This is a genomic window from Alcaligenes sp. LTN-3 (assembly GCF_059735605.1).
The window spans coordinates 458,907-686,034 of record NZ_JCAPDN010000001.1 but is presented as its reverse complement, the minus strand read 5'-3'; the positions used below and the strand labels follow the sequence as shown (position 1 = coordinate 686,034).

At 55.0% G+C, this 227,128-nt stretch carries 236 protein-coding genes, 3 tRNA genes, 2 pseudogenes and 4 riboswitches (2 of these 245 only partly in view); of the genes and pseudogenes, 93 read left to right on the top strand and 148 right to left on the bottom strand.

Annotation, left to right across the window (positions count from 1 at the left end; all coding sequences use genetic code 11):
* Together AC6I6N_RS03355 and AC6I6N_RS03350 are read right to left on the bottom strand one after the other, a co-directional pair.
* Positions 1-454, bottom strand: the 5' portion of a protein-coding gene (locus tag AC6I6N_RS03355) for an LLM class flavin-dependent oxidoreductase (RefSeq protein ID WP_497943221.1). 839 nt of this gene lie to the left of the window's left edge; 454 of the gene's 1,293 nt are visible here — the first part of the coding sequence; the start codon lies at positions 452-454; its stop codon lies beyond the left edge, outside the window.
* Positions 451-1,233 carry a 3-oxoacyl-ACP reductase gene (locus AC6I6N_RS03350; protein WP_121738899.1) on the bottom strand — a complete coding sequence of 261 codons (783 nt, stop codon included), beginning with the start codon at positions 1,231-1,233 and terminating at the stop codon, positions 451-453. Before AC6I6N_RS03350 ends, AC6I6N_RS03355 begins: the two co-directional genes overlap by 4 nt.
* Positions 1,234-1,283: 50 nt before the next feature.
* Positions 1,284-1,381: riboswitch (TPP riboswitch) on the bottom strand.
* A 66-nt stretch (positions 1,382-1,447) separates the two neighbouring features.
* A riboswitch (TPP riboswitch) is annotated at positions 1,448-1,555 on the top strand.
* A gap of 141 nt (positions 1,556-1,696) precedes the next feature.
* Here AC6I6N_RS03350 and AC6I6N_RS03345 point away from each other — a divergent pair.
* A complete protein-coding gene (locus AC6I6N_RS03345; protein ID WP_094198340.1) occupies positions 1,697-3,136 on the top strand; it encodes a sodium:solute symporter family protein in 1,440 nt (479 codons plus the stop codon).
* A gap of 77 nt (positions 3,137-3,213) precedes the next feature.
* On the opposite strand, the gene AC6I6N_RS03340 is transcribed toward AC6I6N_RS03345, so the two are convergent.
* The 3 genes from AC6I6N_RS03340 to AC6I6N_RS03330 form a co-directional block, all read right to left on the bottom strand.
* Positions 3,214-4,059, bottom strand: coding sequence for an OmpA/MotB family protein (locus AC6I6N_RS03340; protein WP_497943220.1), 846 nt, complete (start codon positions 4,057-4,059; stop codon positions 3,214-3,216).
* 4 nt (positions 4,060-4,063) lie between these two features.
* Positions 4,064-4,879 carry a motility protein A gene (locus tag AC6I6N_RS03335; RefSeq protein ID WP_009454185.1) on the bottom strand — a complete coding sequence of 272 codons (816 nt, stop codon included), beginning with the start codon at positions 4,877-4,879 and terminating at the stop codon, positions 4,064-4,066.
* 141 nt (positions 4,880-5,020) lie between these two features.
* The gene (locus tag AC6I6N_RS03330; protein ID WP_497943219.1) at positions 5,021-5,377 is read right to left on the bottom strand and encodes a flagellar protein FlhE; all 357 of its coding nucleotides are present in this window, start codon (positions 5,375-5,377) and stop codon (positions 5,021-5,023) included.
* A gap of 270 nt (positions 5,378-5,647) precedes the next feature.
* Here AC6I6N_RS03330 and pbpG point away from each other — a divergent pair, with 270 nt between their 5' ends.
* From pbpG to AC6I6N_RS03300, 6 genes are all read left to right on the top strand, one after another.
* Entirely contained in the window at positions 5,648-6,652 is a 1,005-nt protein-coding gene (pbpG, locus tag AC6I6N_RS03325; protein WP_230018230.1) for a D-alanyl-D-alanine endopeptidase, read from the top strand.
* 11 nt (positions 6,653-6,663) lie between these two features.
* Complete coding sequence (locus tag AC6I6N_RS03320; RefSeq protein ID WP_108727460.1) at positions 6,664-7,578, top strand: LysR family transcriptional regulator; 915 nt, start codon at positions 6,664-6,666, stop codon at positions 7,576-7,578.
* Between the two features lie 157 nt (positions 7,579-7,735).
* Positions 7,736-8,725, top strand: a complete 990-nt coding sequence (locus AC6I6N_RS03315; protein WP_427957208.1) for a Bug family tripartite tricarboxylate transporter substrate binding protein — start codon at positions 7,736-7,738, stop codon at positions 8,723-8,725.
* Between the two features lie 45 nt (positions 8,726-8,770).
* The gene (locus tag AC6I6N_RS03310) at positions 8,771-9,718 is read left to right on the top strand and encodes a M14 family metallopeptidase (RefSeq protein ID WP_249494365.1); all 948 of its coding nucleotides are present in this window, start codon (positions 8,771-8,773) and stop codon (positions 9,716-9,718) included.
* Positions 9,719-9,803: 85 nt separating this feature from the next.
* Positions 9,804-10,697, top strand: coding sequence for an NRDE family protein (locus AC6I6N_RS03305; RefSeq protein WP_108727458.1), 894 nt, complete (start codon positions 9,804-9,806; stop codon positions 10,695-10,697).
* The gene (locus tag AC6I6N_RS03300; RefSeq protein ID WP_346548626.1) at positions 10,694-11,113 is read left to right on the top strand and encodes a carboxypeptidase-like regulatory domain-containing protein; all 420 of its coding nucleotides are present in this window, start codon (positions 10,694-10,696) and stop codon (positions 11,111-11,113) included. The genes AC6I6N_RS03305 and AC6I6N_RS03300 overlap by 4 nt, the downstream gene beginning before the upstream one ends.
* On the opposite strand, the gene AC6I6N_RS03295 is transcribed toward AC6I6N_RS03300, so the two are convergent.
* Positions 11,100-11,714: a tRNA-uridine aminocarboxypropyltransferase gene (locus AC6I6N_RS03295; protein WP_497943218.1), complete on the bottom strand. Its 615-nt coding sequence runs from the start codon at positions 11,712-11,714 to the stop codon at positions 11,100-11,102. The genes AC6I6N_RS03300 and AC6I6N_RS03295 overlap by 14 nt on opposite strands.
* A 114-nt stretch (positions 11,715-11,828) precedes the next feature.
* Here AC6I6N_RS03295 and imuA point away from each other — a divergent pair, with 114 nt between their 5' ends.
* From imuA to AC6I6N_RS03270, 5 genes are all read left to right on the top strand, one after another.
* Positions 11,829-12,566, top strand: a complete 738-nt coding sequence (imuA, locus tag AC6I6N_RS03290; RefSeq protein WP_108727456.1) for a translesion DNA synthesis-associated protein ImuA — start codon at positions 11,829-11,831, stop codon at positions 12,564-12,566.
* The gene (locus AC6I6N_RS03285; RefSeq protein WP_264672810.1) at positions 12,523-13,806 is read left to right on the top strand and encodes a Y-family DNA polymerase; all 1,284 of its coding nucleotides are present in this window, start codon (positions 12,523-12,525) and stop codon (positions 13,804-13,806) included. Before imuA ends, AC6I6N_RS03285 begins: the two co-directional genes overlap by 44 nt.
* Positions 13,803-17,000 (top strand): error-prone DNA polymerase, encoded by a 3,198-nt coding sequence (locus tag AC6I6N_RS03280; protein WP_249494362.1) that lies wholly within the window; start codon positions 13,803-13,805, stop codon positions 16,998-17,000. The genes AC6I6N_RS03285 and AC6I6N_RS03280 overlap by 4 nt, the downstream gene beginning before the upstream one ends.
* A 64-nt stretch (positions 17,001-17,064) precedes the next feature.
* Complete coding sequence (locus AC6I6N_RS03275) at positions 17,065-17,526, top strand: GatB/YqeY domain-containing protein (protein ID WP_094196634.1); 462 nt, start codon at positions 17,065-17,067, stop codon at positions 17,524-17,526.
* Positions 17,523-17,942, top strand: coding sequence for a PaaI family thioesterase (locus tag AC6I6N_RS03270; RefSeq protein WP_094196633.1), 420 nt, complete (start codon positions 17,523-17,525; stop codon positions 17,940-17,942). The genes AC6I6N_RS03275 and AC6I6N_RS03270 overlap by 4 nt, the downstream gene beginning before the upstream one ends.
* Positions 17,943-18,123: 181 nt before the next feature.
* Here AC6I6N_RS03270 and AC6I6N_RS03265 read toward each other — a convergent pair whose 3' ends face one another.
* Positions 18,124-19,224, bottom strand: coding sequence for an alkene reductase (locus AC6I6N_RS03265; protein WP_230018242.1), 1,101 nt, complete (start codon positions 19,222-19,224; stop codon positions 18,124-18,126).
* A gap of 156 nt (positions 19,225-19,380) precedes the next feature.
* Between AC6I6N_RS03265 and AC6I6N_RS03260 the strand changes: the two genes are divergently transcribed.
* The 5 genes from AC6I6N_RS03260 (at position 19,381) to AC6I6N_RS03240 (ending at position 23,509) form a co-directional block, all read left to right on the top strand.
* The gene (locus AC6I6N_RS03260; protein ID WP_108727453.1) at positions 19,381-20,034 is read left to right on the top strand and encodes a potassium channel family protein; all 654 of its coding nucleotides are present in this window, start codon (positions 19,381-19,383) and stop codon (positions 20,032-20,034) included.
* A 3-nt stretch (positions 20,035-20,037) separates the two neighbouring features.
* Positions 20,038-21,405 (top strand): TrkH family potassium uptake protein, encoded by a 1,368-nt coding sequence (locus AC6I6N_RS03255; protein ID WP_230018244.1) that lies wholly within the window; start codon positions 20,038-20,040, stop codon positions 21,403-21,405.
* A 132-nt stretch (positions 21,406-21,537) separates the two neighbouring features.
* Positions 21,538-21,738: a hypothetical protein gene (locus AC6I6N_RS03250; RefSeq protein WP_223254031.1), complete on the top strand. Its 201-nt coding sequence runs from the start codon at positions 21,538-21,540 to the stop codon at positions 21,736-21,738.
* A gap of 244 nt (positions 21,739-21,982) precedes the next feature.
* A complete protein-coding gene (locus AC6I6N_RS03245; protein ID WP_230018246.1) occupies positions 21,983-22,426 on the top strand; it encodes a hypothetical protein in 444 nt (147 codons plus the stop codon).
* Between the two features lie 153 nt (positions 22,427-22,579).
* Positions 22,580-23,509 (top strand): formylglycine-generating enzyme family protein, encoded by a 930-nt coding sequence (locus tag AC6I6N_RS03240; protein WP_264672807.1) that lies wholly within the window; start codon positions 22,580-22,582, stop codon positions 23,507-23,509.
* Here AC6I6N_RS03240 and AC6I6N_RS03235 read toward each other — a convergent pair.
* From AC6I6N_RS03235 to AC6I6N_RS03220, 4 genes are all read right to left on the bottom strand, one after another.
* Complete coding sequence (locus tag AC6I6N_RS03235; RefSeq protein WP_497943217.1) at positions 23,506-24,120, bottom strand: helix-turn-helix domain-containing protein; 615 nt, start codon at positions 24,118-24,120, stop codon at positions 23,506-23,508. The two genes, AC6I6N_RS03240 and AC6I6N_RS03235, sit on opposite strands and share 4 nt — an antisense overlap.
* Entirely contained in the window at positions 24,110-25,183 is a 1,074-nt protein-coding gene (locus AC6I6N_RS03230) for a YkvI family membrane protein (protein WP_497943216.1), read from the bottom strand. The genes AC6I6N_RS03235 and AC6I6N_RS03230 overlap by 11 nt, the downstream gene beginning before the upstream one ends.
* 35 nt (positions 25,184-25,218) lie before the next feature.
* A complete protein-coding gene (locus AC6I6N_RS03225; protein ID WP_108727448.1) occupies positions 25,219-26,349 on the bottom strand; it encodes an NAD(P)/FAD-dependent oxidoreductase in 1,131 nt (376 codons plus the stop codon).
* A 189-nt stretch (positions 26,350-26,538) separates the two neighbouring features.
* Positions 26,539-27,456 (bottom strand): AraC family transcriptional regulator, encoded by a 918-nt coding sequence (locus AC6I6N_RS03220; protein WP_159063919.1) that lies wholly within the window; start codon positions 27,454-27,456, stop codon positions 26,539-26,541.
* A gap of 99 nt (positions 27,457-27,555) precedes the next feature.
* Between AC6I6N_RS03220 and AC6I6N_RS03215 the strand changes: the two genes are divergently transcribed.
* From AC6I6N_RS03215 to AC6I6N_RS03200, 4 genes are all read left to right on the top strand, one after another.
* Positions 27,556-28,575: a zinc-dependent alcohol dehydrogenase family protein gene (locus AC6I6N_RS03215; RefSeq protein ID WP_094196623.1), complete on the top strand. Its 1,020-nt coding sequence runs from the start codon at positions 27,556-27,558 to the stop codon at positions 28,573-28,575.
* A 40-nt stretch (positions 28,576-28,615) separates the two neighbouring features.
* Positions 28,616-29,044: a DUF2946 family protein gene (locus tag AC6I6N_RS03210; protein WP_335641799.1), complete on the top strand. Its 429-nt coding sequence runs from the start codon at positions 28,616-28,618 to the stop codon at positions 29,042-29,044.
* 62 nt (positions 29,045-29,106) lie between these two features.
* Complete coding sequence (locus AC6I6N_RS03205; RefSeq protein WP_159063918.1) at positions 29,107-31,254, top strand: TonB-dependent receptor family protein; 2,148 nt, start codon at positions 29,107-29,109, stop codon at positions 31,252-31,254.
* Positions 31,255-31,422: 168 nt separating this feature from the next.
* The gene (locus AC6I6N_RS03200) at positions 31,423-31,899 is read left to right on the top strand and encodes a copper uptake system-associated protein (protein WP_094196620.1); all 477 of its coding nucleotides are present in this window, start codon (positions 31,423-31,425) and stop codon (positions 31,897-31,899) included.
* A gap of 94 nt (positions 31,900-31,993) precedes the next feature.
* On the opposite strand, the gene AC6I6N_RS03195 is transcribed toward AC6I6N_RS03200, so the two are convergent.
* Positions 31,994-32,278 (bottom strand): hypothetical protein, encoded by a 285-nt coding sequence (locus tag AC6I6N_RS03195; RefSeq protein ID WP_159063917.1) that lies wholly within the window; start codon positions 32,276-32,278, stop codon positions 31,994-31,996.
* Positions 32,279-32,522: 244 nt separating this feature from the next.
* On the opposite strand from AC6I6N_RS03195, the gene AC6I6N_RS03190 reads away from it, so the two are divergent.
* Positions 32,523-33,833, top strand: coding sequence for a ParB/Srx family N-terminal domain-containing protein (locus tag AC6I6N_RS03190; RefSeq protein ID WP_094196618.1), 1,311 nt, complete (start codon positions 32,523-32,525; stop codon positions 33,831-33,833).
* A 76-nt stretch (positions 33,834-33,909) separates the two neighbouring features.
* On the opposite strand, the gene AC6I6N_RS03185 is transcribed toward AC6I6N_RS03190, so the two are convergent.
* From AC6I6N_RS03185 to AC6I6N_RS03115, 15 genes are all read right to left on the bottom strand, one after another.
* Positions 33,910-34,593 (bottom strand): DUF7424 family protein, encoded by a 684-nt coding sequence (locus AC6I6N_RS03185; protein ID WP_094196617.1) that lies wholly within the window; start codon positions 34,591-34,593, stop codon positions 33,910-33,912.
* A 74-nt stretch (positions 34,594-34,667) separates the two neighbouring features.
* On the bottom strand, positions 34,668-35,033 hold the full coding sequence (locus AC6I6N_RS03180; protein ID WP_086060527.1) for a hypothetical protein: 366 nt from the start codon (positions 35,031-35,033) through the stop codon (positions 34,668-34,670).
* A gap of 375 nt (positions 35,034-35,408) precedes the next feature.
* Positions 35,409-35,485, bottom strand: a tRNA-Pro gene (locus tag AC6I6N_RS03175).
* Positions 35,486-35,698: 213 nt separating this feature from the next.
* Positions 35,699-37,231, bottom strand: a complete 1,533-nt coding sequence (locus AC6I6N_RS03170; RefSeq protein WP_094196616.1) for a M81 family metallopeptidase — start codon at positions 37,229-37,231, stop codon at positions 35,699-35,701.
* A gap of 19 nt (positions 37,232-37,250) precedes the next feature.
* Entirely contained in the window at positions 37,251-38,432 is a 1,182-nt protein-coding gene (locus AC6I6N_RS03165; RefSeq protein ID WP_094196615.1) for a YgeY family selenium metabolism-linked hydrolase, read from the bottom strand.
* Entirely contained in the window at positions 38,423-39,358 is a 936-nt protein-coding gene (locus AC6I6N_RS03160) for an N-carbamoyl-D-amino-acid hydrolase (protein ID WP_094196614.1), read from the bottom strand. The genes AC6I6N_RS03165 and AC6I6N_RS03160 overlap by 10 nt, the downstream gene beginning before the upstream one ends.
* Before the next feature lie 119 nt (positions 39,359-39,477).
* Positions 39,478-41,121, bottom strand: a complete 1,644-nt coding sequence (locus AC6I6N_RS03155) for a dipeptide ABC transporter ATP-binding protein (RefSeq protein WP_249462335.1) — start codon at positions 41,119-41,121, stop codon at positions 39,478-39,480.
* Positions 41,122-41,145: 24 nt separating this feature from the next.
* Positions 41,146-41,985, bottom strand: a complete 840-nt coding sequence (locus AC6I6N_RS03150; protein WP_094196612.1) for an ABC transporter permease — start codon at positions 41,983-41,985, stop codon at positions 41,146-41,148.
* A gap of 27 nt (positions 41,986-42,012) precedes the next feature.
* Positions 42,013-42,954, bottom strand: coding sequence for an ABC transporter permease (locus AC6I6N_RS03145; RefSeq protein ID WP_009454334.1), 942 nt, complete (start codon positions 42,952-42,954; stop codon positions 42,013-42,015).
* Entirely contained in the window at positions 42,951-44,549 is a 1,599-nt protein-coding gene (locus AC6I6N_RS03140) for an ABC transporter substrate-binding protein (RefSeq protein WP_125276880.1), read from the bottom strand. Before AC6I6N_RS03140 ends, AC6I6N_RS03145 begins: the two co-directional genes overlap by 4 nt.
* A gap of 78 nt (positions 44,550-44,627) precedes the next feature.
* A complete protein-coding gene (locus AC6I6N_RS03135) occupies positions 44,628-45,872 on the bottom strand; it encodes a Zn-dependent hydrolase (RefSeq protein WP_086069504.1) in 1,245 nt (414 codons plus the stop codon).
* Positions 45,869-47,116 (bottom strand): diaminopropionate ammonia-lyase, encoded by a 1,248-nt coding sequence (locus AC6I6N_RS03130; RefSeq protein ID WP_497943205.1) that lies wholly within the window; start codon positions 47,114-47,116, stop codon positions 45,869-45,871. The genes AC6I6N_RS03135 and AC6I6N_RS03130 overlap by 4 nt, the downstream gene beginning before the upstream one ends.
* 21 nt (positions 47,117-47,137) lie before the next feature.
* Positions 47,138-47,983 carry a MurR/RpiR family transcriptional regulator gene (locus AC6I6N_RS03125; protein ID WP_051316192.1) on the bottom strand — a complete coding sequence of 282 codons (846 nt, stop codon included), beginning with the start codon at positions 47,981-47,983 and terminating at the stop codon, positions 47,138-47,140.
* A 326-nt stretch (positions 47,984-48,309) separates the two neighbouring features.
* Complete coding sequence (locus AC6I6N_RS03120) at positions 48,310-48,603, bottom strand: hypothetical protein (RefSeq protein WP_427957228.1); 294 nt, start codon at positions 48,601-48,603, stop codon at positions 48,310-48,312.
* Between the two features lie 35 nt (positions 48,604-48,638).
* The gene (locus AC6I6N_RS03115; RefSeq protein WP_497943204.1) at positions 48,639-49,022 is read right to left on the bottom strand and encodes a DUF7079 family protein; all 384 of its coding nucleotides are present in this window, start codon (positions 49,020-49,022) and stop codon (positions 48,639-48,641) included.
* Positions 49,023-49,142: 120 nt separating this feature from the next.
* On the opposite strand from AC6I6N_RS03115, the gene AC6I6N_RS03110 reads away from it, so the two are divergent.
* The 3 genes from AC6I6N_RS03110 to AC6I6N_RS03100 all read left to right on the top strand — a co-directional run bounded on the left by AC6I6N_RS03110 (position 49,143) and on the right by AC6I6N_RS03100 (position 54,566).
* Complete coding sequence (locus AC6I6N_RS03110) at positions 49,143-51,437, top strand: hypothetical protein (RefSeq protein WP_497943203.1); 2,295 nt, start codon at positions 49,143-49,145, stop codon at positions 51,435-51,437.
* Positions 51,434-52,384, top strand: a complete 951-nt coding sequence (locus AC6I6N_RS03105; protein WP_249462321.1) for a toxin-antitoxin system YwqK family antitoxin — start codon at positions 51,434-51,436, stop codon at positions 52,382-52,384. The genes AC6I6N_RS03110 and AC6I6N_RS03105 overlap by 4 nt, the downstream gene beginning before the upstream one ends.
* A gap of 1,762 nt (positions 52,385-54,146) precedes the next feature.
* Positions 54,147-54,566 (top strand): BON domain-containing protein, encoded by a 420-nt coding sequence (locus AC6I6N_RS03100; protein WP_230018264.1) that lies wholly within the window; start codon positions 54,147-54,149, stop codon positions 54,564-54,566.
* A gap of 58 nt (positions 54,567-54,624) precedes the next feature.
* Here the strand turns inward: AC6I6N_RS03100 and AC6I6N_RS03095 are convergent, their stop codons facing one another.
* The 3 genes from AC6I6N_RS03095 to AC6I6N_RS03085 form a co-directional block, all read right to left on the bottom strand.
* The gene (locus AC6I6N_RS03095) at positions 54,625-54,792 is read right to left on the bottom strand and encodes a hypothetical protein (RefSeq protein WP_164461337.1); all 168 of its coding nucleotides are present in this window, start codon (positions 54,790-54,792) and stop codon (positions 54,625-54,627) included.
* A gap of 1,457 nt (positions 54,793-56,249) precedes the next feature.
* A complete protein-coding gene (locus AC6I6N_RS03090) occupies positions 56,250-56,459 on the bottom strand; it encodes a cold-shock protein (RefSeq protein WP_094196604.1) in 210 nt (69 codons plus the stop codon).
* 832 nt (positions 56,460-57,291) lie between these two features.
* A tRNA-Pro gene (locus AC6I6N_RS03085) sits at positions 57,292-57,368 on the bottom strand.
* 220 nt (positions 57,369-57,588) lie between these two features.
* On the opposite strand from AC6I6N_RS03085, the gene pgaA reads away from it, so the two are divergent.
* From pgaA to AC6I6N_RS03040, 9 genes are all read left to right on the top strand, one after another.
* Complete coding sequence (gene pgaA / locus AC6I6N_RS03080) at positions 57,589-60,072, top strand: poly-beta-1,6 N-acetyl-D-glucosamine export porin PgaA (RefSeq protein ID WP_497943202.1); 2,484 nt, start codon at positions 57,589-57,591, stop codon at positions 60,070-60,072.
* 12 nt (positions 60,073-60,084) lie between these two features.
* The gene (gene pgaB, locus AC6I6N_RS03075; RefSeq protein ID WP_094196602.1) at positions 60,085-62,106 is read left to right on the top strand and encodes a poly-beta-1,6-N-acetyl-D-glucosamine N-deacetylase PgaB; all 2,022 of its coding nucleotides are present in this window, start codon (positions 60,085-60,087) and stop codon (positions 62,104-62,106) included.
* Positions 62,099-63,427 carry a poly-beta-1,6-N-acetyl-D-glucosamine synthase gene (pgaC, locus tag AC6I6N_RS03070; protein WP_094196601.1) on the top strand — a complete coding sequence of 443 codons (1,329 nt, stop codon included), beginning with the start codon at positions 62,099-62,101 and terminating at the stop codon, positions 63,425-63,427. The genes pgaB and pgaC overlap by 8 nt, the downstream gene beginning before the upstream one ends.
* Positions 63,424-63,957 carry a poly-beta-1,6-N-acetyl-D-glucosamine biosynthesis protein PgaD gene (gene pgaD / locus AC6I6N_RS03065; RefSeq protein ID WP_230018270.1) on the top strand — a complete coding sequence of 178 codons (534 nt, stop codon included), beginning with the start codon at positions 63,424-63,426 and terminating at the stop codon, positions 63,955-63,957. The genes pgaC and pgaD overlap by 4 nt, the downstream gene beginning before the upstream one ends.
* Positions 63,958-64,094: 137 nt before the next feature.
* A complete protein-coding gene (locus AC6I6N_RS03060) occupies positions 64,095-64,580 on the top strand; it encodes a curli production assembly/transport protein CsgE (protein WP_009454353.1) in 486 nt (161 codons plus the stop codon).
* A gap of 15 nt (positions 64,581-64,595) precedes the next feature.
* Positions 64,596-65,030 (top strand): curli assembly protein CsgF, encoded by a 435-nt coding sequence (locus AC6I6N_RS03055; RefSeq protein ID WP_094196599.1) that lies wholly within the window; start codon positions 64,596-64,598, stop codon positions 65,028-65,030.
* Entirely contained in the window at positions 65,027-65,995 is a 969-nt protein-coding gene (locus AC6I6N_RS03050; RefSeq protein ID WP_376912926.1) for a CsgG/HfaB family protein, read from the top strand. The genes AC6I6N_RS03055 and AC6I6N_RS03050 overlap by 4 nt, the downstream gene beginning before the upstream one ends.
* An 89-nt stretch (positions 65,996-66,084) precedes the next feature.
* Positions 66,085-67,194 (top strand): curlin-associated protein, encoded by a 1,110-nt coding sequence (locus tag AC6I6N_RS03045; protein WP_094196597.1) that lies wholly within the window; start codon positions 66,085-66,087, stop codon positions 67,192-67,194.
* A 390-nt stretch (positions 67,195-67,584) separates the two neighbouring features.
* Positions 67,585-68,349 carry a response regulator transcription factor gene (locus AC6I6N_RS03040; protein WP_094196596.1) on the top strand — a complete coding sequence of 255 codons (765 nt, stop codon included), beginning with the start codon at positions 67,585-67,587 and terminating at the stop codon, positions 68,347-68,349.
* A 15-nt stretch (positions 68,350-68,364) separates the two neighbouring features.
* On the opposite strand, the gene sufT is transcribed toward AC6I6N_RS03040, so the two are convergent.
* The 8 genes from sufT to AC6I6N_RS03000 are packed head-to-tail and all read right to left on the bottom strand — an operon-like array spanning position 68,365 to position 76,516.
* Positions 68,365-68,925 carry a putative Fe-S cluster assembly protein SufT gene (gene sufT, locus AC6I6N_RS03035; RefSeq protein WP_094196595.1) on the bottom strand — a complete coding sequence of 187 codons (561 nt, stop codon included), beginning with the start codon at positions 68,923-68,925 and terminating at the stop codon, positions 68,365-68,367.
* A 15-nt stretch (positions 68,926-68,940) separates the two neighbouring features.
* Positions 68,941-69,393: a Fe-S cluster assembly sulfur transfer protein SufU gene (sufU, locus tag AC6I6N_RS03030; protein ID WP_009454366.1), complete on the bottom strand. Its 453-nt coding sequence runs from the start codon at positions 69,391-69,393 to the stop codon at positions 68,941-68,943.
* Positions 69,394-70,641 (bottom strand): cysteine desulfurase, encoded by a 1,248-nt coding sequence (locus AC6I6N_RS03025; RefSeq protein ID WP_094196594.1) that lies wholly within the window; start codon positions 70,639-70,641, stop codon positions 69,394-69,396.
* Positions 70,638-71,945, bottom strand: coding sequence for a Fe-S cluster assembly protein SufD (gene sufD, locus AC6I6N_RS03020; RefSeq protein WP_264672780.1), 1,308 nt, complete (start codon positions 71,943-71,945; stop codon positions 70,638-70,640). Before sufD ends, AC6I6N_RS03025 begins: the two co-directional genes overlap by 4 nt.
* Positions 71,942-72,721 (bottom strand): Fe-S cluster assembly ATPase SufC, encoded by a 780-nt coding sequence (gene sufC / locus AC6I6N_RS03015; protein WP_094196592.1) that lies wholly within the window; start codon positions 72,719-72,721, stop codon positions 71,942-71,944. The genes sufD and sufC overlap by 4 nt, the downstream gene beginning before the upstream one ends.
* Positions 72,722-72,734: 13 nt before the next feature.
* Positions 72,735-74,183, bottom strand: coding sequence for a Fe-S cluster assembly protein SufB (gene sufB / locus AC6I6N_RS03010; RefSeq protein WP_094196591.1), 1,449 nt, complete (start codon positions 74,181-74,183; stop codon positions 72,735-72,737).
* Entirely contained in the window at positions 74,180-74,674 is a 495-nt protein-coding gene (locus tag AC6I6N_RS03005) for an SUF system Fe-S cluster assembly regulator (protein WP_094196590.1), read from the bottom strand. The genes sufB and AC6I6N_RS03005 overlap by 4 nt, the downstream gene beginning before the upstream one ends.
* Before the next feature lie 60 nt (positions 74,675-74,734).
* Entirely contained in the window at positions 74,735-76,516 is a 1,782-nt protein-coding gene (locus AC6I6N_RS03000) for an ABCB family ABC transporter ATP-binding protein/permease (protein ID WP_094198338.1), read from the bottom strand.
* 486 nt (positions 76,517-77,002) lie between these two features.
* Here AC6I6N_RS03000 and AC6I6N_RS02995 point away from each other — a divergent pair, with 486 nt between their 5' ends.
* Positions 77,003-78,706 (top strand): anti-sigma factor domain-containing protein, encoded by a 1,704-nt coding sequence (locus tag AC6I6N_RS02995; protein WP_230018276.1) that lies wholly within the window; start codon positions 77,003-77,005, stop codon positions 78,704-78,706.
* Here the strand turns inward: AC6I6N_RS02995 and AC6I6N_RS02990 are convergent.
* The 20 genes from AC6I6N_RS02990 to AC6I6N_RS02895 all read right to left on the bottom strand — a co-directional run bounded on the left by AC6I6N_RS02990 (position 78,681) and on the right by AC6I6N_RS02895 (position 98,894).
* On the bottom strand, positions 78,681-79,493 hold the full coding sequence (locus tag AC6I6N_RS02990) for a ferritin-like domain-containing protein (RefSeq protein WP_094196588.1): 813 nt from the start codon (positions 79,491-79,493) through the stop codon (positions 78,681-78,683). The genes AC6I6N_RS02995 and AC6I6N_RS02990 overlap by 26 nt on opposite strands.
* Positions 79,494-79,560: 67 nt before the next feature.
* Positions 79,561-79,965 carry a MerR family transcriptional regulator gene (locus AC6I6N_RS02985; protein WP_108727425.1) on the bottom strand — a complete coding sequence of 135 codons (405 nt, stop codon included), beginning with the start codon at positions 79,963-79,965 and terminating at the stop codon, positions 79,561-79,563.
* A 77-nt stretch (positions 79,966-80,042) separates the two neighbouring features.
* Complete coding sequence (locus AC6I6N_RS02980; protein WP_009454385.1) at positions 80,043-80,366, bottom strand: integration host factor subunit alpha; 324 nt, start codon at positions 80,364-80,366, stop codon at positions 80,043-80,045.
* A gap of 9 nt (positions 80,367-80,375) precedes the next feature.
* Entirely contained in the window at positions 80,376-82,781 is a 2,406-nt protein-coding gene (gene pheT, locus AC6I6N_RS02975) for a phenylalanine--tRNA ligase subunit beta (protein WP_108727424.1), read from the bottom strand.
* A 77-nt stretch (positions 82,782-82,858) separates the two neighbouring features.
* Positions 82,859-83,881, bottom strand: coding sequence for a phenylalanine--tRNA ligase subunit alpha (gene pheS, locus AC6I6N_RS02970; protein ID WP_094196585.1), 1,023 nt, complete (start codon positions 83,879-83,881; stop codon positions 82,859-82,861).
* A gap of 70 nt (positions 83,882-83,951) precedes the next feature.
* The gene (rplT, locus tag AC6I6N_RS02965) at positions 83,952-84,311 is read right to left on the bottom strand and encodes a 50S ribosomal protein L20 (RefSeq protein ID WP_009454390.1); all 360 of its coding nucleotides are present in this window, start codon (positions 84,309-84,311) and stop codon (positions 83,952-83,954) included.
* 16 nt (positions 84,312-84,327) lie between these two features.
* Entirely contained in the window at positions 84,328-84,525 is a 198-nt protein-coding gene (gene rpmI / locus AC6I6N_RS02960) for a 50S ribosomal protein L35 (RefSeq protein ID WP_003800367.1), read from the bottom strand.
* A 1,247-nt stretch (positions 84,526-85,772) separates the two neighbouring features.
* Positions 85,773-87,293, bottom strand: a complete 1,521-nt coding sequence (locus tag AC6I6N_RS02955) for a YifB family Mg chelatase-like AAA ATPase (protein ID WP_230018279.1) — start codon at positions 87,291-87,293, stop codon at positions 85,773-85,775.
* 107 nt (positions 87,294-87,400) lie between these two features.
* Positions 87,401-88,042: a pentapeptide repeat-containing protein gene (locus AC6I6N_RS02950; RefSeq protein WP_230018281.1), complete on the bottom strand. Its 642-nt coding sequence runs from the start codon at positions 88,040-88,042 to the stop codon at positions 87,401-87,403.
* 131 nt (positions 88,043-88,173) lie between these two features.
* On the bottom strand, positions 88,174-89,361 hold the full coding sequence (locus AC6I6N_RS02945) for an MFS transporter (protein ID WP_497943201.1): 1,188 nt from the start codon (positions 89,359-89,361) through the stop codon (positions 88,174-88,176).
* A gap of 60 nt (positions 89,362-89,421) precedes the next feature.
* A complete protein-coding gene (locus AC6I6N_RS02940) occupies positions 89,422-89,709 on the bottom strand; it encodes an accessory factor UbiK family protein (protein WP_094196581.1) in 288 nt (95 codons plus the stop codon).
* Between the two features lie 106 nt (positions 89,710-89,815).
* Positions 89,816-90,301 carry a hypothetical protein gene (locus AC6I6N_RS02935; protein ID WP_094196580.1) on the bottom strand — a complete coding sequence of 162 codons (486 nt, stop codon included), beginning with the start codon at positions 90,299-90,301 and terminating at the stop codon, positions 89,816-89,818.
* Between the two features lie 319 nt (positions 90,302-90,620).
* Positions 90,621-92,333, bottom strand: a complete 1,713-nt coding sequence (gene ptsP, locus AC6I6N_RS02930) for a phosphoenolpyruvate--protein phosphotransferase (protein ID WP_199827919.1) — start codon at positions 92,331-92,333, stop codon at positions 90,621-90,623.
* A gap of 60 nt (positions 92,334-92,393) precedes the next feature.
* Positions 92,394-92,663, bottom strand: coding sequence for an HPr family phosphocarrier protein (locus AC6I6N_RS02925; protein WP_094196578.1), 270 nt, complete (start codon positions 92,661-92,663; stop codon positions 92,394-92,396).
* Between the two features lie 34 nt (positions 92,664-92,697).
* Entirely contained in the window at positions 92,698-93,105 is a 408-nt protein-coding gene (locus tag AC6I6N_RS02920) for a PTS sugar transporter subunit IIA (protein ID WP_094196577.1), read from the bottom strand.
* Positions 93,102-94,064, bottom strand: coding sequence for a glutathione synthase (gene gshB, locus AC6I6N_RS02915; RefSeq protein ID WP_094196576.1), 963 nt, complete (start codon positions 94,062-94,064; stop codon positions 93,102-93,104). Before gshB ends, AC6I6N_RS02920 begins: the two co-directional genes overlap by 4 nt.
* A gap of 128 nt (positions 94,065-94,192) precedes the next feature.
* On the bottom strand, positions 94,193-94,717 hold the full coding sequence (gene infC, locus AC6I6N_RS02910) for a translation initiation factor IF-3 (protein WP_094196575.1): 525 nt from the start codon (positions 94,715-94,717) through the stop codon (positions 94,193-94,195).
* A gap of 46 nt (positions 94,718-94,763) precedes the next feature.
* Positions 94,764-96,686 (bottom strand): threonine--tRNA ligase, encoded by a 1,923-nt coding sequence (gene thrS / locus AC6I6N_RS02905; protein ID WP_094196574.1) that lies wholly within the window; start codon positions 96,684-96,686, stop codon positions 94,764-94,766.
* Positions 96,687-96,919: 233 nt separating this feature from the next.
* Positions 96,920-97,126, bottom strand: a complete 207-nt coding sequence (locus AC6I6N_RS02900) for a putative hemolysin (protein ID WP_257504845.1) — start codon at positions 97,124-97,126, stop codon at positions 96,920-96,922.
* An 841-nt stretch (positions 97,127-97,967) separates the two neighbouring features.
* Complete coding sequence (locus AC6I6N_RS02895; protein WP_497943200.1) at positions 97,968-98,894, bottom strand: carbohydrate kinase family protein; 927 nt, start codon at positions 98,892-98,894, stop codon at positions 97,968-97,970.
* Positions 98,895-99,165: 271 nt separating this feature from the next.
* Between AC6I6N_RS02895 and AC6I6N_RS02890 the strand changes: the two genes are divergently transcribed.
* Entirely contained in the window at positions 99,166-99,459 is a 294-nt protein-coding gene (locus AC6I6N_RS02890; RefSeq protein WP_003800394.1) for a hypothetical protein, read from the top strand.
* Positions 99,460-99,498: 39 nt separating this feature from the next.
* On the opposite strand, the gene AC6I6N_RS02885 is transcribed toward AC6I6N_RS02890, so the two are convergent.
* The 6 genes from AC6I6N_RS02885 to AC6I6N_RS02860 all read right to left on the bottom strand — a co-directional run bounded on the left by AC6I6N_RS02885 (position 99,499) and on the right by AC6I6N_RS02860 (position 103,472).
* A complete protein-coding gene (locus AC6I6N_RS02885; RefSeq protein WP_094196571.1) occupies positions 99,499-99,738 on the bottom strand; it encodes a putative hemolysin in 240 nt (79 codons plus the stop codon).
* A 45-nt stretch (positions 99,739-99,783) separates the two neighbouring features.
* Positions 99,784-100,350 carry a WG repeat-containing protein gene (locus tag AC6I6N_RS02880; protein ID WP_321277721.1) on the bottom strand — a complete coding sequence of 189 codons (567 nt, stop codon included), beginning with the start codon at positions 100,348-100,350 and terminating at the stop codon, positions 99,784-99,786.
* Positions 100,331-101,089 carry a class I SAM-dependent methyltransferase gene (locus AC6I6N_RS02875; RefSeq protein WP_094196570.1) on the bottom strand — a complete coding sequence of 253 codons (759 nt, stop codon included), beginning with the start codon at positions 101,087-101,089 and terminating at the stop codon, positions 100,331-100,333. The genes AC6I6N_RS02880 and AC6I6N_RS02875 overlap by 20 nt, the downstream gene beginning before the upstream one ends.
* A 15-nt stretch (positions 101,090-101,104) precedes the next feature.
* A complete protein-coding gene (locus AC6I6N_RS02870) occupies positions 101,105-101,557 on the bottom strand; it encodes an NfeD family protein (protein WP_094196569.1) in 453 nt (150 codons plus the stop codon).
* A 23-nt stretch (positions 101,558-101,580) separates the two neighbouring features.
* Positions 101,581-102,507, bottom strand: coding sequence for an SPFH domain-containing protein (locus AC6I6N_RS02865; RefSeq protein ID WP_094196568.1), 927 nt, complete (start codon positions 102,505-102,507; stop codon positions 101,581-101,583).
* Between the two features lie 170 nt (positions 102,508-102,677).
* The gene (locus AC6I6N_RS02860) at positions 102,678-103,472 is read right to left on the bottom strand and encodes a hypothetical protein (protein ID WP_376912898.1); all 795 of its coding nucleotides are present in this window, start codon (positions 103,470-103,472) and stop codon (positions 102,678-102,680) included.
* A 195-nt stretch (positions 103,473-103,667) separates the two neighbouring features.
* Here AC6I6N_RS02860 and AC6I6N_RS02855 point away from each other — a divergent pair, with 195 nt between their 5' ends.
* The 4 genes from AC6I6N_RS02855 (at position 103,668) to AC6I6N_RS02840 (ending at position 108,031) form a co-directional block, all read left to right on the top strand.
* Positions 103,668-103,997 (top strand): DHCW motif cupin fold protein, encoded by a 330-nt coding sequence (locus AC6I6N_RS02855; RefSeq protein ID WP_094196567.1) that lies wholly within the window; start codon positions 103,668-103,670, stop codon positions 103,995-103,997.
* A gap of 565 nt (positions 103,998-104,562) precedes the next feature.
* Positions 104,563-105,900 (top strand): uracil-xanthine permease family protein, encoded by a 1,338-nt coding sequence (locus tag AC6I6N_RS02850; RefSeq protein WP_094196566.1) that lies wholly within the window; start codon positions 104,563-104,565, stop codon positions 105,898-105,900.
* An 11-nt stretch (positions 105,901-105,911) separates the two neighbouring features.
* Positions 105,912-107,330 (top strand): amidohydrolase family protein, encoded by a 1,419-nt coding sequence (locus AC6I6N_RS02845; RefSeq protein WP_094196565.1) that lies wholly within the window; start codon positions 105,912-105,914, stop codon positions 107,328-107,330.
* Positions 107,327-108,031 carry a sulfite exporter TauE/SafE family protein gene (locus AC6I6N_RS02840; protein ID WP_094196564.1) on the top strand — a complete coding sequence of 235 codons (705 nt, stop codon included), beginning with the start codon at positions 107,327-107,329 and terminating at the stop codon, positions 108,029-108,031. Before AC6I6N_RS02845 ends, AC6I6N_RS02840 begins: the two co-directional genes overlap by 4 nt.
* Here AC6I6N_RS02840 and AC6I6N_RS02835 read toward each other — a convergent pair.
* From AC6I6N_RS02835 to AC6I6N_RS02795, 9 genes are all read right to left on the bottom strand, one after another.
* Positions 108,028-109,065, bottom strand: a complete 1,038-nt coding sequence (locus AC6I6N_RS02835; RefSeq protein ID WP_094198335.1) for a LacI family DNA-binding transcriptional regulator — start codon at positions 109,063-109,065, stop codon at positions 108,028-108,030. The genes AC6I6N_RS02840 and AC6I6N_RS02835 overlap by 4 nt on opposite strands.
* Positions 109,066-109,317: 252 nt before the next feature.
* Entirely contained in the window at positions 109,318-109,776 is a 459-nt protein-coding gene (locus tag AC6I6N_RS02830) for a PEGA domain-containing protein (RefSeq protein ID WP_166727120.1), read from the bottom strand.
* 583 nt (positions 109,777-110,359) lie between these two features.
* A complete protein-coding gene (locus AC6I6N_RS02825; RefSeq protein WP_497943189.1) occupies positions 110,360-110,980 on the bottom strand; it encodes a LysE family translocator in 621 nt (206 codons plus the stop codon).
* 195 nt (positions 110,981-111,175) lie between these two features.
* Positions 111,176-111,553: a cell envelope protein SmpA gene (locus tag AC6I6N_RS02820; protein ID WP_108728705.1), complete on the bottom strand. Its 378-nt coding sequence runs from the start codon at positions 111,551-111,553 to the stop codon at positions 111,176-111,178.
* A 144-nt stretch (positions 111,554-111,697) separates the two neighbouring features.
* The gene (locus tag AC6I6N_RS02815) at positions 111,698-113,029 is read right to left on the bottom strand and encodes an MFS transporter (protein WP_249462286.1); all 1,332 of its coding nucleotides are present in this window, start codon (positions 113,027-113,029) and stop codon (positions 111,698-111,700) included.
* Between the two features lie 70 nt (positions 113,030-113,099).
* Positions 113,100-113,870, bottom strand: coding sequence for a 1,6-dihydroxycyclohexa-2,4-diene-1-carboxylate dehydrogenase (locus AC6I6N_RS02810; RefSeq protein ID WP_108727415.1), 771 nt, complete (start codon positions 113,868-113,870; stop codon positions 113,100-113,102).
* 64 nt (positions 113,871-113,934) lie between these two features.
* Positions 113,935-114,942 (bottom strand): benzoate 1,2-dioxygenase electron transfer component BenC, encoded by a 1,008-nt coding sequence (benC, locus tag AC6I6N_RS02805; protein WP_497943184.1) that lies wholly within the window; start codon positions 114,940-114,942, stop codon positions 113,935-113,937.
* Between the two features lie 15 nt (positions 114,943-114,957).
* On the bottom strand, positions 114,958-115,446 hold the full coding sequence (gene benB, locus AC6I6N_RS02800) for a benzoate 1,2-dioxygenase small subunit (protein ID WP_125278045.1): 489 nt from the start codon (positions 115,444-115,446) through the stop codon (positions 114,958-114,960).
* A 3-nt stretch (positions 115,447-115,449) separates the two neighbouring features.
* Entirely contained in the window at positions 115,450-116,802 is a 1,353-nt protein-coding gene (locus tag AC6I6N_RS02795) for a Rieske 2Fe-2S domain-containing protein (RefSeq protein ID WP_497943182.1), read from the bottom strand.
* A gap of 445 nt (positions 116,803-117,247) precedes the next feature.
* On the opposite strand from AC6I6N_RS02795, the gene AC6I6N_RS02790 reads away from it, so the two are divergent.
* The 3 genes from AC6I6N_RS02790 to AC6I6N_RS02780 all read left to right on the top strand — a co-directional run bounded on the left by AC6I6N_RS02790 (position 117,248) and on the right by AC6I6N_RS02780 (position 120,116).
* The gene (locus AC6I6N_RS02790) at positions 117,248-118,180 is read left to right on the top strand and encodes a LysR substrate-binding domain-containing protein (protein ID WP_094198333.1); all 933 of its coding nucleotides are present in this window, start codon (positions 117,248-117,250) and stop codon (positions 118,178-118,180) included.
* A 259-nt stretch (positions 118,181-118,439) separates the two neighbouring features.
* Positions 118,440-118,847 carry a PaaI family thioesterase gene (locus AC6I6N_RS02785; protein ID WP_094196556.1) on the top strand — a complete coding sequence of 136 codons (408 nt, stop codon included), beginning with the start codon at positions 118,440-118,442 and terminating at the stop codon, positions 118,845-118,847.
* A gap of 156 nt (positions 118,848-119,003) precedes the next feature.
* Entirely contained in the window at positions 119,004-120,116 is a 1,113-nt protein-coding gene (locus tag AC6I6N_RS02780) for an aromatic ring-hydroxylating oxygenase subunit alpha (protein WP_395029709.1), read from the top strand.
* 16 nt (positions 120,117-120,132) lie between these two features.
* On the opposite strand, the gene AC6I6N_RS02775 is transcribed toward AC6I6N_RS02780, so the two are convergent.
* From AC6I6N_RS02775 to AC6I6N_RS02750, 6 genes are all read right to left on the bottom strand, one after another.
* Positions 120,133-121,194: an NADH:ubiquinone reductase (Na(+)-transporting) subunit F gene (locus AC6I6N_RS02775; protein ID WP_497943177.1), complete on the bottom strand. Its 1,062-nt coding sequence runs from the start codon at positions 121,192-121,194 to the stop codon at positions 120,133-120,135.
* A 15-nt stretch (positions 121,195-121,209) separates the two neighbouring features.
* Positions 121,210-121,572 (bottom strand): phenol hydroxylase subunit P4, encoded by a 363-nt coding sequence (locus AC6I6N_RS02770; RefSeq protein WP_094196553.1) that lies wholly within the window; start codon positions 121,570-121,572, stop codon positions 121,210-121,212.
* 66 nt (positions 121,573-121,638) lie between these two features.
* Positions 121,639-123,144 (bottom strand): aromatic/alkene/methane monooxygenase hydroxylase/oxygenase subunit alpha, encoded by a 1,506-nt coding sequence (locus tag AC6I6N_RS02765; protein WP_094196552.1) that lies wholly within the window; start codon positions 123,142-123,144, stop codon positions 121,639-121,641.
* Positions 123,145-123,162: 18 nt separating this feature from the next.
* Complete coding sequence (locus AC6I6N_RS02760; protein ID WP_094196551.1) at positions 123,163-123,435, bottom strand: MmoB/DmpM family protein; 273 nt, start codon at positions 123,433-123,435, stop codon at positions 123,163-123,165.
* A complete protein-coding gene (locus tag AC6I6N_RS02755) occupies positions 123,435-124,442 on the bottom strand; it encodes an aromatic/alkene monooxygenase hydroxylase subunit beta (protein ID WP_497943167.1) in 1,008 nt (335 codons plus the stop codon). Before AC6I6N_RS02755 ends, AC6I6N_RS02760 begins: the two co-directional genes overlap by 1 nt.
* Positions 124,443-124,465: 23 nt before the next feature.
* Positions 124,466-124,738 (bottom strand): phenol hydroxylase subunit, encoded by a 273-nt coding sequence (locus tag AC6I6N_RS02750; protein WP_094196549.1) that lies wholly within the window; start codon positions 124,736-124,738, stop codon positions 124,466-124,468.
* A gap of 351 nt (positions 124,739-125,089) precedes the next feature.
* On the opposite strand from AC6I6N_RS02750, the gene AC6I6N_RS02745 reads away from it, so the two are divergent.
* Positions 125,090-126,793 (top strand): sigma-54-dependent Fis family transcriptional regulator, encoded by a 1,704-nt coding sequence (locus tag AC6I6N_RS02745; RefSeq protein ID WP_094196548.1) that lies wholly within the window; start codon positions 125,090-125,092, stop codon positions 126,791-126,793.
* A 35-nt stretch (positions 126,794-126,828) separates the two neighbouring features.
* Here the strand turns inward: AC6I6N_RS02745 and AC6I6N_RS02740 are convergent, their stop codons facing one another.
* Both AC6I6N_RS02740 and AC6I6N_RS02735 read right to left on the bottom strand, forming a co-directional pair.
* Positions 126,829-127,191: a hypothetical protein gene (locus AC6I6N_RS02740; RefSeq protein WP_264672770.1), complete on the bottom strand. Its 363-nt coding sequence runs from the start codon at positions 127,189-127,191 to the stop codon at positions 126,829-126,831.
* A gap of 45 nt (positions 127,192-127,236) precedes the next feature.
* Positions 127,237-127,713, bottom strand: coding sequence for a hypothetical protein (locus AC6I6N_RS02735; protein WP_497943161.1), 477 nt, complete (start codon positions 127,711-127,713; stop codon positions 127,237-127,239).
* Between the two features lie 169 nt (positions 127,714-127,882).
* Between AC6I6N_RS02735 and AC6I6N_RS02730 the strand changes: the two genes are divergently transcribed.
* The gene (locus AC6I6N_RS02730; protein WP_094196545.1) at positions 127,883-128,161 is read left to right on the top strand and encodes a hypothetical protein; all 279 of its coding nucleotides are present in this window, start codon (positions 127,883-127,885) and stop codon (positions 128,159-128,161) included.
* A gap of 221 nt (positions 128,162-128,382) precedes the next feature.
* Here the strand turns inward: AC6I6N_RS02730 and AC6I6N_RS02725 are convergent, their stop codons facing one another.
* The 6 genes from AC6I6N_RS02725 to AC6I6N_RS02700 form a co-directional block, all read right to left on the bottom strand.
* Entirely contained in the window at positions 128,383-129,117 is a 735-nt protein-coding gene (locus tag AC6I6N_RS02725) for an amino acid ABC transporter ATP-binding protein (RefSeq protein WP_094196543.1), read from the bottom strand.
* Complete coding sequence (locus tag AC6I6N_RS02720) at positions 129,114-129,812, bottom strand: ABC transporter permease subunit (protein WP_321278640.1); 699 nt, start codon at positions 129,810-129,812, stop codon at positions 129,114-129,116. The genes AC6I6N_RS02725 and AC6I6N_RS02720 overlap by 4 nt, the downstream gene beginning before the upstream one ends.
* Positions 129,809-130,546, bottom strand: coding sequence for an amino acid ABC transporter permease (locus AC6I6N_RS02715; protein WP_249462272.1), 738 nt, complete (start codon positions 130,544-130,546; stop codon positions 129,809-129,811). The genes AC6I6N_RS02720 and AC6I6N_RS02715 overlap by 4 nt, the downstream gene beginning before the upstream one ends.
* Before the next feature lie 102 nt (positions 130,547-130,648).
* Positions 130,649-131,458 (bottom strand): ABC transporter substrate-binding protein, encoded by an 810-nt coding sequence (locus tag AC6I6N_RS02710; RefSeq protein ID WP_346548704.1) that lies wholly within the window; start codon positions 131,456-131,458, stop codon positions 130,649-130,651.
* 170 nt (positions 131,459-131,628) lie between these two features.
* Complete coding sequence (locus tag AC6I6N_RS02705; RefSeq protein ID WP_234354411.1) at positions 131,629-132,171, bottom strand: lipocalin family protein; 543 nt, start codon at positions 132,169-132,171, stop codon at positions 131,629-131,631.
* A gap of 114 nt (positions 132,172-132,285) precedes the next feature.
* Positions 132,286-132,705 carry a GFA family protein gene (locus tag AC6I6N_RS02700; protein WP_094196539.1) on the bottom strand — a complete coding sequence of 140 codons (420 nt, stop codon included), beginning with the start codon at positions 132,703-132,705 and terminating at the stop codon, positions 132,286-132,288.
* A 198-nt stretch (positions 132,706-132,903) separates the two neighbouring features.
* Here AC6I6N_RS02700 and AC6I6N_RS02695 point away from each other — a divergent pair, with 198 nt between their 5' ends.
* Together AC6I6N_RS02695 and AC6I6N_RS02690 are read left to right on the top strand one after the other, a co-directional pair.
* Positions 132,904-133,308: a RidA family protein gene (locus tag AC6I6N_RS02695; protein WP_094196538.1), complete on the top strand. Its 405-nt coding sequence runs from the start codon at positions 132,904-132,906 to the stop codon at positions 133,306-133,308.
* 261 nt (positions 133,309-133,569) lie between these two features.
* On the top strand, positions 133,570-134,196 hold the full coding sequence (locus tag AC6I6N_RS02690; RefSeq protein WP_497943143.1) for an SEN1982 family lipoprotein: 627 nt from the start codon (positions 133,570-133,572) through the stop codon (positions 134,194-134,196).
* Between the two features lie 94 nt (positions 134,197-134,290).
* Here the strand turns inward: AC6I6N_RS02690 and AC6I6N_RS02685 are convergent, their stop codons facing one another.
* Together AC6I6N_RS02685 and AC6I6N_RS02680 are read right to left on the bottom strand one after the other, a co-directional pair.
* A complete protein-coding gene (locus AC6I6N_RS02685) occupies positions 134,291-135,718 on the bottom strand; it encodes an amidase (RefSeq protein ID WP_094196536.1) in 1,428 nt (475 codons plus the stop codon).
* Positions 135,719-135,794: 76 nt separating this feature from the next.
* Positions 135,795-137,099: an MFS transporter gene (locus AC6I6N_RS02680; RefSeq protein ID WP_460196229.1), complete on the bottom strand. Its 1,305-nt coding sequence runs from the start codon at positions 137,097-137,099 to the stop codon at positions 135,795-135,797.
* A 78-nt stretch (positions 137,100-137,177) separates the two neighbouring features.
* On the opposite strand from AC6I6N_RS02680, the gene AC6I6N_RS02675 reads away from it, so the two are divergent.
* On the top strand, positions 137,178-138,176 hold the full coding sequence (locus AC6I6N_RS02675) for an Lrp/AsnC family transcriptional regulator (protein ID WP_497943140.1): 999 nt from the start codon (positions 137,178-137,180) through the stop codon (positions 138,174-138,176).
* Positions 138,177-138,339: 163 nt separating this feature from the next.
* On the opposite strand, the gene AC6I6N_RS02670 is transcribed toward AC6I6N_RS02675, so the two are convergent.
* Positions 138,340-138,513, bottom strand: coding sequence for a YegP family protein (locus AC6I6N_RS02670; RefSeq protein WP_003800466.1), 174 nt, complete (start codon positions 138,511-138,513; stop codon positions 138,340-138,342).
* A 228-nt stretch (positions 138,514-138,741) separates the two neighbouring features.
* Between AC6I6N_RS02670 and trhA the strand changes: the two genes are divergently transcribed.
* The 4 genes from trhA to AC6I6N_RS02650 all read left to right on the top strand — a co-directional run bounded on the left by trhA (position 138,742) and on the right by AC6I6N_RS02650 (position 141,771).
* The gene (gene trhA / locus AC6I6N_RS02665; protein WP_094196533.1) at positions 138,742-139,362 is read left to right on the top strand and encodes a PAQR family membrane homeostasis protein TrhA; all 621 of its coding nucleotides are present in this window, start codon (positions 138,742-138,744) and stop codon (positions 139,360-139,362) included.
* 245 nt (positions 139,363-139,607) lie between these two features.
* Positions 139,608-140,063: an SOS response-associated peptidase family protein gene (locus AC6I6N_RS02660; RefSeq protein ID WP_497943137.1), complete on the top strand. Its 456-nt coding sequence runs from the start codon at positions 139,608-139,610 to the stop codon at positions 140,061-140,063.
* A gap of 3 nt (positions 140,064-140,066) precedes the next feature.
* Entirely contained in the window at positions 140,067-140,279 is a 213-nt protein-coding gene (locus AC6I6N_RS02655; RefSeq protein ID WP_497943135.1) for a hypothetical protein, read from the top strand.
* A 196-nt stretch (positions 140,280-140,475) separates the two neighbouring features.
* Positions 140,476-141,771, top strand: a complete 1,296-nt coding sequence (locus tag AC6I6N_RS02650; protein ID WP_497943133.1) for a hypothetical protein — start codon at positions 140,476-140,478, stop codon at positions 141,769-141,771.
* A gap of 293 nt (positions 141,772-142,064) precedes the next feature.
* Here AC6I6N_RS02650 and AC6I6N_RS02645 read toward each other — a convergent pair whose 3' ends face one another.
* The 9 genes from AC6I6N_RS02645 to AC6I6N_RS02605 all read right to left on the bottom strand — a co-directional run bounded on the left by AC6I6N_RS02645 (position 142,065) and on the right by AC6I6N_RS02605 (position 150,010).
* Positions 142,065-142,313, bottom strand: coding sequence for a hypothetical protein (locus tag AC6I6N_RS02645; RefSeq protein WP_497943130.1), 249 nt, complete (start codon positions 142,311-142,313; stop codon positions 142,065-142,067).
* Positions 142,306-142,881 carry a lysozyme gene (locus tag AC6I6N_RS02640; protein ID WP_497943127.1) on the bottom strand — a complete coding sequence of 192 codons (576 nt, stop codon included), beginning with the start codon at positions 142,879-142,881 and terminating at the stop codon, positions 142,306-142,308. The genes AC6I6N_RS02645 and AC6I6N_RS02640 overlap by 8 nt, the downstream gene beginning before the upstream one ends.
* Positions 142,878-143,279 (bottom strand): hypothetical protein, encoded by a 402-nt coding sequence (locus AC6I6N_RS02635; protein ID WP_321386751.1) that lies wholly within the window; start codon positions 143,277-143,279, stop codon positions 142,878-142,880. Before AC6I6N_RS02635 ends, AC6I6N_RS02640 begins: the two co-directional genes overlap by 4 nt.
* A gap of 175 nt (positions 143,280-143,454) precedes the next feature.
* Complete coding sequence (locus AC6I6N_RS02630) at positions 143,455-144,036, bottom strand: hypothetical protein (protein ID WP_497943123.1); 582 nt, start codon at positions 144,034-144,036, stop codon at positions 143,455-143,457.
* A 246-nt stretch (positions 144,037-144,282) separates the two neighbouring features.
* Positions 144,283-145,917, bottom strand: coding sequence for an SGNH/GDSL hydrolase family protein (locus AC6I6N_RS02625; protein ID WP_497943119.1), 1,635 nt, complete (start codon positions 145,915-145,917; stop codon positions 144,283-144,285).
* A gap of 56 nt (positions 145,918-145,973) precedes the next feature.
* Positions 145,974-148,688, bottom strand: coding sequence for a host specificity factor TipJ family phage tail protein (locus tag AC6I6N_RS02620; RefSeq protein ID WP_497943117.1), 2,715 nt, complete (start codon positions 148,686-148,688; stop codon positions 145,974-145,976).
* Positions 148,666-149,070 (bottom strand): hypothetical protein, encoded by a 405-nt coding sequence (locus tag AC6I6N_RS02615; RefSeq protein WP_497943114.1) that lies wholly within the window; start codon positions 149,068-149,070, stop codon positions 148,666-148,668. The genes AC6I6N_RS02620 and AC6I6N_RS02615 overlap by 23 nt, the downstream gene beginning before the upstream one ends.
* Entirely contained in the window at positions 149,067-149,549 is a 483-nt protein-coding gene (locus tag AC6I6N_RS02610; protein ID WP_497943110.1) for a DUF1833 family protein, read from the bottom strand. Before AC6I6N_RS02610 ends, AC6I6N_RS02615 begins: the two co-directional genes overlap by 4 nt.
* The gene (locus tag AC6I6N_RS02605) at positions 149,546-150,010 is read right to left on the bottom strand and encodes a hypothetical protein (RefSeq protein ID WP_497943106.1); all 465 of its coding nucleotides are present in this window, start codon (positions 150,008-150,010) and stop codon (positions 149,546-149,548) included. Before AC6I6N_RS02605 ends, AC6I6N_RS02610 begins: the two co-directional genes overlap by 4 nt.
* A 60-nt stretch (positions 150,011-150,070) precedes the next feature.
* Between AC6I6N_RS02605 and AC6I6N_RS02600 the strand changes: the two genes are divergently transcribed.
* Positions 150,071-150,340, top strand: a complete 270-nt coding sequence (locus tag AC6I6N_RS02600) for a hypothetical protein (protein WP_497943104.1) — start codon at positions 150,071-150,073, stop codon at positions 150,338-150,340.
* A gap of 15 nt (positions 150,341-150,355) precedes the next feature.
* On the opposite strand, the gene AC6I6N_RS02595 is transcribed toward AC6I6N_RS02600, so the two are convergent.
* The 18 genes from AC6I6N_RS02595 to AC6I6N_RS02510 all read right to left on the bottom strand — a co-directional run bounded on the left by AC6I6N_RS02595 (position 150,356) and on the right by AC6I6N_RS02510 (position 165,159).
* On the bottom strand, positions 150,356-153,292 hold the full coding sequence (locus tag AC6I6N_RS02595) for a tape measure protein (protein WP_497943101.1): 2,937 nt from the start codon (positions 153,290-153,292) through the stop codon (positions 150,356-150,358).
* 54 nt (positions 153,293-153,346) lie between these two features.
* On the bottom strand, positions 153,347-153,871 hold the full coding sequence (locus AC6I6N_RS02590) for a hypothetical protein (RefSeq protein WP_497943098.1): 525 nt from the start codon (positions 153,869-153,871) through the stop codon (positions 153,347-153,349).
* A gap of 66 nt (positions 153,872-153,937) precedes the next feature.
* A complete protein-coding gene (locus AC6I6N_RS02585; RefSeq protein WP_497943097.1) occupies positions 153,938-154,543 on the bottom strand; it encodes a DUF6246 family protein in 606 nt (201 codons plus the stop codon).
* A complete protein-coding gene (locus tag AC6I6N_RS02580; RefSeq protein WP_497943094.1) occupies positions 154,519-155,262 on the bottom strand; it encodes a phage tail protein in 744 nt (247 codons plus the stop codon). Before AC6I6N_RS02580 ends, AC6I6N_RS02585 begins: the two co-directional genes overlap by 25 nt.
* Before the next feature lie 9 nt (positions 155,263-155,271).
* The gene (locus tag AC6I6N_RS02575) at positions 155,272-155,646 is read right to left on the bottom strand and encodes a phage tail termination protein (protein ID WP_497943091.1); all 375 of its coding nucleotides are present in this window, start codon (positions 155,644-155,646) and stop codon (positions 155,272-155,274) included.
* On the bottom strand, positions 155,624-156,031 hold the full coding sequence (locus AC6I6N_RS02570; RefSeq protein WP_497943088.1) for a hypothetical protein: 408 nt from the start codon (positions 156,029-156,031) through the stop codon (positions 155,624-155,626). The genes AC6I6N_RS02575 and AC6I6N_RS02570 overlap by 23 nt, the downstream gene beginning before the upstream one ends.
* Complete coding sequence (locus tag AC6I6N_RS02565) at positions 156,031-156,348, bottom strand: hypothetical protein (RefSeq protein WP_125277539.1); 318 nt, start codon at positions 156,346-156,348, stop codon at positions 156,031-156,033. Before AC6I6N_RS02565 ends, AC6I6N_RS02570 begins: the two co-directional genes overlap by 1 nt.
* The gene (locus AC6I6N_RS02560; RefSeq protein ID WP_429643875.1) at positions 156,348-156,749 is read right to left on the bottom strand and encodes a DUF7370 family protein; all 402 of its coding nucleotides are present in this window, start codon (positions 156,747-156,749) and stop codon (positions 156,348-156,350) included. Before AC6I6N_RS02560 ends, AC6I6N_RS02565 begins: the two co-directional genes overlap by 1 nt.
* A gap of 59 nt (positions 156,750-156,808) precedes the next feature.
* The gene (locus AC6I6N_RS02555; RefSeq protein WP_094196296.1) at positions 156,809-157,300 is read right to left on the bottom strand and encodes a DUF1643 domain-containing protein; all 492 of its coding nucleotides are present in this window, start codon (positions 157,298-157,300) and stop codon (positions 156,809-156,811) included.
* A 119-nt stretch (positions 157,301-157,419) separates the two neighbouring features.
* Positions 157,420-157,788 (bottom strand): hypothetical protein, encoded by a 369-nt coding sequence (locus tag AC6I6N_RS02550; protein WP_497943084.1) that lies wholly within the window; start codon positions 157,786-157,788, stop codon positions 157,420-157,422.
* A gap of 10 nt (positions 157,789-157,798) precedes the next feature.
* Positions 157,799-158,890 (bottom strand): major capsid protein, encoded by a 1,092-nt coding sequence (locus AC6I6N_RS02545; RefSeq protein ID WP_497943083.1) that lies wholly within the window; start codon positions 158,888-158,890, stop codon positions 157,799-157,801.
* A 12-nt stretch (positions 158,891-158,902) separates the two neighbouring features.
* On the bottom strand, positions 158,903-159,346 hold the full coding sequence (locus AC6I6N_RS02540; RefSeq protein WP_497943080.1) for a gp53 minor capsid family protein: 444 nt from the start codon (positions 159,344-159,346) through the stop codon (positions 158,903-158,905).
* Positions 159,347-159,349: 3 nt separating this feature from the next.
* A complete protein-coding gene (locus AC6I6N_RS02535; RefSeq protein WP_497943077.1) occupies positions 159,350-160,663 on the bottom strand; it encodes a hypothetical protein in 1,314 nt (437 codons plus the stop codon).
* Positions 160,641-161,492, bottom strand: coding sequence for a phage minor head protein (locus tag AC6I6N_RS02530; protein WP_497943076.1), 852 nt, complete (start codon positions 161,490-161,492; stop codon positions 160,641-160,643). Before AC6I6N_RS02530 ends, AC6I6N_RS02535 begins: the two co-directional genes overlap by 23 nt.
* 43 nt (positions 161,493-161,535) lie before the next feature.
* The gene (locus AC6I6N_RS02525) at positions 161,536-162,906 is read right to left on the bottom strand and encodes an anti-CBASS protein Acb1 family protein (protein ID WP_497943074.1); all 1,371 of its coding nucleotides are present in this window, start codon (positions 162,904-162,906) and stop codon (positions 161,536-161,538) included.
* A complete protein-coding gene (locus AC6I6N_RS02520; RefSeq protein WP_497943072.1) occupies positions 162,903-163,127 on the bottom strand; it encodes a hypothetical protein in 225 nt (74 codons plus the stop codon). The genes AC6I6N_RS02525 and AC6I6N_RS02520 overlap by 4 nt, the downstream gene beginning before the upstream one ends.
* Complete coding sequence (locus tag AC6I6N_RS02515; protein WP_497943068.1) at positions 163,128-164,606, bottom strand: phage terminase large subunit family protein; 1,479 nt, start codon at positions 164,604-164,606, stop codon at positions 163,128-163,130.
* The gene (locus AC6I6N_RS02510) at positions 164,593-165,159 is read right to left on the bottom strand and encodes a terminase small subunit (protein WP_497943065.1); all 567 of its coding nucleotides are present in this window, start codon (positions 165,157-165,159) and stop codon (positions 164,593-164,595) included. Before AC6I6N_RS02510 ends, AC6I6N_RS02515 begins: the two co-directional genes overlap by 14 nt.
* 37 nt (positions 165,160-165,196) lie before the next feature.
* On the opposite strand from AC6I6N_RS02510, the gene AC6I6N_RS02505 reads away from it, so the two are divergent.
* Positions 165,197-165,442, top strand: a complete 246-nt coding sequence (locus tag AC6I6N_RS02505) for a hypothetical protein (protein WP_497943062.1) — start codon at positions 165,197-165,199, stop codon at positions 165,440-165,442.
* A 36-nt stretch (positions 165,443-165,478) separates the two neighbouring features.
* On the opposite strand, the gene AC6I6N_RS02500 is transcribed toward AC6I6N_RS02505, so the two are convergent.
* The 8 genes from AC6I6N_RS02500 to AC6I6N_RS02465 form a co-directional block, all read right to left on the bottom strand.
* Positions 165,479-165,787: a hypothetical protein gene (locus AC6I6N_RS02500; RefSeq protein WP_109089687.1), complete on the bottom strand. Its 309-nt coding sequence runs from the start codon at positions 165,785-165,787 to the stop codon at positions 165,479-165,481.
* On the bottom strand, positions 165,784-166,143 hold the full coding sequence (locus tag AC6I6N_RS02495; RefSeq protein WP_497943055.1) for a hypothetical protein: 360 nt from the start codon (positions 166,141-166,143) through the stop codon (positions 165,784-165,786). Before AC6I6N_RS02495 ends, AC6I6N_RS02500 begins: the two co-directional genes overlap by 4 nt.
* Positions 166,144-166,343: 200 nt before the next feature.
* Complete coding sequence (locus AC6I6N_RS02490) at positions 166,344-166,997, bottom strand: DUF6475 domain-containing protein (protein ID WP_497943052.1); 654 nt, start codon at positions 166,995-166,997, stop codon at positions 166,344-166,346.
* Between the two features lies 1 nt (position 166,998).
* Positions 166,999-167,829, bottom strand: coding sequence for a phage replication initiator YdaU family protein (locus AC6I6N_RS02485; RefSeq protein ID WP_497943050.1), 831 nt, complete (start codon positions 167,827-167,829; stop codon positions 166,999-167,001).
* Positions 167,826-168,146 (bottom strand): Ref family recombination enhancement nuclease, encoded by a 321-nt coding sequence (locus tag AC6I6N_RS02480; protein ID WP_497943047.1) that lies wholly within the window; start codon positions 168,144-168,146, stop codon positions 167,826-167,828. Before AC6I6N_RS02480 ends, AC6I6N_RS02485 begins: the two co-directional genes overlap by 4 nt.
* 38 nt (positions 168,147-168,184) lie before the next feature.
* A complete protein-coding gene (locus tag AC6I6N_RS02475; protein WP_446763507.1) occupies positions 168,185-168,316 on the bottom strand; it encodes a hypothetical protein in 132 nt (43 codons plus the stop codon).
* Complete coding sequence (locus AC6I6N_RS02470; RefSeq protein WP_497943390.1) at positions 168,313-168,723, bottom strand: recombination protein NinB; 411 nt, start codon at positions 168,721-168,723, stop codon at positions 168,313-168,315. Before AC6I6N_RS02470 ends, AC6I6N_RS02475 begins: the two co-directional genes overlap by 4 nt.
* A 2-nt stretch (positions 168,724-168,725) precedes the next feature.
* Positions 168,726-169,037, bottom strand: coding sequence for a hypothetical protein (locus AC6I6N_RS02465; protein ID WP_063693671.1), 312 nt, complete (start codon positions 169,035-169,037; stop codon positions 168,726-168,728).
* Positions 169,038-169,051: 14 nt separating this feature from the next.
* Between AC6I6N_RS02465 and AC6I6N_RS02460 the strand changes: the two genes are divergently transcribed.
* Positions 169,052-169,282 carry a hypothetical protein gene (locus AC6I6N_RS02460; RefSeq protein WP_497943040.1) on the top strand — a complete coding sequence of 77 codons (231 nt, stop codon included), beginning with the start codon at positions 169,052-169,054 and terminating at the stop codon, positions 169,280-169,282.
* 42 nt (positions 169,283-169,324) lie between these two features.
* On the opposite strand, the gene AC6I6N_RS02455 is transcribed toward AC6I6N_RS02460, so the two are convergent.
* The gene (locus AC6I6N_RS02455; RefSeq protein ID WP_497943037.1) at positions 169,325-169,540 is read right to left on the bottom strand and encodes a helix-turn-helix domain-containing protein; all 216 of its coding nucleotides are present in this window, start codon (positions 169,538-169,540) and stop codon (positions 169,325-169,327) included.
* 80 nt (positions 169,541-169,620) lie between these two features.
* On the opposite strand from AC6I6N_RS02455, the gene AC6I6N_RS02450 reads away from it, so the two are divergent.
* The 3 genes from AC6I6N_RS02450 to AC6I6N_RS02440 all read left to right on the top strand — a co-directional run bounded on the left by AC6I6N_RS02450 (position 169,621) and on the right by AC6I6N_RS02440 (position 171,986).
* Entirely contained in the window at positions 169,621-170,289 is a 669-nt protein-coding gene (locus AC6I6N_RS02450; protein ID WP_497943035.1) for an XRE family transcriptional regulator, read from the top strand.
* Between the two features lie 120 nt (positions 170,290-170,409).
* A complete protein-coding gene (locus AC6I6N_RS02445) occupies positions 170,410-171,147 on the top strand; it encodes a hypothetical protein (protein ID WP_497943034.1) in 738 nt (245 codons plus the stop codon).
* Positions 171,144-171,986, top strand: a complete 843-nt coding sequence (locus tag AC6I6N_RS02440) for a DUF3037 domain-containing protein (protein WP_252605326.1) — start codon at positions 171,144-171,146, stop codon at positions 171,984-171,986. The genes AC6I6N_RS02445 and AC6I6N_RS02440 overlap by 4 nt, the downstream gene beginning before the upstream one ends.
* A 583-nt stretch (positions 171,987-172,569) precedes the next feature.
* Here AC6I6N_RS02440 and AC6I6N_RS02435 read toward each other — a convergent pair.
* Positions 172,570-172,974, bottom strand: a complete 405-nt coding sequence (locus AC6I6N_RS02435) for a hypothetical protein (protein ID WP_497943029.1) — start codon at positions 172,972-172,974, stop codon at positions 172,570-172,572.
* 1,013 nt (positions 172,975-173,987) lie between these two features.
* Between AC6I6N_RS02435 and AC6I6N_RS02430 the strand changes: the two genes are divergently transcribed.
* The 12 genes from AC6I6N_RS02430 (at position 173,988) to AC6I6N_RS02375 (ending at position 181,315) form a co-directional block, all read left to right on the top strand.
* Positions 173,988-174,212: an Acb2/Tad1 domain-containing protein gene (locus AC6I6N_RS02430; RefSeq protein ID WP_121739339.1), complete on the top strand. Its 225-nt coding sequence runs from the start codon at positions 173,988-173,990 to the stop codon at positions 174,210-174,212.
* A gap of 73 nt (positions 174,213-174,285) precedes the next feature.
* The gene (locus tag AC6I6N_RS02425) at positions 174,286-174,513 is read left to right on the top strand and encodes a hypothetical protein (protein WP_035267847.1); all 228 of its coding nucleotides are present in this window, start codon (positions 174,286-174,288) and stop codon (positions 174,511-174,513) included.
* 26 nt (positions 174,514-174,539) lie between these two features.
* Complete coding sequence (locus AC6I6N_RS02420) at positions 174,540-174,872, top strand: hypothetical protein (RefSeq protein ID WP_497943022.1); 333 nt, start codon at positions 174,540-174,542, stop codon at positions 174,870-174,872.
* 85 nt (positions 174,873-174,957) lie between these two features.
* Entirely contained in the window at positions 174,958-175,296 is a 339-nt protein-coding gene (locus AC6I6N_RS02415; RefSeq protein WP_497943020.1) for a hypothetical protein, read from the top strand.
* Between the two features lie 642 nt (positions 175,297-175,938).
* A complete protein-coding gene (locus AC6I6N_RS02410; RefSeq protein ID WP_497943017.1) occupies positions 175,939-176,298 on the top strand; it encodes a hypothetical protein in 360 nt (119 codons plus the stop codon).
* 106 nt (positions 176,299-176,404) lie between these two features.
* Positions 176,405-176,857: an ead/Ea22-like family protein gene (locus AC6I6N_RS02405; protein ID WP_497943015.1), complete on the top strand. Its 453-nt coding sequence runs from the start codon at positions 176,405-176,407 to the stop codon at positions 176,855-176,857.
* Entirely contained in the window at positions 176,844-177,098 is a 255-nt protein-coding gene (locus AC6I6N_RS02400; protein ID WP_497943013.1) for a hypothetical protein, read from the top strand. Before AC6I6N_RS02405 ends, AC6I6N_RS02400 begins: the two co-directional genes overlap by 14 nt.
* 287 nt (positions 177,099-177,385) lie before the next feature.
* Positions 177,386-177,991, top strand: a complete 606-nt coding sequence (locus AC6I6N_RS02395; RefSeq protein ID WP_497943012.1) for a cell envelope integrity TolA family protein — start codon at positions 177,386-177,388, stop codon at positions 177,989-177,991.
* A gap of 7 nt (positions 177,992-177,998) precedes the next feature.
* On the top strand, positions 177,999-178,736 hold the full coding sequence (locus AC6I6N_RS02390; protein WP_316988751.1) for an ERF family protein: 738 nt from the start codon (positions 177,999-178,001) through the stop codon (positions 178,734-178,736).
* The gene (locus tag AC6I6N_RS02385; RefSeq protein WP_497943005.1) at positions 178,736-179,371 is read left to right on the top strand and encodes a lambda exonuclease family protein; all 636 of its coding nucleotides are present in this window, start codon (positions 178,736-178,738) and stop codon (positions 179,369-179,371) included. Before AC6I6N_RS02390 ends, AC6I6N_RS02385 begins: the two co-directional genes overlap by 1 nt.
* The gene (gene ssb, locus AC6I6N_RS02380) at positions 179,372-179,908 is read left to right on the top strand and encodes a single-stranded DNA-binding protein (protein ID WP_497943003.1); all 537 of its coding nucleotides are present in this window, start codon (positions 179,372-179,374) and stop codon (positions 179,906-179,908) included.
* 510 nt (positions 179,909-180,418) lie between these two features.
* The gene (locus AC6I6N_RS02375) at positions 180,419-181,315 is read left to right on the top strand and encodes a recombination-associated protein RdgC (protein WP_497942999.1); all 897 of its coding nucleotides are present in this window, start codon (positions 180,419-180,421) and stop codon (positions 181,313-181,315) included.
* Positions 181,316-181,353: 38 nt separating this feature from the next.
* Here AC6I6N_RS02375 and AC6I6N_RS02370 read toward each other — a convergent pair whose 3' ends face one another.
* Positions 181,354-182,103 (bottom strand): hypothetical protein, encoded by a 750-nt coding sequence (locus AC6I6N_RS02370; protein WP_497942995.1) that lies wholly within the window; start codon positions 182,101-182,103, stop codon positions 181,354-181,356.
* Between the two features lie 888 nt (positions 182,104-182,991).
* On the opposite strand from AC6I6N_RS02370, the pseudogene AC6I6N_RS02365 reads away from it, so the two are divergent.
* From AC6I6N_RS02365 to AC6I6N_RS02350, 4 genes and pseudogenes are all read left to right on the top strand, one after another.
* A pseudogene (locus tag AC6I6N_RS02365) lies at positions 182,992-183,192 on the top strand (DNA cytosine methyltransferase); the annotation flags it as partial.
* 193 nt (positions 183,193-183,385) lie between these two features.
* Positions 183,386-183,691: a hypothetical protein gene (locus tag AC6I6N_RS02360; RefSeq protein ID WP_497942992.1), complete on the top strand. Its 306-nt coding sequence runs from the start codon at positions 183,386-183,388 to the stop codon at positions 183,689-183,691.
* Positions 183,666-184,088, top strand: a complete 423-nt coding sequence (locus tag AC6I6N_RS02355; protein WP_497942990.1) for a hypothetical protein — start codon at positions 183,666-183,668, stop codon at positions 184,086-184,088. The genes AC6I6N_RS02360 and AC6I6N_RS02355 overlap by 26 nt, the downstream gene beginning before the upstream one ends.
* The gene (locus AC6I6N_RS02350; protein WP_497942987.1) at positions 184,085-184,309 is read left to right on the top strand and encodes a hypothetical protein; all 225 of its coding nucleotides are present in this window, start codon (positions 184,085-184,087) and stop codon (positions 184,307-184,309) included. Before AC6I6N_RS02355 ends, AC6I6N_RS02350 begins: the two co-directional genes overlap by 4 nt.
* A 30-nt stretch (positions 184,310-184,339) precedes the next feature.
* Here the strand turns inward: AC6I6N_RS02350 and AC6I6N_RS02345 are convergent, their stop codons facing one another.
* Positions 184,340-184,630: an HNH endonuclease gene (locus AC6I6N_RS02345; RefSeq protein WP_371317349.1), complete on the bottom strand. Its 291-nt coding sequence runs from the start codon at positions 184,628-184,630 to the stop codon at positions 184,340-184,342.
* Positions 184,631-184,912: 282 nt separating this feature from the next.
* Here AC6I6N_RS02345 and AC6I6N_RS02340 point away from each other — a divergent pair, with 282 nt between their 5' ends.
* Entirely contained in the window at positions 184,913-185,167 is a 255-nt protein-coding gene (locus tag AC6I6N_RS02340; RefSeq protein WP_497942984.1) for a helix-turn-helix transcriptional regulator, read from the top strand.
* A complete protein-coding gene (locus AC6I6N_RS02335) occupies positions 185,167-186,396 on the top strand; it encodes a tyrosine-type recombinase/integrase (RefSeq protein WP_497942982.1) in 1,230 nt (409 codons plus the stop codon). The genes AC6I6N_RS02340 and AC6I6N_RS02335 overlap by 1 nt, the downstream gene beginning before the upstream one ends.
* A 156-nt stretch (positions 186,397-186,552) precedes the next feature.
* Here the strand turns inward: AC6I6N_RS02335 and AC6I6N_RS02330 are convergent.
* Positions 186,553-186,629, bottom strand: a tRNA-Val gene (locus AC6I6N_RS02330).
* A gap of 460 nt (positions 186,630-187,089) precedes the next feature.
* Between AC6I6N_RS02330 and AC6I6N_RS02325 the strand changes: the two genes are divergently transcribed.
* The 5 genes from AC6I6N_RS02325 (at position 187,090) to AC6I6N_RS02305 (ending at position 193,605) form a co-directional block, all read left to right on the top strand.
* The gene (locus AC6I6N_RS02325) at positions 187,090-187,506 is read left to right on the top strand and encodes a YkgJ family cysteine cluster protein (RefSeq protein WP_094196532.1); all 417 of its coding nucleotides are present in this window, start codon (positions 187,090-187,092) and stop codon (positions 187,504-187,506) included.
* 168 nt (positions 187,507-187,674) lie between these two features.
* Entirely contained in the window at positions 187,675-188,721 is a 1,047-nt protein-coding gene (locus tag AC6I6N_RS02320) for an NADP(H)-dependent aldo-keto reductase (RefSeq protein WP_108727397.1), read from the top strand.
* Positions 188,722-188,931: 210 nt separating this feature from the next.
* Complete coding sequence (gene nadA / locus AC6I6N_RS02315; RefSeq protein ID WP_497942979.1) at positions 188,932-190,065, top strand: quinolinate synthase NadA; 1,134 nt, start codon at positions 188,932-188,934, stop codon at positions 190,063-190,065.
* A complete protein-coding gene (nadB, locus tag AC6I6N_RS02310) occupies positions 190,065-191,798 on the top strand; it encodes an L-aspartate oxidase (RefSeq protein ID WP_497942976.1) in 1,734 nt (577 codons plus the stop codon). The genes nadA and nadB overlap by 1 nt, the downstream gene beginning before the upstream one ends.
* A 224-nt stretch (positions 191,799-192,022) precedes the next feature.
* A riboswitch (glycine riboswitch) is annotated at positions 192,023-192,110 on the top strand.
* A gap of 4 nt (positions 192,111-192,114) precedes the next feature.
* Positions 192,115-192,195, top strand: a riboswitch (glycine riboswitch).
* Positions 192,196-192,243: 48 nt separating this feature from the next.
* Positions 192,244-193,605, top strand: coding sequence for a D-amino acid dehydrogenase (locus AC6I6N_RS02305; RefSeq protein ID WP_497942974.1), 1,362 nt, complete (start codon positions 192,244-192,246; stop codon positions 193,603-193,605).
* On the opposite strand, the pseudogene AC6I6N_RS02300 reads toward AC6I6N_RS02305, so the two are convergent.
* The 3 genes and pseudogenes from AC6I6N_RS02300 to AC6I6N_RS02290 all read right to left on the bottom strand — a co-directional run.
* Positions 193,550-194,926: pseudogene (locus AC6I6N_RS02300) on the bottom strand (ATP-dependent DNA helicase); the annotation flags it as partial. The gene AC6I6N_RS02305 and the pseudogene AC6I6N_RS02300 overlap by 56 nt on opposite strands.
* Before the next feature lie 797 nt (positions 194,927-195,723).
* Entirely contained in the window at positions 195,724-197,391 is a 1,668-nt protein-coding gene (locus AC6I6N_RS02295; RefSeq protein WP_497942973.1) for a VRR-NUC domain-containing protein, read from the bottom strand.
* Positions 197,392-197,430: 39 nt separating this feature from the next.
* Entirely contained in the window at positions 197,431-197,940 is a 510-nt protein-coding gene (locus AC6I6N_RS02290; RefSeq protein ID WP_125277831.1) for a MarR family winged helix-turn-helix transcriptional regulator, read from the bottom strand.
* Positions 197,941-198,025: 85 nt separating this feature from the next.
* Here AC6I6N_RS02290 and AC6I6N_RS02285 point away from each other — a divergent pair, with 85 nt between their 5' ends.
* Positions 198,026-198,895 carry a DMT family transporter gene (locus tag AC6I6N_RS02285; protein ID WP_395029715.1) on the top strand — a complete coding sequence of 290 codons (870 nt, stop codon included), beginning with the start codon at positions 198,026-198,028 and terminating at the stop codon, positions 198,893-198,895.
* 101 nt (positions 198,896-198,996) lie between these two features.
* On the opposite strand, the gene AC6I6N_RS02280 is transcribed toward AC6I6N_RS02285, so the two are convergent.
* Positions 198,997-200,304, bottom strand: coding sequence for an aminotransferase class I/II-fold pyridoxal phosphate-dependent enzyme (locus AC6I6N_RS02280; RefSeq protein WP_094196523.1), 1,308 nt, complete (start codon positions 200,302-200,304; stop codon positions 198,997-198,999).
* A gap of 77 nt (positions 200,305-200,381) precedes the next feature.
* Here AC6I6N_RS02280 and AC6I6N_RS02275 point away from each other — a divergent pair, with 77 nt between their 5' ends.
* Positions 200,382-201,185 (top strand): YggS family pyridoxal phosphate-dependent enzyme, encoded by an 804-nt coding sequence (locus AC6I6N_RS02275; RefSeq protein ID WP_094198331.1) that lies wholly within the window; start codon positions 200,382-200,384, stop codon positions 201,183-201,185.
* On the top strand, positions 201,182-201,451 hold the full coding sequence (locus tag AC6I6N_RS02270) for a hypothetical protein (RefSeq protein WP_094196522.1): 270 nt from the start codon (positions 201,182-201,184) through the stop codon (positions 201,449-201,451). Before AC6I6N_RS02275 ends, AC6I6N_RS02270 begins: the two co-directional genes overlap by 4 nt.
* Before the next feature lie 141 nt (positions 201,452-201,592).
* Here the strand turns inward: AC6I6N_RS02270 and AC6I6N_RS02265 are convergent, their stop codons facing one another.
* A complete protein-coding gene (locus AC6I6N_RS02265; RefSeq protein WP_094196521.1) occupies positions 201,593-202,909 on the bottom strand; it encodes an MFS transporter in 1,317 nt (438 codons plus the stop codon).
* A gap of 269 nt (positions 202,910-203,178) precedes the next feature.
* Entirely contained in the window at positions 203,179-204,318 is a 1,140-nt protein-coding gene (locus AC6I6N_RS02260) for an FAD-dependent monooxygenase (RefSeq protein ID WP_009454531.1), read from the bottom strand.
* A 414-nt stretch (positions 204,319-204,732) separates the two neighbouring features.
* Here AC6I6N_RS02260 and AC6I6N_RS02255 point away from each other — a divergent pair, with 414 nt between their 5' ends.
* From AC6I6N_RS02255 to AC6I6N_RS02225, 7 genes are all read left to right on the top strand, one after another.
* Positions 204,733-205,212 carry a MarR family winged helix-turn-helix transcriptional regulator gene (locus tag AC6I6N_RS02255; RefSeq protein WP_094196520.1) on the top strand — a complete coding sequence of 160 codons (480 nt, stop codon included), beginning with the start codon at positions 204,733-204,735 and terminating at the stop codon, positions 205,210-205,212.
* A gap of 79 nt (positions 205,213-205,291) precedes the next feature.
* On the top strand, positions 205,292-206,455 hold the full coding sequence (locus AC6I6N_RS02250) for an NnrS family protein (protein WP_094196519.1): 1,164 nt from the start codon (positions 205,292-205,294) through the stop codon (positions 206,453-206,455).
* Between the two features lie 166 nt (positions 206,456-206,621).
* Complete coding sequence (locus AC6I6N_RS02245) at positions 206,622-208,544, top strand: DUF8189 domain-containing protein (protein ID WP_497942958.1); 1,923 nt, start codon at positions 206,622-206,624, stop codon at positions 208,542-208,544.
* 242 nt (positions 208,545-208,786) lie between these two features.
* A complete protein-coding gene (locus tag AC6I6N_RS02240) occupies positions 208,787-210,217 on the top strand; it encodes a hypothetical protein (RefSeq protein WP_108727389.1) in 1,431 nt (476 codons plus the stop codon).
* 303 nt (positions 210,218-210,520) lie between these two features.
* On the top strand, positions 210,521-211,000 hold the full coding sequence (locus AC6I6N_RS02235) for a DUF2753 family protein (RefSeq protein WP_094196515.1): 480 nt from the start codon (positions 210,521-210,523) through the stop codon (positions 210,998-211,000).
* A 54-nt stretch (positions 211,001-211,054) separates the two neighbouring features.
* Complete coding sequence (locus AC6I6N_RS02230; RefSeq protein WP_230018446.1) at positions 211,055-211,666, top strand: superoxide dismutase; 612 nt, start codon at positions 211,055-211,057, stop codon at positions 211,664-211,666.
* 248 nt (positions 211,667-211,914) lie between these two features.
* Entirely contained in the window at positions 211,915-212,850 is a 936-nt protein-coding gene (locus tag AC6I6N_RS02225) for a helix-turn-helix domain-containing protein (protein WP_497942955.1), read from the top strand.
* A gap of 43 nt (positions 212,851-212,893) precedes the next feature.
* Here AC6I6N_RS02225 and AC6I6N_RS02220 read toward each other — a convergent pair whose 3' ends face one another.
* The 12 genes from AC6I6N_RS02220 to AC6I6N_RS02165 form a co-directional block, all read right to left on the bottom strand.
* Positions 212,894-214,003: a class II histone deacetylase gene (locus AC6I6N_RS02220; RefSeq protein WP_094196512.1), complete on the bottom strand. Its 1,110-nt coding sequence runs from the start codon at positions 214,001-214,003 to the stop codon at positions 212,894-212,896.
* 200 nt (positions 214,004-214,203) lie between these two features.
* Positions 214,204-214,818: an ATP-binding cassette domain-containing protein gene (locus tag AC6I6N_RS02215; protein ID WP_497942949.1), complete on the bottom strand. Its 615-nt coding sequence runs from the start codon at positions 214,816-214,818 to the stop codon at positions 214,204-214,206.
* Between the two features lie 326 nt (positions 214,819-215,144).
* Positions 215,145-216,083 (bottom strand): ZIP family metal transporter, encoded by a 939-nt coding sequence (locus AC6I6N_RS02210; protein ID WP_497942946.1) that lies wholly within the window; start codon positions 216,081-216,083, stop codon positions 215,145-215,147.
* 270 nt (positions 216,084-216,353) lie between these two features.
* The gene (locus AC6I6N_RS02205; RefSeq protein ID WP_125277838.1) at positions 216,354-217,895 is read right to left on the bottom strand and encodes a GTPase; all 1,542 of its coding nucleotides are present in this window, start codon (positions 217,893-217,895) and stop codon (positions 216,354-216,356) included.
* Entirely contained in the window at positions 217,895-219,157 is a 1,263-nt protein-coding gene (locus tag AC6I6N_RS02200) for a GTPase (protein WP_497942940.1), read from the bottom strand. The genes AC6I6N_RS02205 and AC6I6N_RS02200 overlap by 1 nt, the downstream gene beginning before the upstream one ends.
* A gap of 13 nt (positions 219,158-219,170) precedes the next feature.
* Complete coding sequence (locus AC6I6N_RS02195) at positions 219,171-220,334, bottom strand: benzoate/H(+) symporter BenE family transporter (RefSeq protein WP_125277840.1); 1,164 nt, start codon at positions 220,332-220,334, stop codon at positions 219,171-219,173.
* A 254-nt stretch (positions 220,335-220,588) separates the two neighbouring features.
* Positions 220,589-220,864 carry a muconolactone Delta-isomerase gene (gene catC / locus AC6I6N_RS02190; RefSeq protein ID WP_009454559.1) on the bottom strand — a complete coding sequence of 92 codons (276 nt, stop codon included), beginning with the start codon at positions 220,862-220,864 and terminating at the stop codon, positions 220,589-220,591.
* Positions 220,865-220,897: 33 nt separating this feature from the next.
* The gene (pcaD, locus tag AC6I6N_RS02185; RefSeq protein WP_094196507.1) at positions 220,898-221,701 is read right to left on the bottom strand and encodes a 3-oxoadipate enol-lactonase; all 804 of its coding nucleotides are present in this window, start codon (positions 221,699-221,701) and stop codon (positions 220,898-220,900) included.
* Positions 221,698-222,366: a 3-oxoacid CoA-transferase subunit B gene (locus AC6I6N_RS02180; RefSeq protein ID WP_199827888.1), complete on the bottom strand. Its 669-nt coding sequence runs from the start codon at positions 222,364-222,366 to the stop codon at positions 221,698-221,700. Before AC6I6N_RS02180 ends, pcaD begins: the two co-directional genes overlap by 4 nt.
* 26 nt (positions 222,367-222,392) lie before the next feature.
* Positions 222,393-223,088, bottom strand: a complete 696-nt coding sequence (locus tag AC6I6N_RS02175) for a 3-oxoacid CoA-transferase subunit A (RefSeq protein ID WP_108727380.1) — start codon at positions 223,086-223,088, stop codon at positions 222,393-222,395.
* 125 nt (positions 223,089-223,213) lie between these two features.
* Positions 223,214-224,149 carry a catechol 1,2-dioxygenase gene (gene catA, locus AC6I6N_RS02170; protein ID WP_094196504.1) on the bottom strand — a complete coding sequence of 312 codons (936 nt, stop codon included), beginning with the start codon at positions 224,147-224,149 and terminating at the stop codon, positions 223,214-223,216.
* 68 nt (positions 224,150-224,217) lie between these two features.
* A complete protein-coding gene (locus tag AC6I6N_RS02165; protein WP_497942929.1) occupies positions 224,218-225,393 on the bottom strand; it encodes a muconate/chloromuconate family cycloisomerase in 1,176 nt (391 codons plus the stop codon).
* 143 nt (positions 225,394-225,536) lie between these two features.
* Between AC6I6N_RS02165 and AC6I6N_RS02160 the strand changes: the two genes are divergently transcribed.
* On the top strand, positions 225,537-226,409 hold the full coding sequence (locus AC6I6N_RS02160; protein WP_497942928.1) for a LysR family transcriptional regulator: 873 nt from the start codon (positions 225,537-225,539) through the stop codon (positions 226,407-226,409).
* Between the two features lie 110 nt (positions 226,410-226,519).
* Positions 226,520-227,128, top strand: the 5' portion of a protein-coding gene (locus AC6I6N_RS02155) for an alpha/beta hydrolase family protein (protein WP_441382340.1). It continues 267 nt past the right edge of the window; 609 of the gene's 876 nt are visible here — the first part of the coding sequence; it begins with the start codon at positions 226,520-226,522; the stop codon falls past the right edge of the window.

Below are 227,128 nucleotides of genomic sequence, written 5' to 3'. Positions count from 1 at the left end.
CAAACTCTTCAGCCCGTGCATAGCGCCAGGCATGGTCGGGCATGGCTTCGTAGCCGTGATTACGTGCTTCCGAATCAAACATGGATGTCACCACGTTCCAGCCCATTCGCCCCTTGGACACATGATCCAGGGAGCACAACATGCGCGCTGCCACAAAAGGCGTGTAGAAAGTGCTGGAAACGGTGCTGATCAGGCCGATATGCTCGGTGGCTCGCGCCAGGGCGGCCATCATGGTCAAGGGTTCCAAAAACCAGCGCGGACCGTCAGACACGTTATCGCTGGATTGGCCATCGGCAAAGAATATGGCGTCCAGCTTGCCACGCTCGGCGATCTGGGTCAGTTCTTCGTAAAACCGGACATCGCCGAGGCGTTCTACCTGCGAATCGGGATGACGCCAGGCTGCTTTGTGATGCCCGCAGCCCATAATGAATAAATTGAAGTGCAGCTGCCTCATCCGTTTTTCACCAATCCACCGTCCACCACCAAATTCTGCCCAGTGACTGCCCGAGCCCACGGACCGGCAAAGAACAAAGCGGCATCGGCGAACTCCTCAGGCGTAGTCACACGGCGCAACGGTGTGCTGGCCGCAATCAAGTCAAACACGGCCTCGGGCGTAGCCGCGGACGCATCGGTTGTACGCAGCAAACCGCCAGAAATCATGTTCACAGTAATCTGATCGGGCCCCAGATCGTGCGACAAGGTACGCGTCATGGACAACAACGCCGCCTTGGCGGCCGTGTAATCGTGATAGGGCACAACAGGGTTCTGGAACAGGTTCGTACCGATATTGATGATGCGACCAAAGCCCGCTTGCTTCATACCAGGCAATGCCGCCTGTGTGGTGTTCAAGGCACCGCCCACAATGCCTTCCAGTTGCTGGTTCAGTTGCGACCACGTCAGCGTATCGGCATGGGGACGAGCATCGCCGTTGAAAGAAAATTCAGGCAACGCGTTATTGACGACCGTAGTGATAGGCTGGCCAAAATGCGCCTGGGCTTTGGCAAACAAAGCTTGCACCGCCGTCGCATCCGTCACGTCCGCTTGCACGGCCAGACATTGCTGCGGGAACTCATCCGCCAGCGCCTGAGCGGCTGCTTCACTTTTCAGGTAATTGATGACAACTTTCGCGCCCTGACGCGCAAACGCACGTACCAGGCAAGCCCCCAGGCCGCGTGCGCCGCCGGTGACCAGAACAAGTTGTTGGGAGAGTTCCGAGACGTGTTCCACAGACATGAGACTCCTTGCAAGAATTCGGCGAGGATGTCGGCCCGGTTCAGACGCAGGTCTATGGATTCGGACATCCCTTCGCCAGTATGAGCTGGATCAGGTTCGACGGGTTTTATCTCAGCCCTTTCCAAGAAGGACACCCCGTGCCGCAGCCAGACCATAGCATAAATTGGCCTAGACCGTATCATTGACATTTGAAAGAAGCTCTCCTACTCTTTGAACCTGTTCCTGGGGGAGTCCTTAACGGGCTGAGACTCCGCATTCAAGCGGTAACCCTTAGAACCTGATCCGGATCATGCCGGCGAAGGGAAAGGAAACGCGGCCTGGCAGCCTGCCCGCTCTTGTCTGTGCGGTGCATTCATCAGCTCACACGCCCCATTTCAATCCCTCCATTTTTCTGCGCCCTGCCCTGGCATCCCGCCAGCTTGGCCGGTTTGTGCCTGTTCAAACAGGTTTTTGGGGAGATCTCATGCTGGACCAAACCGCCACCCTCCTGTGGCTGATCGTTTTTTCTGCGGCTTTTGCTCTGGCCGGGGTGCTATACGCCCGCCACTACAAAAATTCTCTTGAAGACTTTGTGGTGGCTCGCAATAGTCAAAGTTCCGTCGCTACCATTCTGACTTTATTGGCTTCTTCGCTGGGCGCATGGATCCTGTTCTCACCCGCGCAGGCCGCCACCTGGGGAGGATTGAGCGCCGTCATCGGCTATGCCCTCGGTTCCATGTCGCCCCGCCTGGCCATGATTCCGCTGGGCAAACGCATGCGCGAGCTGCTGCCACGCGGCCACAGCCTGAGCGAGTTTGTCATTGCCCGCTACGGTCGCCCTATGTATGCGCTGACCCTGCTCATCATGTTGTTTTACATGTTCATCTCCATGACGGCTGAAATCACCGCCATGTCCAAGATGATTACCTTGATTGCCCCTATCCCCCTGTGGGTCACCGCCGGTATTGTGCTGCTGGCCACGCTGATCTACACGTCTTATGGCGGACTGCGCGCGTCCATCTTTACCGACAAGGTACAGATGCTTGTAATCCTGCCCATGCTGTTTCTGATCATCATGTTTGGTTGGCAAGCCGTAGGGGGTCCGGTGCAATTGTTTGACAGCGTGAAGCTGGAGGCGCCGCGCCTGATCGAGCTTGGCGACCCGGTCGGTATCAAGGCCGGGCTGACCTTCTTTGTGGCCATCTTGCTGACCGGCCTGTTTCACCAGGGCAACTGGCAGCGCATCTATGCCGCCAAAGACACGCAGTCCATGCGTCGCGGTTTTTTGCTCGGTGGCCTGTTTGTCGCCCCTTTCATCTTTTTGATGGGTTTATTTGGTCTGGCCTTTGTGGGCCTGGGCTCCACCGGTGACAGCTCCGTCGCCTTGTTCAACGTTATTTTGCCGCACGTACCGGTCTGGTTTCTGGTACTGCTGATTCCTTTGGGCCTGTCCTTGGTCATGAGCAGTGCCGATACCGCCATCAGTGCTGTTTCCAGCCTGATTGCGGTGGATCTGGGCCGGATCATGCCCCATCGCAATACCGCTCAAATGATGAGTCTGGCGCGGTCCCTGATCTGGGTTTGCTCCATCCCTGTGCTGTACGCGTCCTCGCAAGGTTTCAGTGTGCTGTACCTGTTCCTGCTGGCAGACTTGCTGTGTTCGGCAGCCGCTTTCCCCGTGTTCTTTGGTTTGTATAGCCGCCGCTACGATGGCTTTACCGCCACCCTCAGCACCCTGGGCGGCCTGGTGGCCGGTCTGGCCGTGTTCCCACGCCCCAATGGCCCGATGGATTACTTGCTGGAATCCTTCTTGCTGGCCGCCATTGTGCCGGTGCTGATCAGCGTGTTAATCATGCCTCTGCGTCGCCATCTGCCCAAGTTCGATTTGGGCACCCTGGCCTCCTCCACACGTGTTCTGGACTAAATCCGAACACACTGGATTCAAGTTCAAAACAAAAACCCCGGTTTGTCAGTCGCAAACCGGGGTTTTGTTGTAAAGGCTTATTGGACGGGACTTTCAGGCTGTGTTTGAGGAGTTTGCACAATGATTTCAACCCGTCGATTCGTTGCGCGTCCTTGCTGTGTCGCATTGTCCCCCAAGGGGCGTGTATCGGCATAACCGACCGCGCTCAGGCGCTGGCTGCCAATGCCATTGGCTTCCATGTAACGCACCACACTGCCCGCACGTGCACCGGACAGTTCCCAGTTGGAAGGGTAGCGATAGCTGCGAATGGGCACCGAATCCGTATGGCCTTCAATCACAATCGGGTGGGTGGATTTTTGCAATACTTCAGCCAATTGACGTAGCACCGTCAAACCCTCCAAGCCCAGATCCGCACCGCCCGAGTTGAACAGAATCTCGCTGTTGATACGGAAGCTCACAGACTGATCGTTCATGACCACATCAATGTTGTCACCCAAGCCATCCAGATCCAGACCGTGATTGCCTTTACCGTGCCCCTCACCCAGGCCGGACTCGGGAAACAGGCCCGCGCCTGCGGGCAACAAACCGGCTCCGTCTTTGCCCGCTTGTGCAACGACCGTCGCACCTCCCTGCCCTTGCCCCTGCGCCGCCGTTTGTACCCGCTTGCCTGCAAAGGACAGCATCACAATCATCAAGACCAGCAACAAGGTCATCATATCCAGATAGGTGGTCAGCCAGGCCTCTTCCTCCTCGGGTACGGCCAGCCCCGGATCATTCCAGGGGCGGCTGCGACGGCGGCTGCCCAGATTGCTGGCCAGTTGCTGTTCGATCTTGGCTCCCCGGGCTTGTTCCAGCTCTTTTTGCAAGGCTTTCTGACGGTCAGCCAGTTCACCCAGGGTCAGGTCCTGCTCCATGTTTCCCATGGGATCAACCTCGCTCCGGAGCCGGGTCCGCGTCATCGTCGCGGCCACCCCGGTCATTGATCTCGTCCTGATACTGGGCCATGAAGGAATTGAGTGTTTCGCGCATCAAAGCCGGGCCACGGCGCTGGCTCATCATGGATACCCCTTGCATGATCATGTTCATCAAAACCACGCGCTGCTCGGTACGGCGCTCCAGCTTCACGGCCACAGGCTTGAACACCAGATTGGAGAGCAGCACACCGTAGAACGTCGTCATCAAAGCCAGCGCCATTTGCTGACCAATAGAGGTAATGTCGCCATCGCCCAGCAAGAACATCAAATTAACCAGACCAATCAGCGTACCGACCATGCCGAAAGCAGGCGCGAAGCTGGCCATCAAACGGAAGAGTTGCGCTTCTGCATGCTCACGGGCACGCAAACGGCTGATGCGCCATTGCAAAAGATCTTCAATATCTTCTTGGGGAGCTCGGTCAATGACCAGTTGAACACCGGTTTTCAAAAACGGGTTGGCTACTTTTTCCAGCGCCTCTTCAACGGCACGAATATCACCCATCATCCACAAACGGGAAATATTGATCAGCTCATCCATATCCTGTTGGGTGTACAGGCGTTCGTTACGCAGCACCGTCCCGATCAGGCCAAAAATACGGACAACTTCGCTTAACGGGTAGCTGATAAACGTCGCCGCCAACGTACCTACCAGCACAACAGCTAAGCTGGGCAGGTCCACAAACAAGGCGGGGTTTTCTGCCGTAAAAAACAAGATCACGGCAAACAGCAGCACGCTGGCTACGATGCCGATCAGAGTAGAGGGGTTCATGCACAAGTCCTGGTTATGGCCCGATGGGCATCAGAACTACATATCGGCAGTACAGCGGGTTTCTTTAGGCTAGCACCTTGAGATAGATCAAACCCAAATGAAATTAAATCGTTTATTAGGAAGCGGCGCGGGCGCGTAAAGCTAACGCTGGTAATTCACCCGAATCGATGCCCGCACTCGAACCGCCTCGGTGCTGCCCGCCCAACTCCAGACTTCATGCTCCAACACAAAACCATAACGCGCATCCTGACCAGCAAAGGCTCTGGTGCTAAGTACCGAACCGTTCATGTCCACACAGGCTCCACCTTGCAAACACAGGCGACTTTTCAGAATGGCCCGGCCGTTATGGTCGTAGCTGAGTTCCACCTTGCCAAGCGCACGGGCCTGCGAACGTATGGACTCTGGAGGCATAAAGCGTTGCTGAGTACGTGGAGAGCTGGTTGTGATGGCCTCGCTAAGTTGCTCCCCATCCCAGGCTAGCGACGCCTTGTGCCCCATTGCGGGAGTACTTCCTACGATTAAAAAAATAAGACAGAGCTTATAAAATCTGTTTATAAAAACAGGTTTTTGAGCGTTTGGGGATTTCAACAAAGACATAGACTGTTTTTTTATACAGATAAAATAAGTTTCTTAATGATACGGCGCAAACATCTTAAATTTTTTTTAACTTTGGGTCGTAAGATACTAATATAAAGAAGATTTTTTCTGGTAGCATAAACGCACAAATTCTATCCGCCCTTCTGTTTCTCGCCGACCGGGAACTGAAAAATGCCTCAAACCAGAACAAAAAAACTCATTCGACCTGCATTATGCGCTTTATTGTTAGCGCCATTTTCGATGTTGTCTGTCGCGCAGACGCTGGCGCTGGCCGAACCATCCGCATTGAATGACGCCAGCACGGCCATCAGCTACAACGTACCGCATCTGGTTTTTGAAAAAAACCTGCAACCCATCAGCTACAGCGAAAACGATAGCCGCCGCGCGCTCAATGCCCTCAAACACGACGCTCTCATCCAGCACGCCGCCCTGCGTTCGGAGATTGCCTTTGTACAGGATCTGGAGTCGTCCACCGTGCTGTATCAAAAAAACAGCGACGCTGTTCGGCCCATTGCGTCCATTACCAAGCTGATGACGGCCCTGGTCGTGGCTGAATCCGGTCTGCCTATGGATGAAATGCTGGAGATCATCGACGAAGATGTGGACCGCGTCAAACACTCCAGCTCGCGTCTTCGCGTTGGCTCCAAACTGAACCGGGCCGACATGATGCACTTGGCATTGATGTCCTCGGAAAACCGGGCTGCCCATGCCTTGGGCCGCAGCTACCCTGGCGGTCTGCCTGCTTTTGTGCGCGCCATGAATGACAAGGCACGCGCTTTGGGTATGCGCAACACACGTTTTGTGGAACCTACCGGCTTGTCCAGCGACAACGTGGCCAGCCCGCGTGACCTGGTCAAATTACTGACCGCCACCAGTCAACATGACCGTATCCAACAGTACACCACGAACGATCAGTATTCCGTCCAGCCTGTGCGTGGCCGCCAACTGGTATTCAACAACACCAATCGTTTGGTGAAGAACGCCAACTGGGATATTCAAGTTTCCAAAACCGGCTTCATCAACGAAGCGGGGGAATGCCTGGTCATGCTGACCAAGATCGAAGATCGTGAAGTGGCTATTGTGCTGCTGAATTCCACGGGTCGTTACTCGCGTATTGGTGACGCCGTACGGATCCGCAATCTGGTTGAAAAGTCCAACGGACTGGCCATGCTTTAAGACGGCTCTTCGTGTCCCAACTCAAACTGCTTGAAGACTTCGTGACCCTGGCTCGTGCGGGCAGTTTTGTTCGAGCGGCAGAACAACGCCACGTCACGCATCCGGCATTTGGGCGCCGCATTCGGGCCTTGGAAGCATGGGTAGGAACGCCTTTGGTCGAGCGCAGCAGCTTGCCCGTTACGCTGACACCAGAAGGACAGGTGTTCTACAACACCGCCAACCAAGTGTTGGAACAATTAAACCGTGTCCGTCGGCAATTGCAGGCGTCGGATCAGGCCGGGCAAGGCAGTTTACGAATTGCCACTGGCCGCAGCCTGGCGCGTACCCTGGTCACCGACTGGGTCAGCCGCCTGCAAAAAGGTAGCCATGCGCCTTTGTCGGCCCATGTGCCCATCGACATCAGCACCGGCATGATGGCCGATATGGCCAAGCTGCTCGCCCAAGGCAAAACAGACTTCCTGTGTTGTTATGAACACCCGGCCTTATCGATTGAGCTACTGGCCGAGCAAGTGACCTACATGACCATTGCCACTGACAAGCTCGTGCCCACCTGTCAGCGACGCAAAAACGGCATGCCTTTGTATGAGCTCAATGCCGATAGCGGGCGCAGCATCCCGTTGATCTCGTATTCGGGCGGCTTGGCCATGGCCCGTATTCTGGGTGACAAGCTGCATCATTTTGCCTACCCCTTGGTCAGCACGGTACGTTGCGACTCGCTGGATACCGCAATGGGTTCGGTGCTCAAAGGCATGGGGGTCGCCTGGTTGCCCTTGTCCATGATTGCCAATGAATGTCGTCGCGGCACCTTGGTGCAATTGGGTGGCAAAGGCGATGAAATTGCCTTTGAGGTACGCCTGTACCGCTCCCGGGCTCCGCTCTCGGCGCTGGCCGAGTCTGTCTGGGCTTTTACCCAGCAGGGTCGTTGATCGTTCGGCTAATCGAAAAAGCACGGTCATGTGCCTTAATAGCACATCACAAATGACAGCAACGAACACAATAGCCGTTCATAACTAAGGATATACAGGCCCGCAGCGCCGCCCTGGCCGCTGCTCGGAAACCTATCCATCGAACGGGGAGCACATCATGTCTTTTTCCTTTTCCAAGCGCAGCTTGGTTCTTGGCATTCTGGGCGCCTGCAGCCTGCTGCAAGCCTCGGTCAGCCATGCCGACACTTATCCTGCGCGCCCCCTGACTCTGGTCGTGGGCTACCCCGCTGGCGGCAGTGTGGACTTGACCGCGCGCCTGCTGGCTGAAGAACTCAGCAGCCGCCTGGGTCAAAGTGTCGTCGTGGAAAATGCGGGCGGTGCCGGCGGCACCATTGGTGCCCAGCGCGTACAACGGGCCGCTGCCGACGGCTATACCTTGCTGCTCGGTTCCACCAACGAGATGATCATTGCGGGCATGATCAATAAAGCCGTACGTTACAACGGACAACAAGATTTCACGCCTATTGGCATGATTGCGTCCCAACCCTTGTTGCTGGCTGCCTCCACAAAATCCGGCATTCATTCTGCCGCAGATTATGCCCAAAAGCTGCGCGCTGCCGAACCGGAAGCCTTCAGTTTTGGCTCCTCGGGCGTCGGTACGACCTTGCACCTGGCCGGTGAAATGGTGAACGCTTCGACCGGCACCACCGCCATGCACGTGCCCTATCGCGGCGTACCTCCTCTGGTATCGGATTTGATGAGCGGGCAATTGGATACGGCTTACCTTGTACTGTCATCAGGTTTACAACAAGCTCGCGCCGGTGCCATTGTGCCTTTGGGCATTACCGAAACCAAGGCTTCTCCAGCCGCCCCGGAAATCCCGCCGCTGGCCGATACCCCCGGCTTTGAAAAGGTCGATATCAACGTCTGGTTTGGCTTGTATGGCCCCAAGGATTTGCCCGAGTCCGTCACCAGCACCTTGCGTCAAGCCCTGGACAGCAGTCTGCAATCGCCCACCTTGCAAGAGAAGATGCAGTCAAATGGAGCCACGCTCTACGCCCCCGGCATGAACGCGGCCGAGTTTCAGGCCAAAGAGGTCGACAAATACGCCCGTCTGGTCGAGTTGGCCAAACTGCAGGCCGAATAAAACACATGCGCCCTGGCTGACAGCCGGGGCGCTGGAGTCTTCACCATGCAATTTTCTCTTTCTTTGCCTGACATTCAAAAAGAGCGTCAGGGCAATACCGGTGTTCCTGGCCTGTGGTGTCTGGATTCGGGCAAGGCAGGCCGTACCGTCATGATCAGCGCCCTGATCCATGGCAACGAGCTGTGCGGCGCCTGGGCCTTGAAAGCCGTGCTAGCCAGCGGCATGCAGCCACGTCGCGGCAAACTGATTCTGGCCTTTTGCAATCTGGACGCCTTTGATCGCTTTGACCCTGCGCAGCACGACGCCAGCCGCTACGTGGACGAAGACATGAACCGCGTTTGGAGCGATCAAAAGCTGTCGCAAACACAGACACAAGAACAACGACGCGCACGGGCCATCTTGCCTTGGCTGGAACAAGCCGACTGGTTGCTGGATCTGCACTCCATGCATGAACCCAGTGCCCCCTTGTTATTGACCGGCACCTTGGCGCGCAATATCGAGCTGGCGCAAACCCTGAGCGCCCCCGAGCATGTCATTGTGGATACGGGCCACAAGGACGGCGTACGCATGCGCGATTACGGCCGTTTTTCTGACCCGAATGCCGATGAGACCCGCTCCTTATTATTGGAATGTGGCTTTCATGGTGATCCAGATACACCTGCTATCGCATTGGACCTGATTGCCCGCTTTCTGATCGCCTCCGAGATTGTGCAAGAAGAGGATTTGCCTGCGGACTGGCGTCGAGCCTCGCCCGATCAGCAGCGCATTTTGCAAGTTACCCATGCCGTTGTCGCCCCTTCCATGAACGTCAGTTTCAGCCAAAACTGGCAAGGCCTGGAAACCTTGGCCAAAGCAGGCACCCAGATTGGGCAAGCCGATGACCAGCCCTTGCTGACGCCTTACGATCATTGCACGCTGGTCATGCCGTCACTACGCCAGCTACGCCCCGGTGTCACCGTCGTGCGCCTGGCACAAGACTACGCACCCTCTTGACGGGCCTTTCAAATACCGAGAAGAAAAGCGAAACTTGGCGGTACTTTGGCTACCAAAGCCTGCATAGCCATCCTACAATCGGCACATGTGCATCGCTTATATCGCCGTCGGAGTGAATGCGGATTGGCCGCTGATTATTGCCACCAATCGCGACGAATATCATGCTCGCCCCAGCCAGCCGGCTCAGCCCTGGCAAAACGAGTCCCAGATTCTGGCGGGTCGAGACCTGCAAGCCGGAGGTACTTGGCTGGGCCTGACGCAAAGCCGTGGACGTCTGGCCCTGCTAACCAATTACCGCGAAGTGCCGGGCAGCAAAAACCGCAAGCACCGTTCGCGTGGCGAACTGATTCCTCAGTTCCTGGTCGATGAGCGCAGTCCCGCCGAGTATCTGGAACAGTTAGCCCGGGAAGGGGCTGACTACGCAGGCTTCAATCTCTTTGTTCTGGAGTGGCCTGACACACAACAACCGTTACGTCTGGGCTATTACAGCAATCGCCACCCCAGCGGCCGTCCGCATCGGCTGGAACCGGGCGTGCATATTCTAAGCAATGCCTGGCTCAATACGCCTTGGCCCAAAAGCCTGTTCCTGAAAGAAACTCTGCAGGCGCAGCATTTTGATGGCTCGCCGCAAGCGGTAGAAGGTTTGTTCCAGGGCTTGCGCAATCAAGAAGTGGCCGCCGACTCTGACTTGCCCCAAACCGGTCTGAGCCTTGAGCACGAACGCTTGTTAAGCAGCCCGTTTATTGTCAGCCCCGATTACGGCACCCGCTGCACCACCGTCATTACTATTCATCAGCATGGGCACGGGATGCTACGTGAACGCAGTTTCAATTCGCTCGCTGAACCCATCCGTCAGCATGACTGGCCTTTTTTATGGCCCAGCTTTCATCCTGACAGCCAGCCTGCCCCCTCTCATAACAGCAACAGAGCCACTAATGGCCCGCTTAGTCTTCCCACTTCAAGCAAGGAAATCTCATGAGTCCTCGTCTTTCTTTGATCGGCATTGCCATGTCGCTGGCCTTATTGAGCAGTCCCATCACGCATTCCCAGGAACTGCCGCCCAGCCAGTACTACGGATCAACCGAATACATTAGCGGCGGAATAGGCAGCGATGAAGCCCAGTTATTCCGCATGGTACGCGGCACCTTCCCCTTATCCGTCAACTTCTCGGCGCATCAGGGCGAGCGCGTCGGCTATATTTCCGACGTGCAACTGGTCATCCGCAACAGCGGCGACCAAACTGTGCTGAACAGTCTGATCGATGGCCCCTACTGCCTGATTCGCCTTGCGCCCGGCAATTACAAGGTGTTTGCCACGTACCAGGGTCAAACCCAGGAGCGCCAGGCCAGCATTGTGGACGGTCAGTCCCGTGAGCTGAACTTCATCTGGAAGTAGGATAGTTACGCTGATAGGTATCCAGGCCCATGGCCTGGATCTGCTCTTCGATCAACTGATCGAAAGGCCGTAACAAAGGCCTGAAATCTCGCTCTGGCTCCATAATCTGCATCAACCGGACAATCGCTTCCAAGGTAGACACGGCCTGAGGGTCGGGCGCTTTACGCAGCCTGTAGCGTGACGCTTCCCCGTCAGGCAGCATCCAATACGGCAGGGTTTGCAAGACCGGATTACGATGCAAAATCAAGCGCGCCTTGCGCCAGGTGCCATCGGGCACCACGATCAAATCCGGTTTTTCTTCTGGGCCTGTTGAACCCGCTACCTTGGCTTGCGGCCCCGGAAACAGCAAGACAGGGCGATGCGCCTGTGCCAGACGCGCCCCCAGCTCTTCAAACTGCTCCCCCACCCATAACTCTGTCCCTTTCAATCCCAAATACGCCAGACGTGCGGTATTGAGCGCATGCCGCGCTTCGGACGGATGCTGCAAAATCAGAACCGGGCACGCCGCTTCTAGCGAGGGAATCAAGGGACACAAGCAGCGAGCCAATGGCCGCTGGCACTGTGCGCAACGGCCTGGGCGGGAGAGAAGGGAAGCGTTCATGCGAGAGAGTCAAACAGAAGGTCACAGTATATAAAAGTTCTGCCTTGAAACCGACTCCTGGTTTGCTGACAAACAAATTTACTGTATATTTATACAGCAATCAGGAGCACACCTATGGCAAGCGCACTTCGTTCCCTTTTAGACCTCCATCCCTCCCTGTGGACGGGCAAGCATTATGCGCATGCCGCAGGTTCTTGCCTGTCCAGCGGCTTTGACGCTCTGGATGCTGAATTACCAGGAGGAGGCTGGCCTATCGGCAGCCTGATCGAGCTGCAAGCACCACAGGACAGCAGTGCCTTATCCTTATTACTGCCAGCCTTGAACACCCTGCCTGCAGAACGATTGCGTATTTTAGTTGCGCCGCCCTATCAGCCCATGCAACAACGATGGCGCGGCACCTCTGCCACGACGGGACAAAGCGCTACATCAGAAAACGCGTTAGCCGCCCGCTTGATCTGGATACGCAGCCAACACCTGAACGACACCTTGTGGGCCAGCGCCCAGGCCTTACGTCACGGCCATTGCGCTGCCGTATTAAGTTGGTTGCCTGCTCACGTGCCTTTCGCCTCCTTGCGCCAGTTGCAGCTATTAGCCAACCAAAGCGACAGCCTGTTTTTTTGTTTGCGTCCGGCGCACAGTCAGGCCAACAGCCCAGCCCTTTTACGTCTGGATCTTCAGACCCGACAAGACCAACAAGGACAGCCTTGGTTGGATGTCCATATTCGCAAACGTCGGGGCCCACCTTGCAAGGACAGCATTGCCTTAGCGCCCCACCACATCTTGATGCCGCCAACGGCCATTCCGTCTCATGTACCTATGCCTGCGACTGCCCCAGAGCCTGCTTACGCCTGAGGCCAATCCCGAGCAGCAGGACGGTATCCAAGCGGTTTTGCTGCGCTACAGCCCTCAACTGGCACAGGTTCAAACCCATTTATGGGTATTGAATATCCGTGCCAGCATCCGGCTGTTTGGTGGCTTACGCCGTCTGTATCAACAGGTTCAGGCTGATTTGTCCCCTCTTGTCCCCCAGCCCTGTCTGGCCCTGGCGCCGACGGCCCGCGCCGCCTGCTTGCTGGCTTTGTCCAACCACAAGCAGCGCCGTTGCGTCCGCCGTTTACCAGCCTGCTTGAACCCGCTTCCTATCCACTTGCTGGCCCCGCCCGCTGACCAGTTGCAGTGGCTGCATAGTCTGGGCTGCCATACCCTGGGCCAGTTACATCAACTGCCCCGTGATGGCCTGTCCCAGCGTGGGTTGCGCGCCCTACTTTTGCAATTGGACCAAGCCTACGGCACACAAAGTTGGGCCTTGGAATGGGTGCATACGGCCCCGCAATTTACACGCAAACAGGAGATGGATGCCCCGTCCAATCACAAACCCACCATCTTGCGGGCGTTAAACCGCCTGTTGATCCAACTGGAGGCCTGGCTGAATCAATATCAACTGGCCTGCGGACGTCTGGAACTGGTACTGCATACGGAACGATACAAGGACTACCCCACCGCCACCCGCCTGGAATTACAGATGGCCCGCTCCTGCTGGCGCAGCCAGGACTTTCTGCCAGTATGGCAAGAACAGTTCCAGCCACTGCAATTGCAGGCGGCTGTACAAAGCCTGGTGCTGCAGGCTCAACAACTGCATCCTCGCCAAACTCATGCCAGCGGCTTGTTTCCCGATGCACGCCATTGGCAAGAGCAAGACCAGCAACTTCTGGAGCGTTTACAAGCCAGGTTAGGGGCTGAACAGATTTTGATGCCTGCCGCCCAAGCCAGCTATTTGCCTGAACAAGCGAATCAATGGCTGTCCTTGTCCAGCAGTCAGCCCCCCAAGACCAGTCATCCAACTTTGCAACGTCCTTGCTGGATGCTGGACCCGGCTCAGCCTTTACAACACGATCAGCAATCCCCGCTTCTGGATAATCAGCGCCTACGCCTGGTTCAAGGCCCGGAACGGGTACAGACAGGCTGGTGGAGCGGCTCCGGACATCAGCAACGGGACTACTTTATCGCCTTGTGTCCGCAAGGACGCTTGTATTGGGTTTATCGGGACTTGAGCCAGGAACATGCCTGGTACCTGCACGGAGTCTTTGGATGAAATCCCATATAGACCTGCTGTACTCAGAGCTGGACTGCCTGTCCAACTACAGCTTTCTGAATGGTGCGTCCCACCCCGAAGAGCTGGTCAGCCGAGCCGCCGAGCTAGGTTACAAGGCGCTGGCCTTATGCGATTACGCCTCCATGGCCGGTGTGGTACGCGCCTATGCGCAGGCCAAACTGCATCCGGAAATTCGCCTGCTGGTGGGAAGCCGATTCTGCTTTACAGGCGTGTGGGAACCGGCAAACCCACCAAACACCCATTCCACAAGCATGACTGGCGACGCTACTCAGGCCCATGAGCTGCTGATTTTGCCGCGCAACAAAGAGGGCTATGGCAATCTCTGCCAATTCATCTCACACGTGCACCAGTCTCTGGACTTAAAACAGCAAGCCTCGATTGACTGGTCTTTTTTGCAGCAAGCCCGTCAAGGCTCACAACAACACGTTTTGCCGGACTGTCTGGTCATTTACAAACCCGCTTATGGCTTGGATCGCGAGCACATCCACCTTCACACACAGCGGCTGTTGGAGCTGTTTGCAGGCCGCCTGTTTTTAGGCATCAGTCTGCATAGACGCGATCAGGACATGCAGCACTTACGTGCCGTCAGGCTGGCAGCGCAGGAGTCTGGCGTACCTTGTGCCGCTTTGGGAGGCGTTCATATGCATGTGCGCTCTCGCCAACCATTGCACGATACCTTGGCTGCCATACGCCTGAAAACGCCCGTGCAGGAATGCGGTTGGTCCTTGGCCGGTAATGCCGAGCATCATTTACGCAGTCGCTTCCAACTGGCCAATCTCTACCCCGCCGAACTGCGTGAGACCACCGATCACATCCAGGCGCTGTGTCAGTTCTGTTTAAGCGAAATCAAGTACGAGTACCCGGTCGAGATTGTGCCTCCTGGCCTCAGTGGCATTGAATATCTGCGACAGGAAACCGAGCGTGGTGTCCAAAGACGCTATCCCAAAGGGATCAGCGACCATTTGCGCATGCGTCTGGAGCAAGAGCTGAGCCTGATTGCAGACCTGGGCTACGAGTCCTACTTTCTGACCTTGCACGACATCGTCAGCTATGCGCGCAGCCAGGGAATCTTGTGCCAGGGCCGAGGCTCGGCCGCCAACTCGGCCGTATGCTATTGCCTGGGCATTACCGAAGTCGACCCTGCCAGCAGCCACACCTTATTTGCTCGCTTCATTAGCCGGGCGCGAGCGGAACCGCCCGATATTGATGTGGACTTCGAGCACCAGCGCCGCGAAGAAGTCATTCAGTACATTTACCGCAAATATGGCCGACAACGGGCCGCCTTAACCGCAGTCATCACCACCTATAGACGCCGTAGTGCCTTGCGCGATACCGGCAAGGCACTGAGCATTCCTCAACCCCTGGTCGAGGCCTTGATTCAATGTGACCGCGCCTGGCTTAACGACACCCGCATTCAAGATGAGGTCTTTGCGCGCTTTCCTCAATGCCCACCCGAACAAGCACATCAATGGCTGTCCTTGACCCGCCAGCTCATGGGCTTTCCGCGTCATCTGTCCCAGCATCCAGGCGGGTTTGTGATTTCACAAACGCCCTTGCACAGGCTGGTGCCGATTCAAAACGCAGCCATGCCGGGGCGCAGCGTTGTGCAATGGGACAAGGACGATCTGGATGTGCTGGGCCTGCTGAAAGTCGACATTCTGGCTTTGGGCATGTTGAGCGCCTTGCGCCGTTGCCTGGACAGTATCAGCCAACAAAAAGGCAAACCGTTCCACTTGCAGGACATTCCTTTGCAAAGCGCCAAAACCTTTCGCATGATACGACGGGCCGACACCATCGGCGTGTTCCAGATCGAGTCCCGCGCCCAGATGAGCATGTTGCCGCGTCTGCGGCCCACGTGTTTTTACGACTTGGTCGTGCAAGTGGCCATTGTGCGCCCCGGCCCCATTCAGGGTGGCATGGTGCATCCTTATCTGGAGCGTCGCCGCGACCACCGCAAAGTCGACTACCCCGCCCCCGAAATTCGCCATGTGCTGGCACGTACCTTGGGCGTACCTATTTTTCAGGAACAGGCTATGGAGCTGGCCATGGAGGCGGCAGGTTTCTCGGCAGATAAGGCCGATGCTTTGCGACGAGCCATGGCCGCCTGGCGTCGTCGTGGTGGCCTGGGGCCTTTTGAGCAGGAGCTGCTCGATGGCATGGCCGCCAAAGGCTATGATCCCGAATTTTCACAGCGTCTGTTCGACCAGATCAGCGGTTTTGGGGAATACGGCTTTCCGGAAAGCCACTCGGCCAGCTTCGCCAAACTGGCCTGGTTCAGCGCCTATCTGAAAGCACGTTACCCGGATCACTTTCTGGCTGCCTTGCTGAACTCCCAACCCATGGGCTTTTACGGCCCCAGCCAGTTAGTCCAGGACGCGCGTCGTCACGGCGTACAGGTCTTGCCCATTGATGTGCAATACAGCCTGTACGACAGCCATGTCTGCTCCAAGCCTGGCAGCCCACGCCAGGTACGTCTGGGCTTGCACATGGTCAAGGGTTTGAGCGAACAAGGGGCGCATGCCATCGTCAGTTACCGGCAAAGCCACCCGGAACGTCTGCTGAATCTGGCCTGCTTGCGCCAGGAGCTGGCTCTGTCAGCCCACGATCAACAAGCGTTGGCCCAGGCCCATGCCTTGCGCAGTGCCTATAGTCAACGCCGCCACAGCGTTTGGGATGCCCGACGTCCCAGCCAGGCAGGATTGCTGAGCCATGCTGAAACGCCGGATCAAACCCCGGATCTGCCGCGTGCCACTGCGGGACTGGAGGTATTAAGCGACTATCAAGCCGTGGGCTTGAGCCTGAACCACCACCCTTTGTCCCTGCTACGCACACAGTTGGCCCCCTTGCGATTCTCAACGGCAGAACAGCTTAATCAAACCTGCCCGGATCGGCGTCTGGCACGGGCTTGTGGGTTGGTCACCACTCGTCAACGCCCCGGCACCGCGAAAGGCACCGTGTTTGTGACGCTGGAAGATGAAACCGGCAGTGTCAATGTCATCGTGCGCGAAGAACTGGCCCAGGAGCAATCCCAGGCCTTGCTTCAATCTCGTCTGCTGGGGGTCTATGGTATCTGGCAGCGCGATGGCAGCGTTTGCCATTTGATTGCCCGCCGTTTGGTATCCATGAATCATCTGATTGGTCATCTGCTTGCACGTAGTCGAGATTTTCAATAATCGGATTTTTCCCCACCTCACCCTGCGTTAAACTATGGCTTTGCCCGTTCAACCAGGAACCACCATGAGTCAAACACTCAAAACCCGTTTAGCTGAAGATATCAAAACGGCGATGCGCGCTCGCGATAGCGGACGCCTGGAGACCTTGCGTTTTCTGCAGGCCGCGATCAAACAACGCGAAGTGGACGAACGTACCGAGCTGGGCGATACCGAAGTAACCAGCATCATTGAAAAGCAGGTGAAACAGCGCCGCGAATCCATTCAGGCTTTTGAGTCTGCAGGTCGTACCGAAAGCGCCGAGAAAGAAAAATCCGAATTGCTGATTCTGCAAGAATACCTGCCTCAGCAAGCCGACAGTGCTGAAGTTGATGCTGTCATTGCCGACGCCATTACCCAGGCCCAGTCCGAAGGCGCCCAAGGTCCCGCACTGATGGGCAAGGTCATGGGTTTGGTCAAAGCCAAGCTGGCAGGCCGTGCTGATATGTCCCAGGTTTCCGCTCAAGTGAAGCAAAAACTGAACCCATGAAGCATTGGCAGGCCGAACGGGCGCAGCCCAAACAGGATTTTTTCGGCACTCACATCCCCCTCATGCAGCACCTGGGCCTGCAAACGGTCAGCAGCACCGAGCAGGAGGTGATCACCTTCCTGCCCTGGCAAGCCTGTAATGCCAACTCCCGTGCTGATGTGCACGGGGGGACGTTGATGGCGATTCTGGACTTCACCCTTAGCGCCGCAGCACGGGCTCAACGCCCTGGCTCGGGCATGGCTACCATAGACATGAACTCGCAGTTTCTATTACCAGCGCGGGGCGATGTCTGGTTCAAGGCCCAATGCCTGTATCTGGAAGGCGATACCGCTTACTGCGAAGGGGGCGGATACGATGAGAAAGAACGCTTGCTGGTTAAAGCAGCTGCTACGTTCCGGGTAGTACGCGGTAGCTAAACGCCAAGGGCAATACGACTTGGCATGAATGGGCCGCCACGAGCTATCTTCACGTAAAGCACTCAGCCATTCAAAGACAGTAGCTGGTTCCCAAACGGCTATCGGATTGAAAAGAAGCGCACTAAAAAAAGCCCGTTTGATACGGGCTTTTTTATTTCCGGCGATGTCCTCGCAGACAGGCTTAATGTGTCTGCAAATCCTCATCGACAGGCTGATCCCATTCAGGGCTGAATTTCAAGAACGGATAATCCGTATAACCTTTGGGCCCCTGGGTATAAAAAGAGCCCGGGTCCCAGCCATTCAAGGGAGCACGCAACTGCAAACGCAAGGGCAAGTCCGGGTTAGACAAAAAAGCCTTACCGAACGACACGGCATCTGCCATGCCTTTGGATAAAGTGGTCTGTGCAGTGGGGAAATCAAAATGTTCGTTAGCGATAATCGCGCCGCCAAACTGACATTTGATCATGGGCAATAAGCTGTCCGAAGCCGGGCTTTCACGCAGAAACAAGAAGGCAATATCACGTCGATCCAGCTCACACGCCACATAAGAGAACAAACGGGCAGGATCAGAATCCTTCATGCCGTGCAAACCACCGCGCGGGGATAAATGCACACCGACTCGACCGGCCCCCCAAATGGCCACACAGGCATCCACAACTTCCAACAGAAAGCGCGCCCGGTTTTCAATAGAACCACCGTAAGCGTCCGTACGGGTGTTAGAGCCGTCGTGCAGGAACTGATCGATCAGATAGCCATTGGCACCATGTATCTCAACCCCATCGAAACCGGCACTGAGCGCGTTCTGTGCAGCAACGGAAAAATCATCCACGATGTCGGCGATTTCTTCGCTACGCAAAGCGCGAGGCACCACAAAAGGACGCTCAGGACTTAAGTGGCTGACCATACCCTCGCAGGCAATCGCGCTGGGCGCAACCGGTATTTGACCATTTAGAAACTCTGGATCAGAGACACGCCCCACATGCCATAATTGCAGAACAATTCGACCACCCTTGGCATGTACGGCCTCTGTAATCGTGCGCCATGCATCGACCTGAGCACGACTCCAGATGCCCGGCGTGTGGGCATAGCCCACGCCCTGCGGCGATACCGAGGTCGCTTCGGCTACAATCAGCCCCGCACTAGCTCGCTGACAATAGTACATACGCATCAAATCATTGGGCATACGGCCCTCCGAGGCGCGCGCGCGTGTCATGGGCGCCATGATGATGCGGTTCAGGAGTTCAATATCACCCAATTTTATTGGATCAAACAAACTAACCATTGTTTTACACTGTCCACTATTGATGTTTCCGCTGGGGCTTCAACGACACGCGCCCAAGGGAATACCCGATAAGGGTTTTTACCAGATATGCCTTTATACCATCAACGCTTAATTTGGCTTGAAATTGTTTCAAGCATCAAACGGATCAACTAAGCTATGGCACAGTTCGCCGTCATAGGATTAGGCCGCTTCGGTTCGGCCTGCGCCTTGGAACTCATGAAAACAGGACACTCCGTGCTGGGAGTGGACACAAACCCCAAATTGGTCAACAAATATGCGGACCAGTTAAGCCGTGCCGTCATTGCCGATGTCACTGACCGCCAGGCCCTGGAAGAGCTGGGGCTGGACAATTATGACGTAGTTCTGGTTGCAATTGGGGCCGATATTGAAGCCTGCCTGGTTTGTGTGGTTCATCTGAAAAGTTTTGGTGTTCCCACGATCTGGGCCAAAGCGACTTCTCATGCCCAGCATTTGATTCTGGCCAAAATCGGGGTTAACCGCATTATTCACCCCGAAGAAGAAATGGGCATACGGGTTGCCCAAATGCTCAGCTATCCGATGGTCAACGACTACATCACCCTGGGTAATGGCGATTACATTGTGGAAGTAACAGCCAGCGAGAATATGAATGGGCAGACCATCAAAGATGTGCTGCGCGAGCAAATGGACGATGTGCAGGTTTTGCTGGTCAAACGTCGTGGTCAAACCACGACCCAGCCCGATGCTGATTTTGCCCTGCATGCCAAAGACCTGCTGATCTTGCTTGGACAGTTGCAAGCTCTTCGTACTGCCGCCCCCAAACTGGTTTGATGTATGCGCAACTGGCTACCCAATAGTCTGACTCGCCGTCTTGAGGTCAATCCTCAGACCCGCACTCTCAGCGCCAGCCCGCCGCTGGTACTGGCTCTGGGCTTTATGGCCCTGATTATCCTGGGCGCTATTTTGCTTAGCCTGCCACAAGCGGCCGAACACCGTCTGGGCGTTTTCCAGGCCTTGTTCATGGCGACCTCGGCGGTCACCGTCACGGGTTTGGCGGTCATTGATCCTGCCACGGACTTAACGCACTTTGGGCAGATTGTTTTGGCACTGCTGGTGCAAGTTGGCGGCATGGGCTTTGTGACCTTTGCCGTCATTGCCGCCATCACCATGCACAAGCGCATCAGTGTCAGCCAGCAAGCGCTGGCATTGGAAGCCTTTAATCAAACCAGTGTGTCTCGTATTCGCAGCACGGCTTTGCAAGTATTCAAAATTGCCGTCTTGATTGAATTGATCGCCGCTGCCATTTTGTTTCTGCGGTGGACCATTGATTTACCGTGGACCACGGCCTTGTACCGCGCCCTGTTCCATGCCGTCACTGCCTTCAATAACGCCGGTTTTTCCTTGTTCCATAACTCCCTGATCCCGATTTCGGGGGATGTTATTTCAGTCATGACCATGTCGGGCCTGATTATCCTGGGCGGGATTGGCTTTACCGTGCTGGCCGATGTTGGGCAAAAGAAACGCTGGCAAACCCTGCTGCCCTATACCAAAGTGATCTTGCTGGGCACACTGATTCTGAACCTGATTGGTTTTTTTAGCCTCTGGGCACTGGAGTTTAGTAACCCCAAAACCCTGGGCATGCTTGGGGTGGGTGATCAGGCACTGGCCGCCTGGATGCAAAATGCCGCCACACGCACCGCCGGCTTTACCACCATGGATATTGCCAGCCTGCGCGACAGCACCCAGTTGATGCTGATCGTGCTGATGCTCATTGGCGGTGGCTCGCTCAGCACCGCCAGTGGTATCAAAATCGGAACGCTGATTGTATTAATGGCCGCCGTACGCTCATATATCCGCCAACGTGAAGAAGTGGTCTTGATGGGCCGCAGCGTCGCGCCTGACACCGTCCAGAAAGCGCTGGCTCTGTTTCTGATTACCGGCGCTCTGTACTTCATCAGCGTCTTGCTACTGACCTTGTTTGAGGACATGCCCATTACCAGCCTTCTGTTTGAAGCAGCCTCGGCCTTAAGCACCACCGGCATGAGCCACGGCATCACTCACAAACTTTCCATGCCCAGCCAGATCCTGATCATGGTGCTGATGTTTGCGGGTCGACTCGGCCCTCTGACCCTGATTTACTCCTTGGCCACGCGCAAACGCAGCCGCATACGCTATCCGGAAGGCAACTTCCAAGTGGGCTAATTCAGTCGCTAAACCACAGATATACAAGAAGTTTTAATAAAAACGACTATTGTCATCGTTTTTTGGTATGGTTAACAGATGTAAACATCGAACAACTACTGATCAGGATGCAGGCTTATGGATCACAGGAAGATGGCTACCTTAACCAAGCGCGCTGGAACCGGTCTTAGCGCGCTTTGTCGAGAACTGACCAGTCGTGGTATCAGTTACCACCCCTTGGTAGAGATGTACCAAAGTCAAATGGCTGTCATCGGTTTACTCAGTGACGAAGTGGTCGCCCTGCGCAAAGAGCTGGACGATCTGAAAAAAGTGGTTAAGAAAAACGGCTCATGAGCCGTTTATTTTTTGCCTGCCCTTTAATCCAGCCTGTCATCCTTACCCACACTGATTGCCCCTCTTGTTCACACCCATGCTTGTTACTTCGCCCCGTTTTTGGCTGTGCGCCCTTCTAGCCCTGTGCTCTGCCACCGCCTACAGTCAAAACGACAGGGTTCTGTCTACCCAAACGCAGCCTGGCATCCTTCCCAGCATCCCCCCTATCCCGCCTGCGGCCCCTATTTTGAACAAGGGGGCAAGCTTGCTCACACCCGAGTATCAAGGTGCACGCCTGCATATCTACCTGGAGCAATGGCACAGCCAGACTCAGTTGGACGCCGGGAATCTGGCTACACCGGCGCGTCAGAATAATCTGTTTATTGTTTTGCGCTACCGCTATACCAACACCAGCCCACGCCCCCTGAACCCGCAGATCCATCGACCACGCCTGTTTCTGGCAGATGCGTCGGGCCAAAAACTAGCACCCAATCAGCGAGCGACACAGGACTATCGCTACGCACACGATCTGGATACGGTGGGCCCGGACAAAATCAATCCTCTGGTGAGCATCTCGGATGTCGCGGTATTTGAAGTCAGCCCCGCCTTGTTTGATCCAAGCCGCTGGAGCGTTGTGGTTCAGGAAGGCCAGGCCATCCATATTCCCTTGTCGATTATTCCTGAAAAGTCCCCCAACAACGCTGAATAAGCACAATACTCCCCTTCTATTCCAATAAATCATTAAACTCTGCGCACAGACAGACCCGTCTTATAAGCAGACATGGAATAATACGGGGCCATATAAGCAAAATTAATCGACAAAGCTCTCGCGTCACGAGTCGTCAAGAGCAAGGAAACAAGATTGCGTCATACCCCTGTGCGGCTCAGCGTCACCCTCATCATTGCCAGCATCTTACTTTTACTGGTACTGAGGTCTTTGCCTACGCGCCCTGAGCCCGGTCCTGAACTGATCCCGGTAGAAGGCGGGTCATTTATGGCCGGCAATTTCCAGGTGCCCATGCGTGCTCCCGACGGCGAGCAGTCCGTGCAATGGGTAGCACAAGCCGATCAGGGTGCTCTGGATCCGTACCCGGTAGAGGTCAGCGCGTTTTCCATCATGAAAAAAGAGGCGACTAACGCCCTGTATGACCGCTTCCTGAAGCAAACCCAGCGCCCTGCCCGTTGGCAGCCCGTGAAAGGCGATGATGAACAGGCCGCCAATATGCCTTATGACGAAGCCGAAGCCTTTTGCACCTGGTTGGGAAAAAACAGTGGCCTGGACATGCGTTTGCCCACCGAGGCCGAATGGGAGTACGCGGCCCGCGGCCGCGGGCAAGCGATTCCTTGGGCTACCGACAACGGCCAATGGCAAGCAGGTCGAAATCTGCCGGAACCAGATAGTGGCGCGAACAAACACAAGACGGGTGCATTTCCGCCCAACCCCTTGGGCATACAGGACATGGCCAACGGTCTGCACGAATGGGTTATCTCCGACCCCAATCGCGACCCTGCCCATGTACGGATTTTCAAAGGTGGCAGCAATACGGGGACAAGCTCACGCGACACCATCCCCACACGGGGCATCGTCTTTCCCTTGTCCGACGCGACCATCCAGGCCAAACCCGAACTGGCTCGTCTGAAAGGCCGCCCCGCAGGCACCGTCTACTTTCAAAACGCCACCGCGCGTTGTGTGGCGCCGTTAAAGTCCAATGGCACCCCTCCTGTGTCAGCCAAGCCAGACAGCACCGTGCCGCCGGTTTTTAACGACGTATCGGTATCGGCCCCATCCTAAACCAGTCCCGGCGGCAAACCGCTGGTACAGACGGCGACAACCTTCGCGTCGTCTTCGCTGGTCGACAAGTAAATATGTCCGATGCCGCTGTCAAAATACGCAGACTCGTGTGTGTTCAGAAACAAGGTCTCGCCAGTTTCAAACTGAATAGCAATAGCGCCGGATAGGACGATCACAAACTCTTGCCCGGCATGCCGGATATAGTCGTCAAATTCGCTGGCATCGCGTGAGTCAATGACGGCCAGAATCGGGTTCATGTGTTTGCCGCTCAGTTCGCCAAACAACAGGCCGTATTCATAATTACGCGTCGCATAGCCCGGGGTGGCGGTGGACTTATGGCTGGAAATGCCCACTTCAGTGGTGAGCAAGCGTTGCGTGTTTTCCTCATCCGGTATGGCAAACAAGGAACCCACCTCAATATTCAGGGCGCGGGCCAGAACCACAAATTTTTCATAGCTTAAGGAGACCTGCCCTAGTTCTGCTTTGGAAATGGTAGAAAGCGCCAAGCCCGTTTTTTCAGACACCTGCTTGAGTGTCTGTTTTTGATTATGTCGGGCTTGACGCAGGCGAGATCCTACCTGTTCCTTGCTGAGCAATTCATTACGTCGCATGCCTGGATTGTAAGCGGCGCAAACGAAACCAGGCAATCAGAATCCAGGCCATCAACACAAAGCCCAGATAACCAAAAAACGGGTAGACCGTGCCGACCAGATTGATGAAACCAATCTTGGCCCCCACCAGTCCCAGCACTCCGGCAATGGCCGTACCAATATTGAATTTACGCGTGTTAGGGGTAAAAATTCGGGCTGAGAAGGAATACAGCACACCGACCGACGTCGTTAGAATCATGGCGAAAACCACCACGGACATAATGGTACCCAGCAGTTTGGATTGCTCGGTCGCCAGCATCAGCATAGGCAAGGCGGCCGAGCCAATGGTATCAATACGGCCAAACACACCGGCACTGATGAGCACGATCAAAAAACCCAGCAGCAAACCACCGACCAGTCCACCCAACAGCGCATTGCGGCGCGATGTAGCCTGCGCCCCTGCGATCATCAGAAACGGCGCCCCCACCACCATGTTGTAGGACACGTACAGCAACGCGCCGACTAACCAATGTCCTGCACCCTGAGGTTTGGTATGCGCGATGACATCCAACTCCTCCAATGGCAAGTCCCGGGTATTCCAGCTGTAAATGCACAGGAAAACCATCATCAGAACCAGAATGGGCGTGACGCTGCCAATAAAGGCCATCACCCTATCCACGCGCAAGAACACGATCAGCACGGTAATCAGCATGACGGCGACACTGCCGTACTGCGCCGGTACGCCCCACTGTTGCTCCATCAGCGAGCCACCACCGGCAAACATCACCACCGCAATGGCATACATGAAGAAGGTAATCATGATGTCGACCACCACGCCCAGACGCGGCCCACAAATCAAATACAACCCTTCTTTAAACGAATGCGATACTGAAACCTGGCTCAGCTCCCCCACCGCCATACCCAGTATCGTGAAGCACAGACCACTGACCACCCCTCCAAGCAATCCCCAATACCCGAAGCTGCTGAAAAACTGCAACACCTCCTGTCCTGATGCAAAGCCGGCCCCCACCACCACACCGACAAAGGCCATCGCAATGCCCAGGATATTTCTTATATTCGACATGCTTTCTCCTCCAGGAGATCAAAGTGCTGCTGTTTTTATGTTCTGAAACGAGCTGGTGACACCACAGCCGGATCAATCTCCAAGGCCTTCAAGGACTCGGGCAAATCCTGCTTTTGCAACAAACTGGCCGCCAGCAAGGACGCACCTGCTGCGGTTTGAATCCCATAGCCGCCTTGCCCCGCCAGCCAGAAAAAGCCGGGACATTGTGTATCGTGACCAATGACCAGCTCCCCATCAGGAGCAAAACTACGCAGTCCTGCCCACGTGTGGCTAGGACGACGGATACGAAGCTGGGTGCGCTCTTCAATGCGGTAAATGCCGGTGGCCACATCCAGCTCTTCGGCCACGACATCATGCGCGTCCACATCATCTGCATTGGCCGGCGACCCCAACAACATGCCTGCATCGGGCTTGAAGTAGAACTCTTCGCCAATATCAATCACTGCCGGCCAATCCCGGTGATCCATCCCTTCGGGTGGCGAGAACAAAAACGCTGAACGGCGCTTGGGCTGAATCCCCAAGGCTTTGAGGCCACAACGCTCGGCCAGGGTATCGGCCCAGGCACCGGCTGCATTGACCAGAACACGTGTGCGCACAGTACCGGGCTCAGAGCTGAGCTGAACGTCCCAACACTCGCCATCCCATTGCGCGGACAGGACTTCTGTATCCAGACGCAGCGTTACGCCTTTTGCTTGTGCCCCTTTCAGGAACCCCTGATGCAAGGCATGCACATCCATATCTTGGCCCTGCCCGTCATACAAGGCGCCCGCCAATTGCGCCGGATCCAGGCATGGCACCAACGTCAGTGCCTGCTCGGCCGTCATGCGGCTGACATCCAGCCCTTGCTCATGCCAATCCTCATATTGACTGTCCAGCAAATCCTGTTGTTCGGCTGTGCCCACATACAGCACGCCACGCGGCAGCAAAATTGGCTGATCGCTAAAACCGTCTGGCGGATGACTGAAAAAATCGTTACCCGCGACGGTCAGGGCACGAATCGTTTCAGTACCGTAGGTTTCAACAAACATAGCGGCCGAGCGCCCCGTCGAGTGATACGCAGCATGGGACTCTCTTTCCAGAACAAGCACGTGGGCGCTTTCCGGTAAACGGTAGGCCAAAGACACACCGGCCATCCCGGCACCCACAATGACGTAGTCATACACCATAAAATTCTCATATCCGATAATTGAGGGCTAATAGTAGGCCTTTCCCGGAAAAACATCCAAGCGGGTTTTTACTAGGCGGACACCTTGGTCTGTCTCGGACAGCCTTGCTTGACGCCTCCCCGCAGCTTGCTTCGCTTTCAAAACAGGGGCTTGGGAGCTCTGTTGTGGACATGGCAACAGGGCCGTTTATCAAGTGCCGGCTCGTTGCCTCTGCCGCCAGACACCGGGCGAGACTCCTTCCAAACGGCTAAAAGCACGGCTCAGGCTGGACTCATTGTCATAACCCACCTGCACGGCAATTTGCCCTATTGTCTGCGAACCGGCTGCCAACAAAAGCTTGGCTTTATAGATACGCCAAGCCGTCAAATAGGCCAATGGTGCTTGCCCAACAGCCGCCTTGAACAAAGCAGAAAAGGTAGACCGGGACAGCCCGATCAGTGCCCCCATTTCCTCCACCGACCACGGATGCGCAATCTGCTGATGCACAGTTTGCAAGACCGGGGCCATCCTGGGGTCTCGAATACCCGCTAACAACCCTGCCCCCAATGAGGCACAGCGAGATAAAGCCCGCAGTACCTTAATGAACATCACATCAACCAAGCGTGCGTTAATCAGCTGAGTTCCGTAATCTCGGCTTTGCACTTCGGTTTGCAGCACATCCAGGATATTTTTTATGGCGTGGGCATCTTCCGTCTTCAAACGAGTATGCACCATGGGGCCAAGCGCATTGAACAGGGGTTCGGCCGCCAACTTGTTGAAAGCAAAGCGAGCCGTCACAATTTCAGTCGAAACCCCGTCACCACCATGGATGATCGGCTCGGCATACGGATACCGAGCCAAAGTATCACAGGAAACCAGCGAATTTTCCTTGCCGTCACACAGCGAGAATTGCACCCCTGGTTGAATAAGCATGCAGGTATCCGCTTCCAGCAGCACGGGATCTGCCCGCTGCTCTCCCTTCAAATAACAAGCCCCTTTGCTGACAATCAACAGCCGCGCATACTCACCGGTGTCAAAGCTAACGCCCCAAGGCGCACGCAGTTGAAAGCACGCATACAAAGCATGCTGCAAACGCATGCCATCCAGAATTTCATCAAGGGGGTTCATGGCCATCAGACGATAAGACAGGAAAATCAGATTTTTAACTATAGATCGTCTGACTCCTCGGGCCTAGCATGCTTCTTACAAGAAGCAACAGGAGCAAGCATGGACACCTATCGTTTTACGCAATATGGCAGTGTGGACTATCTGGAGCGACGTCAGGAACCGTTTCCCGAACCTGGTCCCGGACAAGTGCGGGTTCAAGTCATGGCCTCAGCCTTGAACTTCAGAGACTTGTTGGTCATGAAAGGCACATTACGCTATCCCAATACGCCAGGGGCTGTACCCCTGTCAGATGCAGCAGGAATCATTGATGCGCTTGGCCCCGGCGTGCAGCGCTTCAAGTTGGGCGACCGTGTTATCAACAGCTTTTTCCCGAACTGGTTCGGTGGCCCCGCCTACGCAGGTCGGGAACAATATGGTGTTGAGCATGACGGCTGGCTCACTCAATACAAAGTCGTTTCGGCAGAGGCCTTGTCACTTATGCCCACCCACCTGAGTTTTGAAGAGGCGGCAACCCTGCCTTGCGCAGCCTTGACCGCCTGGTCAGCACTAGAAGGGATTAATGCGGGTGATACGGTGCTGACACAAGGAGGGGGTGGTGTCTCGACTTTTGCCATTCAACTGGCCAAGGCAATGGGAGCCCACGTGATTTCCAGCACCTCTTCCGACGACAAGTTCGACAAGCTGCTGCAACTAGGGGCTGACAAGGTCTTCAACTACAAAGACACGCCAGAATGGTCCGAACTTGTACGACACTACACGCATGGCGAAGGTGCCAATCGTATTATTGATGTCGGTGGCCCAGTGACGATTGCACAATCCATCAAGGCGGTTGCTGTGGGTGGGCAGGTGTCCCTGGTCGGCTCCTTAGGAAAATCTGTGGAATCGCTGGACGTGATGGATCTGGTCTTTAGCCAGGCCAATTACAAAGCCATCGGTGTGGGTAGCCGCAGCGATCTGGAAGCCATGAATCGAGTCATTAGCCAGCACCGAATCCATCCCGTTATCGATCAGGTCTTCAATTTTAAAAAAGCCCATGAGGCCTATCGCTATCTGCAACAGCGCCATCGCTTTGGCAAAATCGTAATCCGCCACTTACTAAAGAGTCCGCAGATTACGTAAATCAAATCTAATTGAGAAGCAGTTGGAATACAATTGCGCCATGTCTGTCCAACGGCACCGCTCTCCCGCAAAGAATGGCATAGCCTGGCAAATTCTTTTTTGCCTGGCGATCCTGTCATTTTTGTGCCGTTCGCTGGTGCCGGCAGGATACATGCCGGACAAGGCTGACGAGCAAAACGGCTTCTTTTCCGTCACGCTGTGTGCCCCCGGTGGCACGCCCAGCACGATCTGGATGAGCCTGACAGGACAGGCCGATCCGCCACTATCCAATGAACACGCGGATATCCAGAAGTGCCCTTACGCCCTGGTTCTATCCCAAGTGGCCTTGCCCAGTGCCGACATGGCAAGCCTGGATGTACCGATGGATCACCCGCCTTTGCTGCTGGTGCACCGCAATCAGACCTTGCCCCCCTTACCCGCGCTGGGGCCACCACTCGGGTCACGCGCTCCGCCTGCCAACCTTGTTTGATCTCTCGTGGCCGACTGCCATATGTGCAGTCGCTTTTCAGCGAAGTCATTCAAGGTTTTTTTATGTCTATTTTTTGTATTTCTGCACAGGCATGCGCTGTGCAGGCCGCCCCCTTTCTGCCCTCTGTCCAATTAGCGCCAGGATCACCGCGCACACGAATCAGCGTCCTGGCTCTGACCTTGCTGTTCTCCAGTTCCTGGGCAAGCCTTGCTCATGCACAAACGCCAACACTGGCCCCCGTCATCGTCACTCCAGAGCGCGGTAAAAGCCTGACCGTTCCAGACCTGCAAACTGCTCAAAAAAATATTGAACAAACCGCGGGCGGCGTCGCTCTGGTGCCCGAAAGCGCCTGGCGTGATACCAAAGCCGCTACCGTCAAAGACATGCTGGACTACACACCGGGGGTGTTTGCGCAGCCCAAATGGGGTGATGATGCGCGCCTATCCATACGGGGTTCAGGGCTGTCGCGTTATTACCATCTACGGGGCATCAGCCTGTATCAGGACGGCATCCCCTTGAACGACCCGGACGGCAGCAGCAACTTCCATCGTATCGACCCTACAGCCTACCGCTATACCGAAGTCTATAAAGGTGCCAATGCCTTGCAATACGGAGCCGCCACCTTGGGCGGGGCCATCAACTTCGTCACTCCTACCGGCCATGATGCCGACGCCTTTCAAGGACGTCTGGATGCCGGTAGTTTTGGCTGGCGACGCGTACAACTGAGCAGCGGCTTTGCGGGCGAAAAACTGGATGGTGTAGTTTCCGGCTCCTGGCAAACCCAGGATGGTTATAGAGAACAAAGTGCTGGCCATTCCCTACGTGCGAATGCAAACCTGGGCTGGCGTTTGTCAGACCGGGCAGAAACCCGTTTTTACCTGAGCGGCTACCAGATTCACCAGGATATTCCCGGCTCGGTCAGCCGCGATCAGGCTCTGAATAATCCACGACAAGCCGCCAAAGAAAATAAGCAAAACGACTGGCAGCTCAACCTGGACGGCGGTCGCATTGCCAACCGCACAGTGCTGGTCATGGGCGAGACGCAGTACGAACTAGGTGGCTGGTTTGAACAAAGTTCGTTGCGACACCCTATTTATCAATTTATTGATAGGGACACGAGCAGCTACGGCGCCTACGGCCGGTTGGTCAACACCAGCCCGCTTGCGGGCAGAGACAATCGCTTCACACTGGGCCTGACCTGGTCGGCCGGCAAGATTGATGCCCAAAACTCGGTAAACGTGGGAGGTAAACGACTGGAAAAACTGTCTGCTAGCAAAGACAGGTCCAACAACCTGAGCATCTATGCCGAAAACGCCTGGAGTCTGGGCTCGGACTTGTCCCTGATCACCGGCCTGCAATACCTGCACGCTCAGCGCAAGCGCCAGGATCGGTATAACGGCGGCCTGCCTACCACGCGATCCGGGGACAAAAGCTACCACTTCTTCAATCCCAAGTTGGGCCTGTTGTGGCAGGCGGGTCCGCAGTGGCAAATCTACGGCAATATTTCCCGCAGCGCCGAGCCGCCTACGTTTGACGATATGACCTTCTCGACCAGCAATGATCTGGATCGCCTGCAAGCCCAACGCGCCACCACCTTCGAAATTGGCACCCGAGGAGAAAGCGGGGACGTGGCCTGGGACGTCTCCCTGTACCATGCGCGCGTCAAAAATGAGCTGCAATGCATCAGCGCGCCCTGGAACATCTGTGACAAGACCGTCAACGCGGATCGCACCACTCACCAGGGCGTAGAACTAGGTGTGCAATGGACAGCCGCCCGAGGCCTGTTTGTACAAGGTCTGCAAAGTGACAGCCTGGAGGTCAAAGGCGCCTACACCTACAGCAACTTCAAGTTCGACAACGATCAGGACTGGAACAACAATCAAATACCCGGTGTGCCCAAGCACTATCTGCGCGCAGAGATTATCTACAAACACCCTTCAGGCTTTCACATTGGTCCCAATGTGGAATGGGTGCCGCAGGCTTACTACGTCGATAACGCAAACACCACCAAAACCAGTTCCTATGCCCTGCTGGGCTTGCGAGCTGGCTGGGAGCGCGGCCCCTACTCCTTCTATATCGATGGCCGCAACCTGACGGATCGCCGATACATCGCCAGCGCCAGCATTACGGACTACGCCACCGCCTCCTCGCCCTTGTTCGAGCCGGGTACAGGGCGATCGGTCTTTGCCGGTGTGCAGATCCAGTATTGATCCCGTTTTTTTATCTTCTCAAGGGGTTTGTCATGCACGTCAGATCGCAGCCGTTGAGCTTTACATACCGGATCACTGCCCCTTGGCTGCCAATAAGTCAGATGAACACCCTGCTCGGGGCGAAAGCCCCACCCTGTCCTTTATTAGCTTGAGAAACAAGGAGTTTTTATGAAAACCGCTTCACAACATCGCCAGACCTTTAAGGTGACACTTCCCGGCCTTTTCTTCACCATGGCTTTATTCATCTTGTTCGCGATGCTCACGGGCGTGGCTCACGCTGCGCCGTCAGAGACCGATCGCATCTCCCAGGCCATGAAAGCGATTTGGGACAGTCCCGAAGCGCCTCTTGTGGTGGAGCCTATCGTGATCGAGGGTGACTATGCCCTGGCCGGTTGGACGCAACTGGCGCGCGGTGGCCGTGCGCTCTTAAAGAGTCGCCATGGGCAATGGAATGTCCATATGTGCGGTGGCGATGGCTTGAACGATGTCGAGACTCTAACGATGGCAGGTATGAGCGCTGAAGCGGCAGAACGTCTGGTCAAGAACACCAGCGAAGCAGAAGCCAAACTACCCGCCGAGGTGACCGCCAAATTCTCCACCTTTGGAGACAATATGGTGGTCGATCACAACCACCACCCGGACTAATTCAGGAAGGAGAACCCGCTGCGCAAGGGCTGAGTCAACAAGGGATGACTGCACCGGATCGCCGGACCGCCGGATCGCCGGATCGCAGCTTGCCCTACTCAGTCTGAGTGTGGTCATGCCCACACTGAGCACACTTCTTGCGCGGAAACGGCGAATAGCTGGTGAACAGGCTCTGGCTACCCATGAACGGCGACAGGCCACACTTTGGGCAAGTAAAAACCGTCATGGCCACCAGGCCCTGGCCCAGAATGTAAAAGCCAAACACCCAAAACCCCAATGTCCCCAACACACGGTCGAACACAGGTAGCCCAAAATACAAGGCGACCAGGAGCAAGATATTGAACAACGTAAACAGCCAGGCTTTTCTGTAGAGCGCCATCAAGAACCTTTTAAAATCAACTTCCACAAGTCTGGAAGTGCTTTGTCGATTTCATTTAAGCGCGGACAGTGTACGGGATTCAGTTCGCCTTAGAGGAAACTAGGCGAGCTGGTCACAATTTCGCCCCCGATCGTGACAAGCAGCCCCCTCTCCAGCACAAGCGATAAATGTTTCTGAATGCAATGTTCCGGCAATACCCATCCCCCATGATCTAGGATCTTCCAACAAAATCTCCCAACGGACCATGAACCTCGCTTATTTGCATTCTCTTGTCCCCGCCCGGCAACAGCTCTTGCGCGCCCTGGGCATCGCTCTGCTGCCCTTGGTCTTGGCAGCCTGCGACAGTGGCTCCAGCACAGGTGGCAATCCGTCCCCCGAAGCCCCCGTCGTCGCGCCACCTGTCACTGAAGAGCCGGAACCACCCCGCAACACGGCCTATCTGGACAGCAAAGCAGGCGATGTCATCAAGGTCCGCATAGAAGAACTGCATCCCACCCAGGCGGCCATTGGCTACGATCAGGTCTACTACAAGCTGGGACGCTGGCAAGGCGATCTGGACCGCCCTACCTGGGCCAACAATCCCGCACAGCACCTGGACTACCTGAATCGCACCATCGGCAAGAAATTTGATGACTACTGCGAGGATATGGGCGGTACCGAGCGCGCCCAGAAATTCCTGACGATCGCTGAGGCGCAAGCGGCCCGCCTGGACCAACCCACCACGTATCTGTGTAAAGACCCGTTGGGCTCGCAAACAGAAAACCTTAAAACCGTGGTCGTAGGCTGGGACGGCAATCTTTACCTGACCGATGGCCACCATACTTTCTCCTCCTTGCGCGAGATCCCTGACGGCGGCCCCAAACTGCCCGTCTGGGTCAAAGTCAGCGCCAACTACAGCGATATCCGCGAGGCCTCTGCCTTCTGGGAGCGCATGAGCAAAGAAAAACTGGTCTGGCTGCGTGATGGTAAAAACCAAACTATTACCGTCGAACAACTGCCCACTCGCCTTGGCCTGGCCAACGAAAAAGAAGCCGGTGGCATGCAGGAAGATCGCTATCGCTCCCTGGTGTACTTCACCCGCGACATTGCCTATAGCAACGGCAACCTGCCTGAATACGCCGAATTTCTGTGGGGCGACTGGCTACGTCGCCAGGCTTCAGAGGGCCAATTGGCCAAGCTGGACGACTACGTGATGGCTCCACCCGCCACACCGGTGCAGATTCTGGCCGCCAGCACGCTGAACAAGGCCTTGAAGCCCGGTGGTTCGGACGACAGCTACGCGGCTGCCGTGCGTGATGCCTCCCTGAAAATGACAGCGCTGAAAGACACGGATCTGGTCTTCGAAAACCGTGATGCAGCAGCGCTAGGCCGCATCGTCCTGGAAGCCGACGCTGCCAGTGACTCCGACACTAAAACAGCGCGCGACACCCTGGAAGAACTGCCACGCAACGACGTCAAATCTGACGGTAGCCCACGTGGTGCAGGAAAACTGTGGTTTGCAGTGAACTACCGCAATTGCGGCAAGCCTGCAGCGGGAACTTGCTGGGGGTGGTAATCACGCTACTCAGGACTTGATTAAACAAAAAGCCCGCAATGCGGGCTTTTCTTACAGCGACACCTTGTCTACGTTTCTATTGCGCAACCCTACCGAGCACAATTGCATAACTACCTTGCACCGCAGCTTGAACTGACACGTCAGACAACTGGAGTGTCATGTGTTTGCCTTTATGAAGCGACAGCCTATCAGCAACAAACGCTTTCCCATCAGCAAACACGGAGTAAGCTACCAAAGGCTGATCCTGATTAAGGTCATTTGTGACCTTAATCGAAAAACTCATCACCAAAGCACTTGCGGCGACCTTCCCTTTCGTGGCGGACTTAATACGCTCTTTAATTTGAGTAGGGATAACCAAGCCGAGCAACATATTCTCATGGGAACGGAAATTGATATGTTCCTCAGAAAACAGCTTATCGCTACCAGCGGTATCCAAGGCAACAGGCAACTCAAATCGGGCATAAGAATTCATTCGCTGCTGATAGCATTCCATATACTTTGCATCTTTGAATATGCCAGGAATAGCTTGCTGAGCTTCCAGCAGGGAATTAGAGGGCTTGCGAGAATCTTCATAATGATTGCAAGCACTAACCTCGACCGTCAGTTCACCGGGCAGCATCTTGCCTGCACCACCCTCAAGCTCACTAAGTTTGATTTCGGTGCTGATATTCGTTTTACACGCAGCCAATAATGCAAGCAACGCAATTGCCCCAACCTTTACAACACGCATCTCACGGCTCCTCAGTTTCTTGTAATTCATTGAATACCCGCCTCACGACTTGGACGGTGTTCCCACTTAATCCTTCACCAGATGCCGCACGTGCAGCATGCGCCCTATCTTGCCAAGAAAAACACAAGAACTAATATCGCGATCAGGACAATAATGCCAGACATCACTTGCTGCGATTTAGCACCTTCGGCTTCAATAGCCTCTGCCTGGGCAAGTTTTTCAGTTGCACTTTGGTTAGCCATGGCTGTCTGCGCATTTAACTCTTCAATGTAAAGCGCCTCAAAGGTTTCTCTATCTTCTTCTGGAAGCGACAAAAGATAGGCTTGGACCTCATCCTGTAAATCCAGGCTCAATTGATGGATATTACGATCCTGCGCCAATCCCTCGGATAGCGCATCAGAAAACTCTTCTGCTTTTTTTCGAGCTAACGGTCTCAATCGCTTGATTAACTCTACATCCACGCTGTCCACTACTGCTCTCCAGAACAATAATCAAAATCGCATGCTAGCAGATTAAAGAGAGACAAAGCTCAAAAATAACTTCTGCAGAATCTGTTGAGGAAAATTTTGGGAATCAACGAAGAGCACTATTCCGTTCATTCTTGTATCAGAGCAGAAAAGAATCGCAAAATAAGCGAGGCCGATGTGCCAAGAAAATAACTTTTAAATGTGCACTCACTTTTTATTTTAGTGAGTACTCTGCTCATACCAGAAACAGAACTAGAACTGCCGGCAGAGCACGCTCGCAAGCACACAGACGAGAAGAGGGAGAAGCTCGTGGAAACAGAATTCCCCGCAGCAATGAAAAAAGGCCTACAGCAAAAATGCTGTAGGCCTTTTAAAATCTGGTCGGAACGGAAGGATTTGAACCTTCGACCCCTTGCACCCCATGCAAGTGCGCTACCAGGCTGCGCTACGCCCCGAAAGAATTAAACTATAACCCTGCTCTACCTTTCTTGCAAGTGTTTTTTAGATTTTTTCTTTCGATTTGAGATTATTGATAGTCAATCCCGGCACCGATTGAAATTCACACTTGTCTGAACAGGCGGTCTGATTTTCAAAGCTTGTTTTACCGAGCTAATCTGCATCAAAACCGTGAAGGCAGGAGTATACCTACTTGGGTAAAAAATGCAAAGCTATTGTGAATAGGCCCGCCCTTCTGATTGCATGATTCGCCATTGGGACAGGCTGGGGCCACCGGGATACAGCAGGCGCTCTGCCGGTAAACGCTCCCATGGCAAGTCTGTCGTGCGCATGGAAACTCCTCCCGGTGCTGCTCCGACAATGATGCGGTCGCTAATGCTGCCAAAGTCCGCTCTGAAGTGCACGGCGCTTTTCAGAACCAGTACCTTCATCTGCTCCGGCTCGATACCCACAAAACGGAACATGCTTTGATCCGCCATTTGCGACTTGTAGGAGGCCAGAACGATGCGCACGCCCTCTATACGCAAACAGGCGCTGGCCCCCAGGTTCATGGCACAGCCTGCGTAGTACGGGCCGGTGGCGCGGAACTGGCCATCGGATACGGACTCGATATAAAAGCGTGCATGCAAGGGTATATCGCCGGGGACACCGGATTTACCGCCCAGAGACAGCTCAATGGTTTTACCGGCCCCTGCCTGGTGCACCAGAGCAGCGCTTTCCGGGTCCACGATCAAGCCTAAAGCAGCATCCGATACCTTGGCTTTCAGCAAGGCGCGCAAGAGACCACAGGTATCGGAGCTGGCGCCGCCACCGGGATTGTCGTGAGCATCGGCAATGATCACCGGGCCTTTACCGGGGTGACTCAGCGCCCATTGCACGGCTTCGTCCGGTTCATAAAGCTTGCCTTGAAAGCCTTGGGCTTTATCAAGCACCTCATCCAGAAAGTCTGCCAAACGGCTATCGGCTTCTTCCTGTGTCTGGGCGTAGGCCCACAAGACCGCTCCGCATTCCGGCACGTCCGCAGCAGGAAAGCCCATGGCGAACGACACGCTCCCCTCGCCTTCTATTTCTTCCAGCGATGACAAGTGACGGTACAGGCTGGCCGCCGGTTCCATCTCGGTGCTTTGCCAGACCGCCGGGATCAGAAAAGGCAATCGATGCCAGGCCAGCTTCGGGCGACGACCGCTTTGCAGACATCGCATCAGCGCCTGGAAAGTACGCTCGCCCGTTTGTCCCATATCCACATGCGGGTAAGTTTTGTAAGCCACCAGCATGTCGGCCTGCGCCAGCATGGTGTCGCTGACATTGGCGTGCAAATCCAGACTGGCGACCACCGGCACATCCGGTCCCACCATCTCGCGCACCAGAACCAGCAAATGCCCTTCCCCATCATCGCGATGCTCGGCCACCATGGCGCCATGTAAATCCAGATACACCGCATCCACGGGCAGAACTTGCTCCAGGCGGTACAGAATCTCCGCCACGATTGCCTCGTAAGTCATTGCCTCGACGGGCGCGGAGGGACTGGCGGCGGCCCACAGTAGCGGGACGCACTCGACCCCGGCTTGTGCGGCGGCGGCCATAAACCCGGCTGCCGGAATATTGGCCCCACGCAAGGCAGGCTCGATGGCCTCGGCTCGGCACATCCCTGGCCAGCCGCCCCCATGCTCAAAGTCCGCCATCGTGGCCATGGCCGGGCCAAAGGTATTGGTCTCGTGCTGAAAACCCGCTACTGCAATACGCATCACTTGTCTCCGATTGCTCTTACGCTTGTCCTGCCAGTTGGATACACAGCTGTTCGTAAATGTCCTTGGCCCCCAGAACATCGTCGATCGCTACCGACTCATCAGCCGTATGTGCCTGTGCTTCCTCGCCCGGTCCCAAGCCGATAGTGGGAATGCCACGTCGTCCGGCAGACTCGGAACCATTGGTGCAAAACCACCAGGTATCCATTTCCACCACACGCCCGGCTTGCTGAACCGCTTGCACCATGGCTTGGGCCAACGGTGCGGACTCATCCAGCCGCCAGGCGGGCAAGTCCCGCTCCGGGCTGGCCTGCTGACCTGTATAGGTTTGTACCTGACTGTCCACCAGTTCCAGCGAAAAACCCTCCACACCGGCACCCTGCAAGCATTGCTCCATTTGTTTCAACACCGATTCGCTGCTTTCACCCACCAGCGTGCGGCGATCAAAACGTACCGTAACGGACGAAGGGATCAGGGAAATGGAAGGATGCGGGTCGGAAATAATGTCAGTAGGCACCAGCAAGGCTTGGCCCACTTGCGCATCCTTGGGCAAATCCAGCGTTTGCAAAGCAGAAATAGCCTTGGCTGCCGCCTGAATGGGATTCACCCCCAGATGAGGCAAGGCCGCATGGGCTGGACGGCCTTGCAAGCGCAACAGAATCTCCTGTCGCCCTTTCTGGCCCACCATGATGCGCAAACGCGATGGCTCACAAATCACCACAGCAGCCGGCGTGCATTGCTCCAGAGCGTGGGACAAGGCATAGCCTTCAATCACCTCCTCCATCACGCTGGCAGACACGGCAATACGCTGTTTCAAGGCACCACGACGAGCCGCTGCTGCCGCGCCACACAGGGCGGCGGCCAAACCTGCTTTCATATCACTGGTGCCGCGCCCATACATGCGGCCATCCTTGATCTGCGCCCCAAAAGGCTCAACCGTCCAGGTTCCGGCGATAGGCACCACATCCATATGGGCATCAAACAGCAGGGCCAGCGGAGCCTGGGCCGGGCCGACAAAGCCCAGCACCGACCCCTTGTCGTCCACACTAATCTGGTCAAAACCCAACTCCCGCATGACTTGCTGCACAAAGTCCGCCATGGCCTGCTCTTGCCCGGACAAGCTGGGGATACGCACAAAGGCTTGCGTCAGGCTGACCGCATCCCAGACCAGGTCCATTTTTGTATGTTCGTTCACGCCCATGGCACCACCGCTCCACGTTGCGAGCTGATCAGGCCATACGCTTCTGGCCGACGATGACGCTCAAAGTTGAAGGTCGTACTCTTGTAGGAATGGCACAGATCCAGATCGCAACGGGCAATCGCCAGCTCGTCACCCTTGGTCGAGCAAGCCGCGACAATCTCCCCAGACGGCGCAATGATGGCACTGCCGCCAATCATCTCGATGCCCTCTTCACTCCCCGCCTTGGCCACCCCCACCACCCAGGTGCCGTTCTGATAGGCCCCGGCCTGCATCACCAAATGGTTATGGAACATGGACAGATCGTCGTGCTCCGGTGCGGGCGGGTTGTGTACCGGGGTGTTGTAGCCCAGCATGACCATTTCCACGCCCTTCAAACCCATGACGCGGTAGGTTTCTGACCAGCGCCGGTCGTTGCACAAGGCCATGCCCATCACGCCCCCGAAGGCCGACCACACACCGAACTCGTGACCAGGCTCGAAGTAGTATTTCTCCAGATGTTGGAATGCACGCCAAGGCTCGTCCTGGCCGTGACCGGGCAAATGCACCTTGCGATATTTGCCTACGATCGTGCCGGTTTTATCGACCAGAATGGATACGTTGAAGCGACGCTTTACGCCGTTTTCAATGACCAGTTCGGCATAGCCCAGGTAGAAACCAATCTGCAATTTGGCAGCGGCATCAAACAAAGGCTGGGTGTCCGGACCCGGCATCTGGGTTTCATAAAAACAATCAAAATCGGAAATATCCTCGCTGAACCAGCGCGGGAAAAACGTGGTCAGTGCCAGCTCGGGAAACACCACCACATCAACATCCATTTTCTTGGCCTGATGCAAATGGGCCAGCAAGCGGTCAACCACCTGTTTTTTAGTTTCGCTGCGTGCGATAGGACCCAACTGAGCCGCTGCTACATTGACAAACCTGGACATGAGATTTGAACTCCATCAACAATTAAGATCCGCCCTAAGCGGGATTCGATACGCCCTGCCGCCCTCCAGCAGCAGGATTTAGCTCTGCACAATCAACACAGCCCCAACAGCCGTGTTAATCAGGCATAAGCACAAAAATTCTGAAAATCCCAATGCACGCCGGGTGCGGATTCCACCAGTTCACGGGTGTAAGCCTGGCTAGGCTGGCTAATGACACGCCCTGGGTCCCCGGCCTCCACAATCCGGCCCTTTTGCATCACCACAATGCGGTCAGAAATCTGCGCGGCAACACGCAAGTCATGGGTAATGAACAGGATGGCAACGCCGGTTTTGCGCTTGATGTCCACCAGCAACTTGAGCACCTGTTCTTGAACCAGCACATCCAGCGCCGACACGGACTCATCCGCAATCAGTACATCCGGCTCCATCACAATGGCGCGGGCCAGACACAGTCGCTGCCGTTGGCCGCCCGAAAACTGATGCGGATAGCGCTCCAGCACATCCGCGTCCAGGCCTACAATGGACAAGACCTCGGTCACGCGTTCGATAGCGACTTTAGGATCGACACCAATGTTGTGCATGCCCTCTGTCAAAGACTGGCCGATCGTCACGCGGGGATTCAGCGAGCGATACGGGTCCTGAAACACGATCTGCACTTTGCGCCGCTGCGCCAGGCTGCGGTCCTTGCAGGCGGCGGGCAAGGTTTCACCGTTCAGAGTGATCTGCCCCGAGCTGGCCTCAACCAGGCCAATAATGCAGCGGGCCAAGGTGGACTTGCCCGAGCCGGACTCCCCCACCACGCCCAGCACTTCATCACGACGTATATCCAGATTGATGTCGCTGAGCGCGTGCATCTTGCGCCCCTTGGAGAACCAGCAATCCGAGCCGTAAACCTTGCCCAGACCACGGGCGCTGAGCACGATCTCGTTTTGCACTTCCTCTTTTGCAGGCGGATGTACGTTGGGAACAGAAGCAATCAGGGAGCGGGTATAGGCTTCTTTGGGGTTGGACAGAATCTGCTGACACGTGCCCATCTCCACACTATCGCCACGCTTCATGACCAGAATCCGGTCGGCAATATCCGCCACCACACCAAAGTCATGCGTCACAAAAATCACCGAGGTACCGCATTCGCTTTGCAGTTCCTTGATCAGACTCAGAATCTGCTTTTGCGTGGTCACGTCCAGTGCCGTGGTGGGTTCATCCGCAATCAACAAGCGCGGCTGCAAGATCAAGGCCATGGCAATCATGATGCGCTGGCGCTGACCACCGGACAGCTCATGCGGATAGGCCATGAAGAGCTTTTCCGGCTCCGGTAAACGCACGCGCTCCAGCATATTGATCACACGTTGGCGGCGCTCCTGCCGGGAGCTGTTCTTTTCGTGAATACGGATCACTTCGTCAATCTGCTCGCCCACCCGTTGCACCGGGTTCAAGGCTGTCATGGGTTCCTGAAACACCATGGACATGGCCGAAGCCCGCAAGGACAGCAAATGCTCCTTGTTCATGGTCAACAGGTTCTCGCCCATCAGCTCGATGCTGCCCTGGCTGACACGCAAGGTATCGGGCGGCAGCAAGCCCATGATGGCAAAGGAAGTCAAGGATTTGCCCGAGCCGGATTCGCCCACAATGCACAAGGTCTCGCCTGCGTACACATCGAAGCTAAGCTTGTTCACTAACTGGCGGGGTTGAGCCGCTTTGGTTTCAATGCACAAGTCCTTCACTGACAAAACACATTGGGGTTTGGTCGTAGAGGTATTCATTGTTATGTCTCCTGCCCTCGTCACTTACAGCCGTGTGACCAGCTTGGGATCCAGAGCATCGCGCAAGGCGTCGCCCAGGACGTTGATACTGAGAATGGTGATGGACAGCACAATGCCGGGGTACAGCACGATGCCGGGAATCAGCTGAAAATACAGGCGACCTTCAGCGATGATGTTGCCCCAGGAGGCCATCTCGGGAGGGATGCCCGCCCCCAGGAAACTCAAGATCGCTTCCAGCAGCACCGCCGAGGCAAACACATAAGTGCCCTGCACAATCAAGGGTGCGAAGGTGTTGGGGAACATATGGCGCGACAAGATCACGTAAGCCGAAGTCCCTACCGTCATGGCCGCTTCCACATACGGCTCGGAACGCACGCTAAGAATCACGCCCCGTACCAGCCGCGTCATGCGAGGAATCTCCGGGATAGCAATGGCGATCAGCACTGTGGTCAGGCTGGCACCGGACACCGACACCAGCGCAATGGCCAGCAAGATGCCAGGGATGGCCATCACACCATCCATCACTCGCATGATGACGGCATCCAGACGGCGGAAGTAACCCGCCAGCGAACCCAGAATCACGCCAAAGAACACGCTGATGGCCAGGACACCGAACCCCACCATGAAAGACACTTGCGCCCCGTACACCACACGGGAATACAGGTCCCGGCCCAGCGCATCCGTCCCCAGCCAGAATTGCTCGGAAGGCGGTTGCAGGCGAACGCTGGGGTCCAGTTGAGTGGGATCTTGCGTGCCCAGAAAGGGAGCAAAAATCGCCATCGCGGCCATCAGGATCAGGAACAGCAAGGCGGCACGGGCCGAATGGCTGGCGACCACTTTCTTCAATTTGTTGAGCTTTTGCATATTGTTCTACCTGTAAAAAGCGAGGGCTCAATAATCGATACGGGGATCGACCAGCATGTAGGAGATATCAATCAGCAGATTCACCCCTACATACACCAGCGAAAACAGCACGATCAGGCTCTGAATCACCGTAAAGTCGCGGGACAGCACCGCATCCAGCACCAAACGTCCCAGCCCCGGAATGTTGAAGACCGATTCCGTGACCACCACTCCGCCGATCAACATGGTGATGCTGATGCCGATAATCGTCAGGATAGGAACCGCCGCATTGCCCAGGGCGTGACGTGTCAGAACACGACGCTCGTTCAGGCCCTTGGCACGGGCGGTGCGGATGTAGTCCTCGTTCAAGGTATCGATCACACTGGTGCGCACAATGCGGGTAATCAGGGCGATATACACCGTGCCCAGGGACACCGCAGGCAGAATCAAATGTCGCAGGTGTTCCCACAGGCCTTCACTCAAGGGCTTGTAGCCCTGTACCGGCAACCAGCGCAGCTCCAGCGAGAACAGCAGGATCAACAAGTAAGCCACGATGAATACCGGCACGGAAAAGCCCGCCACCGACCCTGCCATCACAAAGCGATCCAGAGACTTGCCTCTATACCAGGCCGAGCACACCCCCAGCGGAATGGAAATGGCCAGGGTGTAGGCCAGAGTCAACAAGGTCAGTGAAACCGTAGGACCCAGACGATCCAGCACCAGATCCTTGACCGGGCGGCTGGAGATCAGGGACGTGCCAAAGTCCCCTTGCACCATGCTGCCCAGCCACTGCACGAACTGCACCGGCACTGGCTGGTCCAGCCCCATCTGATGACGGATTTCTGCAATCTGTGCATCCGTCGCGTTATCCCCCGCCACCAGCACCGCGGCATCGCCATGTGTCATGCGCAAGACCACAAAGATCACCAGCGCCACAATCAGCAATACCGGGATGGTGGCCAGTACGCGCTTGAAAATAAGCCCAATCATCGCTTCTCCACATTCCAGAAGACCGGAACCGGGGTTTGCAGAAAGCCATTCAGGTTCTTGCGCATGGCGCTAACCATCTTGAACTCGCCAAGGGGGACGATCACACCTTCATCCATGATGTGTTTTTGCAGATCCGTGGCCAAACGACCCAGCTCGGACTCGCCACTGGAGCGGGCAAATTCCATGCGTGTCTTTTCAATGGCAGGAACATCCGGCCAGCCAAACCAGGCCTTGTCGCCATTGGAGGCCACCGCCATGAAGCTCAGCGGATTGCTCACGTCCACCAGCCCCGAATAAGTGGTGATGATGCTCCAGCCGCCCTCTTGCACGGGACGCTTGGAGGTGCGGCGGGTCTGCACGGTTTGCCAGTCCATGGCTTCCACATTGACGGTGAACCCGGCATTGCGCAGTTGCTGGGCAATCACCGGCACCACGGGCGAAGTCAGGAAGTCGGTGGGATGCAGCAAGACCACGGGCTCGCCCTTGTAACCGGCCTGCTCCAGCAGTTTTTTCGCACCGGCGGCATCCCCCTTGAAGTAGGCCTCAGAACCGGCTTGTGACGGGAATACGCTGTGGCAGCCAAACACCGCCCCACACGTTTCAAAGTATTCCGGGTTGCCGACCTGCGCCTGCATCAAGGGCTTCTGGTTCAGCGCCATCATGGCGGCCTGACGTACTTGCTTGTTATTGAATGGCGGCTGCAGGAAGTTAAAACGCATCTCGGTCTGCGCGCCCCGAGCCGTGGAAGCATTCAGCATAATGTCCGACTCGTTTTGCAGCAGGGGCAAAAGGTCCAGCTGAACCTGATCGATCACATCAATCTCGCCACTGCGCAGCGCGTTCACCCCGGTCATGGCATCCGGCATGGCGACCCAACGCACACGGTCTACCTTGACCTGCTTGCCACCTGCCAGGCCGCTGGCAGGCTCATTACGGGGTACGTAGTCCGGGTTTTTCTCGAACACGGCCTGCACACCTGGGCGGTATTCCTTCTCCACAAATCGGAATGGGCCCGAACCCACGGTAGAAGTAATCGCCTGGCTAACTGGCGTGCGTGCCACCTCCTTGGGCATGACGAACAACGGCAAGGAGCTGGGCTTGCCCATGGCGCGCAGGGCAATATCGGTCGGGAAGGAGAACTGCATCACAAAAGAGCGATCATCCACGACTTCCATCTTGGTCAGAAACTCCGTCATGATCTGGCCCATCTTGTCCAACTGAATCCAGCGCTTGATGGACTCGACCGCATCTTCAGCCGTGACGGGCGAGCCATCATGCCAGCGCAGGTTTTCACGCAAGGTCATGGTGTAGGTCTGGCCGTCCTCGGACACTTTCCAGCCTTCCAGCATCTGAGGCTTGACCTGCCCCTGCGCATCTTCTGCCAGCAAGGTGTCGTACACCATATAGCCGTAGTTGCGCACAATGTAGGAGGTGGTAATGACCGGGTCCAGGGAGCGCAAGGGCGCCTCCATGACGGCGGTCAGCGTGGTTTGCGCACTGACCGCCACGGGGGCAATAGCGGTGATGGCAAGGGCAGCCCAGACGGCAGTTAAGGTTTTGGCAGGACGCAAGCGGTCCTTAAGCAGGTTGCTCATGTTTTGTCTCTCCAGGTAGTTAAAAGCGGTCCGCCTTTGCTCTTGTGGCGGCGGTCCCGTCATCGGGGGGGTTACTGCTTATTCACGGGCCAACTCCACCAAGGTCGATAGCAAAATCGAACATCCCGCTATCAGGTCTTTGTCGTGGGTAAACTCTGCCGGGTTGTGGCTCAGGCCACGCACACTCGGTACAAAAATCATGCCTGTGGGGCAGGAACGCGCCAGCATCTGCGCATCGTGTCCGGCACCGCTGGGCATGCGCTTGACCGAGCAGCCCAGATCCTTAGCGTGTTGCTCGACCTTGCTGATCAAGCGTTCATCAAACTGCACAGGATCAAAGCGGGCCAGATGGCGATGCTTGATCTGCACACCCTCACGCTCGGCCGCCTGCCGGGCGAAATCCAGCACCTCCTGCTCGGCCTGATCCAGGCTGGCCTTGTCCACATTACGCAAATCCACAGTAAACACGGCTTTACTGGGGATCACATTGACCAGATTCGGAAACAGCTCGCAGCGCCCTACCGTGCCCAATTGCGGCGGGCCGTAGCGCTCAGTCAGCTGACGCACAAAACTGCCAATCTGCTGAGCCACCACACCGGCATCGTGACGCAGGTGCATGGGCGTGGTGCCCGCATGGTTGGAGACACCTTGCACCTCGAACTCCAGCCAGCAAATCCCTTGCACACCAGTCACCGCACCGATATCAATGCTTTCATGCTCCAGAACCGGACCTTGCTCAATATGCAGTTCCATATAGGCATGCACATCAGGTTGGCCGCAAGGCACGGAACCGGCGTAGCCAATACGTTCCAGGTTCTCGCGCACGGTGCTGCCATCAATGCCCACGGTGTCCAGCGCCTCTTGCAAGGACAAGCCACCTTGAAACACCAGGCTGCCCATCATGTCCGGAGCAAAGCGCGCGCCCTCTTCATTGGTAAAGGCCACCACTTGCAAGGGACGATCCAGCTGCACGTCGGCATCATTCAAGCTGGCCACCACTTCCAATCCAGCCAGCACACCCAGATTGCCGTCGTAGCGTCCACCGGTACGCACGGTATCAATGTGCGAGCCCGTCATAACCGGCGCCACATCCAGACGGCCAGCGCGTGTCCCGATAATGTTGCCGATCTGATCGATCTCCACACTCATGCCCAGATCACGCATCCAGCTGACCACCTGATCGCGGCCTGCCTTGTCCTCGTCCGTCAGGGCCAGTCGACAGACGCCGCCCCCATCGATCGCACCAATCTGCGCCAACTGCGCAATACGCTGCAGCAGGCGTTCGCCATTAATGGCTAAACATGTGCTGGCTGGGCTGTTCATACCGGCTCCTGAGCCAGCACTTCTTTGGCGCTCATACCGACAATGCGCTGATACAGCTCTGCATCGGTATCGCCTTCGCTGGCAAAAAATAGGATTTGACTGTCTTCATCAATGCCCAAAGCCTGACGCCAGTCCGCTTGCTCGCACGCAGCCATGCAAGCAGCCACACCGGCTACAGCAGACTCACCCGCCACAATCGGCGCATCCCCTTTATCGGCACGGGCCAGACGGCGCATGGTTTGCAAGGCGGCATCGTCTTCCAGCGTCATATAGGCATAGGTGCCAGGGTCCAGAATTTCCCAGGCCAGCAAGGAGATTTCGCCGCAAGCCAGACCGGCCATCACCGTGTTCAAATCGCCAGTGACCGTGACAGGTTTACCTTGCACAGCACTTTGGAACAGGCAATCGGCCTTGTTGGGCTCAACCACAATCAGACGAGGACGCTGGGCACCCAGGCGCTCCCACATATGAGCGCACACCGCTGCCGCCAAACCACCCACACCACCTTGAATAAAGACGTGGCTGACAGGTTTGCCCGCACCGATCTGGTCCAGGGCTTCCTGCACCATAACGGTGTAGCCCTGCATCACATCCTTGGGCACATCCATATAGCCAGGGTAGGACGTATCGGACACCACAAAATAACCATGCTCTTTGGCATCTTCAGCGGCCTGACGCACCGAGTCATCATAATTACCGGGCACGCGCACCACCTTGGCCCCGTAAGAGGCAATGGCCTGCTCACGACCCGTACTGACGTGTTCATGGATATAGATCACGCACTGGCAACCGGCATTCTTCGCCCCCCAGGCCACCGAACGGCCATGATTGCCATCGGTCGCGCAAGTTACGGTCAAGCCAGCAATAAAGTCCTTGTAGGCAGGATTTTTCAGATCATCCAGCGTCAGGCTGGTATTGCCGGTATGGGCTTGCAACTGGCGCAACAGCAAACGGTTGACCGCATAAGCGCCACCCAAAGCCTTGAAGCTGCCCAAACCAAAACGACCGGCCTCATCCTTGTAGTACACCCCGCCCACCTTCATCTGCGCGGCCAGACCAGGCAAATGACGCAAAGGGGTAGGTGCGTAACCGGGCCACTGCACAATGCTGGCCTGAGCCTGCTCGAAGGCGGCTACCGACAAAATCGATTGCAAGGAAGCGTCGTATTCCTGGCTGTCCTGAACGCAACGAGGGTTCAGATACAGTTGCACCGCGCCTTGCTCCCGAACGGCATGTTTGTTCATGTCTGCTCCACTTTTATGGGTTTAATTATTGGACTTCAAGTCCTGAAAACTGCGATGGATGGATTCAATCTTCTGCAACTTGCGCGCAACCTGCGTCTCGGCCTGCAGGGCCACCCGGCTGACCAGATAATTGATCAGGCTGAGCGTGCCGGTATGCGAGTCAAACAAGTACTCCCCGCGTGTTGCCACCGTGAATGCTATGTCTTGCGAACGCAGCAAGGAGCTTTCCAGGCCATCCGTCAAAAAAGCCATCTGTACCGACTCGCCCCGCAGATGCTCCACCAAGGAAGGCAAAAGCACCGAGCGGCGACGAAAGTCCATCACGAGGGCCAGATCCCCTGCTTCCACATCAGCCAGTTGCTCGGTCAGATGAGCCACCGTGCCCACCGCCAGATGCACATCCGGGCGCAACTGCTGCAGTAAAGAGTGGGCGTAGCACGCCAGGATCTGGCCATTGCGGAAACCAAACACCCAGATGCGTCGTGCTTTCAGAGCGGCTTGGGTGAACTTATCCAGATGCTGTTCAGTGATGTTCTGGAAGGTGGTGGAAATGTTCTGTACGTCTGCATTGATAAACGGCGTCATATCGGCCTGAATACCGCTGCTGGACATGGAGTGCAAACGCTTGAAGGGAGCGCCGTCACCCATTTGCTCGCGGGCCGTGACCCGAAACTCGTTAAAACCGTTAAAACCCAAACGCCGGAAAAAGCGCACCGCGGTGGCCGCCGATACACCTGCTTTCTCGGCCAGTTCCTGAGCGGAGTAAGTCGCCAGCTGCCCCATATGAGACAGGACCACATCGGCCAAACGCCGCTCCGCACTGGGCAGGACATCGAGAATATCCAGGATCGAATCTTTGATGACCATGACACAACCTAAAATTGAAATTTGTTTTTCATATAATACTTAATAAAATTTAAATTTCAATTATGGACGCGATGATTTGGCTCCGTATTTACCCTTGGGGATGAAAAAAAAGGAAGAACCGGGCGGGCTATCCTTGGTCAAGAACGGCTTTAAATAAGGATCTCAAAGAGAAACAAGGGATAAACCCTTGCTTGAATAAATTTCTGCATCCTGACGATGAAAGCATAAAACCCATTATGAAATTTAAATTTCATAATGGGTTCTGGTAAGAGAAATTTCAGCACAAGCGCCGCCTACAAAAGCCACAAAACACCTGTTCAGTGGGCCTATGCTACTGGCAGTAAAGACAAGCAACGCATAATCAGAATATCGGCCATGGACAGATTCCTGACCACACTTCGAGACCAGAGCGCATAAATCTGACAAGCCAGCATGGCATCCTCAATGTCAAGCGCCAGCAACTCACGCCGATACGCGGACGCCTCTTGCCAGGCTTGTCGCATCACGGCAGGTGATGTTGCCGACGAAAACACCGCGCACACACTCAATTCCAGCAACTCATCGGCCTCTGCACCAACGCAAACAGCAGCAACTGGCAGTGAGGCAATGCTTGGCCACAAGAGACTAAGGCTTAAGAGAAGCGGTACCCCCATTTTTAACGATCGTTAAAAATGGGAGGGTTACCCGATGACAAGTACTGAGACAGCTCACGCCACTCCTTGGCAAAGTAATAGCGCAGGAAACGCTGTTGAGCATGCCAGCGCACCCGTCTGAACAGACCGGCACCGGCACGAGCCTGACGATACGCCACAATATCGCGCCAGAGTTGGTCTGGTTCAAACCCGGTCCAGATTGAAGGGATGGGGGCAAGCGCATTGGAATAACAAACCGGCGCCACCCACTCGAACAAGGCCCTTTCTACATAGTGGGGCGAAAAGTGCTTAGCCACGTTCGCAATCGCCTGGTAATTAACCGGCCTGTCTACAAACAATTCCGACAAGGCCTCACACAACTGTTTATCGCTTGGCCGATCACCCAAGATGTAACTCCTTCTGTCCAGCCATTTCAATTTGAATTAAACCGGCCTCTTTCTTGAACTGGCCCCTACAAAACACTATGGTAGTGCGCGTTAACAAACTGACTGTGCAAGGAAATTGTTTTGCGTTTTGCCATTACCGCGACGTTAACCGTCTTGATGTTTGCCGGATGCTCTCCTGACGGGCCTGGTTCCAAGCTGACTTTTCACCCGGCTGACGGCGACGAACGGCGCTATCAGGTGTATACCGACATGACAGTAGATGTTCAGCGTGGCACACGCCAGCTTTCCGAGAGCATGTCCATCAAGATGCTGATGCATTACGGTGTGGAAGACCAATCCTCCACCTACAAGCTGAATGTTAGCCCGGAGTACATGCGCCTTAACTTCAAACATGGCGGTATGAGCAGTTTTGAACAGGGCGACTACGGCGAAAAAGAGCTGCGTACTGCCTTGAAAGAAGGCTACACCGTAACCGTCGATAAAGAAAACAACCAGTTGGTCGATGTCACGCTCAATACCTCCAGCCAGAAATTGAAAGCTGAGCTTAAGGCCACGTTGGATCACTTGCTCAATGATCAGTTATCTCGCCCAGGGCTCATGCATCAATTAGCGGTGAAAAAAGGGGCCTCGCAAACCATTAAAGGTCAAAACGGCCTTCCTGACATACGCATGACCGTCAAGGATTTTGACTCAGAGCTCGTTACGCTCGCGATTGCCGATACAAATCAGGACGAGACTGCGGACCCGCACACCCGTATTTTTGGCTATGCCGTCATTGAGCGCCAGACAGGTTGGCTGGTGCGCCAGGCGGTCGTCATGCACGTCCCCTTGCCCCCCGAACTGCGCGACAAGGGAACATTTAGGATTGTGTCCGCGATTTACCCCGAGAGCTGGCGCTTTAATCATGATCTGCAGTTTCTAGAAAATGCAGAGGGGTACGAGCTGATCACGCAGGAAAAAACAGACCCGCCCGTCCCCTCCCTGTCGTCCTCCACACAAGCCATGCTCAATACACAAGGCGTGCTGGACACGTACGACCAGCGCTTCTTGCTGCACTACGCGCATCTAGGCCTATCCCCTTACATGGTCGGTGAAATAAGCGCCAGCGACCTTGCCGCCTACGATGAAAACAATCAGGCCTTGGCTATCCCTTTCAAAGCTGCCGGCGCCTTCCAGCACCCTGGCCTGGACCATGATGATGCCGAAACCAGTCTTGAGATCCTGCCCCTAGGTTGGGATAAGACTGCCCAGGCTCTGGAAAAACTGCAATACATCGAAGCTACGCTTAACTACCACGCCACGGAGCATATTCAGGTCACCGTGCCGATCAAACCGGAAGGTTCACAGGTGGAGGTTGAAGGGGCCAAAGTCATCGTGCAACCCACAGATAATCCATATGAGTTCCTGATCCAACTGATACCAGGCGAGACCGGCTATTTTTTCCCTGATGTCACACAGATCGACAAAGGGGAATTACGCTACCCACATGACCAGACTGCGGCTGACTGGCTAAGCCTAGGCGAAAAACGCTTACTGGCCATTGTGTTGCAAGGACACCTGCCCCAAGAGCTCAAAGTCAAGTTTCTCGATACCTTGCCCGATGCCGTTGCGTTGACCTACAGAAACTACGCACCCGAGCCTATTGAAAGCAAGACGGTACGTTTTTACGATTTGAATCAGGCGCGTCCCGAGAACGCCGCTGCGCCCATCACCACACAGCTGCTGTTCGACTCTTTTCAACAAAACGATGAATTCAAAACTGCCACGCTAGAGAACTTGGCCCCCTTCAGCACCGATGCCCCAGACCTCTACGTCACGCTGACTCCCGAGCAAGCGGAGCTTTGTACGCTGCAAGAAACCAGTGGCCTGACAGAAAAAGGCACGCCCTTACATTTTGCGCCCCCTCCCACCGCTGACAACACAAACTATGGCGCTACGCAGCGAATGCCGCAGCAGTATGTCTATCAACTGCAAACCTCCGATCAGGCACGCCTCTACTTTTACGGCCTTAAGGCACACATCGCGCTCACCTGCCAAGGGACGCCCGTCTGGCAGCCACTACCGATCAACCTCCCTGAACTCAGTGTGCAAGTGCCCGCAGCCGCACTATTGGGAGAGGGCTGGGAGGAACACGCCCGCACACTTCCTATAAAGCGCTTTTTACGCCAATACCGCTTTCTCGATCAACAGGACAGGGTGTTGGCTATTACCGCCCCCCGATCCCAGCCTGCGGTCGGCAGTCCTCTGGGGGACAAACTGTTTGATTACGTGGATGAGTCCGGCCATATCCAGATTATGGGCCTCGTAAACCGTGTCGAAAAACTAGAGGCAACGGGCACCCCCATTACAAAAACCTGGCAACATCAATTCGAACCACTTCCCGATTTCAAGGCAATTGAAGAGGCCATCCAATGAGCTTGACCACCAGACTGGCCCCCACTCTAGGCTCCCTCACACTGACGGCACTAATGCTTCTCGCCTTGCCCAGCCACGCCGCCAAAAACGAAAGCAAACAAATCAAGACCGAATACGGTTTGGCAGAACAAGAAAAGTGGTTCCACGAAACCGGCGAACTGCATATTGTGCAGCTCACCTCAGTGGATAAGCGTTGGCAGCTGCACGAAGCCTACAACCCTCAGGGAACCTTGATCGAACGCTCTGAACACCTGGATAAGCAACGACACGGCTTATTTGTACAGCAAGCGTATGACTCTCTTGAGCACACCTCCTATCGGCACGGCAAACGTCATGGCCCCTACCACAGCTACGATCAAGCTGGCGAACCCATGTCCAGCGGTCACTACACCAATGACCAGAGGACAGGAAAATGGGTCAGCAAAAACTCATGGGGTCAGATCATTAGCCACTACAACCAGCAAGGTGAACTGCACGGCCAACAAACTGAGTTCGACGCCAATGGACAATTGTTAAAGCAATCAAACTATAAAAATGGGATGCTCCATGGCGAGTTCATCCGCTATGAGAACGGCCAACTTACAGAAAAAGGACACTATCAAAACGACCGACGGGAAGGCGAATGGATAGAAACCTACCCCTTGTCGACCCGTTACCAAGGTCAGTACCGTAACAGCTATCAGGTAGGGATATGGCACGGCTACTCGCAGCAGGGCTATCTGGTTGCCATCATCCCGTTTGACAATGAAGGGAACTACCACGGTGTACAGGTCAGGTTTCACGATAGCGGCGCCTTATCGGAAATAAGCCAATACCGTCACGGCAAGCGTCATGGCACGCAATGGGACTACCTGTTCGGCGCCCCCTATCGCCTGGAGAAATATCAAGACGGCAAACGCGTGGAGACCCGCGATCAAGGCGAGTTTAAGCGCAGCGACTTTCCCTAGACGCCTACTGACCTTGGCTTGTTTTCCCCGCATCCTCCACTGCGAAAAAGCAGCCCACCATCGCGTGGGCTTTTTTCAATCCATGCATAAGCAAGGTGACATTTGTGTGCTAACCACCCCCTCTAAGCGGCCGTCGAATGAACATTCGGTATAGACCTTCCCAACGCTTCAAGCTGGATTAAACCAAAGCGTAAAGACTACACTTATCCTTAAAATACAATGATTTACAAATTAACATGGTGAGCATTTCAACGATCAGCCTAGTATGAACGTAGACCTTCTCGATAACTGCTTGAAGGCGCTACTGGCGCTGTTGCTCAGACTCTCTGAGAGACATCCCGCCAGTCATGGCAGGAGTGCCTATGACACACAATCTCCGGTCCATAGGAAGAAAAGTTAACTTGCTTCGCTTCCCCCTTCTCTCGGCCACCGACCAAGCCGATCCCCCTATCCCAGACCCACGCGACAAACGTCCCGTCGAAATCGAACGGATCCACGAAGACGATCAAACACTACCTGCAAACGATGAGCCTATCGGCGACAAAAAACCTCGCACCCCACCACCAGCGCAAAACGACCCATCCATTTTTAACTCGCTCTGAGTGCTTTACCGCGCGGAACCCGCCGCAAGGCAAATACGTCGCTTTTGCAGACTTGCCCCAACGAGTCTGCAAATAGGACTGTCAAACCTCTCAGCGACGGCCCGCTTTCCTCAATAGATTTGCCCCTGGCGACGCTAACAACAACAAAACGTCCCACTACTAGGGTCAACGCCTGGAGTCACTCCCTTCAGGAGAAAAAAGTGCCCTATCAAGGCTCGCGTAATCTGTGCACTTTGTGCCAGCTTTTACCCTTATCCTCGTCACTCGGCCTCAAGCACGAATTCATGACGGTCGCTTGCCCCTCATCACCGGGCCATGGGGAAGCGAAAAAATCCTTATACCAATGCAGCAACTGCAAAACATTGTGGTTGTATGAACGCGATCCTTGGGGCGCTTGCCTGGGCTTTAAGTTATGGCCGGGCCTGTTACAGGATTTTTAAAGCTAGCGTGCAAGATATACGTGCACACACTAAACAGCAAAGCCTGCAATGATGACATTGCAGGCCCTTTCTGTGACAGGCTAAAAGAGAGTCATTCGAGTCTCCAGGGCTTATCTACCCCGCGCCGCGCCTCTTCCTGTGGGTTTATGATCATGAGCAGCACTGGCGCGCTTGATCCCCTCGTTGGAAGTCTGAGTTGGCCAACCCACTTGCGGTGGAGCAAGCTCAGACTTGCGTGTACTTGCCTTGTTAGGCGCTTTCCCTTTCTTGTCCATTGTGACCTCCATTGGTCAATGGCTACCCCAACAAATGTCAGGCCAGTAGTACAGGATAGGTCATAAACCAATAAATAGCTTGTTTATCTCCGCCTGGTGATCAATAAACAAAAACGCTCCTAAAGTAGCCCTGATTCCCGACGCGCTAAGAGATGGCGCCCCCACACTCAGTTACTCACGTAATTTTTTGTCCGTTTTGCGCCTATAGTTAGCGTTAAAGTCAGTAAAAGCCAAACGCAATGAGGCTCAATTTGTCGATGGCTAGCTCGCAAGAGCTGAGCTGCTACCTGTATCAACCTTCATAAAAGGAGCACTAGATGGGAAAGTGAGATCACGGCACGATGTGCACGATGCGTCGGACGTTCCCGCCCTCAAAGACGATGAGAGTGATGGCTATGTAGCAACGAACTCTTTGAAAATCATTCCACTTACGCTAGGTGAAAAAATGACTGATTCAACGACCATCCGTAAACTACTGATTACCTCAGCACTGAGCTTTGGATTAAGCGCAGGCGCCATAGCAGATGACAAGGCATCCCATCCAAATCTATCTGCAACACCAGAAAATGCAACGCTAGAGAAGAAAACGCCAGGGGAAGCAAACGCTCAGGAAGTGGCCAATTACAAGACGAATGCTGGAGAACAAGCCAACGATGAAGAAATTTCTAAACGAGTTAAAGCTGTTCTAGCACAAGACAAAGGACTGCAGGGTCAGAACATTACTGTCGAGACAAAAGGAGGCGTCACAATGATTGCCGGAACGGTCTCCAGTGAAGACGCCTATAAGAAAACCGTCGCGGCAGCTAAAAAAGTTGACGGTGTGACTAAGGTTGAAGCCACCGGACTGAGAGTAAAAAGCAACTAACTAAAAGGCGCACAGTAAAAACTGAGCGCCTCCTGACTCTTCCTTTCTTGTCCTCTAATTAACCCGAATGCGCGCGCTTGCCCGGATTTTTCTTGCTGCGGGTGTGCGCGCCACGCTCTTGGCTAACACGTTGGCCCCGGCTTTTTGTGCTTAGGGTGACACCCTTGGGCGCAGCGGGAGGAGGAGTACGCTTACGGTCGGCTTCAGTAACAATTTTGGTGCCCATGGAAATCTCTCCAGTTTGGTTAAATTTGATCTTGTTTCACGTTCGCTCGGTTTATTCTTGGCAGAAGGAACTAGGCAGGGGTATGCCCGGTAATGCCTTAACGTACATAGGCACTCCTGAAAGGTCGAATTACCACGGATAACCTGTCAGCTGGTCTAGCATAGCAGGCATTAGCCAAATCGGCTCAAACGGCTTCGTTAGACTCTTCGCAGTCCATCACGCATCCTAGGAGGCAGAGCCGCTGATTGCGCTTGCATCCTAGGCGCGCAAGCCCTAATCACCATAAGTTCGATCGCTGGTGATCCAACGCCTTAGGCTTGAAAGACCTACACCATGCACGTTCGCCAAAACTTTATGCCAACAGGTCCGGCCAGAGAGTGATCATCGATGCTGCGCGGGGCCATCACATCATACTTCGGCATAGAAAAGCCCCCAAAGATTGGATGGGTGTCCAACTTTTGGAGTGCCGTTCACACCGAGGCTTTTGTGCTGGGCGATTATGCTAGGCCCGAACATAGCTCCCTTCAATTCGAGGAAGCGTTACAAAGCAATCCTATGATTCAATTGTCAAAACGCCCATACTGGTACAATAAGATTGATCTCATTCAACGATAGCAATCTCGCTATCTCACTACCCCTTCAAATTCAACGCTATACCATTGCCTTGGAAGACTTCTATGTCCAGGCTGGAGCGAAATTTGGAGTCATACAGAAGGTATCACTATCTACGAAAAACTTAACCAGGCTAGTCGCAGCCCGCTTCATACATCCCCTTTACGCGAACCTAATCGTTCGGCGATAAAAGAATCTCAAGCACTTGCCTCTCGCTTGGTCACAACGCGTCAAACCCTTATCCGACAATTAAAAGACCGGTTCCCCGGCCTTCCGTTCTGATACGTCAGCTCACGTAACGAGCCCATCACCAGAAAGCCCCGAGAGGGGTTTTTTTATTGGGCGCTACTACCCCATCTCTTATTCTTTGGTATCAGGCTGACGATGCCGGACTCCTGTTTACAGGGCGATTCTTAACCGGTTCAACGTCTACAGCGATCCCTGTGGCCATGTCTATGTCGCTTTCAGTGCTGGTGTCAACAATCAGCTTGTCGTCCTTATCAAAGCGGAACATTACGCTCGTTGAGTCCGCGCATCATCAACGTTACTCATGGAGGTCGTGGACTTCCCAAAGCGCAGCGATTGCCGCTGCAGCCAGCATCTTTTTCACTCCCCTTCTCCCAAGTAACGAACAAAGACAAGATCGGGCTGGCCTAGGACCTACATAGCCCTGCTATCCGCCCAGAACAAGCGTCTGGCAACCATAGCTCAGCCTGAGAGCATACAAGCCCTGTGCCCGCATGATGATATCGAGCAACATAACGCGAAAAAGCCGAACCCAATGTTTCAAAGGGTTCGGCCTTAACCGATCAACTCAATACTTGCCTAATCAGGCAAGCAGGGGATCAAATGATCTGGATCTGGGTAGCGCAAGGGCCTTTTTGGCCAGCGCCTGCAACGAAAGAAACTCGTTGGTTCTCTTCAAGAGATTTAAACCCAGTACCCTGAATTTCACTGTGGTGTGCGAAGAGGTCTTTGCCGCCACTTTCCGGGGCGATGAAGCCGAAGCCTTTTTCGTTATTGAACCACTTCACGATACCAATTTCTGTTTTCAATGTATGTCCTAATTATTCAAGGGAAAAATCTCCCTGACGACACTATGATCGCTCTTCATGGATATAGATAGCACTGTTACAAAATAAGCAAGCGAACTACACCCAATGCCGGACTCTCCAGCCGCAGCATTTCAATACCCCCACCCACACGCTCGGGGTGGCAGGACTACTGCAACTAGAGGGCATGGAACTCCCAATCCTGCTAACACCTGCCTTTGCACAGCTACCGTGACGGAGGGGAAAGCAAACTACAAGGACGCAGAACGCTCTGCTGTGGTTGCAGCAGTAAGCCTTGCCCTTTCGTATTGAAGCATCGGGCATGAAGAACCGAGGGGCAAGCTGGTCGTTTTGAATCCTGTCGCCCGTTCGGTTTTTTCGGGCCAGCGTGGACAAGATCCCGTATGGATTTTCCGCACAAGGGCGACCCGATGGCGCGCATGAACGCCTCAGAATAACGCGCAGCCAGGCCCCGGGGCAGCAGAGCAATGGGTGGATTTATATCAACGTCCCGCGAATGCCGGTTTCAGCATTGTGCGAGTGCATGACCTGAAATACACGTTCGACAAACGGTTCTATGCTGCGGGAACGTATTTGGAGGATCTTCAGGTGCTGTTTGGACATGCCAATGGGTCACTCACAAACCCATTATTGTGCCGCTGACCTGCCCAAGCTTCAGGCCAAAATCAAGAAGCTTGTTCACAGCACAGAAAAGGCGCCAGTGGTCACGCCACGGAGAAAAAGGCCGGGTCATCGGTGAAAAATGAATCTCCACAAAATCCCCGAAACAATGAAAAAAGGCCTACAGCATTTTTGCTGTAGGCCTTTCAAAATCTGGTCGGAACGGAAGGATGTGAACCTTCGACGCCTTGCACCCCACGCAAGTGCGCTACCAGGCGGCGCTACGCCCCGAAAGAATAAAGCCATCACCCTGTTTGTTCTGTTGTACACGCTTTTTCTTAAGAAGCATTTAGCTTAGGCCGAGTGGCTTACTACAAAAATCCAGACGGTTTACATCAAAAGGCCAATTACCGCCAGAGGCCCAGACTCCTAGGATATCCCTTAAGACCCTTCTGTTCGCTCAGTAACGAACAGTGGCAAGAAGCATATACAAATAACAAGGGGAAGAGAAGTGTCCAGGCGATCAATAAAAAGACAAGCTCTGCAAAACGTCGGCCTCTTTCCAGCCAGAACCTCGTTTCTGCGCCGGTTCTGGCTGGATTCCTTTACCCTGCTGGTACTGACCGCATGTAGCACCAGCCTGCATGCCGCCTCCTACGAGGATTGGATCAAACAGGCACGCCAAGGCCAATACCAGTCCGCCATTGCCGGCTTGCAGCAGTACCGGCAACAGCATCCGCAAGAGACACGTGTCCAGCTTGATCTGATGCGCATTCATGCCTGGGCAGGCCAGCCGCAAGAGGTCATCCGCCTGTACGAAAGCTGGCCGACCAACCTGCCCTTGCCGGCCGATGTATTGCTGCTGACAGCACGCGCCCACAAAGATACGCGCCAATGGACACCGGCCCAAAACCTGTATCGGGAAGGAATGCGGCGCTTTCCACAGAAAGCCGCCTTCACCATGGGCCTGTGCATGAGCCTGGCCGATGCCGGACTGACTGCACAGGCCTTGAGCTGTGCCCAGCAACTGCAGCCGGCCACACGCCAAAACACCAATTACCTGCTGACGCGCAGCTACATCTACCGCGCTGCCGGCCAGAACTACGAAGCCCTACGCGTCAGCCAGGATGCTCTGGCTGCCCAGCCAGACAAAACCGACGTCATCCGGGATTATGACCAGTCCCTGCATGCCGCCGGTCTGCACCGCCAGGCGATGGAATGGCAAACGCAACATCCCGACATCTTCTCGAACGCAGACCTGGCTGACCGTCAAGCCGACTATGCCGCTGAATTGACCCGGCTGTCGCCCCAGCCCACACGCACACTGCCCGAACGTTTTCTGGTCGCCAACCGAGCCATCGCGTTGCAAGACAAACTGGCTGACAGCGCCAGCTTTCTGGGTAACCCCGCTTTCGCCCGCCGCATCCGTGGTGACCGTCTGATTGCGGTGGACACACGCGAAGATGCGCCCTCTACAGTAGACATTGCTCCCGAACGGGCGGCCCAGTATCCAGGCTATGCCTACGCCTCGCTAGGAGCCCTGCAACTGCGCGCCCGTCACCCCGAACAAGCCGTATCCAGCTACGAGCGGGCGTTGGCCGAACCCTCGCTGGACGCAAAAACACGCACACGCTATCAAACCGGATTGGCCTTTTCCTTGCTGGAGTCTGGCCGCGAAGATCAGGCACTGGCATTGGCCGAGCGCATGGAAAAAGACATGCCCGCCACTCGCTGGCTACGCGGCAATCCAATCCCCCAGCCCAATCCAGGCTATACCGACACCTTGATTTTGAAAAACTCGCTCTATACCTATACGGGTTTGCTCAAGGACGCGCGCGAAAATCTGGCCAAGGCCAGCGCACAGGCACCAAGCAACGTCAATCTGCGCGTGCCGCTGGCCGATGTCCAGCGCATATCGGGTATGCCAAGGGCGGCGGAACGCAATCTGAAGATCGCTGAAACCTATGCGCCGCGTCAAGAAGACGTCATCATCAGCCAGGCCCAGACCGCCCTGGACCTGCACGAATACCGCCAGGCCGAAGAACTATTAGCGTATGCCAAAGCGCACTACCCCACTAATATGCGGGTCACGGAACTGGAAAAAGACTGGCAAACCTACCGCAAGAACGAACTGATTTTGCGCAGCGGTTTTGAAACCAGCAACGGTGGCGATGTCTCGGGCAATGACGGCATACGCACTGAGGCGCAATGGTACAGCGCCCCCATCGACTACAACTGGCGCGTCACCGCCCTGGCCGGGCATCTGGATACCAGCGACGAGCTTGGCCACAACGTAATCTGGCAGGGAGCTGGTCTGGAATACCGCGGCCGCGACTGGCAATCGCAGCTGATGATCAACAACCAGAACTGGGGCCAGGGCAACAAAATGGGGGCCAGCCTACAGGTCGATCACGAGCTGAACGATCACTGGAGCATCGGCGGCACCTTGGACTATCGCACCCTGGATATTCCGAATCGCGCCCTGGCCGCAGGCATCACGGCCAATCAGGGACAAGTGCGGCTGCGCTGGCAAAACGGCCCCGAGCAATGGGTGCAAGCCGCCTACACCGGGACAAAATTCTCTGACAACAACGTACGTCAAAGCCTGCAGATCACAGGTAACCAACGCATCTACACCAGCCCGCGCATCAAGGCCGACGCCCAGCTGGAGCTATGGGCTTCCGGCAACAAAGACCAAGACAGACCCTACTACAGCCCACGGCGCGAATACATGGCTGTGCCTGCCCTACGTCTGGAGCACCTGATTTACCAACACTACGACGAGCGCCTGACCCAGGCCCTGACACTGGGTGTGGGCCTACATCACCAAAGCGGCTATGGCAGTGGTGCCGTAGGTTCGGTCGCCTACGAACTGAACTACCAGCACGACCGCAATCTGGAAGTCGGCCTGCGCCTGCAGGCCCTGTCCCGCCCCTATGACGGCCAGCGCGAACAGCAGTACAGCGGCATGGTTGAACTCAAGATCAAATTCTAAGCGGCCACGACAATGAGCACACGAATCCTGACCCTTCTGATAGTGGCCTTCAGCGCCCTTTTATCGGCCTGTAGCGCCAGCCCGCCGGCCCTGTATGTGCCGCCCGAGCAGCGTCGCCTCGAACAACAAGAGCAGCCCTGGCGCAATGACGAGCTGCTCATCATCGCCTACCACGACGTGGAGGACCACGATCCTAACCAGGCGTACCTGAGCGTCAGTACCGAGCACCTGCGCCAGCAGTTTTCCTGGCTACAGGAAAACAACTATGTGCCGGTCAGCGTAGAGCAAATTATGCGCGCCCGCCAAGGTGTGGAGCCTCTGCCTGAAAAGGCAGTGCTGCTGTCATTTGACGACGGGTATCAAAGTTTCTATACCCGCGTGTTCCCGCTGCTCAAAGCCTATCAATGGCCTGCGCTGCTGGCCCCGGTCGGCAAATGGTTGGACACCCCCGACAACGAAAAAGTGGACTTCGGCGGTCTTCCCACCGAACGTTCGCGCTTTTTGCACTGGGCGCAAATCGACGAAATGGCCAACTCCGGTTTGGTGGAAATCGGCGCGCACACCCAAAACATGCATTACGGTGCCATCGCCAACCCACAAGGCAATATCCAGCCGGTGGCTGCCGCGCATCGCTACCTGACCGATCAGAAACGCTACGAGACCGATGCCGAGTACACCGCCCGCTTTCGCGAGGATGTGCGCGCCATCAGTGCCCGCGTCAAACAGCACGCCGGTAAGCCGCCGCGCGTCTGGGTCTGGCCCTATGGCCGGATCAGCGGCCTGGGCCTGCAAATTCTGGAGCAAGAAGGCTATCAGATGGCCCTGACGCTGACCGACGGCGTGGCCAACGTCCACGACCTGATGAATATGCCACGCTATCTGGTGGATAACGACCCGGACATCAGCACCTTTGCAGGCTTTATCACTGCCCGTGAAGACCGTCAGGCCGAACGCGTGGTGCATGTGGATCTGGATTATGTGTACGACCCCGATCCGGCGCAAATGGAACGCAACTTGAGCGCCCTGGTGCAACGCATCGCAGACCTGAAACCACGTAGTGTCTATCTGCAAGCCTTCGCCGACCCCACAGGCGATGGCCTGGTGCGCTCGGTCTACTTTCCCAACCGCCACCTGCCCATGCGCGCCGACCTGTTCAACCGCACAGCCTGGCAATTAAGTTCGCGTGCCCACGTCAATGTCTTTGCATGGATGCCCGTGCTGGCCATCGATACGTCCGAGCCGGCGCAACACGTACTGCAATGGCATGCCGACGGCAGCCCGCCTTCCCTGCCCACACAAGGCTACCGCCGCCTGTCCCCCTTTGACCCGCGCACCCGCCAGATCATGGGCGATCTGTACGAAGATCTGGGACGCAGCGCCATCTTCTTTGGTGTCGTATTCCATGACGATGCCACGCTGACCGACTTTGAGGATGCCTCGCCCGCCGCCCTGGACGCCTACGAAAAAGCCGGCTTTGGCAGGGACATCGGGACGATACGAGCCAATCCCGAGCAGTTTGAGCGCTGGACGCGCTTTAAATCACAAGCCCTGATCGACTTGACCCAGGAACTGGCTGATCGGGTACGCAAGCAGCGCGGCCCGCAGATCAGTACGGCCCGCAATATGTACGCCCTACCGGTTCTGCAGGCCCAGAGCGAACAGTGGTTTGCCCAGAACCTGAACGATTTTCTGCAAGCCTACGACTGGACTGCCGTGATGGCCATGCCCCGCATGGAAGACATCCACGATCAGCATGCCGTGACCTGGCTGAACGAGCTGGTCGATAAGGTGGCCAGCCACCCAGAAGGCCTGCGCCGCACCGTGTTCGAAGTGCAATCCGTCGATTGGCCCGGCCAAGGTCAGCCATCCCGTCCGCTGGACTCCCATCTGGTGGCCGGCTGGCTCAATGCACTGACGGCAAGAGGGGCGCGACATGTCGGCTATTACCCAGACGACTTTGTCAACAATCAGCCCAAGATGAACGTGATTCGTCCGGAAATCACGATTGAATGGTATCCAACAAAAAATGATTGAACGACTGATCGCCCTATTGGCCCTGTGCCTGATTGTCGGAATTCCTCTGGGAATCACCGTCGCCCTGACCAGCCACCTACTGCTCTACTTCATCTTCATGTACCCGCTGTTCATGTCGGGCATATGGATAGGCGGTGGCTTGATCTTCTGGTTCCAGCATGAACGCCGCTGGACCTATAAACCACACGCCCCACCCGAACTGGAAGGCATGCCGCTGGTCAGCATCCTGATCCCTTGCTTTAACGAACAGGCCAACGCCCGCTCTACCATCCTGTCCGCGCTGAATCAGGTCTATCCCAACATCGAAGTCATCGCCATCAACGACGGCTCCAGCGATCGCACCGCCCAAGTGCTCAATGAACTGAGCGAGGAGCACGACAAGCTGCGCGTCATCCACCTGGCTCAGAACCAGGGCAAGGCACTGGCCCTGCGCATGGGAGCCATGAGCGCCAGCGGCGATTACTTCGTGTGTATAGACGGCGATGCTTACCTGGACCCGGAAGGCGTCAATTACCTGGTCGCCCCCATGCTGCACAACCCGGAAGTCGGTGCCACTACCGGCAATCCGCGCATCCGCACGCGCTCCACCCTGATCGGCCGCATCCAGGTTGGCGAGTTCTCCTCGATCATCGGGCTGATCAAGCGCACGCAGCGCGTCTACGGAAAAATCTTCACGATTTCCGGCGTGATCGCAGGCTTTCGTCGCCAGGCCTTGGACGAAGTGGACTACTGGAGTCTGGACATGATCACCGAGGACATCGATGTGACCTGGAAGTTGCAGTTGGCCGGCTGGCAGGTGTTCTATGAGCCGCGCGCCCTGTGCTGGGTGCTGATGCCCGAAACACTGAAAGGCCTGTTCAAGCAACGTTTGCGCTGGGCTCAGGGCGGGGCGGAAACCTTCCTGAAATACACCCCGCAAGTACTGCGCTGGGAAAACCGCGACATGTGGCCCCTGACTCTGGAATACCTGTGCTCGACCTTATGGAGTTTCGCCCTGGGCGTGGCGATGCTGGTTTGGTTGCTTGGACAAGTGCTCCACTTGCCTGCGGCCACCCAGATCGACGGCCTGTTCCCACCCTCGTTCACCGGTATGGTGCTGGCCGGCATGTGCCTGCTGCAGTTCGCCGTCAGCATCTGGATCGACCGTCGCTACGAGCCCGATCTGCCCCTGTCGATGTTCTGGATCATCTGGTACCCATTTGTCTACTGGTTGATCAATTTCTTAACCACGCTGTGGAGTTTCCCCATGGTCATGCTGCGCCTGCGTCGCAAACGCGCCCGCTGGAGCAGCCCCGACCGGGGTATCAAGGAGCTGTCATGATCATCACGACCCAACGCCATCCCATCACTCGCTGGATAGACCGTCTACTGACCATCGCCGGCTGGTTCGTCTTCAGTTACCTGATCGCCAAAGGCTTGCTCCTATTGATCGGTCACACCATGGACAAAGCTGGCTACGAACAGATAGACCCGATCTTCCCGACCCTGACCACCTTTCTGTTCTACGGGGCGGTTCTGCTGACCAACGGCCTGCTGCTGTTGGCCTGGTCACGCTGGCGACGCCAGCAGCGCCAGCAGCGCCACCTGCGCCAGGCTCTGTACCGCCAACGCAGCCGCTTGCATCGCGCCAAGCAGCCCCCCCTGCCGCATTTTGATCACGAACAGATCGATACCGTGCGCCACAGCCGCATCGTCGTGCTCTACAACGCCCAGGACGGCGCGGTACAGCATGTGGAAGCAGCCAATCCGCTGCCCATGCAGCAGGCAACCGGCACCTACGACGGAAAACCACTGACACCGCTGATCTTTCGTCCGCGCGCCTACCCCAAACAGCCTACGCCGAATCAATAGTACCGACGCAAAAACAACCCTGCACAAGGGCAAACAGCCTAGGAAATGCGGCTCATGTAATTGCAGATGGCCGTCTCTACCATAGTCAGTAACGCCGATGTATCAAGCCGTAAGGCGAAGGAACAACAGGTGCTGCAATGACAAAACCATACCAACAAGGGGCCGTGCTGCTGGCAATGCTGTGTGTCATGAGCAGCGCCGCCGCACAACCAGGCAGAGATACCAGCAAGCCCAAACCGGCCAACTTCATGGAAGCCATCCGGCAGGCTGAAGTGGTTCGCAAGAACCTGTTTGACGATCCGCTCGCGGGCATCGTCATCAACCGCACCGTAACGGTGCAAGGACAAGACTTTTACCGCTACTTCAGCAATCGCTGGCGCGAGCTGACCGGGGCCAGCCCCTTCACCCTGACGGTGGTGGAGCGCCCGTCGGCCCGCTGGGGTAGCGAGATCTGGGTCGAATACCGTCGCCAGCGCATGTATCACGCTTTTCTCACGCCCGCGCGTTCCGGCACAAAGAAGGCCAGTGAGCGGGCCGTGGATCTTGTTCTGGAAAACGTCAATAAAAGCGAAATCGAACGCGTACTCACCAACAACCCGGACCTTGCTCCGGACGAACTTTAATAAGAGAGACATAACGTGAAGACTTTCCTGCCCCTTGCCTCTGTTCTGCTGACCGGTGCGCTCTTTGCTCCCGTCCATGCAACCGAACTGATATATACCCCCGTCAATCCGAATTTCGGCGGCAGCCCGCTCAATGGGCAATGGCTACTGAACTCGGCCCAGGTCACCAACAAGCACACGGACCCCGAAGCCGAAGACCTGGGCTCGTCCTTTGAGCAGCGCACACCCTTTCAGGACTTCAACGATCAGTTGGAGCGCTCGGTACTCAGTCGCCTGGCCTCGGCCGCGTCCTCGCAGTTTGTGGACAGCAACGGCAAATTCGTACCCGGCACCTTCGAGACCGGCAGCTTTACTGTCAGCGTCGTCGATATCGGCGGCGGAGCACTGACGATCACCACCACGGACCGGATCACCGGCGCTTCCACTACTTTCCGAGTGATGCAACCATGATGAGCACAGTGACCGTCCTGAACGCGCGCCCAACGCGCCTGTTAAGCGTGCTGGCCCTGACCTCGGCCCTGGCTGCCTGCGCCGTCCCCTCCACCCCGGCCGAAGTCAAAGGCTCTGCCTACCTGACGCCCGCCTCGCCAGCCACGCACGATCTGCTGGAGCTGCCCGCGCCCGCCCAGCGCCTGACCGTGGCCGTCTATGGGTTTCGTGACCAGACCGGCCAATACAAGCCCAATCCGGACAGCTCCTTTTCCACCTCAGTCACCCAGGGAGCCGCCGCCCTGCTGGTCAAAGCCTTGCGTGACTCGCGCTGGTTCACTCCGGTCGAGCGCGAAAGCCTGCAGGAACTGCTGACCGAGCGGCGCATCGTGCGCGCCCTAGACGGATCGCAGGAAAACGGCCAGCGCACCGCCATCAACATCCCGCCGCTAGCCCCGGCCGAAATCATGATGGACGGAGGCATCATCTCCTATGAAAGCAATGTGCGCACAGGCGGCGCGGGCGCGCGCTTTCTGGGCGTAGGCCTGTCTACCCAGTATCGGGTTGACCAAGTCACGGTCAACCTGCGAGCCATCGACGTGCGCACCGGCAACATTTTGCAAAGCGTGTCCACCACCAAGACCATCTTTTCCTACGAAGTCCGGCCCAGCGTCTACAAGTTCGTGAACTTCAAAGACCTGCTGGAAATCGAGGCCGGCGTAACCAACAACGAACCGGCCCAGCTCTCGGTCAAAGAGGCCATTGAATCGGCAGTGGTGCATCTGATCGTGCAAGGCATGAGGGAAGGCCAATGGCGACTGCGAAACGAGGCCGACCGTAACAACCCCATCGTGCAGAACTACATGAAGCAAAACGAAACCTATCGCAGCCTGCGCACCCAGACCGCTGTGACCAATCCTGAGGCCGCGCAAGCCAATGAGGCCACAAGCGATGAGGTGCAGACCGCTCCAGTTACCGGCAGTTGAACACGAGCAGACAGCGCGGTGGTTCCGAGAAGACCGGCCACCGCTCTCTTTCCTAACAACGGTCTTCAACATGCACTGAGGAGAAGTATATGAACGGCAAACTGTCCACATTAGCTATTGCCCTGGGCACCGCGCTGGCCCTGCCCACACTGGCGCTGGCTGACAACGCCACCGTGACGCAGACCGGCAATTTCAACAAAGGCGTCGTTCTTCAAAACCACAACGCCAACGCCAACGCGACCATCGACGTGAATGGAGACCGCAACGACGATTACATCAACCAATGGGATAACGGTACGGTTCGCACCACCGTGAAGGTCATCAACGGCAACGACAACAAGGCCGTGGTGGAACAAAGCCGCAGCGGCGGCAACTCCACGATCACCATCACCCAGTCACGCAACCGCAACGACGCCTTTGCCAGCCAATGGCAGGCCAACGGTTCGCAAATCGGCATCAAGCAATTACGCTCGGACAACAAGGCGGTTGTGGAACAAGTCCGCAGCACCGGTGACCAGGCCTGGGTAAACCAAACGGGACAAATGGGCGATGCCTATGTCAATCAATACCGAACCCGTGACGCACTGGCTGTCATCAACGACAGCGGCGCGCGTAACGACTCGGTCATCGAGCAAGACAACAGCAGCCATGTCAACGCCTTCATTACCCAGTCGGGGTACAAGGGAGATGCGTACATCAATCAATACAAAAGCATGAGCTCGACCGCCAGCATCACCGACAGCGGCAAGTACGACAAAGGCGTGATCGATCAGTGGAATGTCTCCAACTCGAACGCCTCCATCGTCCAGGGCGGTGGCCACAAAAATGATGCCACTATCAGCCAAACCGGCACGTGGTGGGGCAATTCGGATCGCCTGCACGCCAGTATTGTTCAGATCGGCTCGCATAACAAAGCCGTTACTGAACAGACCGGCTACAGCAACGATAGCAACATCATCCAAAGTGGTTTGGGTAATGACGCCTACAACTCCCAAGCAGGCATCGGCAACGATTCCTACATCAGCCAGGGCGGCGGCTATAACAAGGCCGTGGTTACCCAGGTCGGTTTCAACCTGGACTCGTCGGTAATGCAGAACGGTTGGGGCAACCGCGCTCAAGTGGTGCAAAGCGGCCTGAGCCACAACAGCACCGTCACCCAGACGGGCAACTTCAACAATGCGTATGTCAACCAGCACTAACCGGCTAATGTAAGCCAAATGTCAGCGGCAATATGTTATATAGTAGGCGCCGCTGACAACACCCAAGCTATTGATATGTAAGCGGTTTAGGGATTATGGAGCATAGGAGTAACCCGAGTTTATAAGGCTTTCTAGATACCTAATCCGAGCTTTTCGGCACAGCATGACGTTTAAAACATCAAAATTTAACGGAAACCAACAATGATTAACAATTTCACATAATTCGTCAGTTCTGAATGCGGCTAGCCACCTGATAATTAGGCTGCCAACAGGAAACAAGAAAAGAAAATACCCATAACTACCAAAGACAATGACACATGCAATCCAACCAACAAAAGGCTTATTCAACGTAATGACATAGAGCCTATGACGCAGCGAGGGAGACATAAAATGACAACAATTATCATCGTGGAGCCACACACCTTATTCAGGTTGGGTATCGTACGGCTGCTGGCAGACACCCTGCCCAGCGCGGAACTGCTCAGCATGGACTACGAATCAATGGAAACCGGTCTGCAGACACGATGTTGTGAGCTGCTGCTATTGTCGGTGCCATCGGCCAAGGCCTGTTTGAAGCTGCTGGCTGATGCGCACCGCAGCCTGCAACCCAGCGCCGTACTCCTGATAGCCGAGTCCCACTACGCCTTGCCTGCGCTTCAAGACATGCCTGCCGGCGTTATGGGACATTTGCTCAAGACCGCCACACCGGAATTAATGGCGGCTTCGATCAATCTGGTGTTGGCCGGCGGCTCCTGTTTTCCATCGCCTGCGCCCCAGCATCAAACGACGGCAATGGCCACGCCTGTAACCCCGCCATCGAGTCCATCGCCGTTCCAAGCCCATCCCGACAAGCTGATTACATCCTACGAGCCCATACGCTGGCCACCCGCCGATCCTGAAACAAACCATCTTGACGAAGCACGGCTGCTGGGCCTGACGCCGCGCCAGTATGAAGTGCTGGTGCTATTGGCACGCGGCATGACCATCAAGGGCGTGGCCCGGCAGTTGAATATTTCATCGGCTACAGCCAAAGCGCATGCTGAAACCCTGTATATGCGGATGAACGTACACAACCGCAACGAGGCCGTCTATCACGCGGTCTCCAAAGGAGCCAGGCTAGGGATGCCCAACACCCACATCGAAAAAGCCTGCTAACCGCAGGCTTTTCTACTACAGCATCCCTAATTGCAAGCGGGCTGATTCACTCATACGTTCCCGGCTCCAAGGAGGATCCCAAACCAGCTCCACCACCGCTTTCTCTACGCCCTGGATGGTCTCCAGCTTGTAGCGGGCTTCGTCCGCAATCATGGTGCCCATACCGCAACCCGGAGCCGTCAGCGTCATGTCCATAGTGATGGAGAACGTTTCCGGCCCAGTCTGGTTTACATGACAGGCGTACACCAGACCCAGATTAACGATATCGACCGGGATTTCCGGATCGTACACGCTGGCAAGCACAATCCAGGCAGCGTCTTCAATGGTTTTTTCGCTCAGAGGCAGCTCGGGTACAAAAACCTCGGGTTTATCCTGAGACTCGAAGCCCAGCGCATCGGCATCGACACCTTCAATCCGGTAAAGGTTGCCCTCTACCATCACGGTATAGCTGCCACCCAGCTTCTGGGTAATCGTTGCTGTACAACCCGCCTCGATCGTAACGGGAGCACCGTAAGGGATACTGACAGCCGGACAGTCCCGGCTGACCAGCACATCATGTCGTTCAAAGTAGCTCATGACTTGCTTGCGCCTTTATTCGGTTTGCGCGGTTTCTTTGGCCTGATTGATGGCGTTATGCAGGGTATGCCAGGCCAAAGTGGCACATTTAACCCGTGCGGGGAATTCACGCACACCCGACAACACTTCCAACTTGCCCAGATCTCGATCGGGATGGGCCTCTGTCAGCATGGCGTGCATATCTTGAAAGAGAGACTCAAACTCGGCCAGACTCAGGCCCTTCACCGCTTCGGTCATCAAGGATGCCGAGGCTTTGGAAATAGCGCAGCCATGCCCCACAAAGCTGACTTTCTGCACAATGCCGTCTTCCACGACCGCGTAAACAGCCAGTTGATCCCCGCACAAAGGATTGTGGCCATTGGCAAAATGGCTGGCGTTTTCTATTACTTCAAAGTTACGCGGGCTGCGATTATGGTCAAAAATGACCTCTTGATAGAGCTCGCGCAGCCCGTTGAAATCCTGGCTCATTTAGCCAACTCCAAATAGTTTCTGAGCTTTGCGCAGGCTAGCCAGCAAAGCATCAATGTCTGCGTAATCGTTATACAAGGCAAAGGAGGCACGGGCCGTGCCCGGAATGCCAAAACGTGTCATCAAGGGCATGGCACAGTGATGACCAGCACGCACGGCAACGCCGTCCATGTCCAGGATGGTGCCCAGATCGTGTGGGTGAATGCCATCGACCAAGAAGGACACAATGCCTGCCTTGTGTGCGGCCGTACCGACAATACGGATACCCGGCATGGCCAACAAAGCGTCGGTCGCATACTCCAGCAATAGCGCCTCGTGGTCGGCAATACGCTGCATACCTATACCCATCAAATAATCCATGGCAGCTGCCATAGTGATGGCGCCCGCGATATTGGGTGTACCTGCCTCAAAGCGCTGTGGAACCGGCGCGTAATTGCTTTGCTCGAAACTGACGGTGGTGATCATGTCTCCGCCACCCATCCAAGGTGACATGCTGTCCAGAATCTCGTAGCGTACGTACAAAGCGCCCATACCCGTGGGGCCGTACAGTTTGTGTGCCGAGAACGTGTAGAAGTCAGCATCCAGAGCCTGCACGTCCACCACACCGTGGGGAACGGATTGAGCACCATCCACCAGTACCTTGGCACCGACGGCATGCGCCTGACGGGTCATGTCAGCGATGGGATTGATCGTACCCAAGGCATTGGACACATGCCCCACGGCCAACAAGCGGGTTTTTTCATTGAGCAATTGCTTGAACGCTTCCTGATCCAGCTCGCCATTGTCCAGCACGGGCACCACGCGAATGATGGCACCGGTACGTTGTGCAACCAATTGCCAAGGCACGATATTGGAGTGATGCTCCAAGCCTGTCAGCAAGATTTCATCGCCTGCTTTCAGGTTGTCCATGCCCCAGCTATACGCCACCAGATTGATGGATTCTGTGGTGCCACGCGTAAACACAATTTCTTCGTCGCGCGCGGCATTCAGAAATGCCCGCACTGTGCTTCTGGCCTGATCGTACAGCTCAGTAGCATGCTGAGATAGCCAATGCACACCACGGTGGATGTTGGCATTGGACTGCTCATAGAATCGCGCCTCGGCTTCAATGACCGAGCGCGGCTTTTGCGTCGTCGCCCCGTTATCCAGATAGGACAGGCGTTGGCCCCGGATGGGGCGGGCCAGGATAGGGAAATCCTCGCGGTGATTCAGCAAACCAGCAGCAGTTACGGGCATAGGCGCATTCATGCAAGCTCTCCAAGGGCAAGACCGCCGGGCAACAAAGCATTGATACCAACCGTGGCACGGCTACGCAGACTCTCGGAAGCGATACGCTCCAAAGACTGGGCCGCAAACGCGTAGATCAGCATATTGCGAGCATCTTCCATCGTCATACCGCGCGAACGCAGGTAAAACAGGCTGTCCGCATCCAGTTGACCCACCGTGGCACCATGTGCGCACTTGACGTCATCCGCATAGATTTCCAGCTCGGGGCGGGAGTCCGCACGTGCCATCTTGGACAAGAGCAAACTGTCCGAGCGTTGCACCGAATCCGTACCGTCAGCGCCCTTGCCAACCAGAATGCGACCACTAAATACGCCGCGAGCGGTGTCGGCCAGAATACCGCGGTAGAACTCACGGCTTTGGCAGTTAGGCTGGGCATGGTCAATGATGGTGTTGTGATCTACATGACGGCGACCGTCTACATAGTACAAACCATTGAACAAGGTTTCGCAGCGCTCACCATTGAACACGGTAGCAATATCGTTACGGGCAATACGAGCACCAAACGACAGGGAATGCGAGTTAAATACCGAACCACGGCCTTGCTGAACATCAATAGCGGCCAGATGGAAGTCCTGCGGGGCTTCCTGCTGCAACTTCATGTGCGTCAGGTTGGCATCGGGGGACACGTTCAGACGAGTCACCACGCTGCTCAGGGAAGCGTCAGTCCCTTCCTCACCCAGATAGTGCTCCACGACGGTTGCACTGGCACCGGATTCCAAGGAAATCAGGTTACGCGTGAAACTGGCGCTGCCCCCTTGCGTGCGTACAAACACCAAATGGACAGGCTGCTCCAGATGTTGACCAGCAGCCACATGCAGCGCAGCACCGTCCTGGGCCAAGGCCAGGTTCAAGGCAGCAGTGGAAGCCCCCCGGGATTCATCCCCGTAAGCTTGCTCCAGCCAGTCCGCCTCTTGTTGCAGACAGGCGCTGAGCGACGACAAGCGCACGCCCGCAGGCAATTGACTCAGGTGCGACAAGGACGCGTCGTAATGACCATCCACAAAGACCAGGAAATACCCGTCTTCGTTCTGGCGCACTGCGGCCACCCTCTCAGCAGCCGAAGCCGATTTCTGAGGCGCAAAGCGTTGTTGTTCCAGCAAAGCCAAAGAGGTGTGATGCCAGGCTTCAATACGCGTGGTTGGCCAGCCTTCTTGTGCAAAACGATCCAGAGCGCGCTGACGCATAGCGCTTAGCCATGGCAGACCGGCCCCAGGTGCTTGTGCAGCCTGAGCGGCAAAGCTGTTGACCCAATCTGGCAGACTCATACCGCAGCTCCCTTGGCTTTTTGTTCGGCGGCGGCTTGTTCCAGCACCCAACCGTAGCCACGTTCTTCCAGCTCCAAAGCCAATTCACGGCCACCGGAACGGATAATCTGACCGCCCGCCAACACGTGCACAAAGTCAGGCACGATGTAGTCCAGCAGACGTTGGTAGTGAGTGATCACCAGCAAGGAGCGCTCGGGGGAACGCAGACGGTTCACGCCATCAGCGACCACACGCAAAGCGTCAATATCCAGACCGGAGTCGGTTTCGTCCAGAATGGCCAGCTTGGGTTCGAGCAGGCTCATTTGCAAAACTTCGTTGCGTTTCTTTTCACCGCCGGAGAAACCCTCGTTCACGGAGCGGTACAGAAACTCTTCACGCATCCCAACAATCTTCATTTCCTCTTTAACGCGCTTGAGGAAGTCCATGGCGTCCAGCTCAGGCAAGCCCTGATGACGGCGCACGGCGTTCACGGAAGCACGCAGGAAATAGGCGTTGGAGACACCGGGAATTTCAATGGGGTACTGGAATGCCAGGAACAGGCCGGAACGGGCACGGTCTTCGATCTTCATTTCCAGCAGGTCTTGACCCAGCCAATCTACCGAACCGCCTTCAACGGTGTAGTCTTCACGGCCAGCCAGCACCTGGGACAAGGTGCTCTTGCCCGAGCCGTTCGGGCCCATGATGGCGTGGACTTCGCCGGGATTGATCTGAAGATTCAGACCTTTAAGGATAGGTTTATCTTCAACCGAAGCGCGCAAATCTTTAATCGTCAGCATTTCACTATTCTCCTTAACCTACACTGCCTTCCAAGCTGACGCCGAGCAAATTCTGTGCTTCGACCGCAAACTCCATGGGCAATTCTTTAATCACTTCTTTACAAAAGCCGTTCACGATCATGGAGACGGCGTCTTCGGCAGTCAGGCCGCGCTGCATGGCATAAAAGAGCTGGTCCTCGCCAATGCGCGAAGCCGTTGCTTCGTGTTCCACACTGGCGCTGGGGTTCTGCACTTCCATGGTTGGGAAGGTATGTGCAGCACAGCGCTTGCCAATCAGCAGCGAATCACACTGGGTGTAATTGCGGGCGTTTTCTGCCTTGGGAGTAATACGAACCAGGCCGCGATAGGTATTGATACCTTGGCCCGCCGAAATCCCCTTGGAGATAATCGTGCTACGGGTATTGCGACCCATATGAATCATCTTGGTGCCAGTATCGGCTTGTTGGCGATGGTTGCTCAGGGCGACCGAATAAAACTCGCCTTGAGAGTCATCACCACGCAAGACCACGCTGGGGTATTTCCAGGTAATGGCCGAGCCGGTTTCAACCTGCGTCCAGGAGATGTGCGAGCGTGCACCACGGCATTCGCCACGCTTGGTGACGAAGTTATAAATACCGCCTACGCCGTCCTTATCACCGGGGTACCAGTTTTGTACGGTGGAGTACTTGATCTTGGCGTCGTCCAAGGCGACCAGCTCCACGACCGCTGCGTGCAATTGGTTTTCATCACGCATCGGCGCCGTACAGCCTTCCAGATAGCTGACCGAAGCCCCCTCTTCCGCGATGATCAGGGTGCGCTCGAACTGACCGGTATCGCGCGCATTGATACGGAAGTAGGTGGACAGCTCCATGGGGCAACGTACGCCTTTGGGGATGTACACAAAGGAACCATCGGAAAACACCGCCGAGTTCAGAGCGGCGTAGAAGTTATCGCTAGGAGGGACTACCGTACCCAGGTATTTCTGTACCAACTCCGGGTACTCACGCACGGCTTCGGAAAAGGAACAGAAGATCACACCGACTTCTTCCAGCTCTTTACGGAAAGTGGTGGCAACCGAGACGGAATCAAACACGGCGTCCACGGCCACACCGGCCAGACGAGCGCGTTCGTGCAAAGGCACACCCAGTTTTTCATAGGTGCGCAACAACTCAGGATCCACCTCGTCCAGGCTCTTGGGGCCGTCGGCCTTGCTCTTGGGCGCGGAGTAATAGCTGATGTCCTGAAAATCGATCGGTGGATATTCCACAATCGACCACTTGGGGTATTTCATGGTCAGCCACTGGCGGTAGGCAGCCAGGCGCCATTCCAGCATGAACTCCGGCTCGCGTTTTTTCGCGGACAGGAAACGGATGACGTCTTCGTTCAGACCTTTCGGTATGGTTTCAGACTCGATGTCGGTGACAAAGCCTGCCTCGTAATCACGATCGAGGAAGGTGTCCAGATGTTCGTTGACGGTACTCATTCGGTTAACTCCACGTTGGAGGTGCTCGCCTTGTTTCTGTTTTTCAATTCGGGACCCGGCTTGTGTGTCAGGGGAAATTCATTAACGGGCACACGTATCATGTCTGCAACACTGACCTCTTCCAAGGTGCGACGGACAATATCGTTGATACGCTGCCAATTACTGCGTATATGGCAATCTGACTCCACGGAACAGGCTCCAGGAGTGGCAACACATTCAGTCAAGCCAAAGGGTTGATCTTCCAGTGCATCAATAATCTGCGCTACACTTATCTGTTTGGCGGGGCGGCCCAATACATACCCTCCGCGTGCGCCTCGGCTACTGATCACCAGCTCGTGCTGGCCCAGCAGTTTAAGCACCTTGCTGACAGTTGGTTGGCCCAAACCCAGGATGGCGGCCAAGTCAGACGCACTGAACACACGGTCTGGATCGCCAGCCATGTGTGTCAGCACTAAAGTGCCGTAATCAATGATTTTACTGATTCGCAGCATTCCTTCTCTCTGAACAGGTCGTAGAACTATATAGTACTGCTTTGGTACTATATGGTCAAATTATCCCTGCAGACTTTGCTGGATATTCCACATACGGGCATAGGTGCCATCCAGGGCTAAAAGTTCGCTGTGTGTGCCCTGCTCCACGATCTGCCCACGCTCCAGAACCAGAATCAAATCCGCGTCTGTAATCGTGGACAGACGGTGGGCAATGATCAAGGTCGTGCGCTCGCGTGCAATCTCGTTCAACTCCGCCTGAATCGCCCGTTCCGTGCGGGTATCCAGCGCACTGGTGGCCTCATCCAGAATCAGCACCGGCGGATTCTTCAGCAAGGTGCGAGCAATGGCCACCCGCTGTTTTTCGCCCCCGGACAACTTCAAGCCACGTTCGCCCACAACCGTGTCATAACCATCGGGCAGGCTTTCGATGAAGTCGTGGATACTGGCGGCGCGGGCCGCGGCCACGATTTGCTCTGTGCTGGCGTCAGGACGGCCATAAGCAATATTGTGCAAAATCGTATCGTTGAACAGGACTGTGTCCTGGGGAACGATACCGATATGACGACGCAAGCTGTCCTGCGTCCACTCATGCAGCTCACGACCATTAAACAGGATTCGGCCTTCCGTCACATCGTAGAAACGGAACAGCAAGCGCGACAAAGTGGACTTACCGGCGCCCGAAGACCCAACTACCGCAACGGTCTTGCCTGCGGGGATCTCGAAACTCAGGTTCTGGATGACCTTGCGGCGGCTGTCATAGGCGAAGCTGACGTTCTCAAAACGCACGCCCGCCTGCTCACAGGACAAGACCTGAGCATTCGGCGCATCTTTCACTTCCTGCTTGCGACGCAGCAAGGAGAACAGGCGCTCCATATCGGCCAGGGAATTCTTGATCTCGCGGTAAACAAAGCCCAGAAAGTTCAAAGGCGCATAAAGCTGAGTCAGGAAGGCGGACACCAGCACAACGTCACCGACCGTCATGGTTCCGGCCAGCACACCTTGCGCCGACATGAACAGCAAGGCTGTCACCCCAACACTGATAATCGAGGCCTGACCGATATTGAGCAGATTCAGCGATACCTGATTGCGCACGGCAGCATGAACCCACTGGCCCATATTCTGGTCGTAGCGATTGATCTCGTAGTCCTCGTTACCGAAGTATTTGACTGTCTCATAATTGAGCAAGGCGTCAATTGCGCGCGAATTGGCACGACTATCCAAGTCATTCATGGCGCGCCGATAACGCATGCGCCGCTCTGTCACCAGCAAGGTAAACACAATATAGGCAGCAATCGTCCCCAGGGTCACCGCCGCAAAGACCCAGTCGTAACGCCAAAGCAAGATCCCACAGACCAGAGCAATTTCCAGTAAGGTCGGCAAAATATTGAAGACCAGGAAATTCAGCAAAAAGCTGACGCCTTTGGTGCCCCGTTCAATGTCCCGGCTCAAACCACCCGTTTGACGTTCGGTATGAAAGCGCAAGGACAGATCGAGCAAATGGCGAAAAACGTGGTTCGCAATCAGGCGCACCGAACCTTGCGTGACTCGCGCAAACAAGGCATCCCGTATTTCACCCAAAGCGCTGGAGGCCAGACGCACAGCACCATATCCCAACAACGCGGCTACCGGCAGCATCAGCGCGGTCGCAGGTAGACTCAAGGCATCGATCACCCGCTTTAGGTAAATCGGCATCATCACTGTAGCGACTTTCGCCAGCAGCAAACAGGACAAGGCCAAGACCACACGAGTCTTGAATCGCCAAACGTAAGGAAATAAGGATTTCAGGGTGCTCAGACCACCGGAGACACCATCAAGCACTTCAGGACGAGGAGGCACACGCAACAGGCCCGAGTCCACCAGCACAAGGCCGAAGAACCGCAGACAGCTTAAAAATAAGTTACAGCACAACGCTGAAATCAAGGCGGGACAAGCAAACGATACTTTCCACTGGCAGGCAGGCTCCTGCTATGCCCTTGATACGAATACAGAAAAGAGGCCCGCTACCTGACTAATCACCAACAACAACCAGGCAGCACCTAGCCAAGCAGTATAGCCTTTTACACTCGCCACCCCTGCCAAGACCCTGCCGTCGGCGTGCTTGTTGGGCTGATTATTGGTCTGCACACCACAGTAGCGGCAGCAAAGGCGTCAGCCATCAAGCCTCCAGTGCTGCAGATGGGGAAATTCACGTCCTGCCACTGCAAAGAAAATGCTGGCAATCCAGCACTTTGTTACCTTCAAGCCCTCAGCGAAAGGCATACAATACCTGCTTGTCTGAAACAGGCGCAAACAAAACAAAAACAGCGTCTGATAGCGGACATATGGCTCTTGAATCCCTTTACCGTGCAAAACCCATCCATGCCGTCTTCTTCTTTTTCGTATTCTTCTTCCCTGGATCAGCTAGCCGCACAAGACAGCCAGGCGCTGGATGTGCTGTACAGCCAGGAAGCGCCCTTGATGCTGGCCTTAGGCCAGGCCGTATTGGGCCGCCGTATTGATGCCGAAGAAGTTCTGCGCGATAGCTTTGTCTTGTTGTGGAAGAATGCCGCCGGCTATGACCCAGACCTGGGCGAAGGACGCGCCTGGATTTACAGCATTCTGCGCTTCAGGCTGCTGGCTCGACTGCGTCAACGCACGCAAAGCGGCGACAACCATTACGCCCTGCCCGCCATCAAGCCACAAGCTGGACAACGTTTTATCCCTGCCTTGGGCAAGCTCGATGGCACCAGTCAACGTGCCATGATCCATGCTTACCTGCACGGCAACAGTTACGAACAACTGGGCCCTCAACTGAACCGCTCTCCCGCCCAATTACGCGCGGTGGTCCAACATGGCTTGCAGCAGCTCACTCCCCTGATCAATGAAGGCAATATCAACGACCCACGTCACGCCGTGATGATTGGCGAGTACACCCTGGGTCTGCTCAGCCAACATGAGCTGGTTCAAGCCCATAGCCTGATGCAGCAAAATGATCAGGCCGCGCGTCTGGCATTGGCTTGGGAACATGCCTGGCTGGAACTGGTGGACTGCCTGCCCCCAACATTGCCCGCGCCCACTAGCCTGGCCCATATCCACCACACCTTGGGCTTGCCACCACCTGCTGCACGTCACCAGGCTGGCAACACAGCCACTGGCGCTGACGAGTCATCCAAGCCTGACAGCGCCAACAACGCCAGTGCAAGCACTCCAGCCATCAAGTCGGAACGTCAGGAACCCGGCATAAAGACCAGCGCGGCTCAAACGCAAACTGCCACTCGCACTGAACCTCGCTGGTCAGACAACAACACTAACCCGAGCAGCAAGGCAGACGATCACACGCCGCCCTTCCCCACCTTGCTACGCGCCGACTCTGACCCAGCCACAAAAGCCGCTACTGCCGCACCCGATCCAGCGCCGACAGGTGCGCCCCCAGTGGCAGAGAAGAAAAAGTCTGCGAAAAGCGAACCTGAATCTGTGGCGATAGAGCAGAAACGCAGACCCGAACCCGTTGAAGGCGAACGCAAGTCCCTTGGCTTTGCCATGCCCATGCCAATTTTGCTAGGTGGCTTGGCGGCTATCGTGATTCTGGGCCTGGTCATTGCCTTGCTCATGAACCTGAACTCCGAGCCCCCCATCAACGTTATTGAGATGAAGCCGCGTCAAGCTGCCATTTTGCAGGCCCCCGGCCAATCCTCGACCCCGGCCTGGATTGCTACGGTGGATCCACAAGGCAATGTCTTGCTAGTGCCCAAGGTCAACACCGAAGTCAACGCCACGCAGTCGGTACAACTGTGGACACACACGCCGCGTGGCACGCAAATCCGTTCTTTGGGCTTGATTGATCCCAATCGCCCCATCACGGTACCCGCTGCTTTGATTGGCACCGTAGAAGACGAGCAGATTTTTGAAATGACGCTGGAGGCAAAAGGCGGCTCCAATAGCGGTGCACCAGAAGGCCCCGTTCTGTATATTGGCCGCATCGTCAGCTTTGGACAGCTGGATAATCTGCCCCAGGCCAATACGGAAGCTAACTCGTCGGCAACCCGCTCTTAAAAGCAGCATCCAGCCGTTCCAGCTCGTCGATTTCCTCGACCGTGAAGCCCGCCTCCAGGCGGGCTTGGCGATTAAAGGGACCGCGCAAACGTGGCGCGCGATAGCGCTGTGCCAACTGACCATAGGTATCAAAGTCAGGTAAACCTTGCTCTTGGCAGACTTTGCGATACCAGTAATTGCCCAACGCGACATGCCCAACCTCATCACGCAAAATGAGGGCGATAATCGCAGCCGCTTTTTCATCTCCGGCATCCAGTAACTTACGATGCACCAGGGGGCAAGCATCCAGCCCCCGCGCTTCCAGGGTGCGCGGCACTAAGGCCAAACGCGCCAACAGATCAAAGCGTGTTCGCTCAGCCATCTCCCACAGCCCGTCATGGACGGGCAAGTCCCCATAGCAGACACCGAGTGTTTGAAGATGATTGCTTAGCAGCTCAAAATGCAACGCCTCCTCCACCGCCACCTGCAACCAGCCCGCATAAAACGAGTCCGGCAAACCTGGATAACGCCACAACACGTCCAGAGCCAGATTGATGGCATTGAACTCAATATGAGCCAGAGAATGCAATAAGGCAGCGCGACCCTGAACAGTCCGCACGGAACGCTTGGGAACCTGTTGAGGGCTGACAAAACACAAACCCTGGGGCCGTCCTGGCACACCTGCCGGCTCGTCCAGATGTTCGTCTGCCCCTACGGGCAAACCATGAGCAATTGCCCTTACCGCTGCCAACTTGCCAACTGGATCTTGCACTAACAAAGCCTTTAAAGCCTGACTACGTAAGTTCACTGCGTGTTCCTTCCATGAAAAAGGCCGGCTCCAAGGCCGACCTTCTTTCCTGCTGAGCAATTCCGAATTACTGGGCCGAGCCCGGATCCGTCATTGCCAAGGCTTGATCCAACATTGTCTGGATCTGGCCAAGATTAGTGCGCAAAGCCTGCATCTCCTGGCCAGTCAGTCGCACAGCCGCTTCCTGATCAAAAGGCATATCTGGGCCATCGCCCAAGCGATTGCGCGCCCCGCTGATCGTAAAGCCTTCGTCGTACAACAAGCCGCGAATCCGGCGTATCAGCAGCACCTCGTGGTGCTGGTAATAGCGTCGGTTACCGCGTCGCTTGACGGGCTTTAACTGCGTAAATTCCTGCTCCCAATAACGCAGGACATGGGGCTTGACCAAGCAAAGCTCACTGACTTCACCGATTGTGAAATAACGCTTGGCAGGGATAGGTGGCAAGGTCGCCGTCTTTTCGTTTGTGCTCATGGCCACTGATGCTGATCGACAATAGGAATGATTTTACACGTTCAGTCAGGCAAAACTGTACGCAAACGTACCAGGGCTCAGTCCTGGTCATCCTCGGGTGCCACGGGCGCCCCTTCGACTACACTTTTGAGCTTCTGACTGGCATGGAAAGTCACCACTCGGCGGGCCGAGATAGGGATCACTTCGCCAGTCTTGGGGTTACGGCCAGGACGCGGGGGTTTGTCCCGCACCTGGAAATTACCAAAACCGGACAGCTTGACCTCCACACCGTCGGCCAAAGAGTCGCGAATCTCGGCAAAGAAAGTATCCACAATATCTTTGGCTTCACGTTTATTCAAGCCAACGCGCTCAAACAAGAGTTCGGCCAAATCCGCCTTGGTCAAAGTACGCTCTACGTTCATTGTGTCTCCTTATGCCCTTGCCCGAGCGCCATGCACGGATACCAGTGCCGTCAACAATACCTCCAGGCATTGCTCGACACGTTCATCATCCAGCGTGCTTGCGCTGTCTTGCAACCAGAAGCGAATCGCCAGACTCTTTTCCGATGCATCGTTCTTGTCGCGCCAGACGTCAAACAATTGAATGTCCTTGACGATGGCGGCGGCCGCTGCCGTGCTGCGCACCTGGTTCAACGTATCCAGCACAGCTTGATAGGATACGTCTTTATCCAGCCAAACCGCCAGATCTCGTTGCACCACGGGCTGCTTGGATACTTCCTTGGCATGCACCACTTCGTCGTGAGAGATGGCATCGACATCCACCTCAAAGACCACGGGAGCCTGGCTCAGGCCAAATTCATTTAACCATTGGGGATGGATTTCACCAATCCAGCCTATGGTTTTACCATCCAGCTTCACACTGGCGCTACGGCCTGGATGCAAGGCGGGGTGAGCTTCAGGCTCGAAACGGACTTGAGCGGCACGTTGGCCCAATAAGGTTTCCAGATCGCGCTTAACGTCAAAGAAGTCAACCGGACGATCAGGCTGGCCCCACTGCTCGGTCACGACAGGGCCCCAGGCAGCGGCCGCAATGCGATTGGGCTGATGGATACCGGCCACGGTCAAAGGACCATTTTCCTGGGAAGCATCGCGCATGAAAACGCGGCCGAACTCGAACACACGCACACGCGACTGACGACGGTTGGCATTGCGTTCGATATTGGCCAGCAGCCCAGGAATCAGGCTGGTACGCATCACCGCCAATTGGCTGGCAATGGGGTTCAGCAAACGGATAGGATCAGCCTGCCCGTTAATGTCTTTTTCCCAGGACTCTTGCACAAAAGAGAAGTTGATGACTTCCTGGTAGTCCTGAGCAGCCAGCACAGCGCGCAAGGCGTGCGGGCCACGCAAGGACTCAGCCGGCACACGCATTTGCGCGGCAGCAACTGGAGGCAGATCAGGAATATTTTCAAAACCGTAAATACGGGCGACTTCCTCGATCAGGTCCTCTTCGATCGTCAAGTCGAAACGGAAGCTGGGAGGGTTGACCGTAAAGACACCGTCAGCCACCGAGAACTCCAGGCCCAGCAAGGTGAAGATGCTCTCAACCTGCTTTTGTTCCAGAGGAATACCCAGAACACGGCGGCAGCGATCCAGACGCATGGCAACGGGCTTGCGCTCGGGCAAGGCTACAACCTGATCATCCATAGGACCGGCCTGGCCACCACAGATTTCCAGGATCAGCGCTGTGGTGCGCTCCAGATGCTGAGTAATGGAGTCGAAGTCCACACCACGCTCGAAGCGGTGGCTGGCATCGGAAGAAAACTTGTAGCGACGAGCACGGCCCATGATGGCTTCTGGCCACCAGAAAGCGCCTTCCAGATACACGTCAGTGGTATCCAGCGTGACAGCACTTTGCTCGCCCCCCATGATACCGGCCATACTTTGCGGGACATCGTTAACCGCGATCACGCCAACATCGGTATCCAGCTCGACGTTCAAACCGCTCAACAGCTCCAACTGTTCGCCTTTACGTGCCCAACGCACTTCCAGACCGGCTTGTACATGCTGCAAATCGAACACGTGCGTAGGACGGCCCAGTTCCAGCATGACGTAATTGGAGATGTCCACCAACGCGGAGATCGAACGCTGGCCACTACGCTCCAGACGGGTTTTCATCCAGTCCGGGGTTTGGGCGCGCGCATTGACGCCACGAATCACACGGCCGGCAAAACGGCCACACAGATCGGCGTCTTTCACGGTAACGGAAACGCGATCTTCAATCGTGACAGGAACAGGTGTGAAGTCGGGCAGTGCCAGTGGTTCGCCCGTCAGAGCGGCCACTTCACGCGCCACGCCCAGCACGGACAGACAGTCTGCACGGTTAGGCGTCAATTTCAATTCGATAATCTGGTCGTCCAGATCCAGCAGTTCGCGCAGGCTCTGGCCCACGGGTGCGTCTGCATCCAGTACCAGCAAACCATCGTGATCTTGCGACAGACCCAGCTCGCGACCCGAGCACAACATGCCGGCGGATTCCACGCCACGCATTTTGACCGGGCCAATTTTCATGCCACCGGGCAGTTCCGCACCCACACGGGCCACTGGAATCTTGATGCCTTGAGCCGCATTGGGCGCACCGCACACAATCTGCAGCAGCTTGCCCGAGCCGTCATCGACCTGGCAGACGCGCAGGCGGTCAGCGTCAGGATGAGGGGCAATCTCGGCAATAAAGCCAACGACAACATTCTCGAACGCTGGCGCGGCGGCTTGAATTTCTTCAACCTCCAGACCAGCCATCGTCAGTTGATGACCCAGTTCTTCAGTTCCCAGTTTGGGATTCACAAAGCGGCGCAGCCACGATTCGGAAAATAACATGATGCAAAGATGGAGACGTAAAACGGCGTATACCGGAACCGACCGGGCCTAAGAGGCCCAGCGGCGCGAAGTAGGAATCAACGATTGAACTGCTTCAGAAAGCGCAGATCGCCTTCAAAGAACTGGCGCAAATCGTTAACACCATAGCGCAACATAGTCAGGCGCTCCAGTCCGGAACCAAAGGCGAAACCGATGTAACGCTCTGGGTCCAAACCGAAATTGCGCACCACTTGCGGGTGAACCTGCCCGGAACCGGAGATTTCCAGCCAACGGCCCTTGTTGGGGCCGGAGGAGAACATCATGTCAATCTCGGCAGATGGCTCGGTAAAGGGGAAGAAAGAAGGTCGAAAACGCACGACCAGATCATCGCTTTCAAAGAAAGCACGCAGAAAATTCGTGTAAACGCCTTTAAGATCGGCAAAGGAAATATCCTCGGCAATCCACAGCCCTTCCACCTGATGGAACATGGGCGAGTGAGTGGCATCACTATCGACTCGATAGGTGCGGCCGGGAGCAATCACTTTAATTGGCGCCTGATTCATGCGGGCATAGCGCACCTGCATGGGGCTGGTGTGTGTACGCAGCAAATAAGGCAAACCTTGCTCGTCGTTCATATCGATATAGAACGTGTCCTGCATCGAGCGGGCCGGGTGATTCTCTGGATTGTTCAGAGCGGTAAAGTTTGTCCAGTCATTCTCGATCTCGGGGCCGTCAGCCACATCAAAACCGATAGAGCGGAAAATGGCTTCGACACGCTGCCAGGTCTGGATCACCGGATGGATACCACCGGTACCACGGCCCCGGCCAGGCAAAGTCACATCAATTTGTTCTTGAGCCAGTCGCTGGTTCAATTGTTCTGCCGCCAAGGCAGCACGACGATCGTTCAGCAAACCTTCAATTTCGCGCTTGAGCACGTTGATGCTGGCACCTGCTGCTTTTTTCTGCTCCGGCTCCATCTGGGCAAGGCCTTTCATCAAGGCAGTGATGGCACCTTGTTTGCCCAAAAACCGAGCTTTGGCGTTTTCCAGCGAGGCGGCGTCCTGAGACTGCTCAAATAAGGCCCGAGCCTGGGCAATCAGATCGTCGTGAGAGGAAGTCATGGCGTGTTACTTTCCAAAAACAAACGGAGCCCCAAAGGCCCCGTTTGTGAACTATACAGTCAGATACCGCTTAAGCAGCCAGAGCGTTCTTAGCCTGTGCAACAACAGCAGCAAAACCTGCCTTGTCTTTAACAGCCAAGTCAGCCAGAACCTTACGGTCCAAAGCGATAGAGGCTTTGTTCAGGCCGGCGATAAACTGGCTGTAGCTCATGTCCAGTTCGCGGCAAGCTGCATTGATACGAGTAATCCACAGCGAGCGGAATACGCGTTTCTTGTTACGGCGGTCACGGTAGGCGTACTGACCTGCCTTCATGACAGCCTGTTTGGCTATACGGAATACATTACCGCGACGGCCGCGAAAACCTTTGGCCTGGGCAATTACTTTTTTGTGGCGTGCGCGTGCGTTAACACCGCGTTTTACTCGTGACATGTGTGATTCCCCCTAATTAAGCGAAAGGCATCATTGCTTTTACGGAAGCGACGTCGGCTTTATGAACCTCGACGGCACCGCGCAACTGACGTTTGTTCTTGGTCGTCTTCTTGGTCAGAATGTGACGCTTGAACGCTTGGCCCCGCTTGATGGAACCGCTACCACGAACCACAAAGCGCTTGGAAGCGCTTTTTTTGGTTTTCATTTTAGGCATGAAATTACTCGACTAATTTGTGTCTGCGGGTGGTCGCCTAGGAAGCTGGCTGACACTTGTATGACCCACAACAGGCACTTATTTTTTTCTTTGCCCGCTGCCAGAAACAGATCCAAACAGGGGAAAAGCCCTTGATTATAGAGTGATTCTTGGGAAATTGTCCAGATATCAGGGGGATTTTTTATAGTAGAGCCCTTGCTATCTGACCATCAAGGAAAGCAAGGAGCAGTGTATCTTCTTAGGGCGCGGTACCACACAGCATCCGGGCGATCGTGTGGGACGACCTCGTTCATAGACTGTGCCTGTCACTTATTTTCGGAACACCCATCACCCCAAACCATCTTTAAACACGAAAAAATAGCGCACAGGCAACAAATCAATTAAATACAAAACATCATCAGATAGAGATTAAAAGCCGGGTATTCGGGGCATGAAAAAGGCAGAAAAAAAACTCAAATAAGACCATAGGGAAGATTCCAAAACACAATCACACCGCCTCCTGATTACTCATATATTCGATTATGTTTTTTTGAAAAACCAATACAATAAATTCAATTAAGAAAAAAAATAGAAATATAAAATAAAACAAAATAAATAGGAATACACGCAAGAAGTGAAGTTTTTCTATAAAAGCGATTTTTCAGATAAAAAATAAAAAAAGACTTTTGACGCAGCAGCAAGCCCTGCTGTCTTGCATACGGAGTGGCACCATAAACCCACTTACTGATCACAAAGAAGTAGTGACATGGATTGACGCGCTGAACACTCCCAAGCCCCCGTACCCGCGCAGCCCTGCCTAGAACAACAAGCGACGACAATGCAGATGGTGCCGTCGTCGCTCTAGGCTGCGATGCTTACTTTGTCAGCGGTCTGATTTACCTCCAAACCAAGCTGGAAATCAGCAACGCTCTATTTGAAAAGATACTCACCCTCAAAGAGGGTATCGATGGTGCCCACGTATTTTATTTAAAATCTCACACCCTTGAATCGAATTAAGAAAAAGCCCGAAAAAACGCCAGCGATAAACCAGGTGAGGAAAACACTCATACTAATATCTTGCTGGTAGCGAAAAATTCCGCGACAGCCTCTTCCTTGTCCTCTGGCGCAGCGCACGGCTTTATCCATAACTTGCAAATCTAAAACCCTAGGCGCTTTGGACCTGAGCCTGAGCGAAGTGCAAAGACCATATGCCTTAAACGTTACCTCCTCTTTCAAGCGGCTGATCCGCCCTTGTGGGCCTGTGTGAGTTACGGCAAATCAGGACGAAATTGCAAAGCCTCTGCAATATGGTGACGGACAATTTGATCCATCCCTGCCAAATCTGCAATCGTTCGCGCCACACGCAGCACTCTCCCCTGCACTCTTTCCGACCAATGCCAACGTTTACGTGCGCTAAGCAATAAGTGCACCGCATCCTCAGACAAAACCGCATACTCTCTGAGATTGGCAACCGATAAATGGGCGTTACTGCTTCCCTGGCGAGCAAGTTGCCTATCCAGGGCTTCTTGCACCCGCTTTCGTACGTGACTGGATGACTGTGCGGCCTGATCACGTTCCGGATCAGACTCACTCATCGTCACCAACAGGTCAATTCTGTCCAGCATGGGTCCAGACAAACGTTGCCTGTAGAGTTCTCGCTGAGCCAAAGAGCAGCGACAAGCCCGATGTTGACTCGCCGCCCATCCACAAGGACACGGGTTCATAGCAGCCACAAATTGAAATTGAGCCGGAAAGACAGCCTGCTTCTGCGCACGAGAGATACGCACACAACCTTGCTCCAAGGGCTCGCGCAAGGCCTCCAGAGAACGTCGACTGAACTCAGGCAGCTCATCAAGAAACAGCACGCCGTGATGAGCCAAGGACACCTCTCCTGGCCTGGGCCGGCTACCACCGCCAATCAAGGCGGGAGTGGAAACGCTGTGATGGGGGGCGCGAAATGGGGGACGCCTGCTAAAAAAATCCTGTTCTTGCACAAAGGAATACAAGGCGGCCACTTCCAGTTGTGCGTATCGATCCAAATCCGGCAATAGGCCGGGCAATCGTTGGGCCAACATCGTCTTACCCACTCCCGGTGAGCCGTTTAGCAGAAGGCTATGCCCACCCGCCGCGGCCACCTCCAACGCACGACAAGCCAAAGACTGTCCCAGCACGTCCGATAAACAAAACTGTTGATCCGTATTCTGTTCCGGCCAAGGCTGAGCTACCGTCTGTTCCAGCTCGGTATCGCCACGTAGATAGGCCGCAGCCTCAGCCAAACTGGCCACACCACGCACCTGTAAATCCGGCACATATGCAGCAATTCCAGCACTTTGCGCGGGCAGCAACAGACAAAGTCCCGAATGCCGACGCGCCATGCCCAAAGCTATCGTCAAGGCGCTTTGAACAGGGACCACAGCGCCGGTTAACGACAGCTCCCCAGCCATCACATAACGATCCAAACCGGTAATTGCCTGCTCGCGCTCTTTATCATCCGGACGACTAAGCTGGCCGCTGGCTAATAAAATCGCCAAAGCCACGGGCAAATCAAAGCGTCCCGAATCTTTGGGCAGATCCGCAGGAGCCAGATTGATCGTCAACCGGGCGGCGGGAAAGTCAAAACCACTGGCGTGCAAGGCCGCTCGTATGCGCTCGCGACTTTCGCGAATACCGGCATCGGGCAAACCCACAATATGGAAAGCGGGCAAACCCGGCGCCACATGCGCCTCAACGCGTACATCGATGAAATCCAGGCCCGACAAGGCACAACTATTCAGCACGGCCAAGGACATATGCCCTTCTCCCTTTCCAAGGCAAATAGTCAGTCTGCCTGCCAGGAAAGAGAAGCTCCAGATACCTGCCTTAAAACATCACTGCGTACTTGTACGGCATGCCGCTCTTACTGAACCTGCACCCCCATGGAGCTGACTAACTGCACAGCCTGTTCGACGGACAAGCAGGCGCCTTGGAAAGCGTTACTCAAGTCGTACCACGTAATGCTACCCAACTCTACGCTACGCAAGTCCGCCCCTTTAAAGTTTGCACCTCGCAAGCTGGCGCCCCTCAAGCTGCCGCCTTCAAATACCGCATCCTGAAAATCGCAGCCGCCCAAGTCGGCATCGGAGAAATCCAGTTGCACCAGATTTTGTTTACGGAAGTTAATCGCACGCAAGGTGGCACCGACCAGCTTGCATTCACGCAGACTCAAATCCAGACCACGGGTTTCGTTGAAGATGGCCCCGCTTAGTTTGGAGTCCTCGATCTGCAAGGAAGCAATCTGGGCACGCACCCACTTGCTCAAGTGCAGATCACACACCCGAAAGCGTGCCGAGCTTAAATCAGCCAGACTGAAATCCACTTGCCCCAGCTTGCAGCGTTGCCAGACTGTGTCTTGCAGATGCGCCCGTGTAAAACGGGTATCCAGAAAACTGCAAGCGGAAAACTGCAAGCCCTCCAGTTCCAGACCCGATAGATCCTCGCCATCAAAGGTGCAGTTTTCAAAGCTTAAAGACTCATGGGAGGCGGCCGAAAGATCAATCAATTCATCTCTTGTAATCTGGACATTACTGACTAGCATGCAGCTGCTTTCCCTTCAAAAAAACAGAGCCAGCATTGCTGAGCTGGCTCCTTCATTATCTGTTTCTAATGATCCGACTGTGATCAGAGCAAAACTTAACGGCCATTGGGCAGAACCAATCGTGACAAGCGCCAGGCAATGATCAAGCCCAAAACGGCAAAACTAACCGTCGCCACCCAAGCCCACTGCCATCCGCCCAACGCATGCACAACCGAAGCCACAACAGGTGGCCCTACAAACTGCCCCAGTGAAGAACATTGCTGCACCCAGCCCACGGAGGTTGAGGTGGTCTCTGGCGACGGCGCTGCCGTAACCGACAGAAAAAACAAGGTAGCAGGAATCAAACCGCCCACAATCGAAAACAGCAGAATGGCGACAAATTGAACCACCAAACTGTGTGTCAGTCCGAAGGCAAGAACTGCACACGCAATCATGCCCAGATAGCCGGCTTGCAGCAGTCGATGAGGCGGGATACCCGCATGCAGGCAACGTCCCGCACCTAGATTGCCCACCACATTTCCAGCCGCAATCAAGGCCGTCAGCAAACCAGCCGTGCCAACCGCTATCTCTGCCTGATTATAAATAGTGGGCATAAAACCCACGACCGCCGCCCATTGTGCCGCGTAAACGCCAAAGGCCAAGGCCAGCAACCAAACCCGACCCGAGCTTAAGGTCGTGCGCAACAGGCTCGACCAGTGATAAGCGGATACATCCTGCGTCGCACGCTTGGTTTGAGTTTGAGAATCCGGCGGCACCAGAAGAAAGGTCAAAACCATGAAGATGGCCGTCAATACGCCCAGAACTACCCAAAGCGTACGCCAGGAGCCTACTGCCAACCAGGCAGCGCCAGCCCACAGCATCAAGACTGCTCCGGCAGGCATATAACAGCCCCACAACCCCATGACCCGGCTCAAACGTGCGGCATCGGTAATACGTTTGATCAAGGCAGGAATGGGCAGCACTACCATCAAGAAGCCACACCCCTCTATCATGCGGCCCAATAAAACCAGCGAACTATGCTCAAACAGAGAACCAATCAGCGAAGCCAGGCTCAAAATGCCCAGCCCCGTCAGAATGCAGCGGCGCAAGCCGATTTTCTCGGAAATCAGTCCTATACCTAGCCCCAGCAACATGCCGGCCATTTGCACGCTCGCCAGCAAAAAACCCGACTGCACCAGGTCCATGCCCAACTCCCGCTGCATAAAAGGCAAAGCCGGGGGTACTTTCCACACATGCAGTGCGGCGCACACCCCGGTCAACACAAGAAAAACAGCAATAAGCAAGGGGCTGGCCGAATGTTTGCCCCTACCCCCAGGCCTGGTAACAGTATTCAAATGAAGTTATCAGCCTTGGCTGCCCTCTTGAGCAGGAGCATCACCTTCCTGAGGAACAGGAGTTTGGCGCCCTTCCAAGGCTTGCAAACGTGTTTCCAAAGCAGCCACACGAGCCAGCGCACGCTCCAGCATCAACTGGTAAGTATCGAACTCTTCACGGGTGACCAAGTCCATACGGTTGAAGGCCTGTCCCATAAAGGCTTTTACATTGCGCTCAATATCGGCAGCCGGACTTTTGGCGATCAGCTCCGAAACATTTTTTTGTAGATCTTCCAGCCACTCGCTACGATTAATCATGGTCCTCTCCTGAAAATATTGACACTATCAGCAGTATAGAAAAAGCGGGTGCCAAAGGCACCCGCTTTTTTCATCTGGCCAGACAAGCTGCCCAATTATTCAAGCCTTAAGGTTTGGCTTGTTCTGAAGGAACGGAAGATGGTGAAGAGTCAACACCATTACCCAGTTTGTCCTGAATAGCTTTATCAGCTTTGGCTGCGCCTTCTTTAATCGCATCACCAGTACGGCTGGCAGCTTCAGCCATAGCGTCCTTGGCTTCGTCTGCTTTTTCAGCGATTTTATCGCCGGCAGCCTTGGCATCTTCCTTCAAGGAGTTAGCATTTTCCTTGGCGTTTTCTTTCTGTTCCTCTGCTTCTTTTTTGACGTCTTCAGCAACTTTAGCGGCGTCCTGCTTCAACTCTTCCGTTTTTTGCTCCATGGATTTGTCAGCTTCGGGAGCAGGTGCAGTGGAAGGCGCCGTCGATTGTGGCGCAGCGACAGGAGCCGGTGGCGCGCTCGAAGCGGCTTTATCGTCCTCTTTGGAACACGCAGCCAAAAGAGTCATCGAAGCAGCAGCGGCCATGACAGCAAAATGAGCACGAGTCAGTTTCATAAGATTTCCTTTCTACTATTCCAAGGTCGCTAGATAGAATGGGCCGATGCCTGGTGCGACTTCCGGCTCGGCCTTGGGTTTGTTACAACTCCCCTAAGAGCCATTCTATCGGTGCCAGGCATACAGACCAATCTATTAGTGTAAATCCTGATTTCAAATATTCTGACGATATAGCTCAAGGTTTGTGACAAACCCTTTAACAACAAGTACCTAGCCTGAAACCCGGATACGAGACCCTGTTACAAACAGAATCCCTCATCGGGTTACAGCCGGGGTTTGTTACATATTTGCCAAATTAAATTGATCTATTTTCAACCACTTAGGCGGCTAATGTCGCTAAATCGATGCGCTCGGCCCGGTTCAAGGCACTGGCAACCTTGACGCGCAAGGCATTGGAATGCGAAAGACGCACTTCCTTTTTCACATCCAGCAATTGCTGCGGATGCATGGAGAATTCTTTTAGGCCCAGCCCCAGCAACATGCGAGTGACCGAGGCATCCCCTGCCATTTCCCCGCAAATCGCCACAGGTTTACCTGCTCGGTCAGCCGCATTGATGGTATGCGCAATCAATCGCAAGACAGCGGGATGCATGGGGTCGTACAGGCTGGCCACTTCTGCATCTCCCCGGTCTACCGCCAGAACGTATTGAATCAGGTCATTCGTTCCGATGGACAGAAAATCCAGTTCCTGCACAAAGGGCTCAATAGCAATAGCGATGGCTGGCACCTCTACCATGGCGCCCAATAAATAATTTCGAGCAAAAGGCGTGCCGGATTTCTCCAGCTCCCGCGCCGCCGACTCGATAGCCTGGCGGCTTGCATGGACCTCGTTCATGGAGGAAATCATGGGGATAAGAATACGGATTTGCCCGTACTGACTGGCTCGCAGCAAGGCACGCAGCTGCGTGGCAAACATTTCAGGCTTGTCCAGACAATAGCGAATTGCGCGTAAGCCCAGCGCGGGGTTGGTTGCTACCGTTGCGTCACCATCCAAAGTCTTGTCAGCACCAATATCCAGTGTGCGAATAGTGACGACCTTGCCTTTCATTGCCTTGACAACACGAGAATACGCCTCGTATTGCTCTTGCTCGGAAGGCAGATCCGCGCGCCCCATAAACAAAAACTCGCTGCGAAACAGGCCAATACCATCGGCGCCCGCCTTCAAGGCAAGCTCGGCTTCTTCAGGAAGCTCAATATTGGCCTCCAGACGAACATGGATGCCATCCAAGGTCATCGCAGGCGCATCCAGCAATGCCTCCAGCTCGGCCCGTTCACGACGATAGGCCTGCTGACGTTCCCGGTATTCAGCCAGCACCGGTTCAGACGGATTCACTATCACCGCGCCGGAGAAACCATCCACAATCAAATAATCGCCATCGCGAATCAGACTGCGGAAACTTCCCAGGCCCACTACGGCAGGAACACTCAAACTGCGGGCCACAATCGCTGTATGCGAGGTTGGCCCACCCAAGTCGGTCAAAAAGCCAGCAAAATGACCACCACGCAAGCGGAGCATATCCGCTGGGGAAATATCTCGAGCGACCACAATCAGCGGTTCTTCCTGAGCCGCAGAAAAACCCGGCAACAAGGCTGGCTTGCCTGCCAGAACTCGTAATACCCGCTCGATAACCTGGCGCACATCAGCACCACGTTCGCGCAGGTATTCGTCTTCCATTTGGGAGAACTGCTCAACCAACATCTGACCTTGCGAAGTCAAGGCCCACTCTGCGTTGTAGTGCCGCTCGGCGATGATGGCGCAGGTTTGCTGCGTCAACATGGGATCGTCCAGCAGCAGGCTGTGCACAGTCAATATGGGAGCCAGCTCGCGCGGGGCATCCACAGGCAACTGATCAACCATGGTGCGAAGCTCATCGCGAGTACTGGCCATGGCGCTTAACAGGCGCTGGCTTTCAGAATCAACGTCTTCGGCTGCAATCCGATAATGAGGAACTTCCAGTGCTGCTGCGCTCATCACCACGGCTTTGGCAATGGCGTACCCCTTACCGACTGCTTGACCTTGAGCGGTAAACATCGAAGGCAAATCAGGTGCCGGGGTACGAGCTGCTGCACTATTCATGAATGGATTGCTTCCCTATTCGTTTTCACCAAACTTGGCATCAAACAACGCTTGAATATCATTGAGGGCCTGGTCGGCATCCTCGCCCTGAGCGTCGATAACCACGGTGACCCCCATTCCGGCGGCCAGCATCATGACACCCATAATACTTTTTGCATTCACGCGTTGAGATCCGCGCGCGATAAAAATCTCACTACGATACCGGCCAGCCAACTGAGTAAGCTTGGCTGCTGCCCGAGCATGAAGACCTAATTTATTACTAATCGTGATGGATACGCTAGGCATAAGGGCAACTGAAAAATGAAAATGAACATTCAAATTAGCAATGGCAGTCTGCGTGAACAATGCCACGCAATGCGCCTGCCATGACATCCTGGGCGAACTGCTCAGGATTGTCACGTCGCTCGGTCAAGGCTTTCAACACCATACACATATTGGTGCCAGTCAATAAATAAGCGCCCTGTCCTTGATCTTGCAAAGCTTGCTGAACCCGCCGGGCCACATTAAAGGGTGTGGCACCGTACAGATCACACAGGATCAGCGTGGCCAATGCGTCCGGCGCTTGTGTGTGCAACCGCTCCAGCAAGCGATCTACCGCTGTATCGGTGCATTCGTCGGCCTGTATGTCAAAGACAAACAGATCGGGCTTTTCACCCAAGACGTGCTCGGCACAACTGGCAAACGCACTGGCCAGAGGCTCATGCATGATCAAGGCAAGGCGAATCACGCGCGTCCCGTCGCTTGTTCGACGGCCTGGGCAAAACGCTGCGCAACGTCAAAGCCTGTCTGGTCCGTGATTTCAACAAAACAGGTTGGGCTGGTCACGTTGATCTCCGTGACGTAGTCACCAATCACATCCAGACCGATCAGCAGCAAACCACGAGCGGCCAGTACAGGGCCCAGGGTACGAGCAATATGCCAGTCGTGTTCGGACAAAGCTTGGGCAACCCCTCGACCACCTGCAGCCAGGTTGCCGCGCGTCTCACCTGCCAAGGGGATACGTGCCAAGGCATAAGGCACCGGTTCACCATCGATAATCAGGATGCGTTTGTCACCCTTGACGATTTCCGGGATGTAGCGCTGCGCCATAATGGTTTGCGTACCATTCGCCGTCAGCGTTTCCAGGATGGCGCCCAAATTGGGCTCTGGATCTTGCAGACGGAAAATACCCATGCCGCCCATACCATCCAGTGGTTTGACGATCACATCCTTATGCTCCTGGTGAAAGGCACGCAGGCGGGCCATGTCACGGGTGACCAAAGTGGGTGGGGTAAATTCTGGAAATTCGGTAATCGCGAGTTTTTCAGGGTGATTACGAATGGCTGCGCCCGAATTGAAGACCTTGGCCCCCTGCTCCTGCGCAAAGCTGAGCAAATGCGTGGAATAGGAATATTCCATATCGAAAGGCGGGTCTTTACGCATGATGACCGCATCAAAGGCATTCAACTCCTGCTCGGTCGCAGGTTCGGGGTGTGTCCACCACGAAGTCGCACGCAAATCGGCATCGGCAGCAATGCTTACAGCCTGACTACGTGTACGAACCCGGCTTTGGGAAATATACAAATCAGACTGCAATGTGACGCTGACGCGATGACCACGCGCCAAAAATGCACGCATCATGGCAACGGAGGAATCCTTGTAAGCCGACAGGCTGGGCAAAGGATCAATGATGAATAAAACGTGCATATCACACCTAGAGAAAAACGCCTTTGCAGCCGAGCTGCAAAGGCGATTGCGCTCGACTCACCACTTGGGAGTGAGTCGAGCGACGCATAATGCTCCTGGGCGGATCCAGGCAGCATCGTGCAAAAGTATCAGGACGCTTTCTTGCGAGGCGCCAAGACCATGACCATTTGACGGCCTTCCAACTTGGGCATTGCTTCAACCTGACAGATTTCGCTGACTTCGTCGCGAACCCGCTCCAGCACACGCATCCCCAATTCCTGGTGCGCCATCTCACGACCACGGAAACGCAAAGTCACCTTGACTTTATCGCCATCATCGATGAAACGCTTCACATTGCGCAGCTTGACCTGGTAGTCTCCTTCGTCCGTGCCGGGACGGAACTTGACTTCCTTGATCTGAATGACTTTCTGCTTGGCCTTGGCTTCTTGTTGGCGCTTCTGTTCCTGATAACGGAATTTGCCGTAATCCATCAGACGACAAACCGGTGGTGCAGCCGTAGGGGCGATTTCCACCAAGTCCACATCATGTTGTTCTGCCATTGCCAAGGCGTCAGGCACCTTGACGATACCTAGCTGCTCACCCTCGACTCCAATGAGTCGCACCTCTGGAATACGAATTTCACCATTGATGCGATGTTTTTTCTCGGTTGCGATGTCGAAAACTCCTAAAAATGTCGATAAAAACGATAGCGTTTCTGTTTTACTGACGGCTATCGATCTCTTGCTTCAATCGTGCTGAAAAATCGGCTATTGGCATGACGCCCAAGTCCACGCCACCACGCGCGCGTACGGCCACTGCGCCATTTTCACGCTCTTTTTCACCCACGACAAGAATATAGGGCACTTTTTGCATACTGTGCTCACGAATTTTACGAGTGATTTTTTCACCACGCAAATCAGAGGAGGCACGGAACCCCATTTTCTTCAGGTTTTGCGCTACGGACTGGGCGTAATCAGCTGAACCTTCAGAAATGCAGCATACCACCACATGCTCTGGAGCCAACCAGGCCGGCAAGGCACCAGCGTGGTTTTCAATCAGCATGCCGATAAAACGTTCGAAAGAACCCAAAATAGCACGGTGCAACATCACTGGCACGCGACGCTGATCCTGGGCATCCACATACTCGGCGCCCAAACGCGCTGGCATGGAGAAGTCCACCTGGATAGTGCCGCACTGCCAGTGACGGCCAATGGCATCTTTCAGTGTGTATTCAATCTTCGGACCATAGAAAGCGCCCTCGCCTTCAGAGATCTCGAACTCGCAACCAGTACGGCGCAAGCTTTCGATCAGGGCTTGTTCAGCCTTGTCCCAGACCGCATCGTCACCGATGCGTTTTTCAGGACGAGTGGCCACTTTATACAAAATCTCGGTAAAGCCGAAGTCCGCATACACGGCTTGCAACTGAGCCGTAAAGGCCGCGCACTCGTCTTGCAGCTGATCTTCGGTACAGAAAATGTGACCGTCATCTTGTGTAAAACCGCGCACACGCATCATGCCGTGCAAGGCACCCGAAGGTTCGTTGCGATGGCATTGACCGAACTCGCCGTAACGGATCGGCAGTTCACGGTAGGAATGCAAACCGGAGTTGAAGATTTGCACATGGCCGGGGCAGTTCATGGGTTTTAAGCCATACACACGATTTTCCGACTCGGTCGTGAACATGTTTTCAGCATAGTTGTCCCAGTGGCCCGTTTTCTTCCACAGCGACAAATCCAGAATTTGCGGCGCTTTTACTTCCTGATAGCCATTGTCCTGATAGACGCGGCGAATATATTGCTCGACCTGTTGCCAGATCACCCACCCCTTGGGGTGCCAGAAAATCAGACCGGGAGCTTCTTCCTGGAAGTGGAACAGATCCAGCTCGCGGCCCAGTTTACGATGGTCGCGGCGCTCGGCCTCTTCAAGCATGGTCAGGTAAGCTTGCTGATCTTCCTTGGTCGCCCAGGCAGTGCCGTAAATGCGTTGCAGCATTTCGTTATTGCTGTCGCCACGCCAGTAAGCGCCGGCCACTTTCATGAGCTTGAACACTTTCAGCTTGCCAGTAGATGGCACATGAGGGCCACGGCACAAGTCGATAAAGTCGCCCTCGCGGTACAGGCTGATGGGCTCGTTGGACGGGATAGAGGCAATAATCTCTGCCTTGTAGTCCTCGCCAATACTCTTGAAAAACTCAACAGCATCATCACGCAGCCATTCTTCGCGAGTGACCACTTCGTCTTTCTTGGCCAATTCTGCCATTTTCTTCTCAATGGCTTCCAGATCCTCGGGCGTAAAGGCGCGCTTGTAGGAAAAGTCGTAGTAAAAGCCGTTGTCAATCACCGGGCCAATCGTGACCTGAGCATCCGGAAACAGACTCTTGACGGCATAAGCCAGCAAGTGGGCGGTGGAATGACGAATCAAATCCAGACCATCCGCATCTTTGGCAGTGATGATGGCCAAATGGCTGTCCTGGTCGATCACATACGAGGTGTCCACCAGACGCGACTCGGTACCTGGCGTGCCGACACGGCCTGCCAGGGCGGCACGGCCCAGGCCAGTACCAATCGAGTTCGCCACTTCGCTGACGGAAACCGGGCCCTGAAACTCTCGCTGGGAGCCATCGGGCAGTGTGATTCGGACCATAACACTTCCTGAAATAAAAAACGCGGCCTTGAAAAAGCCGCGCTTTTGAATTGAACGTTCTTGGAAAGCAAACGAAACGCTACGCGGCCACGGCTAGACTTGCCGACGGGTAGTTCGCGTTGAGTTCATAAGATTCTACTTCCCAAATAACACATTTGATTGGCTAAGTTTATCACCTTCGCCCACGATCGCGGTGCGGTAACACCACAAAAAAACCACATTTGGCAAAGAATTCAGTCCATGCGGGGATACCAGCTACGGTAAAAGGCCCATTCCTCAGACTCCGAGCCATCTTTCATCAAACAGGTTCCATAAGCGCCACGCTCACTTTCGTGAACAATGGTTTGTCCGCCCATGCTCTGACAAAAAAGCGAGGCCAAGTTAGCCTGGGTCGCTGGCGCAGTGCTCGTTTGGCTGGAGCTGGCGCATGCCGATAACATCAAAGAGCCTGCACAAGCAGAAACTAAGCGGAAAAACATGATTTCCTTCTCCTTGACCTGATGTTTGCTAAGGCCTGGTTTGTCATTTGACACGATGATTGACCAAGCAGCGTCTGCTGTTAACGCAAGCTAGAAAAAGCTTTCAGGCGCTGGACGCGAAACAGATCGTGGAAATAGCTTACTACACTTGTTAGATAGGAAAAGTGAGCAATGGCATGCGTGCAGCAAAAGCAACACGTTAAGTAAAAGAAGAAGTTGAAATCACGCGTAAGTAACCGGGTTTTATGACAAAGTAAGACAATGCCCGGCGCAATTTATGAGCGATGCAGACAGAAAGACAGCAAAATAAAGCCCAGGATCCCGCAACCAGCCAGCATTAATACCACTGGTACATAATCGATCAGATTCAAGGTAGTAATCATGGCGCACATCCTGAAATTTCAACTAAAACAAGCTTGAAACCATGGTAACTGCCCCTCCTCAGAACATGAAGTCAACGATTGTCAAGATCCCGTACAGCACAGACACAAAGACCAGGCTCGAGCCACACGAGCGTATTTCTGCAGCAAACAAGCTCGCAACATGGAACAACAGCCTCTGCACAGACACTTCGCGTCTGCGCTCTATCCACTGAAGACGGTAAAAATTGCGTAAACCACGGGGACTGCCAAGGGCGTAACCATTAATAAAGCCGTATCACGTTTCCATGTCTTGGGACGGGTATGACAGAGTGTGATGCCCAGTAAAACCATCACCAGTAGATATAAACCGACAATAATGACAGTGACAGCCATCTCCCCTTCCTTTGCGATTGTTTTTACTGTGTTCTTTTATTCAATACTCACCAAGCCAGAACGTCATCCGCGCTTTGCCCGAACATAGGCGGAAACGTATTGGCCGCCCACTGTTCCAACCTTGCTGCCGCTGCCTGGTTGGCCAAATCCAGGGCCTCTAGCGGTTTCAGCCCCCGTTTCCAGGCCAAGGCAAAGTTGGACAGAAACGCATCCCCGGCCCCAACTGTTGAACGCACCATGACTTTACTGGCAGGCTGCACATAATGTTGTCCATTAAAAGCCAATACCGCCCCCTGCACACCCAAGGTAATCAGCACAGCTTGTTGGGGATGATGTTGCAAACGCGTGGCCAGCTCGCACGCTTGATGAATGGATAACTCCAGCTCAATATCGGTGTTCTTAACACCTGCCAACATTTGGGCCTCTACTGCATTTAAACCGAGCACATCGGCCCGCGCGCAAACTTGCTGAAATCCAAGTCCTTGATGCTGCAAACAAGCCACACTGGGATTGACCACTAAACAAGCTGACGTCTCGCTTCTTTCAGCTAAGGCCTGCGCCAAACTTTCCATAGGCTGCAAGGCAACAGGGGCCACGTAGATCAAGTCTGCTTGCAGATCTTGAGCCTGAACACGCAAGCAGGCATTGGCACCTCGTCGGGCCAGCACCGAAGCACTTCCGGAAGGCCCTACCAGAACAATGGCTTTACCTGTAGGTTGATCAGGGCAGCGCTGCATACTGCTGACATCAATACCTAGTTGCTCAATATGGGTTCGCAAACAGCCGCCTAGGCCATCTCGACCCAGCGCCCCCAAGAGTCGAACCGACTCGCCTTGCTCCATAAAACTGGCTGTCGCATTTAGTGCACCGCCGCCTGGATACAAGTCGATCGAACCCACTTCCTGCTTGTCACCACGCGCCAGCTCGGCTGGCATGCCAGAGACCACAATATCAACGGTAATACTGCCAATCACGACAAGCTGCACCCTGAACCTCGGCAATGAAAAAAAGAGAGCGGAAATCTGTTTGGAACAGTATACCCACGGGCTAGAACGGGTAGTCCCTGGTAGAACATCAACGCTGGGCAGTCGGCCAGAGCCCAGCAACCGTGCGACCTGGTTCCAGCAGCACAAAAACGTCAAAGAAGCGAACTAACAATTCATGCTGCAGATATCACAAAAATCTGGCTCAAGATAAAAAGGCATGCTAAATTACTGTTCATCCATACAGCAAAAAAGAAGCATCATGTCCTATACCATTACTTTGCACGACGCTCCTTCCGATATCACCGAACGCGGCCGCCGCGAGGCTGAGGAGCGTTTTCGCCGCAGCTTAGAAAAAGTCATGCAAGGCCCGGAGGCTGTGGTCCAGGCCTATCGAGCCTGGCAATTGGCCGAAGAAACGGCAGAGACGGAGTTATCCGGCGAGGACATTGCCCTGGCCAAGAAATGGATTGCCGCTGCCACGCGCGCCATGAGTGACGGCTTTCGCGATCTGGGCGAGTCTGAAGCGTACTTTGAAGTCCGCATCGAACGCTGACAAAAAAGCCAGCTTTTCGCTGGCTTTTACTCTTTGGCTTCAGGACTTTGCTGAAGGGTGGTCACGACGCATCAGCTCCCACTCCTCAATCACCGTACCATCCGGCAAGGTGCACATGCCCACTTGCCCCGTTGGTGTATTGACGATCTCCAATCGCCCACCCTTCTCCACGCAATAAGCCGAAGCCGGGTTGGCCATACCCACGGGTGGCTGTGTCGAGGCTTGATTCGCGCAAGCAGACAAAACGCCAACCAGTCCCAAGATTCCCCATTTCTTCATCGTGCTCTCCGGATAAGTTCTGTCCTGCAGTGTACTGTGTACAGGCTAGTTCTCAGGCTGATCTTGTAATGCAATCAAAGGATTGGCAATGGTTTCCCAATGCTGACATCGAACCGAGCGGTGCTCGCCTTCAGGGATGAGCTTGCAGTTCATGCCAACCTTGGCTTTACCATGCACAAAAGGAAAGGCGAAATCGTAACGCGCCGGTATCCAGACTTTCAGGGATTGATCGTGAAAACCCATCTTCCCCTTGGCGACGAAACGGGCCAGACCTTCTTCAAAATAATCAGGGCCATTGTCGTAAATGAAGGGCCGTAACACTGCTGCGCCCTTTTCATTCACATAAACCCAGCCTTGCTCATCTTGCGTCAGGCTCAGCCCTTGTGCGGCGGGACTGAATACAGGCAGTAGAGCCAGTATGAAAGCGGACAGGGCTGAAATAACCCGACACCCGAATCCAGCTTGCGGCCCTGTCATTGCTGGTGCAGCACCAGCATTCACGTATGGGCCTATACCTTTGTCCCTAGCAGACACAGTGCCCACCTTAGTCACCACACTAATACGATTACTGGCACCAAGCTCAGCCTCAGCCTTACAGCTTGCGCGCTTCAAAGGAAATAATCCCGTCCGTATCCTGAGGCGTCTTGCCATACTGATACCCGCCGGAGATAACAATCTCACCAAAGCCCAACTGCTCCAGCGCCATGCGCAGTTCCTGAACGCCCCACCAACGTAGCGAGAACTGTTCCAGTTGGGTTTCCAGCAAGACACCATGCTCCCATAATTCGTAGCGATGCATTTCACGGCTTACCTGGGCACAGTAATCTTTATCCAGAGCAGTGGCATTGAGGGTAATCAGCCCATGCGGCGGTGCCGACCAGGTCCGCATTCCGGGCTGCACATTCACAATCGCCGCCACCGGGTCCAGATCCAGCAACAGCCGTCCACCTGGCTTCAAGCACGCATGAAAACGGCGCAGCGCGGCCATGCCTTGCTCAAACGAATCCAGTAGTTGAAAAGAGCCGGCCGGCACCACGATCGCCTCCAAAAGACGATCTGCCGTGAAATCCGTAAACCCTGCCAGTTGAAGCGGCGAGTTCAAAGACCGCAGTTCCAGTTCACGCTGGCAGTAATCCAGCATTTCCTGGGACAGATCGAAGCCGCTGACATCCAGCCCTGCTTGCAGCAAGGGAATCAAAATGCGGCCTGTGCCTACTGCGGGCTCCAGAATTGGCCCGCTTGTGCCATGCAAACGCTCCAGGTAGTACTCCACATCCCCGAAAGAGCGTCCTACTGGCTTGTCCAGGTGATACACCAAGGAAGCCAGCTTGCCGTAACGATTGTTCATCATTGTTCTTACACCCTACTACTTATCTTGCTCAACAGCCTGAACACGCATTTCAGCGCCGTCCACTGCCAACACCACAACTGCAGCGCCCTGTTCCAGATTCTGGGTCGCAGTGGCACTGTAATAACTATCGTTAAGCCGAATACGCCCACGGCCACTCACAAAACTTTCGCTGACCTGCGCATGGGCGCCAACGTAAGCACTCAAGCCGGTATTGACAATGTCAGGCTGATTGGCCCGGCTGCGCCGCTGCCAACGCACACCGACCACGACCCATCCCAGCATGGCAACAGCCAGAATCAACCACTGCAACCAGTTGGGGGCATCCGGCCAGGCAGCCGCAAACAAGCCCACCGTCAAGGCTCCCAGACCCAGCCAAAGCAAATAGACACCGGAGATCACGACCTCGGCAGCGATCAGCACGACGCCAGACACCAACCAATACCAGAAGGAATCAAAAATGAACGACAAGATCAGCTCCCCCAGCTATTCACTTAGCTTTGTCCCAGCTTGCTGCCGGTGGTCTTGAGCAGCTCGGTCACGCCCGCCACCGCACCCGTAATGCCGCTAGCCTCCAAAGGCATCAGCACCAGCTTGCTGTTAGGACCCGTACCCACATCACGCAAGGCTTCCACGTACTTCAGGCCGACAAAGTATTGCAAGGCCTGAACGTCACCACTCTTGATGGCGTCAGACACTTCGCGGGTTGCACGGGCTTCGGCCTCGGCTTCACGCTCACGTGCTTCGGCACGCAAGATAGCGGCTTGTTTTTCACCTTCAGCACGCAACACGGCCGCTTGCTTTTCACCTTCGGCTTGCAGCACTTCCGCTTCTTTCTGGCCGCTGGCCTTGGTCACGGCTGCACGACGATGGCGCTCTGCCGTCATCTGCAGATTCATGGCTTCTTGCAACTCGGGCGCCATATTCAAATCGCGGATTTCCACACGGGTGACTTTCACTCCCCAAGGTGTGGTGGCCGCATCCACTGCCGCCAGCAAACGATCGTTAATGACTTCGCGGTTGGACAACATATGATCCAGTTCCATCGAACCCAGAACCGAACGCAGGTTCGTGGTCGTCAGATTCACAATAGCCAGTTCCAGGTGATCAATTTCATAGGCTGCCTGGGCCGCATTGTCGATACGATAAAACACCACACCGTCCGCTGTCACAGCCACGTTGTCGCGGGAAATCACACTTTGTGAAGGCACATCCAGCACAGACTCCATCATTTTGAGTTTGCGGCCCACGCGGTCCATAAAAGGCACCAGCAAAGACAGGCCTGGCGTCAGAGTGCGGGTGTAGCGACCAAAACGCTCAACCGTCCATTGCTGGCCCTGGGGCACAACTTTGACCCCTGCCATCACCACGACCACAGCCAGAAACGCCAACACCATCACAAAAGTAAAGGAGCCACTCATGTCGATACCCTCTCCAAGAACACAACTGAAAAAGCGATTTTAGCCCAGCCTTAATGACAGATCCGCTAAAACGGATGTTTGACCACCCCGCAGCCTCTCTCAGTGCTGTTCGAACTGAACCGCGATGACAAGAGCGCTCATACCAATCAAAAGAAAGAAACGATCAAGCCTTAGTACCGTGGTGGGGGCGCGTAGTGTCCACCGCTCTTATCGGCAGGAAAAGGATTGGGCGACTGCACGGCAGGTTGAGCCGGAGTCACCGGGCGCACTTCGTAAAGCACCGTACCGATCACACCGATATTGCGTGTATCACCCGCCAGGCTGTTTGCGGCATAAGCCCGGTCCTTGGGAGAGAAACGAAACGCCGCCACTTCATCAGCACTTTTACGAAAGCCTTCGATGCGCAACACGGCCCCTGCCTGCAAGAGATAGCCATTATGGCTGCGGCTACCCGCCTTTCCCGACAAGACATCCAGACCATCTACCGTGGCAATGATTTCATAAGGCGTCGCGCTGCGATTGGTATAGACCAGGACGTAACGCTCGCCTGATTTGCCTGCCAATTGATAGTTCTTCTGCCCAATGCGGCTGTAAATAGTCAAAGGCCTGTCGCGTCCATCATGGATAGACAGCTCCACCTTGCCTTGATCGAGCAAGATGCTGCGCTGGGCATCCAGGTTCTGTCCCAACGCCTGGCGAATACTGCGCTCATCGGAATAAGCCAATTGCAGCTCATCGCGCTGCGGCTCGACGCGTTGGGCTGGAACAGCGTAGGCTCGTGACTCGCGCCCCTCTCCCCACTGCGTACCCAAGGTTGAGGCTGTTTGCGGTACTGAGGCCAATACCGCCTCACGCTGTGCCGACTGCTCAGGCAAACTACTGCACGCCGATAGCAAGAAGGCAGCGGCCAACACGCTCCAGCGTCGACGATGGTGTGCAGATAATAATGATTGAGACAGACTCATACGCTTCCCCTTTTATTAATACAAGAGCCATGAAGAGCCCCTGTTGAGCGCGAGTATTCCTGATCTTTGCGCGTTTGTGCCGTCAGCAAATTTCTAAATTGAAATTGCCTGTATCAAGACAAAATACTAAGGAGACAAACCAGGCCCCGCAAACAGGCCTACTATGACCATCATCCCTTCAAGCGAGCCACGAGCATGGATATTCAGAACTTACCCTTTTGCACCGTTAACTGGTCCGACATTACTCCCACTGAACACAAAGGCGAAACAGGCATGGCCTTGTGGCGCACCCAGCAATTTGGCCCCATTCGCGTACGCATGGTGGAATACAGCCCCGGTTATCTGGCCGATCACTGGTGTGTAAAAGGCCATATGTTGTTGTGCCTGGAGGGCACGCTGGAGACAGAACTAGAAGACGGACGTCGCTTCACCCTGGAGCCGGGCCAGTCTTATCATGTGGCCGACAATGCCGAACCGCATCGTTCCTCCACCCAGACAGGCGCCAAGCTCTACATCGTGGATTGACGCCTGTTACGTAAAAACATCCTTTGGGCGGTCGTGCCTGACTGCTTGAAGGGTGAGCCATCCCCACTGTTCAGACGCTCTTTCGTGTCGTCTACGCTTCACGGCCCCTCCCCCTACCGTTTTCCATACCCACTATGGCCAAGTCTCTGATGACTTCGGCTCTCCTCATGCCACTTCCTGCCTCTACATCAGATCGCTTGGTTCCCTGCTAAGCGACCCTCATCCGGCTTGCTAGGACACATAGAAGTGCTGGCCTTGAACCACGCTAACAAACGCAGCCTCTAGCTCACTGCGAGCTGCCTGACCTCCACATCTGCCTCTGCCTCTGCCTCTGCCTCTGCCTCTGCCTCTGCCTCTGCCTCTGCCTTCAACAGGCTATTTCAGCGTAGCGAAATAATCCTTATTTGATTTCAACATCGACTTTTCGGAAAGGCCAAAATACACTACCAAAACGTTTTGGTTGAACGTAGAATTCAAAACCAAATCGTTTTACTTATCACGCAACAAAAACCAAAAGGCTGCGGCAGGCTCTTGAGAGACTAGCAACGCAGCACAGGAGACACGGATGAAAGACACCCCCACTGCGCAAGTGGATGAGCTGTACTCCCCCCAGCGCATGATTGCCTTCGGACTGCAACACGTATTGGTCATGGCCGCCTCACCCATCGCGGCTGTGTTCTTGATGAGCAAGGCCCTAGGCTTTGATACGGCACTGACCACTGAACTGCTTAGCGCCACTTTTCTGGTTTGTGGCATAGGCACCTTGATCCAATCCTTCGGTCCGGCCGGCATAGGCGCCAAGCTGCCTTTTGTGATGCTGCCCGGTGGCGCGCCCATCATCTTGTTCATTTTGATCGCACAACAAACCGATCTGCCCACCGCCTCGGGCGCGGTGATTCTGTCCGCCCTGCTGTACTTCCTGATCGTCCCTATCTTCAAACGCTTTTTGCGTTATTTCCCATCGCTGGTGATCGGCATCATGCTCTTGCTGGTTGCCATCAACCTGGCGCAGATCTCCGGCAAGCTGATTGCCGGCACGCCCGGTACGGCCAATTTCGGCAATACCGACAATTTGCTGCTGGCCCTGATCACTATTGCGTCTACGGTGCTGTTTGCCCGTTTGCTCAAGGGAATGTGCCGCCAGTTGGCTATCTTGCTGGGCTTGATGGTGGGCGCCTTGTCCGCTGCCTTGATGGGCGACATCAGCTTGAGCGGTGTGGGCAGCGGCTCACTGTTGGCCCTGCCGTCCCCCTTCCCCTTTGGCCCTCCCAAGTTTGATCTGATTGCCGCTTTGCCGCTGCTGCTGTTCACCTTGATTTCCATGGTTGAAGCCACTGGCCAGACCATTGCCTTGAATGAAGTCCTAGGCAAAGAAGGGGAAGCCGAGCAACAGGCGCAAGTCCCCAATACGATCCGTGGCGACGGACTGGCGTCTTTGCTGGGTGGCATTTTCGGGACCTCGCTGATCATTACCAGCGGCGAGAACATCGGCATCATCCGCGCCACCCAAGTGCGTTCCCGCTATGTCACGGCGGTAGGTGGGCTGTTCCTGATTCTGTTTGGTGTGTTCTCGCCCCTGTCCGCGCTGATCAGCGTCATCCCAGCCTCTGTCATTGGCGCAACCGGCCTGGTGGTCTTTGCCATCGTGGGCACCATGGGCATAGATATGTTGCGCAAAGTAGACCTGCGCGGTCATGCCGCCATGTATGTGGTTGCCACGGCCTTGGCCGTGGGCTTGCTGCCCATCGTTGTCCCCGGCATCTACGACCAACTTCCTTCGCAACTGCGTTTGCTCTTGTCCAACGGCGTTGCCATGGGCGCTCTGACGGCGGCTGTCCTGAACTATCTGTTCATTCACGTCGGCCAGCGTTCCCCCAAAACCGCCCCCCTTCAACATTCTTGATGAGCTGTGCCATGAATCACGCTTCTTTATTCCAATCCCATGAGCTGGCTCAGGCCCGCATTCTGGAGCCTGAACATCTCTTGTTACCGCAAGGCCCCGTCAGCGGACACGCTGTGCTGATTGAAGAAGGTCGCTTCAGCGATATTGGCACGGTGGAAGAAATTGCCTCCCGTCACCCCGGGCTGCCGCGCCTGAGCTTACCCGGCCATTTGCTGATGCCCGGCTTTGTGGATGCACACCATCACGTCACTCAGTCTTATGGGAAGTCGCTGGTATATGGCGAGCCTTCGGAGATTTTCCGCCGCGTCTGGGTGCCGCTGGAAAGCACTTTGAATGCCCGCCATCTGTATGCGTCCAGCAAGCTGTCTGCCCTGGAAGCCTTGCGGGGTGGATTCACCACGGTTTGTGATGCGGGCACTCGTTCATCCGAGGATCTGGACGCGATTGTGCAAGCCACCACTGACGTAGGCCTACGCTGCGTTCTGGGCCTGATCTGCAACGACAAACACAGCGCGGTACTTTTGGACGCCGAGCCTATTGTGGCTCGCGCCCAGGCCCACCTCCAGCAATGGGAGCACCATGCTTTGATCAGCCCTTCACTGGCCATCTCTATTCCCGAAGCCGCCAGTGATGCCATGTTGCATCGTATCTACTCCATGAGCGAAGAAGCCGGTCGGGTATTCCAGACCCATGCCAACGAGCATCTGGTCGCGGTGGAACGTTCCCTGAATGCTCATGGCCGCCGCCCGATCGAGCATCTGGCTCATATCGGTGCCCTGGGCTCGGCCTCCTTGCTGGCCCATGCCACCTTGGTCACCCCCAGCGAAGTCCGTCTGCTGGCCGACTTGAATGCCGCCGTTTCCTACAACCCAGTTGCCAGCGCCTGGAAAGGCAATGCCGTCGCTCCTGCCGAAGCCATGCGTGTTCAAGGCATCCGTCTGGGCATGGGGACGGACGGCACTCGCAGCGATGCCTTCCGCATGATGGATTATGGCGAGGCCGCACAACGCTTTGCCTTCGGCATGATGGTGGGCGACTCCTCTTGCGGCGCGGGTTGGACCTGGCTGGACATGGCAACCCGTGGCGGTGCCGAGGTCGTGGGCCTGGGTACTCAAACTGGGCAGATTCGAGTGGGTGCGCAAGCTGACTTCCTGGTGCTTGACCTGCAGGTGCCTGAAATGACGCCTTCCTGGGATCTGCCTTGGGAGCTGGTTCGGATTGCCGCCCGCGATCAGATCCGGGCTGTGGTGGTCCAAGGCAAGCTGCGCCTCTGGCAAGGCCAGCCCGTAGATTGGGATCCCCTGCCCTTGCTGGAAGAAGTGCGTGAGTTGGCTCGTCATGCGGTCGCGCAATCAGACATCCGCAAACTGCATGCGCCGTCTACCGAGCACCTGGCTCGTCGCGCAGCACAAGAAAAGGCCTTGGCATGACGGCTGGTTTGCTGATTGCTTTTGCCGCCGTGTTGGCAGGTGCCTTTATCCAGGGAGCCAGCGGCATGGGTTTTGCCCTGATTGTGGTTCCGGTGTTGGCTTTGGTTCATCCCGAAGCCATACCCGGCGCCCTGTTGTTCCTGATGCTGCCACTGAATGCCTATGTTGCCTGGCGTGAACGCGAGGGGATTGATCGCACCGGTGCGGGCTGGATCACCGTCGGACGTTTTGCGGGGACATTTGCCGGTTTGGGGATTTTGCTGGTGCTATCGACTTACTGGTTAAACCAATTTGTCGGCATCAGCACCTTGCTCGCGGTGCTGGCTTCAGTGCTGGCACCCAGCTTCACGCCCGGTAAAAAAGCGTTTATTGCCACAGGCCTGGTCACCGGCATCACTGAAACCGCAACCGGTATTGGTGGCCCACCCTTGGCTCTGGTGTACCAGCATGCCCCCGTCGCGACTCTGCGCTCAACCGTCGCCTTGTGCTTTCTGGTGGGGGAAGTGATCTCGCTGCTCGTGCTGGGCATCTCCGGCGCACTGAAGTGGTCCCACCTGAGCTACGCCGTTTTATGCCTGCCCGCATTGTTATTAGGCATGGGATTAAGCAGCCTGGTTCATCACAGGCTGGATCAACGCCGTCTGCGTATTGGGGTTCTGATATTTGCGACCGTCTCCGGTCTTGCCGTTATGCTGACTTAAACATCCAACTGTGTAGAGGCACGGGCCCTTAGCTCCGGCTTTGGGCCCAACGCCGACAGGCGGCTCTTATCGCCCGACAAATGCTCAAACAGCAGCTCTACCGCCAAGGTCGCCACTTGTTCCAGATGCAGATCCACAGCGGTCAGAGCGGGTTCTGCGGTACGAGCACGCAAACCGTCGTAACGGGTCGCAATCATCACATCTTGCGGGACGCGCAAACCGGCTTGCTGGACCGCGGCCAAAGCGCCCACCGCGAAAGCATCCACAGGCACACATAAGGCATCCGTATCGGGATACTGTGCCAAAAGCCGAGTGCAGGCATCAAACCCACCCGCTTCACCCAAGCTTTCCTCTACCTGCATATAGCGCACCGGCATGGCGTGCGCGGCGGCGAAGTTCTCGTAGGCCTTTTTATGACTGGCATAAGAGTCTCGCGCGGCGCTGCTTTGCACCAAAGCAATACGTCGCCGCCCCTGTTCCCACAAATGGTTCAACAGCAAATGCGCGGTTGCGGTGGACTGTAGATCAATAAAGGGAATGCTGTCCGCAGTGCCACCCTGACGCCCAATCGACACCAAAGCCACGCCACGCTCCTGCAATAAGCGCACATTGGGATCATCCGTCATGGGCTCCAACAAAATCGCCCCATCAATATCCAGCCCCTCCAAAAAGGCCTGGGCATTTTCCAAGGGGGGCACGAACACCAGAGCCAGACCGCGCCTCATGGCCGCTTCGGCCGCAATCCCCGCCACTTCCATCATGAAACCCAAACGCGACACACCGCCCGACACAGCAAACGGCATGGACGATACCAGCGCTATGCTGTTGGCCGCCCCCGAGCGCAAACGCTGCGCCCGCACATTGGGCCGGTAGCCCATATCAGCCGCGATCTGCTTGACCTTGGCACGTGTCAGTGGGTCCACCACACCTCTGTCATTCAAGGCATGCGAGACAGTGGTCAACGACACCCCTGCCGCTTTGGCGACATCGCGGATAGTGATACGACGAGAAGAGATAGCAGATGAACGTGGCAAGGCTGAATCAATCAGAAAAGGGAAAGAGAGAAAAATAGCATAGGCCCTGACGGACTTGTGTACGCGCAACAAGGCTATGAATCCGCCATGCACAGCCGTCAGCTACACAATTTCACAGCCAGTTGCCATCGTGACACCCACAGCCCATGGAAAGGCCAACAGTAGGTACGGCCCATCAGAACAAGTCTGAAAACCCCTTGATCACGTTTAGTCAGAGGCCATATTACAAGTTAATACCTGCCCAAGGGAGCACTAGCATTTTGATTTCCCCTCCAGCAGGCAATTGGTTTTACGCTGCTCCCGAAGTTGGTCTTGCATCAATCTACGGTTTTCTTCTTGTTGCGCCCGCAGTTGCCGCAAGGTCTGCACCCGCAAACCATAATCCGCGTCCTGTGCATAACCGTCTCCCAGGGGACGTTTGGCCATTTGATAGCCAAAAACCGGAATCCGGGGAAGGTGCACCCGATTGCTATACGAGACCCGGTATCCACTGAGCCACTGCGCATAACAAGAGTCTGTATAAAGAACCCCTAGGCGCTTATCGTCATCGCTAAGCGCATAGCGAATGGTCAGTGGGGTCTCACCATAGACGCTGCCATTGCAAACGACAGTGGCTCCTTCGGGGTCGCTATAATAATTAACGGCGATACTGGAGCAAGCGCCAAGAAGCAGGGGAAAACATAAAACAAACAAGGTCTTGACACCATTCATTCTTTTTCTGCTCCGTATTATTTCAAGCCACCAAGCGCAATAAACCATAATTTAAGGTAGCCCAGTGGGGATTCCCTGTCATAGGCAATTCAGCATTGGAATATTATCAATAAACGACAGGGCAAACCTTAAAATACATCACTATAAAAACCAGAACTCTTGTGCACCAATGAAAAAGCCGCCCATAGGGCGGCCTGGCTGCTTAATGGTCTCCGCTGTTCTTGGAAGGTTTATATTGAATCGTGTTTACTCGGGAAATCACTGGGCCAGTTCATGGGCATATCATTCATCTCCAAGCCTCCTGCCATTTAGGTAATAAAAAAGCCTAGAACGAATTTTTATCCTAACAAAAAAATTACAAACTTCAAGCATTAAACAGCATATTCAGTGTTTACCCTGTACAAATAGAAACACAAGCAAAACAGGCTCTTCACACAGCAACAGGGGATTTTTCAAGTTCTTTGTATTGAATTTAAAAACACCCATAAAAACATGAGACTTGGCCTTGCCAGACCGGTGATAGGCATAAAAAAAGCTCTCGCAAGGAGAGCTCTTTTTCACAGGTCTGGACGGGCCTGCCGCATCAGGAACGTCGGGCCATGGCCAGGATCACACCAAAACCTATCATCATGCTGCCGCTAATACGGTTCACCCAACGCAGGCCACGCGCATTTTGCATCACACCTGACAGACGCGTGCCCACATAAGCATAGGCGGCAATCGCGATCACTTCCAGCAGCAGGAAAATCACGCCCTGTGTCAGGAAGCTGGACCAATAATTATTCATATCCACAAACTGCGGGAAAAAAGCGGTGAAGATCAGAATGGCTTTAGGGTTACCCATCGCCACGAAGAACTCCTGGCGTACCAAACCCCAGACATCACTCTTGTCCAGTTTTGTTTGTTCAGCGGACGATTTACCACTGGCACGCAGCACCTTAATGCCCAGCCAAATCAAGTATGCCGCCCCCGCGAACTTGACCACGGTAAAGGCCGTTTCCGAGACCATCAACAAGGTTCCCATCCCCAAGGCTGCCACCACAATCATGATGGCAAAAGCGACCAGACGCCCCATAGCCGCCACCAGGGCAGTCGATATCCCTTGCTTGGCCCCTACCGTCATGGACAGCAGATTATTGGGACCAAAGGCCATATTCAGGGCAAAACAGGCGGGTAAAAACAACCAGAACACATTAGAACTCATGGCAAACCTAAATACCTCTAGGGGCTTCTCGACAGGATGTCAGCCCTACTTTAACGAAACCAAAGAGTATACCCGTCGACAAAAGCACTGTTTTAACCAGCACTACCTCTTCGGCTATATGGGTGTCCCCAAAATACAACTACCATAAAGCAAAAAACCCGCCAAGGCGGGTTTATAAAGAATCCAGCAAACAGTTTATTGTGCTGTTTTTTGTGTCTCTTTAATCAGAGTCATGGAGTTTTCCATCGTCTTCCGACTAATCTCAGCGGCATCGTCTATATAGGTCTGATTACCCCAACGAGTCACTTTCCCCTCTACGAAAGTCACCACTAAACGGTCTTGCGCAAGAGTTTCATTATCAATAGGCGTAAAGCCGATAATCGCCGGGTTCCAGAAAATCCAGCGCTCGCGATCCTCATTTACATCTGTGCGACGTGGCTCGCCCATTACGGCTCGCACTTCCGATTTATTCATCCCAATGGCTAAATCTATCGACTTCCGGTTGTAATCAACACGCGCAGCGCATCCAACCATAAAGACAGATAGCATCACCACGGCTAGCCACTTGAACATATAGACCTCCCCGAAAGTAAAAGTCAAAGCATAACAAAGCACAGGTAATAAGCCTATCAACTCATTATGCTATTGACTCACTTTTTGACTTCCAGCCCTTCAGGTGGCTTTAACAGGATCCTGATTCAGGCTTTACCTCTATTATTACGCCACCGCAGTCAGCGACATTTTGCCTGCCTGACGTAACGACACCATAAACACCAGGAAAGCCAACATCGCCACGACACCCGGCACAGCAAAGGCCATGAAGTTCATCTGCAAGGGCAACTTGGCCGCCATCAGCGTGCCGCCCAGGAAAGGCCCAGCAATGGCACCGATGCGCCCCACGCCTGACGCCCAGCCCAAGCCCGAGGAACGCATGGACAGGGGGTAAAACTGTGCCGTATTGGCGTACAGCAGGATCTGCGTACCAATGGTGGTGGCACCAGCAATCACGATCAACACATACAGCACCAGAGTCGGGCTCTTGAAACCCAGCAAGGTAATGGACACCGCCGACACCAGGAAGAACCAGGCGACCACTTTAGGCAAGCTGAAACGATCCCCCAGCCAACCACCCAGAATCGCACCGAACATGCCGCCCAAGTTCAAGGCCACCAGGAAAGACAAGCTGGAACCCAGGCTATAGCCCGCATTGGCCATCAATTTAGGTAGCCAGGAGCCCAGGGCATAGACCATCAACAGGCAGCAGAAAAACGCCACCCAGATCATCAAGGTGCCCAGCAAGCGCCCTTCTTTGACCAGATCCAGCATGGGCACACCCGTCTGTTTCTGTTCATTTAAGGTCAAATTGGTATCTTGAGACACGCCCATTTCAGGGTCCAAGGCCTGCACAATACGACGTGCTTTTTCCTCTTGCCCTTGGCGTATCAAAAACGTCAGCGACTCCGGCAATTTCCAGACAATAAAAGGGAGCAGCAACAGCGGAATAGCCGCGCAGAAAAACATGGACTGCCAGCCAAAGCGCGGCAGCATATAGATGCCAATCGCCGCCGACAACAGGCCACCCAATGAATAGCCACTGAACATGATCGCCACCAAGGTACTACGCGAACGTTTAGGCGAATATTCATTCATCAAGGCTACGGCATTGGGCATCAAGCCCCCACAGCCCAAGCCGGCCAGAAAGCGATATACCCCAAACTCGGTTGGTGAGCTGGCAAAGCCATTTAGAAATGTGGCCAAGCTGAACAAGGCAAAGCAGATCGTCACGCCTTTTTTACGGCCAATCCTGTCTGCCAACGGCCCAAACACGAAGGCGCCAAACATCATGCCAAACAAGGCGTAACTACCCAAGGCTCCGGCTTGCACCGGCGTCAAATTCCACTCGTCCATCAGCACCGGCAAGACCACGCCGTAAATAAACAAGTCATAACCATCGAATATCAACAACAAGGCACACAGGCTCATCACCATCCAGTGAAAGCGCCCAAAGCGCGCCTGTTCAATCACTGCATTAACGTCTACTGTTTTCATGATTTGTCTCCCCCATATGGAGTTTTTTGTATTGATGTCATTCGCTGTACCAGCCGCCTGCATCGCTTGATCAGCCCTGATCGCCGCCTCCTACTGGCAAGACAGTGCCGGTGATATACGACGCCTCGTCCGAGGCCAAAAACAAAATGCTGGCGGCCTGTTCATCCAGGTTGCCGTAACGCTTCATCAAACTGCTGGCCACGGTTTGATCCACAATCTGCTGATACCAGATCGCTTCCTGGGGATCTTCTTGGGTCTGGGTATTGCGGGGAATGCGCCGTGGCGGTGCCTCGGTTCCGCCGGGTGAGACGGCATTGACCCGAATGCCGCGCTGGGCATTCTCAAACGCCAAGGAGGCGGTCAAGGCATTGACGCCGCCTTTGGCCGCCGCATAAGGCACGCGGTTGATGCTGCGGGTCGCAATCGAGGACACATTCACAATGGCCCCGCTGCCCTGCTTCTGCATGCTGGGCAACACGGCATGACAGGACCACAGGGTTGGAAACAGAGAACGACGAATCTCGGCTTCGATCTGCGGCGGCGTGTAGTGTTCGTAAGGACGCGTCCAGATCGTACCGCCGACGTTATTGATCAAAATATCAATACGCCCCCACTTATCCAGTGCCGCCTGGGCCGCGGCCTGCGCACCTTCAACGGTTTCCAGATCCACTTCCAGCGTCAAAACCGCCTCGTCGGCCAGTTCCCGCACCAGTTCCGAACGGTCTACCGCCAACACCCAAGCCCCTTCGGCCTGCAAGCGCTCGGCAACGCGACGGCCAATGCCTTGGGCCGCGCCCGTCACAATGGCCACTTTTTGATGAAAACGCACAGGCGCAGTCATGATCTTTCCTTATAGGAATCATCCAGCACGGCACGCCCCGAAAAGGGGCGCTGCTTGAATGCATTTATTGGCTGGAGATGAATTTTTCGTAGTAGAAATTCGCGGGAGCATGAGCTTGGGCATCAATAAACTGGCTGACTGCATCCACCATGGGTGGCGGCCCGCACAGGTACACATCCACCTGTCCTTCATACCAATGCGCCAGATCCAGATGCTGAGTCACGTAGCCTTTGCGTTCGTGGCGGGATTCTGGGTCCACCACGCAGGTGGTGTAGCTGAATCCGGGCAAACGCTGGGTGTAGGAATCCAGCTCAGCCAGCATCACCAAATCCTGATCACGCGTGACGCCATAGACCAGATGCACAGGCTGAGTACAGCCTTGCCGGACCAGGACTTCCAGCATGGACAAGAACGGCGCCAAGCCCGTACCACCGGCCAGGAACAACAAGGGGCGCGTTACCTGACGCAGATAAAAACTGCCCAAAGGCCCGGTCATTTCCACCTGCTGGCCTAGCGGCTGCGCCGCCAGCCAGGAACTCATCAGGCCGCCCGGCACTTGCTTGATAAGAAAACTCAAACGCGGCTCTCCCGGCGCAGAGCTAAAGGAATAGGAGCGATGCGCCTGCCCGCCGGGCACCGTGATGTTCACGTACTGCCCAGGCAGGAAAGGCAAGGCGTCATCAGCCGCATCAATCTTCAGTTCGTAAGCCGCATCCTCATACTGACGGCATTCCGATACCTGCCCCTGCCACTTGGCCACGGCGGTCTTGCACACACCCGATGAAATCGGCACGGCAATCACGCAATCCGACTTGGGAATCATCTGGCAAGTCAGAACCAAACCTTTGTCCGCTTCCTCTTGCGTCAGGGCATCTTCGATGTAGTCATCGCCCTGCTCATACTGACCACTTTCGGCCTGACATTTACAGGTGCCGCACACCCCGTCCGAGCAATCCATAGGCAGATTGATCTGGTGGCGATACGCGGCATCCAGCACTTTTTCGTGTTCACCACAGTCCACGAAACGGGTGACGCCGTCCTCAAAATTAAGCGCAATACGATAGCTGTTCACGACTGGCCCCCCGTTTTAAATGTGATACACATCAATCACTTGACGGATGTAGTCGTTTTTGAGCACCACCTTCTTTTGCTCAATCAACCAGCCCTGCTCCTGACGTGACAAAGTCAGATAAATCGTGCCGAAGAATTGATCCGTCACCCGGTAGCGATGGTTCAGTGTCAAAAAGTTGTAGCGGACATCCACCTGCCCCTCACGCTCGGCCAGAATCTCGATATTGCTGAGCATATGAGCGGTACGCGGCTCGGGCGTGGAGGCACCGGAGCGCTCGGTCTTGATGCGGAATACCCGATCCTCCAGACCATTGCGGTTGGGATAAAAAATCAAGGAAATCTCGCTGTGCGGATCTTCGGTCAGTTGATCATCATCGTCCCAGCAAGGCATCCAGTATTGGACGTTAGGGCTATAGCACTCCAACCATTCATCCCACTGGCGGTCATCCAGAAAACGGGCTTCGCGATACAGAAAAGCGCAAATAGAGTGATAGTTCGCGTTCATGGCTTAGGCCTCCCCGCTTTCTGCGTTCAGTGCCTGGCTCATGGTCTTGGCCCAGTACTCGTGCTGGCAGACAAACAAGCCTTCATCTTCGCTTCGCCCGCCACTGATCAAGGGCTTCATGCCCATGGCGGTAGCGTTCTCGTCCGGGCCTTGCACCCACAAGGGTGCACCTCGGCTCAAGTCATTCCAGGGAGCGGCCATTGCGGCATAGCCTTCCTGACAGGCGCGGAATTCCTCCAGATCGTCTGCCGTACCCATGCCGGAGACATTAAAAAAGTCTTCGTATTGGCGGATACGGATGGCACGCTGCTCCGCACTTTCACCCTTAGGGCCAAAGCAGTAAATCGTGACTTCTGTCTTGTCCACGTTGATAGGACGCGTTACCCGAATCTGGGTAGAGAACTGGTCCATCAGATACACGTTCGGGTACAGACACAGATTGCGGGTCTGGTTGACGATGAACTCGGCACGTTCCTCGCCCAGACGCTGTTTCAGTTCTTCGCGGTGCTCATAGACCGGGCGCACGGTTGGATTCATGGTCTTGGTCCACAGCAGGATATGGCCGTAATCAAAGCCATACACACCGCCCAGGCTTTTGCTCCAGCCATTCGCATCCACCGCTTGCGTCCCACCCTCCTTGCGGCGCCCCATGGTGGCGGCGTAATTCCAGTGCACGCTACTGACGTGATAGCCGTCCGCCCCGTTTTCCATCTGCAACTTCCAGTTGCCGTCGTAGATATAGGAAGAATTACCGCGCAGCACTTCCAGGCCTTCAGGGGCTTGGTCCACGATCTGGTCGATGATGACCTTGGTTTCACCCAGATACTCGTCCAGAGACACCACATCCGGATTCAGGCTGCCAAACAAAAAACCGCGATAGTTCTCAAAGCGTGCGACATGCTTCAAGTCATGCGAGCCGTCGGTATTGAACTGCTCGGGATACTGGGTGTTTTTCTCGTCCTTGACCTTGAGCAACTTGCCCGCGTTATTGAAGGTCCAGCCATGAAAAGGACAGGTGAAGCTGCCTTTATTGCCATGTTTGCGGCGGCACAGCATGGCGCCCCGGTGAGCACAGGCATTGATAAAGGCACTCAAGCCACCGTCTTTAGCGCGTGTCAGAACGACAGGCTGGCGGCCAATATAGGTCGTGAAGTAATCATTCACCTTGGGCAGTTGGCTTTCATGGGCCAGGTAGACCCAATTGCCTTCAAAAATATGCTTCATCTCCAGTTCGAACAGATCCGGATTCGTGAAGATGTCACGACGGCAGCGATACACGCCTGTTTCTTTGTTTTCTTCCAGGGCAGTATCAAGCAAGCACCTGATATCGTTGGTTTTATCCATAAGGACTGACATAGTGTGGCCTTTATGAGAGTGGCAGCCGTCCCTGCCCATGCCCATGACGGCATAGCAAGTACGTGTGATAGAAAAGAAAAATCGCTCCGGATTGAGGCCGGACTGACTCGTGGCAGCGTGTTACTGGCTTGGCCTTGAGCCTGATTCAAGCCCGCCAGCAAGACCATCGGGCTGGTCTTGCCCAGCCCGTTTTATCTAAAAACCTGGGGCTGTTCTGCATGGTTTTCATTACAGTCTTTGGATGCTCAAGCTTCCAATACCATATTGGTCCCGCTTCATAGCAAAATGCTATAGTTTGTTTTTTTGTAAATAAAATCAGACACTTGCATCACCTACAAAACAAAACCTATCGTTAACCCTAAAGCTTGTCAGGTATATGCTTGAGGCTTGGATGGTCGAGATAGGTGATATATTGGTCCGGGTTTTCTGGACCTGGACCACAGGCATGGACTTGAAACAAATCCGCTATTTTGTTGCGGTCGCCCAAGCGCGCAATTTCACGCGTGCTGCCGAACAGTTACACATCGCCCAACCTGCACTCAGCAGGCAGATCCAGTTGCTGGAACAAGAGCTCAATGTGCTGCTGTTATCACGTGAGAGCCGCCCCCTGCAACTGACCGAGGCAGGCCGCATCTTTTACGAACAATCACTGCAATTGCTCAATCGTGTAGAAGTGATGAAGGCGGCAACCACCGAAGTCGGTCTAAATCAGCGTCCGCAATTGTCGATTGGCTTTGTCGCTTCCACTTTGTATGGTGGCCTGCCTATCCTGATTCAGAAGTTTCGCCACGCCTATCCGGATATCCGCTTTCACTTTCTGGAGCTGACCTCCAGCCAGCAAATTGCTGCCTTGCGCGCCGGACGGATTGATATCGCTTTTGGGCGTGTGCGCATCCATGACAGCGCGGTCTGTCGCACCGTTCTGCGTGAAGAACGCCTGGTGCTGGCGATCCCGCCCAAGATTGACTTGGCCAAGGACCGGGGGCCAGTGTCCTTGCAAGTCATCGCTGATCACGCCTTTATTGTGTATCCCAAATCCCCACGCCCCAGCTTTGCCGATCATGTACTGAACATTCTGCACGACAACGCCGTTTTCCCCTCCGAAGTACACGAGGTTAAGGAACTGCAAACGGCCATGGGACTGGTTGCAGGCGGTGTCGGCTTATGCCTGATTCCTTCCGCCGCCCAGATACGCAGCGATCTTGTGTACCGGCTGATTGACGATGAGAAAGTAACCTCGCCCATTATTTTCAGCCACAGAAAAAACGACAACTCCTGGTATATCGCCCAGATGCATGCGTTTATCGAAGAAATGTATGCAGAAAAACCACCCTGGCTAATTCCAGGGCACAGTGCTTTGAGCAATGGTCCTGCCTGAATAGCGCGACGAGGTCCAATAGATGCCATATCAGTGCCATATATTATTTAGCTTAAATAATATATGGCGCCTTTCAAAATTAGAAATAAAGGCATTTTAAAAAATAAGCATAAAACCGTAATACAGTTTCAATTACAAAAAAAGTAGGGTTTTCGACTTAGCATTCCGGTTTATCATCTTGCTAAAGTAATAAATAAAAATTGCCCTCAAAAACAACGCGCAAAACCTAACTCAGTATTTTCGGCAAAGGTGCTTATCAATGGACGATATAAAGGCATTTGCTTTAAAAATATTTCAATCACAAGCCTTCAGCCAATTCATCGGCGCTGAGCTGGTGACATGCTCTAAGGACAGCGCCGAACTGGCACTCGCTGTTCAGGATCATCACAAACAGCAACATGGATTTGTTCATGGTGGTGCGATCAGTTACCTGGCGGACAATGCCATCACTTTTGCTGGGGGGCTTGCACTGGGCGGAAACGCATTAACCGTAGAATTTAAAATCAATTACATCCGGCCAGCGATTGGCACTCGTTTGGTCGCCAAAGCGCAAGCACGTAGTGCAGGAAAGCGCATGGCAATTTGTCAATGCGAGGTTTACGCCATTGATGGCGAGTCCCAAAAACTATGCGCTCTGGCCCAGGGAACAGTGGTTCCGGCCACGTAAACTCCTTGAACTGACTCCCCCCAAAAGCTTGGCTTCATATCAGGGCACGGCGAACAGCGATAGCCCGGTATAAAGGGAAAGATAATGCGGCACGATGCACAGTTACAACTACTGGATACGCTTCTCGCACTTCATCGCACAGGCCGGGATCAGCCCATGCTTGATCGTGTCGTGCAACTTCCGGTGAATATTTATACAGACCCCGATATTCTGGAAAAAGAAACGAGCAGTGTATTTCGGCATTATCCGATGCTGGTTGGGCACGCTTCACGCATTCAGGAACCAGGTAGTTATTTACTGAGTGATTGGGATTCATTCCCGTATGTCATCGTGCGAACTCAAGAAGGCCATCTGCGCGGGTTCCTTAATATCTGCCGTCATCGTGGCGCGCGCCTCGTTGCTGGCACGGAACCGTGTCTGAAGGCTTTCGTCTGCCCTTTTCATGGATGGTCCTATGACTTGGACGGCAAGCTTAAAGGAGTGACAAAACCCTATAATTTTCCGGATCTCGATAAGCACGCGTTTTCATTGATCGAACTGCCCGTCGCGGAGCGGGCCGGTCTCATCTGGATTCACCCCACGCCAGGCGCAACGATAAATCTGGACCACTTTCTTGGCTTTGTCGGCGAGGACCTCGATCATTTCGGCCTGAAGGAGCTTGTGCCTTACCGCAAGTCCCAAATTATCAAAGAAGCGAATTGGAAACTGTTGATCAAGACCTATCTTGAAGGCTATCACGTCCCTTATCTTCACCGCGATACGCTGTCACATGCCTTTCGCAAGGGCGTTATCGCCCACCATGAATATGGGCCACATATTCGCTTGGCGGCGGCGCGAACCAACTTTCAGGAAATAGTGAATGTGCAGGCGGACCAGCGGCGTATTCTTGATTTCGCATCGGTTTACTACTCTATTTTCCCGCACGCTTTTTTTATTATGCATCCAGATTACGTGTCCATTAATCTGTTCTATCCAGAGGCACCGAATCGAACCATCTGGACACATGAAATGTTGTATCGGCCCGAGCAGTTTCACGGAGAAGCGGGCATGAAGGCGCTAGAAAAACGTTTCAGCTATACGAATGATGTCGTATTCGATGGAGAGGATTTCGCCATAGCCGAAGGCGTGCAGCGGGGTTTGGTACATGGAGGCAATGTCATGCACACACTAGGGCTCGAAGAGGGGCTGCTGGCCATATTTCAACAAAATATTGAAAATGCGCTCATGGCGCACCCGTCGAGCCCTTTCATTGCCAAAGGGCCCGACTGATGGAAATTCCTAGCCCTTAAATACGCTTGAACAAGGCCGAGCGCACCTTGCCGCTTGCCCCATCTGCCGCTGTCAGAAACTGCTCCATGTGAATGTCACGCTCAAAAAGACGGCTTTGCATCAAGGTGGAGATCGCCGCTTCGATCATGGGCGGCGGCCCACACAAATAGGCTTTATTGCCTGAACAGCGTTGCTCAAAGAACTGCCCCACTGCCTCATGTACAAAGCCCACAAAGCCTTCCCAGGCATCTTCCGGCAAGGGCGCATTCAAGGCCGGAATGTAGTGAAAATTGTCATGCTTTTCAACTAGCTGATAGAAATGATCCGCGTGATACAGCTCGGCTTTATTGCGCGCCCCCTGGAATAGATAAATAGGACGGGTATCGCCCTCTTCCAGCAAATCCATAATCATGGATTCGGGGCTGGACAGGCCCGAGCCACCGGCGATGAAAATCGCGCCTTGCGGGTCGGACTTGCGCACAAAGAACTGCCCATAAGGACCAGATACATCCAGAGACTGCCCCACCTCCAGTTCATCATGAAGCCAGGTCGTGCCTGCGCCCCCTTCCACCTTGCGTACGTGCAAATCGATAATGCCGGCCATGGACGGCGGATTCGCAATGGAGAAAGCACGGGTACTGTCGATGGACGGCACCTGCAGGTTGATGTACTGCCCAGCCTGGAACGCCATCGGACGATCCAGTTCGAGGCGGATGTGCTTGATCGTGGGCGACAAGTCTTCAATCAGGACGACCTTGCCCTGATAATCCTCGACGGGCAGCCCCTGAAAATCCGGGTCCACGTCCACATCGGCCTCGATGACCATATCGGATTCGGGCAGGCAGCAGCAAGCCAGCAGCTTGCCTTCGTCCCGCTCCGAATCCATCAGGGCAAAGCTGGACGCATCGCCTGCGTCTGCATAACCTTCCAGCACCTGCACCTTGCAGGTGCCGCAGGTTCCATGTCCACAGGCAAAAGGCAACCAAACCCCTTGTCGCAACGCCGCGTCCAACAAGGTTTGTCCGTCTTCCACCTCGACCACATCACCTGTGGGTTCTACGGTTACCTGATACGTCATTGCTGCCTCCGCCTCTTATACGCCCGTACCCTTGTAGCCATTCAGGCCAGGGGTTTTGAAACGCAACAAGGATTTGTGATCAAAGCCCTGGGCACCCAAGGTGTCGTTCGGGTTCAGTTCAACCGCCTCGCCATTCAGATTCCATTGCACCTTGCTCCACTCGATCTGTTCGAAGTCAGGGTGCTGGGCAAAGCCGGCCGGCATCAATTGCTGAATCAGTTGCGACACCGTCATGTCGGGCTGAACCAGAAAAGCCTTGGCTGAGCAGAACAACAAGTGCTCATCCCAACCGATGTACAACAACATGCTTTCGCCGTAATGCGATTTCTGATCGCGCGCGTAGCCTTGGTAGTCCGGGGTAATTGCAGTAACTGCCATCTTGATCTCCAATTTTTTTAGGTCGTGGCCGCGCCCGCCGGGGGCGCGGTCCTTTGTCTCGTGTGACTAGGCCGTCACTCCTTTCCATTCATTCCAGCGCGCTTGATCCACCGAACCCTTGAAGTCCATATTGTCGACACCCACGTTCAGCTGGTAGTAGTCGCTCAGGATCTTCTCCAGCTCAGGACCACCGCAGCCGCCTTGCAGGATCTGGTTCACCGGCAGCCAGGCCTGGATGTACTTTTCAGGCTCGTGCTCGAAAATGTCGCGGCAGCCATCCGAGCACGTGTGGTAACGCTCGCCCTTGTACTGACTTTGGCGATAGGTAATTTCGTCGGGCTTGTCCATGTCGGTAAAGGTCATGGGCACCTGGCATACCTGGCACAGTTGTGGCAGGCCACTGGAATAGAAACGCTTGCCTTCGGCTTCCATCTTTTTGGCCATTTCCCAACGTGGGCGGTAGTACTTGTCGAACGTATCGGGGTACTTGGCGCTCAGCCAATCCAGTTCCTCGTCGCTGGGGATCCAGGTGTGGAAACCGGCAGCATGGCCGAAGTTGTAGAAAATCCACCAGGCTTGGTGCGAGATGTGCTCTTTCTCTTTCTCGATCACATCGCTGTACTTGGGCATGCGAATGCCATAGCGGGCCAGATCCTTGAACAATGCGCCACCGGCCTGCTCGAAATAGACCTCCCAAGCCTCTTTCCAGGACATGACCTTGTTGGGAAGCATATAGTCCATCATCATGGCCACCACGGACAGCAGGCGGGTGCCGCGCCAGAACCATTTGTCGATCCATTCCTGCACAATCGGCACGTTGTCCTCGTGCTGCTCCAGCAGGAACTTGATCACTTCCAGACCCAGCGTCATGTGGCGTGCTTCGTCAGACTGCGAGCTGAAGCCGAAAGTCACGGTGGCCATGTCGCCGTTGTAGGCCGCACCCGACATAAAGGGCACAAACAGCAAGTTGGTCAGCACATACTCGAAGGAGAAGCTGATTGCCAACAGAAATTCAAAGGGGCCTGCAGCACGGGCATCTTCAAAAAAAGACTTGGGCACGGACAGGTACCAGACGCGGTCGTGCATATGGCTCCAGTCCTGGAAGCCATTGAAAAACTTGTTGTAGTGGCTCATGGCGTGAACCTGCGTCTGGACGTGACGCAGCTCGTCAATCGACTGCATCTGGCACGCAATACGTGCGCCAATGCCGCTGAATTGACGTCCCACATGGGAGTAGCCCTGGTAAGCCTGGTATTCCAACGGGGTCACCGCCGTCAGGAACACCTTGATCGCGTTCAGATAACGCGGATCGGAAATATTCATCTGGCCATTGTTCTGCGCGAAGGCATCAAAAATGGCGTACAGCTTCTTTTCTTTTTCAGCCTGGTACTTCCAGTACGCGTCCATTGTCAGACGGAACGGATCTTCCCATTTGGACCAGTCGGTAATCTTGATTCCCTCGAACTCCTCGTAGGGGAAGGCGTCCTTGCGATCCTGATAGCTGAATTCCCAGTCCAGATCACGCGTCAGATAACGATATTTGTCTTTGATATTTAGTTTTTTCGTGGCCATATTGCCCCCTTTTCTGATTTAGCTGTTCCAGTGCAACAACAAGCGGTCTTCATCTTCATCCACATTGCCACCCAAGGTGATCAGATTCAGATGCAGTTCCTGCATGTCCCACTGCTGCCCGTACTTTTCTTCCACGGTCTCGCGCTTGACGGTCAGTTGGCCCACACACTCAATGCGAATCATGGCTGGCTGATAAATCACCGTGGCGTCCGGGTTGTCTTGCTCGATGGCCTCGACGATGTAGCGCGACATGTCGTTGTCTTGCAGACCGATATAAACCTTGGATTTCATCAGGCTTCTCCCCCCAGGCTCAGGCCTGCTTTCGTGACGCGTTTGGCAATGGTTTCCTGCACTTGTGCCCAAACTTGATCCACCTGGTCGGCAAAGGCCGCCTGGATGTAGGGCATGAAGGCGGCTTGCACTTGCGGCAGCCACTGATCCAGCCAGTTTTGCAATTGCTGCTTGTTTTGCTCGCTTTCAGCAACGGCAATCTTGAAGACACTATCGCTCCAGTTGGACAGGTCTTTATGACAATCCAGCATGAACTCCAGCAGCATATCCAGATCGCGGCCGCCTTCCTTGGCCAGATCCGCCACCAGCCCCTGATACACCACTTGATGCACCACGGTGTTGATCAGCAAGGACTGCACCAGCAGCAGTTCAAACCAGTCTTTCCGAACCAGCGTTTTTTCGCACAAGGCACGCAGACCTTGCCAGGCCGCATCCTGCATCCAGGCCTCTTTGGCCTGGCTCAGGGAATCGGCACTATTGCCATCAATCAGCAGGCCAATACGGGAGACGTATTGCGCCATACCCAGCGCGTCCATCCCGGCATAGAGACAGGCTTGGGTAATAGTGGTGCCATACCCATAGGCCGAGCCGGACATGAAGTTCAGATTGGCGGTTTGCTCGATGTGGCGCAAAGGCAGCAGCAAACGGGTGACCTTGGCTTTGACCTCCTCGCTCAGGTACTGGGCCAGATCACGCTTTTCAAAAAAGCCGTAATTGGTTTCAGCCGCTTCCTGCATGCGGGCACGGTTTTGCACGTAAGCACCGTAGTAGAACTGACGGGGGTCACGGAACACATACCAATCCTTCATCTGGATGGCGGTATGCGTGGGGTCATTCAGGGTCTTGTCCGGCATCCACAGGGGCCGGTAATGAAAGTTGGCCGTCGCCTGGGCATCGTATGTCGCTTCCTGGTAGCGGGTAGCCGGCTTTTCACCAAAGCGGCGAGCCACGTTGGCGAAGGTTTGCCGCACGGGCTGCAAACTGGCCGTTTTAATTTCTAATGTCATCCTCTTGTTCTCCTGAATAAAACCTACTGGGCTTCAGCCTGACGGCTGTTACCGACCAAAGTGTCATAACCAAAACGCCATTTTTCTTCGTTCTCGTCATTGACCCGCATTTGCTCCTCGCTCATGGGCTGGACATTGTTCTGCAGGCAAAACTGCTCAAATGCCGCCGGTGGCATGACCAGTTCCACAAACAGGTCCGGCTGACCAATAGCAAAATCAAATTCCACAAAGCGGGCATTGGCCGGACTGCGCACGCGTACGTACTTTGTCAAAGTGGGCAAGCTCGTGTCTGACATCGGTTCTCCTCCTGATCAAGCTGTTGCATGAGTGTCCACAGCCTGTTCATAGCAAACTGCGTGCCAACTTTATGTTTGAAGGATTTAACCCTTTAGGATTAAAGAGATAGAGGGGGTGGCAGTCAGATACCCTGTGCTGCTGAGCGGCTGGCTCAACAGAAAATTGATCATTTGATCAAGTGCTTAGCGCCGTTTTCATCAAATGCTGAGTTAGGGTAAAGCCCTAGAAAAAACCGTTTTATCCGTCCTCTGGACACTATTCTGTTTTCCTTGAGTCACCAGAAAGACAGGCGGCATACTGATTTTTAAAACACCCAAAACCACAATAAGAAACAACAGATGGAGACAGCCATGGGGGCTACGGAACTCACACTGCCATTAAGTCAGGACCTGATCGACGCCATTCGCTTTGATGCCCGTGAAGGAAAAATATGGTTTGGCGAGCAGCGCATGCTTTTGCTGCATGCCAGCGGTTTTGGTCAGCTACGCAAGGAGCTGATTGCCTCTTTGGGCAGCGAGCGCGCCAAATACTTTCTGATGCGCTTTGGCTACCACGCCGGCATGAAAGATGCTGAAGTGTCCCAAAAAGTGCGCCCGGACCTCTCATTGAAAGAGACCTTTCTGGCCGGCCCACAAATGCACACCATTCGCGGCATGGTCAAAGTGGTGCCTACTTCTCTGACTTTTGATCGCGATGCCGGCCAGTACTACGGCGAATTTGACTGGTTTGATTCCTACGAAGTCAGCAATCACCAGAAAGAGCACGGCCAATCCAGCGAGCCGGTCTGTTGGAGCTTGCTTGGGTATGCCAGTGGCTACACCAGCTTCTATATGGGCAAGAGCATCATCTACAAAGAAACCCAATGCGGCGCCATGGGCCACAGCCACTGCAAGATCGTGGGCAAGCCTGCCGAAGAATGGGAAGCGGATGACCCCGAGATTGACCGCTTCATGCTGCCTGACCCGGTTCAGGACGAACTGTTTGCCTTGCGATGTGAGCTGGTGAAGTTGCGCGAACAGGAGTTCAAACACTCCAGCGCCAACTTCACCTTGCCCAACTCCATTGGCCAGTCCGCCGCCTACCAGGCCGCCTGTCATCTGCTGGAAAAGGCGGCACAAAGCAAAGTCTCCGTGCTGCTGCTGGGGGAAACCGGCGTCGGGAAAGAAGCCTTCGCGCGCGGCCTGCACGCCGCCAGCGATCGGGCAGATCAGCCCTTTATTGCAGTGAACTGTGCGTCCATTCCCCCGGAGCTGATTGAGTCAGAACTATTTGGTGTCGAGAAAGGTGCTTATACCGGCGCGCATAAATCCCGCCCCGGTCGCTTTGAGCGTGCCCAGAGTGGCACCATCTTTCTGGATGAAATCGTGGAGCTATCGCCCCGGTCCCAGGCCGCCCTGCTCCGTGTCTTGCAGGAACAGGAGCTGGAGCGCGTCGGTGATGAAAACATCCGCCATATCGATGTACGCGTCGTGGCCGCCACCAACGAAGATCTGGCCGAGGCCGTACAAAAAGGCACTTTCCGTGCCGACCTGTACTATCGCCTGAATGTCTTTCCCATCCACATCCCGCCGCTGCGTGAGCGCAAGGAAGACATTCCGTTACTGACCGAGTATTTTCTGAACAAGTACTCCAGTCTGTACAAAAAGCACGTGCTGGGGGTGAGCGACCGCAGCCGGGAATTGTTGATGCAGTACGACTGGCCAGGCAATATCCGCGAGTTCGAGAACATGATCGAGCGCGGTGTCATCCTGACCGAACACAATCATGAAATCGAAACCCACCACCTGTTTCCGCAACAGAAAAGTGCCTTACAGTATCTGAGCAGTTTGAACACGCAAGGCTTTATGGCCAAAGAGCCCTGTTTCAGCGCGCACCAGACGCAATATCTGGAGGATCTGTTGGAAACGCCCTTCAATCTGGATGATCTGGAAGAGCAAATCATCCAGCTAACCCTGAAAAAGACGAACGGGAATATTTCAGAAGCGGCGCGCAGGCTGGGGCTGACTAGGCCTGCTTTGGCATATCGGCTGAAAAAGGTGGCGATGCCAGCGTAAACAGCACCAGCGCCTTGCCCTGCCAGGCGCTCACCTTAACCAAATATATGCTGCCCTTGTAGCAGCCTTGCTCCTATGCCTGCGGCACCCAAGGCAAGCAAACCGATCAAAACGGCGTAAAGCGCCGTTAGATACCAGCCCAGTCGTTTACCAATACCTTGATTTGCCATCGGTAAGCCGCGACAAACACGGTCATAAGTGCGGCTCATGGCAAAAATCAAGCAGGAAAAACACAGACCCAAGGCGGCAAATACATAATTGATCAACGCGAATTGACGCTGCGGGTTAGCAAACCCATCCACTAAAAACACCAAAGCCAGGAGCAAGGCTAACAAGGACAGCCCTAGTCCTGACACGGTGGCAGCACAATGGAAAAATACTTGTCTTTGACGTTCCACGATTTATCCCAACAAGCTGGCAGCGCCATCGCCAAACACGGCGCGTCAAGAGCCCATGCACACAGAAGCGGCAAGCACCTTGACCTCGCTATAGCGACCCTGACTTGTCTTGACCATGACGCATGTCTGGGTGGCACGATTCCACCAAGTCGTACTTAAACCTTTTGTTTTTACTGCGACATACCCTTCTCTTTGCAGCCTCATTTCTCCCCCCGCCGCACGGGCATCCTGAAGGCTGAGCGGGTCAAACTCCGACGTGTGGCTCTGCCCAGACTGCACGGCCTGCACCTGAATGACCGAACCGTCTTGGCTAATGAGCGCCTCTTGGCTGTGAATCACGCTATCTTTGCCGATCACCACCACATTGCCCGAGGCTTTCAGCGAATCCGCCCCCAGTATTTCAATGCTATCCGCCTGCACATGGACCCGCCCTAAACGGGCATTTTCTTGTCCGTTGGCAGCGAGAGCCGATGCAGACACCCACAGCAGGCCCACGGTCAGCGATATACGTAACATCGTCATTATTTTCCTTTCGTATTTTTCATACAAGCGTTAAGAGTCCATTAACTCGACAAGGTTCCTTGATCCGAGTCATTGCCTGGCTTGTCGGTCCCAATAGAACCCACATCAGCGGCACAACACTGGCCTGATTTCTTCTACCCACTACAATGGAGGCTTATCAAGGAGTCTTATGTTGGAATTTCAGCCCCGTGAACGGGCGTATTTATCTGGTATCCGTGCCCTGTCTCAAGATCAGGACGACAATGAAGTGTTTGTGGGTATGACCGTAGCCGAGTCCATTTGGTACGCAAACTACGTAGCGCAGTCATACAAAGGGGATGTAGCGCGAGGCGATGAGGCCGAAGCACATTACCTGGCCCTGCATGATCAACACGAACAGGCACGCCGTGCCGTACTGGCATCAGAGTCTGTGCTGCAATCGTTCGACACAGCCGCTCAGTCTTCCTGAGCACATCGCGACACTCTCCAGGCCGGGCAAGCATGTCATTAGCCCTGTTTCATCAAGCCTGGTTTGCTCGCCCATAAAAAAGCCCGCCCATTTTCAACAGGCGGGCTTTTTTTATGAAGACGGGCCCCAGCCTCTGCTGCGCTTGGCTTGGCTTGGCTTGGCTTGGCTTGGCTTGGCTTGGCTTGGCAGTCATCAAACCAGCTGCCTTGCAAAAGCACAAGCTACAGACGCAGCTCCTTGGACAAAAAGGTTTGCACTCGCTGTGGCCGGCCCTCCAGATCACCAAAGAATACATCCGTGGGTACGTCCTCCAGAATCTGGCCCTGATCCATGAAAACCATCCGGTCCGCCACTTTGCGGGCAAAACCCATTTCATGGGTGACGCACATCATGGTCATACCTTCTTGCGCCAAGCTGACCATCACATCCAGCACCTCGTTGACCATTTCCGGGTCCAAAGCCGAGGTAGGCTCGTCAAACAACATGCAGACCGGGTCCATACACAAGGCCCGTGCAATGGCGACACGTTGTTGCTGCCCACCCGACAAGCTGGCCGGATAGCGATCCGCCATCGCCTTCAGGCCCACCCGGTCCAGGTACAGCAAGGCCCGTTCGGACGCTTCATCACGACCCCTGCCCAGCACTTTACGTTGTGCCAAGGTCAGATTGGCCAAGACATTCAAATGCGGAAACAGCTCGAAGTTCTGAAACACCATCCCAACCCGGCTGCGCAGTTCCGGCAGATTCGTCGCAGGATCGCCGACGGAAACGCCGTCCACCAGAATCGTGCCTTGCTGGAACGGTTCCAGACCATTGACGGTTTTCAACAAGGTGGACTTGCCCGAGCCCGAAGGCCCGCACACCACCACCACTTCCTGACGGTCCACCTGGGCCGTACAGTCCTTGAGCACCTGAAACGTGCCATACCACTTGGAAACACTATCGATACGGATCATTTGCCATCCAGTCGCAGATGTTTGTCATAACGTCGGGCCACCCGATTCGCAATCAACTCCAGCGTTGCGCAAATCACGTAGTACATCAGCCCGACAAACAAGAAGATTTCAGTGGGGTGAACCATGACCCGATTGCTGACCTGAGTGGCAACAAAAGACAATTCCGCCACACCAATGACATAAGCCAGCGAGGTGTCCTTGATCAAGGCAACCCACTGATTAATAAAAGAAGGCAACATCACCGGCAAGGCTTGCGGCAGAATGATGGACGTCATGATTTGAACAGTATTCAGGCCCAGCGCCCTGCCCGCTTGCCATTGCCCCGCCGGCAAGCTGCTGATGCCCGCTGATACCGAATGCGCCAGATACGCACCACCAATCAAAGACAAGGCGCAAACCACGGTAAACAGGCCCGGCACATCCACCTTGAACAGAATGGGCAGCAGAAAGTACACCCAGAAAATCAACATGATCACAGGGATGGCACGGAAAAAGCCCAGAAACAGCAGCAAAGTGGTATGCGCCACACCGCGCGTCAACACCAGGGCCACCCCAAAGACCAGCCCCAAAATAGCCGACAGACTTGCCGAGAGCACGCTTAACAAGAGCGTCAGCGCCGCCCCACCTAAAGGGCCATGCGGATACGCCCCCACCAGGAAATACAGCAGGTTGTCATGAATTACATCGACGTTCATGACAGCCCACCTCGCACTTGCAGGCGATGGCGTTGCAAGCACTGCCCTCCCACCTCCACCAGCATGACCAACAAAACATACAGCAGCGTGGCAATCCCAAAGGACTGGAAGGTCTTGAAGGTTTCCGTTTCCACCTGACGGGAGGCATAAGAGAGCTCGGCCAAGCCAATGGCCATGGTCAGCGAGGTGTTCTTGATGACATTCATGTACTGCCCGATCAGCGAGGGAAAGGTATTGCGCAAAGCCTGCGGCATCACCACATAGCGCCAGACCTGCATGGACGACATACCCAAAGAAGCGGCAGCGGCCCATTGGCCTTTGCGCACTGCCCGCACGCCGGAGCGTAACTCTTCAGCTACAAAAGCCGTGGTGTAGATCGTCAAACCCACAAAAGCGGCCAGCATCTCGAAACTGGGCCACTGCACATCGAACAAGACCAGTTGCAAGATATGCTGAGTGTTCAACCATTGCACCAGCTCCGGCGGCATCAAGGCCGAGGCTCCGAAATACCAGAAGAACAATTGCACTAACAAGGGCGTATTACGGAACAGACTCAGATAAGCGCGCACCGGCCAGGCCAAGCAGGCAAAGGGCGACAGTCTGGCAATACACACCAGAAAGCCCAAAACAGTTGCAGCGAAAGAGACAACTAAAGAGAGCTGGATCGTGACCCAGAACCCTTGAAGCAACCAGCCCACATAGTGGGGTGCCAGCCAGAAATCAGAAGACGGCATAGCAAACACCAAAAAGCAGGATCAAGCGATCCCGCTGTTAAAAACACAAACAGGAAAAGGCCAGCCTGAACAGTCAAGGCTGGCCTGCAAGCACGTGATGACTTACTGTTGCTGACCGATGCGGTACAAGCGATCTAGCGGGGTCTTGGATTGCGGGCCAAACCAGACGTCATAAATGGCTTGTGCCTTGCCCTGGGTTTCCAGCTCCACCAAAGTTTCATCCACAAAGGATTTCAGTGCTGTCTCGCCTTTGGGGATACCAATGCCGATCAAGTCCTCGGAAATGCTGAAGGCCGGGATTTCATAGTTTTCCTTGTCCGGCACATTGGCCAGCAGACCGATCAGCTTGGGGCCATCCTGAGTAATGGCTTGCACATTGCCATTACGCAAAGCGGTAAAGGCGAAGGGCGTATCGTCATAGGCAACCAGCTTGGCCTGGGGGTATTTTTCACGCAGGACGATCTCATTGACCGTACCTTTATCCACGCCAATACGCAGCGAGTTCAACTGCTCGGGAGAGGACAAGACGCCTTTCTTGGCCAGGAACTGCTGGCCTGATGCAAAGTACGGAATGCTGAAATCAACTTGCTTGGCGCGCTCTTCCGTGATGGTGAAGTTGGCCAGAACCAGGTCCACTTTATTGGACGTCAGCAGCGGCACACGATTGGCCGGGTTGGTCGGTAAGACCTCCAGCTTCACACCCAGTTTGTCGGCCAGAGCCTGGGCAAAATCCACATCCAGACCGGTGATCTGACGGGACTTCTGATCTACAAAACCAAACGGTGGGTTGCTGTCAAAAGACGCTACTTTCAAGACACCCGTTTTCTTGATGTCATCCAGACGATCAGCCTGGGCCACGCCAGCCACCAACGCCAGGGTAAGGGTTGCGGCAATGCTTAAAAACGACTTCATGATAAACACATTCCGATAAAAAAATGGCACGTCCGATACATACCGTCGTGCCATTCGACCACAGCCACAAGCTATTCAAAACGATCTAATTTCCCCATGCTTATTACTAAAAACCCTAAGGAGATGCTCTGATTTATGCAGGTGTTGATCGAGCCATTACCGAATGCGCGCTACTTGTTGGTCGGTACTACCTTTTGCACTGCGAAGCCTTGCGCGGCTGCGTAATCCAGCAATTCGTTCACGACCTGTGGATCAGCCTGTTTTTCCCTGGATAACACCCAGAGATATTTCCTGTCCGGTGTCCCGACTAAAGAGTATTGATAGTCTCCTTCCAGCTTCATGATCCAATAGTCGCCCCACACCATGGGGAACCAGGATAGCCATTTCGGCGCAAAGCGCACTTCCAATATCGCCGGATCAGCCGGCTCCACACTACGGGACAAACGCCCCTGCCCGATAGCTTCCTTCACTTCACCGTCCTTAGCCTGACAACGATTGGTGACCGTAATTGTCTTATCGGCTGCCATCACGTAATTAGCTTGCACATCACCGATGCACTCACGCTGAAAACTATTGGGCAAACGCGCCTGCTCGAACCAGGTACCCATGTATTTGTTCAGATCCACATTTTCCTGAGTTGCCAGATCAGCTTGAGAAGAGGCGCAAGCGACCAATAGTGCAGGCAGCGATAAAATAAGCATTCTTTTCATCATGGAGCACTCCTTATGCGTGGACCAGGATCGTGTTCCTGGAAGCATTCTTTAATAGCCATGGCAATGCAGGTTTGGCCAGATAAAACACCAGACTTGCACCAGCCAGCCCGATTATCAGGAAAACAACTTGATCACGTCTTCGCCCGTCATCTCCCGCGTTTTATTAGCAAATGCGTAGTTACCAGGTTTGTCATCAATAAAGACCTGCAGCTCAAACGGCCAGCTCCCACTATCCTTGAACAGACCAGCAGAGATGGCATGAAAGCCCCCTGCTTTGAGCTTGTAAAACAAATGGGTACCGCACACATCACAAAAACTGCGCTCCGCCCACTCTGAGGAGGCATAGGAACGCACGTGCTCCTCACCTTCGACCACGGGGGTTCCATGGGACTCCAGCGACAGGAACGGACCACCGGACCAATGGCGACAGATGCCACAATGGCACGCACTGACCGAAGGCTTGTCTTGCTGAACACGAATTGAAACGGCACCGCACAGGCATTTGCCGTGAATCATGGATTTGTCGTTTTCCATATGCGCCTCTTTTAGGTAGGTAGACACGTCATTCTAGCGGCTGAATCAGCCAATTACGGCAAGCCGATGTAAGACGTGTCCAAACCAGTGAAATCGCTCCATTTCCAGCTCAACCCTTGTCTTCCGACATAAAGCCCCAAGATACGACCCCGGTGCGTGAACACACCACCTCAACTGACTTTTTATGTGTTTATGAAGATGACTAAAAGCGCCCTTAATCCCCCCACTGTATTCAATTCTTTGCAATACGGTTTCAGCCAAGGTCTGGTTGTTACCGGCCAACGCCGTGTCATGTTGTCCGGACAAGTGGGTGTCGACGCCCAAGAGCAAACCGTCAGCGGTGGTATGCGCGAACAAACCGAAGCGGCACTGGACAATATAGAACGGGTTCTGGCCGAAGCAGGCGGCACAATCGACCAAGTCATTATGTTGCGAATTTTCATTCGGGAAGATGCCAGCTCGCCCCAAGAGCAAGATGCTATTGCAGCCGCATTGCTCAAACGCTTCCCGGTCAATCCCCCTCCTTCATCCTGGATTCTGATTCATGGTCTGGCCCGGTCGGAATGGTTGATCGAGATTGAAGCAGAAGCCATGCTGGATTAAGCCCAGGCTTTTTTGCACAACCTTGCCCGGCTCGCCTGGTCTGAGCCGGGCCACGGCAAGCAAGCCAACGCCAACCACATTCGCATACGTCGCGCGGCATGGGCGTGCCTTAGGCCATCCATCACATCCCTTACACACTAAACACTGAATCTCTTAACAAGAGACATTTAGACACATTGCTAAAACAGCGTTGCCCAAAAGAGCACAAACGGCGCAGCTATACTAAGCGACCGATTGTTTAACCTACAGGGGAAGTTCGTTTTGCATACCGTCATTAAAATCGCCGCCATGAGCAGTGTTATTGTTTTGCTGGCCGCCTGCGGCAGTGCCAAAGATGCCAATAAAAGCAATTTCAGCACGGCGATTCAAACGTATTTGGATACTCAAAAAGGGCTATGTGCTGCCATTCCGGCAAAAGGTTCGCCATTTACGCTATCCAATCGCGACACGATAGGCAGCAGTAAAAAACGGGCAGACGCCTTGGTGGAAGCCGGCTTACTGAGCAAGCGCGATACGGAAGTCAAAGCGATGTTCGGTGACAAGATGGAACCGGGCTCCGAGTATCAACTTACTGAAGTCGGCCAAAAATTCCTGGTTCCTAACGGGGCCAACACAATGGGCGGGCACGATGCCTTTTGCACAGGCAAATTTACCATTGTGGCTGTAGACAACTTTACTGAGCCCAGCGACATGATGGGTGTCAAAGTCTCGCAGGTAAATTACCGCTTCAAACTGGAAGATGCAGAAGACTGGGCCCGATCCGAGGCGATCGGCGCCAATTACAGAAACTTTGCGGAGCGGGCAAAAGCCGAGGAAATCTCGGGCAAAGCCGCCCTGATTCTGACGAACGACGGCTGGATGCACGAGCGTTTGTTCAAACGCGGCTAAACCTTCGAGGTTAATGACAGCACAAGCCCCTACTTTTGGGGCTCGCGCTGTCACCTCATGCGCTGTCAAGCCGCCTGACTGCGGCAGGCAGGATTTATAGCCCCCAGTGCGCCAGGTCCGGATGACGAGAAAGTCGGCCAAGCGCCTGTTCAACAAGGTGCGCACAATCGAGCAAGGCTGCATCATGCCCTCGCGGGGTCATTAATTGAATGCCTGTGGGCAAGCCCTGCTCATCCAACCCGGTAGGCAGAGAAATGGCCGCCGCTCCCAGGAAATTGCCAGGACGCAGTAACTTACCCAATCCGGCATGCCGTACATCCTCGGGGTCCAGCGCTTGGGCCACCTGATCGCAGGCGGGCATCAACAAGGCAGCCGAACCTTGCATCGCCTGTGCAAAAACCTGCATATCAGTCCTGCGTCTTTGCAAAGCGGCTTCATAAGATGCGCTATCAATCATCCCACCTGCCAAAATACGGTCCCGCACCACCGACCACAAGGCTTGCCGAGAATCAGCAGCGAGCTCGCCGTAATAACGATAGGCTTCATACGCGAGCACCGTTGAATTATCCTCTGCCATCCGAGCAAAAGATAAAGCAGGGGGTGGCGTCCACGTCTGCACTTCCAGGCCCGCCGCTTGCAGACGATCCAGCGTGCCCTGCCAATTCAATTGTGTCGCGCTGTCCAAGGTAGCGGGCCAGGCCTGGGCATCGAGCACAGCGATGGGGCTGTGTATCGGTGCCGCAGGTGCTCGCAGGGCAGCCACACAAGCGGCGGGCAAAACCAAAGTCGATGGGTCGGCAATGTCCGGCCCCGCCAATACCGCCGCCAGTTGGCGGGCATCGGCCACACTGCGGGCAATCGGCCCCAGCACATCCAGGGTCTCAGACAAGGGCAAGCTGCCTGCGCCACTGATCATTCCGCTCGAGGGCTTATAACCGACAAGGCCGTTCAGTGTGGCTGGCGCACGCACTGAGCCACCGGTATCCCCCCCCAGGGCGATGGGCACCAAACCGGCCGCTACCGCCACCCCACTCCCGCTGGACGAGCCACCCGGAGCGCGGGCTACCGCAGCATCCCACGGATTGCGTGCCGTACCCTGAGTCAGGTTTTGTCCGGACAAGCCGAAGGCGAACTCGGTCATTTTGGTTTTGCCCAGCACCACCATGCCTTGCGCCATCAGCGAACGCAGTACCGTGGCCGTCTCCGTGCTGATCTTGCCGACACGGCTTTGAGAGCCCAGGGTCGCCTCGGTTCCTTCCCATTGAACACTGTCTTTGACCGCAACGGGCACGCCATGAAAAGGCCCCAGCACGATGCCAGCAGCCAGTAGACGGTCAGCCGCGTCTGCTTGAGCCAAGGCCCGCTCGGCCGTGATCACACTAAAGGCATTAAGTCCGGCAGCACGCTCGATACGGTCCAGAAAATAGGTGGCAACTTGCCGGGCACTTAATCGGCCCTGTCGAATCTCGAGACCGATCTGAAGAGCATCTCGAAAATGAAGGGCGACATCTTGTTTCAACATGGAGCTTCCTGAAAATCACACAGCCCGCCAAGCGGGCTGTACATGCCCGGCCTGACGCCGGGCGAAACGGGCGCGATCAGCGCAGTTTTTTTCCAACTGTCTCGGGCATACGGATAAACGTGATCAAGGTAATGACCGCACCAGCCAGCACATAGTAAAAGAACCAGCGTTCCAAGCCATTGCTTTGCAACCAGGTCAACAAATAAGGAGTGGTCCCCCCCAGCAACGCCACCATCAGGTTATAGGGCGCCCCGATACCAACCGCACGTACGCTGGTTGGAAACTGCTCAGACATAATGGCAGGGCCAATCGAGGTATACATGGCGTACAGCACCAAGCCAAACAGCTCTACCGTCAGGATGGAACCGAAAGACGGCCCCAATGTGCTCATGAGCGGATAAAAGAAGAACAAATACCCGGCGGCAAACACGATCAACTGCGGCTTGCGTCCGATACGATCGGACAAAGCGCCAAACAAGGGCTGCACCACCATGAACACAATCAACGCCACCGTATTGGCGGCAAAGGCCACCTTGGGATCGGCCTGCACATGGCGGATGGCGTAGGTTGGCACGTAAGCGACAAAGATATAGAACGCGAAGGTTGTCAGAATGGAAAAACCGATAATGCGCAGCACTTCCACAGGATACTCACGCAACAAGGTACGCAAAGGCTGCTTTTCTACACCCGCTTTTTTGCTTTCAGAAAAAGCCTCAGTCTCGGGAATCGAGCGTCGAATCCAAAGGCCAGCCACACCGCCCAATGCTCCCAGCAGAAACGGAATACGCCAGCCCCACTCGGCCATCTCCGCCCGGCTCAACCAGGTCGTGAGCACCCAGCCCACGGCCGAGGCCGCCAAAATACCGACTGCCGCACTGAAGAACACGAAACTGGAATAAAAACCGCGCCGATGAGGGGGCGCCATCTCGGTCAAGAACGTGGTAGCCGAGGCATACTCCCCTCCCAGGGACAAGCCCTGCAGCAAACGGGCCAGCGTCAACAAAAGAGGCGCCGCCAAACCTATTGCAGCATAGGTCGGGGTTACTGCGATAATAAGCGACCCTCCGGCCATCATCAGGATAGTCAGCCCTAAAGCGGCCTTGCGTCCGTAGCGATCGGAGAAAATGCCAAGCAACCAGCCACCGATGGGACGCATGAAAAAGCCCACTGCAAAAATGCCGAAGCTGGCCAGCAACGCTGTGGTCTCATTGCCGTCGGGAAAGAACTGGCTGGAAAAAAAGATAGCGAAGGAAGCGTAAATGGTCCAATCAAACCATTCAACTGCGTTGCCTACACTGCCAGCCACAATGGTACGAACGCGCGAGACCGGGGCAGGGTCGAGGCCAGGCGGGGCGCTCGAACGATGAGAGGGAGAGCTCATGAATTCCTCAATTTATTTATTTTTGGACAAAAAAAGATTAAAAAGTTTGTTTTTTAGCAATTGAAGAAGGTTAATTAGATGAATATGGTCACGTCAAGCAAGGGTAAACCCTTGCTGCCCACGCTCGATGACACCGATCTGGCCTGCTTGATTGCCTTGCAGGCAGATCCACGGGCCTCCTGGCGGGAGCTGGGCGCAGCCGCAGACATTGCCGAACGTACCGTGGGCAGGCGAATCAAACGTCTGTTGGAAACGGGTGCATTACGCGTGATTGCAGAAACCGACCCGCTGGCAACAGGCAAGGGGGTCGTACTGCATGCCTGGATGCGTTGCCACGCCGGTCAGGTCCCTCACGTGGCTGACACACTGGCCCAAATGGAGAACTGCCAATTGGTTGTCACCTTGGCCGGCTCAGCAGACCTGATGGCTGAACTGACTCTGGCCGATGAAGCAGACATGCCCGAACTGGTGACCCGCATTCTGCCCTGCATGCCAGGAGTCGAGCACGTCGATGCACGCCTGGTCCTACGGTCTTTTCGCCGCGCAGGTCAATGGCGCATACAGGCCGACCCAGCCGGCATTACCGATACAAGCTCCACACACCCCCCCCTTGCGCTCAACGAGGCTGAACAGCGAATCGCCAACTGGCTAAAAAGAGATGGACGGGCCAGCCTGGCCGAACTGGCGGAGCAGGCGGGCGTGAGCGAACCTACTGCCCAGCGACTGTTGCAGCATTTGGTGGAGCGCAAGGCGCTGTCGTTCAGGGTTGAAGTGGAGCCCGCTTTGGTGGGATTCCCAGTTGAAGCGGTGGTATCCGTGCAAGTACGCCCTCAAGCCGTCAATACCTTGGCGGCGCACCTGGCGCAAGATCCCAATACCCGTTGCCTGTTCGGTACCAGTGGCCCCTCACAGCTTTTCTGGCACATTTTGTGCCGAGATAGCCTGCAGCTCTGGGATGTGGTGACACGTCGGCTGGGGGAAATAGAAGGCGTACTCAACAGCAACGTTGCAATCGTCATGCAAGCTCATAAACGCTGCGGTATCGTGCGCGGCCAGGAGTCGGCACAGGAGGAATAGTCAGTTGAAAAAGGAGGACAGGCCGGCCTGCTCATCGCCACGCAGCATGGCTTATGCCGCCCAGCCGTGAGCATCTGCACTTGGCTTCATAGACATAAACTCTTGTCCGTGCCAGACCGGCCAGACCCGCCTGGATGACCAAGGCGGGAAACAGGCTTTTTACCTACTCCTCGACCACTGGAGCATCGGGTATCCCTTTCTTCACAGACTCAATGCTGTTTTGTGCGCTCTGCTTGCTGGTATAGCCTTCCGAACTGACACAAATAATATTTCCATTTGCCGCCTTGAATCGCCACCGCCATTCACCGCCTTTGTCTTTATAAAGCACAAATTTCATGATGCCCCCTCCCTGAAATAAGAACGCACGTCGCGCTGCTCCCATCCTAGAGCCGGGCGGGTTCAGCAGAAATTGGGGTTTACCTGACCGTCTCGGTACGCTAGGCCATGTACCTAGGCCCGGACTTGACACACACCAATGCGAAACCCTGATTTATCCACTACGCTTTCCCCTTACGGCGACAGTCTTACAATCTGCCTACCACCTATTTGGAGAGAAGAGAAAATCATGTATCACGGTGAACGATTCAACGCCTGGACACACCTGATCGGTGCTGTCCTGGCTGTGGGCGGCGTATCCTGGTTGCTCGTCATGGCCAGTTTTACTGGCGATCCCTGGCGCATCACCAGCACGGCCATCTATGGCGCCACGCTTATCCTGCTTTACCTGATCTCCACCCTGTACCACTGCTTCAAGGGACGAGCCAAAAACGTATTCCGGAAGATGGATCATTTTTCCATCTACTTGCTGATTGCTGGCAGCTATACGCCCTTTTGCCTAGTAACGCTGCGAGGGCCTTGGGGATGGAGTCTGTTTGGTGTGGTCTGGGGCTTGGCAGTCATTGGCATTGTTCAAGATATCCGCCCCCGTTCGCCCGCGCGCGTATTGTCGCTGGTGATTTATGCCGTTATGGGATGGATTGTATTATTGGCGTTAGGGCCGTTGGCTTCCAATTTGGGCTCGCAGGGCTTTTCCTGGTTGGCAGCAGGTGGCGCAATTTATACCGCTGGAATTGTTTTCTTTGTGTTTGACGAGCGTTTTCGTCATTGGCACGGTATCTGGCATCTATTCGTGCTGGCTGGCAGCGCAGCGCATTTTTTTGCGATCTCCCAGTATGTCGTGACGTAAGGTGAAGTACAAAGATCGCTGAAACAATGGGGGGCGGACTATCTGGATGAACAGCAGGAGAAAGCATCCCAAATAGCCATGCCCCGATTCATGCCCCCAAAATACCTTGGCGCAGCTTGGAACGCTGGGCAACAAAAAAGCCCCAAAGCATTGATCTTTGGGGCTTTTCTTGGCACAGCGTGGTGCTGTGTGCATGTATTCTGGTAGGCAGTACTGGAACGGGGGTGTTTTGTTAAGGTGTTGTTATGTTTGGGCTTCCGCTTTCTCGACTGGAACCTATACCCCCATCCATGCCCCCAAAACTGAGAATGCTACTGCAGGGTATGTGCAGGCCCATCAACAAACTGATTCGGCAGCTATACGCCTTGCAATCGCCCGCCCTTGTGACGGGCTTTTTTTGCGTCTGTCTCCGGCGGATGCATGACCGGTGGCCTGTTGTGCTAACACCCGAGGCGGCGAGAGAATGGACATCGGCAGACACAAGCGTCGAGTCAGCGCTGGAACTGTTAAGCACTGCGCGGCCTGAGACTACTTTTAAATGGCGCCCCGTCACGAAGCAGATGAGCAATGTGAAATACCAAGTGCCGAATACTCCTGGGGAAAAGACAGAAATATGCTACAACTCGACACTCCCTATGACTGGCGTCAGCCGAATTCTCAGAACGCTGACCCTGGCTATTAAAAACAACCCACAAGGATAAAAAATGCAAGACAAAGAACGTATAGATCAGCTAATCTCTTATCAAGAGGATTGGGTTAAGCAACTAAATCAAATAATTGTTGAGTTAGGCAAATTTAGAGACAACGGCGTCCTCATTAGCGAAGAACGCTTAAAAAAAATCGCTACAGCGCATAAAAACATTGCTGGAGCCATAAAAAATATATCAGAAGCAATTCAGTCCGAAATAAATAAATAATTATTTCATTATTTCTTGCAAAGCCGCTCTCAAGTCTCAGCCTCCGTTTCAACATACCGCAGCACCCGGACTGGCGTAGTGTCTATCTCAGCATCAGAGCGCCACTAAAACGGACGCTAGGCGGCAGCACATGCAGCTTCACAGGCCGAGCCAACTATTTAGCATACACGACTAAAAAAACATTAGAGAGATAAATATGGGGTTGTATTCTGATGATTCGACGCCTGCATTCTGGCAGTACGAATTGACTGTTGAAAATTTGATTGACTATGCGGAGGCTTCGAGAAGCCTGTCAGAATACATACGCGTATTGAATTACGAAGGCTATAAAAATCTCGTGGTACCTAGTCGAGGTGCAGTGCCATTTATCCGGGCTGCTAGGCAGGCCTACATGCTTGAATCAAGCGAATTCCAGACGAGAGGGGAGCGATATCGACAGAAGGTTGACTTGCTCAATTCTCCGTTCATGCGCCAGTTAATTTTGCCATTCTCGGCAGATCCTAACGAAGAGTCTCAGACGAGCGGTGCGATCAGGGAGTACTGGAGCCGTGTTCTTGCTGCGATAATCAAAAGAAATGGCCAAGATAAACACTTAGTGCTTTACAAGGTTCTTGTTGAAAAGCTTGCCAAGAGATCATGGACTGGAGCACTGGACCGGGTCCTGCCGACGGAGAAGTTCATTTTCGTGGACACCGTGATCTCTGGTCGGGCCATCTGCGAAATCATTGCAGCCTTCAAAAAAGTGGGCCTTGAAGAATGCCACTTCATACTGATTGCCGATGAAAGCGGCAACAAGATTGAGCCGGGATACTGGCGAGTGATAGATGACCTCATCCAAGCTCAGCGCTGTACCCTGATCCCTGTAAAGCGAATGTTTACCGAAGATCGTGGCCCTGGAGCTAGTGGTGTTTGGAGTACGGTATACCCACAGGTACTAAGGGCTGTTCAGCAGAATTTCCCATGGGCAGAGCACTGTTACGGCGCTGGTACTTTTTATCACAAGGTCTCAAGCACTCAGCTTGAACCTAAGGATGGAATCGGCACAGTCGACTACAACATGCCGGTCACGCAGATGTACTCATCGATTAAGGGGTGCATCTTCGCCGCGCTGGTAGCCATGCAACAATGTGACGAAGCCAAAAAATTGTTAGAAGAAAAGGGACACAGAAACTTGCCAAGCTTCGATTCTCTGGTAACTGATTACCGCGCTCACACAATGGACACAATGATGCATTTGCTGAGACGTGAGCTTGACGACATGTGTAAGACGTTGGGTGACTTGGAGAAGTTTACACCCTTAGACAAAAGGACCACGAAGCTTTTGGCTGAGCCCAGGGTCAAAAAGGAGCACCCCAATGCAGAAGTCGAGGTTTCGAGTTCACACCTAGTGAGGGTTATCCTGCCCGAGGCAGAGGTCGACGCCTTTATTCACGAGGCGAAAATCGAGCTCAGTGCTGATCGCGACGCGCTTGCGGATGATTACTTCCATTGACAACGGCTGACGAGGCTCGCATGGCGTCTTTGTATCGAGCGAACTACTTGCATTTTTTCTCGAGGGCTAAAATTATTAGTCAAAAGAGTGATCCGAATGACTACATTAAACCTGCACTCTAGGCTTCTGAAACCTTAGCATCGATGAAGGTGACTCAAGGTCAGCTTTATCTTTGACACAGCCGGGCCCAGGTTTCAGCCTCCGTTTCCACATAACGTAGCACTCTGATAGGTGTGGTGTTGATCTCCGCATCAGAGCGCCACTGAAACGGACGTTGAGCAGCGGCGCAGTAGCTACCGCCCTTCGGTGCTGCGCATCCGCTTACGAGCGCGATCACGCACAGCATCATCGTCCAGGCGCTCAATCGTTTCAGCCGCATCTCTCGATACCTCCACGGCAGCTATGTCTGCCTTTGTTTGTTTTTGCTCTGCCTGCGCCCTGCCCTGACGCCGTCCGACCTGCAACAGCGCCAAAGCAGCAAGGACCAGGCCGCCCAGCAAGCCAAACCAGCCTGCCACCTTTCCCCATAGCGCTTTAAACAATGGCCGCTCCTATCTTGATTGCCTCAGCCCCAGATGCGCCCAAGAAACGAGCGCGGTCTGCAGCACGACGGCGACGCAGGCCCAGCAGCACCTTGCCGCCTGATTTGTTCCAGCGCGGGAATTGCTCAGCAGCACCGGCCTGGTCGCCGGCATTGAACAAGCGGACCAGCGTGGAACCTTGAAATGCTTCCACGCCGATGTTGTATGCAAGGTCCACCATGGCATCGAGCTGCGCCTGATTTGCTGGACGAGTCAGCACGTTCAGAACACCAGGCACGAACTCGCGGGCCAGCCGACGCCTCAATCGCTCATCAGCCTCGGCCTGGGTGATGCGCAGGCCTTGCACCACGTCTGGACCAGTGTCACCCCAGCCGATGGTCCAGACTTTGCCGTCAGCATCCCAATAAGCTTCCAGCCGGCAGCTCTCGAAATACCGCAGGATGGCCAGGCCGTCGGCGGACATGCCCGTCGGTGAAGCCTTCTGTGGATCTAGCGTGGCCTGCTCTGCTTTCTGTGGCCGAAAAAAAAGGGCCAGTAGGCCCGAGATAAGACTCAACAACAATTTCATTCTGTTTTTCCTCCAATGGCGCCTTCGCGCAGTTCAGTCATTACTTCGAGCAGGTCAGCCTTACGCCGCTTGTCGAAAAAGTTGAATGCCCAGCGCACAACAGCCCAGCCCGGCAGCCCACATGCGAACGCTAATCCAAGCATGGCCACCAGACCTACCGGGTTGTTCGCCCAGTGGTGCAGCTCGTAGTGCTGAATCACCGCGGCCCCGCCTGAGATCGAGGCCACCACCGTGCTGATCACCCCCACAATCCATTCGGACTGCGTGCGCGGCCGCAGAATACACATCACCACCAGCGTGGCCAAGCCTGCCCCGATGGCCCCCATCCCTGCTATTCCTCCCATCGCCTTCCAGACGGCCAAACCAGCCGCCGATGTTCCCGTGCTTGTCGGTTCCAAGTCCTTCCCCTTGTGTAATACGGTCGGCATGGCTGTCTCCCGTGAAGCGCTGCAAAAGCAGCAGACGTAAAAAAACCCGCTAGTGCGGGCGGTAAAAACAGGAACGCCGTCTATCGAAACGAACTATCCTGGCTTCCTTCGGCGTCTTTAAAGAGCTGTTGGGCGTGCCATTAACTCATGGGATCTCCTGTTCATAATGTTGAAGCTTGTGAGCAAGAAAAGCCCTTAATTGGTTAGAAGCAGATCGCACGGCCTCTCTACTTACACGCCCGGCGTAAATCACGTCTTTTCCGCGCCGCTCTGATGACGTAGCATCCACCATCGCGATGGTAATACCATTTTCAACAACTGGGCTGACGAAGTCTTTACGCCTACCTTTGCGGCCCGGCACCATGTAATCCTCTGCATGTACGCGCATATCGCGTATAGCCTTAACCTCTACAACAGCGGCCTCAAAGTAATTAACTTCTGCCTCGATAGAGGGATCGAGCTTGAGCAAATGCCCAGCCCAACGACTTGCATTTCGCGTAGCTTCTAGAAAAAAATGGTCAGCATTCAAAGATCGCCTATAAGTTAAAACAAACTCATCAAACCTCCTTCCTACCTCTCCAGCACTAATCTCCTCATGGCTCGCACTAGGCTGAAATGAATCAACATGACTATGCAAATTCTCGCTCAGCTCAGCCATATCCTCCACGCCTAGCAACCAACGCAGAGCCTCTGAGCAAGCATCCCAAGGCTGGAAATCTTGTTCCATTACTTACTTACCCCATATAAAAAAGTTCGTCTAACCTAGGTTCTTAGTGTGATGCACATCGGTTCGTACTAAAGCCGTGACTGGACTACCCGACATGAAAAAGGGTCACCGCCGATACTGCGCTTAATGTCCGTTCTGTTTCCTACCCTTGTGATTTAGGCCATCGTCTTAACTACTCTCCGTGAAGCACTGCACTCTAAAAGAAAGGCCTATTTTAAGGGGCTAGATAGGGCGAACGGACATCTATCAAGCAGACTCTAATGCCGCAATGATATTTCTCGCGATTAGGTAGTGACCTCGCGCGTTTGGATGCAACCCATCAGCAGTCAGGAAATCAAGGTCACCGCCACGGAAGACAGAGTAATTATCAATAAAGTCGATGGATTTCTCCCGCGCAAGATTGTTTATCGTACTGCGAACGCTATTCATGCTGTAGCCATAACTTGGCGCAGGATGGTCCTGAACAGCAGGGTTCGCCGCCATCAGAATCACAGAAGACGAGGACGGTAGAAGCCCTAGTAGCGTCACGGCAGAATTGTGTAATGTACTCACTACCTTTGGGTTGCCCCCCGTTACGCGGTCGTTCGTGCCTAACTGGACAAAATAAAACTCGTCATTCTGCGATGTGACACTAGGGCCGAAAGCGCCAAAGCATCTTGCAGCATAAGAAACAAAACTTGCGCCATTAATTCCTTGGTTTGTAATCCGGCATTTTTTCTGAATTATCAAACCCTCAACATAAAAAGACGTTTTCGGTGATTGAGTATTGGCAACTTTGATAACAACATTTCCGTCGTATACGTAAGGGAAGCTGTGCTTTCGTTGTGTGTTGAACTTCGTCTCGCCGCTTGTAGAGTAAGTCCCTTGGCTTACTCCACCCACAATCAACTCATAATCGGCGCCTGAGCTTATCTGCGTATAGGCCAATGTGAACTCAGAGCCAGTCATTTTGAAGGAGATTGAAAATTCACCACCGCTTGACGGGATTGATGCGTAGTACTGACGGCCAAGAAATGCTGATATCGCTTCTCGATCTACTGCTACAGCCCCTCCAGAAAAATCAACCTGAATGCCGCATCCGAGCACATACAGATCTATTTCGCGAGAAAACAGCGCGGTGGATTGCCCGCTTGGGGAAGCAGGCCAATTTGATAGTGCCGGCTCCTCGCCATTGAAAAACTCAGCTCCGATATAACGCTTAAAGCGGTTCACATATGAGGCAGTGCCTGAGTTATCCCTAGGGTCTTGCAAAGACTGGTTGCGTGGATCATAGGAGGAATTATCGGGCACCCACCTTCCCCAAGTAATCGAATCCCCAATAAAGGCGATGTTCACTTCTTGGTGGAACGGGTTAACCAAAGCACTCGCCAGTCTCCGCAATTGGCCTCCATATCTGTGTGCCTTGGTCGGAGCCGTAACAGATTGAAGATCATCTAGCATGAAGCCATCTTCCATCCCTACCATAGAAGCCCCAATGTCAGACGCTAGGTCTTGTCCGCTGACTCCTTGAATCACCCTGAACCTATCAGTCTCGAAATCCCCCGAGGTTGTGAACGGCAGCTTGTCAGCCTTAGGTGCATACACCACTCCGCCGAAGCTCACCGTCTGCGTTTGTAGCGTCATACTCAGTCCGGCAACATACGCTACTGGCACCGCGTATCCCAGTCCGGCCAGAACCAGGTTGGCAGAATCCTGAATATTCAAGCGTTGTCGGCGTGCAGAAGCATCAATCCCGTGCAGTGTCGTTCTCGTGCGACCAAAGCGATCCACCCATTGCTCACTTGATAAATCGTTGACTGCTTTATCAAGGTTTTCTGAGTTATCGAATAAATCTTTCGGAGACGTGCTGCCGAGCGGGTTTCCTGTCTTGTGTGTCGTCATTTCAAACATCCATAAAAAAACTCGCCGGAGCGGGTTGATTGATGTTGGCATCCGGATTAGTCTGGCGGATTATTATTGTCATCAGCGTACACGCGCGCGTCGTAGTTTACTGCGGTCACATCCGTAACGTCAGTGCCACGTGCCTGGATGCTTGTGATCAGAGCTGGCTTTATCCAGTCAGCCGTAAGACCAAAGTAAATGTGCGGCAGCTCCTGTTTCAGACTGACCTCTGGCCAAGGCTGCGCAATGTTCGCAATGATTGAAAAATCGTCAGGCCCTGGAGACGCAACGAACGGACCAACAAACTTGCCCTCTGGTGTTCGGTACCCCACGGAATGCGGCGCACCAGCAACCCAGCGCAAAGGCTCGCTGATGCGCAACAACGCGCCACCAGTGGTGGGCCGGATATCGATCAGCAAGCCCATCTGCGCGTTACCAGGCTCATCATCAAACAGCGGCACATAAGACAGGTACTCACTATTAAATGCGTCCATCTCTGTGCCAAAGCTGTACTCCCTGTTTCGATAAGCCTGCTCCCGGCGTCGGCGCATACCGATTCGCCAAGCCCGGACCCGGTCCGTCACGCCGTCGAGCTTCAGTTTCTCAAGCTTGAAGCCTTGATCACCTGGTAGCAGGCACTGCACTGTCATTGACGTCCAGGTCTCCGCGTCGATGTACTCGACTTCCACCCCATCCGGGTCCATAGGCTTGCGAGGGCTCACACTTTCACGCAAGGGTTTGGTCATGTTCAGGGGTGAGTAGCTTTGCTCGAACTGCGTGCGCACATCATCGCGAACTGGGCGAATCAGGCCATGCGACACCGTCAATTCAGAGAACCCGGCCCGGAAAGCAAGTTTCAGGGCATCTTGAGCCGTTGTCAGGTCATACACATGATCGAGCGTTTCGCCCCTTGCCTTCCAAATTGCATCCAATCGCCGCAGCTCGTCGGCATCAAGATTCAAGTCTGAGTACCCGATCGAGCCGGTGATATAGCGCGCAAACGCAGAGATGTCCCGCGTCGGCTGCGGTGACGACCAAGTGCCGTCACTTTGCAGAACTGGCAGCATCCGCGTAGCCACCACATTGATCTGGTTTTCCGACTGCGCACCCAGGCGTCCACCAACTCGCAGCTTGGCCGCCATGGTGGTCCAGCGCGGGTAGCTTGTTCGTGTCCGGAGGCGGCTTTTCAGGCCATACCACTGGATGGTGTCTTTGACCTGCGTGGACGTGGCGCTGGCCCCTACACGGCGAACCCGCACAGACGGCCGCATTTGCGGGACACTGATCGACTCGGTAATCCCGATCTGATCAAGCGTAGAATTTTCATACCACTTGCTGATCGTCGTGCGAGGGCCACCCTCAGCATTGCGATACTGAATTTCAATGCCTACCCCCTGACCGGTGACATCGCCGTTATCGCGTATGTACCCCAGTCCATTCGGAAAGAAGAAGTCGATTTCTATGCCAGTCGTCGTCTCTTTACCAGGCGTGGCGACAAACTCGCTGCTCCACTCGCCATAAACGGTGCCGCCGTTGTATGTGATCGTTGCATCACCTGTTGTCACCTGTGGAAATCCCTTCCAATTAGGATCGTTCTGGCCGTTGGACAGCAAACGCCAAACAACGATATTGTTAGAAGCGTATTGTTGAATTGCGTAGCGCGGCAAAGGAGACAATTGAAAGATGATCGTTTGCTGGCCAAGCGGAACGAAGTTCACCCAATTAACCGGGTCCTCCGGTTTCTCTCGCGGAAAAACAAGCTCGATCCAGCCGTCTCCATTCTCATCAATATTCATCGAGCCAACGGCTACGTCGTAGCGTTGATTATTGAATTCCATCGATAGGCCTTGGGCCATCAAAGGCATCAAGTGCTTAAAAGCACCGGTGAATCGATTGCGCTGAGGTTGAGGAAAGGGCAAGTCCGGCCGCGTCACCTCAGATTGTTGCGGGAAGCGAATGTTGACCAACGTTCCAGCCCCCCAGCCTGGAGGGAATTCGCTCTCAGAAGAGCGCCAAATATAGATGCCATCGAACGAATAGCTGGCGGGCTGAGTGTTCTCGCGGTTTGCCATCTCGGTGGACATTTCCAGACCTGCCGTGCCGGATGATGTGCCGCCCACAGCCGGAACGGTATGCCAGTGCTCATGCGTGGACGTTCCCGAAAGATCTGCACCTGGACCGTAGATTGCATAGGAGCCGTCAGCACCTAAAGCAGAGAACGGCGTGTCTCCTACTTTCACGTCCGCGTCATTGATCTGGTACTGGCCAGGGCCAATACACGCATGAAACTCCAGCCACTGCTCGCGCCAATTAACGAAACGTCGGCGTGGCGGCGTCAGGTAATCAGGGAATCGACGAAAGCGGCCCGCCAGCTCCGGCACAACATCACCCAGCTTTGCCTGATTGGCCTTCGCTGAAGTGGTCTCAAGACGCTGACCCTGCTCCGGGGAGCCGCTATTCTGGCCGCCACTCTTTGGCATCAGCCAACCAAAGGCAAAGTTGAAGATGCTGCCCAGTAGCTTACCGAGACCGGAAAACAGGCCGCCATGCTGTATCAGACGCATTTCCACGTCATCACCTGCAGCAAGGTGACGATCTGCCCACTCCAGCATCGGCAGCGGCTGGCCATTTACTGATACGTGCGACCTGGGCTGCTCAGCCAGCGTGTACACCAAACCTTTGGACGCAAAAAAACCGGCTAAAGTGCCGGTCCATTCGTACGTCTCGCAAGGTTGTTCGCAGGTCCCGCTAAGAAATACTCTGATCGTCATAAAAAACAACCCGCGTGTAGCGGGCCTCAAAAGCGTTAATCTTGGTGAGCGTGGGACCCGTAGCGACATCAGTCTCCAGCACCCAGAGTCTGCCGTCGGCTTCTACGACAAGCCCGACATGGACGCACAGCTGTGCGCGCCAACCGGTGGCGATGGCGCCGGGTCTTGGCTGCACTTCTACGAACCTGCCCTGGACCCGCACTTCGCTGGCCGCCATAGTCAGACCTGCTTTATCGTCCGGGTCAGTTTCCGAATAGCTGGGCAGCATGACCCTGCCGAACAGCGAGGATCTGGCCAGTCTGACCAGCCCCCAGCAGTCCAACTCCGGAACGGTGCGGCCAAACGGCTTGTACCGCGTACGCAGAAAGTCATCGATCGTCATAGCCATTGAATCCCCGGTGCAGTCTCAGCCGTGTAGCGCTCTCGCGGCCAGGCGGTATTGAGTAGGTCGTAGTAACTGGCCTCAGCCACAAACGCGCCGTTCTCAAACTGCCCGCTCAGTACGGTCATGACATAAGGCCGCTCTGCCGGTGCCGTAATGTCGCTTGCCAAGTACGTCCTGCTTGTCAGCGTCACCATCTCACCGGATTCAAGCATGGCATCGACAATAGGCCGGATTCGATCGTTGGCCCCGGCAATGCCAAACCGCAAAGTCTGCTGACCAGAGGCGTTACGCGACGGCAGCGACAACTCGACGGCTGCGGCTTCAAACAGCACCAGTTGGCCATCAACCCCCAGCATCCGATCTTCATACCCCTGAACGATCCGAACCGAGGTCACACCAGGCGCGGATACCTCCAGCGTATAAAGCAGCATCGAATCGGTCGGAGCGCTTGCATAAACAATCTCTAAAACACTCATGCTTCTGGCCACTCCCGATTAAGTGCAATATCAATGATGCTCGCCCCCAACACGAACTCGGGGAACTCGCCCCAGCCGACCGGCATCAGAGGACGTTCCCACACTTCCAACTCCGCCGAAAACTGCCAGCGGTCTACACCAAGCAGCACAGGCCCCCGATACATGCTGGAAAAGCGGCACACCAGCACAGACATCCCCAGCGGGGTCAGGCGCTTGATGTTGAACCACTCTGCCCCGTCTTTAATGGCGTCCCGAAACCACGCCTCAAATAGCGCGGCTTCATTGGCTTTGAAGATCCAGGTAAAGGCCTGCATGCTGGGCACGGAGCTAAAACGACGTCGCTGCCGTGCCCGTCCATCAGCCATGGTTGTACGCTGGAACGGCTGAACATGGTTGGCCTGGTGGTCTGCCCGAAGTCCATTCGGAAGGCCTGCAGGGAAATCAATGTTGGTTTCTATCATCCCGGTTAACGTTCCTTTGCTATAACATCAACAGAGCCTTTTCTAATTACGGAGATACGCATGTCTGAAAAATCATTGGAAGAACGCATTAAAGAATTAGAAGACCAATCGAAAGGTCTCGAAATGGCAACGTACTTGCTTGTAAATGCCATTTGCGACGAAGGCAGAATTAGCATCGAAGGTGTGGCGTCAGCATTCAAAAAAATGTCTGAAGCAATTTCCGATACATACGGATTTGGGGGAACAGCTACCGGGCTACCATTTGAAAGGATCTCTGCACTGCTTGACGCCACAGCATCCTCTGTCAAAAAACACCAAGGCGAAAAATAATCAAACCCCAACTGCTCACCTTCCCTGCCTCCGCCAGCCCAACATAGATGATCCTGCCTCAGTAAACCTTCCGCCAGTGGCGACATCCTCAATCATCACATCAATAATCAGCTCTTTATCAGATCGCTGTTGTTCCACTTGCGTTCCTGGCGGAGCATTATGAACATTCACGACAACTGAAACGCCATTGCTTTCGTTTGTGGTGGCGTCCTTGTTGCTCACGACATGGCCACGAGTATTGGGCAACATAAACTGCTGACCATTTGCCGCATTGAACACCTCTGGCGCCCCGTTCTCATTGATGCGGTACATCTTGCCTGGCTGTGTGGGGCCGCCGTATTGGCGGCCACCAAACGATGCAGATGACAAACTGGACAGCAGCCCAGCACCCGCCGACGCAATCGCAGCGTAATTTGCAAGTTTCTGCATAGGCGTCAAAGCGGTGGGGTCCGCCATAGCTTGCATAATCGCCATATTGAGCTTCAGCCCAGCATCAGCAATCGCAAATGCTTTCGTCACAGCGAACATAGCCTTATACGCTCCCGACTGCTCACCCTGGGAATTTCGAATCAAGCTAGCTATGCTGCCGAAGGCAGAGCCGTAAGTACTGAGCATCGTCGATTGCCGAGCAGCATCTATCTGCCCCATACGGGCGTTGTGAGTTTCGGTCAGGCCTTCAAACTGTGAGTAGTACTCTGTCAGCGTGAGCTTCTGCGCTTCCATTGCCTCCCGTAGCCGAATAAGTGAAGCCTCATGCCGTTCCTGTTCTTTAATGGCCTCAGCGTCATAGCGCGCCACTTGGTCATCAAATGCTCCACCTGACAACGGGTCATCAGTCCCACGAATATAAGCTTGAGGATCATCACCAACTTTGGTTTTAAGTTTTTGAGCCTCGTTGACCTTATGCAACGCTACCGCTAGTTTTTCAGCACTCTCGATCTGCTCAGGAGTGGCATAGTCATTTAAAGATAGTCGCGCCTGGACTACGGCGAGTTGCTCCCCCTCTAAGTGGGCCAGCGCGAAAGATTCAGCCATCTTGCGCAAGCTTTCAGAGTTTTGCTTGTAAGAGCGCTCAGCCTCTGTTTCGGCCTTTTTACCAGCCCCACGGCTTTGGGTGCTTTTTCGCTGTGCTGCCGCAAGCCGATCAATTTCCGCTGCTTCCTTTCGGATCTGCTCTATTCGCTCCGGCGTGACGTTGTTCAGGGTTTTGATATAACGCTCTGCCTGCTTCGAGGCGCTGTTCCCATCAATAAGGGCGTGTTTTCGGTCCACCAAGCGCTTTAAATAGTCGTCCGTGGGGCTGTCATCCATCGCTTGATTCAGGCTTCGCTGTGAGGCCGCGGCCTGCTGCAGAGCCGAATTCACGTTGAGTAGCGCCGTTTCAAGTCGGGAATGCTTGTCGGCCAGCTTGGTTAACTCCACCTCCTGCTCAGTGATGGTGTGCGTGAGGTTTTTCAGATCGTCGTCAGAAACGCCACGCCCAAGCTGTGCGTGCAGATCCTCGTAATCCTTGCGCAGAGCATTAACGCTCACTGACGTTTCTTCAAGCGCTTCCCCGTTTTTCCTTATGGCTTCTTCTAGGTCAAGCTTTCTCAGTTCAAGCTGTTTTTGATGAAGACCATCAAGCGATCCAGTCAATTCGTCAATATCTTTGACCGCCTTGTCCGCGTTATCGCCCATCAAAAGAAAGCCAGCGGCCACACTGGCCGCTATTGCAATAACTCCAGCCGGGCCGCCCAAGATACCCAACATACCGACGCTAGCGGCACTGGCCGCCCGTTGCGCTGTGGCCAAGCCAGCGGCCGCTACTGTAGCCGCTTTCTCTGCTGCCGCAAGTGCTGTGGTGCTTGTCGTGAGTCCAACATTAGCGCGTGCGTGGGCCAATGCCGCAACGGCAGCCGCATTCCGTGCCTGGGCGGCTTGCAATGCCGTGGCGGCCTCTTGTCGCGCTGCCAATGCCTGTTTAAGGCTGGCCATGGTGGCCAAGCCTTGGGATGCAATGTATTTAGCCAATGCACCAGCACCCAGCAGCATGAGCGACTTGACCACCAGGTCGATATTTTCGCCCAGGGAAACGATTGCACTGGATATAAGCTGTGTCGAGCCGCTGGCCCGGTTAGCCTCGCCCACATAGACGGCAAGGGAATTGCGCAGATTGGTAAACGCATCGGCCACGGTGGTGGCCATGTTATCGGCTGCCTCTTTATTCTCGTCCAGCGCCTTGCGCAGACCTTCGGACAGATCCCGCGCCGTGAGGTTGCCAGCCACGCCCAACGACAAGATCTCTTTTTCTGTCTTGCCGGTGGCATTGGCAATGTCAGTCACAATGGTGGGAATTGCTTGTGTGACAGTCATCCAAGCCTGTGCACCTACTTTGCCACTAACGAAGGATGAAGAAACGGCATTCAATGCACCCTGCGCCTTATCCGCTGATGTGGCGTTACGCACGAATGAATAAGAGAGTGAATCGACAATATCCAAGGCCTCATCGGTGTTATATCCCATGGCCTTGATGCTGGTCGATGTGGTGATGAAAACCTCTTGGGCCTCGGACAAGGCGCGATATGTGCCATTTGCGGTGGCCAGCAATCGTTCCTGTACCTTGACATACTCATCGGTGCTTGATGTGGCCATGCGAACACGCTCGGCATACTCGTTGTAGCCTTCTGCCAGACTGATGATTCCGCCAATGCTCTGCACAGCAATGAGACCGCCCAGCATCTTTACCAGACCGCCAATCTTTCTCTCCGCCCCCGCCCCTTCGTTACCAAGATTTCTCACGGCTGAGGCAGTCTTTGTTAGCTGTACATCCGCTTTTCTTGCGGACGCATCTGTTTTGTTGAAGCCTGATTCAAGCATTTCGAGGCGCTTATTAGCGTTTTCCAGATCACTAATTAGCTTGGCCGTTTCTGCCTCAACCGTATAGTAGATTGCCCCGACACTCTCAGCCATTTCTTTCGCCCATAAAAAAACCCGCCGAAGCGGGTATATAAAACATACAGTTGATTAGTGAGAATCGACCTCAGCGATAAAACGCTTCAAGGCATTAAAACCCTTACTATCTTGCGCCCCAGAAACAATGGCATCTTCTATCACGCCATCATTGGTGCTAATTCGCAGCCAAACATCATTAGAAGCAATGATGTTGCGAACCAAGTCGAGATTGACGGTGTAGTCTTTTTTTGACTCGTAGAAAGTCATGTACTGCTCTTTCACGTGGCGCGTGAGGCCTGGATTTGGCTCAAGAACACGAACGTCCTTGCCTATCCGCAGCTCAACCTTTTCAATGTTTCTGAAACCGGTATACCCCAGCACGCCAATGGTCAGAATGGCCTTAGTCGGCGATTGAGAATTCCATTGCGCTCCGATCTGAGTACAGTGCTCCGCGCACGTGTTCCCATGTGGAGCGATGTTCACAATAGTGGCGCCATCAAAACCGCTCTTACTTACTGTTGGCTCTAAACCTGATGTCGTGGCACAGCCAGCAAGAAATGTGGCCGATAGCAATAGGGCTCCTGCTAGTACTTTCATCTCCCCTCTCCAATCTAAATGAATAAGAAGATATTAACCAACGCAGAAAGCCCGCGCTAGGCGGAGCTAAGACCTGGCGGCCAGAACTCGATCATGCCAAGCCAGCGCCTCTTCCATTTCAGCCTTGCTAGGGGCTTTTGCGCCAGGCGAATCATTCTGCGATGGCGGAAACTTCGCACGTAGCGCCCCCACTAAGCCTGTCATGGTCATCTGCCAGGCGTCCCGTTCAGAAACCCCAAGATGCGCCATAGCCATAGCGACATGAGAACGAGCATCAAACTCCTGCACGTACTCCGACTCTTGATCGGCCGGCCGGGGCAGTTCAGGCAACGAGCCAGTAATGCCGTGCTTGAGCAGACAGCGGGCCAGCAGCACAACAGCATCGCCCCCAACCTGCCCTGGCTCGTAGGTCAGCTTGTCACCCTCAGCCGCCACACAACCAAACAGCCCGGACAAATCCTCTTCCGAGCAAGACAGCACGACCGCCAGCGCATCCACTAGGCTTGGAGCTTCGCCCATCACTGCGGCAAACAACTCCACAATCTCCCGTGGCTCACCGAGTTGCGACATCGCGTAGAGCGACGGGCGCAGGATATGCACCCGCTCGCCTACGCGGACGCCGACCTCACCGACATCGGTCAGGATCATCATGCGGTCACCGTAACGGCGCACTCTCCCTTCTTAGCCGAGTCTGCCGTGCTGGTTGCTGTGATAGTGGCGGTACCGGCTGCTACGGCAGTGACCAGCCCCGTCTGGGAGACAGTTGCCGTGTCAGTGTCAGAGGACGACCAAATCACGCCTTGGGCCGCGCCGGTGGGTGTGATCGCTGCAGTCAACTGTCGGGTCGCGCCCTCGGCAATACTGGCAGTTGCTGGTGTAACCGCCACTGTATCCACGGCTGGAGCATCAGGATCTGGCGTATCTTCCACCATCAAGCCGAAGTCACTGGCAGTCGCACTGGCTTCAAACGAGTAAGTAGCCACGTCATCGTAAGGCGCAGAGCGCGACATGTTCGTCACGATGGCAAAGAAGGTGAACGTCAGATCGGGGAACGTCAGACGAATCCAAGCCACCGGCTCGCCGCCCGTTGCTTCTGGTTTGATGACGTGTTTGGTCAGCGCGATCAAGGCGGCAGCGCCAGTGCCAGACACTTTCAGCACGCCGTCACCGGATACGCTCAAGGTCTGGAACGTGGCCAGGTTCTCGCGCAGTGCACCAATGGAATCATCGGCTGTCGCATCAGTGGTTTCCCACTCAATGGTCAGCTCTTTAGCGCGCATTGCGCCCAGGCGCTTCCAATCTGCTGCGGCGGGCATCTCATCGCCGCAACCAATGGCATATTCCAAAATGGCCGTGCGGCCGACAAATTTCTGATTCTTGCAGGTAGCCATCTGGCCCTCCTAAATAATGATCTCAAAATCAACCTGAGCCCATGCCCGGTTTTCTGTGGTGAACCCCGGGCCGACTGGCTCGGTAATTGCTCGGATACTGGCGGCACCGCATGGCACGGCATCACCCATTGCGGCCTGTAGCAGTACCTCGATGTCTATCATGATTTTCTGCGCGTCGCTACGCTCGTTGCGCTTACCCAGCAGCACCACGCGAAAACGTGGATAGCGGGTTTCAACGACAGGCCCAGATCCGCCTGTTTGCTGGACGATGCAATAGCGGCTTGCAGCGTCCTCGGGCCTGGATGACTCCACCCAAGAGAACATCGCCAAGTAATCTGCCGGCAGAGCCGCTACCACCCAGTTACGAACGTCGATCAAAAGCACGGTAAGCGTTCCTTAAAATGCGCGGCACATCTGCGGCGATCTGGTCAAAGCCCGCTGTCAAAAAGTGCGGTTCGCCGTTCGGGTCCCAGTACTGGCCCCGGTTTCCGGGACGGTCTTGGCCTTTGAGCACACCAGGTGCTGAATGGACAGCAGCGGCATACTCGGCGCTGTAGCCGTTTCGGCCCGTCACCTTATCGCCGTCAGCTTTGATTTCCACGAAATGGCTGTTGATCAACGTGCTGGTATCCACCGGCGTCATAGTGGCGGCAGCCGCGCCCCCTTGGGACAGGACCCCGTACACAGCAGCCTCTGTCCTGCGCCCTTGGATCTCGGCCTGGAGCTTGCGCATGTTGTTGCGCACTTGCTTGATTCCACGAACGGCCATCACGTCACCAGTAGAAAATCAGGCTCTTCATCAAAGAAAGACATATCCCAGCCTGTTACCGCCCGGATTTCCTGCCATTCAGTCGAGCCATTGAGTTGAATTAGGTCCAGAAAACGAGGGCGTTTGTCCTCGGTGTAGATCTGATTGCGCGTGACGAACTCCGCGCCCAGCGAATCACGCATTTGCTCCGACTTGGCGGCCCAGGTGCAGGCGATCTCGTAAGGTTCCCCGTATTTGCTGCCGCCCCATTCATCTGTGCCGATGTAGGGCTTCACAGTGGCGGTGTTGGTGTAGCTCCAATTGGCTGTTTCGCTCATCAGCGCCCCCCGGAATAGCAATTCCCTTTGGCAATCCACAGGCCGCCATGAGCCTGGACGGTAGGATCAGGAGGAATCAGCCCGGTAGCGCAGCCATGCTTGTCGAGGCCACGCAGTAGCCCGAGCATGCCGCGCCACCTGTCTGCAAAGCTTTGGTATCGGAAGGCACGGGACGTGCCGCTCGGGGCTGTTTGGCTGCTAATGTACTTATCACCCTGCCCGTAAGCCATGAGGGCCAACAGATAGGACTGGATCAGCAGCGCTACCGCTGGCGTGTAATGCTCGTCCAGGCATCCCTGGATGCTGTTTACCAGTTCAATCCAGGCGGCCAAGATGAAATCAGGCACATTGTTGACGCCCTGTGTTTTTAGGTATTGCCTAGCCTGATCTTCGCTCAGCATTGGATGCCTCATTAAAAAAACCGCCTATCGGCGGTTCTGTTTGTTTCATAGTTTCTTATTTACGAATCTACATCCCATGCCATTTCCAGCGGCTTTGCTTTCTTGTAAAGAGGATGCATGGGCGATCCATGCTTATTTTTCCCAATGCAAAGTAAATTTGCACCATTAGACTTCAGAAGACTCACCACTTCTTGGACCCTATCATCTCGTGCATTAACGCCCCAAGCGCAAACGATATTTTTATAATTCTTAGCAGCCTCGCTAAGATGTTTATCATTCTCCACACCGACAGGGTCTTCGCTGGTCCACAAGCCCTTAGGGCTCGTACTGCGAAGCGCGTACAAGTTATAAACGACTAGACCCGTCTTGCCATTCGCCTTAACGAAACGCAAACATGACTCGATAGTATCGTCGTCTACATCAGCATCTGCTGTGCTTGGGTTAAGCATGATAAAAACTAGAGGATCTGATAGATCGCCTCGAATAAGTTCGTAACGATATAAATTGCAGCCACTCAAAACAGCCGTTTTTTGATTTTCTACTGCACTCATGCGGACCTCCCCTAAGGTTTAGTATTGAAAATGCATACTACCCCTTATTGGCTGCGCACTCTAACTAACTGCCCGCCAGCAAAAAAGCCAGCGGGCAATAAAAACCGCCTGGATGGCGGTTACTTGGCTTTCGTCTGCTTGCTGCCCGCATCTGGCGTTGCTGGCGTCAGCTCCCCGGCCTTCTGCTGTGCGTCTTGCTTGATACGCTCAGCTTCGGCTGTTGCTTCACTGATAATGCGGTCCGCCTCGGCCTGGGCTTCCTGCTTGGCTTCTGCCACGCGTTGCGCCAGTTCGGTTTGGGCACGTTCACGCATCGCATCGATTTCCGCCTTGGCCTGTTTCAGTAGATCGCCGGCCTCGTCGGAGACGGAAGCAACTTGAGTCAACGGGATGACGTTGGCCTTGAGGGAGGGGTGCACCTTCTCCATCTCTACTACCTGACCAACGGTTACTCCGTGCCAGGCACGAACGACTTGATATTTCGCCATTCCAGTCTCCTTAATCCAGATCAGCGCCGTACAGCACGCCGGACTTGCCGTCGCCGTCACGCTTGATCTGCAAGCCCATGGCCGACATGATCTGGAAGTTGTGGTTGTCCTGCGGGCGCAGACGCAGCAGCGGCACTGTGCCAACTGCCATGCCGACCAGAGGGGAAACCACATCTTGGCGGCGCTGGTAAGCAATGAGCTCGTTGCCTTTCAGAGCAAACGTCTGGCGGATAGACCGAGCTGGGATGAAGCTCTTGACTGCATCCAACACGGAGCCAGCAACAGTACCGCCACCAGTACCCAGCTGAATCAGGTACGGCTGAGACAGGTTGCCCCAGATCTCGGGCGATACCCACAACACATCGTAGGCCTCGACCTTGTTGTTGCGCGCTGCTTGAGCAAATGCGCCCTTGGTGAAGAACTCGATGATCTGCTGCGGCGTAGCCGTAGTCAGGTCGATATTCGCGCCACCGGCACCGCTGCCCAGGTTCAGCTTGATGGTGTTGCGGTGGTTCTTCAGGCCCTGACCGGGCTTGCCGTCAACGCGGATTCGCTCGGAGCCGCTCAGCACATAGCTGACAATGCTCTTGTAGAACTTACGCAGTTTGGCGGCCTGAGAGTCCAGCACCAGATCAATACCAACGGTACGCAGACCAGCATCGTGGCGCCAGTTCACGCCATAACCTGCCGTGAAGATCGGTACCGGGTCGCCATCATTGTCGTATTCAGTGTGATCGAACGAGTACGGCGCCTGGCCGTCGATGCTGATCGACACATCATCAGCGATATCGCCAGCGATGTTGTAGGACTTCACCGTCTTACCAATGTCCAGCACCGTTTGCACGGCCAGCAGGTCATTGACAATTTCCATGCCGGTTTCTTGGTCACGGTAAGAGACGATCTGATTGTCTACTTCCTGCCAGAACTCACGGCCCAGACCTGCAAGCGCGTTGGCCTGCAGCATTTCCGGCGTCATCACGGCGCGGTTTGCCGCCAACAAGGCCGCGTCTTGGTTGTTCCAGATGTTGCGATTAGCCTGCAACGCCTGGAGGTGCCCCATCAATCGAGGGTGCGCGGCAATAGCCGATTGGGTAAAAAACATGTGTTTCTCCTGTTAGGGCTCAGTGGTTGCAGCAGCCACAGTGCCAACACGCATGCGCACGCGGATGAAGTCAGCGGCGGTCAGCGTCACTTCGTCTTGGCTGTAGCCAATCACGGTGTCGGTGTCGTCAGTAGCCAAAGCGCCCTGGCCGTTCGTGCCGATCTTGATGGGCGAATCCTTTTTGTAGGCACCGGCAGGACACAAGACAGCCAGCTCACGGCCTTCTTCGACGTAATCGCCAACAGCGGAATCACCTGCAGGCACTGCATCGCGGATGTTCAGGCCTTGGTGGTAGGCGCAGTTGATGACATAAACACGACCGACAGCGGCAGCGGCCTGAGCGAACTTGTCACTGGCATCAATGACGGCAAAAGTTCCAGGCAACAGCGCAGCGGCAGCCACACGGGTTTCAGTGATGGACTTGCCATCGATATTCACACGGCGGTATCGGCTCATGTCTTACTCCTTGGGCAGCGCAGTGACATCAGCGGTCAGTGCGTTGCTGTTGGTTTCGATATGACCGGCACCCAGCGGTGCAGCAGTGCCCAGGGACTTGTGCATGGCGTCCAGTGCTTCTCCGGACAGCGCGTTGGCCACAATGTCACCGTGCACGGCAGCCACAGCCTTACGCTTGTCGGCTTCTTCAGCCTTGGCGTTTGCGGTCAGTGTGTCGGACAACGCTTGGTGATTGGCCTGTAGTGCCGTCACGGCATCGGAAACTGGCTTGATGGCGTCGGCCACGGCTTGGCCAATATTGGCAGTTACGGCTTTACTGATATCGCTGGTCAGCTCGGCCTTTTCTTCGGGAGTCAGAGGCATTTCGCCCTCCTTGTTGTTGACTGCAGGCCGGGCCTGCGGGGTAAAAATCTTCTGTGCGCCTTTCTTGATGCTGTTGGCAACCACTGCCACCCAGGACTCTTGGCGCACGACAGCCGCGCCGGTGTCGTCAAAGACGATCTTCCCGGCCTCGGTCTTGTATCCGTAAACCTCAGCGGCTCCGCCGTTTCGCACGATGATGGCTTGGCTGTCCGTGAAGTCGGCCACCCAGGCATATTCATCAGCGCCTTGAGCGAAGCGCTCTTTGGCTGCTCGGTCCAGACGTTGCTCGCGCTCCCGGAAGGACTCGCCCACCAACGCGCCAGAATTGGCCTGCAAGGGCTTGGCCTGGTCAGCATTGACCATGAGGCCAACGCCCTGCTCTGGCGTAGCCGCCCCCACCTCATCCATGAGGATGGCGTCGTGGTCCATGCTCTTGATCTTGGCAACCCAGTCCGCCCCGGCCGCTTTCTGCTCTTCGTTCGCTTCCAGGCGATCAAGAAACACTGCCACGCTGGTGTGGATCGGCGGCACATCATCGCCACGCTCCAGGGCTTCCGCACGCTCAAGCAGGGCTCGGCCTTCCTCGGTGCGCTGTGCAACCTCTACATCCACCCACTTTTCGAGGTAGACGCGGTTACCGGATTTCTTCACGTTGCGGTTGAATGCGCCTACATGGCCAACGTTGATACCCTCGGGGCTGAACGCAGACACGAACTGACCGTCCACCTGCGGATGACCCAGCGGCGCCAGCGTTCCTTCCAGGCCCTGATAGTGGGCATCAATCTCACTGGCTGGGTACAAGCCGCCGTTCATGACCACGTTGGCAGGCAGTGTGTAGCTGGGCAAAACCCAATGCTCACGGCTGTTGTGCGTCACCTTGCGGATCTGCTGGCTGTTGACCTGCGTGGTCACATTGACCTGCATCGGCCCGCTATTCTGTGTCTGACCAGGCATAGCCTCGTTTCTCCATATTGGTTTTTGCTTGCTGCGCACGTTGAATGATCGAAGGCACAACCGGTTTTCCCTCGTCATCGACAAGCACAAAGATCTGTGAGCATTTGCAGTTGGCAGAATTTCCGTCCCTGCTGTACCAGTCGCGCACGTCATCCGTTTCATATAGGTGCGCATGCCGCGCAGCATGCGTTGCCCTTGTGGTTGGACTCAGGGCAGACAGGTGCATCTGCTTGCCTCGCAAACCGTAGTCCTCTACAGCCTCGTCAGACTCGTCCAGTCTGGCTCGCTTGAGCGCTGTTGTTATCTCGGTTCGTGCGATCTTGTTTGCCCGCCGTGCGTCGATTCCCTCTTGCGCCGCAAGATTCCTGGCGATGTCGCGGGGATTGAGCCCTCGCCCGATGCCGTCAGTCAGCACGCGCCCCATGTCGGCCTTGACGCTGGCGGATAGGCCCTTCATTTCCTCGAACACCCTCGCCCGGATCAGGGCAATGCGCCGCTGGTACGGTTCGCTGCGGATAAGGCTGGACAGGTCTACGCGGCCCGCCGAGTACGCTGGTGACTGCTGGGCGAGATTGGCGAACTCCTGGGCGGTCCCGCGCTGGTACGCCACGCCCACGAATGACTCGAAAAGCCACGCTTGGCCGCTCGGGTCTGCGCCGATGATGATGGAGTCGACCTCAAGGTCGAGATTTGCGAGCAGCGACCGCAGCAGGAACTGATCCAGCCGGAATGCGTACCGCTTGTTGACGACTGGCTCTACCGGGATGGTGTTCAGCGCTTTGATGTATGCCTTTCTCACCAGCTTGATGCGCCGTTCAAACTCACGCATGGCACCGCGCTCCAGCCGATCCACGCCAGTCGGGTCACGCAGATCACGGGGCAGGATCGGTGGTTTCGGTTTCGTCGCCATCCTCGTCCTTATCGTTGCCTTCACCTAACGGCTCGCTGTCTTTAGGGTCAAAGCCACCAGCAACCCGTATCTCGTCGTTGCTGAATACTTCCTCACCCGTCGCCAAAGCGGTCTGGTTGATCGTGCTCATTTTGGCGGCGTTATCCAGCCGCTCGCCAAAGGTCTGCTCTGTGAGGTCATCCCACATCACTGTCTTTTCGCCGGTAACGTCCAGCACGCCAATGCGCACCAAGTGATCAACCAAATCCCCGATCTCGAAAGACAGATCCATACGGCGTGACTGACAGCGTGCGTAGAAGAACTTCAGGTCCTCGGTGCTGGCTCGTTCCCCCTGCTGATTGCCAACGAGCACGCGGCTTGGGATATCCAGGCCGGCTGAAATGGTCTGCAGGTTGATGTTGTAGGTTGGCCCTGGGTCTGGGACCGCTGAGACAAGAGGCGTGACCGTTGCGCCCTGCGTCGGCAGCAGCACATCATTGCCTCGGTTTACTTCTTTTGCGGCCTCGTTGAACCGCTCCTGCAATTCATCAATCGAAACGCCATACATCGCTGCAAGGTTTTTAAAGTCGATCTCTTTGTCGAAGTTGATATTGAGCTGGCGGGCTGCGTTCTTTAAGAACGACTCACCCGAGCCGCCCTCCACCTTTTCCAGTGACACGAAGTTGTTATAGACAGGCTCGAGAAAACCGATGGCGTCACCGGAGTAGTCGCCCAGGATGAACACGCGGTCAGGGTGAATCTTGATGTTCCGCCCAGGCTGCCCATTTGTGCTCTGCTCTACATAGCTCCAGAACTTGGGCTTGCCGTAATTCTCTGACGACAGATCAGTATTCCACTCAGACACTCGCAGCGTTGCAGCCCACACCGGCACCACATCAACCAGGGCCTTGGAGCCGTCCTTCACTGGCTCATGCCACTTGCCACTGTCCTTGACCCGTAAGACAAGGCCAGAGTAGCGGCCCACTAAGCGCCGGGCATCAGCCTCGCGGAACTGACGCCATAAACGGGCCGTCAAAACTCGCTTCGTTTTCTTTTCCCATCCAGTCTCTTTGCGAGACTCGTCCTCTTCGTCGCCCTCGATCACCCAAGGGTTTGTTTTCCAGCAAGTCCCGGCCAGCTTCTCTACCGCGCCGCTGGCCAAGCCATTGCGGCGATACAGCTTGTAGAAGTCATGGAAGTCCAGGTTCTGCTTAAAGCCGTACTCGCACCAAGCAGCGGCCCGCTTATCGTCCAGCCCCATGCCTAAGGGATTGAGCAGATTCATGCGAGCACGAGCCAACGCGGCGTCATGCATGGCATGATTCACCGCCAGTTGTAGATTGCTTGCCGTCATGTCGTAATCCGCTTAAGTATCCCGTTCATGCCTTCGCTGAAATAGCCCAGGCGCTCCGGATGGCCGACCAGCTCAACGCTGGACAGATCAGGATCACGCCACAACCGCTTTTCATGCACAGGCGACCGATCAGCCGCCAATTGCCGCGCACAGGACATGCAGCGTGCACGGACAACCAGCGAAATGCTGCCGTCTCGCGCTGAAACAATAAAAATTGCCATTTATCTGCCTTGAAGTAGGCGCTTTGGAATCATCAGGCCCACGGCTTGTGTGCCGCCCAGCTCAGTCAGCGCCCAGACCATGGCGTCAAGCCGGTCAGGCGATTTCTTTGCCGTTGCTGGTACATATTCCATAAGTTGGTTTTCAAGTAGGTACAGAGCGCCTTTGTGCGCCACCCGGCCCTGCTCATAAAGTGCTGAGATAGGCTCAGCTCGGGCGAACTTACCCTTGCTGGCATGGACACGCACGATGCGGCCCTTAAATCCAGCATTACGCAGCGTGGACTCGGCCATATCGCCGCCCTGGTTCGTCTCGATGACGATAGCGTCGGCATTGTGCTGCTCGTATGCGCCAATGGCCTTCTGAGCCCAGCCGTTCGGGCTGTACTTACCGCTGTAGTCGCCATCTACCGAATACTGGCGGTTGTCGCCTGCCCCGTAGGAGCTTGCCGCCACAATGCCAGTCTCGTCGCTTTCGTCGCTCGCTGTCGTGGCTGGATCAACCGCCACCACTGTGCGTACCAGCTCATGCCTGACCTGCAGGGCGTGGGCTGCTGTAATCAGCGCCTCAGTCCATAGCGCCCCCTCAGCATTGAACCGCCGTGGACGTTGCATGTACTGCGCCTCTGCGGTTCGCCGGTGAGAAAACAGTGCGGTCCGGTGTGATTCGTTGTGTTTGAAGGGCCAAAGCCATCCATCCGGCAAACCATGATCAATCGGGATGCCGTGCGTATTCTCTTCCGGATACGGCAGGCTGTTATCGATGATCACCGGCAGATTCAGATGGTGCCACTTTTCCCCGGACCCGCCACGCAGCAAATAGCCGCTCAGGTCCTGGTAGTGAATCCGCTGCATAATCACGATCATCGGCGTTGTTTCAATCGCCAGCCGGGATTTGATCGTTTCGTTGAATCGGTCGTTAATGCCGCCGCGCACCGTATCGCTGTATGCATCATCAGGTTTGACCGGATCGTCAATGATCAGCGCCCCCTGCCAGCCTGGCTCCATATGCCCGGCCCGAAAGCCAGTGACCTGCCCAGCAGCGGACGACGCATACACGCCACCGCCATGCTCAGTCCACCACATGGCCTTACTGTCTGCATCGTCGCGCAACACCATGGGCCACATGCCTTGATATGTCTGCGACTTAACAATGCCCCGCGCAGTGCTGGAGTTAAGCAGTGCCAGATTGTGTGAATACGACAGGTGCATGAACCGGGCGCGATTGTTCAGCGCCAAGCCACGCCCGATCATATTGATCGTCGCCAGCTCCGTCTTTGTGTATCCAGGCGGGACGTTGATGATCAGGCGGGTAATCTCACCCGACACCACACGATCTAGCGTTTGCTGGATCACCTTGTGGTGCGGTGCCACGATCATCTTGGCGCCCATACGTTGCTTGAAAAAAAAACGGCCAAAATATAGGCCGTCTTCTTCACACTCAATCTTGCGGGCGTAGGTTCTTTGGTCAGCAGTCGTCATCAGCCAGCATCTCCTGCCGGGCCTGTTTGTATTCTTCTTTCGTCAGGGTAGCCAGCTCAATCGGCCCACCTGTAGGGCTCCCATGCCCAACCTGCTCGCGGAACGCCTGGACGCTGACATGCTTGCCCAGCAGTTCCAGGTTCTTCACCTTGTCAGGCCATTTGATCTTCTTGAGGACCCCGATGGCCTCGCGTTCATCGCCAGAGCCGCCAAACATCTCGGCAAGGTCGAACCCGGTCAAATACTGGCGCCATACCTTGGGCCACTCACTGAGCGGCTTCAGACTCATTGCATCGGTCATGATGTCCAGCACGTCCATTCGGTCTATCTCGACCAGACGGGCCAGCACATAATCTGCATCGACCTGTACGCGCTCAGACCGCTTGGCTTGGGCCTCTTGAATCGCATTAGCAATTTGAGGTTTTTTAAGGTTCTCATCGCCAATTTGCCCAGCGGTCTTTTTCGAATAGCCCGCCCTTATCGCCGCTTGCGTGGCGTTGAGGTCTACTAGATACTCTTCCACGAAGCGGCGCTGTTTTGCGGTAAGCGCCATACCATTTCCTTTGTTTTGAAATTTAGAAGGATTTACTATGTCTGAGCACACATATTCGCCGGAGCATGTAGCGCAAGCGGTACTAAATGCAGCCAGCCTTACACGACCAGGTAAAACAGCATTTTTCCCATCCGAGCTAGCAAATAACACCGAGTTGCCCAAGTTTGCAGAAGAGGATTTTTGCGAATACTTAATTGAGACTGGTTTGTTTGAGCGCGCGGGCCTCTCTCACTTCTCGCTTACAGAAGAAGGTGAAAAATTAGCCAGATCAACCAAAAGATAAAGAAAAACCCGCCGATCTTTCGACTGGCGGGCCTGTTCAAAACCTATAAGCACAGTTGTGCTTGCTGATATTGTCCCGGTTTCTGTCCCGGTTTGCCAGAAGTTCATGTCCCGGTTTCCACTGGTACAGAGCGGAGCCACCGTTCGCTGCCCCAATCCGGTTTGAACTGACCTGCCCACTCTCTTCCAGGCTGTCCAGGACACGGCGCACCCCTTTGCGAACACGCTCCCATTCCTTGGGGCTTTCTGGATGGCCGTCAGCCACGTGACGCACGATCTGAATCATCTTGAAGGCCCGATTCGGATACGCCGCCAGCAGATCAATTACCTCCGACGCATACTTCACTGCAACACCTCCTTCTCTACCTTGGCCCTGAATCCTTCCAGGTGCCGTCTGTAATCCTCGTCTCGCAGAATGGCTCCAGTTATCTGGCGAATCCATCGGCGCGCTACCACCAGGCGCTCAGATGCCGACAGGTTGCCAAAGTGCGAGTTCTTGCGGGTGTACTCGGCCTGTACCACCATGGCCTGATAGCGCGGCAGGCGCTGGTACAGAGCGTCCACAGCCAGTGCGTGGTCTTGGTTGATCGGGCGGTAATCGTCCTCCCAGGGCACGTACCGCTCCATGTTCCCGACCGTCTCGCCCGACCAGCACCAGCGGGCCCAGTTCCAAAGCAAATCATCTCCGCTCAGTTTTTGCATGGCCGCCCTCCCCGAATAACGCTTTGAGTCCTTCCCGCGCCCGCTCCCGTTTCGCCTCTGGCTGCCTCTCCTGATGTTCTTTCCGTTTCCGGCGCACGAAATCAACATGCTTGGACGGGTCTTGGTACATCCAGCTTGGGTATGACATGGCTATACCTCCTGCACAGAAATGCCGTGGACCTGGAGCATTAACTTGCGCTTCATGCTTGCAGCCTCCGCGGCGAGCTGGAAGCCAGGGCCTCCTGCATTTCACTGCCGCTGAGCTGCTGGAATCCGATGCGCTGGGTATCAGAACCGTTCTGCAGGACCAACTTGGCGCGCACGGCATCGCCAATCAGCACCGGCGGCTCTACCGGCTGGCCGGCCTGGCTGTTCTGCGCTTCAGCAATACCCGGTAGCCAACGGGGGTATTCCAGGCTGGGGCGCGTGGCATAGCCTCGGTAGCGGTTCTCGAACTCACGAGCCACGAACGGCCACTCGTCCTCTTTTTTCGTCCCCAGGGCGATCCAGCCACCCATATCCTGCAGAACCAGCAGAATGATCGGGTCGTCAAATGTCACGCTGCGGTATGTGCCGACGGTACGCACGGCTTTATCCACTTTGGCCCAGGCCACCAAGGCGCTATCCTGAGTCGAGCCGCGCAACAGCTTCACAATGTCCGAAGGCTTCGGCACATACTGGCCGTTGTCCGGGTTCACGCAATGCCGGTTTATGGCTTCGTTCACGGCAGGATAATCAAAGGGTTTCATGGCCTCCCACCAGACGTTCAACGCAAAGCGCGATGTGTCCCTGTGGTAGAAGGCATAGACGTCGGCCATAAGGCCAAAGAACTGCTGTTTTTCAGTGTCGTGCATCTCAGGACTCCAAAGCGGCTAGACGGGCAATTTCTCGGTTTCGGGCTTCTAGGGCCTCCTGGCGATTCAAGGCTCCGGACTGCGCTGAGAGCCCTTGTCCGGCGTTGCTTTCCTTGATGCCAAAAAGCCCAGTCCAACCACGCTCAATGCTCTGCTCGATGGCGGCTATGGGGTCCTGCCCAGCGGCATGTAGCTTGCCGAGTGTTCGCAGGGAAAGCCGCTTGGCTGCCTCCGTCCAAGCCTTACCGGATTTTTCTTTTCGGAATTCATCCCACATCGACCACGCATCAGAATCCAGCCAGTCCGGCAAAACCAAGGCGTCAGCCTTTGATGGTTTATGACGGTTACTTGATGGTTCTATGGTGGTTATATGCGGGTGCAACCCGTTGCACCCTTTCATGTCGTCGTTTGCACCCTTTGTGTCGTCAGATGCGCCCTTTATGTCGTGGATTGCACCCTTTTCAGGTGAATTAATGGGCGCAAAATCTGCACCGTTTTTTTCATCAGAAATGGGTGCAGTTTCTGCGCCGTTTTTTTGGTCCGGTAAATCGGCGCCTTTAATCCAGTCGAGGCTGATTCGATACTCGCGTGACTGACCCCGGCCTCCATTGCCGCTATTGACCAGAATCAGCCAGCCAGACTCTTCCATCCTGCGCAGTTGGTACTGGACAGTGCGGCGCGATTGGCGCGTCTTAGTCATCAAGTGGTCGATGGAGGGGAAAACCTTGGTCCCGTCGTCATCAGCGTGATCAGCCAACGCCAGGGCAAGAATCATCTCGCCGCCGCCAACTGGGTACCGCTTAAACACAGCGGTCATTACCTCAACACTCATACAGCCTCCCGCTGTGTCATACCGAGCAGATCCAGTTCGGTTGTGCCGTACATGCGCTCAAACGCCCTACGTCCCAGGCCGTGGTAGCCGGTGGCGCCTCGATGGTGCTCAGGGCATAAAGGAATAGTCATCAGGTGGCTGTTGCGCTGCCCTGCCCCCATGCCGTGGCGAACATGGTGAATCTCTGCTGGCGTGTTCCCGTACCCCAGGAATCGGCACAGGATGCAACCAGACTCAGATTGAGCGTTCATATGCTGGCGCTCGGATTTTGTCGCTGCGCGCTTGTTACTGCGCTTCTTCCAGGGGCTGCGTGCCATAGTCTTTGTCGGGGCCTTGAAGGTGCTGTTCCAGGCTCTCATCGTCGTGCCACCCCAAAACCGACAACCGCCAGGAACGCACCCATGGCCATTCCTATCAAGCCATCATCACTAGCTAGTTGTGCGATGCACACATAAAAAATGATCAGCCACATTTGCCAGAGCTTCATGACCCACTCCCCAAGGACGTTGGCGACCAGCGAACGCCCTTCTCCGCACCGAATGACAGGGCCAGCTCGATCAGCTCGGACATCTGGCGCACGGTCATCTTGCTGGTACGCTGGCCCAACATCACGATCCCGCCCCGGATGCCCTGAGACATCCGCGTCTCTTGGTTCAGGCTGGCAGACAGAACGTCTTTCCACTCTTCGGCCTCCAGCTTCGTGGCCACCCCGTTGACCATCCAATCAACCTGCTTGGACAGATCGGCCAGGATCGACCACATCATTGCGTTCTGGTCCAGCGACCGCGTACGTGGGCGGATCTCCACCCTGTAGTTCTCAGGCGCTTCCGCAATCGCCCGGGCTGCGTTACGGCGCACAAGCGGGTTCACAAGATGGAAAACCTGTTTATCCATGACTACCTCCCGCACTCACCCAAGCCTTGCCGGGCGCACTCACAGTGAGCGCCGATCTGAGCACCAAAAGCCAAGAAGTCCATATAAGCGGGAGTGGTGATTACCATTCCCAAGACGTCGATGGCTATATCCATTCTGTCGATGGTCAAACCCATCTGGCCCGACAAGAATCGGCTCACCTGACTTTCATCCCAGCCCAAACGATCTTTAACGGCCGCTTTGATACGCGGATCAGTAAGCGCCTGGCGGAAGGCGCGGTCCATGCTCGGACGTTGTGGGCGGTTGTCCACCCGTGCTGCTGTGGTGGCATTCATTGGGAGTCAGTCCTATGCAAAAAGAGTTGAATGCTGTTGAAAGTGGCTTCGATCAAACTGGTGAAACTGAACAAGGAGTTGTGATGACCGAAACCGAGAAAATCTTGACCCAGGCAGAAGACATCGCCCGGCGTACCTTTGAGGAACCAACGCAGCAAACCGTCATGCAACTGTTTGCGCGTCTGTGTGATGAGCAGGACATGAGAATCCCAGAAGAGTCACTGGGCTCAGAAATGCTTCACTAAACATCTGTGGGGCCGATGGGTATCGGCTCTCGCTTTTCTGGATCACACATTGGCGCTCTCCTTCTTGGGGCGGCGACGCGGTGTCGCCGAGCCGACCCCAAAAACATCCGGAAACGCCAGCATCACCCTCGCAGGGATGCCGCGTTTCTTCCAATTAGAAATGCGCTGGATCTGACCGGGCCTGTCGGATAGACCAAGCTTTTGAGCCAGCTTCGCGGGGCCGCCGAGGCGGTCAATTAATGTTTTGGCGTTTTCCATGGGTTGATTACACACCATGTTTATCTTTAAGTCAACGCTGTGTTTAACAAAACAATTAACGCTTTGTTTACTATTTCAAAATGAAAAAACGCTCCATCGATACATTGCTCGATAAGGCATCCGATTTGGGATGGAATCAGGTCGAGCTGGCGTCCAGGCTGCATGTCGCGCCTCAGTTCATTACAAACTGGATTAAGCGCGGGATGCCGGCCGACCGATTAGAGGATGCGGCGGACGCGCTGGGATGTTCGATAGATGAGCTATTGGGCCGAAAGGTGAATCACCTGCCTCCAGCCCCGCAGTCCGATAACGTGCGATTCGATCAACTGGATGTCCGGGCCGCCTGTGGTGACGGCTACTCCAACGAGGATCACCCCGAGGTCGTGTCCACAATGTTCTTGCCCGCCCAAGTTGCGCAAGAAATGCTGGGCACAACAAACCGTAATGGCAATATCAAGCTCATCACGGCAGCCAAGGACTCAATGGCACCAACGATCAATCCTGATGATCTAGTCTTTGTGGATACGGCAGTGAATGAGTATGTCGGGGAGACTGTTTACCTGATACTCCATGGAAACGAGCTGCTGTGTAAGCGCTTATCGTTGGTAGGCCGCGACATTGTGGTTTCGTCAGACAACAAGAGCTACCCAGACTGGAAATGGAGCGAGCGCCCTGACGCGACAAAGATCATTGGCCGAGTCGTTCGTGTTCTACCAATTCAGTTCAAGAAATTTGGGGTGGATAGATGACTGGTAACGTGACCCAGCCCAGAGAGGCTGTACGTAAGAAGGACTGAGCAGGAAGAGACAAGGAGCCGTTTGGCTCCTTATTTTTTAAGCAGAAAGTAACCGAATGCAATAAGGATGGCTATGACTCAGTTGTGCCTTGATGCTCCCTTAATAACAAAATTCAGACCGGCGTTGGGTGGACTCGACAATGATGGGATTGGTTCTACCCAATACGGGGAAGAATATCTTTTAAAGGCTGATCCATCAGTCGCCGTTGCCGAGTTTGTAGGCGCTTCAATCTGCCGTAAGATAGGTATCCCAACCCCAGAGCCTACTGTCGTCTTGTATAACGACCAAAAGGTCTTTGGATCTCGGCTGGAGGGTGGGGTAAAAACTTGGCAAGAAACAGATGATCTACTAGAACTCATAAAATGCTGTGACAACCTCCAAGCATTTTCAGCAGTTTTGGCTGTAGATGTGGCGATTGGGAACATCGACAGGCATTGGAACAACTGGCTATATCAAGAAAAAAGTGAGAACACGATATCAGTTAGAGCAATAGATTTTTCGCGTTCTTGGCCAACAGTTCATCCGCCCGCCTCAAATCATGACTTGGTTAACTCAAGGACGCACCGCGCCTGGAGCGCTTGGTCTTACGTAGGGATTTCCTTCGATCAAACGTCAGCTGACCACGCTCTAGACACCATGCACAAGTTGGACAAAAGCTGGTTATCTGACATTCTTGACTCATTGCCGGGTGAATGGTACGTTGCACACCCTAGCTCTGAACTAAAGGATTGGTGGGAGAAGCATTGGACTAGCCAAGTAGCTCAGACGACTACTTTCATACATCAAGGCGCATGGAGTACTCAGCCATGATTTACGATTACCTAATACTACGTCTTAGACCAGACTTCATCCGTGGAGAGGTTGTAAACGTCGGCGCAGTCGTTTGGGAAAGACATGGTCAAGCAATGCTCCACTTTTGGGCCCCCGTGACAAAAGTACGCGCCTTGGATAGCACGTGGACCAATGAAACGGCGGCAGCTTGGCTGCAGAACATAGAGTCAATTGTCCAAAAAACGGACAATATCCTGGACTGCCAGTCTGTGCTAAATAAGATAGGTGTCTGCCAAAGGAATGCAGTAGGGATGTTTGTCGCTAACAGCAAAAAAGATCTTGCTGCTGAGATTAGTGAAATTAAGACCACTTACGTAAGTCCCTACGGATTTGACCAAGATGAAGGTAAAAGCTCGCGAACAGATTTAGTTGCAGAATTGCGTGCGTCTTTTAAAAAAATGAACGTTCTGGGCGAGAGCCCAGAGGATTTGACTCGCCATCTTATTGTCCAAGACATCCCAATCCCTCAGAACCCTGAGCTACGTGCTGATTTTGTGTATAAAAATGGCGTCTATAGAGTCACGCAAACACTGGACTATAGAACAAGCATGAAGCGAGCTCAGCAAAAAATCAAAGAAGCATGTACGAAAATGGTTGCTGCTCAGTTAGCTAAAGAATCCTGGGGAGCAGAAACAGTAAAGATTGCAGTCGTTAACGTACCTAGTGAAGTGGCGGTTATTGCTGACCCTCACCTAGATATGCTATTAAGCCATGACTTCTTTATCTTCCACTCTAATAAAAAAGAGGATATGGTGCATTACCATACCGCTACTTTCGGTAATCCAAATGATAGAAGCTTAGACCCATACCGGGCCTGACAAGAGCCGAGCTCCTTTCAAAAATAGTAAAGCCCTTCACGGGGCTTTCTTGTTGGGCGTATAGACCAGGCCCTGACGCCCCCGGGCCCCAGGAAGCGTTACAAAGCACTTCTATGCTTCAGTGGGCGAAAAGCCCATACTGGTACAATGAGACTGATCTCATTCAAAGGTGGCAATCTCGCTACCTCACTACCCTTCAAGTTCTCTGCTGAACCATTGCTTAGGAAAACCTACATTTCCAGGCTACAGCGGTAATTTGAAGTCATACAGAAGGTATTACTATCTACGAAAAACTTAACCAGGCTAGTCGCAGCCCACTACACACTTCTCCGTTGCGCGAGCCCGCTCGCCGAACAGTCGAAAGCCATCAAACCTATACAAAACAAGTGGTGTCGACCCGGCAAAAACTTATCCGACAACTAAAAGACCGATTCCCCGGCCTTCCGTTCTGATACGTCAGCTCACGTAACGAGCCTATACGACAAAGCCCCTCACACGGGGCTTTTTTGTTGTCTGCTACGGGCGCTGCAAGAATGACGAACGATAAAAAAGCCCCGTATGGGGCCTTAGCAACGCATCCCGCTTATGCTGCTGGTTCTTCCTTTGGCCTCTCGATCTTAGCGGGTTCTGGGGCTTTCAAAATCGGCTTACGCTCTGTCTCGCACCCCTTCTCCATCGCCAAAATAGCCAGATGGTTGTAGCGCTGGCGATAGGCATTTACTTCCATCTGCTCAGCTTGGCTAAAGTCCATGAAGAACAAAGGCACTAAGAAGAATGCACCAGTCACACCAAGAGCGACATTTTTGCCTGTTTTTTCCGTGTCAGGAACCAGACGCTGAACCTCAGACTCAATGTATGACATATCAAGCTCAAGCGCCTGGCAGCTTTTCGCATTGTCTCCATATTGCTGAACCATCACCGGATTAGCCGCACGTCCAGCACACCCTGTAAGCAAGACCGCTGCAACAGCGACCGCAATTTTCTTCACGCCCCTCTCCCAAGTAACGAATAAATACAGGATCGTACCAGATTAGGCTGGCGTGGGACTTACACGCCTTCCTCAACAAGACACGAGGACGCTTTCTTGTCTCACCAAGTAAACACCACGTTAAGAATTCATGATCAAAAATTAAACACTGTGTTGACTATTGAATAAACATGATGTTTAATAACTCTAACGCTTCACCAAACAGCCGGTTTAGGCCCAAGGCCAACCAAGGCAGTCAGAGAGAGCGCCAGCAGCAAAGGCTGCGCCCGCTACGGCGGAGGCTCTTTAACAAAACGGAAATTCAGGAGAGGGTGCGCAGAGATGCGTGCTTGAAGGCGGAGTCTAGGCCCAGCCCCTTTCGGAGCTGGGTGTGCCGCTAGCTACCCAAAAGCATGAGCAAGAGCAGTAATGACCGAACTTGCTTGTAGCTAATGGATAGTTTGATTGTCAGCTTAATCATGGCAGTAGCCCTGATATCGCTGGCAGGCCTGCCAACTGGTTAGGGTTGGCATTTATATCGCGCCGTGCCTGGCGCTAGCGGTTTGCAAACCTAGGATAGCTCCCCGCGACACTGGTCAGCCTCGCCTTCCAGTGTCCGGCTCACCGCCCTCTGAAGCATTGGCGCCCGATTACGCTCGGCGGCAGCGATGCAACAGAGAGCGGATCACCTTCAGCAACTTGTGAGGCCGCATCTATAGGGATTCACGGTCCCTAAGCCTCGAAGTATAGCGGACCTGCTGCACCCTCTCCTGAATTTCCGGTTCATTTTGCCGATGTTGCTCACCCGCCTATGTAGGGTGTTCGTCCGGCTCAATAGCACCCACAAGCATGGTTGTGGCTCTGCGCGGTGTCCCTGCCGTCTCCAGTCCGTCAAAGCACGGTTTACGGAGAAAGAGGGTGAGGCGTAGACGGCCAAAAACGGAAACGGTCACGCTGGTTGGAATCCCAGCAACGGCCTGGAGACAGGCCGCTTTGGCAAGCATCAATGGTGGTGCTTACTGAAGCGAGGAAATATGGATAACCAACACAAGCACATCAAGGGCTACCGCGATTTGTCGGAGTCCGAGATTGCAGCAATGAACGAAGGCAAGGAGCTGGCCGAGAAGGTCGGAGCCTGGATGGAAAAGCTGCAGGCTGATAGCTCTTTGGATCAACGTGCGGTTGCCTTGGGTAAAACCAACCTGCAACAGGGTTTCATGTGGGCCATTCGCGGTATTGCCCAGCCAACAACCTTTTAAACACCAGGGCCCATATTGGGGCCGTATCTGAAACCGTTCTACTCAGGGCGGTTTTTCATGCGAGGAGATTTGTATGTCGAGCGTCACGGTATCAACGACCGTCGATATTGATGTGGATGTCGAGCTCAGCGACATCGATACAAGCGATTTGATTTCAGAGCTGGAGAGTCGGGGCATAGAAGGCATTGATCATGCGCCCGCTCTCCAAGCAATGTTCCAGGCGCTGTCGCTAGGCCAGGAGGACGAGGCCCTGAAGCTGCTGCGCACCTATCTTTGTGATTGTCTTGGCCGTGTGATGTAACACCGCCCCCGCCTTAGGAGAACGGGATGTCCGCTTTCTGTGTATTTGGTATGACGGAACCGCTGGCCAAAACGCTGGCGGCTCGCAAAGCCCCCCCCCCCAAGAAGGAGCAGGAGAAGATGACAGTAGAGGATCTGCAGCAATGGTACGCAGATCGTGCTGCAAAGATTTTTGAATCAGCCAAACACCGTCAGGTGTCGCCTGAGTTTGATGCACCCCAGTTTTGCCATGACTGGATCGCACTTGCCCGCAAGACGGTAGGTCACGATGGTCTGCGAGTAATGGTGCGCGGACCGAAGCCAGATGGACGGCCCAATAAGCGCACTGGCAAGATTCCTATGGCATGGCTGCCTTACTGATTTCCACAGGAGGGCAGATGGATAAGCCAATGCGCTGGCCCAGCGACTTTCCGGGCAAGCATGACAATCAGGAGCGCCCCAAGAAATGAAATACGACAAGCTGCTGGAGGCCGTCAAAAAGCTGCATGCAGCACAGAGACGAGCAGATAAAGCCAGCGAAAACTACCACGCAGCACGAAAGCAGGAAGCGTCTGCAAATCGCAAGGCGGCACTTAGCGACAAGCTGGTTATCGAGTGCTGGGAGCGTGACAAGGCCCTGGACTTGGTGCATTGCGAACTTGTTAATGCCGGTATCGCAGAGCCAAGGGAGGAAGCTGCATATACGCCCCGCGAAATCACTCAAAGTGCCGGGCATGGGCACAGCATCAAATTTCTGTATCACCCTCCCAAGCCAGAGAGTAGTCAGTTTTCAACGCCTGCATGACTCGCATATGAGCAGTAGCGAGGTCCAGGCAGCCCTTCTTATGAGGGGCATCATCGAAGCCTTCCGGGACATGCCGAGAACAAGACAATCGGCTCTCACCCGAAAGGTTCAGCAAGAGGCGGATACGCCCTGCACACCGGAAGGTGGGACGCAGGCAACGTTGCAAAGCCGCTCTCGTCACCCGGAATGGCCACTGCGTGACGGGCTTGGAAGGCTTCGATGATGGTGAGCAGTACGCGCAGGCAAAGCGATGGGGACGGCCAAGCCAGAGCCAGCACCGATTTAGGTGTAAGGGTTTAAAGCCGGATTTGCACCCGGCCACCATCTTCCCCCGTGCGACGGGATGCTGGATGAATATTCGCGTTATCCAATAGTCAGCAACGCCAGCCTGTAGGCGCACAGGCCCATGGCCCGCATGGTGAGAGCGGGCACCCTCCAACCGCAGCATTCCCACTCCCTTAACCAATTCTAAATCACCCCCGCCCACGCCATGGGCGGCGGGAGTGCTGCGACTAGAGGGCATAGAACTCCAGAACCTGCCAATACCGAGTTGCGCGCGCAAGTCGTGAAGGTGGGGGATGCAAGCTAACCCTCTTCCCTTTCAATGGCGCCGGACGCGGCGCAATCCCCACGGAGCTAAACATGAACGCTATCGCAGAACGCGAGGTATGCGCGTACGAGCTGGCGGAGCGCCGCCGCGAAGTTATTGCACAGCAGATCAAGGATTGCCTGATCGGCAAGTCCCAGGCGGTGCTTATGTCGTGGGGCCGCCCCGACCTGCCCAACATCAAAAGCCGCGCCGATCTGCTGGAAGTCATGAGCGACCAGCTTATTGCTTTCGAGAAGTCGGACGCAATCGGCCCTTTCCTGAAAGCCATGCTCACCAATGACCCGGTTTACACGGACGGCCTGAACGCCCACATCAGCGCTCTGATTTTGAGCTGGGCTGACGCCAGCCACGACGCAATGACAGTGCAGGAACTGGAGGCGCTGCAGTGCTAGACCTCGCTGCTTTCATTCTTGGCATTGTCACGTTGTTGGCCATTATTTTTGGCTGCATGGGCTTTGCTTACTTAATTTCAGAAGTGATCAGTATCTGGAGGCAACCATGAATTACAACTACGCGAAACTGCGTGCGACTGTCGTTGCAGCAACGTCTGGCCCATGGGAGGCAGACATCGAAAGCGGCACTAGCCGAACTGTTCGACAAGCCGATGGCGGACGCGGAATTTGCACCACCTTTGTGCAAGGACAACCAAAGACGCCAGCGGGATGGGAAAGCCAACGCCACCAGAATAACGCCAACTCGGAATATATCGCCGCTTGCGATCCTGAAACGATCCGCACTCTGTTAGGCGAACGCGACGCCCAGGCGGCTGAGATTGAGCGGTTTCGAGAGGCGCTGCGCTGGACTGCAGGCGCACTCCAAGCCGCTTGTCAAAGCTCGTACTGCAGCGATGAAGGCGATCAAGTTGCCATTGGCACCGAGTTCAAAACAGTCTCACAGATCCTGGACTACGCCGACTCCGCCCTATCGGGAGAACCCAATGGCAGCAATTAAGGCCGAATCACAAACCATCTACTTGGCCCCATCAAAAGGACGTCGCTACTTGTCGGCTCGATCAGCGGCGAATGCCGAGGCCCGTGCCATGCTGGACAAAAAGTACCCAATCGAGCGGCCTGAATATGAGAGCGGGCATCTGATTTTCGCGGGCTGGCACTGGTCAAACGACCCGTTCCTTGATCGGGTTCATAAACGATTGTCGAGCCTCATTCTGAAGCAGGCGAGGAAAACCAAATGACCGACCAAAACCCCGGCTTCCCCCGCACTCGCCGCCGTAACCCTTTCGATGGACGGGGATGCTACGCACCAAATAGCAGCACCCCGCCTTGGGGTTGGCTCCCTTCCATCCTCATAGGCATCGCCATTATCGCCGCCTTTTGCGGCGCTATTTTTTACGGCTCGGCGCTAATAGCTCTTGCCGCTGGAGCATGACATGACCGAATCCACAGAACTGATTGATCTGCCATCGGAAGACACGGCGCTGACAGTCTCCGGCAACGCCTGGCTGCGGTTGAGTCTGTGGTCGTGGACGAGGCCTGGGAGGAATTCGAAGCGGAGGCACACCGCGTGAAGGCCAAAGCGCTGGAAATCCTGAACACAGCCCTGACTGACCGCCAGAAGTACGAAGCTGAGCAGGCAGAACTGGCTGAGCTACGACGCAAGCAGGCCGAGCAGGAGCAGAAAGACCGTGAGGCGGAGATTGCCCGCCAAGCCGCTGAAAAGGCCCGAACCGATGCGGAGGCCAAAGCCCAAGCTGAACGCGATGCCGCCGCCCAACGCGAAGCCGATGCCAAGGCGGCAGCAGAACGAGCTGAGCGGGAACGGGCCGAAGCCATCGAACGCCAGAAGCAGGCCGAGGCCCGGGCCGAAGCTGAAAGACTGGCCGCTGAGCAACGCGCCAAGGATGCCGCCGAAGCCGCCCGCCAGGCAGAAATCAAGCGCCAAGCCGACGCCAAGGCAGCCGAAGATGCAGCACAGCGAAAACGCGAGGCCGATATCGCGCATAAAGCCAGCATCAACAATGCCGCCCTGGCTGCATTCATTGAGAACGGCTTGCCCGACGCATGCGCCAAGCAGGCCGTCATTCTGATCGCCAAGGGCCTGATTCCGGCTATCCGAATCCAATATTGAGGACACCATGAGTACAGAAATCATTGAAGCTCCACAGACGGCTGTCGCAGCGCCCGCCCCGGCTGGGTCGCCAATGGCCATGGCAATCGCCGCCCTGCAATCTGGAATGAGTCCTGAGCAGATCGGGCAGATGATGGACCTACAGGATCGCTACAACGCCACCCAGGCCAAGAAAGCTTATGACGAGGCGTTCGCTGCATTCAAGGCCGAGTCAGTCACAATCATCAAGGGTAAGGCCCGTTCCGATGGCCCGCTTAAGAATCAGAAATACGCCGAGCTGCATGACGTTGTGAATGCTGTCACCCCCGCCCTCTCCAAGCATGGACTTTCGTCCAGTTGGAAGCTGACCAAGGATGACAAAGACTGGATGGAGGTCACCTGCTACCTGCGGCACGTTGGGGGTCATCAGGAAAGTGTCAGCATGGGCGGGCCACCAGATACCGGCCCAGGTCGCAACGCTATTCAGTCACGCGCCAGCACCAAGACCTACTTGGAGCGATACACCTTGAAGGCCATTACCGGACTGTCCGAGCAAGACGACGACACCGATGGCCGGGCGTCGACTGACCCTGCTCTGAAAGACTCTTGGATTAGCGAAGTAGCCAAGGCCGAAACGCTGGAAGAGCTAGAGACCATCTGGCAACAAGGCGGCAACGTCATTTACGCGACCAACAACCTTGCTGATTACAACGCCTTTAAAAAGGCCGTATCGGACAAGAAAAAGATGCTCACGGAGGCTCAATAATGGAAAGCTTAATCATTCACACCGCCGAACAAGGCACCCTGGAATGGCTCCAGGCCCGCAAAGGCGTCATCACCGGCAGCCGATTCAAAGACTGCCGCGACCGCCTGAAAAGCGGTGCTCCATCCAAGAAATGCTTGGACTACGCCATGGATGTGGCCCGAGAGCGCGAAGGCGGCGAGCCTATGCAGGTCTTTGTGAATGGCGCTATGCGCCTGGGCACAGAGCAAGAGCCCTACGCCCGAGCTGTCTATGAGCGCAAGACCGGCCATATCGTTGACGAGGCTGGCTTCATTACAACGCCTGACCGTCTGTTTGGGGTGAGCGTAGACGGTTTGGTAGGCGATGACGGGATCATTGAGATCAAGACCATGGTCAGCAGCGACACCCTGTTCACCGCCTTTGTGAACGGTGACATTGCCGCCTACGTAGACCAATGCAATGGCGCAATGTGGCTGCTCGGACGCAAATGGGTGGATCTGGTGCTGTGGGTTCACGACCTGGGCCGCATGAAGATCATCCGCATCGACCGCGACGACAACCAGATCGACTTACTTGAATCCGATCTGATGGAGTTTGAGCGGACAGTCACCAAGTATCAGCACGAACTGCGCGACGCCTTGCTGGAGGCTGCATAAATGGCCTCAGTCAACAAAGTCATTCTGGTGGGCAACCTCGGCCGCGACCCAGAAGTACGCTACAGCGCAGAAGGCTCGGCCATCTGCAATATTTCCATTGCCACGACCTCGCAGTGGAAAGACCGTACCTCCGGCGAGCGCCGTGAGGAAACGGAATGGCACCGTGTGGTGTTCTACAACCGTCTGGCTGAAATCGCGGGCGAGTACCTGCGCAAAGGCCGTCCCGTTTATGTAGAAGGTCGCCTGCGTTCGCGTAAATGGACGGGGCAGGACGGTCAGGAGCGTTTCACGACCGAGATCATTGCCGAGCAAATGCAAATGCTGGGTGGCCGTGAAGGTGGCGGTGATGGTTACGGTGAGTCTTTCCAGCAAGATCAGCGGCAGCCCCAGGGCCAGCAGCGTAACAATTACGCAGAGGCTACCGGGCGTGGACAGCAGCAAAGGCCGGCTCCGCCGCCCTCGTCCGGCAACTTGGCAGATATGGACGATGACATTCCATTCGCTCCCCTGCTATCGCGCAACGCGTACTGCACTTAATGTTATCCGCTCATTTCTACGGCTCAGGAATTAGCCCGCGCAGAACTCAAGGTGATGCGACAGGTTTGCAAAAAACCTCCCACAGCCAGAGCACTTTTCTTTGCCAAATGAGCTGGGAAAAACGTACCCAGGATGTCGCCTAAGCTTTCTATCTAAGTACTTATCAAAGAAATACTTCACCCGCTCATAACTCATCTCGGCACCACGACACGAGGTGATTCCATTCTCTTGAAGTGCTGCCGATAGGCGTAAAAGAGGGTCTTTAACACCCCCATATCTATAAATCCTTACGAGCTCCGATGCCAGCTCAGAAAACTCATCGCTATAAATTATTGCGAACCTAGCACCTTTAGCATAATTCAAGTTGTTTATCGCTGAAGGGCTAGTGCTTTTCAGCGCACTGATTAATGCACGCTCTTTCTGCCTCATTTTCTTATTTAATTCCATTGCTCTACTCAGCGCAAAAACTCTGTCAGCCTGAGCATAGCCCATCCTGAAAGGAATACACCCATGTGGTTTAAAAACCTGCGTATCTATCGTTTGGATACAGCATTTACCCTGTCCGCTCAACAACTGGCCGACCTGCTGGCCAAGCATCAATTTACCCCTGGCGGCAGCCAAGAACCTCTCAGCCTGGGCTGGGTGCCGCCGCGTGAAGGTGGTGAGCTGGTCCATGAGGTCAACGGTCAATACCTGATTCGTCATCGAGCTGAAAAGAAACTGCTGCCGAGCGCTGTGGTCAACCAGGCGGCACGCGAGAAGACCCGTGAAATCGAAGAGCAACAAGGCTACAAGCCAGGCCGCAAGCAGATGAAGGAAATCAAAGAGCAGATCATCATTGATTTGATGCCCCGCTCTCATGCTGTGCAGCGCGACACTTTGGTGTGGATCGACACACGAAATAACTGGTTTGTCATCGATACCCCAGCCGTGACTAAGAGTGATGAGGTGTTGGGTCTGTTCGCCAAGAGCGTGGAGCCCTTCCCCGTGCAGGCGCTGTACACCGAGCAATCGCCCGGTGCCGCCATGACCTCCTGGCTGGTTGAGGAAGAAGAACTCGCCAACTTCACTATCGACCAGGACACTGAACTGCGCTCCACCGGCGACAACGGTGCTGCCGTGCGCTATGTGAAGCAAAGCGCCGACATTGACGAAGTGCGCAAGCACGTTGAAGCCGGCAAGCAATGCACCCGTTTGGCCATGACCTGGGCGGATCGCATCAGCTTTGTGCTGACCGATGCGCTGGACGTCAAACGCGTGGCCCCACTGGACATCCTAACGGAAAAACAGGATGTCATGGCCGTCAACGATGACGAAGTCTTTGATGCCGACATGACCTTGATGACCTCCGAGCTGGCCAAGATGATCAGCGATCTAGTGAAAACTCTAGGTGACTCAAGGGATTAGATCGAAAGACTGTGGACTGTCTTGATAAGCGAGTGGCCCTACTTAGGATAGACAGCAGGAGGGGGAAACTCAAAGCCCTTACCGTTAATAACATCCTCCCAATTAGGAGATCTTTTCATTAACTCATTAAGCCCATAACTCAAGCACTGAGCAAGAAGTCGAGCATCTAAAAGTTGCTTAAGTGGGACTATATATAAATTTGTATGATCATTAAACCCAGAGAATCTAGACAAGAAATTTACTCTCTCAGTCAATGAAAACAGCGTCTGCCCCACACTGGAGCTCAATAAGTACGCGCTGGTCATATCAACTCTCTCAAGCCAGCCCATCCATTCACTAAAGTTACCAACCTCCCCAGGCATTTCCAATGCCAGGGGCTTCTTGGTTTCAGGACAAGTTCCAATTCCCGATCGGCTATTAATAATCCAATCGATTTCAGCAACTATTGAGGTGTATTGATACGCCGTATGACAGATTACTTGCTTAGCCGCCTCCAACTTCTCCTTTTCCTCTCTTAGCCTGTTGTCTTCTGCCATTCTTAAAGCAATCCTAGCCGCATAGAACGCTCCGCACGCGGCAGCTAAAGACCCGCCTGCGCCTACCCACGCAGCAAGCTCTGAGCTTTGAAATAGCGGAAACATATAGGGAAAAGTAAACCAACCCAAACCGACGCCTAAAGCTGTCCCAACAGCTAATGCAAGGATCAGCGCTATTTCTGACCCAAAAAACTTAACGTCCCTCACCATGATCTCCAAACAGTTTCTATTTTCTGTATCCGCAAGGATCATAGCCGAACCTCTGTGGCTAAAACATAGGATGCCTCCCCTATGAGGCATCACGCTGACAGCAACCCTACCCTCTCTTTTCTCACCAGGATTAAAACATTAGACCATTACCATTTGTAGCTTAGGGTTTTATAAGTTTTAAACATAGAGGATAGAATAGATATAGTTTGATTCTTACTACTGTAGAAACACAACTCCCCCAACAACCCCCGACCATCGCCCAAAACAAACAACTCCAGATTCTTATTATTATTCTTTAAAATTATTCTAGTTTTGACACTATCATACTGATCCATTCTGAATTGCACTGACACTACGACACCTAATATTTTTCTATCTCCCCTATTAGAGTTTTTTGTCATTGAGACAAGAGTTTTTTTTAATCCATTGGCTTTTTGATAATTCTTCCTCAACCTTTCGTCATTAAACTCGAAACACCCATGCTTATGCCATGGCTGACCTAGAGGAGGGTCTAGCCAAACGGATCCACCATTGTGCTTTATAAAGTAAACCTCCCCGCCGCACTCGGGACATTGTGTTGCGTAACATGAGGACGAGCTGCACGACTCCTCCGGCTCATCATATCGATCATACCGTTCATTAAATAAATTTGGATTAATAGTTATGCATGAACACCCTCCTCCCATAGGAATAACCTGCCCATCCATTGTTCTAAACCTAATCCCACCCCCACATCGTGAACAAATACTCATAATGCCTCATTAAAAAAACAAGTAAAAACTCTTCTTTATTGACACTATCGTCTTGCGAATACCAGTTCAAAGTATTTCATTTAGATTCGCCATAGATGTACAAAGTTTAGCTTAGTACGTTTTTCTTACCCTAACACCAAGCAACAACACTCGCTGTAGCTTTCCCTTAGAGAATTAAATGCTGACACCACGCGAGCTTTACCGCGCCCAGGGCTTTCCTGACTCGTACATCATCGATCAGAAGCCTGACGGCAGCCCACTCACCAAAACGGCGCAAGTCCGCATGTGCGGGAACAGCGTCTGCCCTCCCCTGGCCCACGCGCTGGTACGGGCGAACTACTCCGATCAGCAGATCTCCCCTCGGGAGAAAGTCGCATGACACAAAGCGCCTACAGCAACAAACCCCTGCCCCGCCTTCGACACATCGAACCGGGGCAATTTTTTACCCTTCGCCATGCCCCCACACCTCGGATTCTGCTGCACAAATCCAAGCATCACGGTCATTTCAATAACGGATATGCATCCCTGTGCCATGAGCTGGAACGCTCTTGTGTGGTCTGGGGTGAGAACGGATGGGAAGCAAGAACATGAACTGCAATTGGATTGAAGAAATCGAAGCAAAGATCAAAGAGCTCCACCAGCCACAGGTGAAGGCGCCAATTGAATCGGTGCGCTGCCGCAACATCACCTACGTCCTAGACGGTGCCAATCCTGGGACATATATCAGCATCCCATTCGGGGTTAAGGCGGACACCCCCGGCTACCGCAGCGAGAAGGGCAAGGACCTTAGCATCATCGTCTCGTACTGCCCTTTCTGCGGGAAGAAAGTCAAGGCTGACAAGGAGGCCGCCAATGCGCCAGAACCAGAGCATGCCTGAGCGCACAAGCCAGGCACTAAGCGGCCTCTTCTATGTGCAAGACAGCCGAAGCTATGTGGGGAACGACATGCTGTTTTGGGGGCTGAATGGCAATGGCTACACCACCGACCTGCGGAAAGCGCAGTTGTACACCCAAGAGCAAGCCCAGGCGATGCACAACAACCGAGAAACTGACATCCCCTGGCCAAAGGAGTACATCGACGCAAAGACCCGGCCGGCCGTGGACATGCAGTACGTCAAACGCGCTGAAGCTCTGGCCGGGACGGGGATTGTCCTGGCTGAGCGAAAACCCGAGAGAGAAGAGCCGCTCCGCTGCCAAGGATGTGGCTCATTCATTTCCAAGGTCAACTTTTGGGCCGGATGTTGCCCACGATGCCAGGAGGACAGCAGGCCATGAAAAACAAACTTGATGTTTCACGTTTCATCGAAATCAATGAAATCCCCCCAGGCTCACAATCTCGATACTTGGTTGGCGCGGGAGACTCCCGCGCAGGCCAATTCGGCGTAGCCATCGCAACCATTGCTGTAAAAGGCGCTCGCGGCTATGGGGTCATTCTTCATCTGGATAGCGGAGAGCTGGATTGCTTTGATCCCCAACAACTTTTTCCGGACTTGTAATGAGCAACCACCCACACAACCGATTGCGCTCTATCCCGAAGTGAGAGTCGGCCACCGTTTCTGCTGCATCTTCCTGACGACATACGCCTGCCATGCCTTTGGCTCAAGCGGAGCCTTCCTTCTGTGCCTGCGACTATTACAAAACCAACACGCCGCAACGATGTTGCCAGCTATCCGGCCGCCGTCACAACGAGCCTTGAGATGCTCCGCAGTGCATTTTGTAATGGGAGATTGGTCCATGTGCTGCCCGCAATAAAAGCAGCAACCATTTTGAAGTTTGAATGCCCGCGCACGAGCTTTTTGAAGTGATGTCTTAGCCATAGCGGCTCCTAATCAATGAAGAAAAGGCGCCAGCCATCAAGGCTATGTCTCATCAGTTTCCTGTCTGAGGCATGGGTCCGTGCAAACGCACATTGACCAAGATCGTGAAACTAATCGCCGCTCTCCCACGGAGCATTCCCGTGGCGGTTTTGATTATAGGGTAAAGCAGATGCCCTGGCATAAAAGCTGCGGCTGAAACACAACAACAAGCCATTTCAATCTGTACGAATAAGGGATGATCCCAGCCGGCCTTGCGCCGGTTTTTTAATGGAGAACACAACCATGCCACAACCCAACAACTCGATGGCAGCGGCTCACAAAAGTGCCCCCACCATCCACCCCGAAGGCCTGTATCGGTGGGACGAGTTCGCAGACCGCATCCCGTTTAGCCGCGAGACCTGGCGGAAACGAATCATCAATGGCCGTGCACCAGCGGGCGAGGCTTTGAGCTCGTCTTGCACGGTATGGCGTGGCCGAGACATTCTTGCGTGGCTGAGCAACCCCACCACCTACTTTAAAGAGGTAAATAAACCGTAATGGCCAAGATCATTCCTCCCTTGACCGATTCGCAATGTAAATCCGCCAAGTACAGCCCCGCCGGCAAGAATCGCTTGTTCGATGGAGGCGGCCTGTACCTGGAGCTGCTGCCCAGCGGGGCCAAGCGCTGGCGCCTGAAGTATCGCCGCCCTCAATCGAAAGCAGAAAGCCGGCTGACCTTTGGCTCTTATCCCGAGGTCAGCTTGGCCAAAGCTCGCCAGATGCGCGAAGAAGCGAAAACGGAATTGGCGGAGAACGTGGACCCAGGCCTGACTGCCATCGCCACCGCGGCGCACCTGCCGCCCTCTTTCGAAGTTGTGGCCAATGAATGGCTGGAGGTCCGCAAAAAGAGTTGGAGCACCGGATACTTCCAGCGGATACGCAACGCACTCCAGGCGAACGTATACCCTGTCATCGGCAAGATGCCGATTGAGGCGGTCACTGGAAAAGCCGTGTTGAAGATCATTCAGACAGTAGAGCATCGCGGCGCACTCGAAATGGCGTCACGGGTATTGGAAGCCGTCGGCATGGTCTTTCGCTATGCGTGCGGAGTCGGGGTAGCCAACAATGATGTCACGCACGGGCTACGCCAGTTCCTGCAAGAGCGGCCACCGGTGCAGCATTACCCCCACGTTGATGCAGACGACCTGCCTTTGCTGCTACAGCGCATCATGCAGTACCACGGCCGCCCCGAGACCCGATACGCGCTGCAACTTATGATGCGCACTTTTCCGCGCACGAACGAACTGCGGTGGGCCCGCTGGGAAGAGTTTGATATGGCCAATGCGCTGTGGACGATTCCGGCCGAGCGCATGAAAGGCCGGCTGATCCAAAAGCAAAGCGCCGCCGATCACCTGGTGCCCCTATCGCATCAAAGTGTTCAAATCTTGGAGTCGCTGCGGGCCTTATCCGGGCGGCACTCGTTTCTATTCCCGGGCGTGCACAATCCTCGTTCTACGCCTATCAGCAGCGAGACAATGAATCGGGCGCTGAAGATTATGGGATTTGGTGGCCTGCAGACGGGCCATGGCTTTCGTGGCCTGGCTTCCACCATCATGAACGAGCAGAGCGGTTTTCGCTCAGAGGTGATTGAACGGCAGCTAGCACACCGTGATCGCAACAAGGTACGCCGTGCATACAACCATGCTCAATACATGGCAGAGCGTCATGATCTGATGCAGTGGTGGTCGGACTACTTGGATGAACAGCTGGGGAAAGCGCCAAAATAGCCATGCCCCCATTCGTTTCGTCCGTGCCCCCATTCATGCCCCCAAAATACCTTGGCGGGGCTTGGCGCAGCTTGGAACGCTGGGCAACAAAAAAGCCCCAAAGCATTGATCTTTGGGGCTTTTCTTGGCACAGCTTGGTGCTGTGTGCATGTATTCTGGTAGGCAGTACTGGATTCGAACCAGCGACCTCTACGATGTCAACGTAGCGCTCTAACCAACTGAGCTAACCGCCTGCGGTGAAGAAATGAAATAATAGATCTTCCCTATGGGGCTGTCAACACTATTTCGTGTTTTTCTATAAAAAAGATGATCTTTTTTTTATGGACTCTCTGCAAAATTAGCTCCTCAGGCCAAAGAAATCGTGCAATCCTTTGTTTTATAAGTATTAAACAAAAAAACAAGCAGATTTTCAGAAATTCACGCCCCGCCTGGCTAGGCAGAGCAATGAAACATATGGATACACACAATCTGTCTCCAGCCAGCATCAAGCTAGCCCATCACCACACGATTTTTCTATTCAAGTTCTTCAGGCAAAAATAAAATAATTGCTTTACGCCTGCAGATCATCGATCTCGTCTGAAACGGATCTGCGGCCGCTACGGGACACCTACGCACATGACTTGCTCTTCTCTCCCGCCTACCCCGACTCAACTGCTGGATTTACCTGGCGTTCAGGAAACCACACTGGAGACGGTGCTTTATACGCCTCCCAATGACGAGATTTTTGATGAAAACCCCTGTTTAAGCTGCGGCGTGTGCTGTTCACATTTTCGGGTCTCTTTTTACAGCGGTGAACTAAGCGGTGAAACGGGCGGTACGGTGCCGGTCGAGTTGACCACCCAGGTTGGTCCATTACGCGCCTGCATGAAGGGAACCGAGCAAGGTGAAGGTCGTTGTATCGCCTTGCGCGGAACGTTGGGCCAGCCCGGGATTCATTGCGCTATTTATCCGGATCGCCCCACCCCCTGTCGCGATTACCAGATCTGGGAGCTGGATGGCAGCCCCAATGTGGATTGCCAGCGTTTGCGCAGCAAGCACGGCCTACCTTTGCTGCCTAGTCGTCCTTTGCCTGCTCCACCTGCTTTGCCGGAGCATGATGAGGCGGCCTGAAATCGCTCAGTACTACAGCAGTACCTCAACACAAAACCATCGTAAATAACTTGCGATGGTTTTTTTATAAAGAATCAGTTCAATCAGCACACCGGCAAGCAGGCTAAATACGCTACCATGCACGGTTTGTAGGGCCGCCCGGCCCTGCGCTTTCGGGAGTCGAAGTAAATGAAATACCGCAAGCTGGGCAATACAGACCTGGACGTCAGCCTGATTGGTTTGGGCACCATGACGTACGGGGAACAGAACAGCGAGGCCGATGCGCACGCTCAACTGGATCTTGCCCTGGAACTGGGTGTGAATCTGGTGGATACCGCCGAGATGTACCCTGTTCCCCCCATGGCGGCCACGCAAGGTTTGACCGAGCAATATATCGGCACCTGGCTGGCTAAAACCGGCCGCCGCAAGGACATTGTTCTGGCCAGCAAAATTGCCGGTCCCCAACGTGACCCCAAGCGCCCTGGTCATATCCGCAATGGCGGCACCAGCCTGGATCGCAAGAATCTGGAACAAGCCCTGCATGACAGCCTGCGTCGGTTGCAAACAGACTATCTGGACCTGTATCAATTGCACTGGCCAGATCGCAGTACGGTGACGTTTGGACAGCGTAGCTACCCGTGGAAAGAAGAAGACACCATCCCTATCGAAGAGACCCTCTCGGTACTGGACGAGTTTGTGCGTCAAGGCAAGGTGCGTCACATCGGTGTGTCCAATGAAACGCCTTGGGGTGTCTCACGCTTTCTGGAGTTGTCTCGCTCGCGCTCCCTGCCTTTGATTGCCACCATCCAGAACCCCTACAACTTGCTGAACCGCGTGTTTGAAGAAGGTCTGTCCGAATTCTGCCGTTATGAAGGTCTAGGTCTGCTGGCGTATTCGCCATTGGCGATGGGTGTGTTGACGGGTAAATATGACAACGGCGCTCGCCCCGAAAAAGGACGTTTGACCTTGTACAACCGCTTTACCCGCTACGATGCACCGCGTGCCCGTGAAGCCGCGCTGGCCTACAACGAGCTGGCTCGCGAATACGGTTTGACGCCCACTCAATTGGCCCTGGCCTGGGTGAATCAGCAAGCCTTTACCAGCAGCAATCTGATCGGTGCGACCACACTGGAACAACTGCGCGAGAACATCGCCAGTGCGGATGTTCAACTGAACGATGAGCTGATCGCCAAGATCAACGCGATTCATCACCACACACCGAATCCCGCGCCTTAACAGGATCTCCCCCTGCTTTGGGCACATAAACCCAAAGCAGGGCACCCCTCTTTTTTATTCCTCTGTTCCGTTCTTGCGCTTGCACAATGCTGATTTTTTATTTATGCTCAAAAAAAGCATAACAAGAGAGACATACGATTTCTCGTTCAGAAATTCCCATTTCCCATTTTTTTCATCCATTTATGCTCAAAATGAGCATCAAGGACAAACATGATACAGCGCTATCCCATTGATGTCTGCCAGCCGGACTCTCAGGATGCTTTGAGTCGTCAAATCACCTGGCACGACGTCCCTCCCAAACTCAGCGTGCAAAGCGATAAAGCCGCGCTGAAGCAAGCCTTGGCCAAGCAGTTGAAGGAGCAAGACGCCGTGCTGGTCGCCCACTATTACACGGACCCCGATATTCAGGATCTAGCCTTGGAGACTGGCGGCTGCGTGGGTGACTCCCTGGAGATGGCGCGCTTTGGGCAGGAGCATACGGCCAGCACAGTGTTGGTGGCCGGCGTGGGTTTCATGGCCGAATCGGCCAAGATTTTGAGCCCTGAAAAACGTGTGTTGGCTGTACATGACGAGGCGACGTGTTCGCTGGATCTGGGTTGCGCCCCCGAGGATTTCAAGCAGTTTTGTGCTGCGCATCCAGACCGGGAAGTGGTGGTGTATGCCAATACCAGCGCAGCCGTCAAAGCACAGGCGGATTGGGTTGTGACGTCCTCCATCGCCCTGGACATCGTGCGGCATTTACACGCACAAGGGAAAAAGATTCTGTGGGCACCGGATCGTCATTTGGGCTCCTATATCCAAAAACAAACCGGTGCAGATATGCTGCTCTGGCAAGGCTCATGCCTGGTGCATGACGAATTCAAGGCCGATGGTTTGAAGGCTTTGATGAGTGAGCACCCCGATGCCCAGGTTCTGGTTCATCCCGAATCACCCGCTTCTGTTGTTGCGCTGGCGGATGTGGTTGGCTCGACAACGCAGCTACTGCGCGCTGCCATCAATCATCCTGCCGACACCTTTATCGTCGCCACCGATCAAGGGATTGTGCATGCCATGCGCCAGCAGGCGCCGGGCAAAACCTTTCTGGCAGCACCAACTGCGGGCGAGAGTGCCACCTGCAAAAGCTGTGCCTATTGCCCCTGGATGGCGTTGAACAGTCTGGAGGCTTTGCGTCAACGTCTCAGTCAACCAGGCCCTGGTATTCAAGTGGCCCCCGATCTACGTGAGGGCGCACGACGCTCCTTGCAACGCATGATGGATTTTGCGGCTGCTCAGCAAAGCAATTTACGCGTCAGTGCGGACTTGGCCGAGCACAGCCAGCAATTCCAACATGTAGGAGCCGCTTAATGCATTCAGGCTCAACACAGACGCAGGTGCTGATCATCGGTGCGGGGCTGGCAGGCACCAGTCTGGCCCTGTCCTTGCCTTCCTCGATGCATGTCACTTTACTCAGTAGCGCCCCCGTTCCTTGCGGGGCCAGCCCGATGGCCTTGGGTGGTCTGGCGGCTGTGCTCAGTGCCCAAGACAGCCTGGAACAACACATTGAAGACACACTGGAAGCCGGCGCTCGGCACTCGGATAAGGAGGCAGTACGAGGGATTTTGCAAGCCGCGCCAGATGCAGTGCATTGGCTACTGGAAAGGCAGGTGCCTCTGGACAGAACCGAAGATGGCCAATTGCATCTGACCCGTGAGGGTGGGCACAGTCGGCGGCGCATCGTGCATGCGGCCGATGCCAGCGGCTACGCCATCATGCAGGCTTTGGCTCCTCAATTGGCTAAAGCCCCTCATGTTCAGCAGCGTACAGACTGTCTGGCATTGACTCTGCGCCGCAACGAACAAGGCGCAGTGGCTGGCGTGGATATTTACGACAAACACACCCACCGCTACGAAACCATTTTGGCGGACCATGTCGTGCTGGCAACAGGCGGGCTGGGCAGCCTGTATGCGCACAGCACCAATCCCGATAGCGCCTTGGGCGAAGGGGTTGCCTTAGCCTGGCGCGTAGGCGCTGCCATACGGGATCTGGAATTTGTGCAGTTTCATCCGACCTGCCTGCATGCAGAGGGTCCGACCTTTTTGCTGACTGAGGCCTTGCGTGGTGAGGGTGGTCATTTACTGGACAAGCAAGGCCGCCGCTTCATGCCAGCTTACGACGCCAGAGGGGAACTAGCCCCACGCGATATTGTGTCGCGCGCTATTGCCGCACATATGCGGCAAGAAGGCAGTAGCCATGTCTGGCTGAATGTACGCCATCTTGGTGCGGATACCTTACAGCAGCATTTCCCCAAAGCCCTGGAAGAAGGTTTATGCCGGGGCCTGGACTTACGTCGGGACTGGGTGCCGGTTGCGCCTGCCGCGCACTACAGTTGCGGGGGAATTCAAACAGACATGTCAGGCCGCACGACGGTGCCTGGTCTATATGCCGTGGGGGAAGTAGCCTGCACAGGTTTACATGGGGCAAATCGCTTGGCCAGCAACTCTTTGCTGGAGTGCGTCGTCATGGGGCGGGCGGCGGCCGAGGCGATTGCTAGAAGCAAGAGGACCCAGCGTTCAGCTTTGGTCCCGGAGACAGATGCTGCAACTACAAGTTCGATTTCAAGTTCATGTTCATACACAAACTCAAATCCAAGTTCCAGTTCACAGGCTAATGTCGGCCCCCATTGGGGTTTGGGTTTGAACTCTAGTTCGAGCTCGAATCCACGCCCCTCCCTTATGACAGCCACGGCAGCCGATGCACTGGAAAACGCAATCATCGCCAACAACGACAAAGCTTGCCAATATGACGGAAACAATAGCTATAGCAACGGCAGCCATAAAAACCACAGCTCATCCACCAACAATCCCCCTTCTCTGCCCGCCTTGCGCAACTTAATGCAAGAGCATGTCGGCTTGCTACGCAATCACCTAGGACTGCTTCAGGCCTTGCACACCCTGGACCATTGGCGCGGGCAAATTAGCCTTCTGCCCCCCAGCCTGGATCAACGGACCCTCAGCCTGCAACTGGACACCGCCTGGCTGCTTACCCGGGCCGCCCTGGATCGACCACGCAGTCTGGGTGCGCATTACCGCCTGGACTAAGTCCATAAAGAAACAAGCACCGGTCGGGAATCAACGACATGTCGGGCCCACATTAAGCGAAAAAGTAAGTAATAACTCGGTATCAAGGACCGGCAGTCTCAACAATTTTCCGGGCTTAGCCAACAATTGCATCTATCCATAGAAATCCCCCAAGCGCTGCATGCAGCTCCCGGTTTACCCTGATTGCAAACTTTTGTAAGCACAGCTACTGTAGTTGCGTCACTACAGGCGGTATGAAAGAGACCTGTTCAGTCAGGCGCCGACGGAGCAACCACCCCGGAATCTCTCAGGCAAAAGGATCGTACCAGCCCGACACTCTGGAGAGCGGCGCATGACGCCCACCGAAGGAGCCCAGCCTGAAACATCGGTTGGATAAACTCTCAGGTCACAGGACAGATGGGGTATTGCCACTACTCGGTGGTAATTCACCTGTCAGGAGCCTGTTATGTCGCATATTGCCGTCATTGGCGCCGGTATTTCCGGAATCACCACCGCCTACGCCCTCAGCTTGAAAGGCTATCAAGTTACCGTTATCGACCGCCTGCGCTACCCCGCCATGGAAACCTCGTTTGCCAACGGCGGGCAGTTATCCGCGTGCAATGCCGAGGTCTGGAACAGCCGCAGCACCATACTCAAGGGCTTGAAGTGGATGATGCGCAAAGACGCCCCGCTGCTGTTCAACCCCAAGCCAAGCTGGCACAAATACAGTTGGATGGCACAGTTTGTAGGCGCGATTTCCGGTTACGAGCGCAACACCGTGGACACCGTCAAGCTGGCCATTACCGCCCGCGAGAATCTGTACCAATGGGCCAAGGACGAAAACATTGATTTCGACCTAGAACAGCGCGGTATTCTGCACATTTACCACACCCCCGGCGGCTTTGAGTCTGGCAAGAAAGTCAGCCAACTGCTGCAAAAAGGCGGTCTGGAGCGCCGAACCGTTACCAACGAGGAAATCCACCAGATTGAACCTGCCTTGCAAGGCACCTATTACGGCGGGTTCTTTACGCCTTCGGACGCCACGGGTGATATTCACAAATACACACGCGGTCTGGCCGATGCCTGCGCCAAACGCGGCGTGAAGTTCCTGCAAGATACAGAAGTTCTGGGTATTGATTGTGGCCCACCACACCGTATCCAGCTGCGTACCGGTGAAGGCGCTGAAGCCCACACCCATACGCTGTCTGTCGATTCCTTGGTGGTGTGCGCTGGCGTAGGCAGCCGTCACTTGGCCCATATGCTGGGCGACTACATCAATATCTACCCCGTCAAAGGCTATTCGATTTCGGTGTATCTGGATACGCCCGAAGCCCAACATGCCGCCCCTTGGGTCAGCTTGCTGGACGAAGAAGCCAAGATTGTGACCAGCCGCCTGGGCAAAGATCGTCTGCGCGTGGCCGGTACGGCGGAATACAACGGTGCCAACAAGGACATTCGCGCCGACCGTATCGCCCCGCTGACCAACTGGACCCGCCGCAACTTCCACGATGCCGCGACCGATCGTGTTGTACCGTGGGCTGGTTTGCGTCCCATGATGCCGGACATGATGCCGCGCGTAAAAGCAGGCAGCCGCCCGGGCGTGTACTACAACACTGGCCACGGCCACCTAGGTTGGACGCTGTCAGCGGCCACCGCGCAGATCATTACCGAGGTCATTGCGCAGAACGAGCGTCAGTCCGCACCTGCTCAATTTGCCACCAGTCCGGCAGCAACTGCTGCACCCGCCGCTGCCCATAGCGCTCGTCCAGCAGATACACAAAACCTTGATCCTGTTCATCACGAATCACACGACCCGCGGCCTGTGTAATCTTGCGTAGTCCCGGATACAGATAGGTATAGTCATAGGCCCGCCGCTCCCCAAAGAGCCGGGCCATGACTTGCCGCACCGACTCATTGGCCGGGTTGAATTGCGGCAAACCCAGGGTGGCAATAAAAGCACCGATCAAGCGTTTGCCGGGTAAATCTACCCCTTCTGAAAACGCCCCTCCCAGCACTGCCAAACCTACTCCCGTTCCGTCCAGCGTAAAGCGGTCCAGAAACTGCGTTCTTTGCAGATCGCTCATGCCCGGCTGCTGATGCCAAAGCGGCATATCCGGCCAGCGCTCCTGCAAGGCCTGGCTAACTTGCTCCAGATAGTCAAAACTGCTCAAGAACAAAAGATAGTTGCCCGGCTGCTCCTGGTAGGCCTGCCCGACAATGTCGCAGACCCCGCCCAGGCTCTGGGCCCGGTCAGCATAGCGCGTGGACAGGCCAGCATATTGGCGTACCCGTAGTTGCTCGGCCCGATACGGCGATGCCACGTTCAACTCAGCTGTACTTGGCGGCAAACCCAAGACATCACGATAAAACTGTGAGGGATTCATGGTGCCGGAGAACAGCACCACACCATGCGCGTCGCCATAGCGTTCAGCCAGAAACGGAGCAGGCACAATATTGCGCAGGTTCAGGAGCACACCATCGCGCTGCGCCAAAATATCGAATAAGGAATGCGAGCCGAACTGTCCGGCCAGGTCCACAAAGTACAGCAGCTCAAAATAAAACTGCAGCAAGGGGCTGTCTTGCGGCATGGGGTTCTCAGCCACATAGGCCCCTAAGCGGGCAGCCAGATAGTCGCACTGTTCGAGCAGATCCTCCGGGATTTTTTCCAGCCCCCATTGATCGCCCCCTTCCTCGGGTATCAAATCCTCCATCAAGCGAGTCAATGGCGTGAAATGACGCTTCAAGGCCGAAGGCGCGGCTTTACGCGCCATGCGCAACTGCGCTTGCGAGAAGGACGCGGAATACATGGAACGGGCGCGTTCTACCAAGTTGTGTGCTTCGTCCACCAGAACAGCGCTGCGCCATTGCTGAACCAGAGTCTGGCTATACAGCACCGCATGTGTGTCGAAAAAATAGTTGTAGTCGCCCACAATGGCGTCCGCCCAACGCAGCATTTCCTGGCTCAAGTAATAGGGGCAGACCTGGTGTTTGCTAGCCACTTCTTGCAAGCGCTGGCTAGTTAGCATGGGTTGCTCCAGAGCTTGCTGACGGGCCGCAGGAAGCCGGTCGTAAAAGCCTTCGGCCAGAGGGCAGGATTGGCCATGGCAGGCTTTATCCGGATTGGGGCACTGCTTGTCGCGGGCCACCATTTCCAGCACCCGCCACGCGCCCTCACCTTCTGGGTTTAAACGCTGCAAGGCGTCCAAGGCCATTTGCCGACCCGAATTTTTAGCCGTCAGATAAAAGAGCTTATCCAGTCCCGCCTCCGGCATGGCTTTCAGGCCGGGAAATACGACTGCCAAGGTTTTGCCGATACCGGTTGGCGCTTGGGCTAACAGGCACTGTGCATCGCGCTGAGCCCGGAACGCGGCTACGGCCAGTTGCCGCTGACCCGCACGAAACTGATCAAAGGGAAATTGCAAAGCAGTACAAGCTTGATCACGCGCCAGCCGATGCTTTTGCTCCTGCCGCCCCCACTCAAGATACAAGCGGCATTGCTGCTCAAAAAAGGCCCACAGATCCGCGCGCCCCAGGTATTCAGAGACACTGGTTTCTTTGTGCTTGTCCACGTGGTAATACACCACGCTGACGGTCATTCCCGGCAAATCGCGCGCCTGGCAAAGCATGGCCGCATAGACTTTGGCTTGCGCCTGGTGCAGGCGTCTATGGTGCTCGGGAATGGCATCAAAAGCACCTCGATAGGTTTTCAGCTCTTCCAGACAATTGCTGACGGGATCAAACCCATCGGCTCGACCACGCACCACTAGCCCTTCCATCTCATAGGACAGCGGCACTTCGGCTTCATAGTGCTCGGGGCGACGCAGCTTTAACTGCTGGTGGCCCAGGATACCTTCCTGTGCCGTGGCCGCAGGTGTAAAGCGCAGGTCCAGATCCCCGCTGCGGGCGGTAAATTCACATAAGGCGCGTACGCCGACCGTCCAGGCTTTCATGTGGATTCAGGCCGAGTCACATAGCAGACACGCGCAGGGATGGCGTGCTGCTCGAAATAACTGAGCCAACGCCGCTGGTTGTCCTGCAAGCGGTCTCCGGGGCCTTTTACCTCAATCAATTCATAGCTTTGCTGGGTAGGCATGAAGCGCACCAAGTCCGGCAGGCCGGAACGGTTATCCCGCCAATCCTGCAAGATACGCTTGAACACCAGTTGTAAGTGCTGGGCGGGGATGCAATGCAAGGCCTGCTCGATCAAGGTTTCATCCAAGGCAGGCCAGATCAGCAAGGGGCACTGTATGCCACGCTTTTCCTGCCAGCGTTGCCAGATCACGGTTTTATAGTCTGCGCCGTCCAGCACACTCAAAGACTGCTCAAACAAATTTTGCCTGCGCGATACAAAGTCCGGGTTACCCCAATCGGCTGGACAAGCTTGATAGGGGTGGAAAAACGCACCAGGCAAGGGAGCAAAAATAGCCTCCCAGCTCAACAAGCCCAATAAGGCCGGGAACAAGGCATTTTCTACGTAAAACACAGGTGCCAAGGGGCTGTCCCAATGAGCCAGCACCTGCGATTCGACCCGATTGCCGTCATCGAACAAAACCAGATCACTGCGTTGTGTGCGGCTTGCGGGTTTATTGGAAGGCGAGCTGGGCGGAGCGTCTACCGCCAGTTTGCGACGCATGCGAGGCAACATACGCAGCAACTTCTGGGTTTCGCTTTCATTTTCGGGCTGGTTCCACGCCTGACAAAACAAGGGCCAGGCACCTTGATGATTCTCCTGACGCTCCAATACCCGCAATTGGCGGTAACGGGCTCCCGGCCAGCTTGTCTGCAAATACGCTTGTTCGGCTAAGGCCCACCAATGTTGACGTTCGGCTTGCTGGCCTAGCTGGAACAGGGTTTTTGCCTTACGTCGTTGCAGCCAGTCGCTGTCAGTCTCAACTGCTTGAACGGCGGCAAAGCGCTGTATCCAAAGATCGGGGTCGGCCTCATCCTGTGCGTCTCGCAGCTCGGACAAGGTTTCATACAAGCGCACGTCCTCATTGTGGCGAAACGCCCGACTGGCCTGATCCAGAACCACGGTTTCGTAGCGATACAGGCCCAGATCGCTCATCACAAACTCGGACCAGTCCTGATAATGGTTGCCAAAGAACAGCAACTGCAAACGCTGTGCCCAATGCATGACTTGCGGTGATAGGCGCAGTGTGGGAGCTTGCAGGACTGGATCGGCACACCACTGCGTAAAAGGCCGAGCCTGTTCACCGTGAGCCTGCCCAATCCATTCCAGATAGTCCGATTTGCGCCCGGCGGCTGGCAGATCACTGAACAAGCGACGCAGCTCGGGCACCGTATGGACGGCAAACAAGGTTTCCAGATCCAGCTCAGGATCGGTTTCTATTAGCTCGCAAGCCGCCAGCTCTTGCACTGCCGCATCCAGGTTTTCGATCTCGGCATAACGCAACTTGTCGATACGAAACACCGGGCCTTTACGCATCAGCAAGCGCACCAACAGGGCTTGTGCAGGCTGGGAAGCATGCACAAAACGATGGCCGCACTGGACGTGTTCAGGCTCCAGCAGGTCGGAACTGGTGTGTTGTACCCACTGCAAAACCTGATGGAAATTATGCAGATAGTAAAAAGGAGGAAGCTCGGGCGGGGTCATAAGCAGGCTGTGTATATATCCAGCTACTTTAGCACTCCTTCAAGCCTGGCGCGACTCCAACAAGCGCATCCAGTCGCGCAACAAGGTATCCAGACTTTGCCGCTGCGTGGCATCCAGACCTTCCAGCAAATTTTCTTCATTGGCCAAATGGTCCACCACAACCGCATCCACACAGGCCAGACCCGCCGGGCTCAAACGCACCAGAATACGGCGGGCATCTTCCGGGTCGGCAATGCGTTCGATCAAGCCCTGCTTTTCCAGGCCCTGTAAACGATGCGTCATAGTGCCGGAGCTGACCATCAAGGTGGAAAACAAAGCGGTGGGTGCCAAGGTGTACGGCGGGCCGGAGCGGCGCAGGCTGGCCAGCACATCAAACTCGCCCAACTGCAGGCCGTGACGTCTAAAGTTGTCGCTCATCTGTTTTTGGACCAGTTGGAAGCAGCGCGTCATGCGGCCCAACAAGGCCATGGCGTCCAGGTTCTGCAAGTCTGGCCGCTGTTCGCGCCACTGATTGATGATCAGGTCTACCGCGTCGTGTTCTTCGCTCATGATCTCTCGATTTCGATATTTATCTTGATATTAAGATAAATCATCCCTACACTGGCATTTATCTCGACATCAAGATACTTTTATCATGAACCGACTTTCTCTCTGGCTGGTGACGGCCTTGACCGCATTAGGCCCCGCCATCTGGGGTTCCACCTACATTGTGACCACCGAAATCCTACCGCCCGATCGCCCTTTCATCGCGGCCTTTTTGCGCTGCTTTCCCGCTGGCGTGATGCTGCTCTTGTGGAGCCGACGCATGCCTGCCCGAGGTGATTGGGGGCGTACCCTGATTCTGGCGGCCTTGAATATTGGCGCATTTCAGGCGCTGTTATTCGTTGCGGCTTACCGCTTGCCGGGTGGTTTGGCCGCCGTCGTAGGAGCAGCTCAACCCTTGGTGGTGATTGCCCTGGCCTGGGCGTTAGAAGGTAAACGCCCTGTCACCCTGGCCTTGGTCGCTTGTGTGATCGGCATCATCGGCATGGGTATTTTGCTACTTTCGCCAGAGAGCCAATGGGATACCTGGGGCATGGTCGCGGCCATTGTCGGGGCCTTGTGCATGGCCATGGGCACCTACTTGTCGCACCGCTGGCGTAGTGGCATGCCGATTCTGGCTTTCACGGCCTGGCAATTGATGTTGGGCGGTTTGATGCTTGCCCCTCTGGCCTTATGGCTGGACCCACCACTGGACAACTCCTTGAGCGGCGTACAAATCGGCGGCTACCTCTACCTGTGTCTGGTCGGTGCGCTGCTGGCCTATACCCTGTGGTTCCGCGGGATTGCCGTCTTGCCCTCTGTGGCCGTGTCCTCGCTGGGCCTGCTCAGTCCGCTGACCGCCGTGATTCTGGGATGGCTGATTTTAGGTCAGGCCATGACAGGCTCCAGCCTGCTGGGCATTATTTTGGTGATGGGCAGTGTGCTGGCAGTACAGTGGATCAGCAATCGCCCGGCCAAATAAATATCGTGCGCCCATAAAAATAGCGCCCCTTTTAACGATCTGGATGGGCGCGTAAGAGAGTTCACTATCTTGCTACTCCGTTAGAAGCAGCAAGATAGTGACTAATAGCGTTCTTGCAGGACTTGGGCTAAATCTGTCGCAAAGCGCTGGGCGTCTTTAGCATTCAGATTCGCAAAACTGACACGCAAGCCTTGAGCAGGACTGCTCACACCAAAGACTTGTCCGGATCGCACCAGCCAGCCACGTGCAGCCAATCCCGCCAATACCGGCTCGGCTTCCCGATCCAGCGGAATCCACAGATTGAAGCCTTCCTCGCTATCCCAAAAAGGAATGCTCTGCTTTTTCAAGGCGTGCATCAAGTCGGCGCGAGCCTGCACATAGGCAGCTTGCGCAACACGAGTCTGCGCCTTGATCTCGGCATCCGTCAGCCCATGAACCACCATTTGCTGTAAAAGATGGCTGACCCATTGCGCCCCCGAAGCCAAACGTTGCGACAAGCGTTCGCTGGTTTGCAGATCCGACGCCACCAGAGCCACGCGCAAATCCGGCCCCAGACCCTTGGACACTGAACGAATCAAAGCCCAGCGCAAATGATCGGCAGGAATCACGTTTCGGTAAGGGCTGCTGGCCAGCATCCAGAAGTGGTCGTCAATCATCAACAGCAATTCGGGATACTGCTTCAGAATTTGCTCGATCTGCTTGGCACGAGCACGGCTCAGTGAGCATCCCGTGGGGTTGTGCGCACGTGGTGTCAAGATCAAAGCGCGCAGGCCATCCTCCAAAGCGGCTTGCAGCGAGGCCGGCACAATCCCCTCGCTATCGACCTCAATACCCACTGGCTTGTAGCCCAGCGTATGCACCGAGTTGATGCTGTTCAGATAGCCAGGATCTTCAATCCCGACTTTATCGCCCGCCAGCAAAAAGGCTTGCAGCAAACGCTCGATTGCATCGACCGCACCGTAGCTGACGTGATAATCGGTGTCTGGCGGTGTGTCTTTATGAAACACCTGCTGACACACGGCACGCAACTCAGGCACCAGAGGGTCCGCACCGTACAGAGCCTGGGTTTGACCGCGTACCCCAGCCGTCAATTGGGTGGGCGCAGGCAAATAGCCCAGCGCCGGATTGCCGCTGGCCAAATCCTGCAAGGCCGAGCTGGCGCCATGCCCTTCGCGTGCCAGCTCCCGGATCGCCTCACGGATCCGTGTGCCACGACGTCCTTGTGCATCGGCCACCCCGGCCGAGACCAGGCGCTTGTATGCCAGGGCTACCGTATTCCGGTTCAATCCCAGTGTTTGAGCCAGCTCGCGTACCGGCGGCAAAATCTGGCCCGGAGCAATTCGCCCCAGTGCCACTTGCTGTCGGATATCATCGAAAAGTTCCTTCGCGTTGCTTCCCTGGATATTCATTTTGACCTATGACATAATAGTTTATGCGCGACCCGCAGGGTCGAGTTTATCTTTTTTTTCTTCCTTACTGGTGCGCCATGTCCGAATCCGCCCCTGATCTACTTCACACCGAGCATTATCCCACCTCCACCAGTGTAGAGGCATTTCGGGAACGCATTGCCCTGGTACAACAAAGAATTGATGCTGCCTGCGTACGCTATGGGCGTGCTGCTGGCGATGTCCGTTTACTTACTGTCAGCAAAACCTTCGGGATTGACCGCATCCGCCTGGCCTACCAGGCCGGTTGTCGCTTATTGGGCGAGAACAAGGTGCAGGAAGCCGAAGGCAAGTACGAAGCGCTACGCGAAGAACTGCCAGATTTGGAATGGGCTGTTATTGGACACCTGCAAAGCAATAAAGCCAAGTCCGTTGCGCGCTTTGCCTCTGAATTTCATGCGTTGGACAAGCTCAAGACCGCTGAAGCGCTGGACCGCCGTCTACAAATTGAAGGCCGCAGCCTGGACGTCTTCGTGCAAGTAAACACCTCCAGCGAAGACAGCAAGTTCGGTTTGCCACCCGAAGAAGTACACGCTTTCGTGCGCGAATTGCCACAATTTTCTGCCTTGAAAGTCAAAGGTCTGATGACCTTGGCTTTGATGGACGCCGATCCGGAGCGGGTACGGCCCTGCTTTGCCCTGCTGCGCAATTTGCGTGATCAACTGCGCAACGACATTGCCCACGCTGAAAACATTCGTGAACTATCCATGGGTATGTCGGGTGACTATGAAGTCGCCATTTCCGAAGGCTCCACCATTGTGCGCGTTGGCCAAGCCATTTTTGGTGCACGCGCCACGCCCAACAACTTTTACTGGCCCGTCTCCGATACGGCAACAACATCATGAATCCATTACGCCTGATCCTGCGCCAAAACGGTAAAGAAGTCGGACATTTTGAATCCAGCCCCTGCTGCCCGCCCGAACAACTGATTGCCGTGGCTCGCCACCTGATGACGCTGCCTGACAGCGAGCTGGAACTGCAACAAGCCAAAGGCGAGCACCGTATTTTGGATAGCGGCCCGCACGGCTTGCGCGTTCTGAGCGCACAGGTTCTATACGAAACCGCTGATTTGCAAGCCTGGTTGCAGCAAGGCAGCAAGGTTTCTGCCTGATCCTGATCAGTGGTCGGCCACAAACCCGTCACTGCGGTTCGTCAAAGCGGCGTTCTCAAGACGCCGCAACTATAAAAAACCATACCCGGCCAAGAGCCGGGTATGGTTTTTGTGTTTCAGCCTGCAGGAACAAACAGCAACTTAGCGGTTCACCTGCTTGGCAGGCAAGGCGTATGCCAACAAGCAGCTCACCATCAAACTACCGGCAAACAGCCACAAAGCGGCGCTGCCCGAACCGGTCAGGTCGGTAACCCAACCAATCAAGGAGTTACTGACCAGACCGGCAATATTGGCCAAGGAACATGCCAGCGCAAAACCCGTTGCTGCTGCAGTACCTTTCAAGAAGGTAGCCGGCAAGCTGAAAAACACAGGCACAGCACCCATAATCACAGCCGAGGCCACCGTAAAGGCCAGAACAGTCAACCAGGCGTGATGAGCCACAAAAGTACTGGCAACCAAGGCAATCGCACCGATGGTCAGCGGCACGATCAAGTGCCAGCGACGTTCACGGCAACGGTCCGAGCTGGCACCAATCATCAACATGCCTGCTACACCGGCCAGCGAGGGAATCGCCGTCATCAAACCAATCTGGAAGGGGTCTTGCACACCGGCAGCACGAATAAAGGACGGCATCCAGAAACTGATGGAGTACGTGCCTAGCAGAATGGAGAAGTCAATCCCGCCCAGCATCCACACTTTCAGGTTGAAGAAACCATCTTTAAAGCTGTGCTTGACGCCCTTGCCTTCGGCATCGTCGGCAGCCAGATCAGCAGCCAGCCGAGACTTCTCTTCCTTGCTAAGCCACTGCGCAGACTGATAGTTGTTCGGCAAGGCCCAGAAAGTCAGAATACCAAGCAGCACGCTGGGAATCGCTTCCAAAAGAAACAACCACTGCCAACCACGCCAGCCGTTCATGTGATCAAAGTGACCGATAATCCAACCGGACAAAGGACCACCAATCACGCTGGACAGGGGCAAACCGATCATGAACAAGGCAATGATCTTGCCGCGTCGGTAGGTAGGGAACCACAGGGTCAGGTAGTACAGCACACCTGGCAAGAAACCCGCTTCTGCCGCACCCAGCACAAAACGCAGAATGTAGAACTGCGTAGGTGTGGTGACAAACATGGTCAGGCCAGACAAGATGCCCCAAGTAATCATGATGCGGGCAATCCACAGCTTGGCACCGACACGTTCCAAAATCAAATTGCTGGGCACCTCGAACAGGATGTAACCCAGAAAGAACAGCCCGGCCCCCAGGCCGTACGCTGTCTCACTCCATTGCAAATGATCGAGCATTTGCAGCTTGGCAAAACCGACGTTGATGCGGTCCAGATACGCTGCCAAATAACAAAAGCACAGGAATGGGATCAGACGCCAGACGATCTTTTTGTAGAGATCCCCGTTTCCGTCCCGGCCTGCAGGCACCGCCGTGGGACTTTGGATGGATGAATGCACCTTGTATATCTCCAGATAATTATTGGTATGCCTGGTGAACCAGAAAACTGCCTAAAAACAGCGCCTGACAGAACACAGCAGGACCCTGAACACGTCCGCACTCCCCCCATTGGGCTGCAGACTGTTTACGGATGAGAAATGATGTATCAACAGTGACTCCCGACTGCACATGCCCAGCTCTATCCCTATAGAGAGGCCATGCACAGCGGGACCCGATCAGATTGATGCGCTGCACCCGGATCGCTCCCGAGTTCAGCGCAGCGCACGGCTTAGCTGGACTTCAGGTCCTGACCGTACAGGTCGTAGCCGTAAACCCAGGCCGGATCTTCTTGCGTGCGCAAGAAGGTATTGGCGTTGGACACGGACTGAACACGCGTCGCGCGCTCTTTGCGGTTGAGCTCGTACAGATCGAAGGCTGTGCGGAAATCCGACAAACCGGTCTCTTGCAAGCAGCGAGTCAACATGGCGGCATCTTCAATCGCCATGCAAGCACCTTGGGCCATATGTGGCTTCATGGGATGACATGCATCACCCAACATGACCAGACGACCACGGCTCCACAAAGGCAGCGGATTGCGGTTGCGCAATGGCCACTTGGTAATGCTTTCGGTCGATTTGATCAGGTTCTGAACCGTGGAATGATAGCCTTCAAATGCGGCCAGCATCTCTTCTTGCGAGCTGTCTACGTACGCCCCCTGAAAATCCCAGGCCGGATGTGGCACACCAGTCACAAAATAGTACTCATCGCGCTTGCCAGTGGTGTAGTACACCATCATGTGACGGTCATCGGTCCACCATTTCACACAGTCCTCGAACTCATCGGCAAAACGGGCCAGATTCTCACCACGGATCAGGGCACGGTGGGCCACCCAGCCGCTGTAAATCGGATCTTCGACACCCAGCAGGGTTTCGCGGATCTTGGAGTGAATACCATCAGCCCCAATCACAATGTCAGCTGTCACGCTGGTGCCATCGGCAAACTCCAGCAGCACGTCGTCACCCCGATCCACCAGGTTTTGCAAACGCTTGCCAAAGTGCACGGTGCCGGGCTTGATGCTGTCAATTTGCAAAGCATGCATATCACCACGATGCACGGTGATGTACGACGCACCGTATTCTTTCTTGGCAAACTCGCCCAACGGAATACGGGACAGGTAGTCGCCCGTTTCGCCATCGCGGCTGAACCAGAAGTCCGGGTGCGAGCCCATATCATCCAGCGCTTTTTCCAAACCCATACGGCGGAAAATCTTCATCACGTTGGGGCCCACGTGGATACCGGCACCCAAACGCGAGAATTCTGGCGCCTGTTCAAATACTTCTACCTCAAAGCCAGCTTGCTGCAACAGAGTCGCCGCAGCGGCTCCGCCAAGACCGGCCCCTACAATCGCAATCTTGACTGTTTTTTCCATCGTTAGCTCCAAATCACGGCACAAATTAAAAGTGCTCACTACATGTTTTTTAGTAGTGTACACACTAAGTTTAAGCATGAAAACAGGTGATTGAGCTAGGGTTTATACCTACCATCAGCTATCGAAAAACTGCTTATAACCTTAGCTTTAAAACCAATTACCAGATTAAAATCAACAGCTTAAAATAAAAATTTAAAACAAAGGCAAGCCTTGACCATCGAAGCATAAAATTTATTTAATTTATGAATTTAACAGTGTGTAGACTTGTTTATTGCGGTGCACACCCTGCAATAGCAAATACTTTATATGCATAGCAACTGATCTGAATCAGGCGTGAACGGCTCCTTGGACAGGTATACTTTGCCCAGTTGTTACGCAACTGGCCTGCCCACTCCACAACAAGACAGAAAGACTATGCAGCCTACCTCCCCCGTTTCTGAGCCTCAAACCTTGTCCTACGATGTCACCGAACAAATCGGCCACCTGCTGCGCAAGGCTGGCCAACGGCACACGGCCATCTTTCAGCATTACGTGGGCGACACCCAGCTAACCGCTATTCAGTTCGTGACTTTATGCGCCCTGCGCGATCACGGCCCCAGCTCGCAAACCGAGCTGGTCGAAGCCACGGCGGTAGACCAGGCCACCATACGGGGCATTATTCAGCGCCTGAAGTCGCGCAATCTGATCGAACTGGCACCGGACAAAGATGACAGACGCAAGGTGATTGTGGAGCTGACCCAACAAGGGCAGGAACTGCTCGATCGCGTCATCCCGCGCGCCCATACCATCAGCGAACTGACTATGGGCAATCTGAACCCTGCAGAACGCGTGGCCATCGTCTATCTGCTGCGCAAAATGATCGATAGCACGCTGGATATGAGCGACAAGGAATAAGGCCAAACATCACTTGAAGAGACTATGTTTTATTCGGCCTTTAAGATATATTTAAAATACATCTTTTAACTGATCTGCCATGACTCCTTTAACTGCCTCCCCCGTCTCTACTCGCCCACAATGGCGCGCATTCCTGGAACTGGGGTTTCGACCCCTCTATCTTTTAGCCACGCTTTGGGGCGCGGCCAGCATTGCGCTCTGGCTCTATGCGCCCGGCTGGCTGGCCAATGCAGCCATCCCCTCCCTGTACTGGCATGCTCATGAAATGCTCTGGGCCTTTATCGGCACCATTGCCGTGGGATTTTTGTTGACAGCCAGTGCCACCTGGACAGGACAGCCCACCCTGCGCGGCTCCTCTTTGGGGGCCTTGTGTTTGATCTGGATTCTGGCACGTTTGAGCCTGTTGCTTCCCAACGGCTTGATCGCCGCCTTGCTGCTGGACGCCTTGTTCTTTGCTGTTGCCGCCGCTGAACTGGCCCGTGTGATTCTGATCGCTCGCAACAAACGCAATTACGGCATCCCCCTTGCCATGCTGGCCTTGGGCCTGAGCCATGCCCTGTTCATGTACAGCCTGCTGCAAGGGCAAGATCCCATGCCCTACTTCTACAGCGGTTTCTGGACCATGGGTTTGATCACCTTGCTGATTGCTCGCCGCATCATTCCCTTCTTTGCCATGCGTGCCTTGCCGGGTTTGAGCCTACCTGCTCAAACTCGTAGCGGTCATTGGCAAATGGGGTTGAGCGCCATCGCCATTGCTTTGTCACTGAGCCCCTGGCGCTTGGCTCTGGCTATGGTTCTGGCTGCGTTGGGCTTGATTGCCTGCTTTCAGTGGGTACGCTGGAAACCGTGGGCCAGCCGTCACACCCCCCTGTTGTGGATTTTGTACCTGGGCTATGCCGGTCTGGCTATCGGCTTGTTAAGTGCTGCTGCCTATGAAGCAGGCTGGATTCTACGCGCTGCCTGGCCGGTACATATTGTGGGCTTGGCCGGTTTCAGCATCATGATTATCGGCATGCTGACCCGTACCGCTCTAGGTCATTTGGGTCGCCCCTTGCGTGCCACGCCCAAAGTCGTGCTGGGTTACGGTTTTCTGATTGCTGCCTGCGTCTTGCGTTTGTTGGCCCTGATCCCCAGCAGTTGGAGCCTGCCTTTGCTGCATGTCTCTGGTCTGTGCTGGATTTTGGCCATGCTCAATTACCTGCATCAGTTTGCTCCCATGTTGATTCGCCCCAGACTGAACTGAGCGCAGCATCGGCGCCACACTTTAAAAAACAAAGTCCCTGGCGCCATGTATCTTTATTTTCTGCCTGACAGTGCCTGCTTATACTAAGCAGGCACGTTGTTTGCATCCTCTGCAAGCAACGCGGGACGGATCGTTCTGATCCTTGTTTATTCCGCGCACTCATCCCATGTTTCTTGCCTGTCTGGCTGGCCCCTTCTTGAAACGCATTCTGCTTGGCGGACTGTGTGCTTTGCTCTGGCCGCTCTCTACCCAAGCCGCGGATGCCTGTCATGGCAGTCGGGACCTGGTCGTTGTTGGCCATATGGATGACGACCTGCTATTCATGAACCCAGACCTGTCCAGCAGTATCCAGGCCGGTGCCTGCATGCAGGTTCTGTACCTGACCGCCAGTGAACGCAAAGGTGGGCTGGAGTATATGTACCGCCGCGAACAAGGTGTACGCGCCGCCTATGCCTTTATGGCCGGGCTGGTCAACGAATGGCAGCAAACCCGCTTGATGGTCGGCAGTGCCTCGATCACGCAATTTACCTTGCGGTCCAGACCGGGTATTCAGTTAAGCCATTTACGTCTGCAAGATCCCTGGCTGGGCCCAGGCTGGGGGAGTCTGACCCCGTTGAGCCGCGCAGAATCGGTACCTGGCCAAACCGTACAAACACTGGATAGCCCGCAACAGACACTGAACCGCGAGCAGTTGGTCCAGACACTGGCCGCCTTGATACGGCTGTATCAGCCCACCAGTGTTCGCTATCTGGATGACACCAACCCGGTGCCTTACACCCAGCTGTGCTGGCGTTGTACCGGACACGGACACCCGGACCATATCGCCAGCGCCCGTCTGGTTCGGGAGGCCATGCTGGCGGCCCCCGGAAATTACGCACAAATTGGCTATGTGGACTATCCCATTCAAGAACAGGCTCGCAATCTGACCTTGAATGAAATCCACAGTAAAACCGAGATTTTCCGACGCTACGCCTGGCACGACCAACACGCCTGCAAAGGCCCCGCTGTGTGTCAGGAACCCGCCGGCCCCGCCGCCGAATGGGTACAGCGCAGTTACTACACCAGTCGTGCCGACTATCCGGCCAGCCTGTTAAGTGACAAGGAAGGCAAGCTCAGCTTTTTCGCCTCGGGCGAACAAAACGACGCCATCAATCAATGGGATGTGCAAGAACAACGCTGGATGACCTTGGGCGGACGCACAGCCGAAGCCTTAAGCGCCTTTCACTACGCAGACGGGAGCCCTGGTCTGTTTGCGCGTGATGCTACCGGACAGGTCTGGTTCAGCCGCTCCCCCGATGAGAACGATTGGCTGGCCTGGCAAAAAATACCCGGCCCTCGCATGTTGCATACCCCTATCGTCAGCCGCCGGGACAGTCAGGCGGTCGCCATGGGAACCGACGGCCTTTTTTATTGGAGCGCCGCGCGCCAGCCCGACTACGGTTGGGGGGCCTGGACAGCACTGCCTGCGCTGGAACATGCCGCCTACCCCGCCACTCTCAGCCTGGATAGACAAGGGCGCCCCCATATATTTGCCAGCAATTTGCAGGGCCAGTTATTCCAGACCTATCAGCAAAGCGACTTGACATGGCAGGACTGGCAAGCGATTCCTGCTCCTGCCAGTAGTGGCGGCTTGGCTTCTATCCTGAATGCACAAGGGCATATTGAGTTGTATCTGCGCGACCGTCAAAGCCAGAAGTTGCTGCGCCTGATACAAGGCAGCCAGCAAAGCTGGACGCGCCCCCAAAACCTGGGCTTGAACTATGTGGGAACACCCGCACTGAGCCTGGACGAGAAAGAACAAGTCATTGTCGCGGTTCAGAAAAACCCCGGCGGCGCGATTGTGCTGCTTGATCAAGGGCAGGAACGGGAAGTGGACAAACAGTCTGCCTCTCAGCCTGCGCTATACAGACTGAACGGCACCTTGTATCTGGCCAGCCGCCCGGTCGGTCCCGAGCAGCGCTATCGACTGCTGGAGCGCCGGCACGGCCAATGGGTGCAAGTTGCCCTGACCCAGCCCCCACCACCGGGGGGAGGACAGTCCTTTCGTGAAGCCCCCGCCTTTATCAAGCAGCCTTATGTGCAGCCTTGAGCTCCACGCTGCGTTTTAAAACGTAACAAAGTACGCTAAGACGGCCCTTGCTCCCAAGGGGGGGCCGGGCCAACAAGCGAATCCAGTTATTGATTCACGCCTCAGCAGTCAACCCGAAACTCCGGCCCAGTTCGTAACATATGATTACGACAGTGTCCGCTCACCGTCTCAGCTCCAGTACAATCGCCCGCTAACCATCGCCGGCTTATCGGTGCCTTACTTTTAGCTACTCTTCAGAGATCATGAAGCCAACTACCTTATTTGCAGCCCTGTTGGGCGTGGCCATCGGCGCCGGTGGCGCTATTTACTACGCCAAAAACGTACCCGTACCGACAAGCGGCCCGGTCAGTACCCCCAGCACCGTCGATGCTGCCCAAACCCTGGTATTGGGCCAATCTGTCTCTGGCGAACTAACCAGCAAAAGCTTTTTGAACCTGAGCGATGGCGTGCGCAGTAGCCTGTTTGATGTGAAAGCCGAAGCGGGCCAACTTATCAAGATCAGTGTCACCGGTCCCTTACGCCCACAAATCACTGTGCTGCGAAACGGCGAGCTGGTGACACGTACCCAGCGCTGTGAGGACTGCCCAGAGAGCGAAACCAAGGGTCAAGCCACCACACTGGGCTTCAAGGCTGATTTCAACGACACCTACCAGGTGGTGATCAGCGGCTTTAACACCAGTTCCTTCGGCCCTTTCCAAATTATGGCCGACACCTTGAAAGCCTACACAGGCGAGCCTTTGACCCCAGACCAGACTATTCATGACTGGGCATTGGGAGGTCAAAAACGCTACCGCTTGAATATTGACAAAGACGGCTTGTACAGCTTGGCCATGAAGGCCGAGCAAAACAGCCTGGATGCCTATCTGAAACTGATGGACCGTCGTGGCATGGAACTGGCTTCGGACGATGACAACGGTGGCGGCACCGATGCACGCCTGCAGGTTTACCTGAAAGCCGGTGAATACATTGTGCAGGCCAGCTCGGCCATGGGTTCGCAAAACTTCCAGGGTGGCTTCTCGCTGCAGATCAAGCCAGAGGAAATGACTGGCGAGGTCGAGCTGAAAAATGGCGATAGCCTGGTGCTGGACGGCGAAGGCAGAAGCGGCTTGTTTACCGGTGAGACCCAAACCTACAGCTTCACGTTGCCCGAACCCAAACTGGTGACGGTGCTCATGGACGCCCAAGGCTTCCAAGCCACCATGGAAGTGGATTCCACCAGCGCCAACCAATACGGCGATGAAGCCGGCCAGCAACGCGTCCGTGGCGTACTGGCCGCAGGCGAACACCAGGTGAAGATTTCTGGCGCCAATCAAGCCGGTTTGTTTGCCCTGTCCGCCGTAGCTGATGACGTCCCTGCCAATGCTGGCGGCGGCACCATCCGTGTAGGCGAACCCCGCCAGGCACTGATGCTGCAAGGCATCACCAGCGACAGCTACCAGTTGACCGTGCGCCAGCCTGGCAGCTACATCATTGATATGACTTCGCCTATCTTTGACACCTACCTGGTACTGCGCAAAGACGGCCAAACCGTTGCCGAAGACGATGATAGCGGCGGCGATATGAATGCCCGTCTGGAAGTCCAGCTGGAAGCGGGCGACTACGAAGTCAAAGCCATGTCCTTGGGCAGCTACGAGCAGGATATGGAATATGAGTTGTCAGTAAAACGTCGTTAAGACGATTCAGACAAACTGATATCAAGGCTGAACGCCCCCGGGCTTTCAGCCTTTTTTCTTGTCCTATAGCCGACGTGAACTTGATTTGGAACAAGCATCCGGGCGCTACAGGGTATACACCTAAACACGTCAACCAAGCCCGAAAAGCCGCAGCACCACTGGCTTCAGCGCCCCCGCCCCGCTCCTTTCCAACTGACGTTTGATCTGCTTACGATTTGCTTTTTGGATTTCCTTGATAATATAAATGCAAATCATTATCATTAATTTCATTATTGATGCGCTACCTTTTATCAGGAGCAAAGCATGCAGACCGTTACCCAACAGCCCCAACACGCTCTTACCCAACGCGATGAGCTCGCCTCTTGGCGTAGTTTGATTACGCAGGGAAACCAGGCCTTTCAATCTCGCAATTACACCGATGCCATCGCGCACTACCAACAGGCCCGCGCCTATGTAAAACCGCTGCTGTTTGGCGCTTGTGAAGGGGCCGACGCCACCATTGCCGCCTGGGTCATTGCCCATTTGAATCTGGCCGATGCTTGCGAACAGCTAGATCAAAGTGACGAACAAGGCCTGCTCTTGTGTACCGCGCACGAAACCTTGTGCTGGGCGGCGGCCAACACGCACCTGGCCGATGATTGGCGCATGGCCGCCTGGCAACACAGCCGACGCACCTATGCCGAGCTGGCGCGCTATGCGCGTCGCTACCCCCATCATGTCCCCACCTGCTCTGCCCTTTTCTTAGGAGCCGTCAGCCCGCAGGAACGCTCTTTTTCTCATTAAGTTTCAATCTGTCCCCCAGGCACCGCTGGCCGGGGGTTTATCGAGGAGTGCGTGTTGTCTTACACCTTACCTGCCCTGCCTTATGCCTACCATGCTCTGGAACCCCATATCGACACCCAGACCATGGAAATTCACTACAGCAAGCATCATCAGACCTATATCAACAATCTGAATGCGGCACTGGAAGCGGCCAACTTACCGTACCCGCCTATTGATGAGCTGCTTGCTGGGCTGGACACCCTGCCCGAATCCGTACGCAATGTGGTGCGCAACAACGGCGGCGGCCATGCCAACCACAGTTTGTTCTGGACGGTGATGACACCGGATGCCGATACCACTATTCCCAAGGACCTGGCCCAGGCCATAGACCAGGATCTCGGTGGATTCGAACAATTCAAGGATGCCTTTACCAAGGCGGCAATCTCACGCTTTGGCAGTGGCTGGGCCTGGCTCAGTGTCACCCCGGAAAAGAAACTGGTGGTAGAGAGCACCGGCAATCAGGACAGCCCACTGATGCACGGCAACACGCCCATTTTGGGTCTGGACGTGTGGGAGCATGCCTACTACCTGAAATACCAGAATCGCCGGCCTGAATACATTGCCGCCTTCTTCAATGTGATCAACTGGCCCGAAGTGCTAAGACGATATCTGGAAGCCGTTAAATAAGACGGTTCTGCCGCCGGTCGTTTTACCACCAGCCCTAAGCTATCTCCCCGCCCGGAGATGGGCGGTATCAAGCAGTTTGGCTTGCCGCCTTTTTCAAGCAACCCTCCACGTCTGGAGGGTTTTTGCTTTGGGGGTGCATCCATACTCGGAACCACTTCCAAGCCTGGGTTTGGCCCAATTGCGCTCTCAATCACCAAACGCTATGTTTATTGTTAGCACCCTTACCATACTTATCCTCAGGCCCTGCCATGTTCAGTCTCGGCGATCGTATTCAATCCCTGCGTTCCCTGTTTCACTTCGATGCGGTGCAACTTCTGGGTTGTGCACCGCAAAGCCGTACCCATCTGGAGTTGCATTGCGAAGGCTATAACCTGAACTGCGCGTCGGCCTTGGGAACCGGCTTTCCACAAATCTACGCACCGGGCTTTACAGCACAGGCCTCTCCGCACGATTTGCTGCCGCCTTCTATTTCCGAGTGCTCGGACACCATGGATCCACCCTTTCGCAGTACTGCCATCTATACCGATGCCCTGCTGCGTGGCGGGTTTCAGGATGGGATGACGGTAGAACTACAGCGCGGGGACTCGTATTTGGGAATGATTCACTTCTCTTCCCAACAAGCAGGATGCTTCAATCGCCATGTCCGCACACTGGCGCTGGGCGCGAAAATCTTGCTGGAAGAGGCCATGCAGAACATGGTCTCGCAAAACGGCATCGTCTTGCATCTGGTGCCACAGGCAGGCGGGCTGATCATGCGTGAGGACATGCTCTCTGACGCTTCCCAGTTCAGCCCCGCACTGGCTAAAGCCTTGTCCTTCATGAGCCAGGAAACCTCGACCTTGCAAGCGTTCTGGCTGGAAGGCAAACGAAGCTATCGACTGCAAGCGCAGCGCTTTCCCAAGGGCGATGTTCTGGTGCGACTGCTGCCCGCCCCCTTGCCCGCTGCGCTCAGTGCCAAGGAAATGCAGGTGCTGGGCTGGTTGGTAACGGGCTACACCGACCGGGAAATTGCCGCCAGCCTATTTTTAAGCGAACGCACCGTGCATTCGCATGTCACGTCCTTGCTGCGCAAACTGGGTATCACCCGACGAACAGAAGCCGCTGTCACAGCGGCTCTGAATCATTGGTATGTGCCGGATACGCAGGGTGCGATCCTGGCGGCAGTGCCCGGACTGTGCCATTAAAAGACACGATCCGGGACGCCGCTTAACACTGGCACATCAGGAATTAACGCAGACCGCTCAACAGGGCTGCGGCCTCATCGACGCAGGCGCGTTCCGCGTCCAATAGCGTGTCGCCACCCATCCCGCCCAGGAACTCCGCATAAGGATCAGCCAGCGTACGCACGCCTGTCAGTTCCTCAATCACGGCCTGACCGCAAAATGGCAGATAGTGCGGGCTATAGCCACCCTCCTGCACAAAGGCGATACGACCTTCGCAGACTTCCTCGGCGCAGTCGATCACCTGACGCGCCATTTGCCGGAAACCGGAAGCCGTCACCATCATGCGTGCCAGCGGGTCCATCATGCTGGCATCAAAGCCCGAACCCACAATAATCAGCTGCGGTTTATAGGCGCGCAGCGCAGGTAACACCACTTTTTCCATGGCATAGAGGTAGGCGGCATTCCCGCCGCCAGGAGGCAGAGGGATATTCAAGTTGTAGCCCAGGCCTTCACCCTCACCACGCTCAGTCGTGAAGCCGCTATTGGCCGGAAAACACAAGTGCTGGTGCAAGGAGATAGTCAGCACCGACGGGTCATTCCACCAAATATCCTGGGTTCCATTGCCGTGGTGGACATCCCAATCCAGAATCGCGACACGATCCAGGCCCAGTTCCTCGCGAGCATACGCTGCGGCCACCGAGGTGTTATTGAAAATGCAAAAACCCATCGCACCGGCACGAGGCGCATGATGGCCGGGTGGATTCACCAAGGCATAGCCATTGCTCACTTCACGGCTGACCACTTTTTTGACCATCTCAATCGCGCCGCCGGCGGAAAGCATGGCGATTTCAAGTCCGCCATTCCCCATAGCGGTAACGCCATCACCTGTATCCCCCCCAGTTGGCAAGGCACTGACACGCTTCATGTTTTCCAGATGCTCGGCCGTGTGTACACGCAAAATATCCTTGTCGCGTGCAGGCTTGGCCTGGATGCTGCTCAGATGATCAATTTGACCGGAGGCACAAACCAGCTCGTGAAAGCGGCGCTTCGTATCGGGATGAGCCAGGTGGTGGCTGATCGGCTGTAAACGGGCACCCAGATTAGCCGAGGCAAGGCTGCCCGTACCGGTATCTACCCAGCCGTAAAGAGTGTTCCAAATATATCCTGTTGCCATGTCGTCTCCTTTGTTTTGGTTTGTTTGGCTTAACCATAGTAGGGATCTGGACAACTGAAAGAATCCGTAGGATTGCCGAATTTATGAGCTGATCAGGAAACACCCACAGAAAAAGAGGCAGAGGACGCTCGTTTTCCAAAGCGTCCTCTGCCTCTTTCTTGAAGCTGATTGACTGATAGATGACGGGCACTGCCCAAGGACTACACCAGCTCGGCAATATTGATGCTGTGTGCTCCACAGGCCTCTACCAATTCCGCATCGTGACTGGCAAACAGCACAACACGGTCTTGTGACCAAATCTCGAATTGCTCTGCCAAAGCGGCACGAGCCTGTGTGTCCAGGCCATTGCTGGGGCCATCGGCAATGATCACAGCCGGCGCACCCAAAGCCGCTGCCGCCAGAAACACCTTGCGGCGCGTTCCTGTGGACATCTGCTCAAAACGCTTGTCCAAGTGTGGCTCCAGGCCTAGCCGGTAGGCCAGATCCAGCGCAGTGTCATCAACACGGGTTTTCTTTTCAGCGGCCACTTGCTCCAGCAACTGGCGGCCTGTTTGAGACGGAAACAGCAGGCAGTTATCGGGGACATAGGCCATACGGGCGCGGGCTTGTTGGGGCGCTTTCATCAGCGAATACCCGTCTATCCACACTTCACCTGCATCTGGTTCGAGCAAGCCAGCAATAATGTTCAGCAAGGTGGATTTGCCGGTGCTGTCTTCTTCACAGAGCGCCACGCAGCCAGGCTGAAAGGTATGAGTCAGCCCCTTGAAAACGGGGTAGTCGCCATAGTTTTTACTGAGATTTTCTATGCGTAGCATGCTGGAAATCACTGCTAAAGAAGCGCCTGGACAGATACAAGATGCTGTGCCGAGGCGGGATAAAAAAATAAGTTCGGGGCTGCCCCAAACAGGCGCCTTAGTATAGGTCTTTATTAACTGATGTTTGGGCTGCTTGCTGCGCCGTGACCATGCAGGGTTCAGCAGAAATAAAGCAAAAACCTTGTCGGGAACAATCTTGCCAGGCATTCATGCGCGGATCTACAGCCAAAGCCAAAGCCAAAGCCAAAGCCAAAGCCAAAGCCAAAGCCAAAAAAATAGCCTGAACAAGCTCGTCTTGTTTCAGGCTATTTTTTTTGCGAACCTGCTTATCCTAAAGCAGTATCCAGCAGCATCATCAAGACAAAGCCGATCATCAAACCACCCGTCGCAAAGGTTTCATGTCCTTGCCGGTGCGATTCGGGAATGATCTCGTGGCTGATCACAAACAGCATGGCACCCGCCGCAAAGCCCAGACCAAAAGGCAGAAGCACCAGCGAACTGCTGACTGCCACTGCCCCTAGCACCGCACCGACCGGCTCAACCAAACCACTGGCCATGCCCAACACAACAGAGAAAGTACGGCTGTAACCGGCGGCCAGCAAGGCCAGCGCCACTACCAAGCCTTCAGGCACGTCCTGAATGGCAATACCCGTGGCCAGCGCATTGGCGCGCACCCCTTCATTGCCCACATAGCCCACACCAATGGCCAAACCTTCTGGGAAGTTGTGCAGCATAATCGCGATCACAAACAGCCAGGTACGGCGCAGCTTGGTCGATGAGGCATTACCGGGACCCTCGCGCCCTTTAATGAAATGCTCGTGCGGCAGAATGCGATCGAGCAGCATCAAGGCCGCGGCCCCCAGCAAGATGGAAAAGCCCACTGCTACGCCCGCCCCCCAGGCACCACCGCCAAACACCTGCTGCTTTTCTGCCGCTTCCAGACCCGGCAAAACCAAGGAGAAGGCACAAGCGGCCAGCATCACCCCTGCCCCAAAGCCATATAGCGTATCCTGGGTGCGCTGCGACATGGTTTGAGAAAACATGACGGGCACAGTCCCCAGTGCCGTGGCCAACGCCGCGATGGAGCCGCCTAGCAGGGCCTGCAAGACCACCGGGTGATCTTGTGCGTACAGCCAGAACTGATGACAGATCGCCCAGACGCCCCCCATGGAGATGATGAGTCCAACCCACAGGCGCAGGTGTTGGCGCCAGTTAGGCGAGCTTCCCTTATTGGGTGAAAAGTAGTGGCTTGTTTTCGGTTTCATCGCCGTGCGCCCCCAGAAAATTACGCAATCCAGGTTTGCCTAGTACAGACACCAAGAGCCGTAAAACGGCTCTTGGCTAAGGCTTGGATGCTATACAAACCATCATAGCGACTTCACCTTCGATTTAAAACACAAATATCGAAATGCTAACAATTCTCATTAGCATTTCAACAAATAAGCCACAATCCATGAAATCAGCTTGAGGTTTAACCGCTATCCAGCCGGTTTTCTGTGTTTTGCATGGCAATGCAAAACCGATTTAATGCTACCTCACGCCGCGTGCAATTGACGCTTGATCGCCTCCAAAGCCTGGGCCTGATCAGCCACGGCATTTTCCAAGCCAATCAGCTCCTGCTTGAGCTGTTCCAGGCTTTGCTCAGCCTGCTCCACTACCTGTTCCGCCAGCTCCTGGGCACCAGTCATCACCCCATCACTCAAGCTCATGTACAGGCGGTTGTAGTCGATCAGCGGCGCTTGCCCTTCCCCCTGCTCCTGGAACACTTCATAGCCAATATGAGCAGGCAGATTCAGTGTCGGCACGTCCGGCTGGGTCAGTTGAAAGTTGACCAGAACCGTCTGGCTTAGATCTGCAAATGCCTTGCCTATGTTCTGGCCAAGTTCAGTACGCACAGCAGCCACATCCTGCTGGGCGGCATGCTTTTCCAGCACCTCGGGCAATTGGGGCACCACTCGCCGCCAGGTGCCTTCGGTCAGGGCCTGTACGGCTCCTTGCAAAACTACCGTTTGTTCTTCAATACGCTGACGCAATTGAGCAGCGCCCTGCTCCAGCGTTTGCATCAAAGGACTCAGAATCGCCTCTTCAATATGGTGCAATTGCAGCTCGGCAGGTTTGCGCTGCTTATAGGCCAGGGCAGGCGCTAGCAGGTTCTGCACGGCCAGATACAAGCGCTCGAAACCCGCCTGTTCCAAGCCCTGATCTTCGTCCTGCTGACTTCGCGCCATATGCACGGACAAGGACAAAGCCGGTTTGAGCAAATCACGGCTCAGCCCCCAATGGTTCAGAGCCTGCGCCGCCCGCGTCATCACGTCCTCTTCCTGCAACTGGCGGTTATCCGCTGTCTTATTACAAAGCACTTTGACGATTTCGTCGTCGACCTCATCTTCTTCGATTCGATCGCTACGAGTAATCACCGGCAGCAAAGGCTTGTTGCGGCGCAATTCCACCAGCAAATCGCCCAGTTCCTGAACCTGCCCCGGTGCGCTGGAACTACTGAGCCACAAGAGCGCATCCGTGCTTTCCAAAAACTGCTGTGTCAATGCGGCGTTATGAGCATTGGCCGAGTGCAAGCCGGGGGTATCCAGCAAAACCAGCTTCTCGCCCAGACATACCCCTTGCAAGGCAACGGTGGTTTCTGTTGCCCCTTCCTGAAAACCTTCAGGCATGGGCTGCATCTGCCCATCGGCCAGACGAAAAAAATCCACGCTATGACCCTGACGACGAAAACGATCCGCCAGGAAATTGCACAAGGAGCTTTTACCGGCATTAAAGGAGCCAAACACCAGCAGCATAATGCGATCACGGAAACGATCCGCTAATTCTTGAGCCGGTGCCAATGCCGACCAGGAAGCCGCCCAGGCGTCTCTTTGTGCCTGCAACTGCTGATTCAATTGTTGAGCACTTTGCGCCAACGCCCCCTGCTCGCCCAAGGCCGTGCCGGACAAGGCTTGCGCCACCGTCGTCTGGCCCAAATCCGCCAGCCACTGCTCCATCCTGGCAATAGCGGGCTGCCTATCCTGACTGGCAGGATTGAGCTGCGCAACCGCCTTGATAAACGTGCTTTCCACCGACATTAGGCATGCTCCAAGGTGGACAGACTTTCCAAAGCCTGACGCGTTTGCTCAAGCTGGTTTTCAGTCGCCTCGATCTGCTTTTCCAAGGCCACACGGCCATCCGAGACTTCAAAATAATGGGTGAAGTCCTGAACCAGCTTGTCGCGCCCGGCCTGCTCGCAGAAGATGCGGCGCAGATCCGCACGGTACTTCACCGACACGCCCATCACCGCAATCATGACGGTATCCATACTGCGCACCGAGGTACGTTGCGCCGCTGGCAAGCCTACGGCACCGTACTCCACCAGGTGACCATTGATCGCAATACACGCACGCGAATAGGCAATCTGCAAACGGGCACGCTCTTGCTTGCCTGCCGTCATCTTGAAACCAAACTCGAAGGTATCCGGCACCAGGGAATGATCCACACCGGGCGCATTGACTACCGGCTCCAAATCCTTGGCGATGCCTTCCAGAATCTTGTGCAGACCTTCAACAAAATCAATGTGCTGCTGCTTTTGCGTCTGCTGCAGGCTGTGCAGGCTTTGCGCTTGCACTTGCTGCAAGGCATTCAACTCTTGCGTCAGCTCGCTCAGCAAGGCTTCGCGCTCGAACTCGCGGGCTTGCGGCACACGCTTCAAGGCAGCGTCCAATGAAGCCTGCAAAGCGGGAATCCCGCTCTTTTCCAACATGCGCGGCTTGCCTCCTTCACGGCCCTGACGATAGCGGGTGCTGGACACCGGGTGCAATGCCAGACCAGCACACTGCTGCTGAATAGCACCCAACACCTTCTCTTGCTGCTCGTCATCGGCCAACTGGTCAATCTGGCTGATGACCATCAGGTTCTGACGCTGCGAGCGCTGATGATCCGCGGCCAGCTCTTGCAGCAAATTGCTTTCCAAAGCGTCCAGCTCGCCTTCTTTGGCAGCGTGGACGAACAGGCGAATATCCGCCTGCAAACCCATAGCTTCACGTGCCAGGGCATCATCCTGCAAGGCCACGTCTGCATACAGACCCGGCGCATCCAGCCAGCGCACGCCTTCATGCACGTGCTCGGCCAGCGCGACGGTTTCGCGACGATCCGCCACATTGAAAACATCACTGCCCATCAACTCATTGAGCAGACGGCTTTTGCCGTGATTGTATTTACCAACTACGGTCACCGTTGGCGGCACGTTCAATTGCAAGAGAACGCGCAAACGATCCAGATCCCAGCGGCGCTGTGGCAACACGGCCAGCACAGGCTCCAATATGTGATCAAGGGATAGTGCCAACTGATTCATGTCTCTTCCTTTTTTACTTATGTCTGGACCCAAGCAAGCGATACGCCACCAGGCCAAACACCACGCCCCAAAATGCAGCGCCCAGTCCAAACAGGCTCATACCGGATGCGGTAGTTAGAAATGTGATGACAGACGGCTCGATATAGCCGCTTTCGCTGACCATCACCCGCACATTGGCCACAATGGCCCCAATCAAGGCCAGGCCCGCCAAGGCTGCAATCAAGGAGGCGGGCAAAGCGGTGAACAAATACACAATCGAGCCGGCAAAAGTGCCGCCCAACAGATAAAACACGCCATTGGCCATACCGGCCACATAACGCTTGTCCGGATCGGGATGGGCATCCTTGCCCGTACACAAAGCGGCGGTAATGGAGGACAGCACAATGGTGATGCCACCAAAACAGGCCACCAGCATCGAGGCCAAGCCGGTGCCTGCCAACACAGGACGCGATGGCGTGGGGTAGCCCGCCAACTGCAAGACCGCCATGCCGGGCAAATACTGCCCCGTCAAACTGACCAGCACCAAGGGTAAAGTCAGGCTCAATAAGGTCGCGATATTGAATTCCGGACTAACCCAAACCGGGCGGGCCAGCTCCAGCTTGAACGCTTCCATATGTACTTGGCCGGTGAGCACGGCCATCACAAATCCGGACAAGGCCACCAGCACAATCGCGTAGCGCGGCAAGAAACGTTTACCCAACAAGTACACCGCCAACATGACCAGGACGGTGGCGGGCATGTCACTGCTGGACGTGAACGCCGCCATACCGAACTGAAGCAAAATGCCAGCCATCATGCCCGCAGCAATGCCTTTGGGGATGAAGGAAAGAATCTTTTCAAAACCGCCTGTCAGACCAATGACGACGATAATCAAGGCGGCGCTCAGATACGCCCCCACCACTTCAGGCATGGTGATGCCTGGAAACAGGGTCAGCAGCAAGGCCGTGCCCGGTGCGGACCAGGCCGTAATAATGGGCAGCTTCAGATACGCGCTCAGGAGCAAACCGCTCAAACCGGCGCCTATGGAAATCGCCCAGATCCAGGAGATCAGCTCTGCATCGGCAATTCGGCCTACTTGTGCAGCCTGAATAAAGATCAGCAAAGGCCCGGCATAGGCAATCAACACCGACAAAAATCCAGCCACCCAGACCGACGCCGATCCACTTTTCAATCCCATCGATTTGTCTCCCCAGTCTTGTTGTTTGAACTCTCAACTGTACTCGGTGCTCAGACTGCGCTGGGATCACAGCCTGAGTTTTTTTACCGCCGGGCCGCCCCAAGGGAAAAGCGGCCCCCTCAAGGATGAACCGGGACACACAGTAGTCCATTGCGGACTGCTGTGTGCCTGGCGAATCCGAGCGGCATGCAGGCCGCGAGGTGGAGCAGCAAGCCAAAGGCGCAGCGTGGGGGCCCTTTTTACTTCTGTAAAACTTAAATAGCCGACGGGTGCGTTGCCAAGGGAGTCACGGAAATCTGCATATAAGGGAACAAAGGCAAAGCGCTAAGCAAATTGTGCAGCTCTTCATTGCTCTCGACATCGAACACGCTGTAGTTGGCGTACTGCCCCACCACGCGCCAAATATGCGGCCACTTGCCCGAACGCTGCAGATCCTGCGAGTAAGCTTTTTCTTCAGCCTTGATACGGGCAGCCTCTTCGGCAGGCAGGGAGTCAGGGATATCAACAATCATGTGAACCAGATAAAGCATGGTGTTCCTTTCTAAAAACAAGCGCTCGGGCACTTAGGCCTGGGCTAAAAAATTCAGTATGGCGCGCTCGAAGGCTTCGGGCGCTTCCAGATTGGACAAGTGCGAGGCCGGTACGACGGCCACTTTGGAGCCAGGAATACTGGCTTGCATGGCCTGGGCATCGGCCACCGTCGTGACGGGATCCCACTCGCCGGCGACCAGTAAAGTCGGTGCCGCAATACGGCTGATCTGATCTCGCAGATCCGACTCGGCCAAGGCATCGCAGCAGGCGGCATAACCCAGTGGGTTCAGCTTGGCCAGACCATCCTGCATAGCTTTGACCAACTCCGGCGATTGCTGAATGAAGGCCTCCCCAAACCAACGCGAAGGGGCCGAGTCCGCCAGAGTACGCATCTGGGCGGCACCACTTTGACGCAACGCTTGGGCACGTTCCTGCCAGGCTTGAGCGGTACCAATTTTGGCCGCGCTATTGCACACGATCAGCGCATTCAAACGCTCCGGTGCATTCACCCCCAACCACAAGCCAGTGTGACCGCCCATGGACAAGCCGCAAAACGCAGCGCGTTCAATATCCAACGCGTCCAGAATCGCCAGCACATCACGCCCCAAATCCTTGAAGCGGTATGGGCCGGGAGTAACCGGGCTGCCGCCATGACCGCGAGTGTCATAACGAATCAGACGGTAGGACTGGGCGAAACCGGCCACCTGCGGGTCCCACATTTCTTGGGTGGTACCCAAGGAGTTGCTCAGAATCAGGGCCGGGGCCAGCGGATCACCTTGCACGCTGACGCGAAACATGCCTCGCTCGGTATTCAAGGCGCTAGGGCTGACCGTCATTGGCCCTCTCCTTGCATTGCCACGGCAATGGGCAAACCAATCATTTCTTCCAGTGCTTCATGGGTCAAACCGGGCACCAGATCAATCAGTTGCAAACCCTCTGGCGTGCAAGCCAAGGTCGCCAAATCGGTATACACACGTTTGACGCAAGCCAAGCCAGTCAAGGGGTAGCTGCATTGTTCAACCAGTTTGCTGACACCTTGCTTGGTCAGTACATCCATCATGACCCAGGTCTGTTTCGCGCCAATCGCCAAATCCATAGCGCCACCCACAGCCGGAATCGCGCCAGGCTCGCCCGTGCTCCAGTTGGCCAGATCCCCGGTTGCCGACACCTGAAAAGCGCCCAGCACACAAATATCCAGATGGCCGCCACGCATCATGCCAAAGCTGTCCGCATGATGGAAAAACGCACCACCGGGCAGCAGCGTGACCGCCTGCTTGCCCGCATTGATCAAATCGTAATCTTCCTGCCCGGCTGCCGGAGCCGGGCCCATGCCCAGAATACCGTTCTCGCTGTGCAGCACCACTTCCACACCAGCGGGCAAATGGTTGGCCACCAGGGTTGGCATGCCAATACCCAGATTCACGTAGGCGCCGTCATGGATGTCCTGGGCGACGCGCTGCGCCAATTCGTCTTTACTGCGGCGCTGATAAGTAAGCGTCATGCTGTCCCCCTTCATGCTCTGTTCGTTCATGCCTTGAACCCACCTGCCTCTGTGCGGCTGCGCGGCACCACCACGACGCGGCGCACATGAATGCCGGGCGTCACAATGGTTTCAGGGTCCAGCTCTCCCAGTTCTGCCAGCTCAAACACACTGGCAATGGTGGTGCGAGCCGCGGTCGCCATGACCGGACCAAAGTTGCGCGCCGCCATGCGGTAGGTCAAATTCCCCCAACGGTCCCCCCGCTCGGCCTTGATCAGGGCGACATCGCCATGAATGGGCTCTTCATAGACATGCCAGCGACCATTGATCAAACGTGTTTCCTTGCCCTTGGCCAGTTCTGTGCCATAGCCTGTGGGGCAGAAAAAGCCACCGATACCCGCACCGGCGGCGCGCAATCGTTCGGCCAGATTGCCTTGTGGCACCAACTCCAGCTCGATCTTGCCGCTGCGATACAAGTCATCAAATACCCAGGAATCAGCCTGACGGGGGAAGCTGCAAATAATCTTGCGTACCCGGCCTGTTTTAAGCAAAGCCGCCAGCCCCACATCGCCATTACCCGCGTTATTGTTGACGATGGTCAGGTCACGAGCGCCTTGCTCGATCAGGCCGTCGATCAACTCCGTGGGTATGCCAGCCGTTCCAAAACCACCGACCAGAATCGTGGCGCCGTCCTGCACATCCTGCAAAGCCTGTGCAACACTGCTTACCTGTTTATCGATCACTCCGTTCTCCGTATAAAGCACTGACGCTACGGATGGGCTTAGCCCTTACGTCAGGCACAGCAAAAACAAGTCAGCCCAGGGCCTGGTTTGACGAGGCAAACACAGGCGCTGGGCTACAGCAAGACTTAGGCAGCCAGACGTGGACGATTCACGATCTGGTTGTCCTTGCCATCGACCAAGGGGGTCAAGGAAATATCAAACACGATCTCTGCAAACGGACCATCCAGGTTTTCGGCAGCGATGCGGGCAGGATCCGTGTGCTCGGTCAGTGGTGGTACCAGACCGTCGCGAGTGGCGTAGGCGAAGTCGTCGTACACCAGCGGATCGCCGTCGATGTTGATCTGCGTGGTCAGCTTGCGGTGGCCAGGAGCGGTCACAAAGAAATGAATGTGCGCAGGACGGTTACCGTGACGGCCCAGCTCGTTCAGCAAGCCTTGGGTAGGACCATCCGGAGGACAGCCGTAGCCCTTGGGCACAATGCTCTGGAACTTGTAGCGACCATTTTCGTCGGTAATGATGGTGCGACGCATATTGAAGGGCTGTTGCTCGCCAGTGGGGTCAAAGTGCGAGTAAAAGCCTTTGGTGTTGGCGTGCCAAACTTCAACCTGGGCACCCGCGATAGGCTTGCCGTCCGCACCAGCCACGACGCCGTGCATGATCAGGGTTTCGCCGGCGGTATCGGAACCATCGTCCAGGCGAACAAAACCTTGGGCCACAGGCGCGCCCGATACGTACAAAGGACCTTCAATAGTGCGAGGGGTACCGTTGTCCAGACCCAGTTCCTTGTCCATGGCGTCCATGCGCATGTCCAGGAAACGATCAAAGCCCAGACCGGGAGACAGCAAACCGGCTTCGCTGGCCGTACCCAAACGGTTCAGGTAAGCCACGGCTGCCCAGTACTCGTCGTTGGTGATTTCCAAATCTTCAATGGTCTTGAACAGATCGCTGATGATGCGGTGCATGATCTGCTTGACGCGTGGATTGCCACCGGGCTGATCCAGGCCAGAGGCCAAACGCAGGAAGTCTTGTACATCGGGGGTATCAAAAATTTTTACGCTCATTCTGTGTCTCCTAATATCCTGAAAAAAGTGTTCCAAGCAAAGCCGTGACGACTGGCTTCTTATTGCGCCTAGGCAGCCGAGCCAACACTGATGTGTGTCTTGTCGCGACGGAAATACTGGACACGATCCTCGTCCAGTACGATACCCAAACCCGGCCCTTGAGGTATCTGTAATTCAAAATTGCTGTAATTCAGTGGCTCTGCAAGAATTTCCTCGGTCAAGAGCAAAGGCCCGAACAACTCAGTGCCCCACTGCAACTGGTTCACTGCGGCAAACACATGAGCTGCCGCAATCGTACCGATCGCGCCTTCCAGCATGGTGCCGCCATACACTTCAATACCAGCCGCTTCGGCAATTGCGGCGACTTGCAAGCCCGCACGCAAACCACCGGACTGTTCAATCTTGATGGCAAACACATCAGCGGCACAGTCACGGGCCAGCGCAAAAGCCGAGGCCGGGCCGGTCAGGGATTCATCGGCCATCAAGGCAATCGGGAAGCGACCTTTCAGATCGGCCAGCGCATCAGCTCGCCGTACTGGCTGCTCTACCAGGGAACAACCTGCATCAACCAAGCCCGCCAAACCATGCTGAGCCTGCAAGGGGCTCCAGGCCATGTTCACGTCCACACGCACGTCGGCACGGTCGCCCAACGCCTTCTTGATGGCCGCCACATGAGCCACATCGTCCTTTACCGGGCGGCGACCAATCTTGAGTTTAAAAATACGGTGACGAGCCTGCGCCAACATGCGCTCGGCTTCATCAATATCCTTGGCGGTATTACCGGAAGCCAGCGTCCATGCCACGGACAGGCTCTCGCGCATGCGGCCACCCAGCAGGTGCGAAACCGGCAGACCCGTGCGCTTGCCCAAGGCATCAAACAGGGCCGTTTCCACTGCACTTTTGGCAAATCGGTTTTCCTGAATCGCCGTATTCAAGCGGGCCATGATGGCAGGCACGGCATTGGCATTGGCGCCCAGCAACAAGGGAGTGAAATAGGTGTCGATGGCCAGCTTCATGCCTTCGGGCGACTCGGCGCCGTAGGCCAGACCACCAATGGTCGTGCCCTCGCCGACACCCACCGTACCGTCCGAGCAGTACAAGCGCACCAGCATCAAAGTCTGGCCTTGCATGGTCGTCATCGCCAATTGATGAGGACGGATCGTAGGCAGATCCAGCAGCAAAGTCTCCACCCGTTCGATCAGGGCCGGAGTTGCTAATAGTTGAGAAGATCGCGTATGTTCCATGGCTTGATTGAACACGAAGCAGGCCCGTTATTTCCAAGACTAAATAGGTCTAGTTCTATACCTTATGGGTATAGTTTCTGATATAAATATTAAAAATCAAGAAACTAAACCCCATCAATTCAGCCTAGGTATGGTTTTCCCTTATGGATCTACGTCAGCTCAAATATTTTGTGGCCGTTGCCGAAACCCGCAACTTCACCCGGGCGTCCGAGCGCCTGCATATGGCCCAGCCCCCACTGAGCCGACAAATCCAATTGCTGGAAGAAGAGCTGGGCGTCACACTGCTGCTACGCAATAACCGGCCCTTGCGGCTGACCGAAGCCGGACGGGTATTTTATGAACAGGCCTTGCAGATCCTGAGCCGGGTGGATCAGTTAGTGCATACGACCCGACAGATCGGGCTGCATCAACGGCAAACCCTGTCGATAGGCTTTGTGGCTTCTACCCTGTATGGTGGTTTGCCCGCCTTGATGCGCAAGCTACGCCACCAATATCCGGAAGTGGACTTGCAAACGGTGGAGCTGACCTCCATGCAGCAGTTGGAGGCTTTGAAGTCGGGACGGATTGATGTGGGCTTTGGGCGAATACGGTTAAATGATGCGTCGGTGCAAAGAACCGTATTACGGGAAGAGCAACTGGCCCTGGCCATTCCACCCAGCTCGGATCTGGCCGATTCGGACACGCCTTTGAGCCTGAAAAAAGTGCAAGGCCAAAAGCTGATTGTTTACCCGAAAGAGCCCCGACCCAGCTTTGCAGACCACGTTCTGCACCTGCTGCATGATCACAGCGTGCGCCCGGCGCAAGTCTATGAGGCCGGGGAAATTCAAGCCGCCTTGGGCCTGGTGGCGGCTGATTCCGGATTGTGCCTGATCCCGACCTCGGCACGCCTGCGCAACGATCTGCACTATCGCTTGATAGAAGAACCGCAGGCGACCTCACCAATTATTCTGACGCACAGGATTAATGATCAGGCCTGGTATATCGAGGCAATCAAGGGCTTGGTCGCAGAGATGTAAGGCCTGGCCGCCACCCCACTAACAATCCCCTTCCCCCTTTGAGGCAGGATTGACTCACTTCTGAAGCCACTCTAATATTGTTAACACATTAACTAAAATTAGAGACAGGCATGCAACAGGTGACGATTCAGCACGCTGGCAAAGACCCGATCAGTGCGACCTTATGGCCTGCTGCTAATGCCAAAGCAGCCATCATCATCCACCCCGCCACGGCCGTTCCGCAGGATTTCTATCGTCCTTTTGCAGAACATCTGAACAGCCTGGGCTTCATTGTTATGAGCTACGACTACCGGGGTATAGGCCGATCTCGTCAGAAGGACATACGCCAATACGATGTTTCTATGTCTGACTGGATGCTGGAGGATGCGGTCTACGTCACAGACTGGGTCGCCCATCGTTTTAATGGTCTACCTATTTTGGCTGTTGGTCATAGCGTTGGCGGCCATGCGATTGCTATCTCCCCCGCGACTCACTCCGTAAAAGCCGCTGTCCTGATTGCGTCACATGCGGGGATTACCGCTTTAATTGAAAAGCCTATGGAACGCTTTCGGGTGGGGCTGATCATGCGGGTGCTCACTGCCGTACTGTGCGGCCTTTACGGCTATATGCCGACTCGGCGTTTGGGCTTTGGTGAGGACCTCCCGCGTGGCGTCATGCAGCAATGGAGCCACTGGACGCAAAAGCCTCATTATTTTTATGACGACCCGCAGCTGGATGCC

Coding starts and splice junctions, on each gene's coding strand:
- AC6I6N_RS03350 (WP_121738899.1), bottom strand. CDS start 1,233: ATGTCTGTGGAACACGTCTCGGAACTCTCCCAACAACTTGTTCTGGTC.
- AC6I6N_RS03345 (WP_094198340.1), top strand. CDS start 1,697: ATGCTGGACCAAACCGCCACCCTCCTGTGGCTGATCGTTTTTTCTGCG.
- AC6I6N_RS03340 (WP_497943220.1), bottom strand. CDS start 4,059: ATGGGAAACATGGAGCAGGACCTGACCCTGGGTGAACTGGCTGACCGT.
- AC6I6N_RS03335 (WP_009454185.1), bottom strand. CDS start 4,879: ATGAACCCCTCTACTCTGATCGGCATCGTAGCCAGCGTGCTGCTGTTT.
- AC6I6N_RS03330 (WP_497943219.1), bottom strand. CDS start 5,377: ATGGGGCACAAGGCGTCGCTAGCCTGGGATGGGGAGCAACTTAGCGAG.
- pbpG (WP_230018230.1), top strand. CDS start 5,648: ATGCCTCAAACCAGAACAAAAAAACTCATTCGACCTGCATTATGCGCT.
- AC6I6N_RS03315 (WP_427957208.1), top strand. CDS start 7,736: ATGTCTTTTTCCTTTTCCAAGCGCAGCTTGGTTCTTGGCATTCTGGGC.
- AC6I6N_RS03310 (WP_249494365.1), top strand. CDS start 8,771: ATGCAATTTTCTCTTTCTTTGCCTGACATTCAAAAAGAGCGTCAGGGC.
- AC6I6N_RS03305 (WP_108727458.1), top strand. CDS start 9,804: ATGTGCATCGCTTATATCGCCGTCGGAGTGAATGCGGATTGGCCGCTG.
- AC6I6N_RS03300 (WP_346548626.1), top strand. CDS start 10,694: ATGAGTCCTCGTCTTTCTTTGATCGGCATTGCCATGTCGCTGGCCTTA.
- AC6I6N_RS03295 (WP_497943218.1), bottom strand. CDS start 11,714: ATGAACGCTTCCCTTCTCTCCCGCCCAGGCCGTTGCGCACAGTGCCAG.
- imuA (WP_108727456.1), top strand. CDS start 11,829: ATGGCAAGCGCACTTCGTTCCCTTTTAGACCTCCATCCCTCCCTGTGG.
- AC6I6N_RS03285 (WP_264672810.1), top strand. CDS start 12,523: ATGTACCTATGCCTGCGACTGCCCCAGAGCCTGCTTACGCCTGAGGCC.
- AC6I6N_RS03280 (WP_249494362.1), top strand. CDS start 13,803: ATGAAATCCCATATAGACCTGCTGTACTCAGAGCTGGACTGCCTGTCC.
- AC6I6N_RS03275 (WP_094196634.1), top strand. CDS start 17,065: ATGAGTCAAACACTCAAAACCCGTTTAGCTGAAGATATCAAAACGGCG.
- AC6I6N_RS03270 (WP_094196633.1), top strand. CDS start 17,523: ATGAAGCATTGGCAGGCCGAACGGGCGCAGCCCAAACAGGATTTTTTC.
- AC6I6N_RS03265 (WP_230018242.1), bottom strand. CDS start 19,224: ATGGTTAGTTTGTTTGATCCAATAAAATTGGGTGATATTGAACTCCTG.
- AC6I6N_RS03260 (WP_108727453.1), top strand. CDS start 19,381: ATGGCACAGTTCGCCGTCATAGGATTAGGCCGCTTCGGTTCGGCCTGC.
- AC6I6N_RS03255 (WP_230018244.1), top strand. CDS start 20,038: ATGCGCAACTGGCTACCCAATAGTCTGACTCGCCGTCTTGAGGTCAAT.
- AC6I6N_RS03250 (WP_223254031.1), top strand. CDS start 21,538: ATGGCTACCTTAACCAAGCGCGCTGGAACCGGTCTTAGCGCGCTTTGT.
- AC6I6N_RS03235 (WP_497943217.1), bottom strand. CDS start 24,120: ATGCGACGTAATGAATTGCTCAGCAAGGAACAGGTAGGATCTCGCCTG.
- AC6I6N_RS03230 (WP_497943216.1), bottom strand. CDS start 25,183: ATGTCGAATATAAGAAATATCCTGGGCATTGCGATGGCCTTTGTCGGT.
- AC6I6N_RS03225 (WP_108727448.1), bottom strand. CDS start 26,349: ATGGTGTATGACTACGTCATTGTGGGTGCCGGGATGGCCGGTGTGTCT.
- AC6I6N_RS03220 (WP_159063919.1), bottom strand. CDS start 27,456: ATGAACCCCCTTGATGAAATTCTGGATGGCATGCGTTTGCAGCATGCT.
- AC6I6N_RS03215 (WP_094196623.1), top strand. CDS start 27,556: ATGGACACCTATCGTTTTACGCAATATGGCAGTGTGGACTATCTGGAG.
- AC6I6N_RS03210 (WP_335641799.1), top strand. CDS start 28,616: ATGTCTGTCCAACGGCACCGCTCTCCCGCAAAGAATGGCATAGCCTGG.
- AC6I6N_RS03205 (WP_159063918.1), top strand. CDS start 29,107: ATGTCTATTTTTTGTATTTCTGCACAGGCATGCGCTGTGCAGGCCGCC.
- AC6I6N_RS03200 (WP_094196620.1), top strand. CDS start 31,423: ATGAAAACCGCTTCACAACATCGCCAGACCTTTAAGGTGACACTTCCC.
- AC6I6N_RS03195 (WP_159063917.1), bottom strand. CDS start 32,278: ATGGCGCTCTACAGAAAAGCCTGGCTGTTTACGTTGTTCAATATCTTG.
- AC6I6N_RS03190 (WP_094196618.1), top strand. CDS start 32,523: ATGAACCTCGCTTATTTGCATTCTCTTGTCCCCGCCCGGCAACAGCTC.
- AC6I6N_RS03185 (WP_094196617.1), bottom strand. CDS start 34,593: ATGAATTACAAGAAACTGAGGAGCCGTGAGATGCGTGTTGTAAAGGTT.
- AC6I6N_RS03170 (WP_094196616.1), bottom strand. CDS start 37,231: ATGCGTATTGCAGTAGCGGGTTTTCAGCACGAGACCAATACCTTTGGC.
- AC6I6N_RS03165 (WP_094196615.1), bottom strand. CDS start 38,432: ATGGGCGTGAACGAACATACAAAAATGGACCTGGTCTGGGATGCGGTC.
- AC6I6N_RS03160 (WP_094196614.1), bottom strand. CDS start 39,358: ATGTCCAGGTTTGTCAATGTAGCAGCGGCTCAGTTGGGTCCTATCGCA.
- AC6I6N_RS03155 (WP_249462335.1), bottom strand. CDS start 41,121: ATGAATACCTCTACGACCAAACCCCAATGTGTTTTGTCAGTGAAGGAC.
- AC6I6N_RS03150 (WP_094196612.1), bottom strand. CDS start 41,985: ATGCAAAAGCTCAACAAATTGAAGAAAGTGGTCGCCAGCCATTCGGCC.
- AC6I6N_RS03145 (WP_009454334.1), bottom strand. CDS start 42,954: ATGATTGGGCTTATTTTCAAGCGCGTACTGGCCACCATCCCGGTATTG.
- AC6I6N_RS03140 (WP_125276880.1), bottom strand. CDS start 44,549: ATGAGCAACCTGCTTAAGGACCGCTTGCGTCCTGCCAAAACCTTAACT.
- AC6I6N_RS03135 (WP_086069504.1), bottom strand. CDS start 45,872: ATGAACAGCCCAGCCAGCACATGTTTAGCCATTAATGGCGAACGCCTG.
- AC6I6N_RS03130 (WP_497943205.1), bottom strand. CDS start 47,116: ATGAACAAACATGCCGTTCGGGAGCAAGGCGCGGTGCAACTGTATCTG.
- AC6I6N_RS03125 (WP_051316192.1), bottom strand. CDS start 47,983: ATGGTCATCAAAGATTCGATCCTGGATATTCTCGATGTCCTGCCCAGT.
- AC6I6N_RS03105 (WP_249462321.1), top strand. CDS start 51,434: ATGAGCTTGACCACCAGACTGGCCCCCACTCTAGGCTCCCTCACACTG.
- AC6I6N_RS03100 (WP_230018264.1), top strand. CDS start 54,147: ATGACTGATTCAACGACCATCCGTAAACTACTGATTACCTCAGCACTG.
- AC6I6N_RS03095 (WP_164461337.1), bottom strand. CDS start 54,792: ATGGGCACCAAAATTGTTACTGAAGCCGACCGTAAGCGTACTCCTCCT.
- pgaB (WP_094196602.1), top strand. CDS start 60,085: ATGAGCACACGAATCCTGACCCTTCTGATAGTGGCCTTCAGCGCCCTT.
- pgaC (WP_094196601.1), top strand. CDS start 62,099: ATGATTGAACGACTGATCGCCCTATTGGCCCTGTGCCTGATTGTCGGA.
- pgaD (WP_230018270.1), top strand. CDS start 63,424: ATGATCATCACGACCCAACGCCATCCCATCACTCGCTGGATAGACCGT.
- AC6I6N_RS03060 (WP_009454353.1), top strand. CDS start 64,095: ATGACAAAACCATACCAACAAGGGGCCGTGCTGCTGGCAATGCTGTGT.
- AC6I6N_RS03050 (WP_376912926.1), top strand. CDS start 65,027: ATGATGAGCACAGTGACCGTCCTGAACGCGCGCCCAACGCGCCTGTTA.
- AC6I6N_RS03045 (WP_094196597.1), top strand. CDS start 66,085: ATGAACGGCAAACTGTCCACATTAGCTATTGCCCTGGGCACCGCGCTG.
- AC6I6N_RS03040 (WP_094196596.1), top strand. CDS start 67,585: ATGACAACAATTATCATCGTGGAGCCACACACCTTATTCAGGTTGGGT.
- sufT (WP_094196595.1), bottom strand. CDS start 68,925: ATGAGCTACTTTGAACGACATGATGTGCTGGTCAGCCGGGACTGTCCG.
- sufU (WP_009454366.1), bottom strand. CDS start 69,393: ATGAGCCAGGATTTCAACGGGCTGCGCGAGCTCTATCAAGAGGTCATT.
- AC6I6N_RS03025 (WP_094196594.1), bottom strand. CDS start 70,641: ATGAATGCGCCTATGCCCGTAACTGCTGCTGGTTTGCTGAATCACCGC.
- sufD (WP_264672780.1), bottom strand. CDS start 71,945: ATGAGTCTGCCAGATTGGGTCAACAGCTTTGCCGCTCAGGCTGCACAA.
- sufC (WP_094196592.1), bottom strand. CDS start 72,721: ATGCTGACGATTAAAGATTTGCGCGCTTCGGTTGAAGATAAACCTATC.
- sufB (WP_094196591.1), bottom strand. CDS start 74,183: ATGAGTACCGTCAACGAACATCTGGACACCTTCCTCGATCGTGATTAC.
- AC6I6N_RS03005 (WP_094196590.1), bottom strand. CDS start 74,674: ATGCTGCGAATCAGTAAAATCATTGATTACGGCACTTTAGTGCTGACA.
- AC6I6N_RS02985 (WP_108727425.1), bottom strand. CDS start 79,965: ATGAGCACAAACGAAAAGACGGCGACCTTGCCACCTATCCCTGCCAAG.
- AC6I6N_RS02980 (WP_009454385.1), bottom strand. CDS start 80,366: ATGAACGTAGAGCGTACTTTGACCAAGGCGGATTTGGCCGAACTCTTG.
- pheT (WP_108727424.1), bottom strand. CDS start 82,781: ATGTTATTTTCCGAATCGTGGCTGCGCCGCTTTGTGAATCCCAAACTG.
- pheS (WP_094196585.1), bottom strand. CDS start 83,881: ATGACTTCCTCTCACGACGATCTGATTGCCCAGGCTCGGGCCTTATTT.
- rplT (WP_009454390.1), bottom strand. CDS start 84,311: ATGTCACGAGTAAAACGCGGTGTTAACGCACGCGCACGCCACAAAAAA.
- rpmI (WP_003800367.1), bottom strand. CDS start 84,525: ATGCCTAAAATGAAAACCAAAAAAAGCGCTTCCAAGCGCTTTGTGGTT.
- AC6I6N_RS02955 (WP_230018279.1), bottom strand. CDS start 87,293: ATGTCCTTGGCCGTGCTGAATAGTTGTGCCTTGTCGGGCCTGGATTTC.
- AC6I6N_RS02940 (WP_094196581.1), bottom strand. CDS start 89,709: ATGATTAATCGTAGCGAGTGGCTGGAAGATCTACAAAAAAATGTTTCG.
- AC6I6N_RS02935 (WP_094196580.1), bottom strand. CDS start 90,301: ATGAAACTGACTCGTGCTCATTTTGCTGTCATGGCCGCTGCTGCTTCG.
- ptsP (WP_199827919.1), bottom strand. CDS start 92,333: ATGTTTACCGCTCAAGGTCAAGCAGTCGGTAAGGGGTACGCCATTGCC.
- AC6I6N_RS02925 (WP_094196578.1), bottom strand. CDS start 92,663: ATGCCTAGCGTATCCATCACGATTAGTAATAAATTAGGTCTTCATGCT.
- gshB (WP_094196576.1), bottom strand. CDS start 94,064: ATGCACGTTTTATTCATCATTGATCCTTTGCCCAGCCTGTCGGCTTAC.
- thrS (WP_094196574.1), bottom strand. CDS start 96,686: ATGGTCCGAATCACACTGCCCGATGGCTCCCAGCGAGAGTTTCAGGGC.
- AC6I6N_RS02900 (WP_257504845.1), bottom strand. CDS start 97,126: ATGTTATCGGCATGCGCCAGCTCCAGCCAAACGAGCACTGCGCCAGCG.
- AC6I6N_RS02890 (WP_003800394.1), top strand. CDS start 99,166: ATGTCCTATACCATTACTTTGCACGACGCTCCTTCCGATATCACCGAA.
- AC6I6N_RS02885 (WP_094196571.1), bottom strand. CDS start 99,738: ATGAAGAAATGGGGAATCTTGGGACTGGTTGGCGTTTTGTCTGCTTGC.
- AC6I6N_RS02875 (WP_094196570.1), bottom strand. CDS start 101,089: ATGATGAACAATCGTTACGGCAAGCTGGCTTCCTTGGTGTATCACCTG.
- AC6I6N_RS02865 (WP_094196568.1), bottom strand. CDS start 102,507: ATGAGTGGCTCCTTTACTTTTGTGATGGTGTTGGCGTTTCTGGCTGTG.
- AC6I6N_RS02860 (WP_376912898.1), bottom strand. CDS start 103,472: ATGAGTCTGTCTCAATCATTATTATCTGCACACCATCGTCGACGCTGG.
- AC6I6N_RS02855 (WP_094196567.1), top strand. CDS start 103,668: ATGGATATTCAGAACTTACCCTTTTGCACCGTTAACTGGTCCGACATT.
- AC6I6N_RS02850 (WP_094196566.1), top strand. CDS start 104,563: ATGAAAGACACCCCCACTGCGCAAGTGGATGAGCTGTACTCCCCCCAG.
- AC6I6N_RS02845 (WP_094196565.1), top strand. CDS start 105,912: ATGAATCACGCTTCTTTATTCCAATCCCATGAGCTGGCTCAGGCCCGC.
- AC6I6N_RS02840 (WP_094196564.1), top strand. CDS start 107,327: ATGACGGCTGGTTTGCTGATTGCTTTTGCCGCCGTGTTGGCAGGTGCC.
- AC6I6N_RS02830 (WP_166727120.1), bottom strand. CDS start 109,776: ATGAATGGTGTCAAGACCTTGTTTGTTTTATGTTTTCCCCTGCTTCTT.
- AC6I6N_RS02825 (WP_497943189.1), bottom strand. CDS start 110,980: ATGAGTTCTAATGTGTTCTGGTTGTTTTTACCCGCCTGTTTTGCCCTG.
- AC6I6N_RS02820 (WP_108728705.1), bottom strand. CDS start 111,553: ATGTTCAAGTGGCTAGCCGTGGTGATGCTATCTGTCTTTATGGTTGGA.
- AC6I6N_RS02815 (WP_249462286.1), bottom strand. CDS start 113,029: ATGAAAACAGTAGACGTTAATGCAGTGATTGAACAGGCGCGCTTTGGG.
- AC6I6N_RS02810 (WP_108727415.1), bottom strand. CDS start 113,870: ATGACTGCGCCTGTGCGTTTTCATCAAAAAGTGGCCATTGTGACGGGC.
- benB (WP_125278045.1), bottom strand. CDS start 115,446: ATGAACGCGAACTATCACTCTATTTGCGCTTTTCTGTATCGCGAAGCC.
- AC6I6N_RS02795 (WP_497943182.1), bottom strand. CDS start 116,802: ATGTCAGTCCTTATGGATAAAACCAACGATATCAGGTGCTTGCTTGAT.
- AC6I6N_RS02790 (WP_094198333.1), top strand. CDS start 117,248: ATGGACTTGAAACAAATCCGCTATTTTGTTGCGGTCGCCCAAGCGCGC.
- AC6I6N_RS02785 (WP_094196556.1), top strand. CDS start 118,440: ATGGACGATATAAAGGCATTTGCTTTAAAAATATTTCAATCACAAGCC.
- AC6I6N_RS02780 (WP_395029709.1), top strand. CDS start 119,004: ATGCTTGATCGTGTCGTGCAACTTCCGGTGAATATTTATACAGACCCC.
- AC6I6N_RS02775 (WP_497943177.1), bottom strand. CDS start 121,194: ATGACGTATCAGGTAACCGTAGAACCCACAGGTGATGTGGTCGAGGTG.
- AC6I6N_RS02770 (WP_094196553.1), bottom strand. CDS start 121,572: ATGGCAGTTACTGCAATTACCCCGGACTACCAAGGCTACGCGCGCGAT.
- AC6I6N_RS02765 (WP_094196552.1), bottom strand. CDS start 123,144: ATGGCCACGAAAAAACTAAATATCAAAGACAAATATCGTTATCTGACG.
- AC6I6N_RS02760 (WP_094196551.1), bottom strand. CDS start 123,435: ATGAAATCCAAGGTTTATATCGGTCTGCAAGACAACGACATGTCGCGC.
- AC6I6N_RS02755 (WP_497943167.1), bottom strand. CDS start 124,442: ATGACATTAGAAATTAAAACGGCCAGTTTGCAGCCCGTGCGGCAAACC.
- AC6I6N_RS02750 (WP_094196549.1), bottom strand. CDS start 124,738: ATGTCAGACACGAGCTTGCCCACTTTGACAAAGTACGTACGCGTGCGC.
- AC6I6N_RS02745 (WP_094196548.1), top strand. CDS start 125,090: ATGGGGGCTACGGAACTCACACTGCCATTAAGTCAGGACCTGATCGAC.
- AC6I6N_RS02735 (WP_497943161.1), bottom strand. CDS start 127,713: ATGACGATGTTACGTATATCGCTGACCGTGGGCCTGCTGTGGGTGTCT.
- AC6I6N_RS02730 (WP_094196545.1), top strand. CDS start 127,883: ATGTTGGAATTTCAGCCCCGTGAACGGGCGTATTTATCTGGTATCCGT.
- AC6I6N_RS02725 (WP_094196543.1), bottom strand. CDS start 129,117: ATGATCCGTATCGATAGTGTTTCCAAGTGGTATGGCACGTTTCAGGTG.
- AC6I6N_RS02720 (WP_321278640.1), bottom strand. CDS start 129,812: ATGAACGTCGATGTAATTCATGACAACCTGCTGTATTTCCTGGTGGGG.
- AC6I6N_RS02715 (WP_249462272.1), bottom strand. CDS start 130,546: ATGCCGTCTTCTGATTTCTGGCTGGCACCCCACTATGTGGGCTGGTTG.
- AC6I6N_RS02710 (WP_346548704.1), bottom strand. CDS start 131,458: ATGAAGTCGTTTTTAAGCATTGCCGCAACCCTTACCCTGGCGTTGGTG.
- AC6I6N_RS02705 (WP_234354411.1), bottom strand. CDS start 132,171: ATGATGAAAAGAATGCTTATTTTATCGCTGCCTGCACTATTGGTCGCT.
- AC6I6N_RS02700 (WP_094196539.1), bottom strand. CDS start 132,705: ATGGAAAACGACAAATCCATGATTCACGGCAAATGCCTGTGCGGTGCC.
- AC6I6N_RS02695 (WP_094196538.1), top strand. CDS start 132,904: ATGACTAAAAGCGCCCTTAATCCCCCCACTGTATTCAATTCTTTGCAA.
- AC6I6N_RS02685 (WP_094196536.1), bottom strand. CDS start 135,718: ATGTTGAAACAAGATGTCGCCCTTCATTTTCGAGATGCTCTTCAGATC.
- AC6I6N_RS02680 (WP_460196229.1), bottom strand. CDS start 137,099: ATGAGCTCTCCCTCTCATCGTTCGAGCGCCCCGCCTGGCCTCGACCCT.
- AC6I6N_RS02675 (WP_497943140.1), top strand. CDS start 137,178: ATGAATATGGTCACGTCAAGCAAGGGTAAACCCTTGCTGCCCACGCTC.
- AC6I6N_RS02670 (WP_003800466.1), bottom strand. CDS start 138,513: ATGAAATTTGTGCTTTATAAAGACAAAGGCGGTGAATGGCGGTGGCGA.
- trhA (WP_094196533.1), top strand. CDS start 138,742: ATGTATCACGGTGAACGATTCAACGCCTGGACACACCTGATCGGTGCT.
- AC6I6N_RS02660 (WP_497943137.1), top strand. CDS start 139,608: ATGTTTGGGCTTCCGCTTTCTCGACTGGAACCTATACCCCCATCCATG.
- AC6I6N_RS02655 (WP_497943135.1), top strand. CDS start 140,067: ATGCAAGACAAAGAACGTATAGATCAGCTAATCTCTTATCAAGAGGAT.
- AC6I6N_RS02650 (WP_497943133.1), top strand. CDS start 140,476: ATGGGGTTGTATTCTGATGATTCGACGCCTGCATTCTGGCAGTACGAA.
- AC6I6N_RS02640 (WP_497943127.1), bottom strand. CDS start 142,881: ATGAAATTGTTGTTGAGTCTTATCTCGGGCCTACTGGCCCTTTTTTTT.
- AC6I6N_RS02630 (WP_497943123.1), bottom strand. CDS start 144,036: ATGGAACAAGATTTCCAGCCTTGGGATGCTTGCTCAGAGGCTCTGCGT.
- AC6I6N_RS02625 (WP_497943119.1), bottom strand. CDS start 145,917: ATGACGACACACAAGACAGGAAACCCGCTCGGCAGCACGTCTCCGAAA.
- AC6I6N_RS02620 (WP_497943117.1), bottom strand. CDS start 148,688: ATGACGATCAGAGTATTTCTTAGCGGGACCTGCGAACAACCTTGCGAG.
- AC6I6N_RS02615 (WP_497943114.1), bottom strand. CDS start 149,070: ATGACGATCGATGACTTTCTGCGTACGCGGTACAAGCCGTTTGGCCGC.
- AC6I6N_RS02610 (WP_497943110.1), bottom strand. CDS start 149,549: ATGAGTGTTTTAGAGATTGTTTATGCAAGCGCTCCGACCGATTCGATG.
- AC6I6N_RS02605 (WP_497943106.1), bottom strand. CDS start 150,010: ATGATAGAAACCAACATTGATTTCCCTGCAGGCCTTCCGAATGGACTT.
- AC6I6N_RS02600 (WP_497943104.1), top strand. CDS start 150,071: ATGTCTGAAAAATCATTGGAAGAACGCATTAAAGAATTAGAAGACCAA.
- AC6I6N_RS02595 (WP_497943101.1), bottom strand. CDS start 153,292: ATGGCTGAGAGTGTCGGGGCAATCTACTATACGGTTGAGGCAGAAACG.
- AC6I6N_RS02590 (WP_497943098.1), bottom strand. CDS start 153,871: ATGAAAGTACTAGCAGGAGCCCTATTGCTATCGGCCACATTTCTTGCT.
- AC6I6N_RS02580 (WP_497943094.1), bottom strand. CDS start 155,262: ATGGCTACCTGCAAGAATCAGAAATTTGTCGGCCGCACGGCCATTTTG.
- AC6I6N_RS02570 (WP_497943088.1), bottom strand. CDS start 156,031: ATGGCCGTTCGTGGAATCAAGCAAGTGCGCAACAACATGCGCAAGCTC.
- AC6I6N_RS02565 (WP_125277539.1), bottom strand. CDS start 156,348: ATGAGCGAAACAGCCAATTGGAGCTACACCAACACCGCCACTGTGAAG.
- AC6I6N_RS02560 (WP_429643875.1), bottom strand. CDS start 156,749: ATGCTGAGCGAAGATCAGGCTAGGCAATACCTAAAAACACAGGGCGTC.
- AC6I6N_RS02555 (WP_094196296.1), bottom strand. CDS start 157,300: ATGAGTGCAGTAGAAAATCAAAAAACGGCTGTTTTGAGTGGCTGCAAT.
- AC6I6N_RS02550 (WP_497943084.1), bottom strand. CDS start 157,788: ATGGCGAAATATCAAGTCGTTCGTGCCTGGCACGGAGTAACCGTTGGT.
- AC6I6N_RS02545 (WP_497943083.1), bottom strand. CDS start 158,890: ATGTTTTTTACCCAATCGGCTATTGCCGCGCACCCTCGATTGATGGGG.
- AC6I6N_RS02540 (WP_497943080.1), bottom strand. CDS start 159,346: ATGAGCCGATACCGCCGTGTGAATATCGATGGCAAGTCCATCACTGAA.
- AC6I6N_RS02535 (WP_497943077.1), bottom strand. CDS start 160,663: ATGCCTGGTCAGACACAGAATAGCGGGCCGATGCAGGTCAATGTGACC.
- AC6I6N_RS02530 (WP_497943076.1), bottom strand. CDS start 161,492: ATGCGTGAGTTTGAACGGCGCATCAAGCTGGTGAGAAAGGCATACATC.
- AC6I6N_RS02525 (WP_497943074.1), bottom strand. CDS start 162,906: ATGACGGCAAGCAATCTACAACTGGCGGTGAATCATGCCATGCATGAC.
- AC6I6N_RS02520 (WP_497943072.1), bottom strand. CDS start 163,127: ATGGCAATTTTTATTGTTTCAGCGCGAGACGGCAGCATTTCGCTGGTT.
- AC6I6N_RS02515 (WP_497943068.1), bottom strand. CDS start 164,606: ATGACGACTGCTGACCAAAGAACCTACGCCCGCAAGATTGAGTGTGAA.
- AC6I6N_RS02510 (WP_497943065.1), bottom strand. CDS start 165,159: ATGGCGCTTACCGCAAAACAGCGCCGCTTCGTGGAAGAGTATCTAGTA.
- AC6I6N_RS02505 (WP_497943062.1), top strand. CDS start 165,197: ATGTCTGAGCACACATATTCGCCGGAGCATGTAGCGCAAGCGGTACTA.
- AC6I6N_RS02495 (WP_497943055.1), bottom strand. CDS start 166,143: ATGCAAAAACTGAGCGGAGATGATTTGCTTTGGAACTGGGCCCGCTGG.
- AC6I6N_RS02490 (WP_497943052.1), bottom strand. CDS start 166,997: ATGCACGACACTGAAAAACAGCAGTTCTTTGGCCTTATGGCCGACGTC.
- AC6I6N_RS02485 (WP_497943050.1), bottom strand. CDS start 167,829: ATGAGTGTTGAGGTAATGACCGCTGTGTTTAAGCGGTACCCAGTTGGC.
- AC6I6N_RS02480 (WP_497943047.1), bottom strand. CDS start 168,146: ATGGCACGCAGCCCCTGGAAGAAGCGCAGTAACAAGCGCGCAGCGACA.
- AC6I6N_RS02475 (WP_446763507.1), bottom strand. CDS start 168,316: ATGAAGCTCTGGCAAATGTGGCTGATCATTTTTTATGTGTGCATCGCA.
- AC6I6N_RS02470 (WP_497943390.1), bottom strand. CDS start 168,723: ATGGATAAACAGGTTTTCCATCTTGTGAACCCGCTTGTGCGCCGTAAC.
- AC6I6N_RS02465 (WP_063693671.1), bottom strand. CDS start 169,037: ATGAATGCCACCACAGCAGCACGGGTGGACAACCGCCCACAACGTCCG.
- AC6I6N_RS02460 (WP_497943040.1), top strand. CDS start 169,052: ATGCAAAAAGAGTTGAATGCTGTTGAAAGTGGCTTCGATCAAACTGGT.
- AC6I6N_RS02455 (WP_497943037.1), bottom strand. CDS start 169,540: ATGGAAAACGCCAAAACATTAATTGACCGCCTCGGCGGCCCCGCGAAG.
- AC6I6N_RS02450 (WP_497943035.1), top strand. CDS start 169,621: ATGAAAAAACGCTCCATCGATACATTGCTCGATAAGGCATCCGATTTG.
- AC6I6N_RS02445 (WP_497943034.1), top strand. CDS start 170,410: ATGACTCAGTTGTGCCTTGATGCTCCCTTAATAACAAAATTCAGACCG.
- AC6I6N_RS02440 (WP_252605326.1), top strand. CDS start 171,144: ATGATTTACGATTACCTAATACTACGTCTTAGACCAGACTTCATCCGT.
- AC6I6N_RS02430 (WP_121739339.1), top strand. CDS start 173,988: ATGGATAACCAACACAAGCACATCAAGGGCTACCGCGATTTGTCGGAG.
- AC6I6N_RS02425 (WP_035267847.1), top strand. CDS start 174,286: ATGTCGAGCGTCACGGTATCAACGACCGTCGATATTGATGTGGATGTC.
- AC6I6N_RS02420 (WP_497943022.1), top strand. CDS start 174,540: ATGTCCGCTTTCTGTGTATTTGGTATGACGGAACCGCTGGCCAAAACG.
- AC6I6N_RS02415 (WP_497943020.1), top strand. CDS start 174,958: ATGAAATACGACAAGCTGCTGGAGGCCGTCAAAAAGCTGCATGCAGCA.
- AC6I6N_RS02410 (WP_497943017.1), top strand. CDS start 175,939: ATGAACGCTATCGCAGAACGCGAGGTATGCGCGTACGAGCTGGCGGAG.
- AC6I6N_RS02405 (WP_497943015.1), top strand. CDS start 176,405: ATGAATTACAACTACGCGAAACTGCGTGCGACTGTCGTTGCAGCAACG.
- AC6I6N_RS02400 (WP_497943013.1), top strand. CDS start 176,844: ATGGCAGCAATTAAGGCCGAATCACAAACCATCTACTTGGCCCCATCA.
- AC6I6N_RS02390 (WP_316988751.1), top strand. CDS start 177,999: ATGAGTACAGAAATCATTGAAGCTCCACAGACGGCTGTCGCAGCGCCC.
- AC6I6N_RS02385 (WP_497943005.1), top strand. CDS start 178,736: ATGGAAAGCTTAATCATTCACACCGCCGAACAAGGCACCCTGGAATGG.
- ssb (WP_497943003.1), top strand. CDS start 179,372: ATGGCCTCAGTCAACAAAGTCATTCTGGTGGGCAACCTCGGCCGCGAC.
- AC6I6N_RS02375 (WP_497942999.1), top strand. CDS start 180,419: ATGTGGTTTAAAAACCTGCGTATCTATCGTTTGGATACAGCATTTACC.
- AC6I6N_RS02370 (WP_497942995.1), bottom strand. CDS start 182,103: ATGATCCTTGCGGATACAGAAAATAGAAACTGTTTGGAGATCATGGTG.
- AC6I6N_RS02360 (WP_497942992.1), top strand. CDS start 183,386: ATGGGAAGCAAGAACATGAACTGCAATTGGATTGAAGAAATCGAAGCA.
- AC6I6N_RS02355 (WP_497942990.1), top strand. CDS start 183,666: ATGCGCCAGAACCAGAGCATGCCTGAGCGCACAAGCCAGGCACTAAGC.
- AC6I6N_RS02350 (WP_497942987.1), top strand. CDS start 184,085: ATGAAAAACAAACTTGATGTTTCACGTTTCATCGAAATCAATGAAATC.
- AC6I6N_RS02345 (WP_371317349.1), bottom strand. CDS start 184,630: ATGGCTAAGACATCACTTCAAAAAGCTCGTGCGCGGGCATTCAAACTT.
- AC6I6N_RS02340 (WP_497942984.1), top strand. CDS start 184,913: ATGCCACAACCCAACAACTCGATGGCAGCGGCTCACAAAAGTGCCCCC.
- AC6I6N_RS02335 (WP_497942982.1), top strand. CDS start 185,167: ATGGCCAAGATCATTCCTCCCTTGACCGATTCGCAATGTAAATCCGCC.
- AC6I6N_RS02320 (WP_108727397.1), top strand. CDS start 187,675: ATGAAATACCGCAAGCTGGGCAATACAGACCTGGACGTCAGCCTGATT.
- nadA (WP_497942979.1), top strand. CDS start 188,932: ATGATACAGCGCTATCCCATTGATGTCTGCCAGCCGGACTCTCAGGAT.
- nadB (WP_497942976.1), top strand. CDS start 190,065: ATGCATTCAGGCTCAACACAGACGCAGGTGCTGATCATCGGTGCGGGG.
- AC6I6N_RS02305 (WP_497942974.1), top strand. CDS start 192,244: ATGTCGCATATTGCCGTCATTGGCGCCGGTATTTCCGGAATCACCACC.
- AC6I6N_RS02295 (WP_497942973.1), bottom strand. CDS start 197,391: ATGACCCCGCCCGAGCTTCCTCCTTTTTACTATCTGCATAATTTCCAT.
- AC6I6N_RS02290 (WP_125277831.1), bottom strand. CDS start 197,940: ATGAGCGAAGAACACGACGCGGTAGACCTGATCATCAATCAGTGGCGC.
- AC6I6N_RS02285 (WP_395029715.1), top strand. CDS start 198,026: ATGAACCGACTTTCTCTCTGGCTGGTGACGGCCTTGACCGCATTAGGC.
- AC6I6N_RS02280 (WP_094196523.1), bottom strand. CDS start 200,304: ATGAATATCCAGGGAAGCAACGCGAAGGAACTTTTCGATGATATCCGA.
- AC6I6N_RS02275 (WP_094198331.1), top strand. CDS start 200,382: ATGTCCGAATCCGCCCCTGATCTACTTCACACCGAGCATTATCCCACC.
- AC6I6N_RS02270 (WP_094196522.1), top strand. CDS start 201,182: ATGAATCCATTACGCCTGATCCTGCGCCAAAACGGTAAAGAAGTCGGA.
- AC6I6N_RS02260 (WP_009454531.1), bottom strand. CDS start 204,318: ATGGAAAAAACAGTCAAGATTGCGATTGTAGGGGCCGGTCTTGGCGGA.
- AC6I6N_RS02255 (WP_094196520.1), top strand. CDS start 204,733: ATGCAGCCTACCTCCCCCGTTTCTGAGCCTCAAACCTTGTCCTACGAT.
- AC6I6N_RS02250 (WP_094196519.1), top strand. CDS start 205,292: ATGACTCCTTTAACTGCCTCCCCCGTCTCTACTCGCCCACAATGGCGC.
- AC6I6N_RS02245 (WP_497942958.1), top strand. CDS start 206,622: ATGTTTCTTGCCTGTCTGGCTGGCCCCTTCTTGAAACGCATTCTGCTT.
- AC6I6N_RS02240 (WP_108727389.1), top strand. CDS start 208,787: ATGAAGCCAACTACCTTATTTGCAGCCCTGTTGGGCGTGGCCATCGGC.
- AC6I6N_RS02235 (WP_094196515.1), top strand. CDS start 210,521: ATGCAGACCGTTACCCAACAGCCCCAACACGCTCTTACCCAACGCGAT.
- AC6I6N_RS02225 (WP_497942955.1), top strand. CDS start 211,915: ATGTTCAGTCTCGGCGATCGTATTCAATCCCTGCGTTCCCTGTTTCAC.
- AC6I6N_RS02220 (WP_094196512.1), bottom strand. CDS start 214,003: ATGGCAACAGGATATATTTGGAACACTCTTTACGGCTGGGTAGATACC.
- AC6I6N_RS02215 (WP_497942949.1), bottom strand. CDS start 214,818: ATGCTACGCATAGAAAATCTCAGTAAAAACTATGGCGACTACCCCGTT.
- AC6I6N_RS02210 (WP_497942946.1), bottom strand. CDS start 216,083: ATGAAACCGAAAACAAGCCACTACTTTTCACCCAATAAGGGAAGCTCG.
- AC6I6N_RS02205 (WP_125277838.1), bottom strand. CDS start 217,895: ATGTCGGTGGAAAGCACGTTTATCAAGGCGGTTGCGCAGCTCAATCCT.
- AC6I6N_RS02200 (WP_497942940.1), bottom strand. CDS start 219,157: ATGAATCAGTTGGCACTATCCCTTGATCACATATTGGAGCCTGTGCTG.
- AC6I6N_RS02195 (WP_125277840.1), bottom strand. CDS start 220,334: ATGGGATTGAAAAGTGGATCGGCGTCGGTCTGGGTGGCTGGATTTTTG.
- catC (WP_009454559.1), bottom strand. CDS start 220,864: ATGCTTTATCTGGTTCACATGATTGTTGATATCCCTGACTCCCTGCCT.
- pcaD (WP_094196507.1), bottom strand. CDS start 221,701: ATGACGGTCAGCCCTAGCGCCTTGAATACCGAGCGAGGCATGTTTCGC.
- AC6I6N_RS02180 (WP_199827888.1), bottom strand. CDS start 222,366: ATGACGCTTACTTATCAGCGCCGCAGTAAAGACGAATTGGCGCAGCGC.
- catA (WP_094196504.1), bottom strand. CDS start 224,149: ATGAGCGTAAAAATTTTTGATACCCCCGATGTACAAGACTTCCTGCGT.
- AC6I6N_RS02165 (WP_497942929.1), bottom strand. CDS start 225,393: ATGGAACATACGCGATCTTCTCAACTATTAGCAACTCCGGCCCTGATC.
- AC6I6N_RS02160 (WP_497942928.1), top strand. CDS start 225,537: ATGGATCTACGTCAGCTCAAATATTTTGTGGCCGTTGCCGAAACCCGC.